Source organism: Kitasatospora sp. SolWspMP-SS2h (genome assembly GCF_003259315.1).
Lineage (GTDB): Bacteria > Actinomycetota > Actinomycetes > Streptomycetales > Streptomycetaceae > Kitasatospora > Kitasatospora fiedleri.
In genome coordinates, this window is the sequence record NZ_QLLT01000019.1 from 1 (window position 1) to 187,947 (window position 187,947).

At 74.8% G+C, this 187,947-nt stretch carries 145 protein-coding genes, 8 pseudogenes and 1 riboswitch; of the genes and pseudogenes, 78 read left to right on the forward strand and 75 right to left on the reverse strand.

All coding sequences use genetic code 11. The annotated features are described in order from the left end of the window. The 8 genes from efeO to K353_RS23125 form a co-directional block, all read right to left on the reverse strand. Positions 1–1,118: iron uptake system protein EfeO (gene efeO, locus K353_RS23090; RefSeq protein ID WP_111555585.1), on the reverse strand; the 1,118-nt coding region annotated here is incomplete at its 3' end. 88 nt (positions 1,119–1,206) lie between these two features. Next, entirely contained in the window at positions 1,207–1,896 is a 690-nt protein-coding gene (locus K353_RS23095; protein WP_111555465.1) for a phosphatase PAP2 family protein, read from the reverse strand. Next, positions 1,881–2,495: a phosphatase PAP2 family protein gene (locus K353_RS23100; RefSeq protein ID WP_111555466.1), complete on the reverse strand. Its 615-nt coding sequence runs from the start codon at positions 2,493–2,495 to the stop codon at positions 1,881–1,883. Before K353_RS23100 ends, K353_RS23095 begins: the two co-directional genes overlap by 16 nt. After that, positions 2,492–3,142, reverse strand: coding sequence for a DedA family protein (locus K353_RS23105; RefSeq protein ID WP_111555467.1), 651 nt, complete (start codon positions 3,140–3,142; stop codon positions 2,492–2,494). The genes K353_RS23100 and K353_RS23105 overlap by 4 nt, the downstream gene beginning before the upstream one ends. A gap of 398 nt (positions 3,143–3,540) precedes the next feature. Next, on the reverse strand, positions 3,541–4,110 hold the full coding sequence (locus K353_RS23110; RefSeq protein WP_111555468.1) for a TetR/AcrR family transcriptional regulator: 570 nt from the start codon (positions 4,108–4,110) through the stop codon (positions 3,541–3,543). Positions 4,111–4,302: 192 nt separating this feature from the next. Beyond that, positions 4,303–5,145 carry an undecaprenyl-diphosphate phosphatase gene (locus tag K353_RS23115; protein WP_199528219.1) on the reverse strand — a complete coding sequence of 281 codons (843 nt, stop codon included), beginning with the start codon at positions 5,143–5,145 and terminating at the stop codon, positions 4,303–4,305. Positions 5,146–5,391: 246 nt separating this feature from the next. Next, positions 5,392–6,195 (reverse strand): hypothetical protein, encoded by an 804-nt coding sequence (locus K353_RS23120; protein WP_111555470.1) that lies wholly within the window; start codon positions 6,193–6,195, stop codon positions 5,392–5,394. Between the two features lie 56 nt (positions 6,196–6,251). Then, positions 6,252–6,779 carry a hypothetical protein gene (locus K353_RS23125; protein ID WP_146616550.1) on the reverse strand — a complete coding sequence of 176 codons (528 nt, stop codon included), beginning with the start codon at positions 6,777–6,779 and terminating at the stop codon, positions 6,252–6,254. A gap of 131 nt (positions 6,780–6,910) precedes the next feature. Here K353_RS23125 and K353_RS23130 point away from each other — a divergent pair, with 131 nt between their 5' ends. The 3 genes from K353_RS23130 (at position 6,911) to K353_RS23140 (ending at position 10,448) form a co-directional block, all read left to right on the forward strand. Then, a complete protein-coding gene (locus tag K353_RS23130) occupies positions 6,911–7,588 on the forward strand; it encodes a response regulator transcription factor (RefSeq protein WP_111555472.1) in 678 nt (225 codons plus the stop codon). Continuing rightward, a complete protein-coding gene (locus tag K353_RS23135) occupies positions 7,581–9,035 on the forward strand; it encodes a HAMP domain-containing sensor histidine kinase (RefSeq protein ID WP_111555473.1) in 1,455 nt (484 codons plus the stop codon). The genes K353_RS23130 and K353_RS23135 overlap by 8 nt, the downstream gene beginning before the upstream one ends. A 765-nt stretch (positions 9,036–9,800) precedes the next feature. After that, on the forward strand, positions 9,801–10,448 hold the full coding sequence (locus K353_RS23140) for a hypothetical protein (protein ID WP_111555474.1): 648 nt from the start codon (positions 9,801–9,803) through the stop codon (positions 10,446–10,448). Here K353_RS23140 and K353_RS23145 read toward each other — a convergent pair. After that, positions 10,426–11,868: a HAMP domain-containing sensor histidine kinase gene (locus K353_RS23145; RefSeq protein WP_233533777.1), complete on the reverse strand. Its 1,443-nt coding sequence runs from the start codon at positions 11,866–11,868 to the stop codon at positions 10,426–10,428. The genes K353_RS23140 and K353_RS23145 overlap by 23 nt on opposite strands. Then, positions 11,865–12,533 carry a response regulator transcription factor gene (locus tag K353_RS23150; protein WP_111555475.1) on the reverse strand — a complete coding sequence of 223 codons (669 nt, stop codon included), beginning with the start codon at positions 12,531–12,533 and terminating at the stop codon, positions 11,865–11,867. Before K353_RS23150 ends, K353_RS23145 begins: the two co-directional genes overlap by 4 nt. A 184-nt stretch (positions 12,534–12,717) precedes the next feature. On the opposite strand from K353_RS23150, the gene K353_RS23155 reads away from it, so the two are divergent. Further along, positions 12,718–13,482, forward strand: a complete 765-nt coding sequence (locus tag K353_RS23155) for an ABC transporter permease (RefSeq protein ID WP_111555476.1) — start codon at positions 12,718–12,720, stop codon at positions 13,480–13,482. 106 nt (positions 13,483–13,588) lie between these two features. On the opposite strand, the gene K353_RS23160 is transcribed toward K353_RS23155, so the two are convergent. The 9 genes and pseudogenes from K353_RS23160 to K353_RS37270 form a co-directional block, all read right to left on the reverse strand. Continuing rightward, a complete protein-coding gene (locus tag K353_RS23160; protein ID WP_111555587.1) occupies positions 13,589–14,842 on the reverse strand; it encodes a hypothetical protein in 1,254 nt (417 codons plus the stop codon). A gap of 66 nt (positions 14,843–14,908) precedes the next feature. Next, complete coding sequence (locus tag K353_RS23165; protein WP_255410761.1) at positions 14,909–15,556, reverse strand: response regulator transcription factor; 648 nt, start codon at positions 15,554–15,556, stop codon at positions 14,909–14,911. A gap of 221 nt (positions 15,557–15,777) precedes the next feature. Further along, positions 15,778–16,269, reverse strand: coding sequence for a MarR family winged helix-turn-helix transcriptional regulator (locus K353_RS23170; protein ID WP_111555477.1), 492 nt, complete (start codon positions 16,267–16,269; stop codon positions 15,778–15,780). Positions 16,270–16,448: 179 nt separating this feature from the next. Further along, positions 16,449–17,390, reverse strand: coding sequence for a M48 family metalloprotease (locus K353_RS23175; protein ID WP_111555478.1), 942 nt, complete (start codon positions 17,388–17,390; stop codon positions 16,449–16,451). Beyond that, complete coding sequence (locus K353_RS23180; protein WP_111555479.1) at positions 17,387–17,776, reverse strand: BlaI/MecI/CopY family transcriptional regulator; 390 nt, start codon at positions 17,774–17,776, stop codon at positions 17,387–17,389. The genes K353_RS23175 and K353_RS23180 overlap by 4 nt, the downstream gene beginning before the upstream one ends. A 424-nt stretch (positions 17,777–18,200) precedes the next feature. After that, positions 18,201–18,698 (reverse strand): annotated as a pseudogene (locus K353_RS37260) (hypothetical protein); the annotation flags it as partial. Then, positions 18,619–19,305, reverse strand: a complete 687-nt coding sequence (locus K353_RS23190) for a response regulator (protein WP_111555480.1) — start codon at positions 19,303–19,305, stop codon at positions 18,619–18,621. The gene K353_RS23190 and the pseudogene K353_RS37260, both read right to left, overlap by 80 nt. Before the next feature lie 340 nt (positions 19,306–19,645). After that, positions 19,646–20,587: pseudogene (locus K353_RS37265) on the reverse strand (tyrosine-type recombinase/integrase); the annotation flags it as partial. Positions 20,588–20,682: 95 nt separating this feature from the next. Next, positions 20,683–21,567 (reverse strand): annotated as a pseudogene (locus K353_RS37270) (glycoside hydrolase family 125 protein); the annotation flags it as partial. A 117-nt stretch (positions 21,568–21,684) separates the two neighbouring features. On the opposite strand from K353_RS37270, the gene K353_RS23205 reads away from it, so the two are divergent. Continuing rightward, complete coding sequence (locus K353_RS23205) at positions 21,685–23,283, forward strand: DUF4038 domain-containing protein (protein ID WP_158585467.1); 1,599 nt, start codon at positions 21,685–21,687, stop codon at positions 23,281–23,283. A 56-nt stretch (positions 23,284–23,339) separates the two neighbouring features. On the opposite strand, the gene K353_RS23210 is transcribed toward K353_RS23205, so the two are convergent. The 3 genes from K353_RS23210 to K353_RS23220 all read right to left on the reverse strand — a co-directional run bounded on the left by K353_RS23210 (position 23,340) and on the right by K353_RS23220 (position 29,135). Then, positions 23,340–25,547, reverse strand: a complete 2,208-nt coding sequence (locus tag K353_RS23210) for a trehalase family glycosidase (RefSeq protein WP_111555482.1) — start codon at positions 25,545–25,547, stop codon at positions 23,340–23,342. 82 nt (positions 25,548–25,629) lie between these two features. Further along, entirely contained in the window at positions 25,630–28,113 is a 2,484-nt protein-coding gene (locus K353_RS23215; RefSeq protein WP_111555483.1) for a glycoside hydrolase family 2 protein, read from the reverse strand. A 35-nt stretch (positions 28,114–28,148) separates the two neighbouring features. Then, positions 28,149–29,135 (reverse strand): acetylxylan esterase, encoded by a 987-nt coding sequence (locus K353_RS23220; RefSeq protein WP_111555484.1) that lies wholly within the window; start codon positions 29,133–29,135, stop codon positions 28,149–28,151. A 339-nt stretch (positions 29,136–29,474) separates the two neighbouring features. Between K353_RS23220 and K353_RS23225 the strand changes: the two genes are divergently transcribed. The 8 genes from K353_RS23225 (at position 29,475) to K353_RS23260 (ending at position 41,011) form a co-directional block, all read left to right on the forward strand. Next, entirely contained in the window at positions 29,475–31,583 is a 2,109-nt protein-coding gene (locus K353_RS23225; RefSeq protein WP_111555485.1) for a hypothetical protein, read from the forward strand. A 120-nt stretch (positions 31,584–31,703) separates the two neighbouring features. Then, complete coding sequence (locus K353_RS23230; protein WP_158585468.1) at positions 31,704–32,465, forward strand: ChbG/HpnK family deacetylase; 762 nt, start codon at positions 31,704–31,706, stop codon at positions 32,463–32,465. A gap of 98 nt (positions 32,466–32,563) precedes the next feature. Continuing rightward, a complete protein-coding gene (locus K353_RS23235; RefSeq protein WP_111555589.1) occupies positions 32,564–33,529 on the forward strand; it encodes an aldo/keto reductase in 966 nt (321 codons plus the stop codon). Between the two features lie 148 nt (positions 33,530–33,677). Further along, positions 33,678–35,750, forward strand: a complete 2,073-nt coding sequence (locus tag K353_RS23240) for an alpha-galactosidase (RefSeq protein ID WP_111555487.1) — start codon at positions 33,678–33,680, stop codon at positions 35,748–35,750. A gap of 102 nt (positions 35,751–35,852) precedes the next feature. Beyond that, positions 35,853–36,944 (forward strand): Gfo/Idh/MocA family protein, encoded by a 1,092-nt coding sequence (locus K353_RS23245; protein ID WP_111555488.1) that lies wholly within the window; start codon positions 35,853–35,855, stop codon positions 36,942–36,944. Further along, positions 36,941–37,861 (forward strand): sugar phosphate isomerase/epimerase, encoded by a 921-nt coding sequence (locus K353_RS23250; RefSeq protein WP_111555489.1) that lies wholly within the window; start codon positions 36,941–36,943, stop codon positions 37,859–37,861. The genes K353_RS23245 and K353_RS23250 overlap by 4 nt, the downstream gene beginning before the upstream one ends. Positions 37,862–37,969: 108 nt before the next feature. Next, positions 37,970–40,018: a glycoside hydrolase family 52 protein gene (locus tag K353_RS23255; protein ID WP_111555490.1), complete on the forward strand. Its 2,049-nt coding sequence runs from the start codon at positions 37,970–37,972 to the stop codon at positions 40,016–40,018. A gap of 174 nt (positions 40,019–40,192) precedes the next feature. Then, a complete protein-coding gene (locus tag K353_RS23260) occupies positions 40,193–41,011 on the forward strand; it encodes a hypothetical protein (protein WP_158585469.1) in 819 nt (272 codons plus the stop codon). 87 nt (positions 41,012–41,098) lie between these two features. On the opposite strand, the gene K353_RS23265 is transcribed toward K353_RS23260, so the two are convergent. Further along, on the reverse strand, positions 41,099–42,238 hold the full coding sequence (locus K353_RS23265) for a helix-turn-helix domain-containing protein (RefSeq protein ID WP_111555492.1): 1,140 nt from the start codon (positions 42,236–42,238) through the stop codon (positions 41,099–41,101). Positions 42,239–42,570: 332 nt separating this feature from the next. Between K353_RS23265 and K353_RS23270 the strand changes: the two genes are divergently transcribed. The 8 genes from K353_RS23270 to K353_RS23305 all read left to right on the forward strand — a co-directional run bounded on the left by K353_RS23270 (position 42,571) and on the right by K353_RS23305 (position 52,384). Then, positions 42,571–43,596 (forward strand): LacI family DNA-binding transcriptional regulator, encoded by a 1,026-nt coding sequence (locus K353_RS23270; protein WP_111555493.1) that lies wholly within the window; start codon positions 42,571–42,573, stop codon positions 43,594–43,596. Between the two features lie 379 nt (positions 43,597–43,975). Then, positions 43,976–44,941, forward strand: a complete 966-nt coding sequence (locus K353_RS23275; protein WP_111555494.1) for a sugar ABC transporter permease — start codon at positions 43,976–43,978, stop codon at positions 44,939–44,941. Beyond that, a complete protein-coding gene (locus K353_RS23280) occupies positions 44,941–45,915 on the forward strand; it encodes a carbohydrate ABC transporter permease (RefSeq protein ID WP_111555495.1) in 975 nt (324 codons plus the stop codon). The genes K353_RS23275 and K353_RS23280 overlap by 1 nt, the downstream gene beginning before the upstream one ends. A 123-nt stretch (positions 45,916–46,038) precedes the next feature. Continuing rightward, positions 46,039–47,724 carry an extracellular solute-binding protein gene (locus tag K353_RS23285; RefSeq protein ID WP_111555496.1) on the forward strand — a complete coding sequence of 562 codons (1,686 nt, stop codon included), beginning with the start codon at positions 46,039–46,041 and terminating at the stop codon, positions 47,722–47,724. 37 nt (positions 47,725–47,761) lie between these two features. Further along, positions 47,762–48,958 carry a Gfo/Idh/MocA family protein gene (locus tag K353_RS23290; protein WP_111555497.1) on the forward strand — a complete coding sequence of 399 codons (1,197 nt, stop codon included), beginning with the start codon at positions 47,762–47,764 and terminating at the stop codon, positions 48,956–48,958. Between the two features lie 87 nt (positions 48,959–49,045). Next, positions 49,046–49,798: a sugar phosphate isomerase/epimerase gene (locus K353_RS23295; RefSeq protein ID WP_233533778.1), complete on the forward strand. Its 753-nt coding sequence runs from the start codon at positions 49,046–49,048 to the stop codon at positions 49,796–49,798. After that, a complete protein-coding gene (locus tag K353_RS23300; protein WP_111555498.1) occupies positions 49,795–50,916 on the forward strand; it encodes a Gfo/Idh/MocA family protein in 1,122 nt (373 codons plus the stop codon). Before K353_RS23295 ends, K353_RS23300 begins: the two co-directional genes overlap by 4 nt. A 220-nt stretch (positions 50,917–51,136) precedes the next feature. Next, a complete protein-coding gene (locus K353_RS23305; protein WP_199528215.1) occupies positions 51,137–52,384 on the forward strand; it encodes a serine/threonine-protein kinase in 1,248 nt (415 codons plus the stop codon). Positions 52,385–52,496: 112 nt separating this feature from the next. Here the strand turns inward: K353_RS23305 and K353_RS23310 are convergent, their stop codons facing one another. After that, entirely contained in the window at positions 52,497–53,816 is a 1,320-nt protein-coding gene (locus K353_RS23310) for a DUF3370 family protein (RefSeq protein ID WP_111555499.1), read from the reverse strand. A gap of 347 nt (positions 53,817–54,163) precedes the next feature. Here K353_RS23310 and K353_RS23315 point away from each other — a divergent pair, with 347 nt between their 5' ends. The 9 genes and pseudogenes from K353_RS23315 (at position 54,164) to K353_RS23350 (ending at position 66,142) form a co-directional block, all read left to right on the forward strand. After that, complete coding sequence (locus tag K353_RS23315; RefSeq protein WP_158585470.1) at positions 54,164–55,480, forward strand: sugar ABC transporter substrate-binding protein; 1,317 nt, start codon at positions 54,164–54,166, stop codon at positions 55,478–55,480. A 165-nt stretch (positions 55,481–55,645) separates the two neighbouring features. Further along, positions 55,646–56,524, forward strand: coding sequence for a carbohydrate ABC transporter permease (locus tag K353_RS23320; RefSeq protein WP_111555501.1), 879 nt, complete (start codon positions 55,646–55,648; stop codon positions 56,522–56,524). Then, positions 56,521–57,429: a carbohydrate ABC transporter permease gene (locus K353_RS23325; protein WP_111555502.1), complete on the forward strand. Its 909-nt coding sequence runs from the start codon at positions 56,521–56,523 to the stop codon at positions 57,427–57,429. The genes K353_RS23320 and K353_RS23325 overlap by 4 nt, the downstream gene beginning before the upstream one ends. Further along, positions 57,426–58,196, forward strand: a complete 771-nt coding sequence (locus K353_RS23330; protein ID WP_111555503.1) for a GntR family transcriptional regulator — start codon at positions 57,426–57,428, stop codon at positions 58,194–58,196. Before K353_RS23325 ends, K353_RS23330 begins: the two co-directional genes overlap by 4 nt. After that, positions 58,193–59,416, forward strand: a complete 1,224-nt coding sequence (locus K353_RS23335; RefSeq protein ID WP_111555504.1) for an ROK family protein — start codon at positions 58,193–58,195, stop codon at positions 59,414–59,416. Before K353_RS23330 ends, K353_RS23335 begins: the two co-directional genes overlap by 4 nt. Continuing rightward, positions 59,413–60,975 carry a DUF4127 family protein gene (locus tag K353_RS23340; RefSeq protein WP_111555505.1) on the forward strand — a complete coding sequence of 521 codons (1,563 nt, stop codon included), beginning with the start codon at positions 59,413–59,415 and terminating at the stop codon, positions 60,973–60,975. Before K353_RS23335 ends, K353_RS23340 begins: the two co-directional genes overlap by 4 nt. Beyond that, positions 60,972–62,390, forward strand: a pseudogene (locus K353_RS35990) (FAD-dependent oxidoreductase); the annotation flags it as partial. The gene K353_RS23340 and the pseudogene K353_RS35990, both read left to right, overlap by 4 nt. A gap of 402 nt (positions 62,391–62,792) precedes the next feature. After that, positions 62,793–63,506 (forward strand): N-acetylmannosamine-6-phosphate 2-epimerase, encoded by a 714-nt coding sequence (locus K353_RS35995; protein ID WP_233533788.1) that lies wholly within the window; start codon positions 62,793–62,795, stop codon positions 63,504–63,506. After that, complete coding sequence (locus K353_RS23350; protein WP_111555507.1) at positions 63,503–66,142, forward strand: glycosyl hydrolase-related protein; 2,640 nt, start codon at positions 63,503–63,505, stop codon at positions 66,140–66,142. The genes K353_RS35995 and K353_RS23350 overlap by 4 nt, the downstream gene beginning before the upstream one ends. Before the next feature lie 85 nt (positions 66,143–66,227). Here the strand turns inward: K353_RS23350 and K353_RS23355 are convergent, their stop codons facing one another. Continuing rightward, positions 66,228–67,673 (reverse strand): alpha-amylase family protein, encoded by a 1,446-nt coding sequence (locus K353_RS23355; protein WP_370447642.1) that lies wholly within the window; start codon positions 67,671–67,673, stop codon positions 66,228–66,230. Between the two features lie 311 nt (positions 67,674–67,984). On the opposite strand from K353_RS23355, the gene K353_RS23360 reads away from it, so the two are divergent. After that, positions 67,985–69,511 carry a PucR family transcriptional regulator gene (locus tag K353_RS23360; protein WP_111555508.1) on the forward strand — a complete coding sequence of 509 codons (1,527 nt, stop codon included), beginning with the start codon at positions 67,985–67,987 and terminating at the stop codon, positions 69,509–69,511. A 7-nt stretch (positions 69,512–69,518) separates the two neighbouring features. Here K353_RS23360 and K353_RS23365 read toward each other — a convergent pair whose 3' ends face one another. From K353_RS23365 to K353_RS23385, 5 genes are all read right to left on the reverse strand, one after another. Continuing rightward, entirely contained in the window at positions 69,519–70,874 is a 1,356-nt protein-coding gene (locus K353_RS23365) for a M20/M25/M40 family metallo-hydrolase (RefSeq protein ID WP_111555509.1), read from the reverse strand. Positions 70,875–70,910: 36 nt separating this feature from the next. Beyond that, entirely contained in the window at positions 70,911–71,744 is an 834-nt protein-coding gene (locus K353_RS23370; protein WP_111555510.1) for a M55 family metallopeptidase, read from the reverse strand. Then, positions 71,732–72,739 carry an LD-carboxypeptidase gene (locus K353_RS23375; RefSeq protein WP_111555511.1) on the reverse strand — a complete coding sequence of 336 codons (1,008 nt, stop codon included), beginning with the start codon at positions 72,737–72,739 and terminating at the stop codon, positions 71,732–71,734. Before K353_RS23375 ends, K353_RS23370 begins: the two co-directional genes overlap by 13 nt. A 139-nt stretch (positions 72,740–72,878) precedes the next feature. Further along, on the reverse strand, positions 72,879–74,939 hold the full coding sequence (locus K353_RS23380) for a prolyl oligopeptidase family serine peptidase (protein ID WP_111555512.1): 2,061 nt from the start codon (positions 74,937–74,939) through the stop codon (positions 72,879–72,881). A 73-nt stretch (positions 74,940–75,012) separates the two neighbouring features. Further along, entirely contained in the window at positions 75,013–75,894 is an 882-nt protein-coding gene (locus K353_RS23385) for a MurR/RpiR family transcriptional regulator (RefSeq protein WP_111555513.1), read from the reverse strand. Positions 75,895–76,043: 149 nt separating this feature from the next. On the opposite strand from K353_RS23385, the gene K353_RS23390 reads away from it, so the two are divergent. Beyond that, the gene (locus K353_RS23390) at positions 76,044–76,700 is read left to right on the forward strand and encodes a helix-turn-helix domain-containing protein (RefSeq protein WP_158585471.1); all 657 of its coding nucleotides are present in this window, start codon (positions 76,044–76,046) and stop codon (positions 76,698–76,700) included. 176 nt (positions 76,701–76,876) lie between these two features. Here K353_RS23390 and K353_RS23395 read toward each other — a convergent pair whose 3' ends face one another. The 5 genes from K353_RS23395 to K353_RS23415 are packed head-to-tail and all read right to left on the reverse strand — an operon-like array spanning position 76,877 to position 82,693. After that, a complete protein-coding gene (locus K353_RS23395; protein WP_111555515.1) occupies positions 76,877–77,890 on the reverse strand; it encodes an ABC transporter ATP-binding protein in 1,014 nt (337 codons plus the stop codon). Further along, the gene (locus K353_RS23400) at positions 77,887–78,978 is read right to left on the reverse strand and encodes an ABC transporter ATP-binding protein (protein ID WP_111555516.1); all 1,092 of its coding nucleotides are present in this window, start codon (positions 78,976–78,978) and stop codon (positions 77,887–77,889) included. The genes K353_RS23395 and K353_RS23400 overlap by 4 nt, the downstream gene beginning before the upstream one ends. Further along, a complete protein-coding gene (locus K353_RS23405) occupies positions 78,975–79,862 on the reverse strand; it encodes an ABC transporter permease (protein WP_111555517.1) in 888 nt (295 codons plus the stop codon). The genes K353_RS23400 and K353_RS23405 overlap by 4 nt, the downstream gene beginning before the upstream one ends. Beyond that, the gene (locus tag K353_RS23410; protein ID WP_111555518.1) at positions 79,859–80,851 is read right to left on the reverse strand and encodes an ABC transporter permease; all 993 of its coding nucleotides are present in this window, start codon (positions 80,849–80,851) and stop codon (positions 79,859–79,861) included. The genes K353_RS23405 and K353_RS23410 overlap by 4 nt, the downstream gene beginning before the upstream one ends. Positions 80,852–80,857: 6 nt before the next feature. Beyond that, positions 80,858–82,693: an ABC transporter substrate-binding protein gene (locus K353_RS23415; protein ID WP_111555519.1), complete on the reverse strand. Its 1,836-nt coding sequence runs from the start codon at positions 82,691–82,693 to the stop codon at positions 80,858–80,860. A gap of 240 nt (positions 82,694–82,933) precedes the next feature. Between K353_RS23415 and murQ the strand changes: the two genes are divergently transcribed. Beyond that, the gene (murQ, locus tag K353_RS23420; RefSeq protein ID WP_111555520.1) at positions 82,934–83,896 is read left to right on the forward strand and encodes an N-acetylmuramic acid 6-phosphate etherase; all 963 of its coding nucleotides are present in this window, start codon (positions 82,934–82,936) and stop codon (positions 83,894–83,896) included. Here the strand turns inward: murQ and K353_RS23425 are convergent. Both K353_RS23425 and K353_RS23430 read right to left on the reverse strand, forming a co-directional pair. Then, on the reverse strand, positions 83,893–84,825 hold the full coding sequence (locus tag K353_RS23425) for a MurR/RpiR family transcriptional regulator (protein ID WP_111555521.1): 933 nt from the start codon (positions 84,823–84,825) through the stop codon (positions 83,893–83,895). The genes murQ and K353_RS23425 overlap by 4 nt on opposite strands. Before the next feature lie 50 nt (positions 84,826–84,875). Next, positions 84,876–86,021, reverse strand: coding sequence for a serine hydrolase (locus K353_RS23430; protein ID WP_158585472.1), 1,146 nt, complete (start codon positions 86,019–86,021; stop codon positions 84,876–84,878). 131 nt (positions 86,022–86,152) lie between these two features. Between K353_RS23430 and K353_RS23435 the strand changes: the two genes are divergently transcribed. The 7 genes from K353_RS23435 to K353_RS23465 all read left to right on the forward strand — a co-directional run bounded on the left by K353_RS23435 (position 86,153) and on the right by K353_RS23465 (position 95,579). Next, positions 86,153–87,124, forward strand: coding sequence for a GNAT family N-acetyltransferase (locus K353_RS23435; RefSeq protein ID WP_111555523.1), 972 nt, complete (start codon positions 86,153–86,155; stop codon positions 87,122–87,124). Next, positions 87,121–88,482, forward strand: coding sequence for a diaminopimelate decarboxylase (locus tag K353_RS23440; RefSeq protein ID WP_111555524.1), 1,362 nt, complete (start codon positions 87,121–87,123; stop codon positions 88,480–88,482). The genes K353_RS23435 and K353_RS23440 overlap by 4 nt, the downstream gene beginning before the upstream one ends. Next, positions 88,479–90,023, forward strand: a complete 1,545-nt coding sequence (locus K353_RS23445; RefSeq protein WP_111555525.1) for a glycoside hydrolase family 3 protein — start codon at positions 88,479–88,481, stop codon at positions 90,021–90,023. Before K353_RS23440 ends, K353_RS23445 begins: the two co-directional genes overlap by 4 nt. 322 nt (positions 90,024–90,345) lie before the next feature. Further along, a complete protein-coding gene (locus K353_RS23450) occupies positions 90,346–91,737 on the forward strand; it encodes a GH25 family lysozyme (RefSeq protein WP_111555526.1) in 1,392 nt (463 codons plus the stop codon). A 56-nt stretch (positions 91,738–91,793) separates the two neighbouring features. Further along, a complete protein-coding gene (locus K353_RS34485; protein ID WP_158585473.1) occupies positions 91,794–92,771 on the forward strand; it encodes a peptidoglycan-binding protein in 978 nt (325 codons plus the stop codon). 116 nt (positions 92,772–92,887) lie between these two features. Then, positions 92,888–94,483, forward strand: a complete 1,596-nt coding sequence (dacB, locus tag K353_RS23460; RefSeq protein ID WP_111555527.1) for a D-alanyl-D-alanine carboxypeptidase/D-alanyl-D-alanine-endopeptidase — start codon at positions 92,888–92,890, stop codon at positions 94,481–94,483. 76 nt (positions 94,484–94,559) lie between these two features. After that, positions 94,560–95,579 carry an N-acetylglucosamine kinase gene (locus tag K353_RS23465; protein ID WP_111555528.1) on the forward strand — a complete coding sequence of 340 codons (1,020 nt, stop codon included), beginning with the start codon at positions 94,560–94,562 and terminating at the stop codon, positions 95,577–95,579. A gap of 6 nt (positions 95,580–95,585) precedes the next feature. On the opposite strand, the gene K353_RS23470 is transcribed toward K353_RS23465, so the two are convergent. After that, positions 95,586–97,223 carry a glycoside hydrolase family 10 protein gene (locus K353_RS23470; protein WP_111555529.1) on the reverse strand — a complete coding sequence of 546 codons (1,638 nt, stop codon included), beginning with the start codon at positions 97,221–97,223 and terminating at the stop codon, positions 95,586–95,588. 550 nt (positions 97,224–97,773) lie between these two features. Here K353_RS23470 and K353_RS23475 point away from each other — a divergent pair. The 8 genes and pseudogenes from K353_RS23475 to K353_RS23510 all read left to right on the forward strand — a co-directional run. Next, positions 97,774–99,408, forward strand: a complete 1,635-nt coding sequence (locus K353_RS23475) for an ABC transporter substrate-binding protein (protein WP_111555530.1) — start codon at positions 97,774–97,776, stop codon at positions 99,406–99,408. 108 nt (positions 99,409–99,516) lie between these two features. Beyond that, positions 99,517–100,443: an ABC transporter permease gene (locus K353_RS23480; protein ID WP_111555531.1), complete on the forward strand. Its 927-nt coding sequence runs from the start codon at positions 99,517–99,519 to the stop codon at positions 100,441–100,443. Beyond that, a complete protein-coding gene (locus K353_RS23485) occupies positions 100,436–101,374 on the forward strand; it encodes an ABC transporter permease (protein ID WP_111555532.1) in 939 nt (312 codons plus the stop codon). The genes K353_RS23480 and K353_RS23485 overlap by 8 nt, the downstream gene beginning before the upstream one ends. 8 nt (positions 101,375–101,382) lie before the next feature. Next, positions 101,383–102,405: an ABC transporter ATP-binding protein gene (locus tag K353_RS23490; RefSeq protein WP_233533779.1), complete on the forward strand. Its 1,023-nt coding sequence runs from the start codon at positions 101,383–101,385 to the stop codon at positions 102,403–102,405. Beyond that, positions 102,402–103,511 (forward strand): ABC transporter ATP-binding protein, encoded by a 1,110-nt coding sequence (locus K353_RS23495; RefSeq protein ID WP_199528216.1) that lies wholly within the window; start codon positions 102,402–102,404, stop codon positions 103,509–103,511. Before K353_RS23490 ends, K353_RS23495 begins: the two co-directional genes overlap by 4 nt. Positions 103,512–103,647: 136 nt before the next feature. Beyond that, positions 103,648–105,669 carry an N-acetylmuramoyl-L-alanine amidase gene (locus K353_RS23500; RefSeq protein ID WP_111555534.1) on the forward strand — a complete coding sequence of 674 codons (2,022 nt, stop codon included), beginning with the start codon at positions 103,648–103,650 and terminating at the stop codon, positions 105,667–105,669. Between the two features lie 78 nt (positions 105,670–105,747). Then, positions 105,748–107,055, forward strand: coding sequence for a C39 family peptidase (locus K353_RS23505; protein WP_111555535.1), 1,308 nt, complete (start codon positions 105,748–105,750; stop codon positions 107,053–107,055). 164 nt (positions 107,056–107,219) lie between these two features. Then, a pseudogene (locus K353_RS23510) lies at positions 107,220–107,803 on the forward strand (transposase); the annotation flags it as partial. Between the two features lie 416 nt (positions 107,804–108,219). Here K353_RS23510 and K353_RS23515 read toward each other — a convergent pair. From K353_RS23515 to K353_RS23525, 3 genes are read right to left on the reverse strand one after another with little or no spacing between them, the layout of a single operon-like run. Beyond that, positions 108,220–109,518: an SLC13 family permease gene (locus K353_RS23515; RefSeq protein ID WP_111555536.1), complete on the reverse strand. Its 1,299-nt coding sequence runs from the start codon at positions 109,516–109,518 to the stop codon at positions 108,220–108,222. Beyond that, complete coding sequence (locus K353_RS23520; RefSeq protein WP_111555537.1) at positions 109,515–109,988, reverse strand: CBS domain-containing protein; 474 nt, start codon at positions 109,986–109,988, stop codon at positions 109,515–109,517. Before K353_RS23520 ends, K353_RS23515 begins: the two co-directional genes overlap by 4 nt. Further along, entirely contained in the window at positions 109,975–111,315 is a 1,341-nt protein-coding gene (locus K353_RS23525) for a sodium:proton antiporter (RefSeq protein WP_111555538.1), read from the reverse strand. The genes K353_RS23520 and K353_RS23525 overlap by 14 nt, the downstream gene beginning before the upstream one ends. 318 nt (positions 111,316–111,633) lie before the next feature. Here K353_RS23525 and K353_RS34490 point away from each other — a divergent pair, with 318 nt between their 5' ends. Then, positions 111,634–111,801, forward strand: coding sequence for a hypothetical protein (locus K353_RS34490; protein WP_158585474.1), 168 nt, complete (start codon positions 111,634–111,636; stop codon positions 111,799–111,801). A 486-nt stretch (positions 111,802–112,287) separates the two neighbouring features. Here K353_RS34490 and K353_RS37275 read toward each other — a convergent pair. Both K353_RS37275 and K353_RS34930 read right to left on the reverse strand, forming a co-directional pair. Then, positions 112,288–112,578, reverse strand: a pseudogene (locus tag K353_RS37275) (cyclase family protein); the annotation flags it as partial. Positions 112,579–112,587: 9 nt separating this feature from the next. Next, positions 112,588–114,981, reverse strand: a complete 2,394-nt coding sequence (locus tag K353_RS34930) for a hypothetical protein (protein ID WP_199528217.1) — start codon at positions 114,979–114,981, stop codon at positions 112,588–112,590. A 23-nt stretch (positions 114,982–115,004) separates the two neighbouring features. Here K353_RS34930 and K353_RS36015 point away from each other — a divergent pair. After that, positions 115,005–115,259 (forward strand): annotated as a pseudogene (locus K353_RS36015) (transposase family protein); the annotation flags it as partial. A gap of 352 nt (positions 115,260–115,611) precedes the next feature. Here the strand turns inward: K353_RS36015 and K353_RS23545 are convergent. Together K353_RS23545 and K353_RS23550 are read right to left on the reverse strand one after the other, a co-directional pair. Next, positions 115,612–116,139 (reverse strand): hypothetical protein, encoded by a 528-nt coding sequence (locus K353_RS23545; protein ID WP_111555540.1) that lies wholly within the window; start codon positions 116,137–116,139, stop codon positions 115,612–115,614. Between the two features lie 536 nt (positions 116,140–116,675). Then, positions 116,676–117,602, reverse strand: coding sequence for a pirin family protein (locus K353_RS23550; RefSeq protein WP_111555541.1), 927 nt, complete (start codon positions 117,600–117,602; stop codon positions 116,676–116,678). A gap of 126 nt (positions 117,603–117,728) precedes the next feature. Here K353_RS23550 and K353_RS23555 point away from each other — a divergent pair, with 126 nt between their 5' ends. Beyond that, entirely contained in the window at positions 117,729–118,196 is a 468-nt protein-coding gene (locus K353_RS23555; RefSeq protein WP_111555594.1) for a carboxymuconolactone decarboxylase family protein, read from the forward strand. 246 nt (positions 118,197–118,442) lie between these two features. Then, positions 118,443–119,663, forward strand: coding sequence for a serine hydrolase (locus K353_RS23560; protein WP_111555542.1), 1,221 nt, complete (start codon positions 118,443–118,445; stop codon positions 119,661–119,663). Positions 119,664–119,795: 132 nt separating this feature from the next. Here K353_RS23560 and K353_RS23565 read toward each other — a convergent pair whose 3' ends face one another. From K353_RS23565 to K353_RS23585, 5 genes are all read right to left on the reverse strand, one after another. Continuing rightward, a complete protein-coding gene (locus K353_RS23565) occupies positions 119,796–120,338 on the reverse strand; it encodes a GNAT family N-acetyltransferase (RefSeq protein ID WP_111555543.1) in 543 nt (180 codons plus the stop codon). 186 nt (positions 120,339–120,524) lie between these two features. Continuing rightward, positions 120,525–121,286: an alpha/beta fold hydrolase gene (locus K353_RS23570; RefSeq protein ID WP_111555544.1), complete on the reverse strand. Its 762-nt coding sequence runs from the start codon at positions 121,284–121,286 to the stop codon at positions 120,525–120,527. A gap of 497 nt (positions 121,287–121,783) precedes the next feature. Then, positions 121,784–121,996 carry a hypothetical protein gene (locus tag K353_RS23575; protein ID WP_146616553.1) on the reverse strand — a complete coding sequence of 71 codons (213 nt, stop codon included), beginning with the start codon at positions 121,994–121,996 and terminating at the stop codon, positions 121,784–121,786. A gap of 478 nt (positions 121,997–122,474) precedes the next feature. Further along, a complete protein-coding gene (locus tag K353_RS23580; RefSeq protein WP_370447643.1) occupies positions 122,475–123,386 on the reverse strand; it encodes a GNAT family N-acetyltransferase in 912 nt (303 codons plus the stop codon). 320 nt (positions 123,387–123,706) lie between these two features. Beyond that, a complete protein-coding gene (locus K353_RS23585; protein ID WP_111555546.1) occupies positions 123,707–124,468 on the reverse strand; it encodes an alpha/beta fold hydrolase in 762 nt (253 codons plus the stop codon). A gap of 127 nt (positions 124,469–124,595) precedes the next feature. On the opposite strand from K353_RS23585, the gene K353_RS23590 reads away from it, so the two are divergent. Beyond that, positions 124,596–125,387, forward strand: coding sequence for a DNA-formamidopyrimidine glycosylase family protein (locus tag K353_RS23590; RefSeq protein WP_111555547.1), 792 nt, complete (start codon positions 124,596–124,598; stop codon positions 125,385–125,387). 27 nt (positions 125,388–125,414) lie between these two features. On the opposite strand, the gene K353_RS23595 is transcribed toward K353_RS23590, so the two are convergent. Continuing rightward, a complete protein-coding gene (locus tag K353_RS23595; protein WP_111555548.1) occupies positions 125,415–126,047 on the reverse strand; it encodes a uridine kinase in 633 nt (210 codons plus the stop codon). Positions 126,048–126,299: 252 nt separating this feature from the next. Between K353_RS23595 and K353_RS23600 the strand changes: the two genes are divergently transcribed. The 5 genes from K353_RS23600 (at position 126,300) to K353_RS23615 (ending at position 129,936) form a co-directional block, all read left to right on the forward strand. Then, complete coding sequence (locus tag K353_RS23600) at positions 126,300–126,812, forward strand: HD domain-containing protein (RefSeq protein ID WP_111555549.1); 513 nt, start codon at positions 126,300–126,302, stop codon at positions 126,810–126,812. Positions 126,813–126,871: 59 nt separating this feature from the next. Continuing rightward, complete coding sequence (locus K353_RS34495) at positions 126,872–127,045, forward strand: hypothetical protein (protein ID WP_158585477.1); 174 nt, start codon at positions 126,872–126,874, stop codon at positions 127,043–127,045. Next, entirely contained in the window at positions 127,042–127,350 is a 309-nt protein-coding gene (locus K353_RS23605; protein ID WP_233533780.1) for a dsRBD fold-containing protein, read from the forward strand. The genes K353_RS34495 and K353_RS23605 overlap by 4 nt, the downstream gene beginning before the upstream one ends. 185 nt (positions 127,351–127,535) lie before the next feature. Continuing rightward, entirely contained in the window at positions 127,536–129,185 is a 1,650-nt protein-coding gene (locus tag K353_RS23610; RefSeq protein ID WP_111555596.1) for a serine/threonine-protein kinase, read from the forward strand. Positions 129,186–129,198: 13 nt separating this feature from the next. After that, complete coding sequence (locus K353_RS23615) at positions 129,199–129,936, forward strand: hypothetical protein (RefSeq protein ID WP_111555551.1); 738 nt, start codon at positions 129,199–129,201, stop codon at positions 129,934–129,936. 124 nt (positions 129,937–130,060) lie between these two features. Here the strand turns inward: K353_RS23615 and K353_RS23620 are convergent, their stop codons facing one another. Next, positions 130,061–130,339: a hypothetical protein gene (locus K353_RS23620; RefSeq protein ID WP_100834612.1), complete on the reverse strand. Its 279-nt coding sequence runs from the start codon at positions 130,337–130,339 to the stop codon at positions 130,061–130,063. A gap of 145 nt (positions 130,340–130,484) precedes the next feature. Between K353_RS23620 and K353_RS23625 the strand changes: the two genes are divergently transcribed. From K353_RS23625 to K353_RS23640, 4 genes are all read left to right on the forward strand, one after another. Continuing rightward, complete coding sequence (locus K353_RS23625) at positions 130,485–132,869, forward strand: FHA domain-containing protein (RefSeq protein ID WP_111555552.1); 2,385 nt, start codon at positions 130,485–130,487, stop codon at positions 132,867–132,869. 3 nt (positions 132,870–132,872) lie between these two features. After that, complete coding sequence (locus K353_RS23630) at positions 132,873–133,373, forward strand: hypothetical protein (protein ID WP_100834610.1); 501 nt, start codon at positions 132,873–132,875, stop codon at positions 133,371–133,373. A gap of 4 nt (positions 133,374–133,377) precedes the next feature. Continuing rightward, positions 133,378–134,460 (forward strand): serine/threonine-protein kinase, encoded by a 1,083-nt coding sequence (locus K353_RS23635; protein WP_111555553.1) that lies wholly within the window; start codon positions 133,378–133,380, stop codon positions 134,458–134,460. Between the two features lie 138 nt (positions 134,461–134,598). Beyond that, positions 134,599–136,452, forward strand: coding sequence for a M1 family metallopeptidase (locus tag K353_RS23640; protein ID WP_111555554.1), 1,854 nt, complete (start codon positions 134,599–134,601; stop codon positions 136,450–136,452). A 61-nt stretch (positions 136,453–136,513) separates the two neighbouring features. Here the strand turns inward: K353_RS23640 and K353_RS23645 are convergent, their stop codons facing one another. Further along, on the reverse strand, positions 136,514–137,758 hold the full coding sequence (locus K353_RS23645) for a streptophobe family protein (RefSeq protein ID WP_111555555.1): 1,245 nt from the start codon (positions 137,756–137,758) through the stop codon (positions 136,514–136,516). Between the two features lie 1,025 nt (positions 137,759–138,783). Here K353_RS23645 and K353_RS23650 point away from each other — a divergent pair. Beyond that, complete coding sequence (locus K353_RS23650) at positions 138,784–139,806, forward strand: DUF6777 domain-containing protein (protein ID WP_111555556.1); 1,023 nt, start codon at positions 138,784–138,786, stop codon at positions 139,804–139,806. 76 nt (positions 139,807–139,882) lie between these two features. Here K353_RS23650 and K353_RS23655 read toward each other — a convergent pair whose 3' ends face one another. Further along, positions 139,883–140,443 carry a dihydrofolate reductase family protein gene (locus K353_RS23655; protein ID WP_111555597.1) on the reverse strand — a complete coding sequence of 187 codons (561 nt, stop codon included), beginning with the start codon at positions 140,441–140,443 and terminating at the stop codon, positions 139,883–139,885. A gap of 319 nt (positions 140,444–140,762) precedes the next feature. Here K353_RS23655 and K353_RS23660 point away from each other — a divergent pair, with 319 nt between their 5' ends. Beyond that, positions 140,763–141,917: a serine hydrolase gene (locus tag K353_RS23660; RefSeq protein ID WP_111555557.1), complete on the forward strand. Its 1,155-nt coding sequence runs from the start codon at positions 140,763–140,765 to the stop codon at positions 141,915–141,917. Here the strand turns inward: K353_RS23660 and K353_RS23665 are convergent. Then, on the reverse strand, positions 141,899–142,240 hold the full coding sequence (locus tag K353_RS23665) for a DUF2087 domain-containing protein (protein ID WP_111555558.1): 342 nt from the start codon (positions 142,238–142,240) through the stop codon (positions 141,899–141,901). The genes K353_RS23660 and K353_RS23665 overlap by 19 nt on opposite strands. A gap of 370 nt (positions 142,241–142,610) precedes the next feature. Further along, complete coding sequence (locus K353_RS23670; RefSeq protein WP_111555559.1) at positions 142,611–143,513, reverse strand: GNAT family N-acetyltransferase; 903 nt, start codon at positions 143,511–143,513, stop codon at positions 142,611–142,613. 290 nt (positions 143,514–143,803) lie between these two features. Between K353_RS23670 and K353_RS23675 the strand changes: the two genes are divergently transcribed. The 3 genes from K353_RS23675 to K353_RS23685 all read left to right on the forward strand — a co-directional run bounded on the left by K353_RS23675 (position 143,804) and on the right by K353_RS23685 (position 147,376). Beyond that, complete coding sequence (locus K353_RS23675; protein WP_111555560.1) at positions 143,804–145,162, forward strand: glutamine synthetase family protein; 1,359 nt, start codon at positions 143,804–143,806, stop codon at positions 145,160–145,162. A 61-nt stretch (positions 145,163–145,223) separates the two neighbouring features. Beyond that, positions 145,224–146,600, forward strand: coding sequence for an aldehyde dehydrogenase (locus tag K353_RS23680; RefSeq protein WP_111555561.1), 1,377 nt, complete (start codon positions 145,224–145,226; stop codon positions 146,598–146,600). Beyond that, positions 146,597–147,376 (forward strand): 3-oxoacyl-ACP reductase, encoded by a 780-nt coding sequence (locus K353_RS23685; protein ID WP_111555562.1) that lies wholly within the window; start codon positions 146,597–146,599, stop codon positions 147,374–147,376. Before K353_RS23680 ends, K353_RS23685 begins: the two co-directional genes overlap by 4 nt. Before the next feature lie 77 nt (positions 147,377–147,453). Here K353_RS23685 and K353_RS23690 read toward each other — a convergent pair whose 3' ends face one another. Together K353_RS23690 and K353_RS23695 are read right to left on the reverse strand one after the other, a co-directional pair. Continuing rightward, on the reverse strand, positions 147,454–147,870 hold the full coding sequence (locus K353_RS23690) for a hypothetical protein (protein ID WP_111555563.1): 417 nt from the start codon (positions 147,868–147,870) through the stop codon (positions 147,454–147,456). 224 nt (positions 147,871–148,094) lie between these two features. Further along, a complete protein-coding gene (locus tag K353_RS23695) occupies positions 148,095–151,211 on the reverse strand; it encodes a SpoIIE family protein phosphatase (protein ID WP_233533781.1) in 3,117 nt (1,038 codons plus the stop codon). A gap of 136 nt (positions 151,212–151,347) precedes the next feature. On the opposite strand from K353_RS23695, the gene K353_RS23700 reads away from it, so the two are divergent. From K353_RS23700 to K353_RS23710, 3 genes are all read left to right on the forward strand, one after another. After that, complete coding sequence (locus tag K353_RS23700; protein ID WP_233533782.1) at positions 151,348–152,295, forward strand: pseudouridine synthase; 948 nt, start codon at positions 151,348–151,350, stop codon at positions 152,293–152,295. 202 nt (positions 152,296–152,497) lie between these two features. Beyond that, complete coding sequence (locus K353_RS23705) at positions 152,498–153,412, forward strand: diiron oxygenase (RefSeq protein WP_111555565.1); 915 nt, start codon at positions 152,498–152,500, stop codon at positions 153,410–153,412. Positions 153,413–153,596: 184 nt separating this feature from the next. Further along, positions 153,597–154,805: a CapA family protein gene (locus K353_RS23710; protein ID WP_111555566.1), complete on the forward strand. Its 1,209-nt coding sequence runs from the start codon at positions 153,597–153,599 to the stop codon at positions 154,803–154,805. A 22-nt stretch (positions 154,806–154,827) separates the two neighbouring features. Here K353_RS23710 and K353_RS23715 read toward each other — a convergent pair whose 3' ends face one another. Beyond that, complete coding sequence (locus tag K353_RS23715; protein ID WP_111555567.1) at positions 154,828–156,033, reverse strand: transglycosylase family protein; 1,206 nt, start codon at positions 156,031–156,033, stop codon at positions 154,828–154,830. A 3-nt stretch (positions 156,034–156,036) separates the two neighbouring features. After that, positions 156,037–156,204, reverse strand: a riboswitch (cyclic di-AMP (ydaO/yuaA leader). Positions 156,205–156,689: 485 nt separating this feature from the next. Between K353_RS23715 and K353_RS23720 the strand changes: the two genes are divergently transcribed. Then, entirely contained in the window at positions 156,690–158,096 is a 1,407-nt protein-coding gene (locus tag K353_RS23720) for an MFS transporter (protein ID WP_111555568.1), read from the forward strand. A gap of 146 nt (positions 158,097–158,242) precedes the next feature. Here K353_RS23720 and K353_RS23725 read toward each other — a convergent pair whose 3' ends face one another. Continuing rightward, positions 158,243–158,524, reverse strand: coding sequence for a pyrimidine/purine nucleoside phosphorylase (locus K353_RS23725; protein ID WP_111555569.1), 282 nt, complete (start codon positions 158,522–158,524; stop codon positions 158,243–158,245). Positions 158,525–158,795: 271 nt separating this feature from the next. Further along, positions 158,796–160,244: a glycine hydroxymethyltransferase gene (locus K353_RS23730; protein ID WP_199528218.1), complete on the reverse strand. Its 1,449-nt coding sequence runs from the start codon at positions 160,242–160,244 to the stop codon at positions 158,796–158,798. A gap of 355 nt (positions 160,245–160,599) precedes the next feature. Here K353_RS23730 and K353_RS23740 point away from each other — a divergent pair, with 355 nt between their 5' ends. Both K353_RS23740 and K353_RS23745 read left to right on the forward strand, forming a co-directional pair. Continuing rightward, positions 160,600–161,115, forward strand: coding sequence for a DinB family protein (locus K353_RS23740; protein WP_111555570.1), 516 nt, complete (start codon positions 160,600–160,602; stop codon positions 161,113–161,115). A gap of 121 nt (positions 161,116–161,236) precedes the next feature. Further along, positions 161,237–161,728: a hypothetical protein gene (locus K353_RS23745; RefSeq protein WP_111555571.1), complete on the forward strand. Its 492-nt coding sequence runs from the start codon at positions 161,237–161,239 to the stop codon at positions 161,726–161,728. Between the two features lie 119 nt (positions 161,729–161,847). Here the strand turns inward: K353_RS23745 and K353_RS23750 are convergent, their stop codons facing one another. Then, positions 161,848–163,152 carry a chitinase gene (locus K353_RS23750; RefSeq protein WP_111555572.1) on the reverse strand — a complete coding sequence of 435 codons (1,305 nt, stop codon included), beginning with the start codon at positions 163,150–163,152 and terminating at the stop codon, positions 161,848–161,850. 279 nt (positions 163,153–163,431) lie between these two features. After that, positions 163,432–164,289, reverse strand: a complete 858-nt coding sequence (locus K353_RS23755; protein ID WP_233533783.1) for a TetR/AcrR family transcriptional regulator C-terminal domain-containing protein — start codon at positions 164,287–164,289, stop codon at positions 163,432–163,434. A gap of 307 nt (positions 164,290–164,596) precedes the next feature. On the opposite strand from K353_RS23755, the gene K353_RS23760 reads away from it, so the two are divergent. Continuing rightward, entirely contained in the window at positions 164,597–166,105 is a 1,509-nt protein-coding gene (locus K353_RS23760) for an MFS transporter (RefSeq protein WP_111555573.1), read from the forward strand. Between the two features lie 104 nt (positions 166,106–166,209). On the opposite strand, the gene K353_RS23765 is transcribed toward K353_RS23760, so the two are convergent. Together K353_RS23765 and K353_RS23770 are read right to left on the reverse strand one after the other, a co-directional pair. After that, positions 166,210–167,829: a cellulose binding domain-containing protein gene (locus K353_RS23765; protein ID WP_111555574.1), complete on the reverse strand. Its 1,620-nt coding sequence runs from the start codon at positions 167,827–167,829 to the stop codon at positions 166,210–166,212. A 253-nt stretch (positions 167,830–168,082) separates the two neighbouring features. Further along, positions 168,083–169,006 (reverse strand): lytic polysaccharide monooxygenase, encoded by a 924-nt coding sequence (locus K353_RS23770; protein WP_111555575.1) that lies wholly within the window; start codon positions 169,004–169,006, stop codon positions 168,083–168,085. A 951-nt stretch (positions 169,007–169,957) separates the two neighbouring features. Here K353_RS23770 and K353_RS23775 point away from each other — a divergent pair. Together K353_RS23775 and K353_RS23780 are read left to right on the forward strand one after the other, a co-directional pair. After that, positions 169,958–170,914 (forward strand): annotated as a pseudogene (locus K353_RS23775) (hypothetical protein); the annotation flags it as partial. A 64-nt stretch (positions 170,915–170,978) separates the two neighbouring features. Further along, positions 170,979–172,052, forward strand: coding sequence for a hypothetical protein (locus tag K353_RS23780; RefSeq protein WP_233533784.1), 1,074 nt, complete (start codon positions 170,979–170,981; stop codon positions 172,050–172,052). Between the two features lie 143 nt (positions 172,053–172,195). Here the strand turns inward: K353_RS23780 and gdhA are convergent, their stop codons facing one another. Together gdhA and K353_RS23790 are read right to left on the reverse strand one after the other, a co-directional pair. Continuing rightward, entirely contained in the window at positions 172,196–173,575 is a 1,380-nt protein-coding gene (gene gdhA / locus K353_RS23785; protein ID WP_111555577.1) for an NADP-specific glutamate dehydrogenase, read from the reverse strand. A gap of 361 nt (positions 173,576–173,936) precedes the next feature. Next, positions 173,937–175,646, reverse strand: coding sequence for a glycoside hydrolase family 13 protein (locus K353_RS23790; RefSeq protein WP_233533785.1), 1,710 nt, complete (start codon positions 175,644–175,646; stop codon positions 173,937–173,939). Between the two features lie 305 nt (positions 175,647–175,951). On the opposite strand from K353_RS23790, the gene K353_RS23795 reads away from it, so the two are divergent. Beyond that, positions 175,952–176,455 carry a PadR family transcriptional regulator gene (locus K353_RS23795; protein WP_111555578.1) on the forward strand — a complete coding sequence of 168 codons (504 nt, stop codon included), beginning with the start codon at positions 175,952–175,954 and terminating at the stop codon, positions 176,453–176,455. A 140-nt stretch (positions 176,456–176,595) separates the two neighbouring features. Here the strand turns inward: K353_RS23795 and K353_RS23800 are convergent, their stop codons facing one another. Further along, complete coding sequence (locus K353_RS23800) at positions 176,596–178,455, reverse strand: arabinofuranosidase catalytic domain-containing protein (protein WP_111555579.1); 1,860 nt, start codon at positions 178,453–178,455, stop codon at positions 176,596–176,598. A gap of 201 nt (positions 178,456–178,656) precedes the next feature. On the opposite strand from K353_RS23800, the gene K353_RS23805 reads away from it, so the two are divergent. Next, positions 178,657–179,694, forward strand: coding sequence for a LacI family DNA-binding transcriptional regulator (locus K353_RS23805; RefSeq protein WP_111555602.1), 1,038 nt, complete (start codon positions 178,657–178,659; stop codon positions 179,692–179,694). 38 nt (positions 179,695–179,732) lie between these two features. On the opposite strand, the gene K353_RS23810 is transcribed toward K353_RS23805, so the two are convergent. From K353_RS23810 to K353_RS23840, 7 genes are all read right to left on the reverse strand, one after another. Beyond that, complete coding sequence (locus tag K353_RS23810; protein WP_111555603.1) at positions 179,733–180,773, reverse strand: aldose epimerase family protein; 1,041 nt, start codon at positions 180,771–180,773, stop codon at positions 179,733–179,735. 95 nt (positions 180,774–180,868) lie between these two features. Further along, positions 180,869–181,900: a LacI family DNA-binding transcriptional regulator gene (locus K353_RS23815; protein ID WP_111555580.1), complete on the reverse strand. Its 1,032-nt coding sequence runs from the start codon at positions 181,898–181,900 to the stop codon at positions 180,869–180,871. Between the two features lie 68 nt (positions 181,901–181,968). Beyond that, positions 181,969–182,982, reverse strand: a complete 1,014-nt coding sequence (locus K353_RS23820; RefSeq protein WP_111555581.1) for an ABC transporter permease — start codon at positions 182,980–182,982, stop codon at positions 181,969–181,971. Next, a complete protein-coding gene (locus K353_RS23825) occupies positions 182,979–183,944 on the reverse strand; it encodes an ABC transporter permease (protein WP_111555582.1) in 966 nt (321 codons plus the stop codon). The genes K353_RS23820 and K353_RS23825 overlap by 4 nt, the downstream gene beginning before the upstream one ends. Then, positions 183,941–185,638, reverse strand: a complete 1,698-nt coding sequence (locus tag K353_RS23830; RefSeq protein ID WP_111555583.1) for a sugar ABC transporter ATP-binding protein — start codon at positions 185,636–185,638, stop codon at positions 183,941–183,943. The genes K353_RS23825 and K353_RS23830 overlap by 4 nt, the downstream gene beginning before the upstream one ends. 94 nt (positions 185,639–185,732) lie before the next feature. Then, complete coding sequence (locus K353_RS23835) at positions 185,733–186,842, reverse strand: ABC transporter substrate-binding protein (protein WP_111555584.1); 1,110 nt, start codon at positions 186,840–186,842, stop codon at positions 185,733–185,735. A 402-nt stretch (positions 186,843–187,244) separates the two neighbouring features. After that, a partial coding sequence (locus tag K353_RS23840; protein ID WP_146616554.1) for an MFS transporter occupies positions 187,245–187,947 on the reverse strand: 703 nt, incomplete at its 5' end.

A 187,947-nucleotide genomic window follows, 5' to 3' on the forward strand; every position in this document is an offset into this window, starting at 1 on the left:
CCGAGCGAGTTGACCGCGTCCGAGAAGGTCTTGCGCTCGTCCTCGGTGACCTTGTCGTAGGTGGTGTAGGTGCCGTCGGCGTTGCGGTACTTGCCGAGCAGCGCGGTGATCTTCTCGAACTCACTGTCCAGGGTCTTGGACAGCTCCGGGTCGTTCTCGGCGGCGACCGGCTTGAGCAGCTCGTAGGCCTGGCGGGCGCCCTCGACGTTGGCGGCGAAGTCGGAGAGGTCGGTGTGGCTGTAGCGGTCCTCCTCACCGGTGATCTTGTTCTTGGAGACCTCGTCCAGCAGCTCCTTGGCGCCGTTGGCCATGCCGGTGGGGGTGATCTCGGCGCTGGGGATGCGGGTCTGCCAGTCCTTCAGGTCGGCGACCAGCTGGGTGGCGAGGGTCTTCTCCTCGTCGCCGATCTTCCCGTCCTGCCAGAGCGACTTCTCGATCCGGTGCCAGCCGGTCCACGCCTGGCCCTCCTCCAGGCCGTCCTCGCGGGTGTCGGTCTTCGGGTCGATGTCACCGAAGCTCTCGGCCACCGGCTCGGTGCGCTCCCAGCCCACCCGGGAGGCGGCGAACAGCGACTTGGCCTTCTCCACGTCGCCCGCGGTGACCGCGGCGGCGAACTGCTCCACCACCGGGATGGTGGCGTCGGCCTGCTCCTGGGCGTAGGTGCGGTAGTCGGTGACCGCCCGGGTCAGCCGGTCGTCGGTCTTCGCCGAGGCCGAGGCGCCGGCCGTGACGGTGATCTTCTGCCGGATGCCGTCGCCGGTCATGCCCGGCTTGCAGGCCACCTCGTAGGTGCCGGCCTTGATCTCGGCGTTGATGGTCGCCTTGGTGCCGGGGCCGATGTTCTCCCGCTCGGTGACGATCTTGTCGCCGTCGGCGTAGACGTACACCTCGGTGACCTTGTTGCCCTTGTTCGCCACCGCCAACTCGACGTGCCCGGCCGGGAAGGAGGTCTTCGACAGGTCACACGTGCTGTCCGTCGCGGTCACCTGCACCGGGCCGGAGGCGGCGGAGCCGTCCGCCGCGGTCGGGGCGCCGTCGTCCTTCTTCGAGCACCCCACCAGCGCGGCACCCGCCACGGCGAGGACCAGGAACGCGGCAGCAGACGTACGGCGGGGCATGGCGGACTCCACGGAGGCGGGGACGAGGGGGCGGGCACGCAAACCCGCACAAGGCCAGGCATACCTTACTAAGGTGTGCCTAATTCGTCTACATGGATGTCGTCACACGGTTCGGGGACTCGCCGTGCCGACCCGGCCTCCACGGCAGGGCGGAGCCGAGCAGGAGCCAGGCGGTGGCGAGAAGCCAGCCGCCCAGGACGTCCAGTGGCCAGTGCACGCCCAGGTAGACGCGGGTGAGGCCGATCACCGCGGCGAAGAGCGCAGCGGCCGCGGCGGCGGGCCGGCGCGCGCCCGGTCGGGCCCGGGCGGCGGCCAGGGCGATCAGCCCGGCGGAGAGCGCCGAGGTGAAGGAGTGGCCGGAGGGGAAGGCGAACCCGGAGGCGGTGAACGCCCAGTCCGCGACGGGCGGGCGGGGCCGGGCGAAGGCGTGCATCAGGCCCTGGCGCAACAGTTGGCCCGCCGCGAGCCACAGCACGGGGGCGAGCAGCACGGCCGCGGCCGCCCGCCCGGAGCGGTACGGCCGGACGGAGCGGACCAGGACCAGACCGGCCGCCAGCGCGAGCAGGTAGGGGAAGGCGCCGGTGCCCAGCGCGGTGACGGCCTTGGCGGCGGTGACGGCGGCGGACGGGCGATGGGCGACGGCCCAGTCGACGGCGGCCTGCTCGAAGCCGTACGGGGCCCAGCCGTTGGCGGCCGCCGCGACGGCCACGGCGCCGAACGCGGCGGCGCAGGCGGCGGCCGGGGCCGCGGTGCGCCGGGCGCTCACGCGGTCAGCCATCGGCGCAGCCGGCCTTCGCGGGCCCGCTCCACCAAGGGGGCGCCGCGCCCGGCGAGCCGGGTCAGCCCGTAGCCGGCGGCGGTGCCCAGGAGCGCGCCGAGGAGCACGTCGTGCGGGTAGTGGACGCCGACCAGCACTCGTTCCGCGCCCATGGCGGCGGCCGACAGCAGGGCGAGGGCCCCGAGGCGGCGGTCGACGAGCCACAGGGCGGCCGCGCCCGCGAAGACGATGACGGTGTGGTTGCTGGGCATCGACCAGTCACCGGCGGCCGGACAGGCTTCCAGGGTGCGCCCGGCGTCCAGTACCCGGCACGGCCGCGGCTCGCGCAGCGCCGACTTCAGGACCAGGTCGGCGGCGAAGGCGACGACGACGGTGAGCGGCGCGACCAGCGCGCGGGCCACCGTCCGGCTGTCGGCCCGGCGCGCGCGCCACCAGGCCAGTGCCATCAGGGCGGCGAGCAGCAGCAGGCCCAGGGTGGAGTACAGGGTGACGGCGTGCCGGAGCGGGGCGGGCAGGTGCTGGGCCCAGTGGTCGATGCGCAGGTACAGGCCGCCGTCCAGGGTGCGGCCGTCGAGGGCGAGCGCGACGGGGGCGGTCATCGGGACCCGGCCTGGCGGCGCGAGCGCAGGATCTCCAGCGCGAGGGGCAGCAGTGAGACGACGATGACGAGGGCGACGATGGGCAGCAGGTAGTGGTCGACGTTGGGCACCGAGGAGCCCAGCGCGTAGCCGGCCAGGACCAGGCCGACGGTCCACACCAGGCCGCCGACGACCTGCCACAGGGTGAAGGTGCGGGCACTGACGCCGAGCGCGCCGGCCAGCGGGTTGAGGACGGTGCGCACGACGGGCACGAAGCGGGCCAGGACGACGGCCTTGGCGTGGCCGTAGCGGTCGAGGATCTCCTCGGCGCGCTCGGCACCCTCGTGCAGGCGCTTGCCGCGGGAGCGGGCGAGCAGGGCCCGCCCGCCGCGCCGTCCGATCAGGTAGCCGGTCTGCGCCCCGGCCAGGGCGCCGACCACGGCCGCGGCGAGGACCTGGGCGAGGTTCAGGTGGGGGCCGCTGTGCGTGCCGGTGGTGCAGAGAAGGCCCGCGGTGAACAGCAGCGAGTCGCCGGGCAGGAAGAAGCCGACCAGCAGGCCGGTCTCCGCGAACATCACCACCGCGATGCCCAGCGCACCGAAGGCGCCCAGCAGCGAGCCCGCGTCCAGCGGGTTGACGGCCAGCAGGGCCGACGAGGAGAGCAGCACAGGAGCGCCTTTCCGAGGATGGGACCCGGCCGCGCCGACAGACGGGTCGTGTCCTCACTGACATGCTCAGCATGGATGACCGGTACTGAAGGGTTCCTGAAGACCTGAACGGATCTTCAGGAACCGCCTGGTCGGACCGCCCGGAGAGTGGTGCGGAGCTGCCCCGGCCGGGTGGCGGGGGCGGTCCGCTCCGGCGCCCCGGGGGCTGGTGCCAGGACGCGCCGGGCGTTTGCCGCGACGGCGGCGTCGATGCCGGTGCGGCGCGGCCGCGTTGGCGGTATGCGCCTGCGGAGGTGCTCAGGGGGTGCCGATGAGTGCGCCGGTCGCCCCGGTCATGACGATCACGCGGGTGCCCTTCGGTTCCCACCGTGCGTGTTCGACGCGCGCAGTGGGCTGGTTCAGCGGGCGCGCAGGAGGGGGAGCAGGACGTCGTCGACGAGATGGGCGACGAACGGTTCGTCGCACGCCCCGCCCACGATCACGACGCGGTGCACGATGAGGGCGGGGGCGACCTCGGCGAGAAGGCGCGCGCCCTGGGCGGTGAGTTGCCCGCTGTGGCGGATCGCCTCGCGCAGCGGATCGTCGGTCATCGCGGCCTCGCCGCGGCGCAGGGCGCACCGCACCTCCTCCGCGAGCCGCGCATCGCTGCGCATCCCCGTGAACAGCGCCCCGAGCAAGCCGATCTCCTGCTCGGTGATCTGCCGGGCCAGCCAGGTGACGAGTTCGAGCAGATTCTCCCGGAGATCGCCTGAGGCGGGCTCAGGGGGCTTCGCCCGCGTGCGGTGCCCGACCGCGGCAGCGACCAGCGCGGCTTTGTCGCGGTAGCGGCGGTAGATCGTCGTCTTCGCCGACCCGGAGTGACTCGCCACCGCCTCCATGGTCAGTTGCTCGTAGCCCACCTCGGCGAGCAGCGCCAACGTCGCCCGGAGGATGGCCAGGCCGCGGCCCGTGTCACGTGGCCGCCCCATCAGGGGCGGGCCGTCCGTGCCTTCGGCTCCGAGGCGTTCGATTCGTCTGTCATTCCGACTCCGCTTTCCCCGCACGACCGTTGCGCGTCGCACGGAACTTGGAACGGGACCATGGGCGGCTCGGGCCCGACGGGCCGACCGGCCGTCCTGGTCGTCCGTGGCACAAGCGTCCAGCCGTTGAAGATCGGTGGGTCAGTGGGCGGTGCCGGCGTCGGGGGCGAGGGTGCCGGCGGTGACCAGGGCGATGATGGTGATGCCGAGCAGGATCCGGTAGACCACGAACGGCGTGAAGCTGTGGTGCGAGATGTACTTGAGGAACCAGGCGATCGCCGCGTAGCCGACCGCGAAGGCGATCAGGGTGGCCAGGATCGTCGGGCCCCAGGCGGGTGCCGGGCCCTCGCCGATCTTGAGCAGTTCGAGGCCGCCGGAGGCCAGCACGGCGGGGATGGCGAGCAGGAAGGAGTAGCGGGCGGCGGCCTCGCGGCTGTAGCCGAGGAACAGGCCGGCGCTGATCGTGCCGCCGGAGCGGGAGACGCCGGGGATCAGGGCCAGGGACTGCGCGGCGCCGTAGACCAGGGCGTGCTTGAAGTTCAGCGAGTCGACGCCGCGGGCGTGGCGGACGGCGCGGGAGCGGTCGGCGACGGCCAGGATCACGCCGAACAGGATCAGGGTGGTGCCGATCAGCCGCAGGTCGCGCAGGGTGGTCTCGATGGTGTCCTGGAACAGCTTGCCGAGGATGCCGATCGGCAGTGTGCCGACGATCACGTACCAGCCGAGCCTGGCGTTGGGGTCGCCGCGCCACTCCTTGCGCAGCAGTGACAGCGTCCACGCCTTGATGATCGCGCCGATGTCCCGGCGGAAGTAGATCAGCACCGCGGACTCGGTGCCCAGCTGTGTCACCGCGGTGAACGCCGCGCCCGGGTCGTCCCAGCCGGCCAGGGCGGAGAAGACCCGCAGGTGCGCGCTGGAGGAGACCGGCAGGAACTCGGTCAGGCCCTGCACCAGGCCGAGCACGGCCGCGTGGAACCAGTCGATCACCGGACACCCGCCGCGGATATCCCTCGGAGGCTCAGCATGGGCGGTTTCCTGTTCCGGTCGGGGGAGGGGCTGGGCACCGCCTGCTGTGCCGCTCCGGAGGCCGAAGCGCGGCCCGGATGGCCGAGGGGTCCGGAGGTTTCCTGAAGGTCCGGGCCCGGTCGGGCAGTGACCGGTCGGTGACCGGTCGGGCGGAGAGCTCCGGGGGAAGCTCCCCGCCCGACCTGGGCAGGTGGGCGCGGCGGATCAGGTATCCGTGCGGGTGGTGCCGCGGGCCTGGAGGGTGAGCCACAGGACCGCTGCTGCGATGACCACGGAGAGGACCAGGCTGACCGGTCCCGTACCGAGGTCGAGGCCGCCGCGCTGACGGCTGACGCCGGCCCAGTCGGCGAAGCACGCGCCGAGCGGGCGGGTGAGGACGTAGGCCCACCAGAAGGCGAGCACCGGCGGCAGGCGCAGCAGGCGGTAGCCGAGGGCGGGGACGGCGATCAATCCGGTGAACAGGAGCGCGGAGGGCAGGTAGCCCCAGCCGAGGGTGGCGGCGGTGAGGTCGCCGACGGCGGTGCCGAGCGCGAACGTCGCCATCACCACGGCCCAGTACAGGACCTCCCGGCGTCCACCGCGCACGGAGGCCACGTCGAGGGTGCCCTCCAGGCGTCGCCACAGGACGAAGACCGCCGCGAGGACGACCGCGAAGGCGACGGCGGACAGGGCGTAGGGCACACCGAGGACGACGTGGGCGACGTCGGCGGCCATGGTGCCGAAGACGCTGACCATCACCACCGCGAACCAGTAGACGGAGGGACGGTAGCGATCGGCCCGGGCCTGGGCGTACAGCGCGGCCGCGAGCAGGACGGCGGCGCCGGCGACGGCCGGGACCGGACCGAGCGTCCGGGCGAGGTGGTCGGAGGTGGTCTCGCCCATGCCGGTGGTGAGGACCTTCACCGCCCAGAACCCGGCGGTCACCGCGGGCACCTTGCTCAGGGTTCCGCCGGCGGGACGGTTGCGGGCCCGGGGCGTACGGGCGCCGGTCGTCGTGGTGGCGCTCACAGCGGCGCCCTCCTTTCACGGCACGGCCCTCGACCGTGTCGCCGGACGAGGGGGCGTCAGCCGCCGATGACGGTGTTGGAGGTGATGGCGAAGGTGACGCCGTCGACGGTGACCGCGTGCCGGACTCCGTCCGGGCCGAGTACCACCGCCTGCCAGGCCCGTCCACCACCGGTGACGGACACCGGTTGCAGCGATTCGACCTTGCCGCCGGGAACGGCGGAGGACGCCTTGACCACGGCGTCGGCGGCGTCCAGCGACGGCAGCGGCGCGGGTGCCCGAGCCGGACCGGCCGCGTCCCGGCCGTCGTCCCGGCCCTCACGCTGCTCGCCGTCGCGCCCGTCCGCACGGGTGCGGTCGTGGCCGCGGCCCTCGGCGTGGACGGAGGCCCGGCCTTCCTCCTCGAAATCGTGGTGCGCGGCGACGGCCGCCGCACCGCCGCCCACCACGACCACCGCCGCGGCCGCCGCGCCGACCCACCGCTTTCGGGGCCCGGGGCGCCAGCGCCGAAGTGCTCCGGCGGGCGCCTGCTTCTCCTGCGGCTCCTGGAAGTCCTGCCCGCCCGCGGACTCGTCCACCCTGCTCACCCCGGCTTCCCGACCTCGCCGGGCACCGCGCCCGGCCGATGGGCCCAGCATGACGAGCACCCGCTGAAGGGTTGCTGAAGACCTGAAGGCGGCTTCAGCTGACGGCCGCGCCGACCTGCGACGCTAGGGGTATGCGCGTACTGGTGGTGGAGGACGAACGGCGGCTGGCCCTGGCGCTCAAGCACGGCCTGGAGGTCGAGGGCTTCGAGGTCGACGTCGTGCACGACGGGCTGTCCGGTCTGGCCCGGGCCACCGACCACCCCTACGACGTGGTCGTCCTCGACATCATGCTGCCGGGCCTGAACGGCTACCGGGTGTGCGCGCGGCTGCGGGCCGCCGGCAGTGACGCCGGCATCCTGATGCTCACCGCGAAGGACGGCGAGTGGGACGAGGCCGAGGCGCTGGACACCGGGGCCGACGACTACCTGTCCAAGCCGTTCTCCTTCGTGGTGCTGGTCGCCCGGCTCAAGGCACTGGCCCGCCGGATCGGCTCCCGCGCGCCGCAGCGCACCGTGCTGGGCGACCTGGTGGTCGACTCCGCCGCCCGCACCTGCACCCGCGCGGGCACCCCGGTCGCGCTCACCCCGCGCGAGTTCGCCCTGCTCGACCACCTCGCCCGCCGCGCGGGGGAGGCCGTCTCCAAGCGCGACCTGCTCGAAGAGGTCTGGGACGCCGCCGCCGACGGCGACCCCAACACCGTCGAGGTCCACATCAGCGCGCTGCGCCGCAAGATCGACGCCCCGTTCGGCCGCGCCGCCGTCCAGACCGTGCGCGGCTCCGGCTACCGGCTGGCGGCCGACGGTGGCTGACGAGCGCGCCGGCGCCCCGGCCGCCCGCCGCCGGGCCAGCCGGCCGTGGCGGCGCCTCACCGGCCGGCCCCGGATCGCCGCGCTGCTCACCCGCCTGGCCCCCGGCTCGGTCCGCACCCGCACCACCGCCGCCGCGTGCGCCGCCGTCGCCGCCGTGCTGCTGGTCGCCTCCGCCGCCGTGGTGCTGCTGCTGCACGTCAACCTGGAGCGCGGAGTGGAGGCCGGAGCCCGCGAACAGGCCCAGGTGGTGGCCCGCCTCGCCGCCGACGACCGCCTGCCCGACCCGATCCCGCTCGACCACGGCACCGACTTCGCCCAGGTCACCGACGCCTCCGGCCGGGTCGTCGCCGCCAGCCAGAACCTCGCCGGCCACCCGGCCCTGACCCCCGACGGCAGCAGCAGCGCTCACGCCACCTTCGACTTCGGCGTGTTCGGCAACGAGCACCACCAGCGCGTCACCACACTCACCGCCGACACCCCGACCGGGCCGGTCACCGTCCGGGTCGGCGCCTCCCTGCACACCGCCGACACCGCCGAGGACCTCACCACCGCCGCCCTCGGCGTGCTCAGCGCACTCCTGGTCGCCACCGTCGGCGTCGTCACCTGGCGCGCCACCGGCCGGGCGCTGCGCCCCGTCGAGGCGATCCGCTCCGAGGTCGCCGCGATCGGCGACCGCGACCTGGACCGGCGGGTCCCCGAGCCCGGCGGTGACGACGAGGTCTCCCACCTCGCCCACACCATGAACGCGATGCTCGACCGCCTGGAAGCCGCCGGACTCCGCCAGCGGCGCTTCATCGCCGACGCCTCCCACGAACTGCGCAGCCCGCTCGCCGTCCTGCGCACCCAACTGGAAGTCGCCCACACCCACCCCGACCCGGCCGTCCGCGCCGACCTGGTCGCCGGAGCCCTCCAGGACACCGACCGCCTCCAGTCCCTCGCCACCGACCTCCTGCTGCTCGCCCGCCTCGACGCCACCGGCCACGACGGGCCCGAGGAGGACGTCGACCTCGCCGACCTGGTCCGCACCAACGCCGAGAGCCGCGACGCCCGGCCGCACCGGATCACCCTCGACCTCGCCGACGGCCTGACCACGACCGGCAACCCGATGTGGCTCGGGCGGCTGCTGACCAACCTGCTCGACAACGCCCAGCGCCACGCCCGCACCGCCGTCGCCGTGCGCCTCGCCCTCGACCCCGCGACCGGGACCGCGATCGTGGACGTCGCCAATGACGGATCGGTGATCGCCCCCGCCGACCGGGAGAAGGTCTTCGAACGGTTCACCCGCCTCGACGACGCCCGCAGCCGCGACGACGGCGGCACCGGCCTCGGCCTGTCCATCGCCCGCGACATCGCCACCCTGCACGGTGGCACCCTCACCGTCGAGGACACCACCGTCGGCGCGACGTTCCGCCTGCGCCTGCCCGTCCGGGTCGGCGCCCAGGCGTAGCGGACGTCTCCGGGGCGGTCGAGACCTCGGACGGACGCGGCCGCGCCGACTTCGCGGGACGGTGGGGCGGGCAACCGGAAGCGACGGCCGCCCGTGGAGGCGGCCGTCCCACGGTGCGTCCGATTCCGACGCGCCCCGTGCACCCCCGGCCGCAGCCGCGATCGGAGCGATCCGCATGACGCCGGACGACGAGACCCCGTCCCCGCCCCCACCGCCGGCGGCCCCGGCGAACGTGCGGATCACCCGCGACCGGTTCACCGGGCACATCGAGCCTTCCGTGGCGGTCAACCCCTTGTGGCCGGACCACCTGCTCGCCGCCTGCCGGGTCTTCGAAGGACCGCTGATCGGCAGCGCCGCGTACGCGTCCTTCGACGCCGGCCGCACCTGGAGCGGCACCGGCCCGCTGCCGGGTTCGACGGCGGACGCGAGCGGCAACGCCACCGTGGCCTTCGACGCACGGGGACGCGGCCACGCGGGCGCCGTGGTGGCCGACCGAGCCACGCGGCGCGGCAAAGTCCGCCTGTGGACCGGCTCCGACGGAGGGCTGGACTTCCACGCCCCCGTCACGGCGCTCCCGGGCGGCCCGGGTCTCACCGACCACCCTTCGCCGGCGATCGACCGGGCGGCCGGCACGGCCGCCCCCTCCACCTGGCTGCCGGGCGCTCCGGCACGGCCGACGACGGCGCGGTCCTGGTCCGCTCGTTCGACGGCGGCCGGAGTTTCGACCACCCCCTGCCGCTGGATCCCGGCGCGGGCCCACTGGCGGTGTCCCCCGTCGCCGCCGCGGCCGGCGGTGCGCTCTGCGTCGCCTGCCTGGTGGCCACCGACGACGGCCTCGTCCTGCGGACGGTATCGTCCCCCGACCACGGAAGCACCCTCCACGCCCCGACCGACCTCGCCCGGATCGCCAGGACCGCACCGGGCCCGGGGACCGGGACCGCCAAGAGCGGCCCCGCACTCGCCGCCGCACCCGGCGGCGAGGCGTTCTTCGCCGCGGTGACCGCATGGGACGACACCACCGCGACCTCGCGCATCCTGCTGTGCGTCTCCACCGACCGCGGGCGCACCTGGCGCAGCCCCCGAGTGGTGGCCGCCAGCCGACAGACCGTCTACCTCCAACCGCAGCTCGCCGTCGACGGCCACGGCGTGCTCGCGCTGTCCGTCTACACCCTGTCCGTCGCCATGGTCCGCATCGACGTCCGGCTGTGCCTGTGCGCGCCCGGCACCACGGCCCCCGGCCCCCGGCGGACCGTCGCACCGCCCTTCGACCCCACCCAGGCCGTCCACACCGGCAGGACCCGCCGGCTCGGCAACGACCAGGGTCTGGCCGCAGCGGCCACCACCTTCCACGCGATCTGGACGGACACGCGCACCGACGACACGCAGATCTTCACCACCGCGGTCCGCTCCTGACCCGAGCCGCAGTCTTAGCACCCCATGCCATCGGGGGACCCGCCGCCCCGGGCGGCGGCCCGCACCCGGGCAGGATGACTTCGAACCGGCCGCCGCCCGCCCCGCAGACGCACACCACGTCGCCGCCGGCCTGGCGGGCAAGGCGTCGGGACAGGGCGAGGCCGAGTCCGGCGCCATCGTGGCCGTCGTCCGGTTCGGCGCGGAAGCCCGGTGCGAAGACGGCCTCCTCGATCCCCGCAATGCCGGTCGGCGGGCCGTCGCCGTCGTCGGCCACGGCCACCCGCACCCCGCGGTCGCCGTCCGTCTCGACGGTGATCGTGATCCGGTCGCGGGCGTGCCGCCGGGCGTTGTCGAGCAGGGGGCACAGGATGCGCCGGACCAGCGGCGCGGGCGCGGCGACGGCCCGATCGGCCGCGGCGGGCGCGCAGGTGACGGTGACGGCCGGGTGCGGACGGGTGCGGCGCAGGTCGGCGGCCAGCGCCTCGACGGCGGGCCGGACGGCGGTCGCGGCGGGCGGGGGCGTCGTGCCCGGGCGGGCGTCGGCCAGCAGGGTGCGGCAGATCTCCCGCATCGTGGCGGCGTCCCTGGCGATCGCCTCGTGGGTGCGGGCGAGGTCCGCGGGAGCGCGGGGCCCGCCGCGCAGCCACTCCGTCTCGGCGGCGATCCGGGCCAGCGGGGTGCGCAGTTCGTGGGAGAGCTCGTTCGACAGCCGCTGCTCGTGGCGGACCAGGGCGGCGAGCCGGTCCAGCAGCGCGTCGAGGTGGCCGGCCAGGGCGGCGAGTTCACGCGGCCGCGGGGCGGCACCGAAGCGGCGGGTGAGGTCGCTGCCGCTCCACGCGGCGGCCTGCGCGGCCATGTCCGCCACCGGGCGCAGCGCCCGGCGCACCATCCGCCGGGTCAGCAGGTGGATCCCGGCGAGCAGCAGCAGGGCGAGGGCGGCCGAGCCGGCCAGCGCGGTGTCGGCGATCGTCCGGTAGGGGCTGGTGGAGAGGGCGGCCACCACCGTTCCCGCCCGGTGCCCGCAGGGGTCCGGCACCGGGACCGCGTGCAGCCGGTGCGCTCCGTGGTCCTCGGTCCGGGGGGCCGTCGCCCGCGCGGCCAGTGCCCGGGCGGCGGCGTCGAGTTCGCCCCCGGCGCCGGGCTCCTCAACGGCCCGGTCGCCCGCCAGGATCCACACGCCGGTGTCGAGGGCGGCGTCGTCGGCCGGATCGTGGACGCGCAGTCCGTCGGGGCGCACCTCGACCGTGCCGAGCACCGCCTCGGCCCGGGCGTGCAATACGTCGTCGGCCTGGGTGCGCAGCTGCGAGCCGAGCAGCGCGTTGAACGCCACCGTGGCCACGGCGATCCACAGCGCGCTGGCGGCGAGCGCCGCGCGGGCGAGGCCGCCGCGCAGCGTCCGCGGCGCGGGCCCGGCCTTCACGAGAGCCGGTAGCCCACGCCGCGGGCGGTGGTGAGCGTGGTGTCGGCCCCGGTGCGGCGCAGCTTGCGCCGCAGCCGTGCCACGTACTGGTCGAGGGTGTTGTCGCTGACGATCGCGCCCTCCGGCCAGCCGGCCCGGGCCAGGCCCTGGCGGCGCACCACGCTCCCCGCCCCGGCCGCCAGCAGGCACCCCAGCAGCCGGAACTCGGTGGGGGTGAGCGCCACTTGCCCGGCCGGGCCCTGGACGGTGAGCCGGACGGGGTCCAGCCGCACCCCGGCGGCCTCCAGCGCGGCGTCCGCGCCCGCCCGGCGCAGCACGGCCCGCAGCCGGGCGGCCAGTTCGGCCACGTGGAAGGGCTTGGCCAGGTAGTCGTCGCCGCCGGCGGCGAACCCGGACAGCCGGTTCACCAGGCCGTCGTAGGCGGTCAGGAACACCACCGGGGTCTGGACGCCGCGCGAGCGCAGCGCCTGGCACACGTCCCGCCCGTCGGAGTCCGGCAGGCCGATGTCCAGCACGACGGCGTCGACGTCCGGCCCGGCCAGGCGCAGTGCCTCGGCGCCGTCCACGGCGGTCAGCACCTCGAAGCGTTCTTCGCGCAGGCCGCGCGCCAGGATCCCGCGCAGGCCCGCGTCGTCCTCGACGACGAGGATCCGGTGAGCAGTCACCGGCCCAGTATCACCGCGTCGCGGCGGCGCGCGGCCGCGCTGCTCAGGCTGCGTTCAGGTTCGCGGCCACGGGTCCCGTCGGCACCCGGACGTCCCGCCTACTGTGGTCCTCGTTCCGGAGGTTCTCCCGGCGCGCGGTGGTAAAGGGCACCGTTCCCGGCGGGCCGGGGAAGGGGAGGTCGTGATGGGTTCGGGAGGGCAGCTGCTGCCGGTGACGCCGGCGCTCGGGGTCGCGTGCGCGGTGCTGCTGGCGGTCGCCGCCCTGGTGGCGGGGCGCGGCGGGCTGGGCCACGGCCGGGCGGTGGTGCGGGCCGGGGTGCGGGCGGCGGTGCAGCTGGCGGCGGTCGCGCTGGTCATCGCCTGGGTGGTGCGCTCGCTGTGGGCGGCGACGCTGTTCGTGCTGCTGATGTTCGCGGTCGCGGCGCGCACCGCGGGCCGGCGGGTCCTGGAGGGGCGGGCGGACGCGGGCCGCTGGCGGTGGGCCTGGGCGGCGGTGCCGATCGCGGCCGGGGTGGCGCCGGTGCTGCTCCTGCTGGCGGCGACCGGTCTGCTGCCGCCGCGCGGGCTGAGCGTGGTCCCGGTCGCGGGCATCCTGATCGGCGGGGCGCTCACCGCCACCTCGCTGTCCGGCCGCCGGGCACTGGACGAGCTGCGGGCGCGGCACGGGGAGGTGGAGGCCGCGCTGGCGCTGGGCTTCGAGGAGCGCGACGCCCGGCTGGAGATCTGCCGCACCGCGGCGTCCACCTCGCTGGTGCCGGCCCTGGACCAGACCCGCACCGTGGGCCTGGTGACCCTGCCCGGGGCGTTCGTCGGGATGCTGCTCGGCGGCGCGGGCCCGGTGCAGGCGGGCGCGGTGCAACTCTTCGTGCTGGTCGCGCTGTTGGCGGTGGAAGCGGTGGCGGTCGCGGTGGTGCTGGAGCTGGTCGGCCGCGGCCGCCTGGGCGGCTGAGCGGGCCGCCCCGGCGCTGCGGAGTCCACCGTCCGTACGGGCCGATCCGGGGAGGGCAGTCCTCTCGGGCCCGGCCCGTACGCGGCTTCGGGAGGGTCGGCCGTGGTCAGCCCAGCGAGGCGAGGAGGGCGTTCAGCGCATGGTCCTCGGCGGCTCGCTCCGGGTGAGCGGCGCGCACCGCCTGCAGGACCTGGTCGATCTGGCCGTCCAAGGCGTGCCAGGTCTGCGCGTCCTCGGCCTCCAGCGTGGACTGGTCGTCGTCCCAGGCCGTCTCCAGGTCCTTCACCCGCTCGGTGGCCCCGGCCCGGTCGCCGGCGTCGACCTTCGCCAGCGTGTCGGCCGTGATGGCGCGCAGCTTGGTGACCTCGGCCGGCGGGAACGCCGCCGTCGCCCGGCCCGGGGCGAGGGAGGCGGCGGGGGCGGGCGCGGAAACTTCGGCCTCGCCCGCCGCGACCTCGTGCGGCTGCTGGTGCGCCCACGCCAGCAGCGCCACGGCCGCCACCGCAGCCAGGGCGAAGTAGCCGAGCATGATCCGCTCGCGCGCCGGGTTCGCCGTCGGGGAACGCTCCGTACGGTCGGCCTCGATGACGTCGCTGCGGCTGCGCGTCAGGTGGACCACGGTGGCGAGGATCGCGGCCAGGAACACCAGGCTGGTTGCGGCGGTGCCCAGACCCAGGCCGCCGTCCGTGTCGGGCGACGCGAGCCAGTCGCCGAGGTTCGCGCCCAGCGGGCGGGTGAGGACGTAGGCCAGCCAGAAGGAGAGCACCGCTCCGGCGCCCAGCCGCCATCCGATGACGATCACGGCGATCAGCGCGAGCGGAAGCAGCACCGATGTGCCCGGCGTCCAGCCGGTCAGCTCCAGCGTCCAGTCGCCGACCGCCGTGCCCAGGGCGAAGGTCACCAGGACCGCGAGCCAGTAGAACAGCTCGCGGGGGCGGGTGACGATGCTGTGGATGGACAGCGTCCGCTCGCGGGCGTACCAGACCCCGAAGACCAGGGCGAGGAGGCCGGCGAACACCGCGCTGCTGACCGCGAGGGGGACGCCCTGGCTGTCGGTGAGGATGTCGGTGTAGAGGGTGCCGGTCACGCTCAGCACGACGACGGTGAGCCAGTAGGCGACCGGGGCGTAGCGGTCGGTGCTGAGCTGCCAGCCCAGGGCACCGGCGAGGACGGCGGTGAAGATCAGCGAGGTGTTGACGAGGCCGACGCCGAGGGTGGTGTTGACCCAGTCGGCGAAACTCTCCCCGACCGTGGTGCACAGGATCTTGATGACCCAGAACCAGATCGTGACCTCGGGAACCTTGTTGAGCAGCCGGCGCCCGAGCGACTCGGCTTCGGATCGCTCCGTAGTGGAAGACATGGCGGACACGCTGACACGAAGGACCTGTACGTAGCCTGACCGCGTCACCGGCCTCTCCGGGCCGGCTCAGTGCGGCGGGTTCGGATGGATCAGCCCCAGGTCGTAGGCGAAGATCACCGCCTGCACCCGGTCCCGGACCCCGACTTCGGCCAGGACCCGGCCGACGTGCGTCTTCACCGTCGACTCGGAGATCACCAACCGCTCGGCGATCTCCCCGTTGGACCAGCCCTGGCCGATCGCGATCAGGATCTCCCGCTCCCGCCCGGTGAGCGCGCCGAACCGCAGGTCGACGCCGGCGGTGGCCGCAGGGCGGGTGGGAAGGCGGTGGGCGTAGGCGTCGAGCAGGCGGCGGGTGAGGGCCGGAGCGATCACGGCATCTCCCGCTGCGACGGAGCGGATGCCGGCCAGCAGTTCCTCCGGGTGGGCGTCCTTGAGCAGGAAGCCGCTGGCCCCGGTGCGCAGGGCGGCGTGGGCGTACTCGTCGAGGTCGAAGGTGGTCAGCACCAGGACGCGGGATCGGCCGCCGGCGGCGATGATCTGCCGGGTGGCCTCGATGCCGGGCATCCGGATGTCCATCAGGACGACGTCGGGCCGCAGGTGCGCGGTGAGCCGCACCGCCTCGGCACCGTGCCCGGCCTCGCCGACCACGTAGGTGTCGGGCCGGCTCTCCAACAGCATCCGGAACCCGAGCCGCTGCAGCGGCTGGTCGTCCACGATCAGGACGGTCGTCGCACCGGGCCTCCGACCAGGTCGAGGTGGGGCGGAATGTCGAGGTCGGCGACGACCGACCAGCCCCCGTCCGGGGCGGGCCCCGCGGCGACACTGCCACCGTACACAGCGGCGCGTTCGCGCATCCCGGACAGGCCCTGGCCCTGCCCGGCCGGGGCCGCCGGGTCCGTGGCGCCGGGCGGGCCGCTGCCCCTGCGAACGGACGATCAGGGCCCGGCCGGACCGGGTGCCGAGGATTTCGCCCGGACGCCCAGCGCCTCGGCCCTCGCGCACACCCGGCGCAGCAGGTGTCCGAGCTGGCTGCGCTCGCCCCGGGTCAGCGACGCGAACAGCGCGTCCGCGGCCCGCTCGTCGTCGGCCCGCAACTCCTCCAGCGCGGCCAGTCCGGGCGGGGCGAGCACGAGGAGTTCCTGCCGCCCGCCGACGTGGACGACCATCGTCGTCGCCAAACCCTCCGCCAGCAGCGTCTCGACCGCGCCCGCGACCTCCTGCTCGGCAGCTCCCGCCTGTACCGCGAGATCCGCGCGGCCGTGCGGTCCGAACCGGGCGAGGGTGTCGAGCACCCGGTGGTGGAGCCCGCCCGGCCCGCCCTCGGCAGCCGACTGCGCCAGCAGCACGTCCGCCGAGCGCGCGGCGGCGAGCAGCAGCCGCACCACCTGTTCGGACGGCAGCGACGAACCCTTGCCCCTCTCGTACACACCGCTTCCCGTCTGGGCGACGCGCGACCTGTCCGGTCGGCCGGGCACGGTGCGCCCCGACTCGGGCAGCCGTATGCGGAGGATGCTCCCGACCCGGGCGCGCGCAGTGAACGTAGCCTCACCGTACCCGTGCCCCGGACCTTCGGTCTACATCGATGTCGTCACTCGCGGTGTGGCGGTCAGTGCCCCAGGACGGCCCGGGCGGCCGACTCCACGTACTCGTGCAGGCCGTACGCGACAGCGGCCGACGAGACGGCGCAGGCCAGTACCGCGAACCCCAGCCCCCCGGCGGCGGCCCGGGCGGAGCCCGCCGCGGGCCGGACCGGCCGGGGCCCGAGGAGCGCCTGCACGCGCTGCGGGACGGGACCGGTGCTCACCGACCGCAGCGGGCCCCGGGCCGCCCGGGTGGCGGACGCCCCGGCGAGGGCCGCCCGGGCGAGGGCGGTGGCGGCCAGGCGCCGGTCGCCGACCGCCTCGGCGGCGGCCTCGTCGGCCCACCGCTCCAGGTGGAAGTCCAGCACCGGACGCAGGGCCCGGAGGGCCGGATGGACGGCGGCGGCCAAGTGGACCGCGACGGCGAACAGGTGGTGGCGGCCGTCGAGGTGGGCGCGCTCGTGCGCGACCAGCACCCGGCGTTCGCGGGCGTCCAGCGCCCGGAGCATGGCGCGGGTGACGACGACCCGCCCGGCGCGACGGCCCCGGCCCGGCAGCGCGAAGGCCTCGGGAACCTCGCCCGGCACCACGAGCAGGTCACCCTCCGCCTGCCCGTCGGCGGCCGCGGCCCAGGCCCGGCCCAGCGTCGAGCGGTGCTCGCACCAGCGGCGCCCCACGACGGCGAGCTGCGCCGCCAGCACCGCGGCCGCCAGGCTCGCCACCGGCAGGGCGGCCGGCCACGCGGCGGCTACCCGCGCGGGGGAGAGGTGCTCGAGCGCGGCCAGGAAGGGGACGTGGGCGAGGCCGAACAGGACCGCCCAGGTGCCGGCGGCGGCGAGGAGGGCCGCCGCCGTGATCACGGCGCACGCCTCCCCGGGAGGGACCGCGGCGGCCAGCCGACGGGCAGCGGCCGTCGCGGCCCAGGGGAACGCCAGCGCCGCGAGGACCAGGAGCAGGGCCGGGGTCACCGGCCGTCCCCGGAGCCGTCGGCCTGCCGCAGCAGGGCGCGCAGCACGCCCTCGTCGTGCTCGGACAGCGAGGAGACGAACCGCTTGAGGACGAGGTCGCGATCCGGCTCGGCGTCGAGGGCGTCGCGCATCCGGCCCGCGGCGAGCCCTGCGGCGTCGTCCGCGGGCGCGTAGGCGTAGCCCCGGCCCGAGCGGGTCCGTACGAGGGTGCCCTTCTCGTGCAGGCGGATCAGGATGGTCGCCACCGTGGTCCGCGCCAGCCCCAGGCCGAGGGCGCGGTTGACCTGCCGCGGGGTCATCGGCTGCTCGGCGGCCCACAGGACGGCCATCACGTCGGCGACGAGCTCGCCGTGCGGGCGTCTGGCCTCCTGGCCGCCGTGCTCCATGTCGCTTCCGCCTGTCGGTCGTCCGGGCCCGGCCGTCCGGGCAGCCCGTTAGGTATGCCTCAGCAAAGTTTACGGTCGGCTGCCACGGGCCGGGTCGCGGGGGAGACCGGTGCCGAGCGCTCCGGCGCACAGCCCGGACGGGAGGCACAGGTGGCCGGGGGAGGTGCGCGGGCGTCGCGTCACGACCCGGCCCGGGGCGGCCGATCGCGGCGATGCGCGAGGTAGCGGTCGAACGCCTCCTGCCCGTCCGGGACGAAGCGCCACTGCCGCACGGCCTCGCGCAGCTCCGCCCGCGTCGGCCGGCCGTGTTCACGGCTTGGTGCACGCCAAGCCAGTACGGGCCGATCGCTCCCCGGCACAGGAACTTGAACAAGGAGCGAACCGGCACCTGAACGCCCAGCTCCTCGGCCAACCCCCCGGCAGCTGCCTGCTCGTACGACTCACCCACGCGCACGGCCCCACCGAACGTCACCTCCTGGTGGCCGGGGAAACGCGCCAGGCTCCCGGGCCGCCGGTGGACCGGCACCCGCCCCTGCCGATCGAGGCGGACCGTTGCCGCGACGCGGTGCGGCCGGCCTCGGCGGACGGCCTCGCCGCGCTCCACCACCACCAGCACCCGCTCTTGACCGTCCACGCGTTCCACGGGTTCGTCCACGGCACCCACGATCGCCCGCCCCGACGGCGCTCTCGCCCCGATCGGACCGCTGCCGGCACTCTTCCCTTCGCCACCGGGGCACGCTGCTCCCTCCCGTCCTCTGCTGTGTCGGACCTCGGCACTCCGCCGGTCGGCTGCTTCGGCAAAATTCGACCTCGGAAGGTCGCTGCGGTCCAGGCAACCGGCCTCAGCGGACCGTGAGCAGGTACTCGTGCTCGGGGCGGCCGGTGTCGCCGTAACGAAGGGACAGGCGCAGTCGGCGGTCACGGGCCAGGTGCTTGAGATAGCGCTGGGCGGTGGAGCGCGAGAGGCCGGTGGCGGCGGCGACCTGCTGGGCGGACAGCGGCTGCCCGGCGCGGCGCAGAGCAGCGAGGACGAGGTCGGCAGTGGGGGCGCTGTGGCCCTTGGGCAGGGCGGTGGCCGGGGAGGCGCCGGTGCGCAGGGCGGCGAACATCCGGTCCACCTCGTCCTGGGAGGTCTCCCGGGCCGACGGTCCGGCGAGGGCGTGGCGCAGGTCGGCGTAGGCGGCGAGCTTGTCGCGCAGGCCGGCGAAGCTGAAGGGCTTGACCAGGTACTGGAGGGCGCCGTGCTGCATCGCCTCGTGGACGGTGGAGACGTCCCGGGCGGCGGTGACCATCATGACGTCGCAGCAGATCCCGGCTTCGCGCAGGCGCCGGATCAGGGCCAGGCCGCTCTCGTCGGGCAGGTGGTGGTCGAGCAGTACCAGGTCGACAGGGGCCCGTTCGAGGGCGGCGAGGGCCTGGCCGGCGCTGTGCGCGATGCCGGTGACCCGGAAGCCCGGGACTTTCGCGACGTACGCGGCGTGCACGTCCGCGACCCGGAAGTCGTCGTCGACCACGAGGACGTCGATCATGCGGTCTCCAGGGTGTGCAGGGCTTCGGGCAGTTCGACGGTGAAGCGGGCACCGCCGAGCGGTCCGGTGCCGACGGCGAGCCGGCCGGCGGCACGCCGGGACCGCTGTCGGCGACCTCGGCCAGCAGGACGGCGGCGTCGGGCAGGTGGCTGTCGGGGGTGACGGTCAGCCGGATGCCGCGCTCGGCGGCGACGGCGGCCTTGCCGGCCAGCAGGGCGGCCACGTGCGGGTCCTGGACCTGTTCGCCGATCCGGGCGGCGAGGGCGGCGTGCGAGCCGGACTGCTCGCAGATGAACGCGGCGGCCTGGTCGTGGCGGCCCAGTTCGAGCAGTCCGAGCAGGGTGTGCATCCGGTTGGCGTGCTCGTGGTCCTGCGCGCGCAGCGCCTCGGTGAGGCCCCGGGTGTGGTCCAACTCCCTGACCAGGAACTCAAGTTCGGTGCGGTCGCGGAGGGTGATGACGGCGCCGGCGTCGGTGGGAGCGGTGCGGTTGACGACCAGCACCCGGTCGTCGCGGACGGCGGGCAGGTCGGTGCCGTCGATCCGCCCGGTCAGCACGTCCGCGAGCCGGCCGGGCGGCAGGACCTCGTCGACGGTGCGCCCGGTGCAGGCGGCCGGGAGCGCGAGCAGGCGCAGCGCCTCGTCGTTGGCGACGCGGATCCGGCCGCCGGCGTCGAGGGCCAGCACGCCCTCGCGGATGCCGTGCAGCATCGCCTCGCGCTCGATCAGCAGGGCGGCGATGTCGGCGACGGCGGTGCGGGCGGCGCGTGGGGTGAGGTGGGCGTAGATGTTGGCGCTGGTGGACAGGGTGCGGTGGCGCGGGGTCTTGGAGACGATCGGCAGCGGTGTGCTCCTGCGGCGAGGGCGAAGCTGGCGGCGAGGTGGCGCAGGTCGTGGAGGGTGATGGGGGGCGCCGGCTTCGTCGCAGAGCAGGTGGAAGCGGTCGAGGACGTGTTGGGGGTGCAGGGGTCGGCCGTGGTGGTGGAAGGCGTAGCCGCTGCTGCTGGTGTTGCCGAAGGCGGGGGTGCCGGCGCGGTCGTCGAGTGCGGTGGCGGCGCGGTGGGAGAGGGCGACCCAAGTTCTGCTGTGCGGGGTCTTCGGGGAGGTGGGGAGGAGTTGGTTGTTGTCGACGGCGGAGAGGGTGTGGCGGACGAACAGGGTGCGTTCGGCTTGGTGGACGTCGTTCCAGCGGAGGGTGAGTGCTTCGCCTTTGCGCAGGCCGGTGGTGATCGTGAGTTCGGCGAGGTCGGCGTAGAGGGGGTCGGGGGCGCGGGCCAGGCGCATGAAGCGGACGGTCTGGGCTTCGGTCCACAGGTGCCGGGGCGGAAGCCCGACCAGGACAGGCCGGTGACCGCCACCGGTGCGCCGCGCCCGCCGCGCGGCAGGGTGTCCCCGGCGGCCGGGCCGCCCAACCTCCGGAAGGTGTAGGACGATCGCGCCTCGTGGTCCTGCTCGGTGCGCACCACCTCCAGCACGACCCGGCAGGCCCGGACGAACTCCTCGTCCACGTGCTCCAGGGAGCCGGTGGCACGCCACAGGGCGTACCCGAGGTGCAGCGGCGCGCACAGCGAGTCCAGTTCGTACTTGCGCTCCCACACGTGCGGCCCGGGCCGCGGCTCGTCGGAGTAGCCGCCGTCGGCCCCGTCCGCGGTGGCGTTGAAGGCGTTCGCGTACGGGTCGATCAGCACGCAGCGGACCTGCCGCCGCAGTACGCCCCGCAGCACCCCGCCGACCTCGGGGTCGGCGGCGGCCGGCAGGTACGGGCGGACCTGCGCGGCGCTGTCGCGCAGCCACATGCCGGGGATGTCGCCGGTGACCACGAAGACGTCCCCGTCCGCGGTCGGGCGCATGCTCGTCAGCCAGGTGTCGGCGAAGCAGCGCGCGAAGCAGGCGGCGGCGTGCGGACCGGCGCCGACCGGTGCCTGCCGGGCCCGCTCGGTCAGGTCCCGAAGGGCCTGCGGCAGGCTGCGGTCGGGCGCGGGGTCGGGCAGGGTCACGTCGGCTCCAGTCGTCCGCCCGTCGGGAGGGACGCGGCCCGGGAGTGAACGGCCGTGCGGCGGCGTCGTGACGACCGTAGATCGAACCGCCCGGCTCCGACCATGTCTTCGCGTCACCTGTTCCGGCCCGCACGGCCCGCTGGCGTCCTCCTCCGGTGACGCTCCGCCATGGACGCCGGGTCGTGAGCGGCTTCCACCAGGGCGACCCCTGTCTGCGGCGGCACCGGTGGCGGCGGGATCGTCCATGTTCCGGTGATCAACCGCCATGGCCGCCGCCGCGGGCCCGGGACCACGATGGCCGCAGCGGAGCCGTGGCAGGTGCCCGGTTCGAGGTGGCGCCGCCGGATCGCGCGCTGCCGGAGTCCGACGGCAGGTGGGAGAGACATGACGACGACCGGCGTGCACCCTGACCGGGTGACCCGGGGGGCGGTGGCCGAGTGGCTGTTCGACGCCCGTGGTGGCCACCCCAACCCGTACACCGACGTGGTGGTGGCGGCGGAGTTCCACGGCCCCGGCGGGCAGGTCCGCAGGATCGAGGGCTTCTACGACGGGCAGCGGTTCCGGGTGCGCTTCAGCCCGGACGAGGCGGGGGCCTGGCAGGTCCGGGTGGTCTCCCGGCCGCACGACGACGGGCTGTGCCTGGAGGGCGCCTTCGAGGTCCTGCCGGGCACCGGCGGCCCGGCCCGCGTCGCGCCCGGCACCGGCTGGGGCTTCACGGACGCCCGGGGGCGGCCGCTCTTCGTGCTCGGGGACACCGCGTACCACCTGTTCGGCATGGCGCACTGCGGCGCCGACGTGGCCGGCTACCTGCGGCGGCGGCGCGAACAGGGCTTCGACCTGGTCCGCGTCCGGGTGCCGGTCAGCCCATTCCACCCCCCGAACGGGCACAGCGACTGGCAGACGCGGTCCTGCTGGCCGTGGGGCGGCAGCCCGCAGCACCCGCTCTTCGACCGGTTCGACCCGGCCTGGTTCGCGACCGTCGACCGGGTGGTCGCCGAGGCGTCCCGGATCGGCATCGGGCTCGAACTCGTCGTCGAGGGCTGGGGGACGGAGTTCCCCTTCAACGCCCGCGGGACGTTCACCGCGGAGTGGGAGGACCTGTGGCTGCGCCACCTCGTCGCCCGCTACGACGCCTGGGACAGCGTCTGGATCTGGACGCTGATGAACGAGTACGAGTTCTACCCGGACGGCGTGGCCCGGTACGACCGGGTCGCCGACCTGTGGGCCCTGCGGATGGCCCGCCGCCTGAAGCAACTCGCCCCGCACGGGAAGGCGGTGGCCGTCCACAACGGGCCGCCCGGCCCCCCGTTCGCCGAGCGCTTCGCCGTCGACCCGGGCGCGATCGACGCCGTCATGGTGCAGTCCTGGGGCAGCCACGACGCCCGGGAGGGCTGGTTGGCCACCGGGTTGGAGACCAGGATCGGGGAACTCCTCGACGGCTGGCGGGGATCGGCCCTGCTGTCCGAGTACGGCTACGAGCGCAATCCCGCACTACCGCTGAACCTCCCGCTGCACGAGTTCTGCGACGTCGAGCACACCCGGCGCGGAGCCTGGCGCGGGGCGATGTCCGGGCTGGGCGTGGTGCACGGCTTCGACAACACCTGGGGCCCGTTCCTGAACCTCCGGGACGACCAGGAGGGCGTGGCGGTCCTGCTGCACCTGGCCCGGTTCTTCCGCGAGCACGTCGCCTTCCACCGGCTGCGGCCCGCCCCCGGTCTGGTCGCCGGGCCGATGGCCGAGGAGGGCCGCTCGGCCCTCGCGATGCGCGACTCCGCGGACGGCACGGTGGTGGTCTACCTGCCCGTCGGCGGCAGCGTGCGCCTCACCGGGCTGGGCGCGGCGACGGCGGCCGTCCGCGACTACGACCCGCGCACCGGAGTCCTGTCGGAGTCCCGGGTGCAGTCCTGCGACCTGCCGTTCGGCGCGGCCGGCGCGGCGGCGGACGACCTTCGGGACCGCGTGCTGCTGATCACGCGGGGGTGACCGCAGCCCGGCTCGGGCCGCGCGGGGGGTGACCCGTGCGGCCCGGGCCGCACGGGTCAGGTGTTACGGGTGATGCCGCCGCGCAGGAGTTCCAGCAGGGCGGTGGCCGACCAGGTGAAGTTGGTGGTGTTCAGGCCCTCTCCGGTCAGCGGGTCGTAGTTCTCCCGCAGCGGGGCGTCGCCGAGCATGCCCCGGGCGTGCCGCAGGCCCGCCTCGGTGAGCGCGGCGGCGTCCCGGTGGTAGCCGTAGGCGTGCAGGCCGCTGACGGTGAACAGGAACTGGTCCATCCACACCGGGCCGCGCCAGTAGCCCGCGGCGGTCGGGTCGAACTCCGGGCTCTGCGGAGACACCGAGGGCAGCGGCAGCGGGGTCGCGAACTGGGCGGGGTCGACGAGCGACGCGCGGACCGCGGCCGCCTGTTCGGCCGTCGCGAGGCCGGTCCACAGCGGGATCGCGCCCTCGATGCCCTTGCCCGCCGAGGTGACCAGCCGGCCGTCGTCGCCGAGGTCGTAGAACCAGCCGGTCTGCGGGTCGTACATGCGGGCCCGGACGGTGTCGCGCAGCCGGTCCGCGTCCCGGTCGAAGGCCGCGGCCGCCTCGGGCCGTCCGAGGGCCCGGGAGATCCGGGCCAGGGCCCGCTTCTCCGCGTACAGGTAGGAGTTGAGGTCCACGGACGCCTGGGTCAGGCTGTGGCCGACCGGCGTCCCCCGGGGGTCGGTGTTCGGGACGAGGCCGGCGTCGTCGAAGCGGGGCGCGTTGTCCATCCCGCTCTCCCAGCAGGCCGGGCCCTTGCGCTCCGCGAAGGAGTCGTTGGCCGGGTCGAGCGTGCACCCGTACTCGGCCAGGCCGTCCCGGTCGTGGTCGCGGTTGCGGTACCACCAGTCGTGGAGGGCCAGCAGCTTCGGGTACACGCGGCGCAGGAAGGCGAGGTCCGCGCCGCGCTCGTACACCCGCCAGCTGGCCCAGGCGGCCAGCGGGGGCTTGGAGTTGCGCTCGTTCCACAGCTTCCCGCCCGCGGCGGGGTCGTCGTAGAACACCACGTCGGGGACCATCCCGGCGTCCCAGGGCCGGGTCGGGTGGGCGGCGGTCACCTGGTGGTCGAAGACCGACTCGACGCTCGACGCGGCCAGCCGAGGGTCGAACAGGGCGACCGTGACGGCCTGCTTCCAGGCGTCCCAGGCCCACAGCCCGGTGGCGTAGGTGCCGGCGGTGATGGCGCCGGTGACGCCGTCGGACAGCAGCTGTCCGGCGGGGCTGCGCCAGTTGCTGACGATGGCCTGGACGGCCTTGGCGCCCGCCCGGCGGCGGTCGGGGACGACGCCGTCCAGCGCCCGCCGCAGGTAGCCCTCCCAGCGCCGGTCGACCAGGTCCGCGACCCGCTGGGGGTGCGCCAGTGCGTCGCGGGCCGTCGTGCGGGCCGCGGCCGCCTCCGCGTCCGTGAACGTGTAGCTCTCGGTCCAGGCGAACCGCGCCTGCGCCCCGGGTGCCAGTCCGACCGGGCGGCGGGCGGTCGCGCGGTAGGTGTCGCCGTCCACGGCGGTGTCCAGGGGAGTGGAGTGGACGGTCTCGAAGCGCGTTCGGCTGGTGGTGAGGTAGTCCTTCTGGAGCCGCACCTCGCGGAAGACCACCGCGACCCCGGTGGGGGTGGGGATGAGCGAAGGTGCGCTGCGGATCGGCTCGGTGGTGTGGCGCAGCAGTTCGCCCGTCCAGTGGGCGCGCAGCACGCGCGGGCGGCCGCCCTCGTTGCGGACCGTCGCCCGGACCAGCGCGGTCCGGTTCGAGGCGTACCGCAGGTCCAGTGCGATCCGCAGGCCGTCGACCCGGAACTCCTGGGTCAGGACGCCCGGGGCGCTGTGGAGTTCGGGCGCCCGCTCCCGGGAGAGGTCGACCTGCGCCCCGGTCGCCTCGTCGGTCAGCGCGAAGACGCTGATCGCCCGGCTGAGGTACCAGGGGAACTCCTCGGCGAGGTACAGGGGGCCGCTGAAGCCGCCCAGTTGGGCGGTGTCGCCGGGGCCGGGAACGCCGTAGGCGTGCCAGGCGCCGAGGTCGCAGAACAGGTTGAGGGCGTGCGGGTACGCGTCGGTGGGCACGCCGTGCAGGTCCAGGAGGTCCTGGAGCCCCGAGCGGAAGTCCGCGGCGGGGGTCTCCTCCGTCGCGGTCGCGGATTGGTCCGCCCGGCCGGGGGCGGGTGCGGCCCCCAGCACGGCGGCTCCGACGGGGAGGAGGGCGAGGCCGTGGAAGGAGCGGCGGGTGACGTCTGCCATGGGTCGGGCTCCCTGGTGGTGGGTGGCACGGGCCTGGGGTGCCGCGACCCCGCCGGGAACGGGTTCCCGGCGGGGTCGCGGATCACGATTCGATCAGGTCGTTGACGCAGCGCACGGTCAGCGGGTCCTGCCAGCGCGGGTCGTCGGCCGTCGCCGTGGTGCGGGCGTGGAAGACGTGCGTCTCGCCGGGGAGCAGGGTGACCATCTGCTCGTCGACGTCCGCGTCGTCGTCGAGCCGGTCCGCGTGCAGCACCACGTCGCGCAGGAAGGTGTGCGCCAGGACGCGCACCCGGACGCCGTCCGGGGCGGTTTCGGTGGTCACGGTCAGGCGGGCGGCGGGCAGGTCGGCGGCGATGTCCTCGGCGGTGAGGATCCGGTCGAGTACCTGCGCGCTGTCCCTGACCGTCACCACCAGCGCGGCGTCACCGTCCGGCAGGTCGACCGGGAGGGAGGCGGTCGCGCCGACCGGCAGGGCCACCGGGTGGACGTCCTGCGAGAGCGGTTCGCCCGTCACCGTGTGGACCTGGACGGTCAGGTCGGTCCGCCACGGGTCGGCGCCGTTGTTGGTGAGCCGGACGAAGGGGCGGCGGCCGGTGGCCTGCGACACGGCGGCGTGCCGGGGCCGGTAGGCGGCGCGCAGCGCGTACCAGGCGAGCTTGCGGTGGCCGTCGCCGTCGACCACGGCCCAGGAGGCCACCGGCCAGCAGTCGTTGAGCTGCCACAGGATCGTGCCGGAGCAGCGCGGCCACTGGCCGCGCAGGTGGTCGATGCCGAAGCGGACGGCGCGGGCCTGGTTGAGCTGGGCGAGGTAGATCCAGTCGGCCATCTCCTGCTCCGGGTCCTTGCGGCGCCGGTCGGGCAGGTGCGGCAGCACGCCGCGCTGCAGCTTGGCGACGCCGTCCTTGGCCTTCTGGTGCGCGTCGGCGACCGGTCCGGTCGGGGCCGGGGGGCCGTCGTCGATCGCCCGCCGGACGGTGGGCCGGCAGGCCGGCCCTTGGAAGCCGAACTCGGCGACGAAGCGCGGCTGGTACTCGGCGTAGGCGGTCCAGTCGCGTTCGTTCCAGACGTCCCAGATGTGGATCGGCCCGTGCAGCGGGTCGTTGGGGTGCAGGTCGGGGGAGCCGGACCAGGGGCTGCCGGGCCAGTAGGGGCGGGTGGGGTCGAGTTCGGCGACGATCGCGGGCAGCAGGTCGGTGTAGTAGCCCAGTCCCCAGGTGCGGTCGCCGACGATCTCGGGCCAGCCCCAGTCGCGGTGGCCCCAGAGGTTCTCGTTGTTGCCGTTCCACAGGACGAGGCTGGGGTGCGGGGCGAGTCGGGTGACGTTGTCACGGGCCTCGGCGAGGACCTCGCCGCGCAGCGGCTCCTCCTCGCTGTAGGTGGCGCAGGCGAACAGGAAGTCCTGCCAGACCAGCAGGCCGCGTTCGTCGCACAGGTCGTAGAACTCGTCCTTCTCGTAGATGCCGCCGCCCCACACCCGCATCAGGTTGACGTTCGCCTCGACGGCGTGGTCGAGGGCGGCGGCGTAGTCCTCGCGGCCCAGGCGGGAGACGAAGCAGTCCTCGGGGATCCAGTTGACGCCGCGGACGGGCACGTGGACGCCGTTGACCAGGATCTCGAACGGGGTGCCCGCGCGGTCCGGTGCGGTGTGCAGGGCGGTGGTGCGGAAGCCGATCCGGCGTGACCAGCGGTCGGCGGAGCCCCGGGCGCTGGCCAGTTCCACCGTCAGCTCGTAGAGCGGCTGTTCGCCCAGGCCGGTCGGCCACCACAGGCGGGCGTCGGGCACCTCGACGGTGAGTTCGGCGGTGTCGGCGCCGGCGGGGACCCGGCCGGTGGCGTGCTGTCCGGCGACGGTCGCGGTGAGCAGCAGCTCGTCCGACGGGGCGTCGGGGGCGCGGCGGACGGCGACGCGCGCGGTGACCGTCGCGGGGCCGTCCTGGCCGGGGCGTCCGACGGTGACGGCGGGCCGGACGGACTCCAGCCGCGCGCCGCTCCAGCTGAGCAGCTCGACGGGCTTCCAGATGCCTGCGGTGACCAGCGTCGGCCCCCAGTCCCAGCCGAAGTTGGCGGCCATCTTGCGGACGTGGTTGAACGGTTCGTCGTAGGTGGTCGGCAGGTCGCCGGACTCGGCCCGGCGGGCGTCCGTGTAGGCGTACACCGAACCGATGCGCACCCGTAGGTCGTTGCCGGTCGGACGCACCAGGTCGGTGACGTCGAAGACGTGGGTGCGGTGCATGTTCGCGGTGCGGCCGACGACGTGCCCGTTCACGCTGATCTCGGCGACGGTGTCCAGGCCGTGGAAGACCAGTTCGCGCCGGGCGGCGCCGCCCGCGTCCGGGAGGTCGAAGGTGGTGTTCCACGTCCAGTCGGAGCGGCCGATCCAGTGCTGCTCGGCCTCGTTCAGGCCGACGTACGGGTCGGCGAGCAGGCCGGCGGCGAGCAGGTCGGTGTGGACGCAGCCCGGGACGGTGGCGGGTACGGCGCGTCCGTGCAGGTCGGCGGGGGCGTCGGGGTGCGGTCCGGTGAGGGTGAGGTGCCATCCGGTGCCGATGGTCGACCTGGTGGTCATGTGGTGCTCCTGGAGTGGTCGGTTCGGGGCTGGCCTCAGCGCGTGCGGTGTCCGGTGGCGTTCGCCAGGAAGGCGGCGTGTTCGGCGAGTTGGTGGTCCCCACCGCCTTCGTGGGCGGCGTACTCCCAGACCCGGATGTCCTTGTCGGCGCCGCCGGTGTGCTCGGCCCAGCGGTGGTAGGCGGCGAAGACGGTGGAGGGCGGGCAGACCGGGTCCATCAGGGCGACCGAGAAGCGGACCGGTGCGGTCGCCCGGGCGGCGTGGTTGGCGGCGTCCAGGTAGGAGAGGGTGTCGAAGACCCGCTCGACGTCGGCGGGGCGGCCCTGGAGGTAGTCGGTGATCTCCCGGTAGGGGTGGGCGTCGGTGATCTGGGTGGCGCGCCGGAAGTGGCACAGGAACGGCACGTCGACGCAGGCGGCGGCGAGGCCGGGGCGCAGTCCGGCGACGGCGGTGGCGATGCCGCCGCCCTGGCTGCCACCGATGACGGCGATCCGGTCGGGGTCGACCTCGTCCAGGGCGGCGACGGTGTCGACGGCCCGGACGGCGTCGGTGAACAGCCGCCGGTAGTAGTGGTACTCGGGCCCGGCGAGGCCGCGGGTGAGGACGCCGCCGGTCTGCGGGGCGAAGTCCCCGTCGGGGGTGTCGGCCGCGCCGTAGGAGCTGGACTGGCCGCGGCTGTCCATCAGCAGGTGGGCGTAGCCGAGCGAGGACCACAGGGTCGGGCGCAGGGCGGTGCCGCGGGCGCAGCCGTAGCCGAGGTACTCCACGACGGCGGGCAGCGGGCGGCGCACCCCGCGCGGCAGCCGGAGCCAGGCGCGGACGGGCTGGCCGCCGAAGCCGGAGAAGGTGACGTCGTAGGTGTCGACGTGGATCAGGCCGTTGTCGACGCGCCGCAGCACGGGCGGTACGGCCGCGGCGCGGGACTCGGCCAGCGTCTTCGTCCAGAAGGCGTCGAAGTCGTCCGGCTCGGCGCCGTCGAAGCGGTAGGCGTGCAGGTCTGCCAGGGGAAGGTCGGTGAACACGGGACCTCGGAGGATGCTGGGCCACGAGGGCGGGGGAGCCCGGAGAGCGGGGCCCGCAGCGTCGGCGGCGGGGAGCCCGGGTGCTGGGCTGCGGTGACGTGCGCTTCACCGTAGTCGGGCACGGGGCGCGGGAGGAGGCCCGGAAGCCGACTGCGCACGGTCGTCCATGTTCCGCAGCCGCAGTCCGCCGCGCGGAACGGACCGGTCACGGGCGTCCATGCGGCGGGCATCCCGGGCCATGTCGGCCGGGCGGGCCGGTTCCTACGCTGCGGGTCTCGACGGCCCGGGGAGGCCGGGGCACACCGCCGGACCGCCGGCACCAGGGACACGGAGGCGCACATGCTCATCCGCTCGCTCAGGAGATCCGCACCGCGCCACCGGGTTGCCGACCCGCCCCGGCGCCGGGTCCGGACCTCGGCCGCCGCCGGAGCCGCACTGCTCCTCGCGCTCACCGTTCCGGCCCTCCCCGCGCAGCCCGCCGCAGCGGTGGCGGACCGTCAGGGAAGCGCGGGCTGCGCCGGCGCCGGCGCCGCCGACTACCGGTGGCAGCCGCTGCGGATCGGCGGCGGCGGGCAGCGCTGGACGGTCGAGGGCAACAACGACTACCGCACCGGCCCGGAACGCCTCGCGGTCGACCCGGCCGACGCGCGCACGGTGTACTTCGGCACCCGCACCCAGGGCCTGTACGCCTCCACCGACGCCGCCCGGCACTGGACGCAGGTGGCGCCCGCCCGGCTCCCGGCCGGGACCGGCGGGGTCGGCGTCGTCTCGGTGCTCTTCGACCCGTCCGGCGGGACGCTGCACGGCCGCACCCGCGGCATCTGGGCGACGGTCGCCGGTGCGGGCGTCTACCACTCCACCGACGCCGGTGGCAGCTGGCAGCTGGCGTACCCCGAGAGCGTCCGCACCCCCACCGACGCCAAGATCGCCGAGGACGGCACCCTGCTGGTGGCGTTCGCCCCCGGCGGCGGCGCGGCCTCTTCGATCCGCCGGTTCACGGCCGCCGAACCGGCCGGGCACGACCTGACCGCGCCGCTCGCGCAGGGCGGCTCCTGGTTCGTGGCCGTCGAGCCCGGCGACTCCGGCAAACTGCTGGCCGCCGACGACGCCGTCCGGGCGGGCCACCTGTTCCGCTCCGCCGACGGCGGCGCCAGCTGGCAGCCGCTCGGCCTCACCCTCGACTACCCGGACGCCGCCTGGCCCCAGGACACCACCGAGAGCGGCTGGCTCTCCACCGGCACCCTGGTGTTCGACCCCACTGCGCCCGGCCGGGTCTGGTTCCCGCAGGGTGTCGGGGTGTGGCGCGCCGACGACGCCTTCGCCGCCGAACCCGTCCTGCACTGGCAGTTCGTCTCCGCGGGCATCGAGGAGATGGTGACCTACGACCTGGTCGCGCCGCCCGGAGGGGACCCGATCAGCGCCGTCGCCGACCGCAACGGCTTCCGGCACACCGACCCCGGCGCGTACCCGGCCGCCCCGATCCTCACCGACCAGTTCTCGGCCGGCACCAGCCTGGCCTACGCCGGACTGAACCCCCGCTACGTCGTCGCCGTCTCCAGCGACACCCGCGCCCAGTACGCGCCGCTGGACGCGAACTGGACCAGCGACCCGGCGTCCGGCTACTCCACCGACGGCGGCGCCACCTGGACCCGCTTCGGCGGCCAGAAGTCCGACATCACCCGCCGCTACGGCGGCAACATCGCGGTCTCCGCCGACGCCTCGTCGATCGTCTGGATGCCGACCGTTCCCGCGGACTACGCCGCCGACCCCGCCAACGCCGGGCGCCCGGCGGAGCAGGCCCGGCCGCTGAACGTCCCCTACGTCAGCCGCGACGACGGGCGGACCTGGACCGCCGCCACCGGCGTCGACCCCGGCCCCGGCATCCACGACATGATCTGGTGGGGCGCCAAGCGGGCCCTGGACGCGGACCAGGCGGCCCCCGGCACCTTCTACCTCGCCACCACCCGCGGCGACGGCGAGTTCTTCCGCTCCACCGACGGCGGCGCCACCTGGACCCGGGCCACCGGCACGCCCCCGCCCACCGCCGGGACCGACGCGCACGTCTTCGGCCAGGTCCACGCGGTGCCCGGCCGGGCCGGGAACGTCTGGGAGAGCACCGCGCAGGGCGGCCTCTGGTACACCCTCGACGGCGGCGGCTCCTGGACGAAGGCCGCCGGGGTCCAGGAAGCCCGGGCGTTCGGCTTCGGCCGGGCCGCCACCCCCGACGGCTACCCGACGGTCTTCGCGTACGCCCGGGTCGGCGGCGTGTGGGGCGTGTGGAGCTCCACCGACCGCGGCGCGACCTGGACCCTGACCGCCCGCTACCCGGCCTGCTACTACACCGGCGTGAACGTCGTCACCGGCGACCTGGACGCCGCCGGGCGGGTCTACGTCGGCTTCACCGGCAACGGCTTCGTCCAGGGCGACCCGGCGCGCCCGCGCCGCTGAACCGCGGAACCCGTGACGGTCGTCCATGATCCGGTGCCCATCCGTCATGGACGGCCGCCCGCCGCAGCGCCCAGGCTGGGGGAGTGCGGCCTGCCGACGGGCCGCGGGACGGAGCGGCGCGTGGACGGGACCGGGCAGCGGATCCGGCTGGTGGTGCGGGTGGACGACGCCGGGCTGAGCGAGGGCGTGAACCGGGCCGTCGTCGAGGCGCTACGCGGCCCGGCGGCCCGCAGCGTCTCGCTGATGGTCCCCGGACCGGCCGCCGCGCACGCCGCCGCGCTGCTCGCCCCGCTGCCCGGCCTCGTCCACGGCCTGCACGTCACCCTCACCAGCGAGTGGGAACGGCCGCGCTGGCGGCCGATGCTCCCGGCCCGCGCCGTCCCCTCGCTGCTGGACCGCGACGGCTTCCTGCCGCGCACCGCCGACGAGTTGCACGCACGTGGCGGCGTCGACCCGCGCGAGGCCGCCGCCGAGATCACCGCCCAGCTCGACCGGGCCCGCGAGTGGGGCCTGACGGTGCGCTACCTGGACGAGCACATGGGCGTCGGCTGGGTCGCGGGCGCGGGCGAGGCCGTCCGCGCCGTCGCCGCCGCGCAGGGCCTGGTCGACGCCGACCGCCTGGTCCCCGCGCTCCCCGTCCCGACCGGCGCCGACCTGCGGGCCGTGCTCCGGCAGGCGCGCCCCGGCCCGCACGTGCTGATCACCCACCCCGGCCACGACGACGCCACCCTGCGGGCCCTGCGTGGCACCGGCTTCCCGGACGGCGGCGTCGGCACCGCCCGCGACGCCGACCGCCGGCTGCTCGCCGACCGCGCCCTGTGGTCCGCCGTGCAGGAGGACGGCACCGAACTCACCGACTACGCAGCCCTGTTCCGGCCGTAGCGTCCTGCCGATTGCCCTGGCCCAATGACCCTCCGCACCTCCGCACCCGACCGAGGAACCCCGTGTCCCACACCCCCGACCCCGCCCGCTACGACGCCATGCCCTACCACCGGGCGGGACGCAGCGGCCTGCTGCTGCCCGCCGTCTCGCTCGGCCTGTGGCACAACTTCGGCGCGCAGACCCGCTTCGAGACCCAGCGCGCCGTGATCCGCCGCGCCTTCGACCTCGGCATCACGCACTTCGACCTCGCCGACAACTACGGGCCGCCCCCCGGCGCCGCCGAGGAGAACCTCGGCCGGATCCTCGCCGGAGACCTGCGCCACCACCGCGACGAACTGCTCGTCTCCACCAAGGCCGGCTACCACATGTGGCCCGGCCCGTACGGCGAGTGGGGCTCGCGCAAGCACGTGCTCACCGGCCTCGACCAGAGCCTGCGCCGCCTGGGGACCGACCGGGTCGACGTGTTCTACTCGCACCGGCCCGACCCGGACACCCCGATCGAGGAGACCATGGGCGCCCTCGCCACGGCCGTCCAGCAGGGCAAGGCCCTGTACGTCGGCGTCTCCAACTACTCGCCCGAGCAGACCCGCCGGGCCGCCCGGGCGCTGGCCGACCTCGGCGTGCCGCTGCTGCTCCACCAGCCCTCGTACTCGATCTTCAACCGGTGGGTGGAGGACGGCCTGCTCGACACCCTCGACGAACTCGGCACCGGCTCGGTCGCGTTCTCCCCGCTCGCGCAGGGCCTGCTGACGGACCGCTACCTGACGGACGTCCCGGCGGGCTCCCGGGCGGCCGGTCCCAGCCCGTTCCTGTCCGCGTCGAACATCAAGGACGAGACGCGCGTCCGGATCGGTGCGCTGAACGAGATCGCCCGCTCCCGGGGCCAGAGCCTCGCCCAGATGGCCATCGCCTGGGTGCTGCGGGGCTCCCGCGTCACCTCCGCGCTGGTCGGCGCGAGCAGCGTCGCCCAGCTGGAGGACAACGTCGCGGCGGTCCGCAACCTGGCCTTCACGGAGGAGGAACTGGTCGCGATCGGCATGCACGCCGATCCGCCGGCCGAATGACCCGGCGCCCGGTCGGCGCGGCCGCCGTCGCGCCGACCGGGCGATCCGTCACGAGTGCGGTCCGTGCGACCGATCGGTCACGATCCGCCATGCTGCCCGGCCGAGCGCCGCGCCTAGGCTCGGGGCGTCGATCAGCGAGGAGACCCCCATGACCGTGGTCCACCACGACCCGGCCGCCCGCCTGTGGATGCTCACCACCCCGCACAGCAGCTACGTCGTCCGGCTGGACGACCGGGACCGGCTGCGGCACCTGCACTGGGGCGCCCGGCTCACCCCCGAACAGGCCGCCGCCCTGCCGCACGTCCTGGACGTCGCCACCAACTTCGACGGCGAACTCGCCGAGGAGTACCCGGGGGAGGGCGGCGCCCGCTTCGGCGTCCCCGCGCTGCGCGTGGTGCACCCCGACGGCAGCCGCAGCACCGAGTGGCAGCCCGCGGGCCACCGCGTCGAGGACGGCCTGCTCGTCCTCTCCTTCCGCGAGCGGCTCGGCCCGCTGGAACTCGACCTCTGCTACCGCGTCCACCCGGACAGCGACGCCGTCGACCGCTGGACCGAGCTGCGCCACACCGGCGCCGACGGGCCGCCCGTGCGGATCGGCCAACTCGCCGCCGCCCGCTGGACGCTCCCGCTGCGCGCCGACTACCGGCTCGGCCACGTCACCGGCGGCTGGAGCGCCGAGAACCGGCTCGCCCGCGAGCCGCTGGCCCGCGCCGAGACCGTCCTCACCAGCCGCCGCGGCATCACCGGGCACCAGGCCAACCCGTGGGTCGCCCTCGACGCCGGGGACGCCGACGAGGAGCACGGCGAGGTGTGGACCAGCGCACTGGCCTGGAGCGGCAGTTGGCGCATCACCGTGGAGCGCACCGTGCACGGCCTGGTGGCCGCCACCCACGCGGCCGGACACGAGGGCCCCGAGGTCGTCCTGCGCCCCGGCGAGTCCTGGCGCACCCCCGTCTCCACCGGCCTGTACGCGGCGGACGGCTTCGGCGGGGCCAGCCGCGCCTGGCACGCCCACGTCCGCGCCCACGTGCTGCCGCGCCCGGAGGAGCTGCGGCCGGTGCTGTACAACTCCTGGGAGGCCACCGGCTTCGACGTCGACCTGGCCGGGCAGCTCGACCTCGCCCGCCGCGCCGCCGCGCTCGGCGTCGAGCTGTTCGTGACGGACGACGGCTGGTTCGGAGCCCGCAAGGACGACACCGCCGGACTCGGCGACTGGACGCCCGCCCCCGACCGGTTCCCCGACGGCCTCGCCCCGCTCGCCGCCGAGGTGCGCCGCCTCGGCATGCGCTTCGGCCTCTGGGTGGAACCGGAGATGGTCAACCCCGACAGCGACCTGTACCGCGCGCACCCCGACTGGGTGCTGCACGAGGAGGGCCGCCCCCGCACCGAGCTGCGCAACCAGCTGGTCCTCGACTTCGGCCGCCCCGAGGTCGCCGCCTGGGCGCACGGCTGGCTGGACGGCCTGGTCCGCGAGCACGGCGTCGACCACCTCAAGTGGGACATGAACCGGGTCCTTACCGAGGCCGGCCGCCCCGGCGACCCGGACGCCGACCGGCTCTGGCACGGCCACGTCCGGGCCGTCCACGCCCTGATGGACCGGCTGCGCGCAGACCACCCCGGCCTGCGCATCGAGGCGTGCTCGGGCGGCGGCGGCCGCACCGACCTGGCGATGCTGGCCCGCACCGACCAGGTGTGGGCCTCCGACAACACCGACGCCCTCGACCGGATCGCCATCCAGCACGGCTACGGCCAGCTCTACCCGCCCGGCACCATGGGCGCCTGGGTCACCGACAGCCCCAACCCGCTGACCGGCCGCCGCCTGCCGCTGGAGTTCCGCTTCCACGTCGCGATGACCGGCGCGCTCGGCATCGGCGGCGACCTCACCCACTGGAGCGAGGACGAACTCGCCCGGGCCGCCGAGCTGGTGGCCCGCTACAAGCGGATCCGGCCCGTCGTCCAGCACGGCCGCCTGCACCGGCTGCGCGACGCCGTCCAATACGTCCACGGCGACGAGGTCGTCCTGGTGGCCTGGCGGCTCGCCGAAACGCACGGCACCCCCGTCGTCCCGCTGCGGATGGTCGGACTCGACCCGGACGCCCGCTACGTCGACCAGGACACCGGCGAGGTCCACCACGGCGCCGTGCTGACCGCCCGCGGCCTCACCACCGGGCTCACCCGCGACCACAGCAGCCGCCTGCTGCACCTGCGCCGCCAGGACTGACCCCCGACGGACCGCCACCGGAGCGCACCGGACCCGACCGCCGCGCCCCGGCGGTCCCGCACGCCCCGAACCTTCCAGCGAACGCAGTACGGAGGACCCCCCATGTCCGCTCGCCCCCGGGTGGGAATCGTCGGCACCGGATTCATGGGCGGCGTGCACGCCCGCGCCGTCACCGCCGTCGGCGGCCGGGTCACCGCCGTCCTCGGCTCCACCCCGGCGCGCACGGCCGCGGCGGCGGCCCGCTGGCCGGGTGCCCGGCCCGCCGCCGACCTCGACGACCTGCTCGCCACCGGCCTCGACGCGGTCCACCTGTGCACCCCCAACCACCTGCACGCCCGGGACGCCGAACGGGTCATCGCCGCCGGGGTGCCGGTGGTGTGCGAGAAGCCGCTGGCCACCACCGTCGCCGACGCCGAGCGGCTGACCGCGGCCGCGGACGCGGCCGGGCTCGTCACCGCCGTCCCGTTCGTCTACCGCTACCACCCGCTGGTGCGCGAGGCCCGGGCCCGGATCGCCGCCGACCCCGACGCCGGACTGTGGCTGCTGCACGGCTCCTACCTCCAGGACTGGCTCGGCGACCGGGCCGCCGACAACTGGCGCACCGACCCCGAACGGGGCGGCGCCACCAGGGCGTTCGGCGACATCGGCGTCCACTGGTGCGACCTGATGGAGTACGTCACCGGCCACCGGATCACCCGCGTCCTGGCCCGCTTCGGCCGGGCCTTCGACGAGCGCGGACCGGCCGGCGCCCGCACCGCCGTGGCCACCGAGGACGGCGCGGTGGTCTCCTTCGAGACCGACCGCGGCGCGATCGGCTCGCTCGTCGTCAGCCAGGCCAGCGCGGGTCGCAAGAACCGGCTCTGGTTCTCCTTCGACGGCCCCGACCGCTCCTACTCCTTCGACCAGGAGGACCCCGAGCAGCTCTGGATCGGCGGCCGCGACGCCACCACCGTGCTGCGGCGCGACCCCGCGCTGGCCAGCGCGCACGCCGACCGCTTCGACCCGCTGCCCGCCGGCCACCCGCAGGGCTACCGCACCTGCTTCGAGGACTTCGCCGCCGACGTGCGCGCCGCCCTCGACGGCCGCCCCGCCGACGGCCTGCCCACCTTCGCGGACGGCCTGCGCGCCGCCCGCATCAGCGCCGCCGTCACCGCCTCCGCGGCGCACGGCACCCACACGGAGGTCCCCACGTGAAGCTCGGCTTCCTCACCGCCTGCCTGCCCGACGTCCCCCTGCCGGAACTCGTCGCCTGGGCCGCCGACCACGGCTACCGGGCCCTGGAGGTCGCGGCCTGGCCCGCCACCGGCGACCGCCCGTTCACCGCCTCCCACCTGGCCGCCGAGTCCCTCGACCGGGCCGGGGCCGAGCAGGTCGCGGAGCTCTTCGACCGGCACGGCCTCGCGCTCTCCTCGCTCGCCTACTACGACAACCCGCTGCACCCCGACCCCGAGGAACGCGCCCGGGTCCACGCCCACCTGCGCCGCTGCGTCGACGCCGCCGCCCTGGTCGGATCGCCCACCGTCGGCACCTTCGTCGGCCGCCACCCCGGCCGGACCGTCGCCGAGAACCTCGCCGACGCCGAACGGATCTTCCCCGAACTGACCGGCTACGCGGCCGAACGCGGCGTCAAGGTCGTCATCGAGAACTGCGTGATGGAGGGCTGGCACCCCGACGGATACCCGGGCAACCTCGCCTACTCGCCCGAGCTGTGGGAGTGGATGTTCTCACTCGGCCTGTACCTCAACTACGACCCCTCCCACCTGGTCTGGATGGGCATCGACCCGGTCGCCGCCCTGCGGCCGTACGTCGACAGGGTCGCCCACGCCCAGGCCAAGGACGTCCAGACCGACCCGGCCGCCCGCACCCGCTACGGCTGGCCCGGCCGCGCCGCCGCCCGCCCCGACCCCTGGGACACCGGCTGGTGGCGCTACCGGGTGCCCGGCCTCGGCGAGGTCGACTGGCGCCGCGTCGTCGACACCCTGTACGAGGGCGGCTACGACGGCGTGCTCTCCGTCGAGCACGAGGACCCCGTCTGGTCCGGCGACCGCCACCGCACCGAGACCGGCCTGGAGATCGCCCGCCGCACCCTCGCCCCGCTGCTGGTCGACTGAACCGCCCGCCCCCGCACGGAAACCCACCCCACCCCCACCCTGCCGTCGGCCGGTGCGTGCAGCCCCCTGCCGGCACCGGCCGGCCCGCCTCCCCAGGAGCGCACCACCGTGGACATCACCAACGTCCAGCACAGCCCGATGGGGGCGCACGCCTCCTTCACCCTCGGACACCCCGGCCCGCACGGCGGCCTCGGCCTCGGCCTGGCCGGACCGGCCGGGCAGAGCGTCTACGTCGCCGTCGAGGACGCCCCCGGCAGCGGCACCTACCACGCCCTGCCGTTCTTCGCCGCCGACCAGGACGACCAACTGGCCCGGTTCCAGGGCGGGGAGGAGGGCCGCCCGCCGGTGCCCGCCGGGCCGCTGACCGCCTTCTCCGCCGACCGGGTCGAGCAGGTCCTCGACCCGGTGACCGACCGCTGGACGGTCGGCCCGCTGGACTTCGCCGTCCACTCCCCGCTCGGCGCGCTGCCCGAACCGGGCGCCGCCCCCGACGAGGCGCTGCGCCGCGCCGTCCTGCCCGCCGTGCTGGCCGAGTTCACCGTCGACAACACCGGCGGCAGCGGGCCGCTGCGCGCCTTCGTCGGCTACGCGGGCTCCGACCCGTACGCGGGGATGCGCGCCGTCGAAGGCCCCGGGTTCACCGGGATCGGCGAGGGCACCAGGACCGCGATCACCACCGACGCCCCCGGCGCCCGCACCGCGATCGGCTTCGACATCCCGTTCATCCTCGGCGACGGCCGCCACCCGGGCGACGGCTTCGGCCTCGGCCAGACCGGCCTGCTGGTCTTCGAGGTGCCGCCGGGCGAGCGCCGCACCCACCGGCTCGCCCTGTGCTTCCACACCGCCGAGTACCTGACCGCCCCCGAGCGCTGCCGCTACCTCTACAACCGCTACTACCCCGACCTGGAGGAGGTCGCCGCCACCGCCCTGGCCGAGTTCGACGCGCTGCTCGCCGACTGGCGGCGGGCCTGCGACGCGCTCGGCGCGGCCGCGCTGGGCGAGGACCGCGCCTTCATGCTGGCGCTCGCGATCCGCAGCTACTACGGCAGCACCGAACTGCTGGAGGACGCCGAAGGCCGACCCGTCTGGATCGTCAACGAGGGCGAGTTCCGGATGATGAACACCCTCGACCTCACCGTCGACCACTCCTTCTTCGAAGCCCGCCAGCACCCCTGGACGCTGCGCAACGTGCTGGAGCGCCAGCTCGCCCACTACAGCTACACCGACCGCTACGGGATCAGCTTCACCCACGACATGGGCGTGGCCAACGTCTGGTCCCCGCACGGCCGCTCCTCCTACGAGCGGCCCGGCCTGACCGACTGCTTCTCCTACATGACCGGCGAGCAGCTGCTCAACTGGGTGCTGGCCGCCGCCGTCTACGCGGCCACCGGTGACACCGCCTGGTGCGCCGCCCACGCCCCCGCCCTGCGGGCCTGCCTGGACAGCATGCTGGCCCGCGACCCGGGCGCGGACGGCGTGCAGACCGTGGACTCCGACCTGGTGGCCGGGGGCGCCGAGATCACCACCTACGACAGCCTCGACACCTCGCTCGGCCAGGCCCGCTCCAGCAGCTACCTGGCCGTCAAGGGCTGGGCCGCCTACCGCTGGTTGGAGCGCACCCTGCACGCCCTCGGCGACCCGGAGGCGGCCGCGGAAGCCGGCTTCCGCGCCGGACGCGCCGTCAAGGCCCTGCTGTCGTCGGTCGGCCCGGACGGCACGGTGCCGGCGCTGCTCGACGAACCGGACGGCGCCCGGATCATCCCGGTCGTCGAGGGCCTGGCCCTGGCCCACCTCACCGGCACCGACGTGCGCAGCGAACCGGAACTCACCGCCGCGCTCCGCCGCCACCTGCTGGCCGTCCTGCACTCCGGCCGGTGCCGGTTCCCGGACGGCGGCTGGAAGCTCTCCGAGACCAGCGACAACTCCTGGCTCTCGAAGATCTACCTGTGCCAGTACGTCGCCCGGGAACTGCTGGGCATTCCCGACGACGCCGACATGGCCGCCGCCGACCGCGCCCACGCCGACTGGCTGCGCCACCCCACCGAGTCCCGCTGGTCCTGGAGCGACCAGATGATCTCGGGCGTCGCCGCGGGCAGCCGCTACTACCCGCGCGGTGTCACCGCCGTCACCTGGCTGCTGGAGGACGGCCCCCGCTGAGGCGGCGTCAGGAGCACACCATCGTCCATGTGGACGTGCCCATTCGTCATGGGAGGGGGCCCGGGACCGGGCCATCCTGATGGTGACCGAGCGGGGCGGGCCGCAGCCGCGGTACCCCACCACCGCTGCGCCCCGCCCGGTCCCACCCACCCCCCACGGACCACTGGAGCCACCGTGAACCTCCTGCACCGCTTCGCCCGCACCCGCCGCGGCGCCGCCACGGCCGTGCTGGCAGCCGCCCTGCTGACCGGCGTCGCCGCCGCCCCCGCCCAGGCCGCCACCGTGCAGAACTGCGACGTCGAGGGCACGATCATGTACGGCAAGTACTACGCGCACAACAGCGAGTGGGGCAACACCTACAACGGCTGGGGCTACGGCAGCCAGTGCGTGTCGCACTCGGACACCGAACTCGGCAACAACTGGTACTCCAGCTTCAACTGGTCCAACAACAGCAGCATCTCCGACGACGAGTGGCACATCAAGGCGTGGCCCTCCGTCGTCAGCGGCTGGCAGTGGGGCTACGCCAACCCCGACCACGGCGGCTTCCCGGTGCGCCTCGGCGACGGGCACAACGTCGTCACCAACTGGGACTTCGAGGTCAACGCCGGCAACTGGAAGGGCGACTCGATCTACGACCTGTGGGTCGACCCCTCGCAGAACCCGAGCAGCCAGCCGCAGAACGAGGTGATGGTCTTCCTCAACTACAGCGACGGCGCCATCCCGAGCTCCGCGGACAAGGTCGGCAACGTCTGGGTCAACGGCGCTAGCTGGGACGTCTACCGCAGCTACGGCTCCTGGCAGGTCATCAGCTACGTGCGCACCTCCCAGACCTGGAGCGTGTCCGGCCTGAACCTGCGCGACTTCCTGGACCACTCCCAGAACTCCGGCTGGCTCGACCCTAACCTCTACCTGGTCAGCGTCCAGGCCGGCCACGAGATCTGGCACGGCTCGGGCACCACGCACACCTGGAACTACAGCGTCGACGTCTCCTGACGCACCGGCACCACGGCACCGGCCGCAGCCCCTCCCGGAGGACAGGGAGGGGCTGCGGCCTCGTGCCGTCCGCGGTGCGCGCGGCGTTCAGATGCCGGTCAGTCGTACCAGCGTCCGCACCGCCGCACTGTCACAGCGCCGGACGGCGGCCTCCGGTGTGCGGCGGAAGACCTGCGGGGCCAGCCCGTGGGTGGCCCGGAAGCGGCGCGAGAAGTGCAGCGGGTCGGCGAAGCCGCAGGCGCGGGCGACCTGGGAGACGTTCAACTCGCCTGCCTCCAGGAGCTGCTCGGCGTGCGCGAGCCGCACCTGTTCGAGCGCCGTGATCGCGCCGACGCCGAAGTGCGCCTGGAACATCCGGGCGAAGTGCCCCCGTGAGACGGCGGCGGCGTCGGCCAGCTCCACCAGGGTCAGCGGCCGCGGCCCCTCCCGCCAGGCGTCCCGGACGTACCGCAGGGCGGCCGCCAGTTCGGGCCGCCCCGGTTCGACCCGTTCTTCGAGCCCTCGCCCGTCGGTGCCGGTCGGCAGCGGGTCGGCGGTGGGCGGCGCAGGGGTGCCGGACCGCCCGTCGCCGCGTCCTGCCGACAGCCCGGTCGGCGGGCAGCCCTCCAGCAGGACGGAGAGCACCATCCACAGGGACTGCGCGGCCAGCTCCCGCCAGCGTTGCGGCCGTGCGGTGCCCAGCCACAGCAGGTACTCCAGCAGTACCGGTGACGGGTCGGGGGAGCGCGGCGTCCGCACCCACGGCTGGGCCTGCTCCGGCGGGTTTCCGGGCCAGCAGAACGCCGCCTCGCCGAGCGCGGTGGACGCCGCTGCCGCCTCGATCCAGTCGGACCGGTGCGGTGGTACCAGGGCGATCGCCCCCGGCGGGAGCAGCGGTCGCCAGCCCGGCACCGATGCCCTCCGGTCCCCGCCGGCCCGTGGCGGGGGCGGGGCGCCGAGCGACCAGACCAGCCGCCAGACCCGCTCGGAGGCGGGGGGCTGCGCTGCGGCGGCCGGGTAGGTGCTGCCGACGGCCGCCCGTGCCCGGAGCGTGCCGGGTGGGTCGGGTCTGCGCGGTTCGGCGCGGACGTGGTCGGGCCGCGGACGCACGACGGTGCGGGACTGGGAAGGGGCCGGCCCGCGGCTCCGAGCCGGCCGGACGGTCGGGGCGGAGCGGAGCACCGGGAGCGCCACCGCCTGGACGGCGGCGGCGTAGCGGGCCGGGGTGGCTGCGGGGGGCGGGAACACGCGGTACCTCCCAGGGGCCCGTGAACGGGCCGCGCGGCTGTGTACGGGAATGCAGGTCCCGGCGCGGTGCCACCGGGTGGCACCGGTGCGGCCGGAACGACGGAGGACGGACGGATCCGGGGCCGTCCCGGCCCGACCGCCAAGGAAAAGTTTCGGTAAGATTTACCGCCCGGAAGTCTAGGAGCGCCGTTTGCGGCGGTCAACATCCCCGCACCGCCGACCGCCGCCCCGGACCGCTCCTCGCTACCCTGGCTGCCACCGCAGGGCCGCAGGACGGCCCCGCCGGCGGCTGGCGCGTCCGGCACGGCCACACGAGAGGAACTGCGGATCACATGACAGAGGACACGACCGGCGGCGGCCGGGGCGGACGGGTCACCCTCGCGGCCGTCGCCGCGGACGCCGGGGTCTCGGTGGCCACCGTCTCCAAGGTGCTCAACGGCCGGGGGGACATCTCGGCCCTCACCAGGAGCAAGGTGCAGGGCCTGCTGGTCCGCCACGGGTACCAACTTCCGCTCGGGCGCCGCCAGGTGGGCATCGTCGACATGCTCATCGACAACATGTCCAGCTCCTGGTCGGCGGAGCTCGCCCGTGGCGCCGTCGAAGCGGCGGCCGAGCACGGGGTCAGCGTGGCCATCACCACCCGCCAGCTGCGCGGCACCGCCGAGTCGCGCTGGATCGACCAGGTGCTGCGCCGCGGGACCGACGGCCTGATCGTGGTGCTCGACTCGCTGACGGCCATTGAGCGCGAACTCCTCGACACCGGTGTGCCGTGCGTCCTGCTCGACCCGGTCGGCGAGCCGCAGCCCGGCTTCCACATGGTGGGGGCCACCAACTGGCAGGGCGGCCTCGACGCGACGCTGCACCTGGTCGAACTGGGCCACCGGCGCATCGCCTGCCTCGGCGGGCCGCCGGAGCACTGGTGCGCCCGGGCCCGGCTCGACGGGTACTACGCGGCGCTGGCCCGCAACGGCCTGCCCATCCGGCCCGAACTGGTGCGCACCGGTCTCTTCCAGGAGGAGTCCGGCCACCGCCTGATGAGCGAACTGCTGGAACTGCCCGAGCCCCCGACCGCGGTCTTCGCCTGCGACGACGTGCTCGCCATGGGCGCCATCAAGGCCGCGGCCGAACGCGGGCTGACCGTGCCCGGCGACCTCAGCGTGGTCGGCTTCGACGACGTGCCCTTCACCCAGTGGACCGCCCCGCCGCTCACCACGGTGCGCCAGCCGTTGGCGGTGATGGCGAGCACGGCCGTGCGCATCCTCATGCAGCAGCGCGACCGGGCCCCCGAGGAGCCGCAGCGCCTGGAGATGGCCACCACCCTGGTCGTCCGGGGGAGCACCGCGCCGCCCGCCCGCTGATCCGTCACCCCGGCCGCGCGGCATGGACGTTCGTGCTCTCCCTGCCCCGATCAGCCGGTGTCCGGGCCGATCCGGCACCCAAGTTTTCGGAAACCAAGCGAAAATTCTGCGGGATGCCTTGACAGGCAGGGGCGCTGGGGCGGAGCCTCACTGCGGTCGGGATCACCGCCCTGACCGGCGGACGGCCGACGGAGTCGGACTCCCGAGCCTCCCGCCCAGCCCCCACCCATTCGCAGACCGGTTTCGTCACTGCGCCGAAACCGGGCCGGAGCCCCGCCGCAGGGCCCGGCCCGCCCCGCCCGCACCGCCGGGCACCGGTCCTGCGCACCCACGCCGAGGCACGGCAGCGCCCGTCGCCACCGGCAGGGAAGGAACGACGATGTCCGTAGAACCGGTCGCGAGGGAACGTCCCTCCGCCCGCTCCGCGACCAAGGCCCGTCCGGCCGGATCGCTGCGCACCCGCATGTGGCGGGCCCGCTGGATGTACCTGATGATGCTGCCCGGCCTGCTGTTCTTCGTGGTCTTCTGCTACGTGCCGCTGCTGGGCAACGTCGCGGCCTTCCAGGACTACTCGCCGTTCCTCGGCTTCTCGGGCAGCCAGTGGGTCGGCTTCCACAACTTCGCCGTGATGCTCGACGACCCCCAGCTGGTCACCGCGGCGAAGAACACGGTGGTGCTGAGCTTCCTCCAGATCGTCTTCGCCTTCCCGGCGCCGATCGCGCTGGCGGTGCTCCTGAACAGCGTGATGAGCGAGCGGGTCAAGCGCTGGGTCCAGGCCGTGGTGTACCTGCCGCACTTCGTCAGCTGGGTGATCGTCATCGCCATCTGGCAGCAACTACTCGGCGGCGACGGACTGGTGACCAACCTGATCTCCGACCACGGCACCCAGTCGGTGGCGATCATGAGTGATCCGCACTGGTTCAAGTCCCTGATCACCGCGCAGGTGATCTGGAAGGACACCGGGTGGAACACCATCATCTTCCTGGCCGCCATCACCCGGATCGACTCGCAGCTCTACGAGTCGGCGGCGGTGGACGGCGCCGGGCCGTGGCGCCGGATCTGGCACGTGACGCTGCCCGGCATGCGCGGTGTGCTCGTCCTGATGCTGATCCTGCGGCTGGGCAACGTGCTGACCGTCGGATTCGAGCAGATCCTGCTCCAGCAGCACACCGTCGGCATGGAGACCGCGCAGGTCCTGGACACCTTCGTCTACACCCGCGGCGTGGTCGGCGGGGACTGGGGACTCGCCGCGGCGGCCGGCCTGCTGAAGGGCGTCATCTGCACGGCCCTGGTCGTGGCCGCCAACAAGCTCGTCAAGCGCACCGGTTCGGAAGGGGCATTCTGATGGCCGACACCACCACCCGGCCCCGGCCCCGGCCCCGCACCGCGCCGGCCCCCGCCCCCGGCGCCCGCCCCCGGCGGGGCCGGACGAGCTCCGCCCGGCCCGTGTGGGCCGAACGCCCGTCCCGGGCCGCGGTGGCGGCCAAGGGAATCGTCCTCGCGGTGATCTGCCTGGTCGTCCTCTACCCGATGGTCTACATCCTGGCCGTCAGCCTCAGCGACCAGAACGACCTGGCCGGCGACGGCCTGCTGCTGTGGCCGAAGCACTGGTCGCTGCAGTCCTACCGGACCATCCTGGAAGGCGGCCTGGTCACCCGGGCACTGGTGGTCAGCATCCTGGTCACCGTGGTCGGCACCGCGCTGTCCATGGTCCTGACCGTCCTCACCGCCTACTCCCTCACCCGCACCCGCGACGTGCCGGGATCGCGCTTCGTCCTGTGGCTCGTCCTCGGCACCATGCTGTTCAGCGCCGGGATCATCCCCAACTTCCTGATGGTCAAGCAGGTCGGGCTGCTCAACAGCTACTGGGCCCTGATCGTCCCCGGCGCGATCAACGCCTTCAACCTGGTGGTCGTCCGCAACGCCTTCATGGAACTGCCCGCCGAACTCCTCGACTCGGCGCGGATCGACGGCGCCAACGACTGGCAGATCCTCCGGAAGATCGTGCTGCCGCTCTCCAAGGCCGTGCTCGCCGTGGTCGCCCTGTTCTACGCGGTCGCCCTGTGGAGCGACTTCTTCAGCGCGATGATCTACCTCAACGACACCACGAAGTGGCCGATCCAACTGGTCCTGCGGCAGTACGTGCTGGAAGGACAGTCGATGGCCCAGCTCGCCCCCAACCCGAACCGCCCGCTGCCCCAGCCGCAGACCCTGCAGATGGCCGTCACGGTGGTGGCGACCCTGCCCATCCTGATCGTCTACCCCTTCGTGCAGCGGTTCTTCACCAAGGGGATCCTGGTCGGCGCCGTCAAGGGCTGAGCCCCGCCGATCCACTCCTCCCCGCGCCACCACCCACGTCGCACGCCGCGGCGCGGTCAGCCCTGCGCCGACCCTGCCCAGGCCCCACCCCACCCTCACCCAGGACACCGGAAAGGCCACGTCATGAGACAGCCGATCACCTCCCCCTTGACCTCCCGCCGCACCCTGCTGACCGGTGCCCTCGGCATCGGCGCCGGCCTCACCCTCGCCGCCTGCGGCAGCGGCAGTAGCGGGGGCAGCAGCCACACCCCCGGCGGGGCGTTCCGGACCCCCGCCGCCGGTCCGGTCCCCTCCCCGATGGCCGGTGAGCACCGCGACCCCATCCACGGCGTCCCCGCCGCCTACGACCGCTACCCCTCTGCCGCCGAGCAGTTCACCTCCGTCGCCAAGGCGCCCGGCAGCGGCGGCACCATGACCGCCCTGATGCAGCTCGCCACCACCCCGGCCCCCGGCCGCGGCGACAACCGCTGGTGGCAGGAGCTGGAGAAGCGCCTCAACCTGACCTGGCAGCCCACCCTCGTCGGCGGCTCCGACATCGGCGACCGCGCGCAGACCATCATCGCCAGCGGCGACATGCCCGACCTGTTCAACGTCAACCACTACTTCTCCCCGGCCATCGACCGCAGCGTCAAGCAGGGCGCGTTCGCCGAACTCTCCGACCACCTCGGCGGATCGGCGATCCTGGAGTACCCGAACCTGGCCCGGCTGCCCGACTGGGCGTGGCGCAACAGCTCCATCGACGGCGCCATCTACGGCGTCCCCCGGCCGACCCCGCTGGTCAACAACGTCGCCTTCCACCGCCAGGACTGGCGCAAGAAGCTCGGCATGGACGTGCCGCGCAACGCTGACGACGTGTTCGCGCTGCTCACCGCGTTCACCAAGTCCTCGCCGGCCGGTGACGGCGTCAAGACCTGGGGCCTGTCCGACCTCAACAGCGGCTTCTTCGCCGCGATGCACCGCGTCCCGTCCACCTGGCGACTCAACCAGGACGGCACCCTCACCAAGGACCACGAGACCGACGAGTGGGAGGCGATGCTCGTCTACATGCGCAAGCTCTGGGTCGGCGGAGCGTTCCACCCCGACGCCCCCACCATGCCCTGGGACCAGCAGCGCCAGCTCTTCCTGAACGGCTCGATCGGCATGCACGCCGAGGGCTTCAACGGCATGGTCTCCGTCGGCGGCGACCTCGGCGTCATCCAGCGCAACAGCCCCGGCGCCGACCTCCAGCCGATGCTCCCGCCCGGCTTCGACGGCGGCAAGCCGCTCGTCGCCCAGGACACCGGCTACTGGGGGTACTACAGCATCCCCGCCAAGCTGCGCGGCAACAAGGACAAGATCCGCGAAGTCCTCCGCGTCTGCGACTACTTCGCCGCGCCCTTTGGCAGCAGCGAGTACACCTTCGTCAACTACGGCATCGCCGACCACCACTTCACCTACGGCCAGGACGGCGCCCCGGTGCCCACCACCAACGCCGCCCGGCTCTCCGAGCTCAGCATGGCCTACATGTGCCAGCCCTCCGAGCTGAACTTCTTCTTCCCGGGCCAGCCCGCCCAGGTCGCCCAGGACGCCCAGACCTTCCTGCACGACGCGATGCCCGTCAGCGCGCCCAACCCGGTCGTCAACCTGTACTCCGAGACCGCCATCTCCAAGACGCCGGTGCTCAAGCAGCTCATCGACGACCTGATGGTCGCCGTCGTCACCGGCCGCAAGCCGATCAGCGCCCTGGCCGAGGCCCGCCAGTCCTGGAAGAGCCAGGGCGGCGACCAGATGCGCGCCGAGTACGAGAAGGCCCTGGCGAAGAAGAACTGACCCGCCGCCCCGCCCGCACCACCCCACTGGAGCCACCGTGACCATCAGCATCGGCGTCGTCGGAGCCGGGCAGTTCGCCCGCGCCTTCATCCCGCTCTTCCAGGCCCACCCCGGCGTGCACGACGTCCGCCTGACCGAGGCCGTCCCCGAGCGGCTGGAGCGCGAGGCCGCCCGCCACGGCATCGCCACCACCTACGTGACCTACGAGGAGATGCTCGCCTCCGACGTCGACGCCGTCGCGATCTTCACCCAGCGCTGGACCCACGGCCCGCTCGTCGTCCGGGCGCTGGAGGCCGGCAAGCACGTCTACTCCTCCGTCCCGATGGCCGTCTCCGAGGAGGAGATAGCGGCGATCGTCGAGGCGGTCGCCCGCACCGGCCTCACCTACATGATGGGCGAGACCAGCTACTACAACCCGGCCGCCGTCTACTGCCGCGAGCGGCGGGAGGAAGGCGCGTTCGGCGAGATCTTCTACGCCGAGGGCGACTACGTCCACGACATGGACCTGGGCTTCTACGACGCCTACAAGTTCAGCGGCGGCGAGGGCTGGAAGGCGGACGCCAGCTTCCCGCCCATGCACTACCCCACCCACGCCCTCGGCGGGGTGCTCGCCGTCACCGGCTCCCACGTCACCCACGTCTCCTGCCTGGGCATCACCGACACCCGCGGCGACGGCGTCTTCGACCGCGAGGTCAGCCGCTGGGGCAACGACTTCTCCAACGCCACCGCGCTGTTCCGCACCGCCGACGGCGGCGCGGTGCGCACCAACGAGATGCGCCGCGTCGGCTACCCGTCGCCGCTGCGCGAGTCCCGGTTCCGGTTCTTCGGCACCGAGGGCAGCTTCGAGCAGCTCGCCACCACCACGCTGTGGCAGGACCGCGAGAAGGCCGAGGACATCGAGGAGCTGATGCGCACCGTCCCCACCGCCCGGCTCGACGACGAGGCGCTCGCCGACATCGACCCCTCGCTGCGCGACGCGTTCGTCAGCGGCTTCGCCCCGGTGCACGACCTGAGCCGGCTGCCCGCCGAGTTCACCGGGCAGCCCAACGGGCACGAGGGCTCGCACCAGTTCCTCGCCGACGACTTCGTCACCGCCTGCCTCACCGGCGACCTGCCGCCGGTCAACGCCTGGACCGCCGCCCGCTACACCCTGCCCGGACTGGTCGCCCACCGCTCCGCGCTGGCCGGCGGCGTCCAGCTGGAGGTCCCGGACTTCGGCGACGCCCCGCGCTGACCCGCCCCGCACCGCCGTCCCGCCGGCCCCTCCCCGGGCGGGCGGGACGGCCGCACACCTGCCACCGCACCGGAGGAACCGACCACCGTGACCGCAACCACCCCGCTGGCCGTCCAGCTCTACGGCCTCAACGAGGCCATGACCGCCGACCGCCGCGACACCCTGCGGCGGCTCGCCGCCATGGGCTACTCCGGCGTCGAACCGTACGACGTGCTCACCGACCCGCACCGACTGCGGGCCGACCTCGACGAGTTCGGCCTGCGGGCGTGCAGCGCGCACGCCTGGATCACCGGCGAGCAGCAGGCCGAGATCCTCCACGCGCTGCCCGTGGTCGGCGCGGACACCGTGATCCTGCCCTACGCCGCCCCCGAGCGCTTCGCCGACCGCGACGCGGTCGCCGCCCTCGCCGCCGAACTCAACACCGCCGTCCGGGCCGCCGCCGAGCACGGCATCCGGGTCGGCTACCACAACCACGAGTTCGAACTGTCCACCCCGCTCGACGGCGCCCCCGCCCTGGAGGTGCTCGCCGACCTGCTGGACCCGGCCGCCGTCCTGGAGGTCGACACCTACTGGGCCGCCGCCGGAGGACAGGACGTCCCGGCGCTGCTCGGCCGCCTCGGCGACCGGGTCCGCCTGCTGCACGTCAAGGACGGCCCGATCACCGTCGACCGCGAGCAGCCCAACACCGCCGTCGGCTCCGGCCGGATGCCCGTCCCCGCGGTCCTCGCCGCCGCGCCCGCCGCCGAGTGGCACATCGTCGAACTCGACCAGTGCGCCGGGGACGTGTTCGACGCCATGGCGCAGAGCCACACCTACCTCACCACGGAGGGCGGGCGATGACCCCCGCGCACCAGCACCGCACCGGCCCGATGGGCGTCGCCGTCGTCGGCTGCGGCACCATCAGCGACCAGTACCTGACCAACCTGACGGCCTTCCCCGACCTGCGGGTGCTGATCTGCGCCGACCTCGACCCGGAACGGGCCCGCGCCCAGGCCGAGGCGTACGGCGTCCCCGCCTGGGGCGACGTCGCGCAGGCGCTCGCCCGCCCCGACGTCGAACTGGTCGTCAACCTGACCGTCCCCGCCGCGCACGCCGAGGTCGGCCGGGCCGCCGTCGAGGCCGGCAAGCACGTGTGGAACGAGAAGCCGCTGACCGCCGACGCGGCGAGCGCCCGCGAGCTGCTGAAGGCCGCCGCCGCCGCGGACGTGCGGGTCGGCGGGGCGCCGGACACCTTCCTCGGCGCCGGGTTGCAGAGCGCGCTGCGGCTGATCGCCTCGGGCGCGATCGGGGCGCCGCTGGCCGCGCTCAGCCTGATGCAGATCCCCGGCCCCGAGTCCTGGCACCAGAGCCCCGAGTTCCTCTACCGGGCCGGCGGCGGGCCGCTGTTCGACATGGGGCCGTACTACCTGACCGCCCTGGTCGCCGTGTTCGGCCCGGTCCGCCGGGTGAGCGCCGTCGGCTCCCGCTCCCGGGACCGCCGCACGATCGGCTCCGGCCCCCGGGCGGGCACCGAGTTCGACGTCACCGTGCCGACCCACGTCTCGGCGCTGCTCGAATTCGCGGGCGGCGGCTCGGCCACCGCGGTCTTCAGCTTCGAGTCCCCGCAGCTGCGGCTCGGGTTCGTCGAGGTCACCGGCACCGACGCCACCCTCGTCCTGCCCGACCCCAACCACTTCGACGGCCCCTCCCGGGTCGAGGACGGCGGGCCCGGACGCGAGGTCGCCGCCACCGGCACGGCGGCCGGGCGCGGCATCGGCGTCCTGGACATGGCCCGGGCGATCCGCTCCGGCGAGCCGCACCGGGCCACCGGCGAACTCGCCCTGCACGTCCTGGCCGTGATGGAGGCCGTCGAGGCCGCCGCGGCCACCGGCTCGCCCGTCGAGGTGACGGTCGGCGCCCCGTCGCCGCAGGCCCTCCCCGAGGACTGGGACCCGTACCAGGCCACTCTCCTGCCCTGATCCCCCGACCCCTTCCGCACGGCCGCGCGGTTGCCCGGCGCAGGGGCCGGTCGTGCGCGGTCGTCACCGGGGTCGGCCCAGGCCGGCGTCGCGGACCGGCAGGGCCGCCCGGACCCGGTCCGGGCGCGCGCCGGGCATCGCGCGGCCCATCGGGGGTACCCGTCAGCGGACCGTGGCCCCTCCGCACGGTGAGGTCGGCCGTCCGGCAACGGAGAGTGGCATGAACGTGACAGCAGAGAGCATCCGCGGCACGGCCCTGTTCGCCGACCGGTACCGGGTCGAGGGCACGCTGGGGCGGGGGAGCGCCGCCGAGGTGCTGCGCGCCGTCGACCTGCGTCTGGGCCGGGAGGTCGCGCTGAAGGTGCTGCACCGCAGCGCCCCCGAGGACTTCGCCCGCCGGTTCACCGCCGAGGCGCGGACGCTGGCCCGGCTCCGGCACCCCGGCGTGGTCGAGGTCTACGACCACGGCAGCGCCGACGACCGCCCCTACCTCGTCCTGGAGCTGGTGGACGGGACGACACTGGCCGAGGTGCTGCGCACGTCACCGCTGTCCCCCTCCGCCACGCTCCGGCTCGGCCGGGAGCTCGCCCGCACCCTCGCGTCCGTCCACGCCCACGGCGTCGTCCACCGCGACGTCAAACCGTCCAACGTCCTGATCGACGCCTCGGGAACCCCCCGGCTCACGGACTTCGGCATCGCGCGCCACCCCCTCGACGAGTGCGCCCAGGACGCCGAGGCGACCCGGACGGGCTTCGTCGTGGGCACCCCCGCCTACCTGGCACCGGAACAGATCCGCGGCCAGGGCGCCCGCCCGCCCGCCGACGTCTACGCGCTGGGCCTGCTGCTGATCGAGTGCCTCACCGGACGGCGCGTCTACTCCGGCGGTCCCATGGAAGCGGCGGTGGCCCGCCTGCTGCATTCTCCCGCCATCCCCCCGGGCACGCCCGCACCGCTCGCCCGGGCCCTGCGCGCGATGACCCGGACGGACCCCGAGGCCCGCCCGTCCGCCGCGGCGTGCGCGGACCTGCTCGACCCGCGGGCGCCGGAGCCCCCGGTCTTCGGAGCCGGAGCTCCGGCGGGCCGGGGCACCACCCGGCGCAAGCGCGTCGCCCTGTCCGCGGGCACGGTCGGCCTGCTGCTCGCCGCCGGAGCCGGGAGCATGGCCTTCGGCACCGGACACCCTGCGGCGCCGCCCGCACGACAGCCCGCGATCACCTCCACCCCCTCTCCGGCGCCCACGCCCACCGCCACGCCCAGCACCGCGCCGGTGCAGGCGCCGTCGGCCAGCACCACCGGCGGCAGCACCACCGGCGGCAGCGCCCCCGCCGGGCCGGCCCCGCAGAACGCGGCCCGGCCCGGCCCGGGCCGGCAGGCCGGACCGGCGGAGGCACCCCGCGCCGACAGCGGGAAGAAGCCGGAGAAGCCGGAGAAGGGCGGGAAGCCGCCCGAGAAGGGACCGAAGCGGTGACGGCGCCCCCTGCGCCCCCGGCGCCGACCGCACCCACCGCCGCCGGTCCAATCCGGTCCGCCGGCGCCGTACGGGTGCGGCGGCGACGGCGACCGGTCGGGAGGCGGGCGGGTCAGACGCTCTCGAACAGCAGTTGCGAACCGGCCGTGATCAGGCCCGGGACCTCGAACTCCAGCTCCACCAGGGTGCTGGCGCCGGGCGCCAGGACGTAGCGGCCGACCTCGCAGCGGGGCACGGTGGGCCGCACGTAGAGGGTGGCGATCCGGGCCGGGCCGCCGTCCACCCGGACCGAGGCGGCGCCGTTCCAGGTGTCGCCCGGCACGTCGGTGGCGGCGGTGATGTTGGAGCCGAAGGTGAGCACCGCGGTGCGGCTCTGCGCCGAGGGGTTGGTCAGCCGGGCGCGGACGGCGTAGCGCATGCCGTAGTTGCCCCAGCTGCGCTGCGAGGAGTCGGACAGGGCGGCGGTGGCGGGCACCGTCTGGTCCAGTGCGGCGACCTGGCGCTGCGTGGTGTTCAGGGCCAGCCCCAGGTAGGCGCCGGCGGCGGGCACCGAGACGTCGAAGGTGCCGGTCTCCCAGCGGGAGGCGGCGTAGACGCCGGCCTGGCGGCCGTAGGTGGTGTCGGTCTGGGAGACGACGTTGCCGGGGGCGGCCTTGGCGTCGTTCTGGGTGTAGTTGACGGCGGTGGCGGTGCTGCCGTCGGTGGTGACGGCGGTGTACACGTACACGCCGCCGGAGGCGGTGACGTCCAGCAGGCCGTCCACGATCGAGGAGGTCATCGGGATCCTGGCGATCTCGACCATGGTGCGCGGCTGGACGGCGGTCGCGGCCAGGTACGTCCGGGTGGTGCCGGCGGCCCAGTCGTGGGAGGTGGCGTAGCAGGGGCCGGTGCCGGCCCGCTGGGCCGGGTCCTGGACCAGCGGCTTCTGGGCGTTGGTCCACGCCGAGCCTGCGGCGCTGACGGTGACCGCGGAGCCGTTCGGGTTGGAGACCAGCACGTGCAGGTACGCCGTCGTGCCGGTGCTGTTCTGGTGGTACAGGTACACCGGGAAGGTGCCCGAGAGCGGGTGGGCGGAGCCGCCCCGGTTGGCGGTGGTCCGGCCGCACTGGGCGAGCCAGCCGGGGCCGGTGAAGGTCTCCGGGTTGTTGGAGACGAACATCTCCGCGCCGGTGGGGCCGCCGGGCAGCTGGAGGAGCTGCTCGCGGGGGACGGTGGGGCCGGGCGCGGACGGGGTGCCGGCCGTCCAGGAGCCGGCGTCGACGGAGGCGGTCAGCGGCTGCGCGCACCCGCAGGCTGCGCGGTCCGCTGCCGAGTGGTCACTACCAGTGTTCGCGCGGGCCGGGGCGGCTGCGAGCGGGACGGCGACACCGGCGAGGAGCGCGGGTGCCAGGCCGAGCAGGGCCCGGCGGGTGGGGGTGGGGCGGTGGTTCACGTGTTTCTCCTCGTGAGAGTGGGGGTCTGCCCGTATCGCGGACGTGCGGGGGCGGTCACGTGACGGTCTCCGCGGCAGTCGAGGGGCGGCGCTACGGGAGCCATAGAGGTAGATACCAGAAGTGCTGGCGCGTCAGAAGTGGCTAGGACCGAATCGGTCGGTCCGTCCGGACAGTCGGTGCCGTTATGTACCGATTAAGGAGAACTGTCCAGCGGAACGACTGGATCGGAGGCGACAAGGGGTTGACGCGGAAGGGGATCAACTGCGAACTTTCTCGGCAAGTGGTCCCTACCACTTCCGGAACGACCCGGTCTCCCTCGCCTTTCCCCCGCCGTAGTAGGAGAGTCATGCCCAGCAGCAGAGGCATCCGCCTGGCCGCCGCCGTCCTCACCGTCGCCCTCGCCACGAGCGCCTGCGGTCTCGGGTCGAGCGGCTCCTCCACCGATCAGGGCGGTGCGCCGTCCGGCAAGGTCGGCGGCACCATCACGCTGGAGACGCTGCAGCTCAAGCCGACCTTCACCGACTACATGACCGGCGTCATCGCCGCGTACGAGAAGGAACACCCGGGCACCAAGGTCGACTGGGTGGACATCCCGTTCCAGGGCGCCCAGGAGAAGCTGACCGCCGACGCGGCGGCCGGCAACCTGCCGGACGTGGTCAACCTGAACCCCCAGTTCGCCCAGGCGCTGGAGGCCAAGGGGCTGTTTACCGACCTCGACAAGGCCGCCGCCGACGTCAAGCCGTCCTACGTGCCCGGCGCCTGGTCGGCCTTCCAGGTCCCCGGTCAGCAGGGCTCCTTCGGCCTGCCGTGGTACCTCACCTCCGAGGTCACCATGTACAACAAGGACCTCTTCACGAAGGCCGGGCTGGACCCGGAGAAGCCCCCGGCGACCTTCGACGAACTGCTCGCCGACGGCGCCAAGCTGTCCGCGGCCGGCCAGGGCGCCTTCTACGGCATCCACCCCGCGCTGGAGAACCGGTTCATCACCGACCTCGCCAAGCAGGGCGTGCCGCTGCTGGACGCCTCCGGCAGGAAGTGGACCTTCAACACCCCCGACGCGGCCGCCTACCTGCAGAAGCTGGTCGACGCCTACCAGGGCGGCGTCTACCCGCAGGACTCGCTGACCCAGAACCACAGCAAGGAGACCGAGGCCTACCAGTCCGGCCGGATCGGCCTGCTGCCCTCGGGCCCGAACTTCCTCGCCACGATCAAGAAGAACGCCGCCGACATCGCCGCGAACACCGGCGTCGGCCCGCAGATCACCGGCGCGTCGGGCGCCACCAACATGTCCGTGATGGGCCTGCTGGTCCCGAAGTCCGGCAAGAACCAGGCCACCGCCCTGGACTTCGCCAAGTACCTCTCGAACGCGCAGAACCAGCTCGCCTTCAGCAAGATCGTCACGATCCTGCCCAGCACCCTCGAATCGCTCAAGGACCCGTACTTCAAGGCCGAGGGCGACACCACCCCCGAGGGCACCGCCCGCCGGATCTCCGCCGAGCAGATCGCCAAGGCCCGGAACCTGGTGCCCGTCCAGTACGACTCGCGGGTGACCGCGGCCGTCGTCGGCAAGGTCCAGCTCGCCCTCCAGGGCAAGCTGACGCCGCAGCAGGCGCTCGACCAGGCGGTCGAGGAGGCCGACAAGATCACCGGCGCCGCCGGCTGATGCCCGAGGCCGGACGCTTCCCCCGCGTCCGGCCCCGTGGTCCTGCGCCGCCGCCCGGCCCGGCCAGGACCCGCCGTCGCGGACGGTCCCCCGCCGTCCGCGACGGCACCCCGCCGGGCCCCGCGCCCCGCCCGCCCCGCCCGCCCCGTACGACAGGAGACCCCCGTGACCGGCCGACGCTGGTACGTCCCCTGGCTCTTCCTCCTCCCGGCCCTGGCCATAGCCGTCTGCTTCTTCATCGTCCCGTTCGCGAACACCGCCGTGCTGTCGTTCACCGACGCCAGCACGCTGGGCGGCGGCACCTTCACCGGCACGCACAACTACGCGCGGCTGCTGCACGACGGCCAGTTCTGGCAGTCGGTGCGCAACACGCTGCTGTACATCGCCGTGGTGGTGCCCTGCCTGGTGGTGCTGCCGCTGCTGCTCGCGGTGCTGGTGCAGAAGCGGATCGCCGGCATCGGCTTCTTCCGGGCGGTCTTCTACTCGCCGGTGGTGGCGTCCATGGTGGTCGCGGGCCTGATCTGGTCCTGGCTGCTCTCCGGCGACGGCCTGGTCAACTCGGTGCTGCGCGGGCTCCACCTGGTCGCCGAGCCGGTGCCGTTCCTCACCGACGCGCGCCTGCTGCTGTTCAGCGCGATGGCGATGACGGTCTGGAAGGGCCTGGGCTACTACATGGTGGTCTACCTGGCGGCGCTGGCCAACGTGCCCCGCTCGCTGCTGGAGGCCGCCGAGGTCGACGGGGCCGGTGCCGTGCGGCGCTTCCGCCACGTCACCCTGCCGCTGGTGCGGCCCACCATGGTGCTGGTCGCCACCCTCGCCGCGATCGGCTCCGCCAAGGTGTTCGCCGAGGTCTACACCCTCAGCGACGGCAGCGCCGGGCCGGGCGGCGAAGCCCGCACCCTGGTCTACACCATTCGTGAGATCGGCCTCGGCCTGGGCGGTGAGGCGGGCTACGCCTCCGCGATGAGCATCGTGCTGTTCCTCGGCACGCTCGGCCTCTCCGTCGCCGTCACCCGCCTCAACTCCCGGGAGGAACGGGCATGACCACGCTGGAAACCCCCCAGGCACCGGCCGCCGCCGCCGACCCGCGCCGCCCGGCCGCCCCCGTCCCCACCGCCCGCCGGGTGCGGGCCGCCGCCGGACTGGCCGGCCGCTACCTGCTGCTGGCGCTGGTGTTCGCGCTCACCGTCGGCCCGTTCCTGTGGCAGCTGTCCACCTCCCTCAAGGGCAACGGCGAGCGGGTCTTCGGCTACCCGCCCCAACTCCTGCCCGCCCGCCCGACCCTGCACCACTACGCCGAGGTGCTCGACACCGTCCCCGTCCTGCACTACGCGGGCAACTCACTGGTCGTGGCCCTCGGTTCGGTGCTCACCAACTGCCTGCTCGGCTCGATGGCCGGCTACGCGCTGGCCCGGATGAAGTTCCGCGGCCGAGGCACCGCCGCCGGGATCTTCCTCGCCACGATGATCATCCCGTTCGAGAGCATCATGGTCTCCGAGTTCCTGGTCGCCCGCTCCCTGCACCTGACCGACACCCTGCTCGGCGTGATGATCCCCGGCGCCGCCTCCGGCCTGTCGGTGATGCTGATGCGCAACGCCTTCCGCCGACTGCCCGCCGAGGTGGAGGAGGCCGCGGTCCTGGACGGCGCCGGGGAGTGGACGCGGTTCTGGCGGATCGCCCTGCCCTCCGTCCGCGGCACCCTGGCCGCCGTCGCCATCTTCAGCTTCGTCTTCAGCTGGGACGACTTCCTGTGGCCGCTGGTCTCGCTCTCCGACCAGAGCAAGTACACGCTGACCGTGGGGATCCAGTACCTGTCCGGCACGTTCACCAATGACCAGCGGGTGATCGCCGCAGGCACCATGATGGCCGTCGTGCCGCTGCTGGCCCTGTTCTTCGCCCTGCAGCGGTTCTTCTTCCGTGGCGTGGGTGAGGGAGCGGTCAAGGGATGAACACGACGACGAACGGCACCGGGCGCGGGGTCGCCAAGCAGACGCGGGCCGCGGAGCCCCGCGAACCCAAGCACGAGACGCTGCGCCGCGCCCTGCTCGACCTCGTCGAGGGCGCCGCGCCGCACGACCCGCTGCCCAGCGAACGCGACCTGATGGCCCGTTACGACGTCAGCCGGGTCACCGTGCGCCGCGCCGTCGAACGCCTCAGCCAGGACGGCCACGTCTACCGGGTGCAGGGCTCGGGCACCTTCGTCGCCGAGCGCGAGACGATCAGCAAGTCGCTCCACCTGACGTCCTTCTCGGAGGACATCCGGGCCCGCCGGATGACGCCCGCCGGCCGACTGCTGCTGATGGAACGGGTGCCGGCCGACGTCGTCAACGCCCGCCACCTGTTCGTCGAACCCGGCACCCCCCTGGTCCACCTGGAGCGGCTGCGCACCGCCGACGGCGAACCCATGTGCCTGGAGAACGTCTGGCTGCCCGAGGCCCTGCTGCCCGGCCTGCTCGACCAGGGCGAACCCGCCTCGCTCTACCACCTGCTGGAACGCGCGGGCGCCGCTCCCGAGAGCGCCCAGCAGACCGTCCGGGCCACCCTCGTGGACGCCGCCCAGGCCGCCCTGCTGAACGTGCCCCCGCAGTTCCCTGCCCTGTACGTCGAGCGGGTCACCCGCGACGCCCGCGGCCGCGCCGTCGAACGCGCCGTCAGCCTCTACCGCGCCGACCGCTACGACTTCACCTTCACCATCACCAGGGAACGCCGACCATGAGCACCACCCCCGAGCACCGCGCACCGGCGCCGCCGGTCCTGGCCGTGGACATCGGCGGCACCAAGACCACGGCGGCCGTCGTCACCGAGACCGACGGCCGACCCCTCCCGGCCGTCCGCCTCACCGTCCCGACCCCCGCCGCCGACGGCGGCGCCGCCGTCCTCGCCGCCGCCCTGCGCCTCGCCCGCCTCGCCGCCCAGGAGGGCGCCGCCCTCGGAGCCGCGCCGGTGGCCGTCGGCTTCGGCACGGCCGGCGTCGTCGACGCCCACGGGCGCGAGATCGTCGCCGCTACCTCCGCGCTCCCCGGCTGGGCCGGCACCGAACTGGCCGCGGCCGCCGAACGGGAACTGCGGCTGCCCGCCACCGTCCTGAACGACGTGCAGGCGTTCCTGGCCGGTGAGTGCGCTGCCGGAGCCGCCCGGCACACCGAGGTGGCCGTCGGCGTGATGGCCGGCACCGGCATCGGGGGAGCAGTCGCCGTCGGCGGCCGCCTGCTGCGCGGCGCGCACGGCGCGGCCGGCCACCTCGGGCACCTGCCGGTCCCCGGCGCGGAGGGAACCACCTGCCCGTGCGGGGCGGCCGGACACGTCGAGGCACTGGCCGCCGGCCCGGCCATGGCCGCCGAGGCCCGCCACCGGCTGCCCCACCGCCACCTGCCCGACCTCCGCGCCGTCGCCGCCCTGGCGAAGGCCGGAGACCCGGTCGCCCAGTCCGTCCTGCACTCCGGCGGGTACGCCCTGGGCACGGCGCTGGCGGGCGTCGTCGCCGGGCTCGACCCCGACGTGATCGTCCTCGGCGGCGGCGCAACCGCTTCCGGCCCCTGGTACGAGACGGGCCTGCGCGCCGCCCTCGCCGTCCACACCCTGCCCCTGCTGGCCGGCGTCCGGGTGGTGCGCTCCGCGCTGGACGCCGACGCCGTCCTGATCGGCGCGGCGGCCGAGGCCCGCACGCTCGTCGGGACGGCCGGGATCCCGCGCACCCGCGGCCCGCAGGCAGGTGACGCCGCCGGGGCCCCGGGCACGCGGCCGCCGACGGCGGGCACCGCCGGGAGAGGGAACCCCGGCGCCGCGGAGGCCCGTGCACCGCGGACCGCGGACCCCGGCGGGCCGCCCGCCGGCACCCCGGCCGCGGAGGCCGGCCCGCCGCACGCCGCCGTCCCGACCCGCGGTGCCCGCGGGCAGCGGGCCGCCGAACCCTCCGAAAGCGCAGGAACGCCGTGAGCTCCCCCCGAATCGCCCTGGTACCGCTGGACGAACGCCCGGCCTGTGCCGAACTGCCGCGCCTGGTCGCCGCGGTGGCCGGCGTCCGGCTGCTCACCCCGCCCGCCGACGCCATGCCGGTGCTCCGGGAACCCGGCAGTCCCGGCGCCCTCGCCGACTGGCTCTCCGCCGTCGAGGCCGACGCGGCCGTCGTCTCCCTGGAGACGCTGGGCCACGGCGGTCTGATCGCCTCCCGCACCCGCCCGGCCACCGTCGCCTCCGTCACCGCCGCCTGGGCGCCGCTGCACGGCCTGGCCGCGCGCGGCGTCGCCGTCCACGCCGTCACCCTGATCACCCGCACCCCCGACTCGGCCGACGCCATGGAGGAACCCGCCTACTGGGACCCGCACGGCCCGGCCCTGCACCGGCTCTCCGCCGACCTGCACCGGGCCGCCGACGACCCGGCCGCCGTCGCCGGCACCCTGCGGGCCGCCGAGCTGCCGGCCGACGTCCGCGCGGACTTCCTCACCCGGCGGGTGCGCAACCACGCCGTCAACCTGGCCGCGCTGGAACTGGTCGCCGACGGCACCCTGCGCACCCTGGTCGTCGGCGCCGACGACACCGCCGAACACGGCCTGGCCACCGCCGAACTGCGCTGGCTGGACACCTGGTCGGCCTGGCTCGGCCTGGGCGAGCGCGTCAGCGTCCGCCCCGGTGCCGACGAGGCGTGCACCGTGCTGCTCGCCCGCACCCTGCTGGAGCTGCTGGGCGGGCCCGCGCCGACCGTCCGGATCGAAGCCGTCGACCCGGCCGGGCTGCGCCGCACCGCCGCCTACGAGAACGTGCCGGTGGCCACCACGGCGACCCGGCAGCTCCGGGCCTGCGGGGCGGTCGTCCTCCCGGACAGCGACCCGGACGACCCGGACGTCGTGCTGCTCGTGCACACCCCCGACGCCGCCGGCGACTGGGCGGTCGCCCCGCCCGCCGCCACCGACCCGGCCCCCGCCCGGGCGCTGGCCGCCCGCGCGGCGGCCCTGCTGGCCGCCGGACAGGCCGTCGCCGTCGCCGACTGCGCCCAACCCAACGGCGCCGACCCGCAGCTGGTCCGCGCCCTGGCCGAGGCCGGGATCCTGGAGCGGCTGACCGCGTACGCGGGCTGGAACACCGCGGGCAACACCCTGGGCACCGTGGCCGCCCACACCGTGACGGCCGTCGCCGCCCGCCGGGCCGGACGCTTCGACGAGCGCGCCCACCGGCGCCTGCTGCTGCACCGCCTGGTCGAGGACCGGGGCTGGATGAGCGGCGAGCGCGCCCGCGTCCGCGCCCTCCTCGGCAGCGACCCCACCCGGCACGACCACGTCCCCGCCGGCCACCCCGTGCTCGCCGAGATCGCCGCCGGCCTGGCCCGCCGCCGCGCCGAACTGCCCGGCTTCGACGGCCTGGTGATAGACCCCGCGTCCGTCCGGCTGCCCTGGTCCCGGACCTTCGAAGTCGACTTCGCGCTCACCGACAGCGGTTCCGCGAGCGCCGCCCACCCCGCCCCCGTCACCCGCCCCGGCGCCCCGGAGGACGCCCGATGACACCTCACGAGACCACCCCAGGAGGGCAGTTGGCCGCCGAGATCGCCGTGATCGGCGGCGGGCTCGGTGGCGTCGCCGCGGCCCTGGCCGCCGCGGAAGCGGGTCACACCGTGGTGCTGACCTGCGACCAGCAGGTGCTCGGCGGACAGATCACCACCCAACTCGTCCCGGCCCTGGACGAGCACCCGCACATCGAGGCGCCCGGCGGCGCGTCCGCGTCCTACCGGCGGCTGCGCCGGGCGCTGCGCGCCGAGTACGACGGTGTCGACAACCCCGGCGGCGGCTGGGTCAGCCGCCTGTGCTTCGAGCCCGCCGCGGCGCTCCGCGTCCTCGACGCCCTGCTCGCCCCGCACGTCGCCGCCGGTCGGCTGCGGATCGTCACCGGCGTGCGCCCCGTCCGGGCGGTGCGCGAAGGCGGACGCCTCACCTCGGTACGGCTGCGGGGCCAGGACGGCCGCGAACTCTCCGTCGCCGCCGTACTGTTCTGCGACGCCACCGAGACCGGAGAGCTCCTGCCGCTGGCCGGCGCGCCCTGGGCGATCGGTTCGGAGGGCCGCGACGCGTTCGGCGAGAGCCTGGCCCTGCCCGGCGGCCCGCACCCGCACGCCGTGCAGTCCTGCACCACCGGCCTGCTGGTCGAGCACCGCCCCGGCGAGGACCACACCGTGCCCCGGCCCGAGGGGTACGAACGCTGGCGCGACACCCAGCCGTTCACCCTGGAGATCGCCGGCTGGGACGACCGCGCGCACCGCTACCGGATGTTCACCGACGGGCCGGACGGCCACCCGCCGTTCTGGACCTACCGGCGGCTGCGCGAGGGCGCGCGGTTCGGCACCACCGACCTCGCCCTGATCAACTGGGCGGGCAACGACTACGCCGACGCCTCCCTCGTCCACGAGCCCGAACGGGCCGGTGCCGAGTCCCGCCGGCTGTCGCTGGCGTTCCTGCACTGGCTGCAGACCGAGTGCCCGCGCGACGACGGCACCGGCCGCGGCTACCCGGGCCTGCGCCCGGTCACGGACGACGCCTGCGCCCCCGGCGGCCTGGCCGCCGAACCGTACGTGCGGGAGTCCCGCCGCCTGGCCCCGCCCGCGCCCGTCCGGCAGCAGGACCTGGAGCCCGTCCCCGGCGCGGTCCGCGCCGCGAACCGGCCCGACAGCGGCGGCCTGGCGTTCTACCACATGGACCTGCACGCCCGGATCGGCCACCCGCAGTCGGCGTACTCGCCCACCGCGCCGTTCCAGGTGCCGCTGTCGGCCCTGGTGGCGGGCAGCCCGCGCAACCTCCTGGCCGCCGCGAAGAACCTGGCGGCCACCCAGGCCGCCGCGGCCGCCTACCGGGTGCACCACGGCGAATGGGCGGTCGGCGAGGCCGCCGGGACGCTCGCCGCGCAGTCCCTCGACCGGGCCCTCGAACCGGCCGAACTGCTCGACGAGCGACAGGAGTTGACGTCCCTCCAGCTCGCCCTCGCCCGGCGCGGCGTGCCGCTCGCCTGGCTGACCGACCTCGACCCGGCCGACCCGCTGTTCGTCCCCGCCCACCTGCTCGCCGCCGCCGGCGGCCTCGGCGGAGCGCGCCTGGAGCGGCTGACCGCCGACCCCGAGGAGCCCGCCGACGTACGGGACCGGGCCGCGCTGGCCGCCGCCGCCGACCTGCTCGCCCCCGGAGCGGGCCGCGCCGCCGACCACCTGCCGGCCACCGCGCCCTGGCAGGACGTCGTCACCGCGCTGGGCACGGCCGTCGAGCGCCTGCTCCCCGACACCCGCCGAGAGAGGCCGACCGTGCTCCCCGCCGCGCCGCCGCCGTGCCGCCCGCCCCTGCCGCCCGACCTGGCCGGACGGCTCGTGGTCTCCTGCCAGGCGCTGCCCGGCGAGCCGCTGCACGGGCCGCAGTTCATGGCGCAGATGGCCGTCGCCGCGCACAGCGGCGGCGCGGCCGCCGTGCGGATCAACGGCCCGGCCGACATCGCCGCCGTCCGGATGGCCGTCCCGCTCCCCGTCATCGGCCTGTGGAAGGACGGCGAGGACGGCCCCTACATCACCCCGACCCTCGAACACGCCCTCGCCGTGGCCGAGGCCGGCGCCGACGTCGTCGCCCTGGACGGCACCGGCCGCCCCCGCCCCGACGGCCGCACCCTCGCCGAGACGATCGAGGCGCTGCACGCCCGCGGCATCCCCGTCATGGCGGACGTCGCCACCCTGGAGGAGGGCCTGGCCGCGGCCGCCGCCGGGGCCGACCTGGTGGGCACCACCCTCTCCGGCTACACCCCCGACAGCCCCGACCAGGCCGGACCCGACCTGGCGCTGGTGCGCGCCCTCGCCGAGCGCCTCGACGTCCCCGTCGTGGCCGAAGGCCGCATCACCACCCCCGACGAAGCCGCCGCCGCCCTCGCCGCCGGCGCCCACACCGTCGTCGTCGGCGGCGCCATCACCCGCCCCGCCGCCCTGACCGCCCGCTTCGCCACCGCCCTCGCCACCGCCCGCACCGCCGCTCCCGCCACCGCCCGCACCGCCCCGGAGGACCAGCCGTGACCACCACCCCGCCCGTGGACTGCCACGTCGTCACCCACGTGCACTGGGACCGCGAGTGGTACCGCCCGTTCGAGTCCTACCGCGCCCGCCTCGTCGAACTCGCCGAACGCGTCTGCGACGAACTCGACGACGGCCGGATGACCACCTTCCACCTGGACGGCCAGACCATCGTGCTCGCCGACGTCCAGGCGCTGCGCCCCGACCTCGCCGACCGGCTCGCCGCCCACGCCCGGGCCGGGCGTCTCACCCTCGGCCCCTGGCACGTGCTCGCCGACAACCAGCTCGTCTCCGGCGAGAACCTGGTGCGCAACCTGCTGACCGCCCGCCGCTGGGGCACCCGGGTCGGCGTGCTCGCCGACGTCGGCTACTGCCCCGACACCTTCGGCCACCCCGCCGACCTGCCGCGCATCCTCAACGGCTTCGGCATGGACACCGCCCTGGTGTGGCGCGGCGCCCCCGACGGCGTCGCCCGCTTCCACTGGCGCTCGCCCGACGGCTCCCAGGTGCTGGCCGCCAACCAGGGCTACCACGCCGCCGAGGTGCTGTGGGCCGAACCCGACGGCGACACCGGCCGCGCCGCCCGCCTGGAGGACTTCCTCACCGCCGAACGCGACCGGCTGCCCGGCGGCCCCTGGCTGCTGATGAACGGCGGCGACCACCTCGCCCCCACCGACCCCGCCGGGGCGATCGCCGCCACCGCGCCCACCGCCGCCGAGCAGGGCGCCGCCCTGAGCGAGAGCACCCTGGCGGCGTTCTTCGCCGCCGCCCGCGAGGCCGCCGAGGCGGGCGGCGTCCCGCTGGTCGAAGGACCGCTGCGCCACCGACCCGGCCGGCTCACCTTCCTGCTCCCCGGCACCTTCTCGGCCCGCACCTACCTCAAGCAGGCCAACGCCGCCGCCCAGACCGACCTGGAGCGCTGGGCCGAACCCCTGCTGGCACTGCACGCCCCCGGCGACGCCACCCTGGCCGCCGAACTGCGCCACGCCTGGGAACTGCTGCTGCGCAACGCCCCGCACGACTCGATCTGCGGCTGCAGCGTGGACGAGGTGCACCGGGAGAACGAGGTCCGCTTCGAGCGGGTCCGGCAGACCGCCGACCACCTGGTGCTGCGCGCCCTGGGCGCCGCCGGCCTGGACACCCGCCGCTACGGTGACCCGGAGACCGAACGGGCCGCCTTCGCCGTCCTCAACCCGCACCCGTGCCCGCACACCGGCCCCGTCACCGTCGAGCTGCTGACCGCGCCCGGCCGCCACCCGCAGTCCGTCACCGGCCCGGACGGCACCCCCGTCCCGTTCGAGAGTGAACTCCTCGGTGAGGAGACCGCGTTCGAGGCCGACCTCGACCTGCTCCCGGACTCCCGCCCCGCCCTGCGCCACCGCCTGCACCTGCTGGCCGCCGACGTGCCCGCCCTCGGCCACGCCGTGCACACCGTCGCCCTCGGCGACACCCCGCGGCCGGACGCGGGCGCCACCGTCGAGGAGGGCGAGCGCACCCTGCCGCTGGCCGACGGCGCCACCCTGACCGCCCAGGACGACGCCGCACTCACCCTGCTGCTGGCCGACGGCACCCGACTGCCGGGTCTGGCCGCCCTGTGGGACGACGGCGACCGGGGCGACACCTACAACTTCGACCCCGTCCCGCACGACGTGCCCCGCGCCCCGCGCCTGCTGGCCGCCCGCCGCCGCACCTCCGCGGTGCGCACCGTGCTGGAGCTCGACGCGGTGATCGAGCTGCCGACCGGCCTCACCGCCGACCGCGCCACCCGCACGGCCGGCACGGTCGGGATCCCGCTCACGGTCACCGTCGCGCACTGGCCCGGCCACGACGGCCCGCTGCGCTGGAACGTGACCTTCGACAACACCGCCGACGACCACCGGCTCCGGGTCCACTTCCCGACCCCGGCCCCGTCCGCCCGCTGGAGCGCCGACACCCACTACAGCCTGCTCGACCACCCGGTCGGCCCCGACCTCGGCCCGCTGCCCACCGAGCGCGCCCACGAGGCCGAGTACGGCTGCGTCCCCGTGCAGAGCGTCTCCGCGATCGGCGACGGCGAGCTGCGGATCGCCGTCGCCGCCGCCGGACTGCCCGAACGCACCGGCCTGGCCGCCGAGTTCAGCCCCTCCGGGCAGGACGAGCTGGTGGTCACCCTGCTGCGTTCGGTCGGCTGGCTCTCCCGCTTCGACCTGAACGCCCGCACCACCGGCGCGGGCCCGATGATGGCCACCCCCGAAGCCCAGTGCCGCCGACGGCACTCCTTCGACCTGGCGCTGGCCGTCGGCGCCCCCGTCGCCACCGACGCCGACCTGGTCGACCTGGCCGAGGCCGCCACCGTGCCGCTGCGCGCCGCCCAACTGCGCCCCGGCACCGCCCCCGCGGCGACCGGCACCCCCGGTCTGCGGGTGCGGGGCGCCCGGATGACCGCCCTCAAGGGCGCGGAGGACGGCGACGGCCTGGTGCTCCGCCTGTCCAACCCCACCGGGCGGGAGGCCGCCGCAGAGGTCGAACTCCCCGACGGCTGGCGGGCCGCACCGGTCCGCCTGGACGAGTCGCCCGCCGGCGACCCGTACCCGGCCGGTGCCCTCGCCCTGGGCCTGGCGCCGTACGCCTTGGTCAGCCTGCGGTTGACCCGGCCCTGACCCGCTGGACGCGGGCGCACCGACGGGCCGCCCCACCCGCCCCGCAGCGGGAGGGAGCGGCCCGTCGGCGTTCGTGGGCTCGCGGTCAGCCGCCCGCGCCCGTGTACAGGGCGACGGCGTCGCCCGCGCCGATGGTGGCGGTGAAGGTGCCGTTGGCGGCGACGGTGTACTTGGGGCCGCTGCAACCGCCGCCCGCGCCCGGGTCGCCGTGCTGGACGTCGCAGTAGCTCCCGGCGGGCAGCGAGGTCTGGAAGGTCCGGGTGAGCGCGCCGCTCTCGTGGTTGATGGCCACGTAGCCCTTGGATCCGCGGCCGAAGGCCATCGCGTTGTCGCCGTCGGACCACCAGTTGGTGACCGCGGTGCCGTTCACGGCGTTGCGGAAGCCGACCATGTTGGCGATCTGCCGCCAGGCGTGCTGGCACTTCCAGCCGTCCTGGTAGCAGGCCTTGACAGTGCCGCCGTTCGGCGGGCCGGCGTCGATGTCGCTGAACTCGTAGCCGGAGTAGACGTTGGGCGAGCCGTAGGGCCAGGCCAGCAGGTAGACGTTGGCGAGGGTGTAGGTGTTGCCGTACGTGTAGTTGAGGGTGGAGCCGTTGCGCTCGGTGTCCCAGTTGTCGGTGAAGGTGCGGGAGTTGGCGCTCGGCAGGTAGCCCGCGCCCCAGGAGTCGTTCCAGTTGCTCAGGTAGGCGAGTTTCTCGCCGGTGAAGATCCGCTTGAGGTCGTAGGCGCCCATGAAGGCGTCGACGTCGCCGGTGCCGGTGTACTCGGAGGGCTGCACGGCCTCGCCCGCGCCGTAGATGACCTCCTGCGCCCAGTAGATGCCCGGCTTGGTCAGCTTGGCCTTGATGGCGGCGAGGTCGCCGGAGGCGATGTGCTTGGCGGCGTCGATCCGGAAGCCGTCGACGCCCTTGGCGATCAGGCTGTTCAGGTAGGCGGCGATGGTGGAGCGGACGTAGTCGCTGCCGGTGTCGAGGTCCGCCAGCCCGGAGAGCTCGCAGTTCTGGACGTTGGTGCGGTCGGCGTAGTTCGAGATGTTCGTCCGGCAGGAATGGAAGTCCTGGTTCTGGTAGGAGCCGGGGTAGTTGTACTTGGTGTAGACCGTTCCGCCGGTGCCCGTGCCGGAGCCCGCGCTCATGTGGTTGACCACGGCGTCCGCGACCACCTTCACCCCGGCGGCGTGGCAGGTGCTGACCATGGCGCCGAAGGCGTTGGCGTCGCCCAGCCGCCCGGCGATCCTGTAGCTGACCGGCTGGTAGGACGTCCACCACTGGCCGCCCTGGATGTGCTCCTGCGGGGGCGACACCTCGACGTAGCCGTAGCCCTTGGGGCCCAGCACGTTGGTGCACTCCTTCGCCACGGAGGCGTAGGACCACTCGAACAGGGTGGCGGTGACGGTCCTGCTGCCGGGCGTGGCGGCAGCGGCCTCGGTGGGGGCGGTGGCCAGGCCGGTCGCCGCGGTGACGGCGGCCAGGGCCGCGGCGGTGAGCGCGGCCCGGCGCCGGTGGCGGGGCGCGGGGGTGGGGTGGTCCACGGGGTCTCCTGGTGGGGTGGGAGCCGGAGTGTGCGGAAACGTTTCGGCTTGCGGGGAGTTGCTGCAAGTTCTCTGCAACTTGCCGGAAACATTTGCGGCAGCGCAGAACGTACGACCCGCCGACGGCACCGTCAAGGGTTCCCGCCGACCCCGGCCGGTCACCCTCCGGAGGGAACGCGCCCGCCCCGCACCCGGCCCGACGGCCCGTTCGCCGCGCCGCCGGGAGCGGAGGCGTTGTCATGACCGGTGCGCACGACGGCCGTTCTGTGCTATCACATCGAAGATCACCCGAACCGTCGAACGATCGGCCCATGCCCCTCACCGTCCGCGACCTCCTGGCCATCCCCGCCCTGCGGTTGCACCTCGCCGCGGGGGCCGCCGGGCTGGGCCGCACGGTCGAGGCCGCCCACGCCTCCGAGGCCACCGACCCGTCCGCCTGGCTGGAGGGCGGCGAAGTGGTCATGACCACCGGCCTATTGCTGGGTTCCGCCCCCGAGGACCTGGCCGCCTTCATCGGCGACCTCCACCGGGCCGGCGCCGCCGCGCTCGTGCTCGGCCTCGGCCCCTCCCTGCCCCACCAGCAGATCCCGCCCGCCCTCGCCCGGGCCGCCGACCGGCACGGCCTCCCGCTGATCACCGTCCCCGAACGCACCTCGCCCGCCGCCGTCACCAAAGCCGTCTTCGACGCCCGCTCCGCCGAGGAACGCCGCCTGCTGGAGCGCACCCTGCGCACCCAGCGCCGCCTCACCGCGGCCGCGGCCTCCCCGGACGGCCTCGCCGACCTGCTCACCGCCTGGTACCGCGCCACCGGCGTCGCCGTCGTCGTCTGCGACGTGCTGGCCAGACCGCTCGGCGCCGCCGGGGCCGACGCCGCCGAGGTGCTGGCGGGCGCCGCCACGATCCTGGACGCCGTCGCCCTGCGCGGCCTGCGCGGCAGCGGCGGCGGCGAACTGCCGGCCGGCCCCGTGCACGCCCAGCCGCTCGGCGCCGCCCGGCTGCGCGGCTTCGTCGTGCTGGTCGGCGCGAGCACCGCCGAGACCCGGCTGCTGGGCAGCGTCCTGGTCTCGCTGCTCTCCGTCGAACTGGAACGCCGCCACCTCGCCGAGGAGCCCCACCGCCGCCACCGCACCACCGTGCTCAGCCGGCTGTTCGCCGCCGACCTCAGCGCCTCCCGGGCCACCGCCCTGCTCTCCTCGGTCAACCTGTCGGCCGGGCCGCTGCGCGCCCTCGCCGTGCACGTCGCCGCCCGCGCCGACCATCCGGCCGGGACGGGCCGTCCCAGCGAGGCCGCCGAGACCGCCGCCGACCTGGCCCTGGCGATACCCGGCGGCCTCGCCCGCGCCGTCGGCACCACCGTCGAGGCCGTGGTGCCCGAGGGCACCGACGCGCTCGCCCTGCTCGCCCGCTTCGCCCCGGGCCGCCCGGCCGGCATCGGCCCCGCGGTCGCCCCCCAGCACGCCGCGCTCTCCCTGCGCCAGGCCCACGCCCTGCTCCCGGCCAGCACCGAGGCCGGCCGCCCCGTCACCGCGGCCGAGGCCGGATCGGTGCGCCTGCTGCTCAGCCTGGGCAGCCCGGGACTGCTCGCCGCGTTCGCCGACACCGCGCTCGCCGCCCTCGACGCCGCCGACCCCGACCACGAACTGACCGAGACCCTCCGGGTCTGGCTGGAGACCAACGGGAGCTGGGCCGAGACCTCCGCCCTGCTCGGCCTGCACCGGCACACCGTGCAGAACCGCATCGCCAAGATCGGCCGCCTGACCGGCCGCCCCATGGACCGCGCCGAGGACCGGGTCGACCTGTGGCTGGCCCTGCGCGCCCGCGAGGCGGCCGCGTTCTGACGCCCCCTCAGTACGTCCGCAGGAAGCGGTCCAGCACCCGGACGCCGAAGCCCAGCCCGGCGGCGGGCACCCGCTCGTCCGCGCCGTGGAACATGCCGTAGTAGTGCAGCGCCGGGTCCAGCAGCAGCGGGGCGAAGCCGTACGAGCGGACGCCCAGCCGGGCGAAGGACTTGGCGTCGGTGCCGCCCGACATCACGAACGGCACCGGCCGGGCCAGCGGGTCCTCGGCGCGCAGCGCGCCGGCCATCGCCGCGAACGCCGGGCCCTCGTGGTCGGCGGCCACCGCGTCCTCGCAGTTGATGAACTCCCGGGTGACGCCCGGGCCGAGCAGGCGGTCCACGGTGGCCAGGAACTCCTCCCGGTGGCCGGGCAGGAAACGGCCGTCCACCTCGGCGTGCGCCCGGCCGGGGACGACGTTGACCTTGCCGCCCGCCACCAGCACCGTCGGGTTGGCCGAGTCGCGCACCGTGCAGTCGAACAGCTCGCCGAGCTGCCCGAGCCGGGCCGCCTCCTCCTCCAGCCGGGACCGGTCGATGCGCAGACCCAACTCCCGCTCCAGGGCGGACAGCAGGGCCTCCACGGGCGGCGTCGGCGCGGTCGGCCAGCGGTGCGCGGCCAGCCGGGACAGGCCGTGCACCAGGGTCGCCACCGCGTTGTCCGGGTTCTGCTTGGAGCCGTGCCCGGCCGTCCCCCGGGCGGTCAGCCGCATCCACGCGGTGCCCCGCTCGCCGACCGCCACCGGGTACACCCGCAGCTCCCGCCCGGCCTCCGGGCCGCGTTCCGGGCGGGCGGTGATCGAGAAGCCGCCGGACTCGCTGATCGCCTCCCGGCAGCCCTCGAACCACTCCCGGTGCCGGGCCACCACGAACCGGGAGCCGAAGTCGCCGGTCGACTCCTCGTCCGCGAGGAGCGCCAGCACCACGTCCCGCCGGGGCCGAACCCCGCTGCGGGCCCAGTGCCGCGCCAGCGCCAGCACCATCGCCACGGTGCCCTTCATGTCGACCGCGCCGCGGCCCCACAGGCAGCCGTCGGCCAGCTCCCCCGACAGCGGGTGGCGCGTCCAGTCGGCGGCGTCGAACGGGACGGCGTCCAGGTGGCCGTGGACCAGCAGCGGCGGCAGCGACGGGTCCTCGCCGCCGATCCGCGCCAGCACCGTGGTGCGGCGCGGCGCCGCCTCCACCAGGGTCGCGGCGATGCCCGCCGCGTCCAGCGCGGCGCCCGCGTACTCGGCGGCGGCCCGCTCGCCCGGGCCGGTGCCGTCCCCGGGGTTGGTGGTGTCGATGCGCAGCAGGTCGTGGCAGAGCCGGACGGCGTCGTCGCCCGCGGCGGCGAGGCCGGACTCGGGAGCGGGGGCGGTGGTCATGGGGCGGGTCCTTTCCGGGGCGGGACGGCGGGGGTGTCAGCCGTAGTGGGCTTCCGCGGCGGACGCCGCCACGGTGGTGCACACCTTGAAGGCGCGGGCGCCGTCGGTGGCGCTCGGCGCGGTGTAGGCGACGGTGCGCGGGCCGGTCCGCTCCACCGTCGGCACCGCCTCCACCGCCGCCGCCTGGTGGGTGGCGTGGAAGGTCACCTCGAAGCGGTGCTCGCGCGGCACCCCGACCGGACGCCCCGCCGCGAGCGCGGCCCGCGCCGCGGCCGCGGCCTCCGCCTCGATCAGGGCGGCGCTGCGGGCCGGCGGCAGGCAGACCGCCGCGTACCGGCTGACCGCCCGCTTCACGGCGGCGGTCCGCGCCCCCGGTGCCCAGCGCCCGGCGGCCGCGCAGGTCAGGTCGTCCCCGGTGACCAGCAGCACCGGCACCCCGTGCTCGGCCGCGACCAGCGCGTTCATCCGGCCCTCGTCGGCGGCCTCGCCGTCGATCCGGAAGTCGACCAGGCCGGTGCCCAGGTAGGTGTGCGCGAGCACCCCCTCCTCGCCCGCGCCGGTGTGGTAGCCGAGCATCACCACGCCGTCCGCGTCCTGCACCCCGTGCATCATGCCCAGCGGCTTGTGACGGCCGGTCAGGAGCTCGGCGCGCTCGTCCAGGTCCTCGATCAGGACGTTGCGCTGCGTGTAGTGAGCCTCGTTGACCAGCACCTCGGTGGCGCCGCCCGCGAACAGCCCCGCCACGCAGGCGTTGACGTCGCCGGTCAGCAGGCGCCGCATCCGCTCCCAGGCCGCGGTGCCCGGCTCCACGTCGTCGGGCCAGGTGACGCCGGTGGCGCCTTCCATGTCGGCGGAGATCATGACGCGCACGGGTGGGGGTCCTTCCGGTCGGTGTCGGTCGTGTCGTGTTCCGTCGTGCCCGGCGGTGCCAGCGGGGGCTCCGCCAGCACCAGGGTGCTCGCCCCGGGCCCGGCGGCGGTCAGTTCGGCGCGCACGCCCAGCGGCACCGTCAGCTGGACGCGGCCGTGCCCGGTCGGCAGCCCCGCCGCCACCGGCACGCCCAGCCCGCCCAGCCGGTCGTGCAGCACCTCGGCCACCGCGGCGGGCGGACCGCAGTCGGTGAAGTCGCCCAGCACGATGCCGGCGGCCGCCCCGAGCGCACCGGCCCGGCGCAGCTGGGTGAGGATCCGGTCCAGCCGGTACGGTTCCTCGCCGACCTCCTCCAGCAGCAGCAGGCAGCCGTCCGGAACCACCGGACCGGGCCCGCCCAGCGAGGACGCCAGCAGGCTCGCGTTCCCGCCGGCCAGCACGCCCTGGGCTCGACCGGCCACCAACGCGCCCTCGCACAAAGGAAGTTCGCGCACCGAACCGGGGGCGAACAGCACCCGGCGCAGGTGCGCCAGGGACTGCGGCTCGGCGAACGCCGCGGTGGCGACCATCGGTCCGTGCAGGGTGGCCACGCCCAGCCGGGCGGCGAACAGCCGGTGCAGCTCGGTGGCGTCGCTGAACCCGACCAGCGGCTTCGGCACGGCCCGGGCCAGCGCCGCCCAGTCCAGCAGGTCCGCCGTCCGCTGGCAGCCGTAGCCGCCACGGGCGCACAGCACCGCCGCGATCCCCGGATCGGTCCAGGCCGCCTGCAGGTCGGACGCCCGGTCCACGTCCCGTCCCGCGAGGTGCCCCAGGTGAGCGGCGGACACGTGCGGCATCACCGACACCCGCAGACCCCAGGACTCCAGCACCTCGACGCCGTGCGCCAGCCGCGCCGGCTCCACCGGCCCGGCGGGCGCGACGACCGCCACCGTGTCGCCCTGGCGCAGGGCCGGAGGCCGCAGCAGCGGCACGGACCCGGTGCGGGGGGCGGTCACCGGCCGCCCTCCGGGGCGGGGCGGTGAACGGAGGGCGGCGGCCCGACGGGTGCGGCGGGCGCGGTCGGGCGGCCCGGCCGCAGGGCCGGGGTACGGGGGACGGGGGTACGGGGGACGGGGGTGCGGGTGCGGGGGGCGGTCACCGGTGGTCCTCCAGGGCGGGGGCCTCGGCGGGGGACGGCTGCGACCGGGGCGGCCCGGCCGACTGCTCCGTGAGTCCGAAGACCTCTTGGTAGAAGGCGAGTTCGGCGCGCAGGGCGGCGACGATCGTGCTGCTCCTCCGCCAGCCGTGCTGCTCGCCCGGGAACTCCAGCAGGGTGCACGGCAGCCCGGCGGCCTCCATCGCCGCGGCGAAGGCCCGGGACTGCTCCGGCCCCACGACCACGTCCTCCAGGCCGTGCATCAGCAGGGCCGGTCCGCTCGCCCGGTGGGCGTGCCGCACCGGCGAGCGCTCCTCGTAGCGGGCGGCGGCCTCCGGGAGCGGGCCGATCAGCCCGTCCAGGTAGCGGGACTCGAAGTCGTGGGTGTCCGCGGCCCAGGCCAGCGGGTCGGTGATGCCGTAGTGCGAGACGGCGCCCGCGTACAGGCCCGCCGAGGTGAGCGAGGCCAGGGCCGTCCAGCCGCCCGCGCTGCCGCCGCGCACCGCCAGGCGGCGTTCGTCGGCCAGGCCGCGGGCGACCAGGCCGCGGGCCACCGTCGCGCAGTCCGCGACGTCCACGACGCCCCACGTGCCGCGCAGCCGCTCGCGGTAGGCGCGGCCGTAGCCGGTGGAGCCGCCGTAGTCGACGTCGGCCACGCCGATGCCGCGGCTGGTGAAGTAGGCGATCTCCAGGTCCAGGGCCATCGGAGAGCTGCCGGTCGGGCCGCCGTGGACGAACACCACCCACGGCGGCGACTCGCCCGGGGCGAGCGCGTGGTCGGCGTTGCGCGGCGGGTACAGCACGGCGTGCACCGGCTGTCCGGCGGTGTCGTGGAACACCTCGGTGCGGGGGCGCGGCAGCCAGTCGGCCGACTGCGGCGCGAGGGCGTCGCCGGTCAGCGCCTCGTGCAGCGGTTCTCCGGTGCCGGCCGCGGCCAGGTCGGCCAGCACCACGCGGTGGTGGGCGTCCGGCGAACCGGCCACGCACACCGCGCGCCCGTCGGCCGCGTGCACCGTCGCCGCGAAGTCGCTGTAGGGCAGCGGCAGGTCGCGCACGCTGCCGTCCGCCGGGTCTACCACGCCCAGGCGGCGGTCGCTGCCGGTGCCGTGCACGGCCACCGCCCGGCCGTCCGGCAGCGGCGCGAACCAGGTGGCGCCCGGCCGCCACAGCGCCCCGCCGAACTCCTCCGCGCGGGGCGCGACGGCCCGGTCCGGGCCGCCGTCCAGCGGCACCAGCCGCAGGTTCCACCAGCCGTCCGGATCGGCCACCGCCCACAGGGTGTCCGCGTCCCGCCACTCCGCCTGGACCACCGAGCAGTCCGCGCCGCCCGCCACCACCCGGGGCGCGCCCGGGCCATCCAGCGCGGCGACGCACAGCTCGGTGCCGTCCCACGGCATGGCGGGGTGGTTCCAGCCGATCCACGACAGGTGCCGCCCGTCCGGGGACAGCCGCGGGCAGGCCAGGAAGTCGTAGCCGTCGGCCAGCACCCGCACCCGGGCCGGGTCGCCGACGGCCGAGCCGTCCAGCGGCACCGCCACCAGCGCGCGCCGCACCTCGCGCGGATGCGCCCCGACGCTCTCGCGCACGCACCACACCTCGGCCCGGCCGGGCGGCGCGTACAGGTCGCCGTAGCGCACCGGGGGGCCGCCCGCCGCGTCCGGGGCGGCGCCGGTCAACGGCCGCGGCCGGGCCCCGGGGACGGCCAGCAGCAGGCGCTGGTCGTGCCAGTCGACGAAGACCAGGGCGGGCCGGGACCCGGTCGGGCCGTCCGCGGGCAGGGACACCGGCCGCCAGGCCCGGCCGCCGTACTCGTGCAGCCGGCTGCGGGCGTTGAACCCCTCCGGCAGCAGGTCCTGCACCGTGCCGTCCGGCGCGCGCCGCACCACGCAGCGGCGGCCGCCCTCCAGCGGGCGGGGCTCGTCCCACCAGACGGCAGGGCCGGCGGCCTCGGGAACGAGTTCCGCCCAGCCGGGGACGCCGTCCTCGCGGGCCACGTCCTCGGCGTCGATCGGGGAGGGCCAGGCACCCGGGGCGGGCCGGCCGGGAACTGCTGAAGTCATGGGTCACCAATGCTCGTCGGGGAGCTGCTCGTTCGCGGGATGGTCGAGGGTGCGGGCAGGGGAGCGGGGCGGGTCAGTCGTCGGGGAGGCGGCCCAGCAGCCGGTCGGCTTCCTCCCGGCGCTCCAGCCGGCGCAACGCCCCCTTGGAACGGGCGGCCGCCGCCGTCACCAGGGCGTGCCCGAGGGCCACCAGCGCGGTCGGCGAGTCGGCGAACGACGGGCCGCCCGTCGCCGCGGTCAGCGTCCGGTCGGCGAGCGGGGCGACCGGCGAGCCGTGGCCGTCCACGACGGCCACCAGCGGCACGCCGCGGCCGCGCAGCGCCTGCGCGGCCCGCAGCGTCCAGCGGTCGTAGCGGCGCACCGAGTAGACGACCGCCACGTCCCGGGGGCCCGCGTCGGTCAGCGCCTCCACCGCGCGGTCGGTGCCGCCGTCCAGCAGGACGACCCGGCCGAGCACGCTCCCCAGGTCGGCCGCCAGCAGGTGGGCCAGGCCCCGGCTGCGGCCCGTGCCCAGGACGAAGCGCTGCCGGGCCGCCAGCAGGGAGCGCGCGGCGGCGTCCAGCGTGCCGTCGTCGGCGGCCCCGTCCAGGGTGGCGGCGACGTTCGCCGCTTCCCGCTCGGCCATCCGCCGTGTCAGGCCCGGGAGTTGGGCCGGACGCAGCCGGGCCCGGAACCGCTCCTGCGGGGCGGTCAGCTCCCCGTCCAGCCGTTCGGTGACCCGGGCCTGCAGCTCGCCCAGGTCGCGGAACCCCGCCGCCCGCACCAGCCGGTGCAGGTCGCCGCACCCGGCGCCGGCCTCGGCCAGCAGCGCGGTCGGCGGGCGCAGCGCCGAGTCGGGCCAGTCGGCGAGCATGACCCGGGCCAACCGCTCCTCGGTCCCGCCGAGTTGGTCCGCGGCGTCGGCCAGCGTCGCGGCCGGTTCGGACCAGGCGGAGGCGTAGCCGGCGGCCGTCATCGGCAGGTCCCGGCGGGCGGGGCCGGGCGGCGGGTGCGGTTCACGGAGTACTCCCTGCTGGCGTGGCGGAGCGGGACCGGTAGCGTGCGGGGCACCCGGCCGCGGTGGACGGCGGACGTCCGAACGGGCGGGACGGGACGGGGGAGACGGTGGGACCGGGACGCCACGCTGCGGACGACGGAGCGGGGGCCGCCGACGCCCGCGGGGACGGCGCGGCGGCCCGTCTCGGCGAGCGGCTGCACGCGGCCCGGGCCCGTCTCCAGCTCACCCTGGACGGGGTGGCGCAGCGCAGCGGCCTGTCGCGCAGCTTCCTCAGCCGCCTGGAGGCCGGTGACGCCAACCCCACGCTGCGCACCCTGGAGCGGATCGCCGAGGCGGTGCAGACGCCGCTGTCGGTGCTGCTGGGCGGGGCCCCCGCGGCGGCCCGGCAGCTCGGGCCGCCGTCCCCGTCGTCCGAGGTGGTGCACCGGCCGCGCCGCGAGCCCCGGGCGTGGCCGCCCGGGGAGGGGCGGACCTTCCCGCTGACCCCGGTCGGGGCGCGCCGCTTCGAGGCGGTGCTGGCCGAGGGCACCCCGGCCCACCACGCCTTCACCACCTCCCACCCGGGGGAGGAGCTGTGCGTGGTGCTCACCGGGCGCGTCGCCGCCGAGGTCGGCGGCGAACGCTTCGAGCTGGAGGCCGGCGAGGCGCTGCACTACGACGCCGCCGTCGCGCACCGCCTGACCGCGCTGGACCCGCGGGGCCGCTACCTGCTGGTCGTGGCGGGGCCGGGGACCGCCGCGGCGGCGGAACCGCGTCGGCCCTGAGACGCGGCCCGGTCCGACGGCCGGACGACGCCCCCGGCCCGCCCGGACCGGCCTGCCGCACTGCACGGGGAGCTCCACGTCCGCCACGGTACGAGCCGCGCCGCCGCCCGGGCGATCGACGAATCGTCGAGCCCCGGGCCGGGGCCCGCGACATCCGGTCCAGGGCCGACGGGGCGTCAGCGCACCGCCGCGGCCTCGGTGGCCACCACCCGGCGCGCCCGCGGGTGCAGGCAGGCGTGCCGGTGCGCGTCGTCGGCCGGGAGCGGGGTGAGCACGGGCCGCCCGTCGGCGCACTCGGCGCTCACGAAGGGGCAGCGCGGGGCGAACAGGCACCCCGGGGTGGCCACCCGCTCGTCCAGGGCGGCGAGCGGCACCAGCCGGTCGGGCCCCGGCTCCTCCAAGCCGCGCAGCACCGGGATCGCCGACAGCAGGCACTGGGTGTAGGGGTGCACGGGCCGCTGGACGACGGAGTCGGTGGGGCCGCGTTCGATGACCTGGCCGCGGTAGATGACGTGCAGTTCGCCGCCCTCGCCGAGGTAGCGGGCGGTGGCCACGTCGTGGGTGATGAACAGTAGCGAGAGGCCGAGCCGTTCGCGCAGGTCCCGCAGCAGCGACAGGACGCCCAGCCGCATCGACACGTCGATCATCGACACCGACTCGTCCGCGACCAGCGCCTCCGGGTCGACGGTCAGCGCCCGGGCGATGACGACGCGCTGGCGCTGCCCGCCGGAGAGCTGGTGCGGGTACTTGGCCAGCACGCCGGGACGCAGGCCGACCAGTTCCAGCAGTTCGGCGGCGCGCTCGCGCTGCTGCGCGCCGGTGGCGCCGGTCTCCCGGGCGCGCATCCGCAGCGGGTCGCCGAGGATCTGCCCGACGTCCCGGGTCGGGTTGAGCGCCGAGTACGGGTCCTGGTGGATCAGCTGGATCCGCCGGAAGTACGGGGCGCGCCGACGCGCCGGCAGCTTCGACAGGTCCGTTCCGTCGACGAGCAGTGCACCGTCGTCGAAGGTCTCCAGCCCGGTGAGGATCTTGCCCAGGGTGGTCTTGCCGCAGCCGGACTCGCCGATGAAGGAGACCGCGCCCCCCCTGGGCAGGGCGAAGTCGACGCCGCGCAGGGCGTGGACCGTGCGGGTGCCGGTGAAGGCGCCGCGGCCGGTGTAGGTGCGGGTGATGTTCCTGGCCTCGATCACGGTCGTCCTCCTGACGGGTCGTCCTGGGCCCCGGTCCGGGGCGCGGGCACGGCGGCGGCCACGGGGGCCCGGTCCACCGGTTCCGCGTGGCAGGCCCGGAACCGGTCGGGTGCCCACTCGTCCAGCGCGGGGTCGCTCTCCTCGCACACCGGCATCGCCAGCGGGCAGCGGTCCCGGAAGACGCAGCCCCGCCGGGCGAGGGTGGTGAGGTCCGGCGGCTGCCCGGGCAGCGCCCGGGCGAGGCCGGTGTCGCCGACGATGCGGGCGGTGGCGCCGATCAGGGCCCGGGTGTACGGGTGCGAGGGCCGCCGGAGCAGTTCCCCGGCGGGGCCGTGCTCCACGATCCGCCCGCCGTACATCACCGCGAGCCGGTCGGCGACCTCCGAGACCACGCCCATGTCGTGGGTGACCACGAGGGTGGCCAGCCCGTTCTCGCGGTGCACGCTGCGCACGATGTCGAGCACCGCGGCCTGGGAGATCATGTCGAGCGCGGTGGTCGGCTCGTCCAGGACCAGCACCTTGGCGTTGAGGACCAGGGCGAGCACGATGCCCACCCGCTGGCGCATGCCGCCGGACAGCTCGTGCTGGTAGGAGTCCAGCACCCGGTCGGCGTCCAGGCCCATCCGCTCGCACAGGTCCTTGGCCCGGCGCACCAGGCCGCGCAGGTCCTCGACCTCGTGGGAGCGGCCGAGGTCCAGCAGTTGCTTCCCGACCGTCTTCAGCGGGTTGAGCGAGTTCTGCGACGCCTGGAAGACGTAGCCGAGCGCGCCGCCCCGGGTGCGGCGCAGCCGTCGCCCGGACAGCCGGGTGACGTCGCCGACGCCCGCCACCTCGACGCTCCCGGCGGTGATCCGGCCCGGGTCGGGGACGGCGTTGAGCAGGGAGAGCGCCAGGGTGGACTTGCCGGAGCCGGACTCACCCACCAGGCCGGTGATCTCACCGGCCCGCAGGTCCAGCGAGGCGTGCGAGACCGCGGGCAGGTCGCCGTGCTCGGTGCGGTAGACGACCGTCAGGTCGCGGATCGCGACCTCGGCCGGGCGGGCCCCGGCCGTCGCGGCCCCGTCGTGGTTCGGCGTCGGATCGGTCATGACCGCTCCCGCAGTCTCGGGTTGAACAGTTCGTCGACGGCGTCCATGAACAGCACGATGCCGAGGGTGATGAGCAGGATGCAGGCCAGTGGGGCCAGCAGGTACGTCAGCGCCTCGGGGCTGCTCATCACGCCGCCGGAGAAGACCGCCTGGTTGAGCATCACGCCCCAGTTCTCGCTGGAGAACGGCACGACGCCGAGGAAGAACAGCGCGACCTCGGCCCCGATGAAGCCGATCACCGACAGCAGCAGGTTCATCGCGACGTACGGGGCGATGTTCGGCAGCAACTCGCGCAGCAGGATGTGCCGTTGCGGCAGGCCCAGGCCCCGGGCCGCCTCCAGGAAGCCGCGCTCGCGCAGGGACAGGGTCTGCGCGCGCACCGCGCGGGCGACACCGCCCCAGCCGGTGGCGCCCAGCACCAGGCCCATCTGGAACGCGCTGTCGAAGCTCCACAGCGTGGACAGCACGATCAGCAGCGGCAGGCCGGGCAGAGTGAGGACGAAGTCGGTCAGCCGCATCAGGCCGGAGTCCGCGAGGCCGCGCCGGAAGCCGGCGACCAGGCCGACCAGGGTGCCGACGGCGGCGGCGACCAGGGCCGCGACCGCCGCGGTGAGCAGCACGTAGCGGGCGCCGACCACCACCTCCTGGAGCACGTCGGAGCCGGCGAAGTCGGTGCCGAGCCAGTGCGCGGTGCTGGGCGGGGCGTAGACGGCCTCCGGGTCGACGGCGATCGTCCCGGGGTACAGCAGCGGTCCGAAGGCGGCCGTCAGGGCGAACAGCACGATGATGCCGAGGCCGACGATCCGGCCGGGGCGGCGGGTCAGCACCCGCAGGGCCCGGGTGCGGCGGGTGCGGGGGAGGGGCTGCGGGAGGGTCACGGTCATCGCCTCACCCGGGGGTCGATCACCGAGTACAGCAGCTCGGCGAGGATGTTGGCGACCACGATGGTCACCGTGATCAGCAGGAAGGCGCCGCCCATCAGCGGGTAGTCCCGGTTGCCGATGCTCTTGAGCAGCAGGTTGCCCAGGCCCGGGTAGTCGAAGACGTCCTCGATCAGCACCGAGCCGGCGAACATGTGGCCGACCGACAGGGCGAGCGTGGTGAACAGCGGCAGCACGGCGTTGCGGCCGACGTAGCGCATCCGGGTGGCCGGGGCGATGCCGCGCAGCTCGGCGGCGAGGATGAAGTCGTCGCCGAGGACGGAGGCCACGCTGGACTTCATGGTCAGCAGCCAGCCGCCGTAGCTGAGCAGCGCGTAGGTGGCCACCGGCAGGACGGCGTGGGTGGCGACCGAACCGAGGTACTCGGCGGTGAAGCCGGGGGCGATGGTCACGTCGCTGGTGTCGCCGTAGGGCAGCACGTTCCACAGGGTGTGGAACAGGAACGCCAGCAGCAGGGCCAGGACGAACGACGGCACGCCCGCCATCAGCGAGCCGGACAGCGACAGCAGGCCCCCGCTGCGGGAGTCGCGCCGCACGGCGGCGACCACCCCGGCGGCGCAGCCGACCAGGAAGCTGAGCACCAGCCCGGACAGCACCGGCAGCACCGTCCAGGGCACGGCCGCGCGGATCACGTCCGCGACCGGGACGCCGCTGTAGGAGATCGACACCCCCAGGTTGCCGTGGAGCAACTGGCCCAGGTAGCCCAGGTACTGGTCCACCAGCGGCTCGTGCGAGGTGAACCCGTACACGACGGCGACCTTGGCCCGGGCCAGTTCGGGCGGCATGCCGCCCAGCACGTACGACTCGTAGGCCGCGTCGCCGGGGTTGCCGGGCAGGGCGTGGACGAGGAAGAAGGTGAAGGTGGCGACGGTGAACACCATCGCCAGGCCGGCGGCCAGCTTCGCCGCGAGCCGGAGGAGGAAGCCCTTCATCCGCCGCTACTTCTGCTTGTTCTTGGGCTGGACGTAGCCCTGCATCATCCAGACGCCGGGCGAGTTGCTCAGCAGGCCGTCCTCACCGGACTTCGGGAAGTCGGTGAACCGCTTGTCGTTCACGAACTGCACGTTGGTGTAGTCCCAGATCTGGATGACCGGCAGCTGCTGGTTGGAGAGCCCGGCCAGTTGCCGGACGATGTCCCGCTGTTCCTCCGGCTTGAGGACGGTCAGCCTGGCGGTCAGCTCGCCGGGGTTGACGGCGGCGCCGTCGAGGGGGAAGGAGGTCGGAGTGTTGAGCCAGTTGCCCGAGCCCTGGCCGGACCTGTGCGTGACGTTGGCGCCGATCGCGGTGAAGCCGTCGTCCGCGCCGTACAGGCGCTGGAAGGCGGCGTCGGTGCCGGGGCCCAGCGCGGTCAGCCAGAAGCCCAGGGGGTACTTGCCGTCCGCCATCTCCTTCTTGTAGGTGCTGAAGTCGGCGGTCAGCGCGGTCTTGGTCGGGATGCCGAAGGCGGTCAGCTGGTTGGCGACGACGGTGCCGCCGGCGATCCAGTCGCTGAAGCCGTTGACGGTCTGCAGGGTGAGGGTCCACGGCGTGCCGTCGGGCAGGTGCCAGGCGCCGTCCTTCTTGGTGAGCCCGGCCTGCTGAAGGAGTTCGGCGGCCTTGGCCTCGTCGTGCGCGTACGGGTCGAGCGCGGCCTGCTGCTCGGGCGTGAGCCACTTCTCGGCGACCTTGTCGATCAGGCCGGTGGTGGCCTTCGAGGCGGTCCCGCCGACCGGCTGGCCGACCTTGGTGACGGCCGCGCGGTCGATGACGTGCGCGAGCGCCCGCCGGACCTCCACCTTGTCGAACGGGGCGACGCTCTGGTTGAAGGCGATCGCCGCGTCCACGTAGTTGATGGCGTCGACGCGCCGGTTGCCGGCTTTCAGGATGCGCTGGAGCACGTTGTCGGGGATGGCGGTGAACGGCGCGGCGTCCAGTTCGCCGTTGGTCATGTAGCTCCAGATCTGCTCGTTGCCGGTGTAGTTGCGCACCACCACCTGCTTGGGCCCGATCTTGGCGGCGGCGAAGAAGTGCGGGTTGCGGTCGAGCACCGCGGAGCCCGGGTTGACCCGGGTGATGACGAACGGGCCGGCCGAGACGTCCTTGGCGGGGGCGAACGCGGAGACCTTCTTGCCGATCTCGTTGAGCTTGTCGACGGCCGCCTTCGCGGCGTCGGCCTGCGCGGGGTCGGCGCTCTGGCTGGCGTGGATCACGTCCCAGACGTCGGCGGGCAGCAGGGCGCCGTACACCGCGGCGGGGACGATCTTCTGGGTGAGCACCAGGCGCGGGAACTGGATGTTCCGGGCACCGGGCACCTGGCCGATCTCGAAGGTGTGCGGCGCGGTCTCCCTGACCTCGGCGACGTCCAGGCCCTGGGTGAGCAGGCCGGCCCCGATGGTGGCCGAGCCCTGGGTGAGCGCGATGGCCATCGACGCCTTGACGTCCTCGGCGGTGACGGGCGTGCCGTCGGACCACTCGGCGTCGGGCTCCAGCTCGACCGTGATCGAGGTGTCGGTGGTCTTCCAGCTCCGGGCCAGGCCGGGGAAGAAGTCGTTCGGGTCCTGCGGGTTCTTCTTGGTGAAGCCCAGCTGCATGGTGTCGTAGCCGAGGAAGGTGTTCCCGGCGGCGTTGAACGGGTTCATCGGGGCGCCGGCCGAGATCGGGTGGTTGCCGTCGATGGTGGTGAACGTTCCGCCTCCGGCGGAGTCCGAGGACCCCGCGCCGGGGGAGCAGGCAGCGGTGCCGCCGAGCAGGAGGGCCGTCGCGAGGGGGAGGGCGGCGCGTCTGGCGTTCTTCATGGGAGCGGGACTCCGATCAACCGGTGCGTGAGGGCGCAGCTGCAGTGCGCCGACCGTAGGAGCCGCGACCCGCTCTCGTCAATGAGTTACGCGAGAGGTTTGAAGTTCGTAACTCGGTGACTCGCCTGGAGCTGGGGGTTGTTGACGTCCGGACAGGTGCAAAGCAACGAAAGTGGCGAAGGTCGATGTTGCAAAACAACGTACCGGGCAGGACGATGACAGAAACCGAGAGGACACCCGATGACCCCGAGCCGTTCCGTCCGCGTCGTGTCGCCCACCGAGCGGCGCAACCCCCGCACCCTCGGCATCGATCGGGCCGACCCGCTCGAGGTCCTGCGGCTGCTCAACGCCGAGGACGCCCTCGTCCCCGCCGCCGTGGCCGAGGTGCTGCCCCGGCTCGCGGCCGTGGTGGAGGCCGCGGTCGAACGGCTGCGCGCCGGCGGCCGGCTGCACTACTTCGGCGCGGGCACCTCCGGACGCACCGCCGTGGTCGACGCCGCGGAGCTCGGCCCGACCTTCTCGCTGCCGCCCGGCGTCGTCGTCGCCCACCACGCGGGCGGCCCGGCCGCGCTGGTCACCGCCGTCGAGGGCAGCGAGGACAGCGAGGAACTCGGCGCCGCCGACGCCGCCGACGTGGGCCCGGGCGACGTGGCGGTGGGCGTCGCCGCCAGCGGCCGCACCCCCTACGTGGCGGGCGCGCTGGCCGCGGCCCGGGCCGCCGGCGCCTTCACCGCCCTGGTCAGCGCCAATCCCGACGCGCCGCTCGCGCACCTGGCCGACGTGCACGTCGCCGTCGACACCGGCCCCGAGGCCATCGCCGGATCCACCCGGCTCAAGGCCGCCAGCGCCCACAAACTCGTTCTCAACGGCCTCTCCACCGCCGTGATGGTCGCGCTGGGGCGCACCTACTCCAACCTGATGGTGGACGTCTCCGCCAGCAACGCCAAGCTGCGCGGCCGACTGGTGACCATCCTGATGGAGGCCACCGGGCTCGACGAGGAGCGCTGCGCGCACGCCCTCACCGCGACGGACGGCGAACTGAAGACGGCCCTGGTCTGCCTGCTGGCCGACTGCGGGCCCGAAGAGGCCCGCCGCCGCCTGGCCGCCGCCCGCGGGCGGGTGGCCGACGCCCTGGCGGCGCAGCCGATCCGAGCGTGCCGGGGCGCTCGCGGCGGTCCGGCGCCGGGCCCGGCCCGGCCCTAGAGGCGGTGGTTGCGCACCGCCGTGTAGGTGCGCTCCAGGGCCTTCAGCGTGCGGGCCCGGTGGCGCTGGGCCACTCCGACGAACAGGCAGTCCACGACCGTGAGCGCGGCGATCCGACTGGCCATCGCGCCGGAGCGGAAGGTGGTCTCGCGCACCGCCGTGGTCAGCACGTGGTCGGCGTGCTCGGTGATCTCCGAGCGCGGGAAGTTGGTGATCGCCAGGGTGGTGGCCCCGTTGCGACGGGCTTCCGCGAGGACCTCCACGGTGGCCGCGGTGTCGCCGGTGTGCGACACCCCGATCGCCACGTCGCCGCTCCGCAGCAGCGCCGCCGAGGTCAGCGCGATGTGCGGGTCCACCCAGGCGTTGACCCGGCGGCCGATCCGGTGCAGCTTCTGCTGCAGGTCCAGGGCGACCAGGCCGCTCGCCCCCACCCCGTACACGTCGATGCCGTCGGCCGAGGAGACCGCGTCCACCGCCCGCTTCAGGGCGTGCAGGTCGAGCTGGCCGACGGTGTCCTCGACCGCGCGGGCGTCGGCGAAACCGAGCTTGGCGACGATGTCGGCCAGCGAGTCGCGCGGGCCGATGTCCGCGCCGACCGGGCTCCACCCCGCGCTGCTCTCCTCGACGCTGGCGGCCGAGGCCAGGCCGATCCGCAGGTCCGGGTACCCCTTGAGGCCGAGCGTGCGGCAGAACCGCATCACGGTGGTCTCCGAGGTGCGGCACTCGGCGGCCAGCTCGCTGATGGTCTGCGCGGCCACGTTCGCCGGATCGGCGAGCGCGGCCTCGGCGACCCGGCGCTCGGCGGGCGCCAGCGAGGGCAGCAGCGCCCGGATCTGGACGAGCACCGTCTGCGGCGGGCCGCTGGGCGCGGGAGCGGCGGGGCGTGCGGTGGATCTGCGCCTGGGGCGGGTTCCGTCGGCTGCTGTCACGGGGGTTCCTTTGCGTGGACTGGGCGGAGGAGGGCCGGTGGGGCGGGGGTTCAGGCGGGTCGGGCGCCGGGCGGGGTCCGCGGAGCGGCATCCGGATCCGTCAGAGCGTCGCAGACCGCCCGCCGCAGCGCCACGACCACCGAGGCGTCCCGGCCGAGGTGGACGCCGTTGGTCAGCAGCACCGCCCACGGACCGCCGGACGGGGCGAGGGCCACGCTGGTGCCGGTGAAGCCGGTGTGTCCGGCGCCGTCGGACGGCCAGTACCGCGCCATGTGGTCCCAGCGGTCGCCGCGCAGCGTCCAGCCCAGGCCCCGGCGGCCGCCCAGCCCTTCGGTGTGGCAGTGCAGCGCCTCGGCGCGGACCTTCGGGGAGAGGATCGGCGAGTCGGCGGCCAGCCAGCCGCGCTGCAGGTAACGGGCCAGGTCGCCGGCGGTGCCGAACAGGCCGGCGTGGCCGCACACCCCGCCCAGCGACGCCGCGTTCTCGTCGTGCACCGTCCCGACCGGGACGCTGCCGTCGGGCCGGGCCTCGGTGGCGGCGGTGCGCCCGCGCCAGCCGACGGGCGGCCGGTAGCGGGTGTCCGCCAGGCCGAGCGGGTCCAGCACCAGCTCCCGCACGGCCCGGTCCAGCGGAGCCCCGGCCACCGCGCGGACGACCTCGCCCAGCGCGACGAACCCCAGGTCGGAGTAGGCGACCGCGGTGCCGGGCGCGGTGACGAGCGGTTCGGCCAGGGCGGCGGCCAGCCGGCCGGCGGGCCTCCCGGGCCGTTCGTGCAGCGGCCGGTGCGGGGGCAGGCCCGAGGTGTGGGTGAGCAGGTGACGCACCGTCACCGCGTCCTTGCCCGCCCCGGTGAACCCCGGCAGGTGGCGCCGGACCGGGTCGTCCAGGCCCAGTGCTCCGGTGTCGGCCAGCCGCAGCACGGCGGGCAGGGTGGCCGTGACCTTGGTCAGCGAGGCGAGGTCGTAGACCGTGCCGGCGGTGACCGGGACGGACGGGCCGGTCACCGCCGTGCGGCCGAAGGCGTGCACCAGCGGTTCGCCCTCCGCACCCCAGCCGGTGGCGAGCACCGCCCCCGGCAGGCCGCCGGAGTCGACGGCGGCCGCGACGAGCGCGGCCGCCGCGGCGGTGCCGCGGGCCAGGCGCTCGGGGTCGCCGGGGTCGCCGGTGTCGCCGGGGAAAGGGCGGGCGATCGTCATGGGTGTTCTCCACTGGCCGTGCCGCACGCGCGCCGGGCCGGGAGAGGTCTGGTGGCCCCGGGCGATCGTTGGTAGTTTTCCACCGCTCGAAAGCTCAATCATGTTATCAAGCAACAGAGGGGACGGACAGCATGAGGGACGCCGCACCACCCGTGCTGCGCACCGCGCACCACGGCGACCTCCCGGAACTGCACGGGATCGTGACCGCCTCGCTCGTCCACGACCCCGACGCGGCAAGGGTGTTGACGCTGCTGTGGGAGCTCACGGCGGACCGTCCCGACCTGCGGGTCGTCAGCGAGAGCGGTGGCGTCGTCACCGGCCTCGCACTCGGCCGGCTCGCCCCGCCGTCCGACGGCCCGCACCCGCGCACCGGACACACCACCCTGCTCGCGGTCGCCCCCGGGCACCGCGGCCGGGGCCACGGCCGCGCGCTGCTGGCCGGTATCGAGGAACGCCTGCTGGCGGCCGGCGCCACCCGCCTGGTCGTCCGCGGCACCCCGCCGCACTACGCCTGGCCCGGACTCGACATCCGCTACACCCCCGCCGTGTGCCTGGTGGAGTCCGCCGGGTACGAGCACACCGCCGACGCGTTCAACATGCTCACCGACCTGGCCGATGCCGACCTGGCCACCGCCGGGGACGAACGGCGGCTGGCCGCCCTCGGCGTGCGGGTGCGCCGGGCCCGACCCGAGGACGCCCCCCGCTTCCTCGCCTGGATGCGCGGCTGGGGCGGCAGCTGGGCCGAGGAGGCCGCCACCGCGCTCGCCCACGAGCCGCCGCGCTGCCACGTCGCGGTGCGGGGCGAGGACGGCGCCGAGGAGTTCGTCGGCTTCGCCTGCCACGGCGTCAACCGCGACACCTGGTTCGGGCCGATGGGCACCGCCGAGTCCCAGCGCGGCCGCGGCGTCGGGGCCGTCCTGCTGCGCCGCTGCCTGCGCGACCAGCGGGAGGCGGGCCTCGCCGAGTCCGAGATCGCCTGGATCGCCCCGTACCGCTTCTACGCCCGCGCGGTCGACGCCCGGCTGCACCGGGTGTTCCGCCTCTACCGGAAGGACCCGCACGTGCCCGACCACCCCCTCTCCGCCCCGGAGCAGCGCTCATGACCCTCCCCGGTGCCGCCCCCCGGGCCGCCGACCGGGCCCGGCGGCGCGACCTCGCGGTGCGCGCCGCCGTCCGCGCCGGACTGCTCGACCCGGACGACACGCCCCTGGCGGCCTTCCTCGACCTGCGGGGCGTCGCGGAGAGCGCCGCCGCCCTGCACGCCGCCTGGCCCGCCGGGGAGAGCGTCGAACACACCTTCGCGGCGAAGGCCAACAGCCTGGTACCGGTGCTGCGGCTGCTGCGCGGGCACGGGCTGGGCTGCGAGGTGGCCAGCCCCGGCGAACTGGCCCAGGCCCTGGCCGCCGGGTTCGAGCCCCGGCAGCTGGTGCTCGACTCGCCCGCCAAGACCCGCCCCGAACTGCGCGCGGCCCTGGCCGCCGGAGTCACCGTCAACATCGACAACTTCCAGGAGCTGGAGCGCGTCGACGCCCTGGTCGCCGCGGGCGGCACCGCGTCCCGGATCGGGCTGCGGATCAACCCGCAGGTGGGGCTGGGCGCCATCGCCGCGATGTCCACGGCCGGGAACGAGTCCAAGTTCGGCTTCGCGCTGGGGGACCCCGGCAACCGGGAGCGCATCGTCGGAGCCTTCCTGGCCCGGCCCTGGCTCCGCTGGCTGCACGTACACGTCGGCTCCCAGGGCTGCCCGCTGGAACTGTCCGCCGCCGGGGTCGCGGCCGTCGTCGCGCTGGCCGAGGAGATCGACCGCCGGGCCGGTGCCGCCCGGGTCGAGGGCATCGACGTCGGCGGCGGACTGCCGGTCAACTTCGCCGACGACCGCGACGACCCGACCTTCGCCGACCAGGTCGCCGCGCTCCGGGCCGGCGCCCCCGGCCTGTTCGGCGGCCGCTACCGGCTGGTCACCGAACTCGGCCGCTCCCTGCTGGCCAAGAACGGCTTCCTGGCCTCGCGGGTGGAGTACACCAAGCGCTCCGGCGGCCGGGCGATCGCGCTCACCCACGCGGGCGTGCAGGTCGCCGCCCGCACCGTCTTCCTCCCCGACGCCTGGCCGCTGCGGGTGCTGCCCTACGACGCCGACGGCCGGCCGCGGCCCGCCGACGGCGGACCGGACGGCACGGTGCCGCAGGACGTCGCCGGGCCGTGCTGCTTCGCCGGCGACCTGGTGGCCCGGGCCCGCGAACTGCCGCTGCTGGCACCCGGCGACCTGGTGGTGCTGCCCGACACCGGCGCGTACTACTTCTCCACCCCGTTCCACTACAACAGCCTGCCGCAACCCGCCGTGCACGCCTACCAGGTGGACGCCGACGGCGGGGTCCGCTTCACCCTGCTGCACCGCCAGGAGACCGTCGAGGACGTGGTCGCCCGCACCCTCGGCGAAGCCGCGGACGGGGCGGCGCGGTGAGCGCGCCGGAGGACCCGGCGCTGCTGCGGCTCGCCGACGGCGTGCTCCAACCCGGCTTCGACGGTCTGACCGCCCCCGACTGGATCCGCCGCCGCCTGGCCGACGGGCTCGGCTCCGTCCTGCTGTTCGGCCGCAACTTCGGGCCCCCGCCCGGCGGTCGCGGGCAGGCCGCCGCCCTGGTCGGGCAACTGCGCGCCGAGCACCCGGACGTGCTGGTCGCCGTCGACGAGGAGGGCGGCGACGTCACCCGGCTGGAGTGGGCGTCCGGCTCCTCCTCGCCCGGCAACCTGGCGCTGGGCACCGTCGACGACGAGCAGCTGACCCGGGCGGTCGCCCGCTCGATCGGCCGCGACCTGGCCGCGCTCGGCATCGACCTGGACTACGCGCCGGACGCCGACGTCAACTCCGACCCGCGCAACCCGGTGATCGGCGTGCGCTCCTTCGGCGCCGACCCGGCGCTGGTGGCCCGGCACACCGCCGCCTGGGTGCGCGGCCTCCAGGAGGGCGGCACCGCCGCCTGCGCCAAGCACTTCCCCGGGCACGGCGACACGGTCGTCGACTCCCACCTCGGCCTGCCCACCGTCACCGCGGACCTCGCCGAGCTGGAACGCGTCGCCCTGCCGCCGTTCCGGGCCGCGACGGCGGCCGGGGCGCGGGCCGTGATGACCGCCCACCTCCTGCTGCCCGCCCTCGACCCGGAGCACCCGGCGACGGTCAGCCCGCGCATCCTCACCGGCCTGCTCCGCCACCGGCTCGGCTTCGACGGGCTGGTGGTGACCGACGCCGTCGAGATGCGGGCGGTCGCCGACCGCTACGGCCACGCCGGGGCGGCGGTGCGGGCGCTGACGGCCGGCGCCGACCTGGTCTGCCTGGGCGACCGCGGCTCGGCCGACGCCTACGACGCGCTGCGCACCGCCGTCGCGCGGGCGGTCCGCACCGGGGACCTGCCCGAGGAGCGCCTGGCCGAGGCCGCCGCCCGGGTCGCGGGCTTCGCCCGCTGGACCCGCGACCTGCGGGCCGCCGCCCGAGGGGGGACGGCGGGCGGCCCCGAGCGGGAAGGACGCCCGGAACCGGGCCTGCTCGCGGCCCGCCGCGCCCTGGCGGTGGCCCGGCCCACCGGCGTCCCGCCGCAGGGCGGGGGCGGGCCCTGTGTCGCCGAGTTCCGGCCGACGCCGACCATCGCGGTGGGCACGGTCACCGCCTGGGGCCTGGCGGAGCCGCTGGCCGCGCTCCTGCCGGGCACCGAGGTGCGGCAGGTGGGCCAGGAGGAGGCGGAGGACGACCCGGCCGGGACGGTGGCCCGGCTCTGCGCCGCGGCCGAAGGCCGTCCGCTGGTGCTGGTGGTGCGGAACGCGCACCGGCACGCCTGGGCGGACGCGGCGGTCACCGCCCTGCTGGTCCGGCGGCCGGACGCCGTGGTGGTCGAGTTCGGCCTGCCGCAGTCGCCGCCCCGGGGCGGACTCCACCTGGCGCCGCACGGCGCGGCACGGGTGTGCGCCGAGGCCGCGGCGGAGGCGGTGGCCGCGCACCTGGGCCGCTGACGGAGGTCGGAAAACGACGGCTGTGCCGGGCCGGGGGTGAATCGGCACAGCCGTCGCGCGGCACCGGACCAGTGCGCCCCGCCGTGGTGCTTCCACCGTCGGGCGTGCCGCCGAACCTGCCGGTTCACCAGCGGATAAGAGAACTGACGGATCGTCAGAAGTGGTATTTTCCGGCGCCCTTGACCGCTGACGGGCGTGTTTCGCCGAGGGAAATTTTTTGCCGTGAGGCTTGCTCCGGAGGTCAATTTCCGCACTACTGTTCCCCGGGCCGGTGCACACCCCTCCCCGGCCCGGCCCCCCCGCATCCTCCGCAGGAGCAGCCATGCCGCGCAGCGCGCCGTCGTTCCTGAACCACCGACCGGCCGTCCTGGCCGCCGCCCTCCTCCTCCCGCCGGCCGCCGCCGCCCTGGGTGCCCCCACCGCCGCGACGGCCGCACCCCCGGCCGCACCCCCGGCCGCCGCGGCGGGCGCACCCGCACCGATCACCCACCCCGACGCCGACCACCTGGGCTCCACCCTCCCCGGCCGCCCCGCCGCCGGCACGACCGCCCGCCCGTCCGGCACCGACTCCCTCCGGGCCCTCACCGTCCAGCCGTCCGGGGGGCCCGCCGCCGCGCTGCCCGCCGCCGCGCTGCCCGCCGCCGCGCTGCCCGCCGGCGCCGAACCGCTCGGCATCGACGTGGCCGCGTACGAGCCGAACGTCGACTGGGCCGCCACCGCGGCCGCCGGGGCCTCCTTCGCCTACGTCAAGGCCACCGAGGGCACCGGCTACACCAGCCCCACCTTCTCCTCCCAGTACAACGGCTCGGCGGCGGCCGGACTCCTGCGCGGCGCCTACCACTTCGCCCTGCCGGACCGCTCCGGCGGCAAGGCGCAGGCCGACTTCCTCGTCGACCACGGCGGCACCTGGAGCGCCGACGGCACGACCCTGCCGCCCCTGCTGGACATCGAGTACAACCCGTACGGCGCCACCTGCTTCGGGCTGAGCACCTCGGCGATGACCGCCTGGATCCTGGACTTCGGCACCGAGGTCAAGGCCCGCACCGGCCGCTACCCGAGCCTGTACACCACCACCGACTGGTGGCGCACCTGCACCGGCGACTCCGCCGCCGCGGCCGCCTACCCGCTGTTCGTCGCCAACTACACCGGCAGCGCCGCCCCCGCCCCCCACGGCTGGACCGGGCAGCAGATCTGGCAGTACGCCGACGCCGGCGTCCTCCCGGGCGACCAGGACGTCTTCAACGGCACCGCGGCCGAACTCCGGGCCTTCGCCCTCGGCACCGGCACCGCCACCCCGCCCGCGCCCGCCGCCACCGCCTGGCCGCTCACCCAGCAGGGCGACAGCGGCACCCGGGTCGGCATCCTCCAGCACCTGCTGAACGCGCACGGCGCCGCCCTCACGGTGGACGGCCGGTTCGGCCCCGGCACCCGCAGCGCGGTCCTCTCGTACCAGAACGCCGCCGGGCTCGGGGCGGACGGCGCCGTCGGGTCCGCCACCTGGCAGTCCCTCACCGGCACGCTCCTCCAGGGCGCCTCCGGCAGCGCCGTCAAGGCCGCCCAGGTCGGACTGAACGCGCACGGCGCCGCGCTCACCGTGGACGGCCAGTTCGGCCCCGGCACCCGCAGCGCCGCACAGACCTACCAGACCGCCCAGGGCCTGCCCGCCGACGGCGGCGTGCTCAAGCCCACCTGGCTGGCACTGGTCGCCTCCTGACAGCACCCCGCCCCGGCCCCCCACCTCCGCCCCCCACCGAGAGGCAGGAACCCACGTTGCGCACCACCCGCCCCCCGCTGCGCCCCACCCCGGCGCGCCTCGCCGCCGCCCTGCTGGCCGCTCTACTGACCCTCCTGGGGACCGCGCTGCCCGCCCACGCGGCCGCCCCCGCCTGGCCGGTGCTCGCCCAGGGCGCCGGCGGCAACGACGTCGCCAGCCTGCAGTTCCTGCTGCGCCAGCGCGGCCAGACCCTGGTCGCCGGCGGCTACTTCGACGCGCAGACCAAGAGCGCCGTCGTCGCCTTCCAGAGCGCCAACGGCCTGACCGCCGACGGCGTCGTGGGCGCCAACACCTGGGCCAAGCTGGTCGTCACCGTCTCGCCCGGCGACACCCAGGACAACGCCGTCCGGGCCGTGCAGTTCCAGCTCCAGGAGATCGGCTACGACGTGCCCACCGACGGCGTGTTCGCCGGAGCCACCACCACCGCCGTCAACGACTTCAAGGCCGGTCGGCAGCTCACCGGCGGCAGCACCGTCGGCCTCACCACCTGGCAGTACCTGCTCGGCGCGCCCGCCGGCAGCGGTGGCGTCCACGGCGGCTACGCCTTCGTGGTGCCCAAGGGCGCCGTCTCCGGCGGCCGCGACGGCATCCTCCAGCCGCACCACGACTACCCGGCCGACGACATCCCGGTCGTCGAGTGGACCGACGCCTTCGCCGTCACCTCCGGCACCGCCCGCCAGAACGGCGGGGTGGACGACGCCTGCGGCTACGGCCTGGCCATCGACGGCGACGACGGCGTCACCTACCAGTACTGCCACCTCAACAGCCGCCTGATCGCCACCGGCACCCGCGTGACGCCCGGCCAACTCGTCGCCTACACGGGCAACACCGGCAACACCACCGGCCCGCACCTGCACTTCGGCATCTTCCGCGGCGGCGTCTCGGTCTGCCCGCAGCAGCTGCTCGCCGCCCTCTGGGACGGCACCGCCCCGCCGTCCCCGCAGTCGCTGCCGACCACCGGCTGCTCCTACTGACCCGACGCCCCGCCCGCCCCGCTCCCCGGGGCGGGCGGGGCCCGGTCCCGCGGCCATCTCCGCCGCCCCGCCGCCCCTGCCCCGCCCGGCTCCGCCCCGACGAACAGGAAACCCGCATGCGCCTCCTCCCGCGCCGCCTCGCCCGGCCGGTGGCCGCCGCCCTGGCCGCCGCGCTGCTGGCCGTGGCCGCCCCCGGCGGCAGCGCGCCGCCCGCGTCCGCCGCCGCTTCCTCCGCGCTCACCGCCGACCTCGACCGGCTGCTGGCCGACCCGCGCCTGGCCGGCGCGACGGCCGCCGTGAAGGTGGTGGACACCGAGAGCGGCGAAGTCCTGTACGCGCACGACTCGCAGCACCTGGTGCTGCCCGCCTCCACCATGAAGCTGGTCACCTCCGCCGCCGCCCTGGACGCCCTCGGCACCGGCTACCGCTTCGGCACGGACGTCCTGGCCACCGGCCGCAGCGACGCGGGCGTCCTGCGCGGCGACCTCGTCCTGCGCGGCGGCGGCGACCCCAGCCTGCTGCCCCAGGACCTCGACGCGCTGGCCCGGCAGGTCGCCGACAGCGGCGTGCGCCTGGTGACCGGCTCGCTCGGCTACGACGCCTCCCGCTACGACGACGTGCCGCTGGGCAGCGGCTGGGCCTGGGACGACGAGCCGTACTACTACAGCCCGCAGATCTCCGCGCTGACCCTCGCCGGCGACACCGACTACGACATGGGCACCCTCCAGGTGACCCTCACCCCGGGCGAACCCGGCAGGCCCGCCGCCGTACGGGTCGTCCCCGCCGACACCGGCGTGAGGATCACCGGCAGCGTCACCACCGGCCCGGCCGGAAGCGGCTACAGCGCCGACGTCACCCGCCGCCACGGCACCGGCGAGATCGTGCTCTCCGGCAGCCTGCCCGCCGACAACGGCCCCGACGACGAATGGGTCACCGTCGACGACCCGGCCGGGGCCACCGCCCACGCCTTCGCCGCCGCGCTGGCCCGGCACGGCGTGCGCGTCCTGGGCCTGCCGGGCCGCGACCCGGTCGCCACCACCACCCCCGCGGGCGCCCGGCAGGTCGCCCACCACGACTCGGCGCCGCTCGGCGACCTGCTGGTGCCGTTCCTCAAGCTCAGCAACAACGGCATCGCCGAACACCTGGTCAAGGAGCTGGGCCGGACCGGCTCCGGGCAGGGCAGCTGGTCCGCCGGCCTCGCCCGGATCACCGACTTCCTGCACCGCAACGGCCTCGACACCACCCCGACCCGCCAGGCGGACGGCTCCGGCCTCTCCCGCTACGACCTGGTCACCGCCGACCGCTACACCGCGCTGCTCACCTACGCGCGCACGCAGCCCTGGTTCGCCACCTGGTACGAGGCGCTGCCGATCGCGGGCAACCCCGACCGGATGGTCGGCGGCAGCCTGGCCACCCGCATGCAGGGCACCGCGGCGGCCGGGAACGTCCACGCCAAGACCGGCTCGATGAGCGGCGTCAACACCCTCGCCGGGTACGTCACTTCGCCCGAGGGCCGCAAGCTCGCCTTCGCCGTCCTGGTCAACGACTTCGTCGCGCCCAGCCCCCGCCCGGTCATCGACCAGATCGCGGTCCGGCTCGCGACGGGCCCCGCCCCGGCCGCACAGCTACGCGCCCAGGTCGAACGCGGCAGCACCGGGCAGCCGGACGAACCCGCCCCGCCGCAGCGCGTGCACGGCCGCACCTGGGACTGACCGGCCGCGGGGGCTGGCCGCACCGGCCCCCGCTCCACCCGGACCACCCCCCCCACGGAAGACAGGGAACGCGCCGATGCCCACCACCCCGACCACGTCCGTCCCGCTGGTGATCGGGGTGGACTCCGGAGGCACCGGCACCCGCTGCGCGGTCGTCGGCCTGGACGGGCGGGTACGGGCCCGCGGCCAGGGACCCGGCGGCAACCTGCGGTCCAGCCCGGACCCGGCGGGAGCGCTGCGCCAGGCGCTGGAGGACGCGCTGGGCGGCATCGACCGCCGCCGGATCGCCGCCGGTCACCTGGCGTTCGCCGGAGCCGCCGGGGAGGACGGCGGCACCTACCGCGACATGGCCACCCGGGTCTGGCGGCAGGCCCGCCTGCCCGGTGCGCCCGCCGTCGGCGACGACCTCGCCGCAGCCGTCGCCGGGGCCACCGACCGCCCGGACGCGCTGCTCCTGCTGTCCGGAACGGGGGCGGTGGCCGCCCTGTACCGCGGCGGGGCCCGGACCGCCCGGCGCGACGGCTACGGCTGGCTGCTGGGCGACGAGGGCTCCGGCGTCTGGCTCGGCCGGCAGGCCGTCGTCCTCGCGCTCGCCGCCCTGGACGGCCGCGGACCGGCGACGGCCCTGCTGGACGTCCTGCCCCGGGCGCTCGGCGTCGACACCGGCGGAGCCGACGGCACCGGCACCGCCCTGGCGCGGCGGATGGTCACCGCCGTGCACGCCGCCCCGCCCGCCGAACTCGCCCGCCTCGCCCCGCTGGTGGACGCCGTGGCCAGGAACGGGGACCGGATCGCCGACCGCGTCGTCACCGAGGGCGCCCGGCTGCTGCTGCGCACCCTCGACTCGCTCGCCGACACGGCCGGACCCGACTTCGCCGCCCTGCCCGTCGTCCTGGCCGGCGGCCTGCTCACCGGCACCACCCTGCTCGCCGACCGGGTCACGGCCGTCCTGCGGGACCGGGGCACCGCCACCGTCCCGGCCCGGGACGGCGCGACCGGAGCGGCCGCCCTCGCCGCCCTCGCGCTGCGGTCCGGCGCGACGCCCGCCGAGGCCCGGCGGCTGCACCGGACCGTGGCGGGACTGGAACCCGCCTGACCGCGGCTACCCGGCGGCGTGCGGGGCCCGGGTGCGGACGGCGGCGCTCGGCAGGCCCTCCCGGCCGACCCGGTCGACGGCGGTCACCACGTACCAGGCGTCGCGCGCGCCCTCCGGCTCCTCGAACCGGCCGACGGCCGCCGGGACGACGGCCACCAGGTGGGCGGCGTCCAGGACCGGGTCGCGCCCCGGAGCCGCGTCGTAGCGGTAGACCGCGTACCGGAACGGCGCGGGCCGACCGCCCTCCCGGCCCCGGCCGGCCGGGCCGCCGCCGTCCCGGACGCCGATGTCCAGCCCGTCCGCGCCGCCGCGCCGGACCCGCACCCCGGGCCGTCCCGGGGCGGCGCCGCCGGCCAGCCGGGGCAGCAGCGGGACGAGCGCGGGCCGCTGCCAGTGGTCGTCCCGCAGGCGGCTGACCGCGCCGATCCGGTCGGCCCAGGTGTCCTTCGCGCTGAACAGGATGTCACCGCTGACCTGCGGCAGCGTGGCGTTCAGGTCGAGGTGCCGGGAGAGCTCGGCCGGGTCCTGCCAGGGGGCGGGCTGGGCCGGGTCGGCGACCTTGTACACGGCCTGGCCGATCCACAGCAGGGTGTCGGTGCCGGCGGTCTGGGCGGCCCACCACGGCGCCAGCGCGCCGTAGTCGGCGACGGCCAGCCCGATGTGCCAGTACAGCTGCGGGGCGATGTAGTCCAGCCACCCCCTGGCGATCCAGCCGCGGGTGTCGGCGTGCAGGCCGTCGTAGGACTGGAACGCCCGGGTCGGGGAGCCCGCCGGGTCGCTGGTGTCGTTGCGCCAGACCCCGAACGGGCTGATGCCGAAGTGCGCCTCCGGCCGGGCCGCGCGCACCAGGTCCCGCATCTCGCGGACCATCAGGTCCACGTTGTGGCGGCGCCAGGCGTCCCGGTCCTCCCAGCCCGCGCCGTACGCGGCGAACGCGTCGTCGTCGGGGAAGTCCTGTCCGCTGACCGGATAGGGGTAGAAGTAGTCGTCGAAGTGCACCCCGTCGACGTCGTAGCGGCGCACCGCGTCCAGCATCGCCCGCTGGGCGAACCGCCGGGCCGCCGGCACCCCCGGGTTGTAGTAGAGCTTGCCGCCGTAGGAGACGGTCCACTCCGGGTGGGTGCGGGCCGGGTGGTCGGGCACCAGCGCGGTGACGTCCGGCTGCATGGAGACCCGGTACGGGTTGAACCAGGCGTGGAAGGCCAGGCCGCGCTCGTGCGCCGCCCCGACCATGAACGCCAGCGGGTCCCAGCCCGGGTCCCGGCCCTGCACCCCGGTGATCCACTGCGACCACGGCTCGTACGGGGAGGGCCAGAACGCGTCCGCCGTCGGCCGGACCTGCACGAAGACGGCGTTCAGCCCGCGGGCGACGGCCCGGTCCAACTGTCCGAGGAAGTCGGTGCGCAGGCGCTCCGCCGGGAGGCCCGGCTCGGACGGCCAGTCGATGTTCACGACCGAGGCGATCCACACCCCGCGCAGCTGCGCCTTGGGGCCGGCCGCCACCGGGCCGGTGCCCGCGGCGTGCCCGGTGCCCGCGGCGGCCAGCAGCCCGCCGCAGGTACCGGAGGCGACGACGGCCAGCGCGGAGAGGACCGACCGCCGCGACGGGGCGGGGGAGCGGCGGGGGGAATCGGACGGCGACATGGCGACTCCGGGGGGAGGGGCGGAGGGAACGGGAGCGCTCGGCGGCGCGGACGGCGCACTTCCGGCGGGGAGCGCCCACTGTGCCGGGTGCGCCACGAGACCCGTCAAGGGATGCACCACTCCGCGCGCCGGATTCCACTGCCAGACAACTTTCCGGCCCGCGGCCGCCACCCCCGCCACGACACGCCCGCCACGACACGCCCACCACGACACGCCCACTACGACCCCGGAGCGAACACGGTGAAAGCACTCGGCCTGGTGTCCGGCACCTCCACGACGCGATCGACACCGCCGCGGCCGAAGGCACCTGACGGTTCGACAGAGTGTCGGCCCCGCGCCGACCGGCATCGACGTCCCGTCCATCGCCGCGCACGCGGGCCCGCCCCTACGGTGGGGGCCCGCGGAGGACAGCGGCCCGTACCGGCCCACCGGTACGCCCCGCCCCGGACGGCAGCGCGGCCGACCGCCCCCGCGCACCCGCACCGCAACCCCCCGTCTCCGGTACCCCCTTCCCGCCCCGCCGGCGGGAACCGAGAGGAACACAGCGGCCATGCACAGACCCTCGCGCCCCGCGCGCTCGCTCCCGGCCCTCGCGGCCGCCACCGCCCTCGTCCTGGCGCTCACCGCCTGCGGCGGCACCGCGAGCGGCGGCAAGGAGTCCGCCGACGAGGGCCCCGGCACGCCCGGCGGCACCTACACCGTCGCCCTGACCGAGCCCAACCACCTGACGCCGGGACAGACCACCGACAGCTACGCGATCCAGGTCATCCAGGGCCTGTTCGACACCCCGGTCACCCTCGACCCGAAGGACGGCCACGTGCTGCCGCTGGCGGCCGCGTCGGTCGAGTCGACGGACCAGAAGGTCTGGACGGTCAAGCTCCGCCCGGACGGCGTGTTCCACAACGGCGAGAAGGTCACCGCGCAGAGCTTCGCGGACGCCTGGAACGCCGCCGCGTACGGCCCCAACGGCTGGGAGTCCAACTACTACTTCGCCCAGATCGAGGGCTACGCCGACCTCAACCCCGGCAAGGACCAGCAGCCCGGGTCCGACAAGCTGTCCGGCCTGAAGGTCGTCGACGACACCACCCTCCAGGTCACGCTGTCCGCGCCGTTCAGCCAGTTCCCGATGATGCTGGCGTTCACCGCCTTCGCCCCGCTGCCCAAGGCCGCGTTCACCGACCCGAAGGCGTTCGACGCCCACCCGATCGGCAACGGCCCGTTCCAGATGGACGGCGACTGGGCGCACGACCAGCGGATCGCGCTGAAGAAGTCCCCCTCCTACGCGGGCAGCCGCACGCCGATGGCGGACGGCGTCACCTTCAAGATCTTCACCAGCAAGGACACCGCCTTCACCGAACTCCAGGCCGGCAACGTCGACATCATGACGACCGTGCCCGCCGCCCGCGCCCCCGAGGCCAAGCGGACCTTCGGCGACCGCTACTCGGTCCGGCCCAGCGGCACCATGGACTACCTCGGCCTGCCGCTGTGGGACCCGCGCTTCAAGGACCCCGACCTGCGCCGCGCCCTCTCGATGGCCATCGACCGCCCCGGCGTCACCCAGGCCATCTACAACGGCGTCTTCAAGCCGGCCGACTCGATCGTCGCCCCGATGATCCCCGGCCACCGCGACGGCGCCTGCGGCGAGGCGTGCGCCTACGACCCGGCGAAGGCCAAGGCGCTGTTCGACGGGGCCGGCGGTTTCAGCGGCCCGCTGGAGCTGTACTTCTCCAACTCCGACCCCACGTACGAGCAGTGGATGACCGCCGTAGCCAACCAGCTCAAGCAGAACCTCGGCATCCAGGACATCACCTTCAAGAAGATGGCCTCCGCCGACCTCGGCCCGATCCTCAACAAGCGCCAGGGCACCGGCCCCTACCGCCAGAACTGGGTGATCGACTACCCGAGCATGCAGAACTACCTCGACGGCCTCTACAACCCGGACAACCGGATGGGCTGGAGCAACCCGCGGTTCGACGCGCTCCTCGCCCAGGGCAACGCCGCCCGGGACGGCAAGGACGGCCTGGCCGCCTACCAGCAGGCCGAGGACCTGGCCCTCCAGGAGATGCCGCTGATCCCGCTGTGGAACTGGCAGGACCAGTCGGCCTGGAGCGACAAGGTCGGCCACGTGCTGATCGACCCGTACGTCACCGGACTCCACCTCGACCAGGTCACCGTCCGGCACTGACCGCCCGCGGCGGCCGGCGGGCCGCCGCGGGCACCCCGTACGCCCGTCCGCCCGGCCCCGGCACCCGCCCGGGCCCGGCGGGCCCCGACCCCCCGGGGGCAGCCTCCCATGGGCAGATTCGTCGCCCGGCGCCTGCTGCACGCGATACCCGTGCTGCTGGCGACCACCTTCCTCATCTACGCCCTGGTGTTCGTCCTGCCGGGCGACCCGATCCAGGGCCTGGCCGGCGACCGGCCCGTCCCCCCGTCCGTGCTCGCCGAACTGCACCGGCGCTACCACCTGGACGACCCGCTGGTGGTGCAGTACGCCAAGTACCTGGGCGGCCTGCTCACCGGCGACTTCGGCACCACCCTCCGCGGCCAGCCGGTCGGCGAGGTGATCGCGCAGCGGTGGCAGGTGACCGTCCGGCTCGGACTGACCGCCTGGTTCTTCGAGGTCGTCCTCGGCATCGCCCTGGGCGTCTGGGCCGGCCTCAACAAGGGCCGCTGGGCCGACAACCTGGTGCTCGGCGCGACCACCGTGGTCATCGCGGTGCCCGTCTACATCGTCGGCTACCTGGCCCAACTCGTCCTGGGCGTCCGGCTCGGCTGGTTCCCGGTCTCCGGCGGCGACGCCGGCTGGCCCACCGCCTACCTGCTGCCCGGCCTGGTGCTGGCCTCCTTCGGCCTGGCCTACGTCGCCCGGCTCACCCGCGCCTCCCTGGTGGAGAACCTGCGCGCCGACTACGTGCGCACCGCCGACGCCAAGGGGCTCAGCCGCCGCCGGGTGGTGGTCGGGCACACGCTGCGCAACTCGCTGATCCCGGTCGTCACCTTCCTCGGCGTGGAACTCGGCTCGCTGATGGCCGGGGCGATCGTCACCGAGTACATCTTCAACCTCCCCGGCATCGGCCAGCAGGTCTTCCAGTCGATCCAACTGCGCGAGGGCCCCACCGTGGTGGGCATCACCACCGCCCTGGTGCTGGTGTTCGTCCTGGCCAACCTGGTCGTCGACGTCCTCTACGGCCTGCTCGACCCGAGGATCCGCCATGTCTAGCCCCCACCCGCCGAGCCCGACCGGGGACCTGCTGCTGCCCGCCGCCGACCCCGACGCCGACGCGCCGCCGCAGGGCCCGCCCGCCTCGCTGAGCCGCGACGCCTGGCGGCAGCTGCGCTCCCGCCCGCTGGTGTGGGCCTGCCTGGCGGTGATCGCGCTGATCGGCCTGATGGCCACCGCCCCGGGCCTGTTCACCGCGCTGCTCACCGACGACGACGGCCGCTGCGAACTCGCCCGCTCCAAACTCGGCCCGACCGGCGGCCACCCCTTCGGCTACGACCTCCAGGGCTGCGACTACCTGGCGCAGGTCGTCCGGGGCAGCCGCCCCTCGCTGCTCGCCGGGATCGCGGTCACCGCCGGTGCGCTGCTGGTGTCGGTGGTGCTCGGCCTGGCGGCCGGCTTCTACGGCGGCTGGGTGGACAGCCTGCTCTCGCGCGCCACCGAGGTGGCCTTCGGCCTGCCGTTCGTCCTGGGCGCCACCGTCATCCTGGTCGCCTTCCCCCGGCACGGCCTGGGCGCGATGACGCTCGTCCTGGTCGCGCTCGGCTGGAGCACCATGACCCGGGTGATGCGCTCCCAGGCCATCGCGGTCAGGGACGCCGACTACGTCCGGGCCGCCCGGATGGCCGGGGCCCGACCGGCCCGGCTGATGCTCCGGCACGTCCTGCCGAACGCGATCACACCGGTCGTCGTCGTGGCGATGCTCAACGTCGGCAACGTCATCTCCGGCGAGGCCACCCTCGACTTCCTCGGGGTCGGCCTCCAGTACCCGCAGGTCAGCTGGGGCCTGCAACTCAACACCGCGCAGAGCTACTTCCTCGACCACCCGCACCTGCTGGCCTTCCCCGCCCTGTTCCTGTCGGCCACCGTCCTGAGCTTCATCCTGCTCGGCGACGCGGTCCGCGACGCCTACGACCCGAAGCTGAGGTGAGCGCCCCCGTGCCCGCCGGTTCCCCGCCCGCGCCCCCGCTGCTGGAAGTGGACGACCTGCACGTCGAGTTCCGCACCCCGCGCGGCACCGTCCGGGCCGTCAACGGCCTCGGCTACACGCTGCACGCCGGACAGACCCTCGCCCTGCTCGGCGAGTCCGGCTCCGGCAAGTCGGTGGCCGCCCAGGCCGTCATGGGCCTGCTGCCGACCCCGCCCGCCCGGATCACCCGCGGCGCCGTCCGCCTGCACGGCCGCGACCTGCTGCAACTCTCCGACGCCGAGCACCGCAAGGTCCGCGGCACCCGGATCGCCATGGTGTTCCAGGACGCGCTGTCCGCGCTCAACCCGGTGCTCACCGTCGGCCACCAGCTCGGCGAGATGTTCCGCGTCCACCGCGGCCTCGGCCGCCGCGCCGCCCGGGCCCAGGCCGTCGCCCTGATGGACCGGGTCCGCATCCCCGCCGCCGCCCGCCGGGTCGACGACTACCCGCACCAGTTCTCCGGCGGCATGCGCCAGCGCGTCATGATCGCCATGGCACTGGCCCTCGACCCCGAGGTCGTCATCGCCGACGAACCGACCACCGCCCTCGACGTCACCGTCCAGGCCCAGATCATGCGGCTGCTCGCCGACCTCCAGCGGGAGAGCGGCATGGGCCTGCTGCTGATCACCCACGACCTCGGCGTGGTCGCCTCCGTCGCCGACCGGATCACCGTCATGTACGCGGGGCGCGTCGTCGAGGAGTCCGACGCACCCCGCCTGTACGCCGCCCCCGCCCACCCCTACACCAGGGGACTGCTGGAGTCGGTGCCGCGCCTGGACCGCCCCGGCCGACGGCTGGTGCCCATCCCGGGCTCCCCGCCGGACCTCGCCCACCTGCCGTCCGGTTGCGCCTTCCACCCGCGCTGCGCCGCCGCCCGGGCCCGCTGCGCGGTGGAACGGCCCGCCCTGCTGCCCGTCGGCGGGGCGGCCGAGCAGCGCGGCAGCGCCTGCCACTTCACCGACGAGGTCCTGGCCCGAGGAGGACGACCGTGAGCACCGAGACCGGCGCCCCCGCCGACCCTGCCGCCGGCACCGCCCCGCACCCGCCACACCCGGACCCGGACCCGCCGATCCTGCGGGTGCGCGGCCTCACCAAGCACTACCCGCTCGGCCGCGGCCTGCTGCGCCGCCGCGGCGCGGGCGCCGTGCGGGCCGTCGACGGCGTGGACCTGGAGCTGCGCCGGGGCGAGACGCTCGGCCTGGTCGGCGAGTCCGGCTGCGGCAAGTCGACGCTGGCCTCCGTCCTCATGGGCATGGAGCACCCGAGCACCGGCACCGTCGAGATCGACGGGCAGGACCTGTTCGCCCTGGACCGGCGGCAGCTGCACGCGCTGCGCCGCCGCATGCAGATGGTCCTGCAGGACCCGTACTCCTCCCTCGACCCGCGGATGACCGTCGGCCGGATCGTCGCCGAGCCGCTGGACATCCACCCCGAGGTGCTGCCCCGCGACCGGCGCCGGGCCAGGGTCGCCGAACTCCTGCGCCTGGTCGGCCTGGACCCGGCCCACGCCGACCGCTACCCGCACCAGCTCTCCGGCGGACAGCGCCAGCGCGTCGGCATCGCCCGGGCGCTGGCGCTCGGCCCGGAACTGCTGCTGTGCGACGAACCGGTCTCCGCGCTCGACGTCTCGGTCCAGGCCCAGGTCATGAACCTCCTCGCCGACCTGCGCGAACGCCTCGGCCTGGCCTGCCTGTTCATCGCGCACGACCTCGCGGTGGTGCAGTACCTCTGCGACCGGATCGCCGTCATGTACCTCGGACGGATCGTCGAGACCGGCACCCGCGAACAGGTCTACGGCTCGCCCCACCACCCCTACACCCGGGCGCTGCTGGCGGCGGTGCCGGTGCCGGACCCGGCCCTGCGCGGCACGGCGGTCGAACTCCTGGAGGGCGACCTGCCCTCCCCGGCCGACCCGCCGTCCGGCTGCCGCTTCCGCACCCGCTGCCCGCAGGCGCAGGAGCGCTGCGCCCAGGAGGAACCCGCGCTGGCCGTGCGGCCCGGTGCCGGCCACCCGACGGCCTGCCACTTCCCGCTGCCCGCAGGGGCCGTACCGGCGCAGGGCACCGGCGCTGGCACCGTCACCAGCAAGGCCTCCTGAACCGTCACCGGCAAGACCCCCTGACGGGGTGCCGCTCCCGCCCGGGGCCCGGCACCCGCACCACCGGTCCCGCCCGTCCGCGCGGACCGCCGCTCCGCCCCGACCCGTCATCCCCGTGACAAGGAGCACCGCCCCCATGCCACAACCGTCCCAGCCGCCCGCCCGGTCCGCGCGCCGCGCCGCCCTCCGGGGCCGCACCGCGCTGGCGGCCGCGGCCGCCCTGCTGCCCGCCCTCGCCGTCGCCCCGCAGGCCCGGGCGGCCGAACCGGCTCCCGGCGGTGAGCGGGCCGCGGCCTTCACCGCCGCCGCCGCCGAGTACCACGTCCCGCTCCAGGTGCTGCTCGGCGTCTCCTACCTGGAGACCCGCTGGGACGCCCACGGCGGCGCCCCCAGCACCGACGCGGGCTACGGCCCGATGCACCTCACCGACGCCGCGGGCGCGCTCGCCGCGCTCCCGCACCACGGCGACGGCACCGGCGGGGGCGCCGCCGACGGCACCGGCGACCCGCGCGGCAAGGACGACGCCCCGCAGCACGTCGCCGAACCCCCGGCCGACCCGGCCGACGCCACCGCCCCCCGGCTGGAGACCCTGGCCGAGGCCGCCCTGCTCACCGGTGCCACCCCCCGGCAGCTCAGGACCGACCCGGCCGCGAACATCCGCGGCGGCGCCGCCCTGCTCGCCGCCCACCAGGCCGACCTCGGCGAGGGCCCCTCCGCCGACCCCGCCGCCTGGTACGGCGCGGTGGCCCGCTACTCCGGCGCGGACGACGAGGCCACCGCCCGCCAGTTCGCCGACGAGGTGTTCGAGGTGATCGCCGAGGGACAGGCCCGGCAGACCGACGCCGGCGGCGGCCGGGTCGCCCTCGCCGCCGCCAAGCTCACCCCCCGGGTCGAGCAGCTGCTCCGCCTGCACCTGCGGCACACCGCCGACGGCGCGGACTGCCCCGCCACCCTCGGCTGCGAGTGGGTCCCCGCCCCCTACCAGCAGCTCTCCGACGACCCCGGCGACTACGGCAACCACGACCTGTCCGACCGGCCGTTCAACCAGAAGATCGACTACATCGTCATCCACGACACCGAGACGCTCTACGACCCGACCCTGAAACTGGTCCAGGACCCGACGTACGTCTCCTGGCACTACACGATCCGCTCCGCCGACGGCCACGTCGCCAACCACGTCGACCCCAAGGACGCGGCCTGGCACGCCGGCAACTGGTACGTCAACGCCAAGTCCGTCGGCATCGAGCACGAGGGCTTCCTCGCCCAGGGCGGCCAGTGGTACACCGAGGCGATGTACCGCAGCTCGGCGAAGCTGGTGCGGTACCTGGCCGGCAAGTACGGCGTCCCGCTGGACCGCGCGCACGTCGTCGGCCACGACGACGTCCCCGGCACCACCACCGGCACCATCCCCGGCATGCACCAGGACCCCGGCCCGTACTGGGACTGGGACCACTACTTCGACCTGCTCGGCCGCCCCTTCCGGGCCGTCGGCGACGCCCGGACCGCCGGACTCGTCACCATCGACCCCGACTACGCGGCCAACACCGAGCCCTACTACTGCGGCGACACCCCGGCCGACCCGTGCCCCGTGCACGGCTCCGCCTCGATCACCCTGCGCACCGCGCCGCGCGACGACGCCCCGCTGGTCACCGACATCGGCATCCGTCCGACCCCCGGCGACTGGTCGGTCTACAACCACGCCGCCCGGGTCAGCACCGGCCAGCAGTACGCCGTCGCCGACCGCTCCGGCGACTGGACCGCGATCTGGTACCTCGGCCAGCAGGGCTGGTTCCGCAACCCGGCCGCCGAGCCGACCGCCCTGCCCGCGCTCGGCCTGACCGTGGTCGCCAAGCCCGGCCGCACCTCGGTGCCGGTGTACGGCCGCGCCTACCCGGAGGCGTCCGCCTACCCGGCCGGCATCACCCCGCAGGCGATCTCCCCGCTGCCCTACCGACTGCTCCCCGGACAGCGGTACGCCCTCGGCGGGGTCGTCCACGGCGAGTACTACTACTCCACCACCTTCGACCCGGCGAGCCACACCGTGGTCCGCGGCACCACCGTGTACTACCAGGTGCAGTTCGGCCAGCGGTTCATGTTCGTCAACGCCGACGACGTCCGGCTCGTACCGAGCTGGACGCCCGTTCCGACCGGCAGCTGAGGCCGGTAGCGTGGGGGCCGACGGCCCGGCCGTCGGCCCCCACGACCGGCCCGACGGCCAGAGAGCCAGGACAGCACGATGACAGGGCAGACGCCGGGCGGCCCCACCCCCCGCCCGCGGCCCGCCGGCGCCGCACCGGACCACGGCACGGCCGCACTGCACCGCTGGGACGGTGCCGACCGGTTCGCCGCCGGAACCCCCGAAGGACTCCGCCCCACCGACGCCGCCCCGGCGCTCCCCGGGCGCACCGCCCTGGTCTGGGACAGGGCGATCGGCTCCGAACCGTACGCCGACCCGTTCGGCCACCGCCCCGGGACGTGGCAGTACGCCCGCTGGACCTCCCCCTGGACCCCGGTCGGCCTCGACCCCGACGGCGCGCTCGGCGCCCACGGCCTGGTGCCGTCCTGGACGGCCACCGGACCGGTCGGCACCAGGCTGACGGTGGACCTCCAGGTGCGCGACGCGGCGGGAGCCGAGTCCGGCTGGTTCACCATGGCCCGCTGGGCGCCCGGCGACGAGGTCGTGCACCGCACCACCGTCCCCGGGCAGAGCGACGCCTTCGGAACCGTCGAGGTCGACACCCTCACCGCCGCCCCCGGCCGCCCGGTGGCCTCCTTCCGGGTCCGCGCGGTGCTGCTGCGCGCCGAGGACGGCGAACTCCCCGCCGGGGAGGCCGCGGTGGACACCCCGCCGGCGGCCCTGCACTCCCTCGCCGTGCTGGCCTCCCGCCCGGCGCCCGCCGGCCCGCCCCGACGCACCAGCGGCCCCGGCGGAGCCTGGGGCACCGTCCTGGACGTGCCGCAGCGCTCCCAGGAGGTCCACACCGGACACTGCCCGCAGTACGACGGGGGCGGCGAAGCCTGGGCGGGTCCGGCCTGCACCGCGATGCTCACCGCGTACTTCGGCCGCGGCCCCGCCGCCGACGACCTGCTCTGGCTCGACCCCCGGGACCCGTCACCCGACGTCGACTTCACCGCCCGGGCCGTCTACGACTACGCCTACCGCGGCTGCGGCAACTGGGCGTTCAACGCCGCCTACCCGGCCAGGTACGGCCTGCTCGGCCTGGTCACCCGGCTGCGCTCCCTGGCCGAACTGGAACGCTTCATCCTCGCCGGCATCCCGGTGGCCACCGCCCAGGCGGCGCGCAGCAGCGAACTCGGCGGCTACGCCGCGGCCGGCAACATCATGGTGGTGCGCGGCTTCACCGCCCACGGCGACGTGATCGTCAACGACCCGCTCTCGCCGACCGACGACACGGTCCGCAGGACCTATCCGCGCGGCGACTTCGAACGGGTCTGGCTGTCCGGCGGCGGCATCGTCTACCTCGTCCACCCGCCCGACCGGGCCCTGCCCGCCCACGCTCCCGGAGCCACCGCCAACTGGTGAGCCGAGCGGCGCGGCATGATCCCGACCGCGACGCACGGTTCGGGCCGTGAAGAGGTGGAGGACGTCCGAGGTCGGCTCCGGGACGGGCAGGCGGGTCCGGCCCCGCGAGGTTCCCGGCCTCCGGGGAGGATCGGAACGGCCAGGAGCGGGAGCGGTCAGTGGGGTGTCCGCGGCAGACCTTCCGCGAGCAGGTCCCCGGCCTGATCGAGCGCCACCAGCGGCGCACACGCCGCCTCGTCGACCGACTCGGCCAGATCGTCAAGGAGTTGGCGGGCCGGGCGGGCGCCCGCCTCTCCCGCATTCTGGCCTGCGCAGTCTCCCGGTCGAGTGCTCTTCGCCTGCTCATGCGCCAGGCGGTACCGCCGCTGCGAATACCGCGCGTGCTTGGCGTCGACGACTTCGCCCTCAAGCGCCGGCACCGCTACGCGACCGTACTCGTCGACGCCGAGACCGGCGAGCGGATCGACGTCCTGCCCGACCGCACCACCCGGACCCTGGTCGCGTGGCTGCGCGAGCACCCCGGGGCCGAGCACGTCTGCCGCGACGGCTCCCGCTCCTACCGCGAGGCGATCCGCCAGGCCCTGCCCGACGCGGTGCAGGTCAGCGACAGGTGGCACCTGTGGAGCAACCTGTGCGGCAAGGTCCTGGCGAGGTCCGCTCCCACGCCGCGTGCTGGGCCACCGCCGTGAACCCCGCCCGCCCCGGTGGTGTGCGCGAGCGGACCACCCGCGAACGCTGGCGGCAGGTCCAAGCCGTCGTCCTGGCCCACCGCACCGGCCTGGTCCCGCCCTCGCCGTGACCACTCCACCACCCGGGCCCGGCGTCGAAGGGAGCCGGAGCAACGGGAGCGGCGTCCGGGCACGTGCGGATCGGTGAGGTCGGCGCACGCGCCGGACCCCTCCTGCGCACCGCCCTCCCCTCCGCGCGTCCGCCGAAGCGGCAATTCGACCTGGGCCCGCCCCGTCCTCGTCCGAGGAGGACCGAGCGCCGCCGCGAGGAGATCCGCCGCATCGTCCAGGCCATGCCCGCCCGCCAGCGCGCCGGCCTCGTCCGGGCCCCGCGCGCCTTCGCCGACGCCGGAGCCGAACCGACCGCCCCCAGCAAGCGGCCCGAACCGCTCGGCTGGTAGACGGCGGTCCTCCAGTACCGGCGGGCCGGAGGTGCTCAGACGAGGGCGAAGTGGCGGATCCACAGGTAGAGGGCGGAGACGGCGACGGTGGCGGCGGTGACGGGGATGCCGTAGCGGGTGAAGGTCCAGAAGCTGATGGGTTGGCGGTTGCGTTCGGCGATGCCGAGGACGACGACGTTGGCGGAGGCGCCGATGGCGGTGGCGTTGCCGCCGAGGTCGGCGCCCAGGGCGAGGGCCCACCAGAGCACCGTGCCGTAGGGCTGGCCGACGGTGTGGGCGAGGTCGGCGGTGATGGGGGCCATGGTGGCGACGTAGGGGATGTTGTCGACGACGCCGGACAGGACCGCGGAGGCGACGAGCAGGAGCATGACGGCGCCGAGCGGGCTGCCGCCGGTCGCGTCGGCGAGGGACTCGGAGACGGTTTCGATGACGCCGGTCTCGATGAGGGCGCCGACCATGACGAACAGGCCGGCGAAGAAGGCGAGGGTGGGCCACTCGACCTCGGCCAGGACGTCCTTGACCTCGGCCTTCGATATCCCCACCAGCAGCCCGGCGCCGAGCAGGGCGACCACGGACGGGGCGTAGTGGACGACGGGGTGCAGCACGAACCCGGCGATCACCAGGGCCAGGACGGCCAGCCCCTGCGCGAGCAGGCGCCGGTCGTGGATCGCCTCCCGCTCGTTCAGCGCCATCACCTCGGCGGCGCGCCGCTCGTCGTAGGTGAAGTGCTCCCGGAAGAGGAAGCGGCACATCGCCAGCAGGACGGCGGTCAGGACGACCGCGAGCGGGGCGAGGTGGACGAGGAAGTCGTTGAAGGTCAGGCCGCCGCGGCTGGCGATGATGATGTTCGGCGGGTCGCCGACCAAGGTCGCGGTGCCGCCGATGTTGGAGGCGAAGACCTCGGCGATCAGGAACGGCGCGGCCCGCAGCCCCAGGCGCTTGCACACCAGCAGGGTGACGGGGGCGACGAGGAGCACGGTGGTGACGTTGTCGAGCAGCGCGGAGGCGGCAGCGGTGATGACGACCAGCATGGCCATGACGCGGAAGGGTTTGGCGCGGGCGCGTTTGACGGACCAGATGGCCAGGTACTCGAACAGGCCGGTGCATTTGAGGACGCCGACGATCATCATCATGCCGGCGAGGAGGAAGATGACGTTCCAGTCGATGCCGGAGTCGGTGGAGAAGAACGCGGATTCGTCGTCGGTGGCGCCGATGGCGAGCATCGCGGCGGCTCCGCCGAGGGCGGCGGCGACGCGGTGGACCCATTCGGTGATGATCAGGACGTAGGCGGCGGCGAAGACCACCAGGGCCGCCCAGGCGTGCCAGTCGTTCACGAGGCCCCCAGGAGTCGGTGCAGCAGGTTCGAGGCGGTGATCACGCCGAGCAGCCGCCCCCCGGCGACTGCTCGGCTGCCGGGGGGCCGCTCCACGACGGCGACCAGCGGGCTGCGGGTGCGGGCCATCAGGGCGGCGACCTCCACCGCGGTGTCGTCGGCGTCGGCGACCGGCGGCGGGGGTGCGTTCTTGGGCAGGCACTCGCCCACCCGCACCCCGGCCAGCTCCTCGCAGAGCCGGTCGGCGTGCGCCTCGTCGACCACCGCGGCGAGCGCCGGGTCCTCGACCAGGTAGTCGGGCACCAGCAGGCGCACGAGCTGGGAGGCGGGCAGCACGGCACGCGGCGTGCCGGGGCCGTCGACGACCAACACGCCCGGCAGGCGGTGCTCGGCCAGCAGCCGGGCCGCGTCCAGGGCCTGGTCGTCGAGGCCGACGGTAGGAAAGGGTTCGGCGAGGTCACGTGCGCGCATCGGGCGCCTCCGGGGCGAGGGTGCGGGGCTGTGCCGGGAGCGGGGCGGCTCCGGGCTCGGGTTCGTCGACGTGGAAGAGCCGGGCGACGGAGACGCCGGTGCTGGAGTGCACGACGATCGAGGCGGCGATGCACACCGCAATCAGGGTGTAGGCCCGCTCGCCCTGCGGGATTCCGGCTTGCAGGACGGGCAGGACGGGCAGGACGGGCAGGACGGGCAGGACGGGCAGGACGGGCAGGACGGGCAGGACGGGCAGGACGGGCAGGACGGGCAGGACGAGCAGGACGAGCAGGCCGTAGACGACGGAGGCGAAGCCCTTGGGGCCGAACCAGGCCGCCACCAGCTGCTCGCGCCGGTCGATCCGGGAGCGAATCAGGGAGAGCAGCAGCGAGGCGGGGCGGATCAGCGCGATCGCCAGGAGCACCGCCGCGTACCCGCCCCGGGACAGGGCGCCGAACAGAGCGGGAGTGAGCAGGGCGCCGAAGACCAGCAGGGCGGCGAACTTCGCCGGCTCGGCGAGGGCTTCGCCGAGCGGCTCGAACGCGGACTTGGACTCGGGTGCGACGGAGGCGAGGACGGCGCCGGCGGAGAACGCGGCGAGGTAGGGGTTGGCGTGGGTGAGGTGGCAGGCCGCGTACAGGATGACGCCGGTGGCCAGCGGCAGCAGCGGCCGCAGCTTGGCCTCCGCGCCCAGCCCGGGCACCCGCACCAGGGCGTTGACCACGAGGGGCAGGACGACACCGAAGGCCAGGCCGCCGACCAGTTCCAGGCCGATGGCGGGCAGCGAGGCCTCGAAGTGGGGCGAGGTGGGGCCGGCGGCGGCGATCAGCACCAGTACCACCGGCAGCGCCAGGCCGTCGTTCAACCCGGACTCCACGTTCAGCAGCCGCCGCAGCCGCGCCGGGACTTCCTTGCGCCCGACGATCGCGGAGGCGAACACCGGATCGGTCGGCGCGAGGACCGCACCCACCAGGAACGACGTCGTCCAGTCCAGCCCGACCAACAGGTGCGCCACCAGCGCCATCCCGACGAACGCCGGCGGCATCCCCAGGCCCAGCGCCCGGGCGGGGTCGCGCCAGGCAGCGCGCAGTGCGGGGAAGGCGACGTGCATGCCGTCGGTGAACAGCACCGCGAACAGCGCCAGATCCGCCGTCGCCGCGACGACCGGGCTGTTCGGAGTGACGTGGACCAGACCGAGGAGGCCGTCGCCGACCAGGGCGCCGGCGGCGAGGAACAGCAACGAGGTGGAGAGCACGGTACGGGCGGCCGGCCCCGACAGCAGGACCGCCACGAGCAGCGCGGCCCCGAACACGACGACGAGCACCACGCAAGCAACCCCCGGATCGGCGAAGGAGCAAGAGGGCTCTCCCCTTGCTCGCCGACCAGGCTTCCCGGCACACCACGAGTGACTTTATACGACTCTTACGACTCCTTGACAGGCCCTTTGCGGCCGACACGGCTCGGCGGCCGTCCGCACGGCCCCTCGCCGCCGCCCCGCCACCGCCACCGCCACCGGCTACGATCACCGCCAGGTGAGCCGGGAAGCCTGGTCGACACGAGGACCCCTCATGCCCGGAGACCTGATGCCCGCTCACCACACCCTGGCCGAACGATCGTTCCGCGCCCGCTTCTCGGCCGGTGCCGAGTGACGCGCTCCCGCGCACCGCACCGCCTGCTGGCCGCTCTCCACCTGCGCGCCCCGGGCGAGGCCGTCGTCCGCCTGCACGGTGACCTCGACATCGCCGACTGCCCCGCGCCTCCCGGCGTCACCACGAAGAACTCCACCGGAGCCCTGGTCATCACCGCGCCGTAACACCAGGGGCACTGAGGACCGGATTGGACCCGGTTCGCCGGTCCGCTCACCGTCGGGGGAGGGGAGTGCCGTTGTGCCCTTCCGCCCGTCGGCGTCCTGCGCGCTCCCGAACCGGTCGACAACGAGGAGCGGAGGTGCGGGCCGCAGCGGTCGACGACGAGAGGTCTCCCGGCCTGAGCGGCTGCGGTCGGCTCCTCGTGCCGGAGGGCGGGCATGTGACCGGCGCCGGACGGACCGGGCACGCCGCCCGCCGGGTCGGAAGATGCTGATCGGATTGACGGCGAGCCCGGTGGTGCCGGTGATGCGCGGTGGTGCCAGGACCAGCATGAAACTCCAGCGGTTCGACGCCTCGCAGTGCCGGGCGAGTGGTTCGAGGTCGGCGACGTCGACCAGGGGGAGGCCCAGCCGGGCGAGGGCGACCTGGTGCACGGGCATGGGGGGCCGCGCCGGGCGGGCGTCGCTGATGTCGCCGACGTAGACGCTCGCGCCCCGCTCGTCCAACCACCGCACGGCGCTGAGGTCCAGGCCGGGCACGGGTTGGTCGAAGGGCCGGTTGATGTCCCATCCGCCGCGCACCGCGACGGCGTCCCCGGCGGACAGCGGCGTGCCCGCCCGTTCGAGGGCGGCGTCGAGGTCGGCGCCGGTGACGCGCCGGTCGGCGGGCAGCCGACCGCCCCCGGGCGCCAGGTCCGGGAGGGCGGTGCGGGGTCCCGGGGTGCGACGAGGGCGGAGAGCACGGTGATCAGGGGCAGGAAACGCTCCGGCAGGTCCCGGCAGCCCTTCTGATCAGTGCCGCGAACGCCTGCGGCGGGCGGCCATGAGCAGGGCACCGCCGGCGGCGAGCAGGGCGGTGGACGCGACGGCCGCGCCGAACGGAGTGCCGGAAGAGCCGGTGGACGCCAGAGCACCGCCGCTGGAGGAGGGGCTCGGCACGCTCGTCGGACCAGAGGTCGGTGTCGGGGTGGGGGTCGGTGTCGGGGTGGGTGTGGGCGTTGGGGTCGGTGTCGGGGTGGGTGTGGGTGTGGGTGTGGGTGTGGGTGTCGGGGTGGGCGTCGGCGTGGGTGTGGGTGTGGGGGTCGGGGTGGGGGTGGGCGTCGGGGTCGGGGTGGGCGTCTGGCAGGCTACTTCGACTTCGCCCAGGCGCAGGGTGGCCAGTTGGCCCGAGTAGAGCTGCTTGCCGCCGGTGTCGTTGAGGATCCCGCGGACATCGATGTCCAGCCACGCCTCGGCAGTGAACTGCGCGCTCTGGACGGCCGGGTCCTGGTGGGGCGTGACCACGGCGGTCACCGTGCTGGCACCGATCTCGGGCCGGCCGAAGTCGGCGCCGGTGACGTCCAGGGTTGTGGTGCCGTCGGTGACCACGCGCCCGAGCACGGTGATCTGGCCGCTGTTGGTGCGGTTGTAGGCCAGCGCCAGCGGGCCGACCGGCGGGGGCACGCACTCGGCGTAGGAGTCCAGGCTGGCCACGGCGCCGCTCGGCGTGATCCGCACCAGCGCGGCACTGCCCAGCCGTGCCTCCAGCTCGGTCAGCTGCGCCTGGGCGTAGTACCTGCCCGGGTCGGCCGCCGTGCGGGTGGTCATCGTGCTGATGCTGATCCGCCCGAGCATGCCGTCCGGGTCGCTGAAGTCCCCGTTGTCGGTGTCGCCCACCGCGGTGCTGAGCGCCGTGCCGTAGGTGCCGGAGTAGCCGGTGATGCCCAGCGGCGGCACGTCCGGGTTGCTCAGCTGCACCAGCTTGGCGCTGGCCAGCGCACCGGGCGGGATCGCCGCCGAAGCCGGGCCGGGCCCCTGCCCCAGCAGGACGACGCTGCCCACCCCGGCGACCAGCAGCGCCCCGGCCGCCGAGAGGTTCTTCCCGCGCGTGCGCCGGGACTGACGGTTTCGAGTCTCCATGGCACCAGCTGTAGCCGCCCGCCGTGCCCGACCCCGACAGGCACAACGGGCCCGCCCCTCAACGACCCCCGGATTCCCACGACCGGCTCCACCGGTACCGCGCCTCCCACAGTCGGCCCCGGCCCCGGCGCCGCCTCCGCCCTTGCGGCCGACATCGCTGCTGACACCGTCGATGACGAGCAGGTTGGGGATGACGTTCTCGGGGTGGGAGAGCGCGACGAACTGATGGGCGAGGGCGTGGGCGACGTTCACCATGACCTCGACGCCCTGGGAGCCGAGGTCGGAGAAGGGCCGCCCGTCGACGATCGGCAGGTAGTTCTTCTGGCTGACGTGGGAGCCCGGTCGGGAATCGAAGCGCGGCGCGTCGAACGACCGCAGGGTGTGATCGAACGAGCGGTCGAGTGTGGCGAAGCGTTCCGCGACGGCCGGGTCTTCGCGCCGGGCGGTGTCCGACCGGCCAGTCGGGTCGTCGTGCTCGCGTTCCAGCTCGGCGATCCGGCTGCCCTGGTCCTGCAGGCGCTGGTGGAGCCGGAGCGCGTCATCGAGGCGGATGAACTGCTCCTCACGACGTGCCTGTTCGGTGGCGAAGCGGCGAATCCGATCTGTCTCGTCGGTGAGGAACCCCTGGGCCAGGCGATCTGGTTCGGCGCCCAGTACGGCCCGGCGAGCGACTGCCTCGGTACGGGTGCGCTGGAGCGACCGCAGGTGATCCTGGCTTCGGACGATCAACTGGTCCGTCTCGGCCACCTGCTCGATGACGCGGTCCTGTTCGGCGGCCAGGACAGTGGTGGGGGCGACCGCTGGCGGAGTCTGTAGACGGAGTCGGCAGGTGCCGGCGTCCCCGCGGTCCGGGACATCGGAGCCGCACCGTGGACAGAGGTGGAACTCGAAGTCGCTGAGCAGGCGTTCGGCGACGAGAGCCCGGGTGATCCTCCTGCTCTGCGCGACGAGTCGGTCCCGCAATGCGGTGAGCCGGGTGATGGCTGCGCTCTCGGCCCGGAGCGCGATCTCCGCTTCCTGGAGCTCAACTTCGGCGTCCGAGATCCGGGTGTGAGCGTCCACCGTGGCAGGAGGGTCGAACGAGCGGTTTAGGGAGGCTTCCGCTTCCCGCGATGCTGCGAGCTGAGCCACGGTCCGGGTGCGCTGGGCCTGCAACTGGGCCGAGGAGGCGAAGGAACTCGATTCCAGGATCCTCTCCAGCGTCTTGCCGTCCGCAGTCAGCGACTTGAGCTCGATCAATACATCTCTGAGCTTCTCGCGCAGTTCGGTCGCTTTTGAGTCGAACATCCCGTAGTAGATCTCGAAGACGTTCGGGAAAGGACCGCCGCCACGGCGTGAACCTGCAGGTCATCACCGATCCGACGGGCAGACTCGTGTGGCTCTCGCGAGCCATGCCCGGCCGCACCCACGACCTGACCGCCGCCCGTACTCACCGCATCGTGAAGACATGCGTCCGACTCCGCATCCCAGCCCTGGCCGACATGGCGTACACCGGCGCCGGCGGCACCTTCGCCGTGCCGACCAGACGCCCGCCCCGTAAGGAACTCAGCCCCGCACAGCGGTCCAGGAGCGGTACAGCCCGTCCAGGGCCTCGCCGTCCCCGCCCGGGACCACCGCTGCCCCGCTGGCCACCTCCACGGCTTCGGCGGCGTTCAGGAGCGCCTGGACGTGGGCGTGCTGGGCCCTGCCCGGCCTGCCGGGTCCGTTCCAGCGCCCGCTCCTCCCGCTCGTCCACCTCGTACAGGGCGTCCAAGGCGGCCTGGTGGCCGAGCTGGAGATCCTGCTGCCCGTCCTCGTCCGGGTAGTGGTCGAGGCGGGGCGGGCCGAAGCGCAGTGAGTCCATGCCCCTCCCGACCCCCGCTGCTACCGCAGCTCCGGCTCAGGTGCCGTCGGGCCCGAAAGCAAACCTGGAAGGTGTCATTTGGCATCAGCCCCCGGGAGGGCTCGGTCCGGCTGGGTCTCCACCGCCTTGAGCGGATTGTTCTCGGCCGCTGCCAGGGTGATGGCGGCAGCTCGCAGTGCATTTTCCCAGGAGCGGAACGCTTCGGGCTGGTTGGTCTCCATAGCGTCGAGGTAGTCCTCCTCGGTGGCCGCCTTGGCGAACTGCGACTCCAGGTCGGTTCCGGTGTCCGCGATGCCGTACCAGAGGGTGGCGGCCACGTCCTTGGGGGTGATGTCTCCAGCGGTCAGCCGGGCTGCCAGATGGTGGAGCAGGCACCGCTCAGCCGTTTCGCCGTCCGGGACCGGGACGCGGAGTTCGCCCATGGCCTCCTGAAGCAAGCTCTGGAGTTCGGCGGTGTCCTCGTTGCTGCTCCGTCCGGCCAGGTCCCGCAGGGCCGGGGAGTCCTGGCCCTCGGCCATCAGCTCGGCAGCAGCCATGGGCAGGTTCTCGGGGAAGACGAGGCCGACGGAGTGCTGCCAAGCCAGGGTGAATGCGGCATCCATGACGGCATCCTGTCGTGCCCGGCTGCCCAGTGACCAGCGATTTCGCCAGCAACAGACGGTTGGCTGGCAGGTGGTTGCCCACCCTGTGCGTGTCGTGAGTGCGGAACACCTGGGGCCGGCAGGACCGTGAGAGCTGTCCGAACGCGTGGTGCCCGAGACGCGGACCAGGCCACAAGGCGGTGGAGGGCCGCGCCGCAGGCACCGAAAGGTACTGGAAGCAATCGCGATCGTCTTGGTCGACGGTCTACCGCCGATAACACGCGCGCAGTCGAGGCGGCTGGTCGATGGCCTTCCTCTTGGGGCACCGTGAGTTCTCAGGTAGCTGACGTGCCGTCAGGTAAGTCAGCAAAGAGCCAGCATTCATCCGCCCGCAGACTGCGAAACCCGCCCGTACACGGGAATGGACGATGTGCCTGCGGCCGCTGTTCGGGAGCCCGTCGGCTACCTCCGTCGGTCCTGCGAACTGTGCCGCGGGTGGCCGCGGAGTGCCCTTCTCTCTGGTGTCCGCGACCGCCGGAGCGCGGTATTCCTGCAGGTCAGTCGTGGTTTCCGCGCGCCTTGAGGGTGATCTTCGGGAGTTCCGGGGCGGGTAGCCGGTCGCCCGGGTAGCCGTGGACTTCGCCGAAGCGAACCCCCTTCTGCCAGTCGAGTCGTGCCTGTGCGATCTCCTCGCCGGACCGGCCGATGAAGTTCCACCACATGACGATGTCCTCGCCGAAGGGCGGGCCGCCGAGCAGGATCAGGCGGGCGGGGGTGGGGGAGGTGTTGGTGAGGGTGAGGGTGGTGCGGCCGGGCGGGAGGTGGCCGAGGTCGGCGGGGTGGAGGGGGGTGCCGGCGAAGAGGATGTCGCCCTGGTCGACGAGGAGGCCGTGTTCGAAGGCGGGGTCGACGTCGAGGGTGGTGGTGGCGCCGGCGGGGAGGGTGAGTTCGGCGCCGAGGAGCGGTGTGAAGGTGGGGACGGGGGAGGTGTCGCCGGCCAGGGTGCCGAGGAAGACGCGGGCCTCGCCGCCGCCGGGGAGCGGGACGGGGGCGGGGGCGTGGTGGTGGAAGTCGCGGCCGGTGTGCCGGTGGGCGTCGGGGAGGGCGACCCAGAGTTGGACGCCGTGCAGGACGGTGGTGGCGGCGGTGGAGGTCTCGGAGTGCGCGATGCCCCGGCCGGCCGTCATCAGGTTGAGCTCGCCGGGCCGGACGAAGGCGTGCACGCCGAGGCTGTCGCGGTGCTCGATCTCGCCGCTGAACAGCCAGCTGACGGTCTGCAGGCCGATGTGCGGGTGCGGGGCGACGTCCATGCCGCCGGTGGTGGCGACGTCGTCGGGGCCGTAGTGGTCGATGAAGCACCAGGCGCCGATCAGGGTGCGGTCGCGCTGGGGGAGGGTGCGGCGGACGGTCATCGCGCGCGGTCCGCCGAGCGGGACGTCCCGCGGGGGCAGGACTCGGGCGGTGCCGTGGTCGGTGGTGCTCATCGGGGTGCTCCCTCCCGTGCCGCCGGTCGGCGAACACGTCCAGCAAATCGTTACATCTTCAACTATCATGGACCGCAGCAGCCGACGAACGCCAGTGCGCGATGGAGGAGAGTCCAGGTGACCGAGGTGACCACCCCGACGGGCCGGGTCTATGTCGACAAGCAGACCCCGCAGGCGTTCCGCGCCCTGCTGGGCACCGCCGAGGCCGTCCGGCAGGCGGCCGCCGACGCCGGACTCGACCGCCGCCTGGTCGAACTCGTCAACCTGCGGGTCTCCCAACTCAACGGCTGCGCCTACTGCCTGGACGTGCACACCAAGGCCGCGCTCAAGGAGGGCGAAAGCGCGCAGCGGCTCGGCGTGCTGGCCGCCTGGCGGGACGCCGCCGTGTTCGACGAGCGCGAGCGCGCCGCCCTCGCGCTGGCCGAGGCTACCACCCACCCGTCCGACGCGGACGCGCAGGAGACGGCGTACACGCGGGCCCGGCAGGTCTTCGGCGACCAGGAGACGTCCGCGGTGATCTGGGTGGCGATAGCCATCAACGCGTTCAACCGGGTGTCGATCCTCAGCAAGCACCCGGTCCGTCCGGCCCGCTGACGCTCCGTCCGGCCCGCTGGCGGCCCGTCCGGCCAGGCCGGTCCCGGTCGGCGGTCCGACGGTGGAGGGCCCGACTCGGCCGACGGGCCGGCCGCCCGTGTTCGGCGACGCCCTGCCGGCGGGCGGGACGGACGCCCGCCGCACGGGTGGAATCCTCGCGCCCCGGCGGCCGGGCGGGGCCGTCGGGCGCGTCCGGGTGGTGACCTGTGCGGAACAGGTCCGCACCCTCCCGGAAGAGATGCCCCCATGCGCCGTCCCCGCGCCCGGCGACTCGCCGTCGCCCTGCTCGCCCTGAGCGCCCTCGTCCCCGCCGTCCCGGCCGCGGCCGACTCCGGTGCCACGTTCGGCCGCCCGACCGCGCAGCCCGCGCACCGCCCCGTGCACCAATTCGAGGACGAGGACTGCCCGTTCGACCCGGCCCTCGCGGCCCGGCTGGACGAGGCGATCGCCGGTGTGCGCCAGGAGACCGGTACGCCCGGTGTGATCGTCGGACTGTGGCTGCCCGGGCGCGGCACGTACGTCCGCGCCGACGGCGTCGCCGACCGGGCCACCGGACAGCCGATGACGCCCGACCTCAACATGCGGATCGGCAGCGAGACCAAGACCTTCACCGTCACCGCCGTACTCGAACTCGTCGACCGCGGCCTGGTCGGCCTCGACGACCCGATCGCCGAATACCTCGACGGCGTCCCCGACGGGGAGCACATCACGATCCGCCAACTCGCCGAGATGCGCAGCGGACTGTACTCCTACACCTTTGACGACGACTTCGTGCACGCGCTGCTCAGCGACCCCGATCGGCCGTTCACCCCGCAGGAACTGCTCGGGTACGCGTTCAAGCACGACAACGTGTTCCCGCCCGGCAGCGACTACCAGTACTCGAACACCAACACCGTGCTGCTCGGCCTGCTGGTCGAGAAGCTCGGCGGGATGCCGCTGCGTGACTTCATCCACCGCAACGTCACCGAGCCCGCGCACCTCCAGCGCACCCTGTTCCCGCGCGGCGCCGAACTGCCCCGCCCCTACGCGCACGGCTACACCGACCAGACCCTGGACGGACAGGTCGCCGACGCCACGCACTGGAACCCGTCCTGGGGCTGGGCGGCCGGGGCGATGATCTCCGACCTGCACGACCTGCACGACTGGGCGAAGACCCTGGCCACCGGCACCCTGCTCAGCCCCGCCACCCAGGCCGAACGCGAGAAGTTCATCCCCGTCCCGGGCTTCGGCGACGGCGCCGGGTACGGTCTCGGCCTGTTCCGGATCGGCGGCTGGGTCGGCCACAACGGCTCGCTGCCCGGCTACGAGAGCGTCACCCTCTACCTGCCCGAGCAGGACGCCACCCTGGTGATCCTGCTCAACACCGACATCATCCACGAGGGCAGCGAGCCCTCCACCCTCTTCGCGAAGGCCGTCACCTCGATCGCCACCCCCGGCCACGTCTACGAGCTGCCCACCGAGAAGTAGCCCCGGCCCCGGATCGAGCCCGCCTCGGTTCCGCCCCCGGCCGGCCTGTACCGGTCGGCCGGGCGCGGGAGGCGGGGCGAGAGGCGGGGGCGAAAGGGTGCAGGAGGGCGCAGGAGGCGGGGTGCCGGCGGGTCAGAACCGGTCGCCGGGCAGGTCGGCCGGGCGGATCCGGTAGACCTGGAGGTTCAGGCCGTAGTACTTGGTGGTCTCGCCGACCCAGCGCATGCCCAACCGCTTCGCCACCGCGTGCGCCCGGTCGTTCTTGGGCCGGGCCACCGCGAAGACCTCCTCGATGTCCTGGGTGAACACCCAGCGCAACAGCGCCAGGCCCGCCTCCGTCGCGTAGCCCTGCCCCCAGTCCTGCGGGGAGAGCTGCCAGGTGATCTCCAGGTCCTCGTCGTACGGCGGCAGCGGACGGATGCCCAGGCCGCCGACCACCTTCCCGTCCTCGCGCCGCTCCACCGCCCACCGCCCGCGCGGCGACAGCAGCCCGGCCTGTTCCCGCTCCCAGCCGCGCAGCACCGAACGCATCGCCTCGGCATCGACGACCTGGTCCATCACGGGCGTCAGCCAGCGGGCGACATCCGTGGAGCCGTACACGGCCAGTGCGTCCTCGGCGTCGTCCGGTGTCCACTCCCGGACGAGGAGCCGATCAGTGGTCAGGCTGATCCCCATGGGCGGGTCCTCCCTCAGTCGATTGGCGGACGTCTCCCTCCACCGGAGTGTGCGCTCCCTACCCGCCCGAGTCGAGCCGGAAGCCTGATCCGCACCACCTGTCACCGGACGGTCACCCGCCCGTCGCCCAGGGACCGCAGCCCCCCCGGGACCGCAGCCCCGGGACCGCAGTCCCGGGGCCCGGGATCAGCGGCGGCCGGGGAGGGGGAGGTGCAGGCCCCCCGGGTCCTGGCCGCGCAGCGCGAGGGCGGTGTCGACCTCCTCGGGCAGCGCCTCCAGGCCGAGCAGGCCCAGCGCGAGCCCGGCGGCGGCGCGGTGCCAGTCGCCAGCCCGCCGCAGCAGGGTGTGGCCGCTGCCCAGCACCCGGTAACCGGCCACCCGCGCGCCGTCGGCCCGGGCCCGCAGCGCGAACAGATCGGTGTCGCCGGGCGGGGTGATCCTGTCCCGGTCGCCGTGCAGCAGCAGCACCGAACGGTCCCGCAGGTGCGCGGTCGGCTCGCCCCGCGGGCACCACGGCGCCAGCGCCACCACGCCCCGCACGCACGGGTGGGCCGCCGCCCGCAGCGCCGCCCGGCCGCCCATCGAGTGCCCGATCAGCACCGTCGGCACCGGCCCCAGCCGCTCCACCAGGTCGGCCAGCGCCGCCTCCGCGTCCCGGGCCGCGTCCGCCCGGTCGCCGTTCCAGCCCCGGTAGCGGTAGCGCACCATGCCCACCGCCAGCGACCGGCCCGCCGTCGTCCTCCCCGCCGCGCGCTGCACCGCCCCGGCGAACGGCCGCATCCGCAACCCGGGCAGGTTCAACGCCGTGGGCGGCTCCGCCCCGTGCTCCCTACCGCCGTGCAGCACCAGCACCGCCGCGTCCGGCGAGGGCGGCAGCGCCCGCCAGGAGAGCAGCCGGTGCACCTCCACCGCCGCGCCGTCGGAGCGCACCGCCACCCGCCCGTCCATCGCACCGTCCCTGCTGTCGCCGTCCGCTGCCGTGCACCGCCGTACACCGCCGTGCACCGTCGTCCGCTGCTGTCCGCAGCCACCCGGAGGGGCTCGCAGCCGCCCGGAGCCGTCCACCGACGTTCGCACGCGTCCGCCGGGCCCCGGATCTGCCACTGTACGCGGGCACCGCCGCAGGACGGCCCGGCCCCGGAGAAGGACAGCCCCGGAGAAGGACGGGAGGGCCGGCGGCGGACGGAGGCTTTCCTGTCGCGGTACGGCCGGGGGCGTCGCTTTCCGCCGCGGCGGGTCGACTGCCGGGTGGACCCGTAGGCGTTGTCCGCGTGGCGGGCACGGTGGGTGGTAGGGGTGTGTGCGGTGGCGGACCGTACCGTCCCACCCCCGTTGCCTGTTGCTCGTTCCGCGTGCCCTGTTCCTCCTGACGGCCTGCTGGTCCACGGAGTCGCCGACCCGCCGACCTGGTCGGCCAGGCCGGGCCAGACCGGCTGGGGCGGGGGCTACCGGATTCGTCCTCGACGGCGCAGGTGCGTCGCCACCACCATCAGCATCGCCAACGCGGCGGCCCAGCCGACCACCACGGCCAGGAGCAGGACCGGTTGGTCCCACACCACTGCCAGCGCCAGCAGGGCGAACGAGGCGGCCAGACAGCACGAGATCACCGTGACCACGATCCACGGCCGGGCCACCAAGGTCCGTCGTAGCCGGGCCATCCTCGCTGTCCGCATCGTGCGCAGCTCGCGCTCCAGCTCCTGATCGCTCCCCAGCTCTGCCTCGATCTGTTGGAGGATCAGTAGCTCACGGGGGGAGAGTGCGGGTCCTTCCATCAACCACCTCCGCGCCGCAAGGCAGGCACGCCCCGGCCTTCCCCGCCGACGCGACCCTGCTCCCAGGTAGCAACACATGTGCCCGCTGGACGCCGGTTCTAACACCCGAACGCGCGCTCGACGTCCCGTTGTCCATTAGTACTCCTCGCAGTTGACGTCCTGACGGCTCCCGCTCGTCGCCGGGAACGGGTAGGGCGGCCCGATGCTGTCGCCGCGACCGGTCGCCGGAACCGACCGTGGTGGCTGGTAGGAAGCGCGGAACGCGCGAGGTGGACGGACGGGAGCGATCCGCTGCCGCACCCGGCCCCGCCTGACCCGCCGCCGTACCGGGTGGGGCCGGGCCGGCGGTGGCGGTAGCGGCCGGTCAGCCCTCGGTGGGCGGCTCGGCGATCAGGGCGGTGGCTATTCGGCGGAAGCCGACGCTCTCGTAGACCCGCGCCACGGCGTCGTCGCTCGCGGAGAGGAACACCGTCCGGACCCCGGTGGCGCGGGCGTGCTCGACCAGGTGCGAGGTGACCCGGCGGGCCAGGCCCCGGCGGCGCAGGGCCGGCAGGGTGGCCACCGCGACGATCTCGCTGACCTCGCCGACCGGCTGGTGGCAGCCGGAGGCGGTGGGGGCGCCGTCCGGCCCGACGGTCGCGGCGAGGACCGTGCGCCCGGCCGTTATCCGGTCGGCCATGCGGGCGGCCGCGGCCTCCGTGTCGGGGCCCCGCACCGCCTCGGCGAGCTGCTCGGGCCCGGCGGTGCCGACCTGGGTGCCGGCCTCGGCGAAGGCCAGGTGCGGCAGCGTGACGGCGGCGGGCAGCAGCGGGTCGTCCGGGGCGAGCACCCGGACCTCCGGCCCGTCGTCCGCCGCCGCCCCGGCGTCGGCAGTGGTGGCGTCGGCGGTGGTGGCCTCGGCGGGGGACGGCTCGTCGAGGTCGAGCACCAGCAGCGGGTGCTCGTGCACCTCCAGCCCGGTGGCCTCGACGGCGGCACGCAGACCCGGTGTGGTCTCGTGCACCCACTCGAAGCTCTCGGGCGCCCCGATCTCCCGCTGCCGGGCCCGGACCCGCTCGACGTCCGCGGCGGTGAAGACGCCCGGGCCGCCCGGCGTGGGCCGCCCGTAGTAGTGCCAACCCTGGCCGGTGCGGACGAACAGGGTAAGCGGGCCGTGCTCCTCGGTCGTCGCGGAGAACCGGGGGACCGCGTCGTAATAGGTTTCGAGCCGGGCCAGGACGTCCTTCGACCCGGGGGTGGGGGTGTCGTTCGCGTCGCGCATCGTGCTGCCGTCCAAGGGTGTGGTGCTTCCTCTCGTGGAGGTTGATCAGGCGGCATCACATCAGAGCGGTCGATCGTGTGCACGGGTTTTTTTGAACCGCGCGCACCGCCCGTTCGAAAGACGGCCGGTGACGGCCCCTCAGGGGCGAACCGTTTCTCCTTGCCACCCGAAGGCCCGCGCGGGCCGAAAACGAGGCCGGTCGGCCGGGAGCCCCGTGCGCGCGGCATCCCGGCCGACCGGCTGGATTCACCCGGTGGAGTGAATGCGGGGAACGGCCCGGAAGGCGGTCCGCGGAACGGATCGCCCGGGCCCGGAAGGCGATCCGTCCCGCGGCCTCAGCGCCGGCCGACCTCGGCGAGCCGGGCGAGCAGCAGTTCGGCGACCTCCGCGGGGCGCTCCAGCGCGGGCAGGTGGCCGGCCCAGGGGAGTTCGCGGTGCTCGGCGTCCGGCAGCAGGGCCGCCAGGTCGGCGGCGATCCGGCGGAAGTCGTCCAGGTCGTGCGCGCCGGAGTACACCAGGGTGGGCGCGACGGCCGCCCGCAGGTCGACCTCGACCGGCGTCGGGGAGATCTCCTGCTCGGGCGCCAACTGCACCTCGTACGCGTTGCGCTGCATCACCCGGAGCTTCGCCCGGGCCGCCTCGTCCGCGTCCGGCCCGAGCCAGGTGTCCGCCATCAGCTCGACCGCCTCGTCCAGGCGGCCGGACTCGACCAGGCCGACCTCGAGGTCGTCCAGCGCGAGCAGTTCGGCGCTCGGCTCGTGGTCCGGGCTGCCCGGACAGAGAAGGGTCAGCGAGCCGACCCGGTCGGGGTGGCGGGCCGCGAACTGGAGGGCGAGCCGACCGCCGAAGGAGGAGCCGACCAGGGCCGCCCGTTCGATGCCGAGTCCGTCCAGCAGCTCCGCCAGGTCGGTCAGGTTGTCGTACGGCCGGTCCGCGCAGGGGGTCTCCCCGAAACCGCGGAAGTCGCACCGCAGGACGCGGTACCCGGCCGCGCGCAGGGCGTCCCACTGCCCGTCCCACATCCGCCGGTCGCAGACGGAGGAGTGCAGCAGAACCACCGCGGGGCCGTTTCCGGCCACCTCGTGAGTGATCGTCATTCCGCCGACCGTAGGGCAGGGCCGGGCCGCTGACCAGCGATTTCCGCTACGGGCGGAGCGCGGGGCCGCGGACGACGCCGGTGGCGGCGCCGGCGGCGGTGTCGGTGACGGGCGGCATGATGGGGGAGTGCCCGAAGGAGACACCATCTACCACGTCGCCGCCCAGCTCGACCAGGCGCTCGCCGGTCACCTGCTGACGGTGACGGACTTCCGCGTCCCCGCCCACGCCACCGCCGACCTGACGGGACGCCGGGTGCTGGGGACGGTGCCGCGCGGCAAGCACCTGCTGACCAGGTTCGAGGGCGGCGTGACGCTCCACAGCCACCTGCGGATGGACGGCCGCTGGCAGACCTTCCGGCCCGGCGAGCGCTGGCGCGGCGGCCCGGCGTTCCAGGTCCGGGCGGTGCTCGGCACCGAGCACGGCACCGCCGTCGGCTACCGGCTGCCGGTGGTCCAACTGCTGCGCACCGAGGAGGAGGACCGGGTGGTCGGCCACCTCGGCCCCGACCTGCTCGGCCCGGACTGGGACGCCGCCGAAGCCCGCCGCCGCCTGCTCGCCGACCCGCGGCGTCCGGTCGGCGCGGCCCTGCTCGACCAGCGCAACCTGGCCGGCATCGGCAACGTGTACGCCAACGAGCTGGCCTTCCTGGCCGGGGTCACGCCCTGGCTGCCGGTCGGCGAACTACCCGACCCGGAGCGGCTGCTGCACCGCGCCCACCAGGTGCTGGAAGCCAACAAGCTGCGGCCCGACCACGTCACCACCGGCGACACCCGGCCCGGTCACCAGCACTGGGTGTACGGCCGGGGCCGCCGGAACTGCGTGCGCTGCGGCACCCCGATCCGCACCGCCAAGCACGACCGGGACCGCGTCGCCTACTGGTGCCCGCGCTGCCAGCGCGGCCCGGCGCCGACCTCCTGACGCCCCGGCGGCCCCCGAAGTCCCCGGTCAGTCCTGCTCCACCAGCGCCGGGTGCCGCGGGTCCTCGACCCGCACCGTCAGGTCGGCCAGCTCCTCCGGGACGGTCTCGGTGCGGTAGCGCTCGAACGCGGGCAGCGTCCAGCGCTCGGCCTCCGGGGTGCGGCGGCCCAGCGCGGCGGCGGACTGGGTCAGGTGCACGGTCAGCTCGAACGGCAGCCAGCGGCCGAGCAGGAACGGTCCGTCCAGCAGCAGCACACCGCGCGGCGGGAGTTCCACGTACCCCGCCCGGGTGGCGCGGTCGCTGACCGGGTTCCAGTACGTGGGCAGGACGCGGCCGTCACCGTCCGGTTCGAGCGGGTCGAGGACTTCGCGGAGCAGCGCGCCCTGGTCCAGCCAGAGGTCGTGGAAGGCGTCCGGGTCCTCCTTGCCGTACTCGAAGCGCACCGAGGCCGGGCGCAGGAAGTCGCCCGCCGACACCCGCCGCACCGGCCGCCCGAGCAGGCGCAGCGGCTCCGCCAGCGCGTCCGCCAACTCGCCCGGCCGGGTCGCCGCCGCGCCGTCGATCGCGACCCGCAGCCGCCGGTCGTCGTCGGCCAGTTCGTGGATCCGCCCCGCGAGCAGCTCGGCCAGCCGCTCCGGGGAGATCGGGGTCACCCGCACCGGACGATCACTCCCTTCGGTCAACCGGACTATACGTCGCGGCGGCCGAGGGGCCGTCCACCCGCCGCTCCGCCGACGGGCGGCGCGTGGAACACTCCGGGCGTGGTGCTCCGCCCGGAGCACGCCCGCCGGAGCACGACAGGCCGGGCACGCCGGCCGGAGCACGACAGGCAGGGCACGCCGGCCGGAGCACGACAGGCAGGGCACTCCGGACGGAGTGCAGAAGGCACAGAAGGCAGAAGGGGAGACACCATGACCGCCGCACCGCCGCTGACCCTCGCCGAGGTCGACGCCCTGGCCGCCCGCGCGCACGCCGGCCAGTACGACCGGACCGGGGTCCCGTACGTGGAGCACGTGCGGGCGGTGGCCGCGGGTGTCGCCCCGTTCGGGACGGGGGTGCGGATGGCGGCGCTGCTGCACGACGTCCTGGAGGACACCCCGCTCACCGCCGGGGAGTTGCTCGCCGCAGGCGTCCCCGCCGCCGTGGTGGCGACCGTCCGGCGGGTGACCCGGACGGCCGGGACGGACTACCGGACGATGCTGCTGGACGTCGTCACCGACCACGCCGCCACGCTGGTCAAGATCGCCGACAACGCGCACAACTCCCGCGCCGACCGCGCCGCGCTGCTCCCGGCGGCGGACCGGGCCCGGCTGGCCGAGCGCTACCGGGACGCCCGCGCGGTGCTGTGGCCCGCCGTCGCGGAGGCCGACGTCCGGACGATCGTCGGGGCGGTCAACCCGGACCTGCTGGCCGAACTCGACTGAGGCCGCCCGCGGAGGCACGCTGGAAGGAGCAGTGGGGGTGCCAGAGCGAGGAGCCCGGGATGTCCGAGATGAACGACAGGCTCGACCAGAAGGACCGGCGGGACGAGGAGGACGTCCGGGCCGCCGACCCGGAGGAGGGCATCACCTCCTACCAGACCATGCACGCGGCGGAGGAGTCCCGGGCCGAGGGCGACCCGACCGCGGACCCGTCCCAGCAGGAGGAGCGGCGGTGAGCGGGCGCATGGCGGCGTCCGGGCCGCACAGCGCCGAGTGGTCGGTCCGGCTGCGGGTGGTCGAGGCCGGCGACCTCACCCAGGCGCACGCCGTCCTCGACACCGGCGTCAACCTGATCGAGGTCGAGGCCGAGGCGCACCGCAGCCGGACCGACCCCGCCGATCCGGCGATCGGCGACGAACTCGCCGTCGGACGGGCGCTGACCGCCCTCGGCCAGCAGCTGATCCACCACGGCTCCACCGCCGCCGAGGCCGCCGAGTCCGCCCGCCGCCGCGACCTGCCGCCCGCGGACAGCGCCTGGTGACGGGCCGGACACCGGTGTGCGGAACATCGGTGTGCGAAACAGTCGAATCGTGACCTTCCCCCGCCCCCGGACCGGAACTCCTCCGGCCGGGGGCGCGTCACTCCCGGTGGCCGCGCACCCGCGCCGGCCCGCAGGCGACGGACGGGACGCCCCCGCACAGCACGGGGGCGCCGGGGGTGGACAAGGTGGACGACGATCAGCACCCGGAGGGCAGACCGGCGGACCGGCCCCCGCAGGACGCCCGCTGGGAACTCCCCGACTACGCGCACGGACGCGAACTGGGCGCCGGCGCGTCCGGCCGCGTCGTCCTCGCCCGGCACCGGGCCACCGGCACCCCCGTCGCCGTCAAGTACCTGCTCGGCGACCACCCCGACCAGGCCGCGTTCCGGGTCGAGGCCGACCTGCTCGCCGCCCTCGACAGCCCGCACGTCACCCGCCTGTACGAGTACGTCGAGGGCCCGCGCGGCGCGGCCATCGTGATGGAGCTCGTCGAGGGCGTCTCGCTGCGCGACCTGCTGCGCGCCGAGGGCGGCACCGGACCGGAGGCCGCCCTCGTCGTGCTCAAGGGCTCCCTGCTCGGCCTGGCCGCCGCGCACCGGGCCGGTGTCGTGCACCGCGACTACAAGCCGGGCAACGTCCTGGTCACCGCGGACGGCGAGTCGAAACTCGTCGACTTCGGCATCGCCGTCCGCACGGGCGCCGGCGGCACCGTCGCCGGGACGCCCGCCTACATGGCCCCCGAGCAGTGGGCCGGCCGCCCCGCCTCCCCGGCCACCGACGTGTACGCCGCCACCGCGACCTTCTTCGAGTGCCTCACCGGCGCCAAGCCCTACGCGGGCACCACGCTGATGGAACTCGCCGTCCAGCACACCGAGGCCGAGATCCCCGACGTCCAGGCCCCCGAAGCGCTCCGCCCGCTCATCCGGGCCGGACTCGCCAAGACCCCCGAACAGCGCCCCGCCGGCGCGGAAGCCCTGGTCGGCGAGCTGGAGGCTGCCGCCGGGGCCGCCTACGGCGCCGACTGGGAGGACCGCGGACGCAGACGGCTGGCCGCGCTGGTCGCCCTGCTGCCGCTGCTGCTGCCCTCCACCCTGGGCGAGGGCACGCTGCCCGGCGCGACCTCGTACGCGACGACGGTGCTCGCCCCGCCGCCACCGGCCCCGCGCCCGCGCGTTCCGTTCCGGGGACGGCTGATCGCCACCGTCGGCGCGATCGTCCTGGCCACGGGCGCGCTCGCGGCGGTCGCCTCCGCGGACGGGAACGGCACCACCACCGACCCGCGGCCGGTCGCCGCCCCGCTCGCCACCACCAGCGTCCGGCCCGCCGAACCACCGACGGCCGAGCCCTCGCCGACCCCCGACGACAGCCCGAGCCCCAGCGCCTCGCCCACCCCCACCCCCACCGAGGACACCGGCCCGAGCACGTCGCCGAGTCCGACGACGAAGCCCAGCACCTCCCCGAAGCCGAGCCCGAGCACGAGCCCGAGCCCGACCGTGACCGGTTCGACGCCCAGCGCGACGCCGAGCAGCGCGCCGCCGGTCACCGTGACGGTGCGGAGGCTCTCCGGCCGTGTGGAGGGGACGACGCTGACGGCCGGGTTCCTGGTGTCGGTGGAACCGGCCGGGAGCACTGCGGGGAGAGTGACGCTGACCTGGTACGACGACGGAGTTCCTTCCGCAGCCGAATCCGTCGACGTCCCGACGAAGGGGACGGTGACCCGGCCGCACACCTTCGCCTGCAACCAGCGGGCCAAGAACGTGAGCGTGAGCGTCACCACCCCGGCGGGGGACACCACGGCCTCGCCCTCGTACCTCATGATCTGCCCGCCGAGGTAGGAGGAGCACGACGATGACCGACAACGCACCCGACCCCGGCTTCCGGCTCGGGCCGGTCCGCAGGCGCGACGACCCGGACCGGACGGTCCGGTTGCGATCCGCCGCCCCGCAGGACGACCTGCGCACCGTCCGGCTCCGCCCGTCCGTCCCGCCGCCGCCACCGCCGTCCGACGTCGAGGAGACCGTCCGGCTGGACCCGGCGGTGACGCGGCCGATCGACCTCGCCGCGACCCTTCCCGAGCCCGGCGGGCCCGCGTCGGAGGGCGAGTTGCGGCGGTACGGCCCCGGGGTGCCGCCCGGGGCCGCCGCGGTGTGGCGCGGGGAGGCCGTGGCGGCGGCGCCGCCGCCACGGCGGTGGGACAGGTGGCTGCTGGTGCCGCTGGTGCTCCTGCTCGCGCTGCTCGGGTACCTGCTCCGGGAGCGGTACGGGCGCCCCGTCGAGGTGGTGGGCGTGACGGCGGTGACCGCGTCCGCCGGGCCCGGGTGCGACGGCACCGCCGTGGTCACCGGGACGCTGGAGACCGACGGCGGCGCGGGCCGGGTGACCTACCGGTGGCTGCGCAACGACGGCACCGTCTCCGGGCCGTTCGTCCAGCACGTGGCGGCCGGGCACCGGCGCACCGACGTCACGCTGGAGTGGAGCTTCCGGGGACACGGGGAGTTCGCCGCCGGCGCGCGGCTGGAGGTCCTGGAGGGGGCCGGCGGCAGCGGGCACCACGCCGAGGCCGCGTTCGTCTACGCCTGCCCGTGACCCGACGGCCGGGCGGCACGGCAGTCCGACGGCCCGAGCTGCGGACGCCGAGCGCCGGGCAGGACGCACGAAGCCCGGGCCGCGGCCGACGGCGGGTCGGCGGCGGCCCGGGCCTGGCCTCCGGTCAGGACCGTGGGGCGGTGGCACCTCCGCCCGTCTTCACGGCCTCGACCATGTGCTGGTGCACCTCGCGCGCCGTCGCCTCGTCCGCGGCGGCCACGGGGCTGCCCTCCACGGTGAACCAGTCGAGCGCGCCGCTGTACTGCACGGTCAGCCGTGCCTCGCCCTCGATCCACATGGTGTGCACCGTCAGGTCCCCGGTGATGACGCCGATCTCGACGGTCCGCACGCCGCCGTGGCCGGACAGAATGCCCTGAGTGGTCCAGGTTGCCCAGGTGTTCACAAGCCAGCTCCCATCCGCCGCCCAACGGGACGCTCGGTCCCGACCCCACAGGTACCCGATCCGGGGCGGCCGCTTCCCACTGTCACCCGAAGGGCTGAAAACCGCCCCCCGGGCGGGTGGTCTCCGCGCGGTCTAGCATCGAGCTATGGGAGAGCGAGAGGGTGCGCTCACCGCGCCGAGACTGATCCTCGAAACCGACGGCGACTCCACGGTCATCACGCCGAGCCGCCGGTACGCGCTCGGACGCGACCCCACCGGCGACATCGTGCTGACCGACCCGCGGGTCTCCTGGCACCACGCGCAACTGCACGCCGGTGACGGTCACTGGTTCGTCGACGACACCGGCTCCACCAACGGCACCTACGCCGCCGACGGCCACCGGGTCGTCCACCTGGAGATCGGGCCGGGCACCGTGTTGTGCCTGGGCAGCCCGGGGGACGGGCCGCGCTGCACGTTCAGCGCGCTGCCCGAACCGACCGCCGTGCACCCGCTGCCCGGCGGCCGCCCGTCCGCGCTGACCGCGATCACCGGCTCCCGCCGGCCGCCGTCCAGCGTCATGCCGCTGCCGACCAGGGTGGTGCGGATCGGCCGCGCCCCCGACAACGACCTGGTGGTCGGCGACCTGTCGGTCTCCCGGCACCACGCCGAGCTGCGCGCCGCGCCCGGCGGCGGCTACCGGATCGCCGACCTGGACAGCCACAACGGGACCTACCTGAACGGCCGGCCCGTGCGACAGGCCCCCGTCGGGCCCGGCGACCTGATCGGAATCGGCCATTCGGTGTTCTGCCTGGTCGGGGACGAACTGCAGGAGTTCGTCGACACCGGCGACATCGACCTCGACGTGGAGGGCCTCACCGTCCGGGTCGCCGACGGCCGCACCCTGCTCGACGGGGTCACCTTCCCGGTCGGCCAGAAGTGCCTGCTCGCGGTGGCCGGGCCCAGCGGTGCCGGCAAGTCCACCCTGCTCAACGCGCTCACCGGACTGCGCCCCGCCGACCGCGGCACCGTCCGCTACGACGGCCGCGACCTCTACCACGACTACGCCGAACTGCGCCGCCGGATCGGCCTCGTCCCGCAGGACGACATCCTGCACACCCAGCTGCCGGTCCGGAAGGCCCTGGCGTACGCCGCCGAACTGCGCTTCCCCGACGACACCGCGCCCGAGGAGCGGGCCGCCCGGGTCGAGGAGGTGATCGACGAACTCGGCCTCGGCAAGCGCGCCGACCAGGTCATCTCCAGCCTCTCCGGCGGTCAGCGCAAGCGGGTCAGCGTGGCCCTCGAACTGCTCACCAAACCGTCCCTGCTCTTCCTCGACGAGCCCACCAGCGGGCTCGACCCCGGCATGGACCGGTCCGTGATGCAGATGCTGCGCGGCCTCGCCGACGACGGGCGGACCGTCGTCGTGGTCACCCACAGCGTGCTCAGCCTCGACCTGTGCGACCGGCTGCTGCTGCTCGCCCCCGGCGGGCGCACCGCCTGGTACGGGCCGCCCGGCGAGACGCTGGAGCACTTCGGGTTCGCGCACTGGCCGGACGCCTTCGAGGCGTTCGAGAACCAGACCGACCGCGACTGGGCCGGCGAGTTCCGCGCCTCCACCCCCTACCGCAGCTACGTCAGCGGCCCGGCCGGCGGCCCCGGCGACCGGCCCGGCGCGCTCGCCCCGGCCGAGCGGGAGCGGCCGGAGGCCGGGATCGTCCCCGCGCCCGCGCCCCGGCCGCGGCGCTGGCGCAGACAGGTCGGCACGCTCTGCCGCCGCTACGCCAGCGCGCTCTCCGCCGACCGGACCTTCCTCGCCGTGATGATCGCGCTGCCGTTCGTCATGGGCGCGATGGCGCACGCCCTGGCCGGCAGCCGGCTCGACCAGGACACCGCGCTGAACGCGCTGCTGATCCTGTGCGTCGGCGGGGTGCTCACCGGCGCCGCCAACGCGGTGCGCGAACTGGTCAAGGAGCGGACGATCTACCAGCGCGAACGCGCCGTCGGCCTGTCCAGATCCGCGTACCTGTGCTCGAAGATCGTCGTGCTGGGCACCGTCACGGTCGTCCAGTCGGTGGTGCTGACCATGGTCGCGCTGATCGGCGTGAAGCTCAGACCGCAGGGCGGCAGCGGGGTGTTCCTCCCGCCGCTGCTGGAGATCACCCTCGCCGTGGCGCTGCTCTCGCTCACCGCGATGATGCTCGGCCTGCTGATCTCGGCGCTGGTCAAGAAGGAGGAGGTGACCATGCCGCTGCTGGTGCTGGTCGCCATCGTCCAGGTGGTGTTCTGCGGGGCGCTGCTGCAACTCGACCACATCCCGGTGCTCAACCAGCTGTCCTGGCTGGTCCCGTCCCGCTGGGCGCTCGGCGCGATGGCGGCCACCATCGACCTGCACGCCACCGTGCCCGGCGAGCTCACCGACGACCCGCTGTTCGCGCACCGGCCGGGCGTCTGGCTGCTCGACCTGGGGATGCTGGTCGTGCTGGCCGTCGCGTACGGACTGGTCGTCGCCCGACTGCTGCGCCGGCACGAACCCGCCGTGATGCGGCGGTAGCGCATGGGCCCGCCCGACGGATTCCGGCCCACCCACGTCGTCCCGGCCGACGGCCTGCCGACCTGGACCGCGCCCGACCCGGCCGCCGCCGGAGTGCCGCTCGACCCGCTGCTGCCGGTCGCCCTCGCCGAGGCCCACGGCAACTGGGCCCGGATCGTCTGCTCCAACGGCTGGTCGGCGTGGGTCGACGGACGGCTGCTGGTCGCCCTCCCGCAACGCCCCCCGTCGGCCGGCGGCCCGCTCGCCACCACCGAGGACCCGCGTCCGCTGCTCGCCGCGCTGGAACGCTCGCTGGCCACCTACCGGCGGCTGGTCGATGACTGGGCGGCCGGCCGGATCGACCTGGAGACCTTCCGCGACGGCACCCGCGAGCTGCGGCTGGGCGCGGTGCTGGACGGCTCCGACGCCTGGCTGCTCGACCTCGACCGGGGCCGCTGGTACTACTGCGACGCCGCCCAGCTCCAGGGCTACGCGGCGGCCGACCGCGCACCCGACCGGGGCTGAGCCGATGTCAGGGGAACGGCCCTCCGAACCCCCTGGGCGGCCCGCCGCGCAGGCCGGTCCGCCGCCCGCCGCCGCGGAGCCCGGCGAGTTGGACGGGCGCACGCTGGCCGGCTACCGGCTGGAGCACGTGCTGGGGCGGGGCGGCATGGCGGTGGTCTACCGGGCCGAGGACCTGCGGCTGGGCCGCACCGTCGCGGTCAAGCTGCTGGCCCCCGAGCTGGCCCGCAACGAGAACTTCCGGCAGCGCTTCGTCCGGGAGTCGCACGTCGCCGCCTCGCTCGACCACCCGAACATCGTCCCGGTGTACGACGCGGGCGAGGCCGAGGGCGTGCTGTACCTGGCCATGCGGTACGTGCGCGGCCGCGACCTGCGCGCGCTGCTCGACCGGCAGGGGCCGCTGACGGCCGCCCGGACCGTGCGGATCGCCGTTCAGGTGGCCGGCGCGCTGGACGCCGCGCACGCCCACGACCTGGTCCACCGGGACGTCAAACCGGGCAACGTGCTGATCGCCGAGGGCACCGACCCCGACCGCCCCGAGCACGCCTACCTGACCGACTTCGGCCTGACCAAGAAGTCGCTCTCGCTGACCGGCCTGACCAGCGTCGGCCAGTTCGTCGGCACCCTCGACTACGTGGCCCCCGAGCAGATCTCCGGCAAGCCCGTGGACGGGCGGTGCGACGTGTACAGCCTGGGCTGCGTGGTGTTCGAGATGCTCACCGGCGGCCCGCCCTACCGGCGCGACGACGACCTGGCGCTGCTCTGGGCGCACCTCAACGACCCGCCGCCGGACGTCCGGGAGCGGCGCGCGGACCTGCCCGCCGGGGTGGGCGAGGTGCTGGAGCGGGCGATGGCGAAGCGGCCCGGCGAGCGGTACGGCAGCTGCCTGGAGTTCGTCGCGGCACTGCGGGCGGCGACGGACCCGCGCAGCGCCCCGCGCCCCGCGTCCCGGGAGGCTCCCCGGGGTGCGCGCCCGGCTGCTCCGGAGGTCGTTCCGGGGGCCGTTCCCGGGGTGCGCCCGGAGGCCGTCCCGGGGGCGGACCGGCCGCCGCGGCCGCCGGCCTGGGCGCGGCCGGTGTTCGAACCCTGAAGGTCTCCGCCCCCGAAGGTTTCCGCTCGTTTCCGGGGCGTAACGATCAGTGGCATGCACCTTTCAAAGTCGGGTGTTTGCTGGCAGTCTGCCCCTCGGCCAGGGCCCCCACAGACCCTGGCGACCGAGAGGAGCACCATGAGCAACAGACTCCGCGCCCTCGCCACCCGCGCCGTCGCCGTCCTGGGCACCACCGTGCTCGTCGCCGCCGGCACCGTGACCGCCACCGCCACCGTCGCGCAGGCCGCCGCCTGCACGCCGGCCCAGGTGGTCGTGAACGGCGGGTTCGAGTCCGGAAGTTCGCCCTGGACCTCGTCCAGCGGAGTGATCACCAGCGACAGCGGGCAGAGCGCCCACGGCGGGACGTCCTTCGCCTGGCTGAACGGCTACGGCTCGGCGCACACCGAGACGCTCGCGCAGACCGTGACCCTCCCCGCGGGCTGCACCAGCGCCACCCTGAGCTTCTGGCTGCACGTCGACACCGCCGAGACCACCAAGACCACGGCGTACGACAGACTGACCGCGAAACTCGGCAGCACCACCCTCGCCACCTACTCCAACCTGGACGCCGTCGCCGGCTACGTGAAGAAGACGCTCGACGTCTCCGCGTACGCCGGACAGACCGTCAGCCTCGCCTTCAGCGGCGTCGAGGACGCCAGCCTCCAGACCAGCTTCGTGCTCGACGACTTCGCGCTCGACGTCTCCGGCGGCACCACCACCCCGCCCACCACCGACGCCACCCGCACCCCGGCCCCCACCGGGTACACCGTCAGCCTGAGCAGCGACACGAGCGGCGCCACCTGGACCGGGCACCAGGGCATCGGCTTCACCAACCCCTCGGCGACCCCGCTGACCGAGGTCTACCTGCGGCTCTGGGACAACGCCCACGGCAGCTGCCCCAGCACGCCCGTCACCGTCAGCAACCTGACCGGCGGCACCGCCGGCGCGCTCAGCGTCAGCTGCACCGCGCTCAAGGTCACCCTGCCCGCGCCGCTCGCCCAGGGCCAGAGCGGCAGCCTCGGCTTCGACCTGTCCATCGCCGTCCCCTCCGGCGCCGACCGGTTCGGCCGCGACGGGGCCTTCGCCTTCATCGGCAACGCCCTGCCCGTCCTCGCGGTGCGCGACGCGGGCGGCTGGCACCTGGACCCCTACACCAACAACGGTGAGTCCTTCTACACCCTGGCCTCCGACTACACCGTCACCCTCGACCACCCCAGCAGCCTGCTCGTCCCCGCCACCGGCAGCTCCGTCGACACCCCCGGCAGCAGCGGACGGACCGTCACCACGGCCACCGCGAAGAACGTCCGCGAGTTCGCCTGGGCCGCCGGACCGTTCGCCAAGATCTCCGGCAGCTCGGCGGCCGGCGCCGCGGTCAACGTCTACTCGGTCAGCGGCATCAGCTCCAGCGACGCGCAGTCCATGCTGAGCACCGCCAAGTCCGCCGTCGACGCGCACGCCGGACGGTTCGGCGCCTACCCCTACGGCGAACTCGACGCGGTGATCGACAACAACTTCTGGTTCGGCGGCATGGAGTACCCCGGCTTCGTCCTCGACCTGGTCTCCACCACCGCGCTCACCCACGAGATCGGCCACCAGTGGTGGTACGGCATCGTCGGCGACGACGAGTACGACAACCCCTGGCTGGACGAGGCGTTCACCGACTACGCCACCGACCTCGCCCAGGGCAAGACCGGCACCAACTGCTGGAACAGCACCTCCTGGGCCTCCGCCGCCGAGAAGATCAGCAACTCGATGGCCTACTGGGACGCCCACTCCTCCCGCTACTCGGCGGTCGTCTACGGCTACGGCAAGTGCGCCCTGCACGACCTGCGCCGCACCATCGGCGACACCGCGATGACCAGACTGCTGCACGACTACGCGGCGGCGCACTGGTACGGGATCTCCACCACCGCCGAGTTCAAGGCCGCCGCGCAGGCCGCGACCACGGTCGACCTGACGTCCTTCTGGACGCAGCACCGCATCGACGGCTGACGCGGCTGACGCTGCCGACCGGGCCCCGGGTTCCGGGCGCGAGCACAGGGGCGTTCAGGCGTCAGGGTTCCGTCCGGCCCGCCGGAGCTTTCGCGGCGGTGCCGGGCGGGGCCCCGCCGCGCAAGCGCCGGCGGACGACCAGCGCGCCCAGCAGGCCGGACAGGGCGCCCCAGCCGGCGGCGATCGGGACGGCGGTCAGCAGGTCCGGCTCCAGCACCGTCCGCCCCTCGCCGCCCAGGCCCAGCAGCGACAGCCCGTACACCGCCGACACCCGGGTCACCAGGCCCACCGCCAGCACCGCCAGCGCCAGCACCACGGCCGACTGCGCCACCGACCGCCACACCGGCAGCGGCGGACGCGCCCGGGCCGCCGCCACCACGCCCGCCGCCAGCACCAGCAGCGCCGCCAGCGGCAGCAGCAGCCAGGCCCAGCCGTTCTGCTCGGCCAGCGCACCCAGGTCCAGCGTCACGTCCCGCCCGGAGCGCAGCACCGCCGCCAGCGGATGCGGGAACGGCAGGCCCAGACTGTTCGTGACGTGGCCGTGCCAGGACGCGCCGAGGCCCACCCCGAACCCCAGCCACGCCAGGTTCGGCAGCCCCAGGCAGACCACCGCCAGCGTCTGCCGCGGCTCACTGCCCGTCACCACCGCCACCAGGCCGCCCACCAGCCCCAGCAGCACGTACACCAGCAGCAGCACCAGCACCGCGTGCACCGTCGGCCGCAGCGTGCCGTGCCAGCGCACCCAGCCGGTCGGCAACGGCGCGCGCCGCGAGGCGGCCAGCGCCAGCACCACCACCACCGCCAGCCACAGCAGGCCGAAGCCCACCGCCGGGCCCGGGTCCACCCGGAACCCCACCGTCGGCGCCGCACCGAACGCCCCGCCCAACTCGTCGATCAGCGGATCGCCGGTCGACACCGTGAAGGAGTGCCGCGCCGCCGCGGACAGCAGCAGCACCGCCACCGCCCAGCCGGCCGCCAGCGCCAGCACCCGGGCCAGCAGCAGCCGCCCGCCCACCACCGCGTGCCGGCGCATCGGCCGCAGGAACAGGTACGCCGCCACCAGCGCGCCCACCAGCGTCACCGACAGCGGCATCGCGGTGATCCCGCCCTGCGCGGTCGCCACGAAGGCCGCGCCGCCGTCCAACCGCGCCGGGGCGCCCAGCGCCATCAGCAGCGTCGCGGCCAGCACCGGACCGAAACCGCCGCCCGGCAGGTCGTCCGCGCCCGCCAGCCAGAGGCCGAGCGCGGCCACCGCCGCCATCGCCGCGAGCGCGCCGACCACCGTGACCAGCGCGGGGAGCGGCACGGACCACCAGGGCGCGGCGAACCGGTCGGACGGCGCGGCAGGCGGTGGTGGTGGGGGAGGTGTGGGCGGAGGCGGGGACGAGGGGGTGCGGGGGTCCGCGGGAGTGGCGGCACCAGTCACACGTCTCACCGGCCCTTCGAGCGAGCCCCCCGGGCACCGGCCCGGAGCGGCCGGTCCTTCCAGCTTCCGACAGGGCGCAGCGGGCGGCGAGTTGCCGCGCGCGGGGCGCGGTGGGGCGCGGTGGCGTGCGGCGGGGCAGGGTGGGGCGGGGGGCGGGGGCGGGGGGCGGGGCAGGGCGCGGCCGGAGCCGGTGAGCGGGGGCGGGGGAGCGGGCGGACAATGGTGGGTGCGCAGCTGGACTCGGGGGAGTCCGACCGGGAGGAAGTCCCGTGAGTGAGCAGCCGACACCCCGGCAGCCCGGGGAATCCGGGGAACCCGCAGGGCCGGACCACGAGAACGAAGGTGCCCAGGCTCCGTCGCCGCACCGCCCCACCGAGGTGGCGGGCGGCGCCGTGGTGGGCGGGACGGGCGAGCCGGCCGAGCCGGTCGCGCCTGTCGTGCCGCCGGGTGCTTCCGGGGCCTCCGGGTCGGCGGGGCCTCCGACGGAGGTGGTCCGGCCGGGGGCGGACGCCGGGGACGCCGGGGGTGCGGAGGGGCTGCCGACCGAACTGGTGGAGCGGGCGGGCGGCGACGGCCCGGCGGCTGCGGAACCGCAGCCCACGGAGGTCGTGCGGCCGTCGGCCGGGGGCGGCGGCGGGAGCGCTGCCGGGGGCGCGGTGGGGGCTGCATCGTCCTTCCCCTCTGTGCGTGGGAGCGGGGGCGATCCGGTGGGGCCGCCGTCCGGGCCGCTGTCGGCGGGTGGGGCGCGGCCCTCGGGCGCTGGGTCGGGTGCTTCGGCGGGCGGGGTGCCGCCGAGCGGGGGGAGCGGGGTGTCGGGAGGCGGGAGCGGCCCGCCGAACGCGGGTCGGCCGACGGCCGGGGGCGGTGCGGGTGGCGGTGGGAAGCCGTGGTGGCGGAAGGGGCCGGTGCTCGCGGGCGCGGTCCTCGTCGTCGGGCTGGGCGTCGCGCTCGGCGTGGTCGCCACCGGTGGCTCGGGCGGAGGCGGCACGGCCCAGGCCGTCGAGATGCAACCGGTGGCCGCGGCCGGGCAGGAACCGTTCACCGACTCGGTCGCCAACGCAGGCGCGCCCGATTCGGCCTCGCCCAGCGGCTCCGCCCCGTCCACGGCCGGCAGCCCGGCCGCGTCCGGCGGGTCGAGCGCGTCCGGCAGCCCGGCCGCGTCCGGCGGCGCCGTGGACGGCGGGCAGCCCGGCCTGTACGGCGGGACCAGGGAAGTGGCCAGCTGCGACGTGCCGAAACTCTCCGGTTACCTGGCCGCCAACACCGACAAGGCCCGGGCCTGGGCCGGGGTCGAGGGCATCGACACTTCACAGATCGACGGCTACCTGAACGGCCTGACCCCCGTGGTGCTGCGCCAGGACACCCGGGTCACCAACCACGGCTACCAGAGCGGGCAGGCCACCCCGTACCAGGCCGTCCTACAGTCCGGGACGGCCGTGCTGGTCGACAACCAGGGCGTGCCACGGGTGCGTTGCGCCTGCGGCAACCCGCTGACACCGCCGAGCGGCAGCGGCGGCACGTACACCGGGACGGCCTGGTCCTCGTTCCACCCGGACGGGGTGGTGACGGTGCGGCCCGCCGCGGCGCCGGTGAACCGGATCGTGCTGGTGGACCAGGCGACGGGCCGTCAGTTCGACCGCCCCGTGGGCGGGACGGGCGGGACCGACGGGTCGGCCTCGCCCGGCGCCTCCGGTTCCGGTTCCTCCGGCGGGAGTTCCAGGACGGGGACGCCGTCCGGGGGCTCCTCGGCACCCTCGTCCGGCGCGTCGTCCGCGCCGTCCTCCGGCGGTTCGGGCTCGCCCGGGCAGCCCGGCTCCTCCGGGCCGTCCGGTGCACCGGGCTCGCCGGGCGGTGGCGCCTCCTCCGGACCGGCGTCCGGCGGGGCGTCCGGCGGGGCGTCGAAGCCGGCCGGCTCGGGCACGCCGTAACGGTGGTCTGCTGGCGGGTCGGAGCTCCTCCTTCCGACTCCTGGCAGGGGCGCGGTGGGCGGTGGGCGGTCTGCGGTCAGCGGCGCAGGTAGCGGAGCAGCGTGACGCCGCTGCCGAAGGTGTGCGTCTCGGCGAGCACCAGGTCGGTGCGGGTGTCGGAGGGCGGGAACAGCGGGCGGCCCCGGCCCAGCACCACCGGGTGGACGTAGAGGCTGTACTCGTCGATCAGGTCCAACCGGCGGAGTTCGGCGGCGAGGACGGCGCCGCCGACGGCCAGGTCGGAGGTGGCGGAGGACTTCAGGGCGGTGACGGCCTCCGGATCGACGCTGCGGGCGATCGTGGTGTTCCAGTCGGCGTGGTCGAGGGTGCGGGAGAAGACCGTCTTCGGCATCTCCCGCCAGATCCGGGCGAACTCGACCACCGGCGGGGTGCTGGTCGGGTCCTGGTCGGCGGTGGGCCAGTACTCCGCCATCAGCTGGTAGGTGACGCGGCCGTCGAGGAAGCCGCTCATCGCCGCCAGCCGGCGGTTGAAGTGCTCGTGCAGCTCGTCGTCGACGAGCTGCCAGCCCAGATCGCCGTCGGGGCCGGAGAAGCAGCCGTCGACGGACACGGACATCATCAGCACGAGGTCGGACACCGGCACCTCCGGCACCTGCGGCGGTCAGGGGTGCGGGCCACGTTACCCGCGCCGGGCACCCGGACGGCGGGTTCCGGCGGCCCGACGCGCCCGTGCGCCGGAAAACCAACCGGCGGTCGATGGCCGGGTCAACCGATCGGCTGATGGGGTGTCAACCGATCGGCGTGCCAAGGCCAGCCGATCGTTCGGTGGATCGGCTCGGGGGCCGGGGCACACTTCCCACAGCAGGAGACAGAAGGTGTGAACGGTACGGACGGTGCGGATCAGGCACCGGCGTCGAAAGGGGAACACGATGCGTGAGACGAACGGGACGAACGGGATGAACGGGACGCGCACGACGGACGAGCCGCGCGGTGCGGGCGGCCTGCAGGCGCTGCTGGATCGCCGGGTCGCGGACGGGACGGTGCCGGGAGCGGTCGCCCTGGTCGCCCGCGAGGGGCAGGTCGAGGCGGCCGCCGCGGGCGAGTTGACCAGGGAGACGCCGGTACGGATCGCCTCGGTCGGCAAGCCCGTCACGGCCGCGGCGCTGCTCCAGCTGGTCGACGACGGGGCGCTCGCCCTGGACGATCCGGTCGAGCGCTGGCTGCCGGAGCTGGCAGACCTCCGGGTGGTGCGGACGCCGCACGCCCCGGTGACGGACACCGTCCCGGCGTACCGGCCCGTCACGGTGCGGGACGTCATGGAGTCGCGGGCCGGCTACGGCTTCGCGGCGGACTTCAGCCTCCCCGCGCTGGCCCCGCTGTTCGCGGAGCTGGCGCAGGGTCCGCCACAGCCGCAGCAGGTGGCACCACCCGAGGAGTGGACGTCCGCCCTGGCGGGCATCCCGATGCTCCACCAGCCGGGCGAGGCGTGGTTGTACAACACCTGCTCCGACATCCAGGGCGTCCTGATCGCCCGGGCGGCCCGGCAGCCGCTCGACCAGGTGCTGACGGAGCGGCTGTTCGAGCCGCTGGGCATGCCCGACACGGCCTTCCACGCGCCACCCGGTCGGCTGACCCCGCTGTACCGCCCGGGTGCGGACGGCACCCTGGAGGTGGCGGACCCACCGGACGGCCAGTGGAGCACCCCGCCCCCGTTCCCGTCCGGGGCCGGCGGCCTGGTGTCCACGCTCGACGACCTGTTCACGTTCCTGCGGATGCTGCGCGCCGGCGGTCGCGCCGAGGACGGGCGGCGGGTGCTCTCGCTGGGTGCGGTCCGGCTGATGAGCACCAACCACCTGTCGGAACGCCAACGGGTCGACAGCGAGCTGTTCCTGGAAGGGCAGGGCTGGGGCTACGGCGGCTCGGTGGACGTGGTCCGCCGCGAGCCGTGGAACACCCCGGGCCGCTACGGCTGGGTCGGCGGCACCGGCACCGCCGCCCACCTGGTGCGGCGGACGGGTCTGGTGACGGTGCTGCTCACCCAGCGGGAGATGACGGGGCCCACCGCGCCGCCGCTGATGCGCGAGTTCTGGAGCTACGCGGCGGGCGGCTGAGCGTCCACCGGGGCGGTCGGGGCGGCCGGTCCGGTCGGGGCGTCCCGGTCGGCGGCGACGGTCCGCCGGTAGCTCGACCCGTCCCGGGTGCGGGTCAGCAGCCGGGCCTCGATCAGGTAGCGCCGCAGCATGGCGGTGTCGGGGTGGACGGTGAGCAGCGCCTCGTTGACCTCCTGCTCGCGGTACGGGCGCTCGGGGTCGAAGAGGGTGCGCACCAGGTGTTCGAGCAGGGCGGCGCGGCGGGCCGGTCGGCGCGGGACCGAGACCAGCCGGCCGTCGGTGAAGAAGGCGGCGAGGTCGGCCGGTGGTTCATGAACGGACATGACAGGCAGCCTCGCAGCGCGGTTGCCGGGAGACAAACGGATTACCGGGGGGTACCGGCCCGAGGGCCGGTACGGCACCCCCGGAAGGGGGAGAGGGAGGGAACGCATGGATACGCGGAACGCGGCGACGGACCGGGCCCGGTGGGCGGCGGTGGTGCGGGCACTGCTGCTCCGCTGCCTCCGTTGGGGCATGCGGCCGGACAGGGCGAGACCGGCCGAGGGCGGTCCGCGCCGGCAGGTGCACCTGCACGGTCGGGCTGACCGGCCCGCGGAGCACCCGGACACCGATCAGCCGTCGGACGACGCGGCGCGATCGGGCGGTGGAGCACGGCTCTTGAGGGGAGGCGTGCAAGCGGCGGCCGGTGCGGGATCACAGCGGGAGGCGGAACTCGACGGAGCGGTGGGTGCTGCGGTAGCCCAGGGCGTGGTTGACCGCCAGCATGCCGGTGTTGTGATCGGCGGTGTCGGTGCGCAGGCCGGTGATCCCGGGGTGTTCGGCCCGCACCCAGCGGATCGCCTCCGCTTTCATCGCCCGGGCCAGGCCGCGCCTGCGGTGGGCGGGTTGGACGGCGGTGCCGTAGTGCTGGCCGTCGCCGGACCGGTCGGCGGGCAGCACCAGCTCGCTGAACCCGACCAGGTCACCGGTGGCGGTCTCCAGCACGGCGGCGGTGTGCAGCAGTTCGCCCCGGTCGGCGACGGCCCGCGCCGCGGCCAGCACCCGGGCCTCGTCCCACGCGACCACGCCGAAGTCGGTGTCGCCCATCGGCATGTCGTCCATGGCGGTGCGGGCCCGGGTGAAAGCGGACAGCCACTCCTCGGGGCAGCTGCCGAGCCAGGACACCAGCCGGTACCCGGGCGGCAGTCGGGGGCCCGCCATCCCGCCGGCCTCGGTGGCGTCGGCTGTGGTGCCGGTGTCGGCCGGGGTCAGGTCCAGTCGGGCGTACTCGAGGACGAGCGCCCGTTCGAAGCCCCGGGCGCAGAGGAACGCGTCGCCCGGGGAGCCCTCGACGGCCTGGGCGAGCAGGGTGCGGCGGCCGTCCTCCCGGGCCGTGGTCGCCGCGGCTTCGAGCAGCGCCGAGCCGGCCCCGCGCCGCCGCTCGGCGGGGTGGACGTCCAGGGCGAGTTCGCAGAGGTGGGCCTGGCCGGGGGAGTCGAACAGCCGTAGGAAGGCGCTGCCGAGCGGGGTGCCGTCCGGGGCGGAGGCCAGCCAGGCGAGGCGGTGCGAGGACGGGCCGGCGGCGGGATCGGCGAGGGCGGTCAGGCGGAAGGTCACGGTTTGTGGGCTCCAGGGAGGGCGGGACGGGCGGGCAGGCGTCACCGAAGCAGGTCCGGCCGTCGGGGGCAATCGCATTTCGGTCCGAGCGCACCCGGTGGGGGAGCGGAAACAGCGAGAAAGAGGACTGATGATCAATCAGTTCATATACAAGGGTAATTTTCTGACGGTCCATCAGGATTCGGTGGCACCCGCGCGGCCCCTGGTGCGCTCGGGTCCGGAGCGGGATCATCGTCGTCGTGGCGGACCGGTTCGCGTGCGGCGGGCCGGGTGGCGGAGGTGGTGGGCGGATGGTCGAGGGACGGCTCACGGTGGAGCGGCTGCGCGAGCTGGTGGCCGCGGGCGAGGTGGAGACGGTCGTGCTGGCCGTCACCGACATGCAGGGCCGGCTGCAGGGCAAACGCCTGGACGCCGGGTACTTCCTCGCCGAGGTGCTGGCCGGTGGTGCCGAGGGCTGTGGCTACCTGCTGGCGGTGGACGTGGAGATGAACACCGTCGACGGCTACACCGTCTCCTCCTGGGAGAGCGGCTACGGAGACCTGGTCTTCGCCCCCGACCCGGCCACCCTGCGGATGGTGCCCTGGCACCCGGCCACCGCGATGGTCCAGTGCGACCTCGCCCACCACGACGGCACCCCGGTCGCGGTCTCGCCCCGCCAGGTGCTGCGCCGCCAACTGGAGCGGCTGGCCGGCTACGGCTGGGGCGCGTACGTGGGCACCGAGCTGGAGTTCCTGGTGTTCCGGGACAGCTACGAGCGGGCCTGGGAGAAGCACTACCAGGATCTCACGCCCGTCAACCAGTACAACGTCGACTACTCGATCCTCGGCACCGCCCGGATCGAACCGCTGCTGCGCCGCCTGCGCACCGGCATGACCGGGGCCGGGCTGACGGTGGAGTCCGCGAAGGGCGAGTGCAACCTCGGGCAGCACGAGATCGCCTTCCACTACGCGGACGCGCTCACCACCTGCGACGACCACGCCGTCTACAAGACCGGCGCGAAGGAGATCGCCGCCCAGGAGAGCGTCAGCCTCACCTTCATGGCCAAGTACGACCAGCGCGAGGGCAACTCCTGCCACGTGCACCTGAGCCTGCGCGACGAGCGGGGTCACCCGGTGTTCCCCGGCGAGGGCGCGCACGGCTTCTCCCGGACGATGGAGCACTTCCTGGCCGGGCAGCTCGCCTGCCTCGACGGCTTCGCGCTGCTGCTCGCCCCGACCGTCAACTCCTACAAGCGCTACGTGCCGGGCAGCTTCGCCCCCACCGCGATCGCCTGGGGCCGCGACAACCGGACGTGCGCGCTGCGGGTGGTCGGGCACGGGTCCTCGCTGCGGTTCGAGAACCGGGTGCCCGGCGGCGACGTCAACCCCTACCTGGCGGTGGCCGCGCTGATCGCCGCCGGGCTGCACGGGGTGGAGCACCAGCTGCCGCTGGAGGCCGAGTTCACCGGCAACGCGTACGCCTCCGACGCGCCCAGGGTGCCCGGGACGCTGCGCGAGGCGATCGACCGGTTCGAGCGCAGCGAGGCCGCCACCGAGGCGTTCGGCAAGGACGTGGTCCGGCACTACGCCCACGCCGGGCGGGTCGAGCTCGCCGCGTACGACGCCGCGGTGACCGACTGGGAGCGCCGCCGCGGCTTCGAGCGGCTGTGAAGCGGCGGCGGCACGAGCACGGGCGCGGGCACGAGAGCGAGAGCGGAGCGAGGAGGAGCAGGTGACCGAGGAGTCCGAGCCGTACCAGGTGGTCAACCCCGCCACCGAGGAGGTGATCGCCACCGTCGAACTGGCCGGCCCGGCCGCCGTCGACGCCGCGGTCGCCCGCGCCCGGGCGGCGTTCGAGAGCTGGCGGAACGTGGCCCCGGGCGACCGGGCCCGGCTGCTGCGCCGCTTCGCCGCCGAGGTGGACGCCGACCGCGAGCGACTGGCCGCCCTGGAGGTCGCCAACGCCGGCCACACCATCGGTAACGCCCGCTGGGAGGCGGGCAACGCGCGCGACGTCATCGAGTACTACGCGGGCGCCCCCGAGCGGCTGTTCGGCCGGCAGATCCCGGTCGCCGGCGGCCTCGACGTCACCTTCCACGAGCCGCTCGGCGTGGTCGGCGTGATCGTCCCGTGGAACTTCCCGCTGCCGATCGCCACCTGGGCGCTGGCCCCCGCGCTGGCCGCGGGCAACACCGTCATCGTCAAACCCGCCGAACCCACCCCGCTCACCGCGCTGCGCCTGGCCGAACTCGCCCTGCGCGCGGGCCTGCCCGAGGGCGTGCTCCAGGTACTGCCCGGCCGCGGCCCGGTGGTCGGGCAGCGCTTCGTCACCCACCCGGACGTCCGCAAGGTGGTGTTCACCGGCTCCACCGCCGTCGGAAGGTCCGTGCTGGCGGGCTGCGCCGCCCAGGTCAAACCCGTCACGCTCGAACTCGGCGGCAAGAGCGCCAACATCGTCTTCGCCGACGCCGACCTGGACAGGGCCGCCGCCACCGCCCCCTACGCCGTCTTCGACAACGCCGGGCAGGACTGCTGCGCGCGCTCCCGGATCCTGGTCGAGGCGAGTGTGTATGAGGAGTTCATGGAGTGCCTGGAGCGCGCCGTCCGGGGCGTCCGGGTCGGCGACCCGGCGGACGAGAAGACCGAGATGGGGCCGCTGATCTCGGCCGCGCACCGACGGCGGGTCGCCTCCTACGTGGACGGCGACACCGAGGTGGCGTTCCGCGGCAGCGCGCCCGAGGGGCCCGGCTTCTGGTACCCGCCGACGGTGCTGGCACCGATCGCCCCCGACCACCGGGCGTTCACCGAGGAGGTGTTCGGCCCGGTCGCCGCCGTGGTCCCGTTCCGCGGCGAGAGCGACGCGGTGCGGATCGCCAACGCCACCGAGTACGGCCTGTCCGGGTCGATCTGGACGCGCGACGTGGGCCGGGCCCTGCGCGTCGCCCGGGCCGTGGAGGCGGGCAACCTGTCCGTCAACTCGCACTCCTCGGTGCGCTACTGGACGCCGTTCGGCGGCTACAAGCAGTCCGGTTTGGGCCGCGAGCTCGGACCGGACGCCCTGCACGCCTTCACCGAGACCAAGAACGTCTTCATCGCCACGGAGGAATGAGCGACATGAGCAAGCGACTTGACGGCCGGGTGGCGGTCGTCACCGGCGCGGGCAGCGGCATCGGCCTGGCCACGGTGCGCCGCTTCGCCGCCGAGGGGGCGAAGGTGGTGTGCGCAGACATCGACGAGGAGAGCGGCGCCAAGGCCGCCAACGAGGCCGGCGGCCTGTTCGTGCGCACCGACGTGACCGACGAGGAGCAGGTCCGCGCCCTGTTCGACACCGCCGCCGAGCACTACGGCAGCCTGGACGTGGCGTTCAACAACGCGGGCATCTCCCCGCCGGACGACGACTCCATCCTGGTCACCGGCCTCGACGCGTGGAAGCGCGTCCAGGACGTCAACCTGACCTCGGTGTACCTGTGCTGCAAGTACGCGATCGGCCACATGCGGCGGCAGGGCAGGGGCTCGATCATCAACACCGCGTCCTTCGTGGCGGTGATGGGCGCCGCCACCTCGCAGATCTCCTACAGCGCCTCCAAGGGCGGCGTGCTGGCGATGAGCCGCGAGCTGGGCGTGGAGTTCGCCCGCGAGGGCATCCGGGTCAACGCGCTGTGCCCCGGCCCGGTCAACACCCCGCTGCTGCGGGAGCTGTTCGCCAAGGACCCGGAGCGCGCCGCCCGCCGGCTGGTGCACATCCCGCTCGGCCGGTTCGCCGAACCCGAGGAGATCGCCGCCGCGGTGGCCTTCCTGGCCAGCGACGACTCCTCCTTCATGACCGCCAGCACCTTCCTGGTGGACGGCGGCATCTCCGGCGCGTACGTCACCCCGCTCCCGTAGCGGCCCGGCGGCGGCAGCACGGCGGCCGGGCGGGTCCGCGAGGACACCGCCCGGCCGCGAGGGGTACTGCCGGGGCGTCAGTTCGAGGAGAACGCGTCCCCGCCCACCGCGAGGGCGTCGCCGCCCTGCGCCAGGGCGTCGCCGCCGACGGCCAGCGCGGAACCGCACAGCGCCTCGGCGTCGCCGCCGACCGCGCCCGCGTCGCCGCCCTCGGCCCAGGCGTCCCCGCCGACGGCACCGGCGCTGCCGCCCAGCGCGCCCGCGTCGCCGCCGACGGCCAGCGCGTCGCCGTCCTCGGCCCAGGCGTCGCCGCCGACCGCGCCCGCGTCGCCGCGCTGGGCCGCCGCGTCGCCGCCGACGGCCAGCGCCCCGTGCGGGTGGGCGTCCTGGTGGTGATGGTGGTGCGCGTGAGCGGAGGCGGTGCCCGCTCCGCCGAGCAGGGCGAGCCCGGTGAGGAAGGCGGCGGTGGTGACCTTGGCGAGGCTGGAACGCATCGGGTTTCTCCAGGTTCGGCGCTGAACGCCGGGGCGTCGCGCGGTTTCGGGGCCGGACGCGACGATCATCGGCATCCGCGGGCCCGCGCCGTACCCCGCGGGCCGAGCGGTCACCCGGCCGGGGCAAGCGCACCGCCGCGACGGGTGAGACCCGTACCGCCGGATGCCGTACCGGCCGGTGCGCGGGGTTGACACGACCGCGCGCCAGGGAAGTTGACGCCGGGTCAGTATGACGATCTGGCCGGTAGCTCCATCTCGAACCAGACCACCTTGCCGTCCCGGGTGGCCCGGCTGCCCCAGCGGTGCGCCAACTCGTTGATCAGCAGCATGCCCCGCCCGCCCTCGTCGTGCTCGCCCACCGGCCGCAGCCGCGGCTCCCGGCTGTCCGCGTCCGCAACCTCCACCGTCAGCAGCGCGCCCCGGAACACCCGCAGCTGCAGCGGCGAACCCGCGTGCAGCAGCGCGTTGGCCAGCAGCTCCCCGGTCAGCAGCACCACCGGCTCCACCAGCGAGGCCAGCCCCCAGTCGGTCAGCGTCCGCCGGGTGAACTCCCGGGCGTGCCGCAGCAGCGCCGGATCGCCGGACAGCGGCAGGGTCGCCAGCCGGTCCGCGCCGACCGGCCCGGCGTGCGCCATGATCACCGCCACGTCGTCCTGCCCCATCGTCGCCCCGAGCGCCCCCAGCACCGCGTCGCAGCCGCGCTCCAGGGTCGGCTGCCGGTGCGTCACCGTCTCGCGCAGCAGCTCCAGGCCCTCGTCCAGGTCCTGCCCGCGCCGCTCCACCAGCCCGTCCGTGTACAGCACCAGCAGCCCGTCCTCGCGCAGCGGGAAGCGCACCGACTCGAACGGCACCCCGCCCACGCCCAGCGGCGCGCCCGGCGGCGGCGTCACCAGCCGGGCCTCGCCGTCGTGCTCCGAGACCACCGGCGGCAGGTGACCCGCCGAGGCCAGGACGCACTCCTCGTCCACCGGGTCGAACACCGCGCACACGCAGGTGGCGAACTGGCCCTCGCCGAGCTGCGCGGTCGCCTCGTCCAGCCGCCGCAGCACCCGCGCCGGATCGAGGTCCAGCGTCACCAGCGTCCGCGCCACCGTCCGCAGCTGCCCCATCGTGGCGGCCGCCCGGATGCCGTGCCCCATCACGTCGCCGACGATCAGCGCCACCCGGCCGCCGGTCAGCGGCACCACGTCGAACCAGTCGCCGCCGATCTCATCGCCCACCGTCGAGGGCAGGTAGCGGTGCGCTATCTCCAACCCCGGCGTGCGGTGCACGTCCTGCGGCAGCAGGCTGCGCTGCAGGGTCAGCGCGGTGTCCCGCTCGCGCCGGTACAGCCGGGCGTTGTCGATGCACACCGCCGCCCGCGCCGCCAGTTCCTCGCCCAGCGCCCGGTCCGCCGGGGTGAACCGCTCCGGATTGGCCAGCCGGACGAACTCCACCCCGCCCAGCACCTGGCCGCGGGCCAGCAGCGGCACCATCAGGTACGAGTGGATCCCGGCGTCCAGGCCCGGCTGGACCCGGTCCGGGTGGGTGACGATCCGGCGCAGCTCCGGCTCGTCCACGTGCGGCACCAGGACCGACCGGCCGGTGCGCATCGCCTGCGCGTACAGCTTGGCCGAGTGCGTGGTCTCCCCGATCTGGTCGGCCGCCCCCGTCAGCGGCGATCCGTCCTCCCGCTCGCCCACCGCGACCGCCCGCAGCGGCACCGCACCGGACTCCGGCACCGGCTCCGGGTCCTCGCCGGTCAGCACCGCCTCGCGGATGTCCACCGTCACGAAGTCCGCGAACCGCGGGATCACCACGTCCACCAGCTCCTGCGCGGTGATCGTCAGGTCCAGCGTGGTGCCGATCCGGGTGGACGCCTCGTTCAGCAGCGCCAGCCGCTGCTGGGCGCTCTCCGCGACCTCCAGCGCCCGCTGCCGCTGCTCGGCCGCGTCCCGCTCCCGGGTGTACAGCAGCGCGTTGTCGATCGACACCGCCGCCCGGGCCGCCAGCTCGCTGGCCAGCGCCAGGTCCGCCTGCCCGTACGGGGCCGCGGTCCGGGACCGGAAGAACGTCGCGGTGCCGATCGCCGCCCCCCGGGCGATCAGCGGCACCACCATCAGCGAGCGCACCCCCTGCGCCCGGATCTCCCCGCCGCGCAAAGGGTCGTCCGTGAACCAACTCATCGCGGCCCCGTCCGTCCGCGGCACCAGCACCGGCCGGCCGTGCGACAGCGCCCACGCGTACGGCGTGCTCGGGTGCAGCCGCTGCACGGTGCCGACCGGGGCGACCGGCGACATCCCGCTGCCCGCGACGGTGTGGAACGCCAGCCGGCGCAGCACCGCGGACCGGTCCACCCGGTCCGGCAGCGCGGCCGGCTCGCCGTGCACCAGACCGTCCAGCACCTCCACCACCACGGTGTCCGCCAGGCTCGGCGCGGCCGTCTCGGCCAGCTCCCGGGCCGTGGTCGCCAGGTCCAGCGTGGTGCCGATCCGGGTGGACGCCTCGTTCAGCAGCGCCAGCCGCTGCTGGGCGGCCTCGGCGGCGCTCTCCGCCTCGAAGCGGTCGGTGATGTCCACGACCGTGGTGCTCACCCCCAGCACCGTGCCGTCCGGCTGCTCCAGCCGGAAGCTCGACACCGACCAGGCGTGCTCGCGGCCCGGATCGGCCGCCGTCCAGCCGTGCGTGCGGGCGTCCACCACCGGCCGGCCGTCGGCCAGCACCCGGCGCATCGTGGCCTCCGCCGCCCGGCCGTCGATCCCCGGCAACAGCTCGCTCAGCCGCCGTCCCAGGTGCCGGTCCACCGGCAGCCCGTTGATCCGGGCCAGCGCCTCGTTCAGGCGGACGAAGCGCAGCTCGGTGTCGTACACCGCCATGCCGACCGGGGACTGGGTGAAGAACCCGTCCAGCACCGCCAGGTCCGCCGCCAGCCGGCGCACCTCGCTGACGTCCGAGGCCACCGCCAGCACCATCGGCGAGCCCTCCCGGTCGAGCACCGGGTAGGTCCGGAAGTCCAGCCCCACCAGGTGCCCGTCCCGGTGCCGCACCGGGAACACCCCCGACCAGGGGCGGCCCTCCAGGATCCGGGCGAACAGCCCCAGCACCTCCGTGCGCCGCTCCGGGGCCACCAGGATGTCCGCCGCGAACCGCCCCACCGCCCGGTCCGCCGGGTACCCGAGCAGCGCCTCCGCGTCCGGGCTCCAGTGCAGGATCCGGCCGTTCGCCGCGATCAGCGCCGTGGCCACCGGGATCGCCAGCAGGCCGTCCGGTACCGGCGCACCGCCCGCCGCGAGCGGGGAGGCGGGGCGGGTCCGGGAAATCGTGCCCTGCTGCCCGGTGTCCATGTGGTTCTCGGCGTCCATCCGGCCACCTACCCTTCGGGGGCGGGGGTACCGCCCTGCCATCGTCGCACGGCGGGCCGCCCGCGCCCAGACGGGTGACCTGCCGCTAGGGTGGGCCGGATGGAGACCCGCCGGACGGACCCCGGGGCGGCGCACGGTGGTGCGTAGGAAGCCCGCCCCCCTCAGCCCGCTGCCGCAGCGTGACGGCATCGACCCGGTCCACGTCAGACTGCCGGCCGAGGGCACCTGGCCGACCGTCCAGGCCTACCTGGAGGAGCGCTACGGCGCCGCCGCCGGGGACGGGCGGATCGCCGCCATGCTCGCGGCCAGCGAGTTCGCCGGCCAGGACGGGCCGGTCACCGCCGACACGCCCTACCGGCCCGGCGGCCACGTCTGGTTCCACCGCGAACCCGGACCGCCCGAACCCGTGGTGCCCTTCCCGGTCGAGGTCCTGTACCGCGACGAACGGATCGTGGTCGCCGACAAGCCGCACTTCCTCGCCACCACCCCGCGCGGCAGCCACGCCACCGAGACCGCCCTCGCCCGGCTGCGCCGCGACCTCGACCTGCCCCGGCTCAGCCCCGCCCACCGCCTGGACCGGCTCACCGCCGGCGTGGTGCTGTTCGTCGCCGACCCCGCGCTGCGCGGCGCCTACCAGGGCCTGTTCGAACGGCGCGAGGCGGTCAAGGAGTACGAGGCCGTCGCCCGCCACGAGGAGGGCGCGGCGGCCCTGCCGCCGACCGTGGTGCGCAACCGGCTCCGCAAGGACCGCGGGCGGCTCGACGCCTACGAGGAGCCCGGCGAGCCCAACGCGGAGAGCCGGATCGAGCTGGCCGAGGCGCGCGGCGGCCTGGGCCGCTACCGGCTCGCCCCGCGCACCGGGCGCACCCACCAGCTGCGGGTGCACATGAACGGGCTCGGGCTGCCGATCCTGGGCGACCCGCTCTACCCGGAGGTGCTGGACGGGGGCGCGCCGGAGGACTACCGGCGCCCGCTCCAGCTGCTCGCGCGCTCGCTGGAGTTCACCGACCCGGTCGGCGGGGAGCGGCGGCGCTTCGTCAGCGGGCGGGTGCTGGCGGCCTGGCAGGACCCGGCGGGCTGGTAGGTCCCGGCCCGGGTCGGGGCGGCGCGCGGTTCTCCGGGTCGTCAGGTCGTCAGGTGATGGGGTCGTCAGGTCGCGGCGTCGTCAGGTCGGCGGCTCTCCCGGGCTCTTCGCGCGCAGTGTATTGACGGGAAGTCTAATAACTTCTACCTTCGCGGCAGTGCCACCACTCCACCCTCCACGCCCTCACCGAGAAGGAGCCGGCATGCCGCCCCAGCCCGCCTCCACCCAGTCCACCCGCACCGCACCCGACCGGGAGCGCACCGCCGAACGCCTGCTCGCCTCCTCCGCGAAGCTCTCGTTCAACCCGCTCAAGGACGTCGACTGGGACGCCGACCCCGTCCCCGGTGCCTACTACTGCCCGCCCCGCCACCTCTCCCTCTACGGCACCGACCTCTGGGAGCGGATGACCGACGAGGAGCGGATCGAGCTCTCCAAGCACGAGGTCGCCTCCATCGCCAGCGTCGGCATCTGGTTCGAGGAGATCCTCATGCAGATGCTGCTGCGCCACGCCTTCGACCGGGACCCCACCAGCAACCACGTCCAGTACGCGCTCACCGAGATCGCCGACGAGTGCCGGCACTCGATCATGTTCGCCCGCATGATCGCCAAGATGGGCGTCCCCGCGTACGGCGCCGGATTCGTCGCGCACAATCTGGGCCGGCTGTTCAAGGCGATCTCCACCCACAGCCAGACCTTCGGCGGCACCATGTACGTCGAGGAGATCCTGGACGCCTTCCAGCGCGAGGTGATGAACGACGACACCCTCCAGCCGCTCACCCGCCAGGTGTCCCGGATCCACGTCATCGAGGAGGCCCGGCACATCAGCTACGCCCGCGAGGAGCTGGTCCGCAAGCGCCTCGGCCCGGTCCGCCGCCGGTACGAGCAGCTGTTCATCGGACTGATCGTCTACTACGCCACCACCGCGCTGATCCACCCCCGGCTGTACGCCGCGGTCGGCGTCGACCCGAAGACCGGCCGGGCCGTCGCCCGCGCCAATCCGCACTGGCGGGCCACCAAGGTCGAGATGGCGCAGAAGGTGGTCTCCGTGCTGGACCGGGCCGGGCTGGTCGGCCGGACCAACCGCTGGCTGCTGCGCGCCGCCGGCGTGCTGGCCTGAGCCGACGGCCGGACCGGCCGCCCGCCGATCCGCTCGTCCGCCCATCCGTTCGTCCGGTCATCCGGCGCGACTGGAGCGGTGGGCGGCTGACGGAAGCGGTGACCGTGCGGTGCCGTTGCGGTCTTCCGGTGTTCGAGCGGCGCGGATACAGTGCGTCGTCACCGAACTGCCGGGGGGTCCGTTCATGCGTCGCACCACGGGTGGCACAGCTGCCACCACCACCGCCACCGCCGTCCTGCTGCTGGGCGCCCTCGCCGGATGCGGCGGGCCGTCGCCCACCGGGGACCGGGCCGCCCCCACCGCCGGGGGCGGTTCGGCTTCCGCCGCGGCCACCGGATCGGCCGCGCCGACCGGTTCGGCGCCCGCCGGGTCGGGGAGCGGGGCCCCGCAGGACCCCGCCGCGACGGCCTCCGGCGCGAGCCCGGGCCCCGGCCAGGGGGCCGGGACGGGGAGCGGCATCACGGTGGCGTTCGCCGGGGACGTCCACTTCGAGGGGCGGACCGCCGCCCGGCTCGGCGCCGCCAAGGCCGACACCGCGCTCGGCCCGATCTCCGGCACGCTCTCCGCCGCCGACCTGGCGGTGCTCAACCTGGAGACCGCGATCACCGGCCGCGGCAAGGCCGAACCCAAGACCTACACCTTCCGCACCACGCCCAAGGCGCTCGGCGCGCTCAAGGACGCGGGCGTCGACGTGGTCTCCCAGGCCAACAACCACGCCGTCGACTTCGGCCCCGACGGCCTCGCCGACACCCTCGCCGCCAAGGCCGCCTCCCCGGTGCCCGTGATCGGCATCGGCAAGGACGCCGAGGAGGCGTACGCCCCGTACCTGACCACCGTGCGCGGCGTGCGGATCGCCGTCCTGGCGGCCAGCCAGGTCGACGAGATCACCAACCAGAAGTGGCGGGCCGGCGCGCACAAGCCCGGCATCGCGTCCGCCCTCGACGAGACCGCGCTGCTGCGGGCCGTGGCCGGGGCGAAGGCGCAGGCGCCCGTGGTCCTGGTCTACCTGCACTGGGGCGACGAGGGCGCGGCCTGCCCGACCCGCGCGCAGACCTCGCTGGCCAAGAAGCTCGCCGACGCCGGCGCGACCGCCGTGGTCGGCACCCACGCCCACACCATGCTCGGCGCGGGCATGCTCGGGAACACCTACGTGGCGTACGGCTTCGGCAACTTCCTCTGGTACGGCACCTCGAACTACACCGCCTCCGACGAGACCGGCGTCACCACGATCACCGTCACCGCCGACGGCCGCGTCACCGGCGAGACGTTCACCCCCGCCCACATCGACGGCCGCGGCGTGCCCGTCCCGCAGAACGGCAGTGTCGCGAAGGCCGCCCAGCAGCGCCGCGACGGCCTGCGCGGCTGCACCGGACTGGCCGCCGTCCCGAAGTGACGGCGGCTGGTCCGGGCGTCCGTCAGCCCAGGTCCAGCACTTGGCCGGGGCGGATCAGGTCCGGGTTCTCGCCGATCAGCTGCTGGTTCGACCTGTAGAGCTCGGACCAGCCACCGCCCACGGCGTTGCTGCGGGCGATCGAGGCCAGCGTGTCGCCGGGGCCGACGGTGTACGGCTGCGCGGATGGGGACGCTGCCGGAGCCGGGGCCGTCGAGGTGGTCGGGGCTGCCGGGGCGGTGGACGCGCCCGTGGGCGCGGTCGTGCCGCTGCCCGCGCTCGGGGCGGTGGTGGTGCCGCCGCTGGGCGACGCCTCCGGGGTGTCGCCGGTGCCGGTGGACGGGCCGGGCGATGGGGTGACCGGGAGGGTGGGCAGCAGGCCGCCCCCGTTCCCGTCGTTGGTGCCGGTGCCGCCGTCGGTGGGCGTGCTCGGGCTGGGCGAGGCGGTCGGGTCGGTGGGGTCGCCGGGAGCGGCCGGGTCGGTGGGGGAGACCGGCGGGACGGTCGGGGTGGCCGGGGCGTCCGGGGCGTTCGGGGTGGGGACGGTCGGGTCCGGGGTGGTCGTGGTCGGCGCGCTCGGGTGCGGCTGGGGGTGCGTCAGCTGCATGTAGCGCTCGTACAGGCTCTGGTGGCTGGTCCAGAACCAGGCGCCGTTCTTCTCGTACCAGTACACGTGCGAGACCGGGTCGTAGCCGGGCAGGCCGGAGAACACCGGCGCGCCCCTCCCGTCCGGGACGGTGCTGCCGTCCGGGGCGGCGTTGACCGCCGCGACGCCGCGCGCGCCGCGCAGCGAACCCGTCTCGTCCGCCGAGTCGTTGTCGTCGACCACGCCCGGCGCGCTGGCGGTGTTCAGGCCCGCGTCGTCCGCGCACGCCGACCAGGGCGAGGGGCCCTCGGTGGCCAGGATGCGTTCGGCGACGGCGATCTGCTGGCTGCGGGTGGCCCCGTTCGGCAGCGCCGAGTACTGGGTGCCGCCGTAGTCGTTCCAGCGCTGGGCGGTGATCCCCAGGCCGCCGTAGCCGCCGTTGCCCGCGTCGGAACTCCAGTTCCCTCCGCTCTCGCAGTCGGCGACCCGGTCCCAGACCGCGCTGGGGGCGGCGTGTGCGCCGGCGACGGCGAGCAGCGGCAGGGCGATGCCGACACCGGCCACGCCGGCCGCCGCGATCGCCCGCTCGGCCGCCTTCTCCGCCGGACCCTGCCGGCGGTGGCGTCCCGAACCCGTGAAGAGCATGCGAGATCCTCTCCGCACGCCTACGGGGTGAGCTGTCGGGTTCGGGCCGGGAGGGAGGCCCGGCCGTCGCGCTCCGGTCACCCGGTGCGGACGGCTTCACCCCTAGCCGTGGGGGACGGCAACAATCGTGGTTCCCCCGCCCCTGCCCAAGGGTCTTGGTGGTCGACCCGCAGCGCGGTGGACAGGGCTCGGCGTTGTCGCGTGCGGGGGCCCGGCGGTGCGAGCCGGGGCGAGCCTATTCACTCGAACGCGGCAATCACAAGCGCGTCGCGCCCGGATCACGCCCTCGTCACGTCGGGTCCTGCGTGGTGTGTGGACGACCTGTTGACGGGAGATCGGGCGGGAGGGCGAGGGGAGGGTCGGCGGATCGGTGGGAGAAGTCTGGCCGATCGGTGGGATTGAGGTGGGAAGGAGTGGGGAAGGCCGGTGCTCCGCCGGGGTGGTGCCGGCGGCTCTTGCCCGCCAACTGCCTTTTCGGATAGTCGAGTTGAGTGTAATTGGGGCATTCGGCGCGTTGCGGATAAATGATGCGACAGGGGGTCGGCGGGCTTCCTACGATCGCCCTGCTCGCTGTTCCGGTGGGCGCGTGGTCGGGTCCGTCGAGTGCGACAGGTCCGACAGGTCCGTCGAGTCCGTCGAGTCCGTGGGGAGGTTCCGTGGGTGCCCTGATTCCTGAAGTGCTCCGCACCGAGCGCCAGTTCGCCAGGCTGTTCGTCGGCCAGTCGCTGTCGACCCTGGGAGACCGGGTGTCGTTCGTGGCGCTGCCCTTCGCCGTGCTGTCGATCGGCGGCTCGGCCGTCGACGTGGGGCTGGTGACGGCCGCCGGGCTGCTCCCGCTGCTGGTGTTCACCCTGGTCGGGGGCGTCTGGGCGGATCGGGTACCGAGACGGCGGATCATGCTGGCCTCCGACCTGCTGCGGTGCGTCGTCCAGACGGCCGTCGCGGTGCTGCTGCTCACCGGCACCGCCCGGGTCGGGCTGCTGGCGCTGCTGATGGCGCTGTTCGGGGTCGCGGACGCCTTCTTCCTCCCCGCCTCCACCGGGCTGCTACCCCTGCTGGTCCCCGCCGATCGGCTGCGCGAGGCGAACGCGCTGAGCGGGTTCGTCCAGTCGACGGGCCTGGTGGTCGGACCGGCGCTGGCCGGTCTGCTGATCGCGGCGGTCGGCCCGGGCGGTGCGCTGGCGATGGACGCCGCGAGTTTCGCGGCCAGTGCCGCGGTGCTGGCCCGGATGGGCGCGGTCGACGGCGCGGTCGCGCTGGGCGGCGCCGACGGCGGGGCCGGGCGGGGCGAGCGGCTCGGGTTCCCGGCCGAGCTGCGGATCGGCTGGCAGCAGGTGCGCAGCCGGACGTGGGTGTGGTCGGGCATGCTCGCCATGGCGGTCTACCACGTGGTGGTGCTGCCCTCGGTGTTCGTGCTCGGGCCGGTGCTGGCGGAGCGCGAGTGGGGCGGCGCCAACGCGTGGACGGTGGTGGTGATCGCCTTCGGCCTCGGCTCGATCGTGGGGGACGTGTGCTCCTACCGGCTGAGACCGGCCCGCCCGATGGCCGTCGCGGCGGTGGCGATGGCGGTCGCCTCCTGCCAGGCCGCGATCATCGGCTCCGGTGCGCCGGTCTGGGTGATCGCCGCCCTGGAGGCGGTCACGGGCGTGGGCGTGTCCTTGTTCTTCGTGCTCTGGGAGACCTCGCTCCAGGTGCACATACCGGAGCGGGTGCTCTCCCGGGTCAGCTCCTACGACCACCTGATCGCCGTCGCCCTGATGCCGCTCGGGCTGGTGCTGGCCGGTCCGCTCTCCGAGAGCCTCGGTGTGCGGCCCACGCTGTTCGGGATGACCGCCCTCGCCGTCCCGGTCGCGTTCGCCCTGCTCGCGCTCCCCGCGGTCCGTCACCTGCCGGCGAGCCGGCCTTCCGAGCCGGAGTCCGAACCAGAGCCCGAGCCGGCGGCCGGATCCGGGCCCGAGCCGGAGCCCGTGCCCGGGGTCGGAACGGCCGCAGGAGCGGCGGGCGGGGCCGTGGAGGCTGCCGGCCGCCGCGAGGCCGCTCCGGAAGCGGAGGCGGCGGTGTGAGCGCGGCCGGCGGCTGACCACCGGCCCACCACAGGGTGCCGCACCCCAGCCGCATCCCCGTCGAGCCCCGGTCGGGCCCGGGGCGACCGGACCGGCGACTGCGGCGGTGGCTGCGTGGCTGGGTGGCGGTGGTCAGCGGGAGGGGATCAGCGGTATTCGCAGAGGTAGGCCGTGTCGATCGAGACCTGGAGGTGGAACGTGCTGTCACCCGGAACGGAGAAGTGCTCACCGGCGGAGAAGGTCCGCCAGTCGTCGGAGCCGGGGAGCTTCACGGTCAGGGCGCCGCTGACCACGTGCATGACCTCCGGGGCGGCGGTGCCGAACTCGTACTCGCCGGGGGCCATCACGCCGACGGTCGCCGGGCCGTCGGCCGAGGTGAAGGCGACCGACTTGACCGTGCCGTCGAAGTATTCGTTGACCTTGAGCATGCGCGTTCTCCTGCGGAAGGGGTGCGGGACGGCGGCCGGCGCGTCGCGCGCCCGGCCGCGGCGGGGGCGAGCCTATCGGCGCGAGCGCTTCGGTCGCCGGGAGCGTCCGCTGGTTGGTCACCGGCCGACGGCGGCCCCCGCCGCCGTCGGGCCCGGCTCCGCCGCAGGTCGGAACGCGGCGTGCGGCGCGGCGAGTTCGGCGGCCCGGCCCGCCGGGGTGGCGGCGGGCCGGGCCGGGAGGCGTCCGGACGGGGACGCCGGGAGGGGAGGATCAGCCGAGCGTGATGCCCGGGTAGAGCGGGTGGTCGGCGAGCAGGTCGACCGCGCGCTTGGCGACGGAGTCGCGGACGGCCTCGTCCAGCGCGTACTGCGCCTTCGAGGAGCCGACCGGCGCGGCGGCCGTCAGCACGGTGTGGATCAGCTCGGCGACCTCGTCCAGCTCCGCCGCGCCCAGCCCGCGGGTGGTCAGCGCGGGCGTGCCGAGCCGGATGCCGGAGGTGTACCAGGCGCCGTTCGGGTCCTGCGGGACGGCGTTGCGGTTGGTGACGATGCCGGAGTCCAGCAGCGCCGCCTCCGCCTGGCGTCCCGTCAGTCCGTAGGAGGAGACGTCCGCCAGCACCAGGTGGTTGTCGGTGCCGCCGGTCACCAGCCGGGAGCCGCGCTTGAGCAGGCCCTCGGCGAGCGCCCGGGCGTTGTCCACCACCTGCTGGGCGTACACCTGGAACTCGGGGCGGCGCGCCTCCGCGAACGCCACCGCCTTCGCCGCCATCACGTGCGACAGCGGGCCGCCGAGCACCAGCGGGCAGCCGCGGTCGACGTGCTCCGCCAGCTCCGAGGTGCACAGCACCATGCCGCCGCGCGGGCCGCGCAGCGACTTGTGCGTGGTGGTGGTGACGATCTGCGCGTGCGCGACCGGGTCGAAGTCCCCCGTCAGCACCTTGCCCGCGACCAGGCCGGCGAAGTGCGCCATGTCGACCATCAGGGTCGCGCCCACCTCGTCCGCGATCTCCCGCATCCGGCGGAAGTTCACCAGTCGCGGGTACGCCGAGTACCCGGCCACCAGGATCAGCGGCCGGAACTCCAGGGCGGTCCGCCGGACTTCGTCGTAGTCGACCAGCCCGGTCGCCGGGTCCGTCCCGTAGCTGCGCTGCTCGAACATCTTGCCCGAGATGTTCGGCCGGAAGCCGTGCGTGAGGTGCCCGCCCGCGTCCAGCGACATGCCCAGCATCCGCTGGTTGCCCAGCTCGCGGCGGAGCTCGGCCCAGTCCTGCTCGCTCAGGTCGTTGACGTTGCGGACCTGGGCGCGCCGCAGCGCCGGGCTCTCCACCCGCTGCGACAGCACCGCCCAGAACGCCACCAGGTTGGCGTCGATCCCGGAGTGCGGCTGCACGTACGCGTGCTCCGCGCCGAACAGCTCGCGGGCGTGCTCGGCGGCCAGCTCCTCCACGGTGTCCACGTTGCGGCAGCCCGCGTAGAAGCGGCGGCCCGGCGTGCCCTCCGCGTACTTGTCGCTCAGCCAGTTGCCCATCGCCAGCAGCACCGCGGGCGAGGCGTAGTTCTCACTGGCGATCAGCTTCAGCGAAGCGCGCTGGTCCACCAGCTCCCCGGAGATCGCCGCGGCGATCCGGGGCTCGACGGCGCGCACCACGTCCAGGGCGCTGCGGAAGGCGGTGTCGGCGGCGGGGCTGCCGAAGGTGTGCGCGGGCAGGGGCTCGACCACGGGCGGTCTCCTCGTACGGAACGGCGACGATTCGGACGGCCCAGGCGCACGGCTACAGCACACGGCACCCGGGGGCACCGCACGGAGCCGCTCCCCGATGGTGAGTTCCATCCCAGCGCGCCAGTCACGACTCACCGCGATCGTACCAACCACCGCGCCTGGCCCGGGCCGGATCCCGCAGACACGGCTCGAACACCCGCCCCGGCCCCGGCTCCGGCCCCGATCCCGGTCCCGGTTCGCGCTCCGGCCCTGCCTTCGCCGCCGGCCCCGGCCCGGGAGCCGGCTCAGGTCCCGCTCCCTGCCCTGGGCGAAATTCCCTGGTGCGGCCCGGTCGGACCTGGGCATGATCGGGCGCATGACATGGACCGTCCCCACCACCACCCGCACCGGCGGCTCGCTCACCGCCCCCGAGACCGAGCTGCTGCCCGGCTACCTCGCCTGGCACCGGACCACCTTCCTGCACAAGTGCGCCGGCCTGACCGGAGAGCAGCTCGCGCTGCGCCCGCTGCCCGAGAGTTCGCTCTCGCTGCTCGGGCTGATGCGCCACCTGGCCAAGGTGGAGCGGACGTGGTTCCGGATCCGCTTCGCCGGGCAGGACGTCCCGCCGCTGCACGCCGTGGAGGGCTACAAGGACGCCGACTTCGACCTGCTGGAGCCGGAGCGGGCCGAGCAGGAGTACCTGGCGCTGCTGGAGGAACAGCGCCTCGCCGACCTCGCGGTGGCCGGTGCCTCGCTGGACGCGGTGCTGGCCGCGTACGGGGAGGAGCAGTCCCTGCGGACGACGTACCTGCACGTCATCACCGAGTACGCCCGCCACAACGGGCACGCCGACCTGCTGCGCGAGCACACCGACGGCGTCACCGGCGGCTGACGGGGAGTCGGCTCGGCATTCGGCCGGGCGACCGGTGCAAGGGCGAAGTTCCTTGCCCGGCAAGGGCGCTGAGGGGTCCCTGGCCGGCTGGTTCGTCAGATGAGCGGATAGCATACTGAGTATGGGACCTCTCGAACCGAATGTGCCCGAGCTGATCCTCGGACTGATCGTTTTCTCCGCCCTCTTCTGGGCGCTCGGCAAGGTGCTGCTGCCCCGCATCGAACGCACCCTCGCCGAGCGCCACGACAGGACCGACGGCGGCATCGCCCGTGCGGAGGAGGCCAGGGCCGAGGCGGAACGCATCCGCCGGGAGTTCCAGGCCGAACTCGCCGCCGCCCGCCACGAGGCCGCCGCGATCCGGCAGGCCGCCGCCGAGGAGGGCGCGGCGCTGGTCGCGGCCCTGCGGGCGGAGGCCCAGCAGCAGCGCGAGCAGCTGGTGGCCGAGGCGCAGGTGCAGCTGGCCGCCGACAAGGTGCTGGCCGAGGCCGAACTGCGCGAGGACGTCATCACGTTGGCGTCCGAGCTGGCCTCCCGGGTGGTCGGCGAACCACTCGCCGACCTGCCCTCGACCCGGGCCGTCGCGGACGAGTTCCGCGGTCGCGCCGAAGTCTGACCCACCGCCACCGCACCGCGGGTACGGACGCGGTGAAGCGGACGGGCCGCCCGGTCCCGAGCCTGTGGCTCGTGGACCGGGCGGCCCGTCCGTCGTTCAGGGGGTGGGAGCGGGGCGGCTCAGGAGCACGGGCCGTCGTCGGCCCACGCGCCCCACTGGCCGCTGCTGCTCGGGTTCTCGTTCAGGGTCCACCACTTGGCGTGGTAGTTGTGGTGGTTGTAGCTGGCCTTGTCGTTGGCCACGTAGGTGGTGGTCGCCGACCAGGCGGGGCTGCAGGTGCCCGTGCCGGGCGAGGTGCCGGTGCTCGGCGAGGCGCTGACGCTGGTGCTCGGCGAGGGGGAGGGCGTGCTGGTGGGCGGGGTCGCGCCGGCGAACTTCACCGTGTACTTGGTGAAGTCCCAGGCGTTCTGCGCCACGCTGGAGCAGGCGCCGGACAGCCCGGGGTCGACCGTGCCGGAGCACTGGCGGTCGCGGTTGACCGACCAGAAGGTGTACCGGGCCAGCTTGTGCGCGGTGGCGAAGTCCAGCACGGTCTGGAAGTCCGCCTGCTTGAAGTACTCGGCGGCGTCGGTGCGGCCGTTCATCAGCGACGCGCCCTCGTGGGCGTAGGCGGTGGCCTCGTTCCAGCCGAAGGTGCTCTGCAGGATCTGGTTGAACTTCACCAGCGCGTCGGTCTGCGCCGCCGCCCCGTTGAAGCCGCCGTCGAACGGCATGATCGAGTAGTTGTTCGGGGTGAAGCCCTGGGACTTCGCCTCCAGCAGCATCTGGGTGCCGAACCAGCCGGTGCCGGCGTTGGTGCCCGCGGTGGTGATGGAGATGTAGATCCCCGGGTTGTTCTGCTGCAGGATGCGGGCCGCGCCGATCTCGTTGTGGATGGCGGCGGTGTTCTCGTACTCGGGCTCCTCGAGGTCGAAGTCGATCGCCTTGAGGTTGTACTTGGTGACGACCTTCTGGTACGCGGCGGCGGTCGCCTCCGGGGTGCCGCAGGTCTGGCCGAGCTTGGTGCCGCCGTAGCCGCCCACCGAGACCGAGACGTCGCCGCCCTTGTTGCGGATGGTCTGGATGACGGCCGGCATCGTGGTGTCGGTGTCGATCGAGGACGTCCCGCCCCAGGACGGGCTACAGGTGTTGCCGCCCTGGGCCAGGATGAACGCGAGCTGGAACGCCTTCTGGCCGGTGGCGTCCATGACGGCGGCGGCGTCCGGCGGGCTGTTGTCCTCCGGCATCAGGTACGGCGCGGAGGCGTACCAGTTGGAGCCGAGCGCGGCCGTGGTCGCGGCGTTCGCCGAACCGGAGGCGGCGACGGCGGAGACGCCGCCGGCCAGCAGGCCGAACACGGACAGGGCGACCGCGACGGCGCGGCGCGGGCGGCGGCGCGGCGGGGCGGTGTCGGCGAGGGGGTGTGGGGGAAGTGCGCGTTCCATCGAGGACCTCTCCGGGAGGCGGCGAGGACAGCGGCCCGGGCGCGCGGAAGTGGGGGTGCGCGGCCGGGTCGGCGGTCGGTTGCCTAGCCGAGGTTGACGTGACTGCCACTGGTATAGACCTGTGCCGGGTCGCCGTCAACCCCCTCGGAGACGCGCCGGACGCGGCGCGGTCGAGTCGCGGTCGGATCGTGGTCAGGTATCGGTCAAGTGACGGTAAAGCGCAGGTCAAAGCAGATGTGGTCGGCCGGTTGACGAACCGTCGGCCCGGGCCGCGCGGCCTCAGCCCGATGCCGAGCGCCCGCCCCCGCGCCCCCGCTCCCGACCTGGTTCACGGCCCCGCTCCCGCCCCGGTTCGCGTCCCCGCTCGCGGCCCGGTTCGCGCCCGCGCTCCCGGCCGCGTTCGCGGCCCGGCCGGCGCCCGGCGGCCGGCGGCTCCGGCGGCAGGTAGGACTCCAGGCCGCGCAGGAACACCTCGACCTTGAAGGCGTAGCGCTCGTCCCCGTCGCCCGACACCATGGTGTCCGCCATCCCCTGGAGGTTCGGGAAGCGATCGGGCGGCAGCGCCCGCAGGAAGGCGTGCAACTGCCCGAAGTACTCGTCGATGTCCGTCCCCCGGGCGATCCGCTCCGCGTACACCGACGCCTCGTACGCGTCGGTGTCGATCAGCTGGCCGAGGCCGTCCAGCGCCCAGGCCGCCACCTGGGGCGGCATGCCGACCTGGAGCAGCAGGTCGAGCAGGAACTCGGTGATGCCCAACTGGCTCTCGCCCAGCGGGATGCTGCCCAGCGACACCAGCGACACGTCCCGGTGGGAGGTCAGCACCCGCTGCGCCTCGAAGCAGATCTCGGTGATCTGCTCCTTCCAGCGAGCGGGCTCGGGGCGGCGCGGCAGTCGGATCTCGGAGACCACCCGTTCCAGCACCAGTTCGAGCAGCTCCTCCTTGTGGGAGACGTGCGCGTAGAGTGAGGCCGGGCCGGTGCCCAGCTCCTGCGCGACCCGGCGCATCGTCACCCCGGCCAGGCCTTCGGTGTCCAGCACCCGCACCGCGGTCTCCACGATCAGCGCGCGGCTGAGCGGCTGCCGGGGCTCGGCCTTGCGGGGCTTGTGCCACGGGTTCTCGGGCATCTGCGCGGGCATCGGGCCACCTGCTTTCGCTGAACGTTCCGCCGGCGATCATCGTACTCCGGACGAACACCGTTCGACGGGTGGGCGAAGCGACCGCTTCCGGTCCGGCCTCCGTCGCGGTTCGGAGCCGGTGGTAGGGGATGCGGAGGGGCGGCGGGCGGCGGATCTCGGGGTCGGGTCGGGGGTGCGGGTGGAGGAGAAGTCAGGGTTAATCCGTTTGACGGGAACGCCGCTCGACTCGTAGAACAGTGTTCGTCCGACAAACACCGTTCAATCGCGCGGCCCCGTCCACCGCGCCTGGTAGTAGACAGGAGCTGTCATGACCGACGCGGTCGGCACGACCTCGGCACCGCCCTCCGGCGCCGCCGAGCCCTACCGGTGGCGCTGGGTCGCGCTGTTCGTCATCCTCGCCGCCGAGGTGATGGACCTGCTCGACTCCCTGGTCACCAACATCGCCGCCCCCGCGATCCGGGCGGACATCGGCGGCGGCGAGTCCACCATCCAGTGGCTCGGCGCGGCGTACACGCTGGCGATGGCCATCGGCCTGATCACCGGCGGGCGGCTCGGCGACATCTTCGGGCGCCGCCGGATGTTCATGATCGGCGCGGCCGGGTTCACCGTCGGGTCGCTCGCCTGCGGCCTGGCCCAGGAGCCCTGGCAGCTGGTCGCGGCCCGGGTGCTCCAGGGCCTGCTCGGCGCGGTGATGCTGCCGCAGGGCCTGGGCATCATGAAGGAGGTCTTCTCGCCCAAGGAACAGGGCGCGGCCTTCGGCATGTTCGGCCCGGTGATGGGCCTGTCGACGGTCAGCGGCCCGATCCTGGCCGGCTGGCTGATCGACGCGGACTTCGCGGGCACCGGCTGGCGGATGATCTTCCTGATCAACATCCCGCTCGGCCTGTTCGCCTTCGTCGGCGGCCGGGTCTTCCTGCCCGCCCAGGGCCAGGGCCCGACCGTCCGGCTCGACCTGGTCGGCGCGCTGCTGGCCGCCCTCGGCGCGGCCACGGTCATCTACCCGCTGGTCCAGGGCCGCGAGCACGACTGGCCGCTGTGGGCGTTCGCACTGCTGGCGGTCGGCGTCGCCGTGTTCGGCCTGTTCGGCTGGTACGAGGCCCGGCGCAAGGCAGCCGGGGCCGACCCGCTGGTCGAGCCCAGCCTGTTCGCCAAGCGCGGCTTCAGCGGCGGCATGGTGCTCGGCCTGGTCTTCTTCACCGCGATGACCGGCTTCTGGCTGACGTTCAGCCTGTACACCCAGCTCGGCCTGCACTACAGCGCCTTCAAGTCCGGCCTGACGGGCATCCCGTCCTCGGTCGGCATGGTGATCGCGTTCGTCGCCTCCCAGGCGCTGCAGAAGTACGGCCGCAGGGTGATGCACGTGGGCCTGGTGGTGATGCTGGCCGGCGTGCTGGCCCTGATGTACACCCTGCACAGCCAGGGTACGGGCGTCACGCCCTGGCAGATGGTGCCCTCGCTGGCGGTCAGCGGCCTGGGCATGGGCCTGGTGATGGCCCCGTTCTTCGGCATGGTGCTCGCCTCGGTGGACGTGCACGAGACCGGATCGGCCTCCGGCACGCTGACGTCCGTGCAGCAGCTCGGCGGTGCCCTGGGCAGCGCCATCCTGGGCACGGTCTTCTTCGAGCGCCTGAAGACCTCGGACTTCGCCGGCGCCGAGCAGACCACCCTGTGGACCGAGGTCGGTCTGCTGGTGGCGGTCTTCGCGGCGATCTTCCTGCTCCCGATGCACGGCCGCCCCGAGCACGAGGGCGCGGAGGACGGCGGGGCCGAGGAGGAGGGCGCGCTCCGCAAGGAGGGCGAGCACCAGCCCGCCTGACGCCCCGTCGCACGACACCCCCGCGAGGGGGAGGGGCGGGGCCGGTGGCCCCGGAGCGATGTGCTCCGGGGCCACCGGCCCCGCGCCGCAGGAGGAACGGAGGATCAGCCCTGGTAGGCCGCGAAGAGCTTCGAGAACTGATACGGCGTCTGCGGGACGTTGGTGCACTTGGGCAGCGAACCGGTGCACGCGTTGGCGTCCCGGGTCATCTCCCAGAAGGCCAGCTCGCCGAGGTGGTGCTGCTGGGCGAAGGCGATCAGCTGCTGCGCGTCGGAGAGGCCGAACACCTCGGAGGCGGTGTCGTTCTGGCCGAGCATCGGGGTGACGCCGACCATGGCGTACGCCTGGGCGTCCGTCAGGCCGGTCCACACCGAGCGGATCTGCGCCTGGGTGGACTGCGCGGACTGGATCGCGTAGGCGCCCATCTTCCCGGCCGGGCTCGGGGCGGCCCAGTCGCCGAAGTCCATCGCCATCACGTTGACCAGGTCGACGGACAGGCCCGCGTTCTTGGCGGACTGCAGGATGTAGACGCCGTCCGCGGTCAGGCCGCTGGGCAGCACCGGCAGGGTCAGACTGACCTTCAGGTCGCGGCCCTTGGCCCGCTGCGCGGCCTGGACCTGGGCGAGCGCGGCGGAGCGGCGGTCGACCGAGGCGTGGTCGGTGACGGCGGTGCCCTCGATGTCGAAGTCCACCCGGTCGAGCGCGTAGACGTCGACGACCTTCTGGTACTGCGCGGCCAGCGCCGCCACCGTGGTGCAGGACTGGGCGAGTTCGGTGCCGTTGGCGCCGCCGAAGGACGGGCGGACGTCGCCGCCCGCGTCGCGGATCGCGTCCATGTCGGCCTTGTTCCAACCGGTGGCCGGGTCGTACGCGCCGAACCAGCTGGCGGTGCACGGCTGGCCGCCGTTGATGAGGAACGCCAGCGAGAACTCCTTGACGCCGCTGGCGGCGGAGAGCGCGGGCAGGCTGGGCGTCGGGTAGGCGCCGAGGTCCACGTAGGGGGCGGCGGTGCCGTCGGCGGTGCCGGTGCCCGCGGTGGCGGTGACGGCCGCGGAGGCCGCCGATTCGTTGCCCGCCGCGTCGAAGGCGGTGACGGTGAAGGTGTGGCTGCTGCCCTGGAGCAGGCCGCGGACGGTGGCGGAGGTGCCGGTCACGGTGGCGACCACGGCGGAGCCCTCGCGCACGCGGTAGCCGGCCACCGCCGTGTTGTCGGTGGCGGCCGTCCAGCCGAGGGTGATGCTGCCCGGCCCGGTGCCGGTCGAGTGCGGCCCGCCGGGGACGGACGGCGCGACGGTGTCGGCGGGCGCGCCCGCGCACGGCTGGTTGTTGATCGCGCAGTTGGCGGGGGCGCTCTGCACGGCGCCGGTGGTGACGCCGAAGCCGACCGCGGGCGCGGCGGCGCCGGGGGCCAGCGGGGCGGCCCAGGCGGGCGAGGTCACCGTGTAGCGGGTGCCGGTGGGGGTGGCGGCCGAGCTGAGGGTGCCGTTCCACAGGCTGGAGACGCTCTCGCCGGTCGGCAGGTCGAAGGAGAGCGACCAGCTGTTGACGGTGGCGTTGGTGTGGTTGGTCACGGTGTACGTGGCCTGGAAGCCGTTCGACCAGCTCTGGCTGACGGCGTAGTCGGCGGTCAGGCCGGAGGCGCCGGCCGCACCGGCGGCGGTGGCGCCCAGCGGGGCGGCGACCAGGGCCGCGGCCGCGGCGAGGGAGAGGGTGACGCGCCTCATGGGCGAGTCCTCCTTGACGGTGTGGGGGGACGGGTGGGGGCCGTGGCGCGGAGTGCGCGGGGCGCACTCAAGATGGTCCAGACCAATCCGGGCCGTCAAGGCGAAGTCCTGCTGTTTTGCAAGGAGTTGACGGTTCATTCAGGTGCGGTCAGCGCCCCCGGGGCGGGCCTTGGACGACGGAGGGCGCGGCCCCCGGAACGTGGGGGAAGGGGCCGCGCCACCCGCCTGACACAGGTCAGGCGTCCATGGGCCGTCAGGCGGAGACGGCGGCGCCGCGGATCCGGCGGGCCAGGTACACGCCCGAGGCGGTGGCCGACAGCAGGGCCGCGCCGGCCAGCCCGAGCAGCAGGTCGCCCTGGCCGGGCCGGCCCACCGCGGCGGTGCCGGAGGCGGCCGCGACCGCCTCGGCGGCGGTGAGGTCGCCGCCGTGGCCGTGGTGCGAGACGGTCGAGCGGGCGGCGCCCGCGTCGATCTGGGCCTGGGTCGGCGCGAGCGGGGCGTTCGCGGCCTGCGGGCCGACCGCGGCCGCGGCGGTGGCGGCGCCGAAGTCGAGGTCCGAGCAGCCGTAGAACGCCTCCGGGCTGTCCGAGCGCTGCCACACCATGTAGACCAGCTGGCGGCCGGTGCGCTGCGGCAGGTTCACGTTGACGTGGTAGTACCCGTTGTCCGAGGTGCGCGCGGTGTCGTAGACCGCGACCGGCGCGGCCAGGTCCAGGTCGGACCACTTCAGCGGCTTCGTGGGGTCGTAGCCGGCCTTGGTGATGTACAGCTTCATGCTGCCCTGGTGCGGCGCGGTGACCCGGAAGTCGAAGGTCTTCGCGCCGGCCGTCGCCGGGCTGGCCGGCCAGTCGGTGCGGGCCCAGTCCAGGGCGCGGTACTTGTCGCGGTTGGCCGAGCAGAGGTGGCCGTCCGGAATGATCTGCCGGCTCTGGCCGTTGGCGGAGGCGATGTTGACCTCGTTCCAGTCGTACAGCGGCTGGGTGCCGCTGTCCGCGACGAGGTCCTTGCAGACCTGGGACTTCGGGGTCTCGGGGCCCTCCGCGTAGCAGGCCGCGATGCGGCTGGGCGGGCCGAACATGGCGCCGTGCGCGGCGGCACTGCCCGCGGCGGCGGTGGTGGCGACCAGGGCGCCCGCGCCCACCGCGGAAGCGGCGAGCAGGCGGCGGGACCAGGACATGGTTCTCCTCGGGAAGGTCGGGTCGGTCGTGGGGGAGGAGCGGGCACGTCTGCCTGCGGACCGCGAGGAGCGACCCCGGGCCGGCGCGGTGTGGACCCTGCACACCGCGAGCCGTCCGAAGGCTACGATTGGCCTATACCAATTGACAAGAGTCGGCCATCCGAGCGCAGTTGGCCGGTGGCGGCATTCGGCCACCGCCACCGTCCGTCCCGCACACCGCATCTGGCGCAGCGTCAGATACCGGCCGACGGGCGAACCTCGGCGAACAGCAGGGAAAACGCCCCCGGACCGCCCCCGCACCCGACCGTCCGAAGGCCCACCGCAGGACGCCCCGGGGCGGGCGAGGGGCGGGCGGGACCGCCGCGGCCCGGGCGGCGGGCGGAAGGGGTTAGGGGGAATCCAAGCCGCGGATAATGCTCCGCTAAGCCGATCCGGCCCCGGGAGACGGCCGGTCGGGCATGGCGCGGGGGTGTGAACGGACCCGTGCGGACGCTTGCCGGCCGAGCCGGGCGGGACAGGCGATCGGGTCGACCGCCACCTCCCGCGCGGCGACCTGTACGGCGGTCCGTCCGGTACCGGGACGAGCCGGTGCGCCGCCTCCCTGCCCGGTCTCCACCCGCCACCTCCGGCTCGTCGACGGCCGCGGGCGCGCAGTGGCTTCCCGAGGTGGTCAGCGACGGGAGGGGCGGTGACGGTGCGGCGGGTTTGGGGTGGGCGGCGCGGGCGGGGGGAGCGGGGGTTCGTCGGGCGTTCATGAGGGGGCCGGACCGCGGTGGTGTCCCGTTGGGGCGGGGTCGGGAGGTTGGGCGACGCTGTTTCCGCGGACGCTCCCGCAGCCGTGTCCACCCACCGAACCGAGGGACGGAACCCGTGACCCCATCGCGCACCCCCGAGCGCCGCCGCCGACTCGCCCGGCCGTCGGCCGCCCTCGCCCTGGCGGCCCTCGTCGCCGGGGCACTGACCGCCACCCCGGCCTCCGCCGCCCCCGGCGCGGTGGCCTGGCCCGGAAGTTCCAGCGTCACCACCGCCGACGCCTCGGGCGTGTTCGGCTCCGACCTGTCCGGCCTCCAGCAGGAGGGCGGCGTGATGTGGGGCGCGCAGAACTCCGGCAAGCTGTGGCGGCTCGTCCCCAACGGCTCCGGCGGCTGGAAGCCCGACACCGCCAACGGCTGGGGCTCCGGCAAGTCGCTGCGCTTCCCCGGCGGCACCGGAACCCCCGACGACGAGGGCGTCACCGTGACCGGCGCGGGCTCGGCCGGCGGCGTGTACGTCTCCAGCGAGCGCAACGCCGACTCCTCCTCCACCAGCCGGCTCTCCGTGCTGCGCTACGACGTCTCCGGCACCGGCGGCACGCTGACCGCCACCCGCGAGTGGAACCTCACCCCCGACCTGCCCTCCACCGGCTCCAACGCCGGGCTGGAGGGCGTCACCTGGGTGCCCGACGGCTACCTGACCGGCGCGGGCTTCAAGGACGCCTCCACCGGCGCCGCCTACAGTCCGGGCCGCTACGCGGCGCACACCGGCGGCGTGTTCTTCGTCGGCGTCGAGGGCACCGGCACGGTCTACGGCTACGTCCTGCTGGAGGCCGGCGGCTTCACCAGGGTCGCCACCGTCAGCAGCGGCATGGCCGGCGTGATGGAGCTGTCCTGGGAGCCGCAGGCCAACCGGATGTGGGTGGTCTGCGACGACACCTGCTCCGGCCAGCTGCGCACCTTCCGGGTCGACGGCAGCGGCGCGTTCGCCCCCACCGCGGTCTACAAGCGCCCCTCCGGCATGTCGAACCTCAACAACGAGGGCTTCACGCTGGCCGGCGCCGACGAGTGCGTGGGCGGCAGCAAGCCCGTCTACTGGTCGGACGACAGCAACACCGGCAAGCACGCCCTGCGCAAGGGCGCCATCACCTGCTGACCGGCCGGTCGCGGTCGGCGGGTCGCGCCGACCGGAACCGCCGCCCCCGGCCGACACTGGCCGGGTGAGCACCCACCCGCCCCACCCGTCCCCGCCGCCGTCCCCCCTGCGCCCGCCCGGCCGCCGCACCGTGCTGCTGGCCGGGCTGGGCGGCGCCCTGACGGCCTGTTCGTCCACCGGCCGGAGCGGCCCGGACGACCCGAGCGGCCCCGCCAGCCGGAGCAGCCCGGGCGGCCAGAGCGGCCCCGGCAGCCCCGACAGCCGGAGCGGCTCCGGCAGCCCGACCGCCGGTGCGAGCGCCGCCTTCCCCGCGCCCGCCGCCTGGCAGCCGGGCCCGGGCGAGCTCCAGCCGGACGTGAAGCTGCGCGCCGTGCAGGTGGTGGAGGCGATCGGCGGGTGGCCGCCGGGCGGGCAGGGGGTGGCGGCGGCCCGTCAGCGGGTGGCGGCGCTCGGGGTGGACCCGGGGCTGGCCGACCAGGGTGGCCCGCTGCTCGCGGACGCCCCGCGGGCGGCGCTGGAGGTGGTGTACGCCCAGTACGGCGGGCTGCTGGCGGACTCGGCGAGCGTGCTGGTGGTGTGCCGGCAGTGGCTGGCCGGGCCGGACGGCGCGCCGGTGTCCACCGGCAGCACGGTCGACGTCCGGCTGAGCAGCGGCTCGCCCCGGTGGAGCGTCACCGCGCTGCACCCGGCCGACCCCGGGGCGGTGGCGGCGACGCTGGGCGATCCGGCGACCAGGGTGCTGGCGCAGCCGCGGATCGCGCTGCCCCCGGCGGCGGTGGCGGACGTGCGCAGCGGGCAGGTGCACGACGCGCCGCTCACCGCGATGCTGGCGCTGGCGGGCACGTACGACTTCGAGGTGAGCGTGGTGCGTTCGGGCCACCCGCTGCTGGTGTTCGGCACCGACCGCCGGAGCGACCACCCGCAGGGGCGGGCGTTCGACACCTGGCGGATCGACGGGCGGGCGGTGGTGGACCCGGCGACCCCGGCCGAACTGGTGGACTCCTTCATGCGGGCGGCCGCGGCGGCGGGCTCCTACAACGTGGGCGGCCCGCGGCTGCTGTCCGGCGGGGCGACGGCGAACCAGTTCTTCAGCGACGCCACCCACCACGACCACGTGCACGCCGGGTTCCGCGCCTGACCTGCCGCCCGACCTGCCGCCCGATCTGCCGCCTGGCCCGGACGGCGAAGCGCCCCGACGACAGAGCGCCCGGACGGCGAAGCGCCCCGACCGCGAAGGGCCCGGACCGCCGTCGCGGTCCGGGCCCGGGGGTCGGCGGGGCGTCAGATCAGGCCCTGGGCGAGCATCGCGTCGGCGACCAGCTCGAAGCCGGCGATGTTCGCGCCCACCACGTAGTTGCCGGGGCTGCCGTACTTCTCCGCGGTGGTGTGGCAGGAGTCGTGGATGTGCTTCATGATCTCGCCGAGGCGGGCCTCGGTGTGCTCGAAGGTCCACGAGTCGCGGGAGGCGTTCTGCTGCATCTCCAGCGCGGAGGTGGCGACGCCGCCGGCGTTGGCGGCCTTGCCGGGGGCGAAGGCCGCGCCGGCCTCCTGGAGGACCCGGACGGCCTCGGGGGTGGTGGGCATGTTGGCGCCCTCGGCGACGGCCTTGACGCCGCCCCGGACCAGGGCGAGGGCGTCCGCCTCGTGCAGCTCGTTCTGGGTGGCGCAGGGCAGCGCCACGTCGCAGGGGACGTTCCACACGCCGGTGCCGGCCACGTACTTCACGTGCGCGCCGCGGGCCTCGGCGTAGTCGGAGACCCGGCCGCGCCGGGTCTCCTTGACCTCCTTGAGCAGGGCCAGGTCGATGCCCTTCTCGTCGACCACGTAGCCGGTCGAGTCGGAGCAGGTGAGCACGGTCGCGCCGAGCTGCCGGGCCTTCTCGATCGCGTAGATCGCCACGTTGCCGGAGCCGGAGACCACCACGCGCTGCCCGTCCAGGCTCTCGCCGCGGGTGCGCAGCATCTCCTCGGTGAACATCACGCAGCCGTAGCCGGTGGCCTCGGTGCGGGCCTGCGCGCCGCCCCAGCCCAGGCCCTTGCCGGTGAGCACGCCGGACTCGTAGCGGTTGGTGATCCGCTTGTACTGGCCGAACAGGTAGCCGATCTCGCGCCCGCCGACGCCGATGTCACCGGCCGGGACGTCGGTGTACTCGCCCAGGTGGCGGTGCAGCTCGGTCATGAAGGACTGGCAGAAGCGCATGATCTCGGCGTCCGAGCGGCCCTTGGGGTCGAAGTCGGCGCCGCCCTTGCCGCCGCCGATCGGCATGCCGGTCAGGGCGTTCTTGAAGATCTGCTCGAAGCCGAGGAACTTGACGATCCCGAGGTTGACCGAGGGGTGGAAGCGCAGCCCGCCCTTGTACGGGCCGAGGGCGCTGGAGAACTCCACCCGGAAGCCGCGGTTGACGTGGATGCCGCCCCGGTCGTCGGACCACGGCACCCGGAAGATCAGCTGGCGCTCGGGTTCGCAGACCCGCTCGACGATCCGGGCGTCGACCAGCTCGGGGCGCCGGAGCAGCACCGGGCCGAGGGTGTCGAGGACCTCGCGGACCGCCTGGTGGAACTCGTTCTCGCCCTGGTTGCGGCGCAGGACTTCCTGGTACAGCGGCTCGATCAGACGGGCGCCGGTGTCGGTGGACGCGGCGGTGGTGGGGGTGGCCGGCATGCGGGCACAACCTTCCGTGGATCGGATGGCGCACGAGGGCGCTCCCGTCCCGGGGGCGCCCCTGGTCCTCCTCGCCGTCGAGGACCGTCGGCGGCGCGCCTGATACGCGTCGGCCGACGGGGTGGGGACCGGTGGTCAGCACCAGTGTCCCAGGGCTGACCTGCGTCCATCGACCGCGCGTCCACGATGTGAACGCTCGAACGGGCCATTTCGGTCACCCGAAAGGTAAAGCCCCGGCCATCGGCGGCCCATTTCCGGCCCAAGCGGCCCCACCTCGACGCCCGGTGTGAATTCGCTGTGGATTTCGGGCGTGTCTGGAAGTCCTCCCCCGGGGGACACGCCTCCGGGGGAGGGCCGGGCGTCAGCGGCGCGGCAGGATCCACCAGGCGGTGGTGGCCGGCGGCAGCACCCCGGCGGCCGGGCACGGGCCGGAGGACAGCAGCGGCTGCCCGGTGACCGGCGCCGGGGCCGCGACGGTGCCGAAGTTGGTCGCCACCAGCAGGCCGTCGCCCCGGGTGAAGGCCAGCACGTTCGGCGGCGTCTCGATCCAGCGCAGCGTCCCCTCGCCCAACTGCGGCAGCAGCCGGCGCAGGTGCAGCGCCTCCCGGTACAGGTGGTACGGCGAGGCGTGGTCGGCCACCGCCCGCTCGGCGGTGTGCCCGGCGAACGAGGCGGGCTGCGGCAGCCAGCTCGGCGCCGAACCCTCCGGGCTGAACCCGTACGGCGCCCGGGCCCCGGCCCACGGCAGCGGGACGCGGCAGCCGTCCCGGATGCCCTTGCGGTTGCCGGTGCGGTGGAAGATCGGGTCGGTGATCACCTCGTCCGGCAGGTCGTCGACCTCCGGCAGGCCCAGCTCCTCGCCCTGGTACAGGTAGGCCGCGCCGGGCAGCGACAGCATCAGCAGCGCGGCGGCCCGGGCCCGCTCGGGGCTGCCGAAGCGGGTCGTGGTGCGGACCTGGTCGTGGTTGTTGAGCACCCAGGTGACGGTCGAGCCGGTCGCGGTGATGTCCCGCACCGCCGCGTCGATCACCTGGTGGAAGTGCTCGGAGTCCCACGGCGCGTGCAGCAGGTGGAAGAAGAACGCCTGGTGCAGCTCGTCCCCGCGCACGTACATGGCCTGCTCGGCCGGGGTCGGCACGGACGCCTCGCCGACCAGCAGCCGCTGCCGCCCGTCCAGCGCCGTGTACTCCTCGCAGATCGCCCGCCAGGAGCGCCACACCTCGTGCACCTCCGGCTGGTTCCAGGCCAGCGGGTTGACCGAGTCGCGGGTGCGCTCGTCCGCCTCCGGGTCCGGGGAGTCCGGCAGCTCGGGGTGCTTGAACAGGCCCGCCGCCACGTCGATCCGGAAGCCGTCCACGCCCCGGTCCAGCCAGAACCGCAGCACCTTCTCGAACTCGACGGGCACCTCCGGGTTGCGCCAGTTCAGGTCCGGCTGCTCGGGGGTGAACATGTGCAGGTACCACTGGCCGGGGGCGCCGTCCGGCTCGGTGATCCGGGACCAGGCGGGGCCGCCGAACATCGCCCGCCAGTTGTTCGGCGGCAGCCCGCCGTCCGGGCCGCGGCCGTCCGCGAAGTGGAACCGGGCCCGGGACGCGGAGCCCGGGGCGGCGGCCAGCGCCTCCAGGAACCACGGGTGCTCGGCCGAGCAGTGGTTGGGCACGGTGTCCAGCACCAGGCGCAGGCCCAGCTTCCGGCAGTCCTCGACCAGCAGGTCGAAGTCCTCCAGGGTGCCGAACATCGGGTCGACGCCCTTGTAGTCGGCCACGTCGTAGCCGTGGTCGTGCTGCGGCGACGGGTAGAACGGGTTCAGCCACACCCCGTCCACGCCCAGCCGCTTCAGGTACGGCAGCCGGGCCCGCACGCCCGGCAGGTCGCCGATGCCGTCGCCGTCGGAGTCCTGGAAGCTGCGCACGTACACCTGGTAGATCACCGCGTCGCGCCACCACAGCGCGTCGGGGGCGGCGGCCGCCGCCCGTTCCTCCGGGAGCACTCCGTCCGCGGGGCGGACGGCGGGGGCCTCGACGGCCTGCGCGGGGCGCGGCGGGTCGGCGGGGACGACGGACGTGATCATGCGTCACCTTCACGGGAGCGCGCGAGGGGGGTCGCGCTGACAGGCACGGGCCCGCGGCGGCTGACAACACGTCAGTTCGTCGGGGATACCTAGATGTTAGGTAGAGGTTAAACAGCATGTCCAGGAGCCTGGAGAGGAAGATGTCACCTCTTGGTGCGGCGAGTGCCACCAGTCGGGGCGAATCAGGGCGAATAAGGGGGCGCACAACGGGGTAGACCGTAGCCCAGGAGAGCCGCCCGGCGTACGACCGACGAAGTTCGGCCGCACGGCGCACTCCCTCCACCACCTCGAAGGGAGGCACCCGAGTGCGGCTTCCGCTCCTCGCGCTGCTTGCCACCGGCCCGGCGCACGGCTACCAGCTCCGGCGTGCCCTGGAGTCCACGTTCGGCCCGGCCTACCCGCGCACCAACGACGGGCAGGTCTACGTCACGCTCGGCCGGCTGGAGAAGGCCGGCCTGATTGAGGGACAGGACGTCGCCCAGGACGGCCGCCCGGCCAAGCGGGTCTTCGCGCTCACCGAGGACGGCCGCCGGGTGCTCGCCGACTGGTTCGCCCGTCCGTCGGACGGCGGCAAGGTCCGCGAGGAGTTCTTCCTCAAGCTGGTCCTCGCCCCCCGCACCCGCCTCGCCGACCCGCGCGCCCTGATCGACCTCCAGCGCTCCCACTGCCTGGCCGCCATCCGCGGCCTGCACGCCACCGCCGACCGGTCGCCCGACCACGAGGTCTCCCGGCTGCTGATCGAGGGCGAGGTCCTCCACCTCCAGGCCGAACTCGACTGGCTGGAGCGCTGCCAGCAGGAGTTCACCTGAGGTCCCGCCCCGCCCGCCCCGCCTGACCCGAACGGGCGCGGACGGGCGCGAATGGGCGGGGCCGGCCGTGCGGGTCCTGCGGGGTGCGGCGCCCCCGCAGGACCCCGCCGGTGCGGCGGCCGGCGGTCAGCGGCCGGCGGTCAGCGCAGCGCGAACTTCTGCGCCGCGCTCCCGTTGCAGTCCCACAGCTGCAGGCGGGTGCCGTTGGCCGTGTTGCCGCTCGGGACGTCCAGGCAGCGGCCGGACTGCGGGTTCAGCAGCGAGCCGTCGGCCTGCTGGACCCACTTCTGGCCGCCCACCCCGTTGCAGTCCCACAGCTCGACCTGGCTGCCCGCCGCCGTGCCGTTGCCGTTGACGTCCAGGCAGCGGCCCAGGGTGCGCAGCGAGGTGTCCGCGGCGTGGAACCAGTGCTGGTCGACCGCGTAGGACTGGCAGTTCCACAGCTGCACGGCGGTGCCGTTGACGCCGTTGTCGTCGTTGGCGACGTCCACGCACTGCCCGCCCGGGGCGGCGACCGGAGCGCCCCCGTTGACCGCGAACTTCTGCGCCGCGGCGCCGTTGCAGTCCCACAGTTGCAGCCGGGTGCCGTTGGCGCTGTTCCCGTTGGGCGCGTCCACGCAGCGGCCGGACTGCGGGTTCAGCAGCGAGCCGTCGGCCTGCTGGAACCACTTCTGCGCGCCGCCGCCGTTGCAGTCCCACAGCTCCAGGAGCGTGCCGTTGGCGGTGCCGTTGCCGGTGGCGTCCAGGCAGCGCCCGAGGGTGCCGAGCGAGCCGTCCACGCCGTGCACCCAGTGCTGGTCCTCGGCGTACGTCTGGCAGTTCCACAGCTGCACCCCGGTGCCGTTGGCGCCGGTGTCGTCGGCCGCGACGTCCACGCACTGCCCGCCCGGGCCGGTGACGGTGCCCTGCGGGCCGTTGGGCAGGTCGGTGCGGCCGTTGTAGCCGACCGAGACGACGTTGGCCTGGACGGCGTTCTCGGTGGCGTCGCCCGGGTAGCCGGAGACCATGACGCCCTCGAAGAAGGTGCCGCGGTTCCAGTTCGAGTTGTCGCCGCCGATGCCCAGGATGATGCCGCCCTCCTGCTTCATCGGCCGGTAGCCGGCCCGGCTCGGCAGCGCCCCGTTCCACCAGGTGGTCAGCGCGCCGGACTGCGCGTTGCCGCCCTTGAGCGCGTACGTGGTCTGGCCGTTGTTCTTCAGCACCGCCGTGACGAACGGGCTGCTGTTGCCGAGGTTGGCGGTGTTGGAGCCGTTGTCGCCCTGGAACATGCCGTTCTCCAGGTCGGCCTCGATCCACGGCCCGCTGCCGCTGCACGGCGGGAAGTAGCAGGTGGTGGCGATGGAGACGGCGTCCATGTGGCCGTTGCCGGTGTCGGCGGGCGTGGACTCGGCGTTGCCGTAGTCGAAGCAGCAGTCCGCGCCCACGTGGGTGCCGCTGGCGACCATGTAGACGCCCTCGGGCTGCCCGTTGACGGCCACGCCCGAGGCGACGCCGGTGTAGCGGTAGCCGACGCCGGGCGAGATCCACACGCCGTAGACCTTGTGGCCGCCGGCGGTGACGGCGATCTCGGAGGCGTCGGCGCCCCGGTCGTTGCCCATGCCGGAGGTGCCGGCCGGGCCCGGGGTCAGGTCGTTGTGCCGGGAGGTCTGGTCGTAGATCCGGCTGATCCGGCAGCTGCTGCCGTTGCAGAACCGGTCCTGCGCCTGGGCGTCGGCGTAGCCGCCGGCCGCGAGCAGGCCGATGTCGGTGCTCGCGCCGTCGGAGGCCCGGGTGACGCGGTACAGCGGGCCGTTGTAGGAGGAGAACAGGGCACGGGTGGTGCTGTGCGCGGCGACGCAGGGCGTGCCGCCGGACGCGTACAGGTCGCACGGCAGCGAGCCGGCCGCGTGGCCGACGCCGGGCAGGCCGATCAGCGCGGCGACCAGCAGCGCCAGGGCGGCCGCGGCCGCTCGCGCGCTGCGCCACAACTGCCCGGCGGGCAGCGGGAATCGACGGGACAAGGTGCGCTCCTTCGGGGTGGGGGTGCAAGGGGCGGTACCGGTGCGCGGAACGGGCCCGGGGGCGGCGACCGGCCGCGGGCGCGCGGAGGCTGGCGGTTCATCGGCGACCTTGTATTCTCACGTTGAAACAGCGGCGTCCTGGTGGTGCCGGCCTCGCTCCCTCGCGCACGGTCGGCGGGAGGAGGGGGTGCGGTCTTGTCCGTGCCGAACAACGGAACCGGCGCCGCGGCGCCGCGGTTGAAGGACGTCGCCGAACTGGCCGGCGTCTCCGTCAAGACCGTCTCGAACGTGGTGAACGGGACCACCCCCGTCGCGGAGGCCACCCGGGAACGGGTGCAGCTGGCCATCGACCGGCTCGGCTACCAGCCCAACCTGACGGCCCGCCGGCTGCGCACCGGCCGCAGCGGGGTGATCGCGCTGGCCTTCCCCGAACTGCCCTCGCCGTACTTCGCCGAACTCGCCGTCGAGGTGATCGCGGCGGCCCGCCGGGTCGGCATCACCGTGCTGATGGACGACACCGGCGGCGACCCGGCGGCCGAGCTGCGGATCGCCTCGGGCCTGGGCGGACCGATGATCGACGGAGTCATCCTCAGCCCGCTCGGCCTGGACCGGGCCGCGCTGCTGGCCCGCTCCCGGGAGATCCCGCTGGTCCTGCTCGGCGAGGCCGACTTCGGCCCGGTCGCCGACCGGGTGCACATCGACAACGTGGCCGGCGCCCGGGAGGCGACCCGGCACCTGATCGACGAGGGCTACCGGCGGATCGCCGCGATCGGCTGGCAGGACCCCGCGCCCCGGGCCACCGCCGAACAGCGCCTGGCCGGCTACCGGGAGGCGCTGGCCGACGCCGGCCTGCCGGCCGACCAGGAGCTGCGGCCCCCGGTCCGGGCCTACTTCCGCCCCGACGGCGCCTCGGCGATGCGCCGCCTGCTGCGCCTGCCGCGGCGGCCCGACGCGGTGTTCTGCTTCAACGACCTGCTCGCGCTCGGCGCGCTGCGGGCCGCCCACGAGGCCGGGCTGCGGGTGCCGCAGGACCTCGCGATCGTCGGCTTTGACGACGTCGAGGAGGCCGCGTACGCGATCCCCTCGCTGACCACCGTCGCCCCCGACAAGCGGCTGATCGCCGAACTCGCCGTCCGCTGCCTGGAGGAGCGGATCGAGCGGCGCTACACCGGTCCGGGCCGGCGGATCACGCCGGGCTTCCGGGTGGTGGTCCGGGAGAGCAGCACCCTGGCCCGCTGACCGGCCGCCCGCGACCGCCGGGCCGCGCCGCCGCCCGCTCACGCCGGGCCTCCCGGCGGGGCGGCCAGGTGCGGGAAGCGGAACTCGGTGGTGCTGCGCCGCACCGCGCCGGGGCGCAGCACGGTGTCCGGGTAGTCGGGGCGGTTGGGGGAGTCGGGGAAGTGCTGGGTCTCCAGGCAGACCCCGGCGTGCCGCGGGTGCGGGTCGCCGTCCAGGCCGTTGCCGGTGTAGACCTGGAGCCCGGGCTCGGTGGTCCAGACCTCCATCCGGCGCCCGGTGGCCGGGTCCTCCAGCCGGGCGGCCCGGCGCAGCGCGCCGGGGGCGGGCGGCGGGTCGAGCACCCAGCAGTGGTCGTAGCCGCCGGCGGTGTCCAGCTGCGGGTGCGGGAGGGCGAGCCGGTCGCCGATCGGCTGCGGCTCGCGCAGGTCGAAGGGCGTGCCGGCGGTCGGGGCGGGCGGCCCGGGCAGCGGCACGGCGGTCGGGTCGACCGGCAGGTAGGCGTCGGCGTCGACGGCGAGCCGGTGGTCGAGCACGCTGCCGCCGTCCCGGCCGGAGAGCCGGAAGTAGGCGTGGTGGGTGAGGTTGACGGGGGTGGGGCGGTCGGTGCGGGCGGTCCACTCCAGGCGCAGGGTGCCCGAGCGCTCCAGGGTGTAGACGACGGTGACGCGCAGCCGGCCGGGGAAGCCCATCTCGCCGTCCGGGCTGTCCAGGTCGAGGCGGAGCGCGGCGGCGTCCGGGCCGGGCACGGCGGCGGCCTGCCAGCGGTGGCGGTGGAAGCCGCCCGGCCCGCCGTGCAGGGCGTGGCCGCGGTCGGTGGCGGGCACCCGGTGCGCCCGGCCGTCGAGCCGGAAGCCGCCGTGCGCGATCCGGTTGGCGTAGCGGCCGATCAGCGCGCCCAGGTAGGCGGTGTCGGCGGCGTACCCGGCCGGGTCGGCGCGGCCGAGCACCACCGAGGCGCTCCGGCCCTCCGGGTCGGGGACCTCCAGCCGGTGCAGGATGCCGCCCAGGTCGAGCACCTCGGCGCGGACGCCGGTCCCGGCGTCGAGGGTCCAGCGGTCGACGGGGGTCCCGTCGGGCATGGCGCCGAACGGGCTGCGGGTGACGGACGGGGCACGGGTGGCGGACGGGATCGGCAACGGGAGTCCTCGGGGCCTCGGGGGAAGGGGACGGGGCGTCAGGGGCGGGCGGTGCGGCCGACGGTGGACTCGCGCACCACCAGCGAGTGGCCGGGCAGGATGCGGCGGGGCCGGGCCGGGGGCCGGTCGGGGGCGGCCTCGATCCGGGCGATCAGGCAGTCCACGGCGAGCCGGGCGATCGCGGCCTTGTCGGGGGCGATCGTGGTCAGGGTGACGGCGCCGTAGCCGCCCTCCTCGATGTCGTCGAAGCCCACCACGGCGACCTCCTCGGGCACCCGCACGCCCCGCTCGGCGAGCACCCGCAGCGCCCCCAGGGCGACCAGGTCGTTGTAGGCGAAGACGGCGTCGGGCGGCTCCGGCAGGTCGAGCAGGCGGGTCATCGCGACCGCGCCGTCGAGGCGGTCGTAGCCGTCGGTGGCCACCACCAGGTCGTCCCGGGGGCTGCCGCCGGCCGCCAGGATCTCCTCCCGCCAGCCGCGCAGCCGCAGGTGGGCGGGCTGGAGGCGGCTGTCGCGGCGGGCCCCGACGAAGGCGATCCGGCGCCGCCCCAGGCTGAGCAGGTGGCGCACCGCGAGCCGGGCCGCCGCCACGTTGTCGATCGCGATGTGGTCGAACGGGGCGTCGTACTCGCGCTCGCCGAGCAGCACCAGCGGCGGCCGGGCCGGGCGGCGCAGCAGGTCCTCCGCCTCCAGCCGGATCGGGCTGAGGATCAGCCCGTCGATCAGGTGGCTGCGGAAGCCCTGCGACACCAGGGTCTCCTTGGCGCGCAGCCCGGCGGTGTGGTCCAGCAGGACAGTGTGGCCGTGGTGCGCGGCGGCGTCGATCACCGCCGCGGCGAGGTCCGCGAAGTACGGGTTGCCCAGCTCGGGCACGGCCAGCGCGATGATCCCGCTGCGGCCGGTGCGCAGCTGGCGGGCCGTCGCGTTGGGCCGGTAGCCCAGCTCCTCGATCGCCTGCCGCACCCGGTCCCGGGTGCCCGGTCTGACGTGCGGGTAGTCGTTGACCACGTTGGAGACGGTCTTGACGGACACCCCGGCCCGCATCGCGACGTCCTTGAGGCTCACGCCCACGGCCCTGCCCCCTCGCTCTTCCGGCACTGCCCGATCGGCCCGCTGCGTCCCCGCTCCCGGGGCGGCGCTCATTCGTCGCGGCGCCCGCGGTCGAGCAGCGCCTGGGCCAGCACCACCACGGCCAGGAAGGCGCCGTTGACGGTGTCGGTGACGGCCGAGCCGTACTGCGAGGCCGAGCGGTCGATCAGGTTGTGGATCACCGACAGCAGCAGCACGCCCGCGACGGTGCCGCCGACCGAGCCGCTGCCGCCGGTCAGCAGCGTCCCGCCGATCGCCACCGAGGCGATCGCGGTCAGCTCGTAGCCCACGCCCACGGTGGTGACGCCCGAGCCGAGCCGGGCGCTGCCCAGCGCCCCGGCCGCGCTGGCCAGGGTCGCCGACAGCACGTACACCAGCGCCTTGGTGCGGGCCACCGGCAGGCCCATCAGCCGGGCCGCGTGCTCGTTGCCGCCGATCGCGGTGGTCGCCGCCCCGAACTTCGTCCGGGTCAGCAGCAGCGCGCCCAGGCCGAACAGGACGGCGGAGATCAGCACCGGCGTCCAGGTGCCCTCGCCCAGCGCCCGGAACGCCGAACCGCGCGGCACCAGGTACGTGCTGGTGCCCTCGGAGGTGATCAGCTGCAGCAGCCCGCGCGCCCCGAGCAGGCCCGCCAGCGTCACGATGAACGGGGCCATGCCCGCCCGGGCCACCAGCAGGCCGTGTACGCAGCCCCAGGCCGCGCCCACCGCCAGCGGCAGCAGCACCGCCGCCCAGGTGCCGTGGTGCTGGGCCGCCCAGGCGGCCAGCACCCCGCCGAGCGCGTACATCGACCCCACCGACAGGTCGATGCCGCCGGTGAGGATCACGAAGGTCAGGCCGAGCGCCAGCAGCCAGCCGAAGGCGTTGTTGCCGAGGATCGCGCCCAGGTTGTCGGTGCTCGCGAAGCCGGGCGAGAACACCGCCGCGCCCAGCACCACCAGGACCAGCACGGTCAGCGCGCCCTGCCGGCGGATCCGGCCGGCCAGCCGTTCGGCGGGGGTCTCCGCGGTCGGCCGGCGGCGGGCCGCCGGCTCCGTCCGGGCGGAAGCGGTCGTGGGGCTCATCGGGTACCACGCTCCTGGGAGGCGTACACGGCCAGGCAGATGACGGCCGCTTCGACGATCTTGGTGATCGAGCTGTGCACGTCGTGCTGGGTCAGCACCGCGGTGATCAGCTGCATGAACAGCGCCCCCGCGACGGTGCCGAGCACCCGCACGCTGCCGCCGGCCAGCGGCGTCCCGCCGACCACCACCGCGGTGATCGCGTCCAGTTCGATGTTGCGGCCCTGGTTGGCCGGGTCGGCCTCCGCGCCGTGGCCGATGATCAGCACCCCGGCCACCGCCGCCAGCACCCCCGACAGCAGGTACACCGTCAGCAGCACCCGCCGCACCGGCAGCCCGGCCAGCCGGGCCGCCCGCCGGTTGTCGCCGACCGCGACCAACTGCCGCCCGAACGTGGTCCGGTGCACCAGCACCGCGGTCAGCGCCACGCACCCCGCCGCCAGCCAGGCCGTCCACGGCACGCCCGCGAACGCCTCCGAGCCCAGCCGCAGCAGCGCCGGGTCCGTCACCGGCTTCGCCGACGCCCCGTTGACCAGCGAGGCCACGCCCCGCACCCCGATCATCAGGGCCAGCGTCGCGACGATCGGCTGCACCCGGGTGAACGCCACCATCGCGCCGCCCGCCAGCCCGCTCACCGCGCCCAGCGCCACCGCCGTCACCGCCGCCACCGGCAGCCCCCAGCCGATGTACAGCGGGACCACCGCCGCGGCCAGCGCGATCACCGCGCCCACCGACAGGTCGATGCCCTCGGTGCCGATCACCAGCGCCATCCCCAGCGCCACGAGCAGCGTCGGGGCGACCTGGAACAGCTGGATGCGCACGTTCCCGGCCGACAGGAACCCGCTGTCCAGCACCACCGCCGCCAGGAACAGCACCGCCAGCGCCGCGTACACGCCGTAACGCCGCAGCAGCCGCAGCGCGGGACCGCGCCCGCGCGCCGCACCGGCCAGGGCCAGGGCGCTCATCGGGGACCTCCGTCCGTGTCGTGGATCTCCTTCGCGGGAGCCGTCCCCGCCGGCCCGTCGGGCGCGTCCGGGTCGTGGGCCAGCGCGGCCAGCAGCCCGTCCGCGCTGATCGAGTCGCCGGTCAGCTCCTCCACCACCGCGCCGTCCTTCAGCACCAGCACCCGGTCCGCGCCCGCGATCAGCTCCTCGGCGTCCGAGGAGATCAGCAGCACCCCCAGGCCCTCCGCCGCCAGCTCGTCGATCAGCGCCTGCACCTCGGCCCGGGCGCCGACGTCGATGCCCCGGGTCGGCTCGTCCAGCAGCAGCACCTTCGGGCCCAGGCAGAGCCAGCGCGCCAGCAGCACCTTCTGCTGGTTGCCGCCCGACAGGTCCGACACCTTCTGCTCCGGGCTCGCGGCCTTGATCCGCAGCCGGGTCATGAAGGTCTCGACGATCCGGTCCTGCCGGGCCCGCGACACCAGTCCCGCCCGGGACAGCCGGGGCAGCGCCGCCAGCACGATGTTCTCCCGCACCGACAGGCCCGGCACGATGCCCTCCGCCTTGCGGTCCTCGGGCAGCAGCACCACCCCGGCCCGGATCGCCGCCGCCGGACTGCGCCGGGCCAGCACCCGGCCCGCCACCTCCACCCGCCCGGCGTCCGCGCCCAGCGCGCCCACCACCGCCTTCGCGGTCTCGCTGCGCCCCGAACCCAGCAGGCCGCCGAGCCCCAGCACCTCGCCCCGGTGCAGCGCGAAACCCACGTCGCGGACCTTGTGGCGCACCGTCAGGCCCTCGGCCCGCAGCACCGGCCGCTCCGGTTCGCCGTCCGCCCCGTGGGCCCGCCGGGCGTCGTGGGTGCGGGCGGTGCGGACCCGGGCCGCGACCAGCTCCCGGCCCAGCATCAGCCCCACCAGCTCCCGCCGCCCCAGCCCGGCCAGGTCGCCCGCGTGCACCACCCGGCCGTCCCGCAGCACCGTCACCTCGTCGCAGAGCGCGTACAGCTCGTCCATCCGGTGGCTGACGTACACCACCGCGATGCCCTGCGCCGTCAGCTCCCGGACCACCCCGAACAGGGTGTCCACCTCGCGCGGCTCCAGCGAGGAGGTCGGCTCGTCCATCACCACCACCCGCGCCTCCACCTGCACCGCCCGGGCCAGCGCCACCATCTGCTGGGCACCCAGGCCCAGTTCGCGCAGCGGCCGGGACACCTCGGCGCGCACCCCGTAGCGGGCCAGCAGCCCGGCGGCCTCCCGGTTCATCCGCCGGACGTCCAGCAGGCCCCGGCGGCGCGGCTCCCGGCCGAGGAACAGGTTGCGGGCCACCGACATCATCGGCACCAGGTTGACCTCCTGGTACACCGTCGAGATCCCGGCCCGCTGCGCCTCCAGCGGGGTGCGGAACGCGGCCGGGCGCCCCGCCAGTTCGATCCGCCCGGCGTCCGGGCGGTGGACGCCGGTCAGCACCTTGATCAGGGTCGACTTGCCGGCGCCGTTCTCGCCGACCAGGGCGTGCACCCGGCCGGCCCGCAGCACCAGGTCCACGCCCCGCAGGGCGTGCACGCCCGCGAAGCTCTTGTCGACGCCGGCCGCGGTCAGCACGGTGCCGGTGGGCGCGGGCGCGGGCGCGGGCGCGGGTACGGTCGCGGTCGGGACGGTGCCGGGGCCGGCGGGTACGGGCTCGGCCGCGGTCGGCACCGCGGGGTCCGCCTCGGTCATGGGTCCTCCTCCTCGGGGCGCGGTGGGTGGTCGCGGGCCGCCGCCGGGGCCGCACCGGGCGGGGCGCGGCTCCGGCGGCGACGCGGGGGCGGGATCAGTACACGAGGCCCTGGGCGAGCGCCTGCTGGGCGCTGTCCTTGGTGAAGTGGCCGTCCTTGATGATCACCTTGGGCTGGACGCCGGCCGTCCCGTAGAAGTCCTTCAGGGACTGGAAGGCCAGCGGGCCGAACCGCGGGTTGGTCTCGATGTCCGCGACCAACTGCCCGTCCACCACGCCCTGCACGGCCTGCCGGATGCCGTCGATCGACACGATCCGGATGTCCTTGCCGGGGGTCTTCCCGGCCGAGCGCATCGCCTGGATCGCGCCCAGCGCCATGCCGTCGTTCTCCGCGTACACGGCGTTGATGTCCGGGTGCGCCTGGAGCAGCTGCTCCATCACCTTCTGGCCCTCGGTCTGGTCGAAGTTCGCCGTCTGCGAGGCCACCACCTGCATGTTCGGGTACTTGGCCGCGAGCTGGTCGGTGAAGCCCTTGGTGCGGTCCGCCGACACGTTGTTGCCGGGCGTGCCCTGGAGGATCGCCACGTGCGCCTGCCCGCCGGTCGCGCCCGCCAGGTCGTCCGCGGCGATCTGCGCCTGCCCGTAGAAGTCCGAGCCGATGAAGGCGACGAAGTCGCTGCACGCGCCGCCGGTCACCGTGCGGTCGATGGTCAGCACCGGGATCTTCTTCGCCTTGGCCGCCGCCAGCGCCGGGCCGAGGCCGTCGGAGTTCTCCGGCGCCACGATCAGCACCTGAGCGCCCTGCGCGATCATGTCCTGGATCTGCGCGTTCTGGGCGTTGACGTCGGCGTTCGCGTTGCGCTCGATCAGCTTCACGCCGAGCTTCTTCGCCTCCGCCTCGATGCTGGCGGTCTCCGCAGCCCGGAACGGGTTGCTGGTCGACTCCGACTGCGAGAACCCGACCACGGTCTTCCCGTCGGTCAGGTCCAGCTTCGGCGCGCCGTAGGTGTCGGCCGTACAGCCGGGGCCGCTCGCGCTCGCCGACGGCGAGACCACCTGCTGGGCGGCGGCGCTGTTCGCGCCCGCCGCGGTACTCGTCCCGGAGCCCTGGTCGGAGCCCTGGTTGGTGCAGGCGGACGCCGACGCGCACAGCCCCGCGACGAGCAGTGCGGCGACGGCGGACTTGGCGCGCAGGGTGGGGTTCATACGCCCGATCACATCCTTGACTGCGTGGGGGAGTCACCGGCTACCCGCCGGTTTCCAACGATGTAGAGGGACGATGGGCCATCCTGTCGGACGGTGTCAAGAAGTCGCGCGCCAATTCGCCGACGTCTGATCTCCCGTCAACTCGGCTTTTCGGCGGCTGACCTGCGGAGAGACCGGGGCGGCCGGAAGCGGTGCTGCGCGGAGGCTGGACAGCGCCGCGCCGGGCTGCTCTGATACCGCTGCCCAGGTATTTCCAACGTTGTGAAACGAGGAACCTGACATGGACACCGGTTGTCCCGGCCTCCGGAAACGTCCCCCGGAGACGGAACGGCCCCCGCCGCGGGAGCGCGACGGGGGCCGGGACGGCGTCGGGACCGGCCGGGGGACCGGCCGGCGGGCGGGCTAGCGCACGGGCTCGCCGGCCGGTGCGTCCGCCTGCCCGTCAGCGACCTCGGCGGCCCGGGCGGCGGACCCGTCGGCCTCGGCGGCGGGCTCGGCCCCGTGCTCGTCGGTGTTGTGGGAGTCGGTGAGGGTGAGGGCGCCGAATGCGGTGATGAGGCCGACGACCAGGGCGAGGACGGCGTAGGTGATGCGTTCGCCGTGGAAGAAGGAGTGGACGAGGGGCTGGTCCCAGGTGCCGGCGGGGAGTTGGGTGGTGACCAGGGCGGCGATCAGGGTGCCGACGACGGCGGTGCCGACGCTGCTGCCGACCTCCTGGGCGGTGTCGTTGAGGGCGGTGCCCATCGAGGTGCGGTTCTCGGGCATCTTCTCGACCAGGGCGATGGCGCAGATGGTCATGACGGTGCGCAGGCCGATCGTCATCACCACCATGCAGAGCGCGATGGCGGTGTAGCCGTGCGAGACGCCCCAGGCGAGGCCGGCCAGGGAGGCGGCCAGGCAGGCGGCGCCGACCAGGCAGGCGATGCGGTGGCCGAAGCGCTTGGCGAGCCATTCGGACAGCGGGGTGGCGGCGAGCATGGTGACGATGATGGGCAGGTTGGCGAGGCCGGCCCGCACGGGGCTCCAGCCGTAGGCGTACTGGAAGTGCAGGATCAGGCCGAACATGACGGCGGCCATGGCGATGGCGGTGCCGGTCTGGGCGATG

What these genes read in the sequence shown, in the direction of transcription:
- K353_RS23500 (WP_111555534.1), top strand. Translation starts at nt 103,648, where the DNA reads ATGCCACAACCGTCCCAGCCGCCCGCCCGGTCCGCGCGCCGCGCCGCC.
- K353_RS23600 (WP_111555549.1), top strand. Translation starts at nt 126,300, where the DNA reads ATGACCGCCGCACCGCCGCTGACCCTCGCCGAGGTCGACGCCCTGGCC.
- K353_RS23280 (WP_111555495.1), top strand. Translation starts at nt 44,941, where the DNA reads ATGGCCGACACCACCACCCGGCCCCGGCCCCGGCCCCGCACCGCGCCG.
- K353_RS23550 (WP_111555541.1), bottom strand. Translation starts at nt 117,602, where the DNA reads ATGAGCACCACCGACCACGGCACCGCCCGAGTCCTGCCCCCGCGGGAC.
- K353_RS23755 (WP_233533783.1), bottom strand. Translation starts at nt 164,289, where the DNA reads ATGCCCGCGCAGATGCCCGAGAACCCGTGGCACAAGCCCCGCAAGGCC.
- K353_RS23180 (WP_111555479.1), bottom strand. Translation starts at nt 17,776, where the DNA reads ATGGAGCACGGCGGCCAGGAGGCCAGACGCCCGCACGGCGAGCTCGTC.
- K353_RS23640 (WP_111555554.1), top strand. Translation starts at nt 134,599, where the DNA reads ATGAGCAACAGACTCCGCGCCCTCGCCACCCGCGCCGTCGCCGTCCTG.
- K353_RS23630 (WP_100834610.1), top strand. Translation starts at nt 132,873, where the DNA reads ATGGGCCCGCCCGACGGATTCCGGCCCACCCACGTCGTCCCGGCCGAC.
- K353_RS23565 (WP_111555543.1), bottom strand. Translation starts at nt 120,338, where the DNA reads ATGGGGATCAGCCTGACCACTGATCGGCTCCTCGTCCGGGAGTGGACA.
- K353_RS23190 (WP_111555480.1), bottom strand. Translation starts at nt 19,305, where the DNA reads ATGATCGACGTCCTCGTGGTCGACGACGACTTCCGGGTCGCGGACGTG.
- K353_RS23300 (WP_111555498.1), top strand. Translation starts at nt 49,795, where the DNA reads ATGACCCCCGCGCACCAGCACCGCACCGGCCCGATGGGCGTCGCCGTC.
- K353_RS23760 (WP_111555573.1), top strand. Translation starts at nt 164,597, where the DNA reads ATGACCGACGCGGTCGGCACGACCTCGGCACCGCCCTCCGGCGCCGCC.
- K353_RS23820 (WP_111555581.1), bottom strand. Translation starts at nt 182,982, where the DNA reads ATGAGCCCCACGACCGCTTCCGCCCGGACGGAGCCGGCGGCCCGCCGC.
- K353_RS23685 (WP_111555562.1), top strand. Translation starts at nt 146,597, where the DNA reads ATGAGCGACATGAGCAAGCGACTTGACGGCCGGGTGGCGGTCGTCACC.
- K353_RS23285 (WP_111555496.1), top strand. Translation starts at nt 46,039, where the DNA reads ATGAGACAGCCGATCACCTCCCCCTTGACCTCCCGCCGCACCCTGCTG.
- K353_RS23520 (WP_111555537.1), bottom strand. Translation starts at nt 109,988, where the DNA reads ATGCGCGCACGTGACCTCGCCGAACCCTTTCCTACCGTCGGCCTCGAC.
- K353_RS23400 (WP_111555516.1), bottom strand. Translation starts at nt 78,978, where the DNA reads ATGACCGATCCGACGCCGAACCACGACGGGGCCGCGACGGCCGGGGCC.
- K353_RS34930 (WP_199528217.1), bottom strand. Translation starts at nt 114,981, where the DNA reads ATGTTCGACTCAAAAGCGACCGAACTGCGCGAGAAGCTCAGAGATGTA.
- K353_RS23770 (WP_111555575.1), bottom strand. Translation starts at nt 169,006, where the DNA reads ATGTCCTGGTCCCGCCGCCTGCTCGCCGCTTCCGCGGTGGGCGCGGGC.
- K353_RS23440 (WP_111555524.1), top strand. Translation starts at nt 87,121, where the DNA reads ATGACCCTCCCCGGTGCCGCCCCCCGGGCCGCCGACCGGGCCCGGCGG.
- K353_RS23475 (WP_111555530.1), top strand. Translation starts at nt 97,774, where the DNA reads ATGCACAGACCCTCGCGCCCCGCGCGCTCGCTCCCGGCCCTCGCGGCC.
- K353_RS23240 (WP_111555487.1), top strand. Translation starts at nt 33,678, where the DNA reads ATGACCGTGGTCCACCACGACCCGGCCGCCCGCCTGTGGATGCTCACC.
- K353_RS23725 (WP_111555569.1), bottom strand. Translation starts at nt 158,524, where the DNA reads ATGCTCAAGGTCAACGAATACTTCGACGGCACGGTCAAGTCGGTCGCC.
- K353_RS23315 (WP_158585470.1), top strand. Translation starts at nt 54,164, where the DNA reads ATGCCCAGCAGCAGAGGCATCCGCCTGGCCGCCGCCGTCCTCACCGTC.
- K353_RS23335 (WP_111555504.1), top strand. Translation starts at nt 58,193, where the DNA reads ATGAGCACCACCCCCGAGCACCGCGCACCGGCGCCGCCGGTCCTGGCC.
- K353_RS23480 (WP_111555531.1), top strand. Translation starts at nt 99,517, where the DNA reads ATGGGCAGATTCGTCGCCCGGCGCCTGCTGCACGCGATACCCGTGCTG.
- K353_RS23745 (WP_111555571.1), top strand. Translation starts at nt 161,237, where the DNA reads ATGGGACCTCTCGAACCGAATGTGCCCGAGCTGATCCTCGGACTGATC.
- K353_RS23110 (WP_111555468.1), bottom strand. Translation starts at nt 4,110, where the DNA reads ATGGGGCGGCCACGTGACACGGGCCGCGGCCTGGCCATCCTCCGGGCG.
- K353_RS23385 (WP_111555513.1), bottom strand. Translation starts at nt 75,894, where the DNA reads ATGACGGCCGCCGGCTACGCCTCCGCCTGGTCCGAACCGGCCGCGACG.
- K353_RS23695 (WP_233533781.1), bottom strand. Translation starts at nt 151,211, where the DNA reads ATGGACGCCGAGAACCACATGGACACCGGGCAGCAGGGCACGATTTCC.
- K353_RS23365 (WP_111555509.1), bottom strand. Translation starts at nt 70,874, where the DNA reads ATGACCACCGCCCCCGCTCCCGAGTCCGGCCTCGCCGCCGCGGGCGAC.
- K353_RS23570 (WP_111555544.1), bottom strand. Translation starts at nt 121,286, where the DNA reads ATGGACGGGCGGGTGGCGGTGCGCTCCGACGGCGCGGCGGTGGAGGTG.
- K353_RS23405 (WP_111555517.1), bottom strand. Translation starts at nt 79,862, where the DNA reads ATGACCGTGACCCTCCCGCAGCCCCTCCCCCGCACCCGCCGCACCCGG.
- K353_RS23470 (WP_111555529.1), bottom strand. Translation starts at nt 97,223, where the DNA reads ATGTCGCCGTCCGATTCCCCCCGCCGCTCCCCCGCCCCGTCGCGGCGG.
- K353_RS23740 (WP_111555570.1), top strand. Translation starts at nt 160,600, where the DNA reads ATGACATGGACCGTCCCCACCACCACCCGCACCGGCGGCTCGCTCACC.
- K353_RS23325 (WP_111555502.1), top strand. Translation starts at nt 56,521, where the DNA reads ATGACCACGCTGGAAACCCCCCAGGCACCGGCCGCCGCCGCCGACCCG.
- K353_RS23560 (WP_111555542.1), top strand. Translation starts at nt 118,443, where the DNA reads ATGCGCCGTCCCCGCGCCCGGCGACTCGCCGTCGCCCTGCTCGCCCTG.
- K353_RS23245 (WP_111555488.1), top strand. Translation starts at nt 35,853, where the DNA reads ATGTCCGCTCGCCCCCGGGTGGGAATCGTCGGCACCGGATTCATGGGC.
- K353_RS23635 (WP_111555553.1), top strand. Translation starts at nt 133,378, where the DNA reads ATGTCAGGGGAACGGCCCTCCGAACCCCCTGGGCGGCCCGCCGCGCAG.
- K353_RS23225 (WP_111555485.1), top strand. Translation starts at nt 29,475, where the DNA reads ATGCTCATCCGCTCGCTCAGGAGATCCGCACCGCGCCACCGGGTTGCC.
- K353_RS23380 (WP_111555512.1), bottom strand. Translation starts at nt 74,939, where the DNA reads ATGACTTCAGCAGTTCCCGGCCGGCCCGCCCCGGGTGCCTGGCCCTCC.
- K353_RS23585 (WP_111555546.1), bottom strand. Translation starts at nt 124,468, where the DNA reads ATGACGATCACTCACGAGGTGGCCGGAAACGGCCCCGCGGTGGTTCTG.
- K353_RS23155 (WP_111555476.1), top strand. Translation starts at nt 12,718, where the DNA reads ATGGGTTCGGGAGGGCAGCTGCTGCCGGTGACGCCGGCGCTCGGGGTC.
- K353_RS23660 (WP_111555557.1), top strand. Translation starts at nt 140,763, where the DNA reads ATGAACGGGACGCGCACGACGGACGAGCCGCGCGGTGCGGGCGGCCTG.
- K353_RS23675 (WP_111555560.1), top strand. Translation starts at nt 143,804, where the DNA reads ATGGTCGAGGGACGGCTCACGGTGGAGCGGCTGCGCGAGCTGGTGGCC.
- K353_RS23750 (WP_111555572.1), bottom strand. Translation starts at nt 163,152, where the DNA reads ATGGAACGCGCACTTCCCCCACACCCCCTCGCCGACACCGCCCCGCCG.
- K353_RS23810 (WP_111555603.1), bottom strand. Translation starts at nt 180,773, where the DNA reads ATGCCCGACGGGACCCCCGTCGACCGCTGGACCCTCGACGCCGGGACC.
- K353_RS23360 (WP_111555508.1), top strand. Translation starts at nt 67,985, where the DNA reads ATGCCCCTCACCGTCCGCGACCTCCTGGCCATCCCCGCCCTGCGGTTG.
- K353_RS23235 (WP_111555589.1), top strand. Translation starts at nt 32,564, where the DNA reads ATGCCCTACCACCGGGCGGGACGCAGCGGCCTGCTGCTGCCCGCCGTC.
- K353_RS23160 (WP_111555587.1), bottom strand. Translation starts at nt 14,842, where the DNA reads ATGTCTTCCACTACGGAGCGATCCGAAGCCGAGTCGCTCGGGCGCCGG.
- K353_RS23130 (WP_111555472.1), top strand. Translation starts at nt 6,911, where the DNA reads ATGCGCGTACTGGTGGTGGAGGACGAACGGCGGCTGGCCCTGGCGCTC.
- K353_RS23830 (WP_111555583.1), bottom strand. Translation starts at nt 185,638, where the DNA reads ATGACCGAGGCGGACCCCGCGGTGCCGACCGCGGCCGAGCCCGTACCC.
- K353_RS23615 (WP_111555551.1), top strand. Translation starts at nt 129,199, where the DNA reads ATGACCGACAACGCACCCGACCCCGGCTTCCGGCTCGGGCCGGTCCGC.
- K353_RS23430 (WP_158585472.1), bottom strand. Translation starts at nt 86,021, where the DNA reads ATGACGATCGCCCGCCCTTTCCCCGGCGACACCGGCGACCCCGGCGAC.
- K353_RS23545 (WP_111555540.1), bottom strand. Translation starts at nt 116,139, where the DNA reads ATGGATGCCGCATTCACCCTGGCTTGGCAGCACTCCGTCGGCCTCGTC.
- K353_RS23465 (WP_111555528.1), top strand. Translation starts at nt 94,560, where the DNA reads ATGCCCACCACCCCGACCACGTCCGTCCCGCTGGTGATCGGGGTGGAC.
- K353_RS23625 (WP_111555552.1), top strand. Translation starts at nt 130,485, where the DNA reads ATGGGAGAGCGAGAGGGTGCGCTCACCGCGCCGAGACTGATCCTCGAA.
- K353_RS23790 (WP_233533785.1), bottom strand. Translation starts at nt 175,646, where the DNA reads ATGATCACGTCCGTCGTCCCCGCCGACCCGCCGCGCCCCGCGCAGGCC.
- K353_RS23765 (WP_111555574.1), bottom strand. Translation starts at nt 167,829, where the DNA reads ATGAGGCGCGTCACCCTCTCCCTCGCCGCGGCCGCGGCCCTGGTCGCC.
- K353_RS23450 (WP_111555526.1), top strand. Translation starts at nt 90,346, where the DNA reads ATGCCGCGCAGCGCGCCGTCGTTCCTGAACCACCGACCGGCCGTCCTG.
- K353_RS23305 (WP_199528215.1), top strand. Translation starts at nt 51,137, where the DNA reads ATGAACGTGACAGCAGAGAGCATCCGCGGCACGGCCCTGTTCGCCGAC.
- K353_RS23715 (WP_111555567.1), bottom strand. Translation starts at nt 156,033, where the DNA reads ATGCTCTTCACGGGTTCGGGACGCCACCGCCGGCAGGGTCCGGCGGAG.
- K353_RS23270 (WP_111555493.1), top strand. Translation starts at nt 42,571, where the DNA reads ATGACAGAGGACACGACCGGCGGCGGCCGGGGCGGACGGGTCACCCTC.
- K353_RS23095 (WP_111555465.1), bottom strand. Translation starts at nt 1,896, where the DNA reads ATGGCTGACCGCGTGAGCGCCCGGCGCACCGCGGCCCCGGCCGCCGCC.
- K353_RS23825 (WP_111555582.1), bottom strand. Translation starts at nt 183,944, where the DNA reads ATGAGCGCCCTGGCCCTGGCCGGTGCGGCGCGCGGGCGCGGTCCCGCG.
- K353_RS23710 (WP_111555566.1), top strand. Translation starts at nt 153,597, where the DNA reads ATGCGTCGCACCACGGGTGGCACAGCTGCCACCACCACCGCCACCGCC.
- K353_RS23485 (WP_111555532.1), top strand. Translation starts at nt 100,436, where the DNA reads ATGTCTAGCCCCCACCCGCCGAGCCCGACCGGGGACCTGCTGCTGCCC.
- K353_RS23705 (WP_111555565.1), top strand. Translation starts at nt 152,498, where the DNA reads ATGCCGCCCCAGCCCGCCTCCACCCAGTCCACCCGCACCGCACCCGAC.
- murQ (WP_111555520.1), top strand. Translation starts at nt 82,934, where the DNA reads ATGACCCCGAGCCGTTCCGTCCGCGTCGTGTCGCCCACCGAGCGGCGC.
- K353_RS23205 (WP_158585467.1), top strand. Translation starts at nt 21,685, where the DNA reads ATGACGACGACCGGCGTGCACCCTGACCGGGTGACCCGGGGGGCGGTG.
- K353_RS23330 (WP_111555503.1), top strand. Translation starts at nt 57,426, where the DNA reads ATGAACACGACGACGAACGGCACCGGGCGCGGGGTCGCCAAGCAGACG.
- dacB (WP_111555527.1), top strand. Translation starts at nt 92,888, where the DNA reads ATGCGCCTCCTCCCGCGCCGCCTCGCCCGGCCGGTGGCCGCCGCCCTG.
- K353_RS23210 (WP_111555482.1), bottom strand. Translation starts at nt 25,547, where the DNA reads ATGGCAGACGTCACCCGCCGCTCCTTCCACGGCCTCGCCCTCCTCCCC.
- K353_RS23275 (WP_111555494.1), top strand. Translation starts at nt 43,976, where the DNA reads ATGTCCGTAGAACCGGTCGCGAGGGAACGTCCCTCCGCCCGCTCCGCG.
- K353_RS23100 (WP_111555466.1), bottom strand. Translation starts at nt 2,495, where the DNA reads ATGACCGCCCCCGTCGCGCTCGCCCTCGACGGCCGCACCCTGGACGGC.
- K353_RS23505 (WP_111555535.1), top strand. Translation starts at nt 105,748, where the DNA reads ATGACAGGGCAGACGCCGGGCGGCCCCACCCCCCGCCCGCGGCCCGCC.
- K353_RS23410 (WP_111555518.1), bottom strand. Translation starts at nt 80,851, where the DNA reads ATGAAGGGCTTCCTCCTCCGGCTCGCGGCGAAGCTGGCCGCCGGCCTG.
- gdhA (WP_111555577.1), bottom strand. Translation starts at nt 173,575, where the DNA reads ATGCCGGCCACCCCCACCACCGCCGCGTCCACCGACACCGGCGCCCGT.
- K353_RS23415 (WP_111555519.1), bottom strand. Translation starts at nt 82,693, where the DNA reads ATGAAGAACGCCAGACGCGCCGCCCTCCCCCTCGCGACGGCCCTCCTG.
- K353_RS23435 (WP_111555523.1), top strand. Translation starts at nt 86,153, where the DNA reads ATGAGGGACGCCGCACCACCCGTGCTGCGCACCGCGCACCACGGCGAC.
- K353_RS23575 (WP_146616553.1), bottom strand. Translation starts at nt 121,996, where the DNA reads ATGGCCCGGCTACGACGGACCTTGGTGGCCCGGCCGTGGATCGTGGTC.
- K353_RS34495 (WP_158585477.1), top strand. Translation starts at nt 126,872, where the DNA reads ATGTCCGAGATGAACGACAGGCTCGACCAGAAGGACCGGCGGGACGAG.
- K353_RS23215 (WP_111555483.1), bottom strand. Translation starts at nt 28,113, where the DNA reads ATGACCACCAGGTCGACCATCGGCACCGGATGGCACCTCACCCTCACC.
- K353_RS23665 (WP_111555558.1), bottom strand. Translation starts at nt 142,240, where the DNA reads ATGTCCGTTCATGAACCACCGGCCGACCTCGCCGCCTTCTTCACCGAC.
- K353_RS23690 (WP_111555563.1), bottom strand. Translation starts at nt 147,870, where the DNA reads ATGCGTTCCAGCCTCGCCAAGGTCACCACCGCCGCCTTCCTCACCGGG.
- K353_RS23835 (WP_111555584.1), bottom strand. Translation starts at nt 186,842, where the DNA reads ATGAACCCCACCCTGCGCGCCAAGTCCGCCGTCGCCGCACTGCTCGTC.